Origin of the sequence: Ligilactobacillus sp. MP3 (assembly GCF_024436335.1) — a bacterium.
In the GTDB taxonomy this organism is placed as follows: Bacteria; Bacillota; Bacilli; order Lactobacillales; family Lactobacillaceae; genus Ligilactobacillus; species Ligilactobacillus salivarius.
The window spans coordinates 1-212925 of record NZ_JANFQI010000003.1 but is presented as its reverse complement, the minus strand read 5'-3'; the positions used below and the strand labels follow the sequence as shown (position 1 = coordinate 212925).

The 212925-nt window shown below is 32.3% G+C and carries 192 protein-coding genes, 2 tRNA genes, 3 pseudogenes, 3 riboswitches and 2 other annotated features; of the genes and pseudogenes, 46 read left to right on the top strand and 151 right to left on the bottom strand.

Annotation, left to right across the window (positions count from 1 at the left end):
• Nucleotides 1-6: 6 nt before the first annotated feature.
• From NOU10_RS03905 to NOU10_RS03895, 3 genes are all read right to left on the bottom strand, one after another.
• The gene (locus NOU10_RS03905; protein ID WP_255906061.1) at nucleotides 7-4635 is read right to left on the bottom strand and encodes a glycosyl hydrolase 53 family protein; all 4629 of its coding nucleotides are present in this window, start codon (nucleotides 4633-4635) and stop codon (nucleotides 7-9) included.
• Between the two features lie 80 nt (nucleotides 4636-4715).
• A complete protein-coding gene (locus tag NOU10_RS03900; protein ID WP_255906060.1) occupies nucleotides 4716-7634 on the bottom strand; it encodes an LTA synthase family protein in 2919 nt (972 codons plus the stop codon).
• 211 nt (nucleotides 7635-7845) lie between these two features.
• On the bottom strand, nucleotides 7846-7986 hold the full coding sequence (locus tag NOU10_RS03895; protein ID WP_003701828.1) for a hypothetical protein: 141 nt from the start codon (nucleotides 7984-7986) through the stop codon (nucleotides 7846-7848).
• A gap of 153 nt (nucleotides 7987-8139) precedes the next feature.
• On the opposite strand from NOU10_RS03895, the gene NOU10_RS03890 reads away from it, so the two are divergent.
• The 3 genes from NOU10_RS03890 to NOU10_RS03880 all read left to right on the top strand — a co-directional run bounded on the left by NOU10_RS03890 (nucleotide 8140) and on the right by NOU10_RS03880 (nucleotide 10915).
• Complete coding sequence (locus tag NOU10_RS03890) at nucleotides 8140-9198, top strand: acyltransferase family protein (RefSeq protein ID WP_255906059.1); 1059 nt, start codon at nucleotides 8140-8142, stop codon at nucleotides 9196-9198.
• A 107-nt stretch (nucleotides 9199-9305) separates the two neighbouring features.
• Nucleotides 9306-9350, top strand: a riboswitch (PreQ1 riboswitch).
• 17 nt (nucleotides 9351-9367) lie between these two features.
• Nucleotides 9368-10351: a nucleoside hydrolase gene (locus NOU10_RS03885; RefSeq protein ID WP_255906058.1), complete on the top strand. Its 984-nt coding sequence runs from the start codon at nucleotides 9368-9370 to the stop codon at nucleotides 10349-10351.
• A 3-nt stretch (nucleotides 10352-10354) separates the two neighbouring features.
• Nucleotides 10355-10915, top strand: a complete 561-nt coding sequence (locus NOU10_RS03880) for an ECF transporter S component (RefSeq protein ID WP_255906057.1) — start codon at nucleotides 10355-10357, stop codon at nucleotides 10913-10915.
• 80 nt (nucleotides 10916-10995) lie between these two features.
• Here NOU10_RS03880 and NOU10_RS03875 read toward each other — a convergent pair whose 3' ends face one another.
• From NOU10_RS03875 to NOU10_RS03860, 4 genes are all read right to left on the bottom strand, one after another.
• Nucleotides 10996-12288, bottom strand: coding sequence for an NADPH-dependent oxidoreductase (locus NOU10_RS03875; protein ID WP_255906056.1), 1293 nt, complete (start codon nucleotides 12286-12288; stop codon nucleotides 10996-10998).
• 17 nt (nucleotides 12289-12305) lie between these two features.
• On the bottom strand, nucleotides 12306-12911 hold the full coding sequence (locus NOU10_RS03870) for an NADPH-dependent FMN reductase (protein WP_255906055.1): 606 nt from the start codon (nucleotides 12909-12911) through the stop codon (nucleotides 12306-12308).
• A gap of 187 nt (nucleotides 12912-13098) precedes the next feature.
• Nucleotides 13099-14274: a D-alanyl-D-alanine carboxypeptidase family protein gene (locus NOU10_RS03865; protein ID WP_255906054.1), complete on the bottom strand. Its 1176-nt coding sequence runs from the start codon at nucleotides 14272-14274 to the stop codon at nucleotides 13099-13101.
• Nucleotides 14275-14642: 368 nt separating this feature from the next.
• On the bottom strand, nucleotides 14643-15818 hold the full coding sequence (locus NOU10_RS03860; protein WP_255906053.1) for a cation:proton antiporter: 1176 nt from the start codon (nucleotides 15816-15818) through the stop codon (nucleotides 14643-14645).
• A gap of 181 nt (nucleotides 15819-15999) precedes the next feature.
• Here NOU10_RS03860 and NOU10_RS03855 point away from each other — a divergent pair, with 181 nt between their 5' ends.
• On the top strand, nucleotides 16000-18405 hold the full coding sequence (locus NOU10_RS03855; RefSeq protein WP_255906052.1) for a Xaa-Pro dipeptidyl-peptidase: 2406 nt from the start codon (nucleotides 16000-16002) through the stop codon (nucleotides 18403-18405).
• A 507-nt stretch (nucleotides 18406-18912) separates the two neighbouring features.
• Here the strand turns inward: NOU10_RS03855 and NOU10_RS03850 are convergent.
• From NOU10_RS03850 to coaA, 3 genes are all read right to left on the bottom strand, one after another.
• Nucleotides 18913-19713 carry a zinc ribbon domain-containing protein gene (locus NOU10_RS03850; protein ID WP_255906051.1) on the bottom strand — a complete coding sequence of 267 codons (801 nt, stop codon included), beginning with the start codon at nucleotides 19711-19713 and terminating at the stop codon, nucleotides 18913-18915.
• Nucleotides 19714-19974: 261 nt separating this feature from the next.
• Complete coding sequence (gene guaA / locus NOU10_RS03845) at nucleotides 19975-21516, bottom strand: glutamine-hydrolyzing GMP synthase (protein ID WP_255906062.1); 1542 nt, start codon at nucleotides 21514-21516, stop codon at nucleotides 19975-19977.
• Between the two features lie 111 nt (nucleotides 21517-21627).
• Nucleotides 21628-22548 (bottom strand): type I pantothenate kinase, encoded by a 921-nt coding sequence (coaA, locus tag NOU10_RS03840; protein WP_255906049.1) that lies wholly within the window; start codon nucleotides 22546-22548, stop codon nucleotides 21628-21630.
• A gap of 118 nt (nucleotides 22549-22666) precedes the next feature.
• Here coaA and NOU10_RS03835 point away from each other — a divergent pair, with 118 nt between their 5' ends.
• Nucleotides 22667-23263: a GDSL-type esterase/lipase family protein gene (locus NOU10_RS03835; RefSeq protein ID WP_255906048.1), complete on the top strand. Its 597-nt coding sequence runs from the start codon at nucleotides 22667-22669 to the stop codon at nucleotides 23261-23263.
• A gap of 79 nt (nucleotides 23264-23342) precedes the next feature.
• Here the strand turns inward: NOU10_RS03835 and NOU10_RS03830 are convergent, their stop codons facing one another.
• The 3 genes from NOU10_RS03830 to yjeM all read right to left on the bottom strand — a co-directional run bounded on the left by NOU10_RS03830 (nucleotide 23343) and on the right by yjeM (nucleotide 27295).
• Nucleotides 23343-24083, bottom strand: coding sequence for an amino acid ABC transporter ATP-binding protein (locus NOU10_RS03830; protein WP_003705436.1), 741 nt, complete (start codon nucleotides 24081-24083; stop codon nucleotides 23343-23345).
• Entirely contained in the window at nucleotides 24076-25575 is a 1500-nt protein-coding gene (locus NOU10_RS03825; RefSeq protein WP_255906047.1) for an ABC transporter substrate-binding protein/permease, read from the bottom strand. The genes NOU10_RS03830 and NOU10_RS03825 overlap by 8 nt, the downstream gene beginning before the upstream one ends.
• A 229-nt stretch (nucleotides 25576-25804) precedes the next feature.
• Nucleotides 25805-27295 carry a glutamate/gamma-aminobutyrate family transporter YjeM gene (gene yjeM / locus NOU10_RS03820; protein ID WP_255906046.1) on the bottom strand — a complete coding sequence of 497 codons (1491 nt, stop codon included), beginning with the start codon at nucleotides 27293-27295 and terminating at the stop codon, nucleotides 25805-25807.
• A gap of 281 nt (nucleotides 27296-27576) precedes the next feature.
• Between yjeM and NOU10_RS03815 the strand changes: the two genes are divergently transcribed.
• Both NOU10_RS03815 and NOU10_RS03810 read left to right on the top strand, forming a co-directional pair.
• A complete protein-coding gene (locus NOU10_RS03815; RefSeq protein ID WP_255906045.1) occupies nucleotides 27577-27900 on the top strand; it encodes a MazG-like family protein in 324 nt (107 codons plus the stop codon).
• Between the two features lie 3 nt (nucleotides 27901-27903).
• Entirely contained in the window at nucleotides 27904-29076 is a 1173-nt protein-coding gene (locus NOU10_RS03810) for an MFS transporter (protein ID WP_255906044.1), read from the top strand.
• A gap of 68 nt (nucleotides 29077-29144) precedes the next feature.
• Here the strand turns inward: NOU10_RS03810 and NOU10_RS03805 are convergent, their stop codons facing one another.
• The 4 genes from NOU10_RS03805 to glf all read right to left on the bottom strand — a co-directional run bounded on the left by NOU10_RS03805 (nucleotide 29145) and on the right by glf (nucleotide 35550).
• Nucleotides 29145-29801 (bottom strand): hypothetical protein, encoded by a 657-nt coding sequence (locus tag NOU10_RS03805; RefSeq protein WP_255906043.1) that lies wholly within the window; start codon nucleotides 29799-29801, stop codon nucleotides 29145-29147.
• A gap of 32 nt (nucleotides 29802-29833) precedes the next feature.
• On the bottom strand, nucleotides 29834-32785 hold the full coding sequence (locus tag NOU10_RS03800) for a KxYKxGKxW signal peptide domain-containing protein (protein WP_255906042.1): 2952 nt from the start codon (nucleotides 32783-32785) through the stop codon (nucleotides 29834-29836).
• A 216-nt stretch (nucleotides 32786-33001) separates the two neighbouring features.
• Nucleotides 33002-34432: a flippase gene (locus NOU10_RS03795; RefSeq protein WP_255906041.1), complete on the bottom strand. Its 1431-nt coding sequence runs from the start codon at nucleotides 34430-34432 to the stop codon at nucleotides 33002-33004.
• A gap of 2 nt (nucleotides 34433-34434) precedes the next feature.
• Entirely contained in the window at nucleotides 34435-35550 is a 1116-nt protein-coding gene (gene glf, locus NOU10_RS03790; protein WP_255906040.1) for a UDP-galactopyranose mutase, read from the bottom strand.
• 166 nt (nucleotides 35551-35716) lie between these two features.
• Between glf and NOU10_RS03785 the strand changes: the two genes are divergently transcribed.
• Nucleotides 35717-36589, top strand: a complete 873-nt coding sequence (locus NOU10_RS03785; protein ID WP_255906039.1) for a beta-1,6-N-acetylglucosaminyltransferase — start codon at nucleotides 35717-35719, stop codon at nucleotides 36587-36589.
• Nucleotides 36590-36607: 18 nt separating this feature from the next.
• Here the strand turns inward: NOU10_RS03785 and NOU10_RS03780 are convergent, their stop codons facing one another.
• From NOU10_RS03780 to NOU10_RS03725, 12 genes are all read right to left on the bottom strand, one after another.
• Entirely contained in the window at nucleotides 36608-37618 is a 1011-nt protein-coding gene (locus NOU10_RS03780; RefSeq protein ID WP_255906038.1) for a galactofuranosyltransferase, read from the bottom strand.
• A gap of 26 nt (nucleotides 37619-37644) precedes the next feature.
• Nucleotides 37645-38646, bottom strand: coding sequence for a beta-1,6-galactofuranosyltransferase (locus NOU10_RS03775; RefSeq protein WP_255906037.1), 1002 nt, complete (start codon nucleotides 38644-38646; stop codon nucleotides 37645-37647).
• A 14-nt stretch (nucleotides 38647-38660) separates the two neighbouring features.
• Entirely contained in the window at nucleotides 38661-39836 is a 1176-nt protein-coding gene (locus NOU10_RS03770) for a polymerase (protein ID WP_255906036.1), read from the bottom strand.
• Entirely contained in the window at nucleotides 39814-41562 is a 1749-nt protein-coding gene (locus NOU10_RS03765; RefSeq protein ID WP_255906035.1) for a hypothetical protein, read from the bottom strand. Before NOU10_RS03765 ends, NOU10_RS03770 begins: the two co-directional genes overlap by 23 nt.
• Before the next feature lie 5 nt (nucleotides 41563-41567).
• Nucleotides 41568-43028, bottom strand: a complete 1461-nt coding sequence (locus NOU10_RS03760) for a hypothetical protein (RefSeq protein ID WP_255906034.1) — start codon at nucleotides 43026-43028, stop codon at nucleotides 41568-41570.
• Between the two features lie 11 nt (nucleotides 43029-43039).
• Complete coding sequence (locus NOU10_RS03755) at nucleotides 43040-44698, bottom strand: 6-pyruvoyl-tetrahydropterin synthase-related protein (RefSeq protein WP_255906033.1); 1659 nt, start codon at nucleotides 44696-44698, stop codon at nucleotides 43040-43042.
• The gene (locus tag NOU10_RS03750) at nucleotides 44685-45674 is read right to left on the bottom strand and encodes a glycosyltransferase family 2 protein (RefSeq protein ID WP_255906032.1); all 990 of its coding nucleotides are present in this window, start codon (nucleotides 45672-45674) and stop codon (nucleotides 44685-44687) included. Before NOU10_RS03750 ends, NOU10_RS03755 begins: the two co-directional genes overlap by 14 nt.
• Nucleotides 45675-45794: 120 nt before the next feature.
• Nucleotides 45795-46460, bottom strand: a complete 666-nt coding sequence (locus tag NOU10_RS03745) for a sugar transferase (RefSeq protein WP_255906031.1) — start codon at nucleotides 46458-46460, stop codon at nucleotides 45795-45797.
• 79 nt (nucleotides 46461-46539) lie between these two features.
• Nucleotides 46540-47514 (bottom strand): LCP family protein, encoded by a 975-nt coding sequence (locus NOU10_RS03740; RefSeq protein ID WP_255906030.1) that lies wholly within the window; start codon nucleotides 47512-47514, stop codon nucleotides 46540-46542.
• A 19-nt stretch (nucleotides 47515-47533) separates the two neighbouring features.
• Nucleotides 47534-48310 carry a tyrosine-protein phosphatase gene (locus tag NOU10_RS03735; protein WP_255906029.1) on the bottom strand — a complete coding sequence of 259 codons (777 nt, stop codon included), beginning with the start codon at nucleotides 48308-48310 and terminating at the stop codon, nucleotides 47534-47536.
• A 120-nt stretch (nucleotides 48311-48430) separates the two neighbouring features.
• Nucleotides 48431-49156 carry a CpsD/CapB family tyrosine-protein kinase gene (locus NOU10_RS03730; RefSeq protein ID WP_255906028.1) on the bottom strand — a complete coding sequence of 242 codons (726 nt, stop codon included), beginning with the start codon at nucleotides 49154-49156 and terminating at the stop codon, nucleotides 48431-48433.
• A 17-nt stretch (nucleotides 49157-49173) separates the two neighbouring features.
• The gene (locus tag NOU10_RS03725) at nucleotides 49174-49968 is read right to left on the bottom strand and encodes a YveK family protein (RefSeq protein WP_255906027.1); all 795 of its coding nucleotides are present in this window, start codon (nucleotides 49966-49968) and stop codon (nucleotides 49174-49176) included.
• Between the two features lie 204 nt (nucleotides 49969-50172).
• Here NOU10_RS03725 and NOU10_RS03720 point away from each other — a divergent pair, with 204 nt between their 5' ends.
• Nucleotides 50173-51660 carry a nucleotide sugar dehydrogenase gene (locus tag NOU10_RS03720; RefSeq protein WP_255906026.1) on the top strand — a complete coding sequence of 496 codons (1488 nt, stop codon included), beginning with the start codon at nucleotides 50173-50175 and terminating at the stop codon, nucleotides 51658-51660.
• 303 nt (nucleotides 51661-51963) lie between these two features.
• Nucleotides 51964-52227, top strand: a complete 264-nt coding sequence (locus NOU10_RS03715) for a hypothetical protein (RefSeq protein ID WP_255906025.1) — start codon at nucleotides 51964-51966, stop codon at nucleotides 52225-52227.
• A gap of 389 nt (nucleotides 52228-52616) precedes the next feature.
• Here the strand turns inward: NOU10_RS03715 and NOU10_RS03710 are convergent.
• The 18 genes and pseudogenes from NOU10_RS03710 to NOU10_RS03625 form a co-directional block, all read right to left on the bottom strand.
• Nucleotides 52617-53364, bottom strand: a pseudogene (locus NOU10_RS03710) (ISL3 family transposase).
• A 44-nt stretch (nucleotides 53365-53408) separates the two neighbouring features.
• Nucleotides 53409-53903, bottom strand: a complete 495-nt coding sequence (locus tag NOU10_RS03705) for a transposase family protein (RefSeq protein ID WP_255906024.1) — start codon at nucleotides 53901-53903, stop codon at nucleotides 53409-53411.
• A 157-nt stretch (nucleotides 53904-54060) separates the two neighbouring features.
• Nucleotides 54061-55107 carry an acyltransferase gene (locus NOU10_RS03700; protein ID WP_255906023.1) on the bottom strand — a complete coding sequence of 349 codons (1047 nt, stop codon included), beginning with the start codon at nucleotides 55105-55107 and terminating at the stop codon, nucleotides 54061-54063.
• Nucleotides 55108-55144: 37 nt separating this feature from the next.
• On the bottom strand, nucleotides 55145-56593 hold the full coding sequence (locus NOU10_RS03695) for a flippase (protein WP_255906022.1): 1449 nt from the start codon (nucleotides 56591-56593) through the stop codon (nucleotides 55145-55147).
• Nucleotides 56594-56871: 278 nt separating this feature from the next.
• Nucleotides 56872-57924, bottom strand: a complete 1053-nt coding sequence (locus tag NOU10_RS03690) for a hypothetical protein (protein WP_255906021.1) — start codon at nucleotides 57922-57924, stop codon at nucleotides 56872-56874.
• A gap of 81 nt (nucleotides 57925-58005) precedes the next feature.
• On the bottom strand, nucleotides 58006-59208 hold the full coding sequence (locus tag NOU10_RS03685) for a hypothetical protein (protein ID WP_255906020.1): 1203 nt from the start codon (nucleotides 59206-59208) through the stop codon (nucleotides 58006-58008).
• Nucleotides 59209-59237: 29 nt separating this feature from the next.
• Nucleotides 59238-60074: a glycosyltransferase family 2 protein gene (locus NOU10_RS03680; RefSeq protein WP_255906019.1), complete on the bottom strand. Its 837-nt coding sequence runs from the start codon at nucleotides 60072-60074 to the stop codon at nucleotides 59238-59240.
• A 23-nt stretch (nucleotides 60075-60097) separates the two neighbouring features.
• Nucleotides 60098-61480, bottom strand: a complete 1383-nt coding sequence (locus NOU10_RS03675) for a glycosyltransferase family 2 protein (RefSeq protein WP_255906018.1) — start codon at nucleotides 61478-61480, stop codon at nucleotides 60098-60100.
• 160 nt (nucleotides 61481-61640) lie between these two features.
• Complete coding sequence (locus tag NOU10_RS03670) at nucleotides 61641-62123, bottom strand: DapH/DapD/GlmU-related protein (RefSeq protein WP_370687294.1); 483 nt, start codon at nucleotides 62121-62123, stop codon at nucleotides 61641-61643.
• A gap of 189 nt (nucleotides 62124-62312) precedes the next feature.
• Nucleotides 62313-63455, bottom strand: coding sequence for a glycosyltransferase family 4 protein (locus NOU10_RS03665; protein ID WP_255906016.1), 1143 nt, complete (start codon nucleotides 63453-63455; stop codon nucleotides 62313-62315).
• Nucleotides 63456-63457: 2 nt separating this feature from the next.
• Nucleotides 63458-64621 carry a beta 1-4 rhamnosyltransferase Cps2T gene (cps2T, locus tag NOU10_RS03660; protein ID WP_255906015.1) on the bottom strand — a complete coding sequence of 388 codons (1164 nt, stop codon included), beginning with the start codon at nucleotides 64619-64621 and terminating at the stop codon, nucleotides 63458-63460.
• 393 nt (nucleotides 64622-65014) lie between these two features.
• Complete coding sequence (gene rfbD / locus NOU10_RS03655; protein WP_255906014.1) at nucleotides 65015-65851, bottom strand: dTDP-4-dehydrorhamnose reductase; 837 nt, start codon at nucleotides 65849-65851, stop codon at nucleotides 65015-65017.
• A gap of 55 nt (nucleotides 65852-65906) precedes the next feature.
• Nucleotides 65907-66938, bottom strand: coding sequence for a dTDP-glucose 4,6-dehydratase (gene rfbB / locus NOU10_RS03650; RefSeq protein ID WP_003702299.1), 1032 nt, complete (start codon nucleotides 66936-66938; stop codon nucleotides 65907-65909).
• Nucleotides 66939-66949: 11 nt separating this feature from the next.
• Nucleotides 66950-67531, bottom strand: coding sequence for a dTDP-4-dehydrorhamnose 3,5-epimerase (gene rfbC, locus NOU10_RS03645; protein WP_003709486.1), 582 nt, complete (start codon nucleotides 67529-67531; stop codon nucleotides 66950-66952).
• 4 nt (nucleotides 67532-67535) lie between these two features.
• A complete protein-coding gene (gene rfbA / locus NOU10_RS03640) occupies nucleotides 67536-68405 on the bottom strand; it encodes a glucose-1-phosphate thymidylyltransferase RfbA (RefSeq protein ID WP_255906013.1) in 870 nt (289 codons plus the stop codon).
• A gap of 78 nt (nucleotides 68406-68483) precedes the next feature.
• A complete protein-coding gene (locus NOU10_RS03635) occupies nucleotides 68484-69311 on the bottom strand; it encodes a glycosyltransferase (RefSeq protein ID WP_255906012.1) in 828 nt (275 codons plus the stop codon).
• A gap of 127 nt (nucleotides 69312-69438) precedes the next feature.
• Nucleotides 69439-70449, bottom strand: a complete 1011-nt coding sequence (locus NOU10_RS03630) for a glycosyltransferase family A protein (protein ID WP_255906011.1) — start codon at nucleotides 70447-70449, stop codon at nucleotides 69439-69441.
• Nucleotides 70450-70528: 79 nt separating this feature from the next.
• A complete protein-coding gene (locus tag NOU10_RS03625) occupies nucleotides 70529-71341 on the bottom strand; it encodes a DUF4422 domain-containing protein (RefSeq protein ID WP_255906010.1) in 813 nt (270 codons plus the stop codon).
• 232 nt (nucleotides 71342-71573) lie between these two features.
• Between NOU10_RS03625 and NOU10_RS03620 the strand changes: the two genes are divergently transcribed.
• Entirely contained in the window at nucleotides 71574-72230 is a 657-nt protein-coding gene (locus NOU10_RS03620) for a CPBP family intramembrane glutamic endopeptidase (RefSeq protein WP_255906009.1), read from the top strand.
• Nucleotides 72231-72265: 35 nt separating this feature from the next.
• Here NOU10_RS03620 and NOU10_RS03615 read toward each other — a convergent pair whose 3' ends face one another.
• The 3 genes from NOU10_RS03615 to NOU10_RS03605 all read right to left on the bottom strand — a co-directional run bounded on the left by NOU10_RS03615 (nucleotide 72266) and on the right by NOU10_RS03605 (nucleotide 75037).
• Complete coding sequence (locus NOU10_RS03615) at nucleotides 72266-72910, bottom strand: YigZ family protein (protein WP_255906008.1); 645 nt, start codon at nucleotides 72908-72910, stop codon at nucleotides 72266-72268.
• Between the two features lie 16 nt (nucleotides 72911-72926).
• Nucleotides 72927-73592, bottom strand: a complete 666-nt coding sequence (locus tag NOU10_RS03610) for an HAD family phosphatase (RefSeq protein ID WP_081509946.1) — start codon at nucleotides 73590-73592, stop codon at nucleotides 72927-72929.
• Nucleotides 73593-73681: 89 nt separating this feature from the next.
• Nucleotides 73682-75037: an MDR family MFS transporter gene (locus tag NOU10_RS03605; RefSeq protein WP_034982328.1), complete on the bottom strand. Its 1356-nt coding sequence runs from the start codon at nucleotides 75035-75037 to the stop codon at nucleotides 73682-73684.
• Between the two features lie 187 nt (nucleotides 75038-75224).
• On the opposite strand from NOU10_RS03605, the gene NOU10_RS03600 reads away from it, so the two are divergent.
• From NOU10_RS03600 to NOU10_RS03590, 3 genes are all read left to right on the top strand, one after another.
• On the top strand, nucleotides 75225-75389 hold the full coding sequence (locus NOU10_RS03600; protein WP_255906007.1) for a hypothetical protein: 165 nt from the start codon (nucleotides 75225-75227) through the stop codon (nucleotides 75387-75389).
• 78 nt (nucleotides 75390-75467) lie between these two features.
• Nucleotides 75468-76124 carry an HD domain-containing protein gene (locus NOU10_RS03595; protein ID WP_255906006.1) on the top strand — a complete coding sequence of 219 codons (657 nt, stop codon included), beginning with the start codon at nucleotides 75468-75470 and terminating at the stop codon, nucleotides 76122-76124.
• Between the two features lie 70 nt (nucleotides 76125-76194).
• The gene (locus NOU10_RS03590; protein ID WP_255906005.1) at nucleotides 76195-76581 is read left to right on the top strand and encodes a MerR family transcriptional regulator; all 387 of its coding nucleotides are present in this window, start codon (nucleotides 76195-76197) and stop codon (nucleotides 76579-76581) included.
• A 45-nt stretch (nucleotides 76582-76626) separates the two neighbouring features.
• On the opposite strand, the gene NOU10_RS03585 is transcribed toward NOU10_RS03590, so the two are convergent.
• From NOU10_RS03585 to NOU10_RS03540, 10 genes are all read right to left on the bottom strand, one after another.
• Entirely contained in the window at nucleotides 76627-77406 is a 780-nt protein-coding gene (locus NOU10_RS03585) for an NAD(P)H-dependent oxidoreductase (protein WP_255906004.1), read from the bottom strand.
• A gap of 55 nt (nucleotides 77407-77461) precedes the next feature.
• Nucleotides 77462-78256 (bottom strand): bifunctional hydroxymethylpyrimidine kinase/phosphomethylpyrimidine kinase, encoded by a 795-nt coding sequence (gene thiD / locus NOU10_RS03580; protein ID WP_255906003.1) that lies wholly within the window; start codon nucleotides 78254-78256, stop codon nucleotides 77462-77464.
• Between the two features lie 69 nt (nucleotides 78257-78325).
• The gene (locus NOU10_RS03575) at nucleotides 78326-78868 is read right to left on the bottom strand and encodes a folate family ECF transporter S component (protein ID WP_069468925.1); all 543 of its coding nucleotides are present in this window, start codon (nucleotides 78866-78868) and stop codon (nucleotides 78326-78328) included.
• A 61-nt stretch (nucleotides 78869-78929) separates the two neighbouring features.
• Nucleotides 78930-79031: riboswitch (THF riboswitch) on the bottom strand.
• Nucleotides 79032-79107: 76 nt separating this feature from the next.
• Nucleotides 79108-79908 (bottom strand): metal ABC transporter permease, encoded by an 801-nt coding sequence (locus NOU10_RS03570; protein ID WP_003705492.1) that lies wholly within the window; start codon nucleotides 79906-79908, stop codon nucleotides 79108-79110.
• Complete coding sequence (locus tag NOU10_RS03565; protein ID WP_003701086.1) at nucleotides 79901-80569, bottom strand: ATP-binding cassette domain-containing protein; 669 nt, start codon at nucleotides 80567-80569, stop codon at nucleotides 79901-79903. Before NOU10_RS03565 ends, NOU10_RS03570 begins: the two co-directional genes overlap by 8 nt.
• 2 nt (nucleotides 80570-80571) lie before the next feature.
• Nucleotides 80572-81438, bottom strand: coding sequence for a metal ABC transporter solute-binding protein (locus NOU10_RS03560; protein WP_118272785.1), 867 nt, complete (start codon nucleotides 81436-81438; stop codon nucleotides 80572-80574).
• Between the two features lie 231 nt (nucleotides 81439-81669).
• Nucleotides 81670-82539 carry a hypothetical protein gene (locus NOU10_RS03555; protein ID WP_003705496.1) on the bottom strand — a complete coding sequence of 290 codons (870 nt, stop codon included), beginning with the start codon at nucleotides 82537-82539 and terminating at the stop codon, nucleotides 81670-81672.
• A 374-nt stretch (nucleotides 82540-82913) separates the two neighbouring features.
• Entirely contained in the window at nucleotides 82914-83279 is a 366-nt protein-coding gene (locus tag NOU10_RS03550) for a type II toxin-antitoxin system YafQ family toxin (protein ID WP_069468922.1), read from the bottom strand.
• Nucleotides 83279-83557: a type II toxin-antitoxin system Phd/YefM family antitoxin gene (locus NOU10_RS03545; protein ID WP_069468921.1), complete on the bottom strand. Its 279-nt coding sequence runs from the start codon at nucleotides 83555-83557 to the stop codon at nucleotides 83279-83281. The genes NOU10_RS03550 and NOU10_RS03545 overlap by 1 nt, the downstream gene beginning before the upstream one ends.
• 49 nt (nucleotides 83558-83606) lie before the next feature.
• Nucleotides 83607-83813: a hypothetical protein gene (locus NOU10_RS03540; RefSeq protein ID WP_255906001.1), complete on the bottom strand. Its 207-nt coding sequence runs from the start codon at nucleotides 83811-83813 to the stop codon at nucleotides 83607-83609.
• A 249-nt stretch (nucleotides 83814-84062) separates the two neighbouring features.
• Between NOU10_RS03540 and NOU10_RS03535 the strand changes: the two genes are divergently transcribed.
• A complete protein-coding gene (locus NOU10_RS03535) occupies nucleotides 84063-84701 on the top strand; it encodes an alpha/beta hydrolase (RefSeq protein ID WP_191981195.1) in 639 nt (212 codons plus the stop codon).
• A 112-nt stretch (nucleotides 84702-84813) separates the two neighbouring features.
• Here the strand turns inward: NOU10_RS03535 and NOU10_RS03530 are convergent, their stop codons facing one another.
• From NOU10_RS03530 to NOU10_RS03485, 10 genes are all read right to left on the bottom strand, one after another.
• On the bottom strand, nucleotides 84814-85458 hold the full coding sequence (locus NOU10_RS03530) for a hypothetical protein (RefSeq protein WP_255906000.1): 645 nt from the start codon (nucleotides 85456-85458) through the stop codon (nucleotides 84814-84816).
• Between the two features lie 64 nt (nucleotides 85459-85522).
• The gene (locus NOU10_RS03525; protein ID WP_255905999.1) at nucleotides 85523-86569 is read right to left on the bottom strand and encodes a hypothetical protein; all 1047 of its coding nucleotides are present in this window, start codon (nucleotides 86567-86569) and stop codon (nucleotides 85523-85525) included.
• Between the two features lie 29 nt (nucleotides 86570-86598).
• The gene (locus NOU10_RS03520; protein ID WP_003704334.1) at nucleotides 86599-87345 is read right to left on the bottom strand and encodes a DUF1129 domain-containing protein; all 747 of its coding nucleotides are present in this window, start codon (nucleotides 87343-87345) and stop codon (nucleotides 86599-86601) included.
• Nucleotides 87346-87374: 29 nt separating this feature from the next.
• A complete protein-coding gene (gene ychF, locus NOU10_RS03515; RefSeq protein WP_003701082.1) occupies nucleotides 87375-88475 on the bottom strand; it encodes a redox-regulated ATPase YchF in 1101 nt (366 codons plus the stop codon).
• Between the two features lie 17 nt (nucleotides 88476-88492).
• On the bottom strand, nucleotides 88493-88687 hold the full coding sequence (locus NOU10_RS03510) for a DUF951 domain-containing protein (RefSeq protein WP_003704318.1): 195 nt from the start codon (nucleotides 88685-88687) through the stop codon (nucleotides 88493-88495).
• A 16-nt stretch (nucleotides 88688-88703) separates the two neighbouring features.
• Nucleotides 88704-89579, bottom strand: coding sequence for a ParB/RepB/Spo0J family partition protein (locus NOU10_RS03505; protein ID WP_255905997.1), 876 nt, complete (start codon nucleotides 89577-89579; stop codon nucleotides 88704-88706).
• The gene (locus tag NOU10_RS03500; RefSeq protein ID WP_255905996.1) at nucleotides 89569-90336 is read right to left on the bottom strand and encodes a ParA family protein; all 768 of its coding nucleotides are present in this window, start codon (nucleotides 90334-90336) and stop codon (nucleotides 89569-89571) included. The genes NOU10_RS03505 and NOU10_RS03500 overlap by 11 nt, the downstream gene beginning before the upstream one ends.
• 17 nt (nucleotides 90337-90353) lie before the next feature.
• Nucleotides 90354-91196 carry a nucleoid occlusion protein gene (gene noc / locus NOU10_RS03495; RefSeq protein ID WP_034982451.1) on the bottom strand — a complete coding sequence of 281 codons (843 nt, stop codon included), beginning with the start codon at nucleotides 91194-91196 and terminating at the stop codon, nucleotides 90354-90356.
• A gap of 30 nt (nucleotides 91197-91226) precedes the next feature.
• Nucleotides 91227-91952 (bottom strand): 16S rRNA (guanine(527)-N(7))-methyltransferase RsmG, encoded by a 726-nt coding sequence (gene rsmG, locus NOU10_RS03490; protein WP_044005487.1) that lies wholly within the window; start codon nucleotides 91950-91952, stop codon nucleotides 91227-91229.
• 162 nt (nucleotides 91953-92114) lie between these two features.
• Nucleotides 92115-93023, bottom strand: coding sequence for an L-lactate dehydrogenase (locus NOU10_RS03485; RefSeq protein WP_255905995.1), 909 nt, complete (start codon nucleotides 93021-93023; stop codon nucleotides 92115-92117).
• 113 nt (nucleotides 93024-93136) lie between these two features.
• Between NOU10_RS03485 and NOU10_RS09465 the strand changes: the two genes are divergently transcribed.
• Complete coding sequence (locus NOU10_RS09465) at nucleotides 93137-94813, top strand: glycerophosphodiester phosphodiesterase (RefSeq protein ID WP_255905994.1); 1677 nt, start codon at nucleotides 93137-93139, stop codon at nucleotides 94811-94813.
• A gap of 65 nt (nucleotides 94814-94878) precedes the next feature.
• On the opposite strand, the gene NOU10_RS03475 is transcribed toward NOU10_RS09465, so the two are convergent.
• Nucleotides 94879-97524 carry an HAD-IC family P-type ATPase gene (locus tag NOU10_RS03475; RefSeq protein ID WP_255905992.1) on the bottom strand — a complete coding sequence of 882 codons (2646 nt, stop codon included), beginning with the start codon at nucleotides 97522-97524 and terminating at the stop codon, nucleotides 94879-94881.
• A gap of 258 nt (nucleotides 97525-97782) precedes the next feature.
• Between NOU10_RS03475 and NOU10_RS03470 the strand changes: the two genes are divergently transcribed.
• Entirely contained in the window at nucleotides 97783-98319 is a 537-nt protein-coding gene (locus NOU10_RS03470) for a TIGR00730 family Rossman fold protein (protein WP_147768099.1), read from the top strand.
• A gap of 55 nt (nucleotides 98320-98374) precedes the next feature.
• Here the strand turns inward: NOU10_RS03470 and NOU10_RS03465 are convergent, their stop codons facing one another.
• From NOU10_RS03465 to NOU10_RS03445, 5 genes are all read right to left on the bottom strand, one after another.
• Nucleotides 98375-98944: a DJ-1 family glyoxalase III gene (locus tag NOU10_RS03465; RefSeq protein ID WP_003704336.1), complete on the bottom strand. Its 570-nt coding sequence runs from the start codon at nucleotides 98942-98944 to the stop codon at nucleotides 98375-98377.
• Between the two features lies 1 nt (nucleotide 98945).
• Nucleotides 98946-99575 (bottom strand): glucosyltransferase-S, encoded by a 630-nt coding sequence (locus NOU10_RS03460; RefSeq protein ID WP_255905991.1) that lies wholly within the window; start codon nucleotides 99573-99575, stop codon nucleotides 98946-98948.
• 132 nt (nucleotides 99576-99707) lie between these two features.
• Nucleotides 99708-100376: a class A sortase gene (locus NOU10_RS03455; protein WP_191355691.1), complete on the bottom strand. Its 669-nt coding sequence runs from the start codon at nucleotides 100374-100376 to the stop codon at nucleotides 99708-99710.
• A 48-nt stretch (nucleotides 100377-100424) separates the two neighbouring features.
• A complete protein-coding gene (gene addA, locus NOU10_RS03450; protein ID WP_255905990.1) occupies nucleotides 100425-104171 on the bottom strand; it encodes a helicase-exonuclease AddAB subunit AddA in 3747 nt (1248 codons plus the stop codon).
• A gap of 4 nt (nucleotides 104172-104175) precedes the next feature.
• Nucleotides 104176-107757 carry a PD-(D/E)XK nuclease family protein gene (locus tag NOU10_RS03445; protein ID WP_255905989.1) on the bottom strand — a complete coding sequence of 1194 codons (3582 nt, stop codon included), beginning with the start codon at nucleotides 107755-107757 and terminating at the stop codon, nucleotides 104176-104178.
• 107 nt (nucleotides 107758-107864) lie between these two features.
• Here NOU10_RS03445 and NOU10_RS03440 point away from each other — a divergent pair, with 107 nt between their 5' ends.
• Nucleotides 107865-108233: a hypothetical protein gene (locus tag NOU10_RS03440; RefSeq protein ID WP_003709440.1), complete on the top strand. Its 369-nt coding sequence runs from the start codon at nucleotides 107865-107867 to the stop codon at nucleotides 108231-108233.
• Between the two features lie 71 nt (nucleotides 108234-108304).
• Here NOU10_RS03440 and NOU10_RS03435 read toward each other — a convergent pair whose 3' ends face one another.
• The 24 genes from NOU10_RS03435 to dhaK form a co-directional block, all read right to left on the bottom strand.
• Nucleotides 108305-109267 carry a ribose-phosphate pyrophosphokinase gene (locus NOU10_RS03435; protein ID WP_003705524.1) on the bottom strand — a complete coding sequence of 321 codons (963 nt, stop codon included), beginning with the start codon at nucleotides 109265-109267 and terminating at the stop codon, nucleotides 108305-108307.
• A 99-nt stretch (nucleotides 109268-109366) separates the two neighbouring features.
• Nucleotides 109367-110614, bottom strand: coding sequence for a glutamate-5-semialdehyde dehydrogenase (locus NOU10_RS03430; RefSeq protein ID WP_003704295.1), 1248 nt, complete (start codon nucleotides 110612-110614; stop codon nucleotides 109367-109369).
• An 11-nt stretch (nucleotides 110615-110625) separates the two neighbouring features.
• Nucleotides 110626-111429: a glutamate 5-kinase gene (proB, locus tag NOU10_RS03425; protein ID WP_255905988.1), complete on the bottom strand. Its 804-nt coding sequence runs from the start codon at nucleotides 111427-111429 to the stop codon at nucleotides 110626-110628.
• Between the two features lie 133 nt (nucleotides 111430-111562).
• The gene (gene manA, locus NOU10_RS03420; RefSeq protein ID WP_255905987.1) at nucleotides 111563-112528 is read right to left on the bottom strand and encodes a mannose-6-phosphate isomerase, class I; all 966 of its coding nucleotides are present in this window, start codon (nucleotides 112526-112528) and stop codon (nucleotides 111563-111565) included.
• Nucleotides 112529-112782: 254 nt separating this feature from the next.
• A complete protein-coding gene (locus NOU10_RS03415; protein WP_003701046.1) occupies nucleotides 112783-113100 on the bottom strand; it encodes a heavy metal-binding domain-containing protein in 318 nt (105 codons plus the stop codon).
• A 2-nt stretch (nucleotides 113101-113102) separates the two neighbouring features.
• Nucleotides 113103-113897, bottom strand: a complete 795-nt coding sequence (locus tag NOU10_RS03410; RefSeq protein WP_255905986.1) for a hypothetical protein — start codon at nucleotides 113895-113897, stop codon at nucleotides 113103-113105.
• Entirely contained in the window at nucleotides 113881-114759 is an 879-nt protein-coding gene (locus tag NOU10_RS03405) for an ABC transporter ATP-binding protein (RefSeq protein ID WP_081541084.1), read from the bottom strand. Before NOU10_RS03405 ends, NOU10_RS03410 begins: the two co-directional genes overlap by 17 nt.
• Before the next feature lie 2 nt (nucleotides 114760-114761).
• Entirely contained in the window at nucleotides 114762-115130 is a 369-nt protein-coding gene (locus tag NOU10_RS03400; RefSeq protein WP_003701043.1) for a GntR family transcriptional regulator, read from the bottom strand.
• A 136-nt stretch (nucleotides 115131-115266) separates the two neighbouring features.
• Nucleotides 115267-116415: a mannitol-1-phosphate 5-dehydrogenase gene (locus tag NOU10_RS03395; protein ID WP_047035987.1), complete on the bottom strand. Its 1149-nt coding sequence runs from the start codon at nucleotides 116413-116415 to the stop codon at nucleotides 115267-115269.
• The gene (locus NOU10_RS03390; RefSeq protein WP_003701041.1) at nucleotides 116415-116858 is read right to left on the bottom strand and encodes a PTS sugar transporter subunit IIA; all 444 of its coding nucleotides are present in this window, start codon (nucleotides 116856-116858) and stop codon (nucleotides 116415-116417) included. Before NOU10_RS03390 ends, NOU10_RS03395 begins: the two co-directional genes overlap by 1 nt.
• 14 nt (nucleotides 116859-116872) lie before the next feature.
• The gene (locus tag NOU10_RS03385) at nucleotides 116873-118663 is read right to left on the bottom strand and encodes a PTS mannitol transporter subunit IICBA (RefSeq protein WP_255905985.1); all 1791 of its coding nucleotides are present in this window, start codon (nucleotides 118661-118663) and stop codon (nucleotides 116873-116875) included.
• A gap of 263 nt (nucleotides 118664-118926) precedes the next feature.
• Nucleotides 118927-119652 carry a TerC family protein gene (locus tag NOU10_RS03380; RefSeq protein ID WP_014568795.1) on the bottom strand — a complete coding sequence of 242 codons (726 nt, stop codon included), beginning with the start codon at nucleotides 119650-119652 and terminating at the stop codon, nucleotides 118927-118929.
• 102 nt (nucleotides 119653-119754) lie between these two features.
• The gene (locus NOU10_RS03375) at nucleotides 119755-120162 is read right to left on the bottom strand and encodes a helix-turn-helix domain-containing protein (protein ID WP_255905984.1); all 408 of its coding nucleotides are present in this window, start codon (nucleotides 120160-120162) and stop codon (nucleotides 119755-119757) included.
• 128 nt (nucleotides 120163-120290) lie between these two features.
• Nucleotides 120291-121109 (bottom strand): transporter substrate-binding domain-containing protein, encoded by an 819-nt coding sequence (locus tag NOU10_RS03370; RefSeq protein WP_003705534.1) that lies wholly within the window; start codon nucleotides 121107-121109, stop codon nucleotides 120291-120293.
• A gap of 14 nt (nucleotides 121110-121123) precedes the next feature.
• Complete coding sequence (locus tag NOU10_RS03365) at nucleotides 121124-121870, bottom strand: amino acid ABC transporter ATP-binding protein (RefSeq protein ID WP_081509972.1); 747 nt, start codon at nucleotides 121868-121870, stop codon at nucleotides 121124-121126.
• A gap of 22 nt (nucleotides 121871-121892) precedes the next feature.
• On the bottom strand, nucleotides 121893-122588 hold the full coding sequence (locus tag NOU10_RS03360) for an amino acid ABC transporter permease (RefSeq protein WP_255905983.1): 696 nt from the start codon (nucleotides 122586-122588) through the stop codon (nucleotides 121893-121895).
• Nucleotides 122589-122968: 380 nt separating this feature from the next.
• A complete protein-coding gene (locus NOU10_RS03355) occupies nucleotides 122969-126199 on the bottom strand; it encodes a hypothetical protein (protein ID WP_255905982.1) in 3231 nt (1076 codons plus the stop codon).
• A 140-nt stretch (nucleotides 126200-126339) separates the two neighbouring features.
• On the bottom strand, nucleotides 126340-128157 hold the full coding sequence (gene glmS / locus NOU10_RS03350; protein ID WP_255905981.1) for a glutamine--fructose-6-phosphate transaminase (isomerizing): 1818 nt from the start codon (nucleotides 128155-128157) through the stop codon (nucleotides 126340-126342).
• Nucleotides 128158-128301: 144 nt separating this feature from the next.
• Nucleotides 128302-130386 carry a BglG family transcription antiterminator gene (locus NOU10_RS03345; protein WP_255905980.1) on the bottom strand — a complete coding sequence of 695 codons (2085 nt, stop codon included), beginning with the start codon at nucleotides 130384-130386 and terminating at the stop codon, nucleotides 128302-128304.
• Nucleotides 130387-130471: 85 nt separating this feature from the next.
• Nucleotides 130472-132061 (bottom strand): sodium:proton antiporter, encoded by a 1590-nt coding sequence (locus NOU10_RS03340; RefSeq protein WP_255905979.1) that lies wholly within the window; start codon nucleotides 132059-132061, stop codon nucleotides 130472-130474.
• A 288-nt stretch (nucleotides 132062-132349) separates the two neighbouring features.
• A complete protein-coding gene (locus NOU10_RS03335) occupies nucleotides 132350-133057 on the bottom strand; it encodes an MIP/aquaporin family protein (RefSeq protein WP_003701023.1) in 708 nt (235 codons plus the stop codon).
• 11 nt (nucleotides 133058-133068) lie between these two features.
• Complete coding sequence (dhaM, locus tag NOU10_RS03330; RefSeq protein ID WP_003704317.1) at nucleotides 133069-133437, bottom strand: dihydroxyacetone kinase phosphoryl donor subunit DhaM; 369 nt, start codon at nucleotides 133435-133437, stop codon at nucleotides 133069-133071.
• The gene (gene dhaL, locus NOU10_RS03325) at nucleotides 133437-134021 is read right to left on the bottom strand and encodes a dihydroxyacetone kinase subunit DhaL (RefSeq protein WP_255905978.1); all 585 of its coding nucleotides are present in this window, start codon (nucleotides 134019-134021) and stop codon (nucleotides 133437-133439) included. The genes dhaM and dhaL overlap by 1 nt, the downstream gene beginning before the upstream one ends.
• 28 nt (nucleotides 134022-134049) lie before the next feature.
• Complete coding sequence (gene dhaK / locus NOU10_RS03320) at nucleotides 134050-135045, bottom strand: dihydroxyacetone kinase subunit DhaK (RefSeq protein WP_081538339.1); 996 nt, start codon at nucleotides 135043-135045, stop codon at nucleotides 134050-134052.
• A 144-nt stretch (nucleotides 135046-135189) separates the two neighbouring features.
• Here dhaK and NOU10_RS03315 point away from each other — a divergent pair, with 144 nt between their 5' ends.
• A complete protein-coding gene (locus tag NOU10_RS03315; RefSeq protein ID WP_223657225.1) occupies nucleotides 135190-136146 on the top strand; it encodes a DhaKLM operon coactivator DhaQ in 957 nt (318 codons plus the stop codon).
• Here the strand turns inward: NOU10_RS03315 and dhaS are convergent, their stop codons facing one another.
• Together dhaS and brnQ are read right to left on the bottom strand one after the other, a co-directional pair.
• Nucleotides 136147-136671 carry a dihydroxyacetone kinase transcriptional activator DhaS gene (gene dhaS, locus NOU10_RS03310; protein WP_003704309.1) on the bottom strand — a complete coding sequence of 175 codons (525 nt, stop codon included), beginning with the start codon at nucleotides 136669-136671 and terminating at the stop codon, nucleotides 136147-136149.
• Nucleotides 136672-136816: 145 nt separating this feature from the next.
• Nucleotides 136817-138199, bottom strand: coding sequence for a branched-chain amino acid transport system II carrier protein (gene brnQ, locus NOU10_RS03305; protein ID WP_223688696.1), 1383 nt, complete (start codon nucleotides 138197-138199; stop codon nucleotides 136817-136819).
• Between the two features lie 127 nt (nucleotides 138200-138326).
• Nucleotides 138327-138576: a binding site (T-box leader), on the bottom strand.
• A 161-nt stretch (nucleotides 138577-138737) separates the two neighbouring features.
• On the opposite strand from brnQ, the gene NOU10_RS03300 reads away from it, so the two are divergent.
• Nucleotides 138738-139004 (top strand): hypothetical protein, encoded by a 267-nt coding sequence (locus NOU10_RS03300; RefSeq protein WP_003701014.1) that lies wholly within the window; start codon nucleotides 138738-138740, stop codon nucleotides 139002-139004.
• Nucleotides 139005-139058: 54 nt separating this feature from the next.
• Here the strand turns inward: NOU10_RS03300 and NOU10_RS03295 are convergent, their stop codons facing one another.
• Nucleotides 139059-139889: a DNA/RNA non-specific endonuclease gene (locus NOU10_RS03295; RefSeq protein WP_223688697.1), complete on the bottom strand. Its 831-nt coding sequence runs from the start codon at nucleotides 139887-139889 to the stop codon at nucleotides 139059-139061.
• A gap of 368 nt (nucleotides 139890-140257) precedes the next feature.
• On the opposite strand from NOU10_RS03295, the gene NOU10_RS03290 reads away from it, so the two are divergent.
• Nucleotides 140258-140860: a nitroreductase family protein gene (locus tag NOU10_RS03290; protein WP_003701011.1), complete on the top strand. Its 603-nt coding sequence runs from the start codon at nucleotides 140258-140260 to the stop codon at nucleotides 140858-140860.
• Nucleotides 140861-140912: 52 nt separating this feature from the next.
• Here the strand turns inward: NOU10_RS03290 and NOU10_RS03285 are convergent, their stop codons facing one another.
• Nucleotides 140913-142844 (bottom strand): heavy metal translocating P-type ATPase, encoded by a 1932-nt coding sequence (locus NOU10_RS03285; protein ID WP_255905977.1) that lies wholly within the window; start codon nucleotides 142842-142844, stop codon nucleotides 140913-140915.
• 149 nt (nucleotides 142845-142993) lie between these two features.
• Between NOU10_RS03285 and NOU10_RS03280 the strand changes: the two genes are divergently transcribed.
• Nucleotides 142994-143308: a metalloregulator ArsR/SmtB family transcription factor gene (locus tag NOU10_RS03280; RefSeq protein ID WP_003704272.1), complete on the top strand. Its 315-nt coding sequence runs from the start codon at nucleotides 142994-142996 to the stop codon at nucleotides 143306-143308.
• A 47-nt stretch (nucleotides 143309-143355) separates the two neighbouring features.
• On the opposite strand, the gene NOU10_RS03275 is transcribed toward NOU10_RS03280, so the two are convergent.
• The gene (locus NOU10_RS03275) at nucleotides 143356-145050 is read right to left on the bottom strand and encodes an oleate hydratase (protein ID WP_081541094.1); all 1695 of its coding nucleotides are present in this window, start codon (nucleotides 145048-145050) and stop codon (nucleotides 143356-143358) included.
• Nucleotides 145051-145215: 165 nt separating this feature from the next.
• Nucleotides 145216-145953, bottom strand: a complete 738-nt coding sequence (locus tag NOU10_RS03270; RefSeq protein ID WP_014568809.1) for a deoxynucleoside kinase — start codon at nucleotides 145951-145953, stop codon at nucleotides 145216-145218.
• 234 nt (nucleotides 145954-146187) lie between these two features.
• Here NOU10_RS03270 and NOU10_RS03265 point away from each other — a divergent pair, with 234 nt between their 5' ends.
• The 3 genes from NOU10_RS03265 (at nucleotide 146188) to NOU10_RS03255 (ending at nucleotide 147746) form a co-directional block, all read left to right on the top strand.
• Nucleotides 146188-146655 carry a nucleoside 2-deoxyribosyltransferase gene (locus NOU10_RS03265; protein ID WP_003701005.1) on the top strand — a complete coding sequence of 156 codons (468 nt, stop codon included), beginning with the start codon at nucleotides 146188-146190 and terminating at the stop codon, nucleotides 146653-146655.
• 70 nt (nucleotides 146656-146725) lie between these two features.
• Nucleotides 146726-147433, top strand: coding sequence for an AzlC family ABC transporter permease (locus tag NOU10_RS03260; protein ID WP_255905976.1), 708 nt, complete (start codon nucleotides 146726-146728; stop codon nucleotides 147431-147433).
• Nucleotides 147420-147746, top strand: coding sequence for an AzlD domain-containing protein (locus tag NOU10_RS03255; RefSeq protein ID WP_003705561.1), 327 nt, complete (start codon nucleotides 147420-147422; stop codon nucleotides 147744-147746). The genes NOU10_RS03260 and NOU10_RS03255 overlap by 14 nt, the downstream gene beginning before the upstream one ends.
• Before the next feature lie 52 nt (nucleotides 147747-147798).
• Here NOU10_RS03255 and NOU10_RS03250 read toward each other — a convergent pair whose 3' ends face one another.
• The 3 genes from NOU10_RS03250 to NOU10_RS03240 all read right to left on the bottom strand — a co-directional run bounded on the left by NOU10_RS03250 (nucleotide 147799) and on the right by NOU10_RS03240 (nucleotide 149830).
• A complete protein-coding gene (locus NOU10_RS03250; protein WP_003705562.1) occupies nucleotides 147799-148281 on the bottom strand; it encodes a MarR family winged helix-turn-helix transcriptional regulator in 483 nt (160 codons plus the stop codon).
• 33 nt (nucleotides 148282-148314) lie between these two features.
• On the bottom strand, nucleotides 148315-149091 hold the full coding sequence (gene jag, locus NOU10_RS03245; RefSeq protein ID WP_223657431.1) for an RNA-binding cell elongation regulator Jag/EloR: 777 nt from the start codon (nucleotides 149089-149091) through the stop codon (nucleotides 148315-148317).
• 124 nt (nucleotides 149092-149215) lie between these two features.
• Nucleotides 149216-149830 (bottom strand): TetR/AcrR family transcriptional regulator, encoded by a 615-nt coding sequence (locus NOU10_RS03240; protein ID WP_223657430.1) that lies wholly within the window; start codon nucleotides 149828-149830, stop codon nucleotides 149216-149218.
• Between the two features lie 178 nt (nucleotides 149831-150008).
• Nucleotides 150009-150107: riboswitch (TPP riboswitch) on the top strand.
• Nucleotides 150108-150184: 77 nt separating this feature from the next.
• On the opposite strand from NOU10_RS03240, the gene thiT reads away from it, so the two are divergent.
• From thiT to NOU10_RS03225, 3 genes are all read left to right on the top strand, one after another.
• Nucleotides 150185-150742, top strand: coding sequence for an energy-coupled thiamine transporter ThiT (gene thiT, locus NOU10_RS03235; RefSeq protein ID WP_003700998.1), 558 nt, complete (start codon nucleotides 150185-150187; stop codon nucleotides 150740-150742).
• A gap of 130 nt (nucleotides 150743-150872) precedes the next feature.
• Nucleotides 150873-152774, top strand: a complete 1902-nt coding sequence (locus NOU10_RS03230; RefSeq protein WP_098034021.1) for a M13 family metallopeptidase — start codon at nucleotides 150873-150875, stop codon at nucleotides 152772-152774.
• Nucleotides 152775-152902: 128 nt separating this feature from the next.
• Nucleotides 152903-153748, top strand: a complete 846-nt coding sequence (locus NOU10_RS03225) for an aminotransferase class IV (RefSeq protein ID WP_081538347.1) — start codon at nucleotides 152903-152905, stop codon at nucleotides 153746-153748.
• 266 nt (nucleotides 153749-154014) lie between these two features.
• Here NOU10_RS03225 and NOU10_RS03220 read toward each other — a convergent pair whose 3' ends face one another.
• From NOU10_RS03220 to NOU10_RS03210, 3 genes are all read right to left on the bottom strand, one after another.
• On the bottom strand, nucleotides 154015-155235 hold the full coding sequence (locus NOU10_RS03220) for a transposase (RefSeq protein WP_255905975.1): 1221 nt from the start codon (nucleotides 155233-155235) through the stop codon (nucleotides 154015-154017).
• A 92-nt stretch (nucleotides 155236-155327) separates the two neighbouring features.
• Nucleotides 155328-155582 carry an SdpI family protein gene (locus tag NOU10_RS03215; RefSeq protein WP_227412316.1) on the bottom strand — a complete coding sequence of 85 codons (255 nt, stop codon included), beginning with the start codon at nucleotides 155580-155582 and terminating at the stop codon, nucleotides 155328-155330.
• Nucleotides 155583-155638: 56 nt separating this feature from the next.
• Nucleotides 155639-155869 carry a DUF1648 domain-containing protein gene (locus NOU10_RS03210; protein ID WP_003705569.1) on the bottom strand — a complete coding sequence of 77 codons (231 nt, stop codon included), beginning with the start codon at nucleotides 155867-155869 and terminating at the stop codon, nucleotides 155639-155641.
• Nucleotides 155870-156055: 186 nt separating this feature from the next.
• Here NOU10_RS03210 and NOU10_RS03205 point away from each other — a divergent pair, with 186 nt between their 5' ends.
• Together NOU10_RS03205 and NOU10_RS03200 are read left to right on the top strand one after the other, a co-directional pair.
• The gene (locus NOU10_RS03205; RefSeq protein ID WP_003705570.1) at nucleotides 156056-156901 is read left to right on the top strand and encodes a PfkB family carbohydrate kinase; all 846 of its coding nucleotides are present in this window, start codon (nucleotides 156056-156058) and stop codon (nucleotides 156899-156901) included.
• Nucleotides 156891-157391: an ECF transporter S component gene (locus tag NOU10_RS03200; protein ID WP_003700992.1), complete on the top strand. Its 501-nt coding sequence runs from the start codon at nucleotides 156891-156893 to the stop codon at nucleotides 157389-157391. Before NOU10_RS03205 ends, NOU10_RS03200 begins: the two co-directional genes overlap by 11 nt.
• A gap of 411 nt (nucleotides 157392-157802) precedes the next feature.
• Here the strand turns inward: NOU10_RS03200 and NOU10_RS03195 are convergent, their stop codons facing one another.
• Nucleotides 157803-158321 (bottom strand): GNAT family N-acetyltransferase, encoded by a 519-nt coding sequence (locus NOU10_RS03195; RefSeq protein WP_255905974.1) that lies wholly within the window; start codon nucleotides 158319-158321, stop codon nucleotides 157803-157805.
• A 139-nt stretch (nucleotides 158322-158460) separates the two neighbouring features.
• Between NOU10_RS03195 and NOU10_RS03190 the strand changes: the two genes are divergently transcribed.
• Nucleotides 158461-158533: transfer RNA gene (locus tag NOU10_RS03190), tRNA-Lys, on the top strand.
• A gap of 557 nt (nucleotides 158534-159090) precedes the next feature.
• Here NOU10_RS03190 and NOU10_RS03185 read toward each other — a convergent pair.
• Nucleotides 159091-159417, bottom strand: a complete 327-nt coding sequence (locus tag NOU10_RS03185; RefSeq protein WP_003705572.1) for an agmatine deiminase family protein — start codon at nucleotides 159415-159417, stop codon at nucleotides 159091-159093.
• A gap of 189 nt (nucleotides 159418-159606) precedes the next feature.
• Here NOU10_RS03185 and NOU10_RS03180 point away from each other — a divergent pair, with 189 nt between their 5' ends.
• Both NOU10_RS03180 and NOU10_RS03175 read left to right on the top strand, forming a co-directional pair.
• Nucleotides 159607-163302: a LysM peptidoglycan-binding domain-containing protein gene (locus tag NOU10_RS03180; RefSeq protein ID WP_255905973.1), complete on the top strand. Its 3696-nt coding sequence runs from the start codon at nucleotides 159607-159609 to the stop codon at nucleotides 163300-163302.
• 111 nt (nucleotides 163303-163413) lie between these two features.
• Nucleotides 163414-163486 (top strand) — tRNA-Lys (locus NOU10_RS03175).
• A gap of 50 nt (nucleotides 163487-163536) precedes the next feature.
• Here NOU10_RS03175 and NOU10_RS09460 read toward each other — a convergent pair.
• The 4 genes and pseudogenes from NOU10_RS09460 to NOU10_RS03160 all read right to left on the bottom strand — a co-directional run.
• Nucleotides 163537-163617 (bottom strand): annotated as a pseudogene (locus NOU10_RS09460) (VOC family protein); the annotation flags it as partial.
• Between the two features lie 164 nt (nucleotides 163618-163781).
• Entirely contained in the window at nucleotides 163782-164546 is a 765-nt protein-coding gene (gene fetB / locus NOU10_RS03170) for an iron export ABC transporter permease subunit FetB (protein WP_255905972.1), read from the bottom strand.
• The gene (locus NOU10_RS03165; RefSeq protein WP_003702684.1) at nucleotides 164527-165180 is read right to left on the bottom strand and encodes an ATP-binding cassette domain-containing protein; all 654 of its coding nucleotides are present in this window, start codon (nucleotides 165178-165180) and stop codon (nucleotides 164527-164529) included. Before NOU10_RS03165 ends, fetB begins: the two co-directional genes overlap by 20 nt.
• A 150-nt stretch (nucleotides 165181-165330) precedes the next feature.
• Nucleotides 165331-166557: an OFA family MFS transporter gene (locus NOU10_RS03160; RefSeq protein WP_255905971.1), complete on the bottom strand. Its 1227-nt coding sequence runs from the start codon at nucleotides 166555-166557 to the stop codon at nucleotides 165331-165333.
• A gap of 279 nt (nucleotides 166558-166836) precedes the next feature.
• On the opposite strand from NOU10_RS03160, the gene NOU10_RS03155 reads away from it, so the two are divergent.
• On the top strand, nucleotides 166837-167331 hold the full coding sequence (locus tag NOU10_RS03155; RefSeq protein WP_255905970.1) for a peroxiredoxin: 495 nt from the start codon (nucleotides 166837-166839) through the stop codon (nucleotides 167329-167331).
• A gap of 58 nt (nucleotides 167332-167389) precedes the next feature.
• On the opposite strand, the gene NOU10_RS03150 is transcribed toward NOU10_RS03155, so the two are convergent.
• The 5 genes from NOU10_RS03150 to mmuM form a co-directional block, all read right to left on the bottom strand.
• A complete protein-coding gene (locus NOU10_RS03150) occupies nucleotides 167390-167914 on the bottom strand; it encodes an HdeD family acid-resistance protein (RefSeq protein ID WP_160999776.1) in 525 nt (174 codons plus the stop codon).
• Between the two features lie 18 nt (nucleotides 167915-167932).
• Nucleotides 167933-168526, bottom strand: a complete 594-nt coding sequence (locus NOU10_RS03145) for a TetR/AcrR family transcriptional regulator (RefSeq protein ID WP_255905969.1) — start codon at nucleotides 168524-168526, stop codon at nucleotides 167933-167935.
• Nucleotides 168527-168757: 231 nt separating this feature from the next.
• Complete coding sequence (locus tag NOU10_RS03140; RefSeq protein WP_255905968.1) at nucleotides 168758-169162, bottom strand: NUDIX hydrolase; 405 nt, start codon at nucleotides 169160-169162, stop codon at nucleotides 168758-168760.
• 205 nt (nucleotides 169163-169367) lie between these two features.
• Entirely contained in the window at nucleotides 169368-170315 is a 948-nt protein-coding gene (locus tag NOU10_RS03135; protein WP_003705582.1) for a Dyp-type peroxidase, read from the bottom strand.
• 256 nt (nucleotides 170316-170571) lie between these two features.
• On the bottom strand, nucleotides 170572-171495 hold the full coding sequence (gene mmuM / locus NOU10_RS03130; RefSeq protein WP_255905967.1) for a homocysteine S-methyltransferase: 924 nt from the start codon (nucleotides 171493-171495) through the stop codon (nucleotides 170572-170574).
• A gap of 113 nt (nucleotides 171496-171608) precedes the next feature.
• Here mmuM and NOU10_RS03125 point away from each other — a divergent pair, with 113 nt between their 5' ends.
• The 4 genes from NOU10_RS03125 (at nucleotide 171609) to psiE (ending at nucleotide 175491) form a co-directional block, all read left to right on the top strand.
• On the top strand, nucleotides 171609-172976 hold the full coding sequence (locus tag NOU10_RS03125) for an amino acid permease (RefSeq protein WP_255905966.1): 1368 nt from the start codon (nucleotides 171609-171611) through the stop codon (nucleotides 172974-172976).
• 109 nt (nucleotides 172977-173085) lie between these two features.
• Entirely contained in the window at nucleotides 173086-173754 is a 669-nt protein-coding gene (locus NOU10_RS03120) for an IS607 family transposase (RefSeq protein ID WP_255905965.1), read from the top strand.
• A complete protein-coding gene (locus tag NOU10_RS03115; RefSeq protein WP_255905964.1) occupies nucleotides 173696-174850 on the top strand; it encodes a transposase in 1155 nt (384 codons plus the stop codon). Before NOU10_RS03120 ends, NOU10_RS03115 begins: the two co-directional genes overlap by 59 nt.
• Before the next feature lie 200 nt (nucleotides 174851-175050).
• Nucleotides 175051-175491, top strand: a complete 441-nt coding sequence (gene psiE / locus NOU10_RS03110; protein WP_041822967.1) for a phosphate-starvation-inducible protein PsiE — start codon at nucleotides 175051-175053, stop codon at nucleotides 175489-175491.
• Nucleotides 175492-175574: 83 nt separating this feature from the next.
• On the opposite strand, the gene NOU10_RS03105 is transcribed toward psiE, so the two are convergent.
• The 13 genes from NOU10_RS03105 to NOU10_RS03045 all read right to left on the bottom strand — a co-directional run bounded on the left by NOU10_RS03105 (nucleotide 175575) and on the right by NOU10_RS03045 (nucleotide 189718).
• Complete coding sequence (locus NOU10_RS03105; RefSeq protein ID WP_003705590.1) at nucleotides 175575-176522, bottom strand: ABC transporter ATP-binding protein; 948 nt, start codon at nucleotides 176520-176522, stop codon at nucleotides 175575-175577.
• 18 nt (nucleotides 176523-176540) lie between these two features.
• Nucleotides 176541-177584 (bottom strand): ABC transporter ATP-binding protein, encoded by a 1044-nt coding sequence (locus NOU10_RS03100; RefSeq protein ID WP_003702677.1) that lies wholly within the window; start codon nucleotides 177582-177584, stop codon nucleotides 176541-176543.
• A gap of 10 nt (nucleotides 177585-177594) precedes the next feature.
• Nucleotides 177595-178623, bottom strand: a complete 1029-nt coding sequence (locus NOU10_RS03095) for an ABC transporter permease (RefSeq protein WP_003700958.1) — start codon at nucleotides 178621-178623, stop codon at nucleotides 177595-177597.
• The gene (gene opp3b, locus NOU10_RS03090; protein ID WP_003709355.1) at nucleotides 178623-179558 is read right to left on the bottom strand and encodes an oligopeptide ABC transporter permease; all 936 of its coding nucleotides are present in this window, start codon (nucleotides 179556-179558) and stop codon (nucleotides 178623-178625) included. The genes NOU10_RS03095 and opp3b overlap by 1 nt, the downstream gene beginning before the upstream one ends.
• 135 nt (nucleotides 179559-179693) lie before the next feature.
• Nucleotides 179694-181307 (bottom strand): peptide ABC transporter substrate-binding protein, encoded by a 1614-nt coding sequence (locus NOU10_RS03085; protein ID WP_255905963.1) that lies wholly within the window; start codon nucleotides 181305-181307, stop codon nucleotides 179694-179696.
• Between the two features lie 502 nt (nucleotides 181308-181809).
• A complete protein-coding gene (locus tag NOU10_RS03080; protein ID WP_087367780.1) occupies nucleotides 181810-183210 on the bottom strand; it encodes an amino acid permease in 1401 nt (466 codons plus the stop codon).
• A gap of 374 nt (nucleotides 183211-183584) precedes the next feature.
• Entirely contained in the window at nucleotides 183585-184142 is a 558-nt protein-coding gene (efp, locus tag NOU10_RS03075) for an elongation factor P (protein WP_003700953.1), read from the bottom strand.
• 151 nt (nucleotides 184143-184293) lie between these two features.
• Nucleotides 184294-185094 carry a Cof-type HAD-IIB family hydrolase gene (locus tag NOU10_RS03070; RefSeq protein WP_003705595.1) on the bottom strand — a complete coding sequence of 267 codons (801 nt, stop codon included), beginning with the start codon at nucleotides 185092-185094 and terminating at the stop codon, nucleotides 184294-184296.
• A gap of 18 nt (nucleotides 185095-185112) precedes the next feature.
• Nucleotides 185113-185769 carry a histidine phosphatase family protein gene (locus tag NOU10_RS03065; protein WP_255905962.1) on the bottom strand — a complete coding sequence of 219 codons (657 nt, stop codon included), beginning with the start codon at nucleotides 185767-185769 and terminating at the stop codon, nucleotides 185113-185115.
• A 118-nt stretch (nucleotides 185770-185887) separates the two neighbouring features.
• A complete protein-coding gene (locus NOU10_RS03060) occupies nucleotides 185888-187798 on the bottom strand; it encodes a copper-translocating P-type ATPase (protein ID WP_081514194.1) in 1911 nt (636 codons plus the stop codon).
• A complete protein-coding gene (locus tag NOU10_RS03055; RefSeq protein WP_003707453.1) occupies nucleotides 187798-188061 on the bottom strand; it encodes a cupredoxin domain-containing protein in 264 nt (87 codons plus the stop codon). The genes NOU10_RS03060 and NOU10_RS03055 overlap by 1 nt, the downstream gene beginning before the upstream one ends.
• A gap of 16 nt (nucleotides 188062-188077) precedes the next feature.
• A complete protein-coding gene (locus NOU10_RS03050; protein WP_003707451.1) occupies nucleotides 188078-188452 on the bottom strand; it encodes a cupredoxin domain-containing protein in 375 nt (124 codons plus the stop codon).
• Between the two features lie 123 nt (nucleotides 188453-188575).
• Nucleotides 188576-189718, bottom strand: coding sequence for a glycerate kinase (locus tag NOU10_RS03045; RefSeq protein WP_255905961.1), 1143 nt, complete (start codon nucleotides 189716-189718; stop codon nucleotides 188576-188578).
• Nucleotides 189719-189744: 26 nt separating this feature from the next.
• Between NOU10_RS03045 and NOU10_RS09455 the strand changes: the two genes are divergently transcribed.
• From NOU10_RS09455 to cysK, 4 genes are all read left to right on the top strand, one after another.
• Nucleotides 189745-189831, top strand: a complete 87-nt coding sequence (locus NOU10_RS09455; protein ID WP_080563877.1) for a helix-turn-helix domain-containing protein — start codon at nucleotides 189745-189747, stop codon at nucleotides 189829-189831.
• A gap of 184 nt (nucleotides 189832-190015) precedes the next feature.
• The gene (locus tag NOU10_RS03040) at nucleotides 190016-191830 is read left to right on the top strand and encodes a glycerophosphoryl diester phosphodiesterase membrane domain-containing protein (protein WP_255905960.1); all 1815 of its coding nucleotides are present in this window, start codon (nucleotides 190016-190018) and stop codon (nucleotides 191828-191830) included.
• Between the two features lie 270 nt (nucleotides 191831-192100).
• Entirely contained in the window at nucleotides 192101-192907 is an 807-nt protein-coding gene (locus NOU10_RS03035) for a homoserine O-succinyltransferase (RefSeq protein WP_255905959.1), read from the top strand.
• A 12-nt stretch (nucleotides 192908-192919) separates the two neighbouring features.
• Nucleotides 192920-193843: a cysteine synthase A gene (gene cysK / locus NOU10_RS03030; protein WP_003705607.1), complete on the top strand. Its 924-nt coding sequence runs from the start codon at nucleotides 192920-192922 to the stop codon at nucleotides 193841-193843.
• Nucleotides 193844-193944: 101 nt separating this feature from the next.
• On the opposite strand, the gene NOU10_RS03025 is transcribed toward cysK, so the two are convergent.
• The 3 genes from NOU10_RS03025 to NOU10_RS03015 form a co-directional block, all read right to left on the bottom strand.
• Nucleotides 193945-195561 (bottom strand): peptide ABC transporter substrate-binding protein, encoded by a 1617-nt coding sequence (locus NOU10_RS03025; RefSeq protein WP_255905958.1) that lies wholly within the window; start codon nucleotides 195559-195561, stop codon nucleotides 193945-193947.
• Nucleotides 195562-195587: 26 nt separating this feature from the next.
• Nucleotides 195588-196487 (bottom strand): proline iminopeptidase-family hydrolase, encoded by a 900-nt coding sequence (locus NOU10_RS03020; protein WP_034997610.1) that lies wholly within the window; start codon nucleotides 196485-196487, stop codon nucleotides 195588-195590.
• Between the two features lie 74 nt (nucleotides 196488-196561).
• Nucleotides 196562-196807, bottom strand: a binding site (T-box leader).
• 139 nt (nucleotides 196808-196946) lie between these two features.
• Nucleotides 196947-197048 (bottom strand): FMN-binding protein, encoded by a 102-nt coding sequence (locus NOU10_RS03015; RefSeq protein WP_370687293.1) that lies wholly within the window; start codon nucleotides 197046-197048, stop codon nucleotides 196947-196949.
• 82 nt (nucleotides 197049-197130) lie between these two features.
• Here NOU10_RS03015 and NOU10_RS03010 point away from each other — a divergent pair.
• Nucleotides 197131-197343 (top strand): annotated as a pseudogene (locus tag NOU10_RS03010) (Zn-dependent alcohol dehydrogenase); the annotation flags it as partial.
• Nucleotides 197344-197399: 56 nt separating this feature from the next.
• On the opposite strand, the gene NOU10_RS03005 reads toward NOU10_RS03010, so the two are convergent.
• The 6 genes from NOU10_RS03005 to NOU10_RS02980 all read right to left on the bottom strand — a co-directional run bounded on the left by NOU10_RS03005 (nucleotide 197400) and on the right by NOU10_RS02980 (nucleotide 202991).
• The gene (locus tag NOU10_RS03005) at nucleotides 197400-198698 is read right to left on the bottom strand and encodes an O-acetylhomoserine aminocarboxypropyltransferase/cysteine synthase family protein (protein WP_255905957.1); all 1299 of its coding nucleotides are present in this window, start codon (nucleotides 198696-198698) and stop codon (nucleotides 197400-197402) included.
• Nucleotides 198699-198713: 15 nt separating this feature from the next.
• Nucleotides 198714-199562, bottom strand: a complete 849-nt coding sequence (locus NOU10_RS03000; RefSeq protein WP_255905956.1) for a homoserine O-succinyltransferase — start codon at nucleotides 199560-199562, stop codon at nucleotides 198714-198716.
• A gap of 31 nt (nucleotides 199563-199593) precedes the next feature.
• On the bottom strand, nucleotides 199594-200727 hold the full coding sequence (locus NOU10_RS02995; protein WP_255905955.1) for a 5-methyltetrahydropteroyltriglutamate--homocysteine S-methyltransferase: 1134 nt from the start codon (nucleotides 200725-200727) through the stop codon (nucleotides 199594-199596).
• A gap of 378 nt (nucleotides 200728-201105) precedes the next feature.
• Entirely contained in the window at nucleotides 201106-201864 is a 759-nt protein-coding gene (locus NOU10_RS02990; protein WP_255905954.1) for an NADPH-dependent oxidoreductase, read from the bottom strand.
• 72 nt (nucleotides 201865-201936) lie between these two features.
• Complete coding sequence (gene yaaA, locus NOU10_RS02985) at nucleotides 201937-202680, bottom strand: peroxide stress protein YaaA (RefSeq protein WP_255905953.1); 744 nt, start codon at nucleotides 202678-202680, stop codon at nucleotides 201937-201939.
• A 26-nt stretch (nucleotides 202681-202706) separates the two neighbouring features.
• The gene (locus tag NOU10_RS02980; protein WP_255905952.1) at nucleotides 202707-202991 is read right to left on the bottom strand and encodes a type II CAAX prenyl endopeptidase Rce1 family protein; all 285 of its coding nucleotides are present in this window, start codon (nucleotides 202989-202991) and stop codon (nucleotides 202707-202709) included.
• A gap of 445 nt (nucleotides 202992-203436) precedes the next feature.
• Between NOU10_RS02980 and NOU10_RS02975 the strand changes: the two genes are divergently transcribed.
• Entirely contained in the window at nucleotides 203437-203964 is a 528-nt protein-coding gene (locus NOU10_RS02975; protein WP_161022932.1) for an acyl-CoA thioesterase, read from the top strand.
• A gap of 157 nt (nucleotides 203965-204121) precedes the next feature.
• The gene (trxB, locus tag NOU10_RS02970) at nucleotides 204122-205057 is read left to right on the top strand and encodes a thioredoxin-disulfide reductase (protein ID WP_255905951.1); all 936 of its coding nucleotides are present in this window, start codon (nucleotides 204122-204124) and stop codon (nucleotides 205055-205057) included.
• Nucleotides 205058-205089: 32 nt separating this feature from the next.
• Here the strand turns inward: trxB and NOU10_RS02965 are convergent, their stop codons facing one another.
• From NOU10_RS02965 to NOU10_RS02940, 6 genes are all read right to left on the bottom strand, one after another.
• Nucleotides 205090-205212, bottom strand: coding sequence for a hypothetical protein (locus NOU10_RS02965; RefSeq protein ID WP_003700904.1), 123 nt, complete (start codon nucleotides 205210-205212; stop codon nucleotides 205090-205092).
• Nucleotides 205213-205629: 417 nt separating this feature from the next.
• Entirely contained in the window at nucleotides 205630-206922 is a 1293-nt protein-coding gene (locus NOU10_RS02960; protein WP_255905950.1) for an adenylosuccinate synthase, read from the bottom strand.
• Between the two features lie 235 nt (nucleotides 206923-207157).
• On the bottom strand, nucleotides 207158-207730 hold the full coding sequence (locus NOU10_RS02955; protein WP_255905949.1) for a flavodoxin: 573 nt from the start codon (nucleotides 207728-207730) through the stop codon (nucleotides 207158-207160).
• A gap of 77 nt (nucleotides 207731-207807) precedes the next feature.
• Nucleotides 207808-209199, bottom strand: coding sequence for a replicative DNA helicase (dnaB, locus tag NOU10_RS02950; RefSeq protein WP_034983739.1), 1392 nt, complete (start codon nucleotides 209197-209199; stop codon nucleotides 207808-207810).
• A 172-nt stretch (nucleotides 209200-209371) separates the two neighbouring features.
• Nucleotides 209372-209821: a 50S ribosomal protein L9 gene (gene rplI, locus NOU10_RS02945; protein WP_003700898.1), complete on the bottom strand. Its 450-nt coding sequence runs from the start codon at nucleotides 209819-209821 to the stop codon at nucleotides 209372-209374.
• A gap of 13 nt (nucleotides 209822-209834) precedes the next feature.
• Complete coding sequence (locus NOU10_RS02940; protein WP_034983741.1) at nucleotides 209835-211868, bottom strand: DHH family phosphoesterase; 2034 nt, start codon at nucleotides 211866-211868, stop codon at nucleotides 209835-209837.
• A gap of 182 nt (nucleotides 211869-212050) precedes the next feature.
• Here NOU10_RS02940 and NOU10_RS02935 point away from each other — a divergent pair, with 182 nt between their 5' ends.
• A complete protein-coding gene (locus NOU10_RS02935; protein ID WP_255905947.1) occupies nucleotides 212051-212818 on the top strand; it encodes a hypothetical protein in 768 nt (255 codons plus the stop codon).
• Nucleotides 212819-212925 lie beyond the last annotated feature (107 nt).

Sequence of the window (212925 nt, the reverse complement as noted above, 5' to 3'; positions counted from 1 at the left end):
TTTATTTTACGCTTTAGTTGGTGCAGCTCCCCATACTAAAGTTGCTTCAACATTAGCAACCAATGTATCACCATACTTAGCATTGCGATTATCATTGTAGAAATTCCATTCTTTTTGTTCAGGAGAAGTTCCTTCTGATAACCAGAATTCATAGTGATAGGCATCGCCATTACTTGCATAGTAAGTTTTATTACCTACTAAAGCACTACTAATTCCACCTAAACCTTTAGCAATATCTTCAAGAGTTGCTTGATTAAATGTATTCTTTTCTACACCTGTCAAATTCTTAGCTGCTACATCTGTAATAGCATTTAAGGTTTCTGTAGACTTCACTTCACTACCTGCCACTAAAGCATTTTTTACAACAACATTATTATCCCATACTTTAGTAACTTTAAATGTTACTGCTGAAGATACTTGTTTTGGAGTTTCATAACCTGTCAAAAATCCTTTATACATCATTAAAGATTGTAATGGATAACCCAAATCGTCAAATAAGGCTACGTTATCCCAAGTACTTCCTCCCCATGTTGGTTTGCCATTATAGTACATTACACTATCAGGTGCATAACCTACAGCATATTTAGAAGCCCAACCAGTACCGTATATATCAGAAGCATCTTTATTATATTGCCAATTATCCCAGCCTGCTTTTACAGGAATCCAAGCTGGTTCCCACCAGAAACCACCTAGACCGTTACCAGCAACAAGTGCTTTATACATGTCAGACATTGCATCTACTTGTCCTTGAGGATCATGTGAATAAGCTTGAATTTCTGAATTAGCACCAATTGAATTTCCAGTACCGTCTGAATCATTAACATTATTAATCCAACCAGTTTCAAGTACCACAACTCTCTTACCAAATTCGTTCTTAGCAAGTTTTTCAACAGCTTCTAACATCTTAGGAGTATTAGCACCATATCCTAAATCAACATTGTCATACCAGCCATTTCCATCGTGAGTTGACCAGAATGGATAATATGAAGTACCTAAAAGGTCATAATCAACATTATTCTTCTTCAAAACATTCATTATATTGCGATATTTTTCAATATTTGGAGTTTCAATATGCATTGCAATTTGTGCATTTGGTAGCGTATCTCTAACAGCTTTAGAACCTGCATTTAGATACTTAGAAATCAATGTTCCATAACTTTGGTTACCCCAAATATCATAGTATGATTCACCTTTATCACGATTAGAAGCAATTCCAAAGACGCCATTAGTTATTTCATTACCAACTTGAACCATACCAACATTTACACCGGCATTTTTTAAGTCTAGTAAGACTTTTCGTGTATAGTTATAAACAGACTTAGCTAATGTATTTCCCGATTCTTCTGTCCATGCTTTAGGCAGAGGTTGTTTTGCAGGGTCTGCCCAAAAATCAGAATAATGGAAATCTAATAGGACTTTCATACCATATGCTGAAGCCTCTTTAGCCATTTTGACAACATTATATTCGCTATCATCTCCACCTGCATAAGTTTGGTTATCAACATTATAAGGATTGTTCCAAATTCTCAACCTAATCCAGTTAACACCTGCATCTTTTAGAACTTTAAATATACTTACTTGATTACCATTAAAATCATAGAATTTAACGCCTGCATTAACTAATGCTTGATAACTACCGACATCCACACCACGAATCATGTTATCAGTCATTCCTTTTATTGGTTCAACTTTAACATGTTCATAGCGTAATCCTGTATCAGTACCGGTCTTATATGCTAGAGCAATTTCATCAGCAGTCATTTGACTAGTTGGCTTGCCGGTACTTACATTGGATGTATTTTCCTTTACAGGATCACCCCAAGTTAATGTTGCAGAATAGTTAACGATAATATTTCCACCATAGACAGCATTCTTATTAGCTTCTAAAAATGCTTCTTGTTTTCCTACATTATTACCATTAATTTTATCATTTAACCAGTATACATAGTGGTAGTTATTTCCATCTTGACCTTTAATTATTTCTTGTCCCTCAATACCTTGTGTATTTCCAGCTAGATTATTAAAAATCATCTTCAAGTCATTTTGACTAATCTTTTCACCTTTTTTACCTGTCAAGATTTCTGTTGTTACAGAATTACTTACCCCTGACTTTTCAGTCAGAGTATCTCCTACTTTAAGTCCAGCTACTGCACTAGAGTTAACACCTGGCGCTGAATAAACATCCGAAACTTTATTAATTACTTTAGAGATAGCTTGCGTTTCTGTTGTATCAACATTTCCTAGTTTAAATAGAACTACGGCCACTTTTACCGAGTTTCCATTTACCACAGAACCTACACCCAAGACAGCATCCTTCAAGTCATTATTCTTAACCGTAAAATCTTTCATGTAGTCACTAACAGCATTGTGTTCTGCTTTGAACATATCTGAAGTGTCATAATAGTTCGTCCATATTGAAAGAGTCTTTCCTTCAAATAAGCCATTATTCTTCATATTTATTTGAATAGCTTCATTAGTTGCTGATAATTGGCCTTTAGCTACTAATTGTGCGACATCGTGTAATGTGAAAGCCAAATAATTGTCATTCTGATTATTCCAATCTGAATCCACAACAATACCTGTTTTTGCTTTAATATTTGTTGCAATATCTTGAGCTACTAATTCCCTATATTGTTGAACATTCATTGATAATAGTCTTCCTTGAGCATCAAAGCTATATTCAACTTGATTTATCGTATGTGATCCAGTGTACATAGCTCCATCAACTGTATCAAAGTAGTACTTATTATTGTTGATATTTTGCCAGCCATATTGCATTTGACCTTGATTATTATAATAAACTATTTTCTTCTGACCATACGGTGTTATATCTTGGAAACCAGTTTGCATTGCTCCGGTTACCTTATCAAATAAGTACCATTTACCATTGATATTTTGTTGACCATACTGCATTTTAGCTGTTTGTGGGCTATAATATACAGTCTTGTTTTGGTCTTTGATATTTTGGAAACCTGTTAAGACTTTTCCACTATTATTAAACAAATACCATGATCCATCTAAATTTTGTTGGCCCTTTAGATTTCTAACTTCTCCAGTCACTTTATCAAGAGTTACGTTCTTACCTGATAAATTTTGGTTTCCATATAGCATCCAACCATCATTATTGTAATAAACCAACTTATTTTGGTTAGCAATATATTGAAAACCACGTTGCATAGCTCCAGTATTATCAAATAAATACCAATGTCCATCGATATTTTGTTGTCCATATTGCATAGCTCCAGTTACTTTATCAAAATATCTAGTAGCATTATTAACCCATTGCCAGCCATATTGCATTTGACCGTAATTATTATAGTAAACTGTTTTATTTTGACTAGGAATCTTTTGTAATCCAACTAATCTAGCACCATCAGTACCGAAGTTATACCACTTATTGTTGATGTTTTGTTGACCTTTAACCATAGCTCCAGTTACAGGGTTAAAGTAGTATACATTTTTACCAATTACTTGCCAACCATATTGCATTTGACCGTTAGATGCATAGTAAACTGTTTTAGCTTGCCCATAACTCTTTAAATCTTGGAAGCCAGTTTTCATAGCACCCGTTACTTTATCAAACAAATACCATTTACCATTAACGTTTTGTTGACCATATTGCATTTGACCATTCGATGCATAGTAAACTACCTTATTTTCGCCATATGCTTTTAAATTTTGAAAACCAGATAATCTTGCTCCAGTTACTTTGTCGAATAGATACCAATGTCCGTTGATATTTTGTTGTCCGTATACCATTTGGGCTGTCTGAGGGTTGTAATATACTACTTTATTTTGACTTGTAATTGTTTGAAATCCTGTTAAAACATTTCCTTTATTATCAAATAGATACCATTTACCATCGATATTCTTTTGACCGTTACCTAAAAATGCACCTGTAACTCTATTTGTATCATACTTCTTACCATTAACATTAATTGAGCCATACTGCATTTGACCCTTATTATCATAATAAACTAACTTCTTTTGGTCATTTATGTATTGAATACCTGTCTTTAAGGCACCTGTTACATTATCAAAAAGATACCAATGTCCATCGATATTTTGTTGTCCATACACCATTTGATAATTTTTTGGATTATAGTAAACAGTCTTATTTTGATCAGAAATTTCCTGGAATCCTGAGACGTATTTTCCATTGCTATCTTTCAAATACCAATTACCATTCTTATGTTCTTGTGTAGCTCCCGGTGTTACTACTCCGATAGCCCTTTCGGTATTATCAACAGTAGGAGTTACTTGTTCTTTTTGTGAAGAACTAGATGACACTTTTTCTTTAGAGTCATCAATCTTATTTTTATTCACACTCGATGAATCTACATTTTCTTTTGTTGAACTGCTATCTTTTTGCTTAGTTTCTACTGCACTAGTACTTTCCCCTACTTCAGTAGAAACTGCTGTTGAATTATTTTTAATTACTGTTGATTCAGCATTAGTGCTGTTCTCTGTACTTACTATTTTATCGCTAAGTACTGTAGAATCACTAGCTGTACTGCTTACATTATCAGCTCTAACTTCGCCTGCTCCAATACCTAATGTAGCTACGGTAATGGCCGCAAAAATCCAATGCTTACCAGCCTTATACATCTTATAACGTATTTTTCTATCTTGCATAACATTTTCTCCCTAAAATTAATAAAATTACACCTTAATGATAATGAAAAAAACACATTTTTTCAATGTGCTTTTCATAACTATTTTATTTTGAAAAATTTAGTTTTATATAAGTATTGATTTCCTGCAGTTAAATCATACTGTACTAATTTCAAGTCATTATACAATCTCTTTTGTTTCTTAGTTAGCTGCTTATACTTAACTGTTTTTCCTTTCTTATCAACAAAAACTGGATTTTTTCCGTTATTATATGCATATACTTTTATCGTTGGTAGTTCCTTTTGAATTTCTGTCAATAAAGCATAATATGGTGATACTTTAGAATTTGTTTGTTCAGCAGTTAAGGCAATAAAGTCAATTGGTGAAATATAATTGACGTGCTTTAGTTTCTTTGCACCATGCTGTCTAGCATATTTATTAGAATAAATAAAATAATCCGTTTCTCGTGCTTCTAGACTATTTCCGTCTATATTGCTATAAATTCCCGGAAGATGATCTCCATAAAATACTAAAGTAATTGGTTTATTGATTTTATCTATTTGTTCAATGAATTTTTGTACCGCTTTATCTGTATACGAAAGTCCTGCACTATAGTTGCTAATAGTATTCTTTTCACTATCATACATGTCACCACTTACTTGATAATCCCCAGAATTATCATAGTAATCTGAATAAGGAAGATGATTCTGCATAGTAACCAAATTAATAAATTGTCCATTCTTATAATTATTGATCACATCCAATGTATTTTGGTATGCTGTTTCATCTGATAAGTATGGATTAGTTCCGATTTTCATCTTATGCTTTATTTTATCCTTACTTCCCAAATACATAAATCTTTGAAAGCCAAATTTTTTATAGACTACTTCCCTACTGTAAAAACTCCCCCTATAAGGATGGATAGCTGTAGATTTTTTAAAATAGTTATTAATTGTTAAAGTTTGACTAGAATTTGGTACTACTTGTGTATAGGGAGTAGCTATAGTTGGTGAAAAATTACTTACGGGGAGACCTGTCAAAGTCATGAATTCCATATTAGCAGTTCCACCACCTAACCCTGAACTTATCATTAATCCAGATGTTGTATTTTTCTTAACACTCTCTATGTATGATAATGGATTTTGTGATAATTCTACTTCTTTTAATCTGCTAGGGTTTGCTAAACTTTCACTTAGATTAAATATAATAGTTTGTGTAGATAAGTTATTATCTCTATCTTTGTTAATTTTTTTTGCTTCCTTCTCATATTTTTCTGCCATCTCATCAACTTTTTTTCTAGAATAACTTGGATTATCTTCCATAATATTAGTATCAATATTATTTAAAAATTGTTGAAGTGCACCATTGTATTGTGCACCGTACTCTTGATTCCAGAAAGTAGGTTCATTACCATATGAGCTTAACCACGCATTTACTATTGAATTTCCATGATTAATTCGTGTACTGCTACCAAAAATAACAATAGCTAGTAAAATTCCTAATAACCTTGATTTCCAATTTAATTTTTCTTGCGGAAATTTAATCTCACAAAAAATAATAACTCCAGTTAAAATAATAATTCCTATTATTGCTATCCACAAAATAATCTGAGGAATCATCTCCAAAATATCACCATACGCAGATACCATTGTTACTTCTGTAGGCAATATTGGTTCAGAACGATAATATATCTTAATGGCATCTGCTGCTATCGCTATTGTTACAACTATATAAGTAATAATAGAACTTAACCAAAATTTGTTTGTAACTCCATAAAAAAATCTATATATCAAATAGAATAATAAAAGAGTTAGTATCATCATATGTTGCTTTACAAAAAAAGCAAAAAAGAAAATACTTGTATACGTATCACCATCCATATGAGGAGATGTAAAATGTGGAGACATAAAAATAAAAGAACAATATACTAAAATATACAAGATAACAATATTCACTAGATTATGTTTATGATTTTTAATATAGTTAATCATTTTTACAATTGTCTCGCTTATCCATGGAACAATTGTTTTCTCATTATTCAATGATAATTTTTTCTCTAATATATGTTCTCTTTCATCTATTCTTGCTAATAGCCATCCTAAAAAAGCAATTATTATAGTAACTATACAACTCTTAAAAAGTGAAATTTTTAAACTTGTATTACTATTAACTATTTTTTCAATAATAAAATTATCTGAATATATTAATAGTACTAATAATCCCGTATATTCTGGTATCTTTACATTAATCTTTAATTTCTGTCCAACTATAAATATAACTAAAGACATTGCTATAACAGATATTGAAGTTAGTACATTAAAACGATATGCTGTTGAAAGATCGCCATGTATTTTTAAAGAAATATACGGCATAGAAAGTGCTAAAACTACATTTAGTATTACGCTCATACTCATTAAAGTAATAACTTTTTTATTTACATGTAACTTATCTATTTCTACATTTGAACAGACTATTCCTAGTGCCACTAACAAAAAAGCTGTAACAATGTTATTTCCATTACCTAATCCAAAAATATCTTTATTAAAGATGCTTGGTAATGCAAAAAGTATAACATATCCTCCTAAAATAGCTGAAAGCCTGCACTTCTTAAACCAACTCTTTAACTTATCTTTTATTAATAATGCAGATATAGCACCAAGTATAACTGGATAAGTATTTCTAGTAATTGGAAGGACTACATCGTACAGATTTGAGATACTGAAACTTCTAGTCCACAAAAATAATCCTATAAATATCAATAAATTTACTATATAAATATATACATAATTTTTTATAAATTTTATATTTCCTTTTATCTGATAACCCATTAAAATTAGTAATACACCAATAATTACATTAGAAAAATTATTTAATAAACTATATGCAAATAATCTCTTCGAAAATAGATTGTTTTGCAAAAAAGCTGGATTTGCTTGTGTTATTAATAAAGAAAATGTAACAATTATCATAGCTACATATATTTTTAATGCATTACATAATTTTTTTATCAAATTATTCATCTCCTTCTATTACATCTACAATAAATAACTTTCTAATGATAAAATATTTTAAAATTTTGTTTCTTCTGCTAGAAATTAATTCTATAGGCACAAATATATTAAGTTATAAATAAAAACCATAAAAAAATCCACATGTTTTCCTTGGAAGATCAACATGTGGAAGATATCAATATTTAGTTATCTGATATATAATATCCAAGGAAAAACTTAATTACTTGCTTTCCTTGTCTGCTTCGTCGCGTTCCTTTAAGAAGTTAAGTACAGCTTGATGTTGTGCACGACGCTTCTTAATGTTCTTGGAGTTTACAGGACGACGATCATTTGCTACGCCAACATGTGTGTTTTGTGACATTCTTAGTTCCTCCTTTTCAACTCATATACTTGCTTATTTTATCTTAAATTACAAATTATTTCAAGGACTTATCCAAAATTCTTTCTCATGCTGTATGATTTTATGGTATATTTAAGCTAATATATTTCAATCAATAACAAGGAGTTATTATTTATGAAAAGAATCACTTGGATCGATGTATCCAGAGCTATAGGAATGCTCGCTATTATTTTTGCCCATTCTCTAAATTCATATACTGGAAATTACTTCAGCAATATCTTATTTGCAGTCAATGTTCCTATTTTCTTTGTTTTATCTGGTTATCTTCATAAAGATAAATCATATTCTAAAATAATAACAGGTGGATTTTTCAATTTATTACTTCCATATATTTTTACATCATTTATTATGATAGTGATAACTGCTGTCTCACTGCATTTTCACCCAATTTATCTTGGACGCATCGCTGATAGTACACGATATGCAACTCTAGCAGCTTTATATGGAGCAGGGACACCTATCAATAATTTACTTGGAAAGTTCTTTATTCCAGCTATTGGTGCTATTTGGTTTTTATTAGCTATGTTTCTAGCAAATATTTTTTACAGTTTTATTATTAAACTAACTACTAAATATAAGGTATCAGATAATGTAACTACTATAATATTTATAGTTACTACTTTTATCGGCTTTTATATAGCAAAATTTATTCAACTTCCATGGTCTTTAGATGCAGTTTTAGTTAGTCTTATCTTTTATTGGTTTGGATTTTTAATTAAGAAATATAATTTAGTTAATAATGGCAATTTCATCACTTTTATTTTTTCAGTATCTATTTGGTTTGTCACAGCAAAAATTGGTCCTTTTTATCTTAATGTATCTGCTGCAACAAGCTATACAGGTGCTATTATTGGTGGAATCGCTGGTAGTTACGCTATCATGGTATTTTCAAAATGGTTTGCTAATATCTCACCTGAAAATATTACACATATCGTACAAAAATATGGTGAGTTATCATTAATTGTACTCTGTTTCCATATTATAGATATTTCTGCACTTAACATAACAGCCTTAGTTCAACATATTTTCTTACCACATGGAATGCTGATATTTACTATAGCTTTAATCATTTACCGTATCATTTTTACTTATATAGCTATTATTATCGTACCCTATATTCCAATTATTCGTTCATTCTATATGTTTAGAAAATATCCTTTTAAATTTAAATAAGTTCAAAGCTTCAAGAATTCTTTTTATTCTTGAAGCTTATTTATTCCTTCCAATTTCTCACAAACAGCCTTATACTAATTAGGTACATTCATTAAATTCAAGTTTAACTTGGACTGGTTCGTAAACTTCCCAGTATAAAAAACCAAGAATCTCAAAGGAGGTAGGAGAAATGAATGACAGACAAAAAGTTATCATTGATTGTGATCCAGGAATTGACGATAGTTTGGCCTTGATGTTAGCTTTAACATCGCCCAAACTAGAAGTCATCGGTATCACAACCGTTTCCGGTAACGTTCCTTCCGATATAGGTGCTAAAAATGCCCTCAAAATCTTAAATCATTTAAATCGTCTTGATATTCCAGTTTATCAAGGTGCAGCAGCACCACTTAAACGTGACTATGTTGATGCTATGGATACTCATGGTAAAGACGGTTTAGGTGAATCTTATCTACCTGAAATCTCAGGTATTCCTATTCACGATAATGCTAGCAAGTTTATTAATCAGACTCTAGCTGATAATCCTAATCTAACAATTATTGCATTAGGTCCTCTAACCAATATTGCATTAGCTCATCAAGCACAGCCAGATGTTTGGAATAACTGTACTCGCTTTGTTTCAATGGGTGGAAATTTCAAAAGTTTTGGTAATTGCTCTCCTGTAGCCGAATATAATTATTGGTGTGATCCTGATGCTGCTAATTATGTTTATCGACATCTTCCCGTAAAAATCGAAATGATAGGACTTGATGTTACACGAAAAATTGTGCTTACTCCAAATATTTTGGAGCTAATTCATCAAGTTAATCCAGAACAAGCTGATTTTATTCAGAAAATTACAAGATTCTATTTTGATTTTCATTGGAAATATGAAAAAGTTATCGGCTGCGTCATTAATGACCCTTTAGCAGTGGCTTACACCATTTTCCCAGAATTATGTACTGGTTTTGATTCTCATACTGAGATTGAAACTAAAGGTATTAGTATCGGGCAAAGTATCGTTGACGAAATGAATTTTTGGCATAGACCTATCAACAGTCACATTTTGACAGAGGTAGATAACATACGTTTTATGCAAATCTTCTTGCAACGTACCTGTTCAATTGATGCAGAACTTCTGGAAAAAATTTTGCCACAATTAATATCGGAGGAATAATTCATGAAAAAATTATCAACTAAAATCATAACTATCTTAGCTTTATGCATCGCCTTAAATATTGTCGGAAGTAACATTGCTTTACTTTTGAAACTTCCAATTTACTTAGACACTATCGGTACCATTCTAGCTGCGTCTTTAGCCGGCCCAGTTGGTGGCGTTACTGTAGGTGCTTTAACTTCAATCATTGTCGGATTAACAACTGACCTATTTTCACTATATTACTTACCAGTCCAACTTATAATCGGTTTTATCGCTGGCTTAGTATATTCACACTATGCAGCAGATACCTTTAAAAAGTTATGGTGGTTAGCTATTATTATTTCTTTACCTGCTACCCTAGTAAGTTCTGCTATAACATTATTCCTATTCCATGGCATTACTAGCTCTGGATCTGCTATTATCGTACAAATACTGGCTAAATTAGGTTTAAGTAAAGGATTAGCTGTATTCCTTGTTCAAGTTGGAACTGACTATCTCGATCGTTTAGTTGCTATTTATGTCGTTTCACTTGTTTACAAAATCCTAAAGAGTCGTATGTCTTTAGGAGTAACTAAATATTAATTTCTCAACAAGATTAGCATAGACTAATCTTGTTTTTTTATCAAAAAAAGCCGAGTATCCAAACTCGACTTTCATATCTATTAAGATTCAGAAGCACCTGATGTTGCATCTACTTCTGGTTCAGCAACTTTTACTTCTTCTACCTTTGTTTCTGATTCAGAGGCACCTGATGTTGCGTCTGTTTCAGGAGTAGCTACTGGTTCTTCTTTTTTCTCGGAAGCTCCGGATGTTGCATCTATTTTTGCATTTTCATCAGCTACCAATTTTTGACCTGTCATCTTCAAATAAGATTCAACTACTGGCCAAATATCAACTACCCATTCATTAATTCCACGGTAACGACCATCTTCATCATGCATTGCCTTGTAATAATGCATCACATGCTTTTCATTAACCTTATTAATAAAAGGTACTGGCATACTTACAAGATCTGTTTCACCTGTACGTAATGAATGAACTACATGTTTTACACCCTTCAAAGCACGTTCTGGGTGAACCGATTCTAATGGATCCCCAACTTGCTTAGGTTGACGAGGTGCTAACATATCTTTAGGATTTTCATCCATACGATTGTAGTAGATAAATTGGTTATTATCATCAGCAAATGTCAATTCAACTGGCATTGTATTCAAAAACCAGTTAAGTTGGTTAACTGTCAAAAGGCCTCTATCTAACTTAACATAAGTATCACCTTCGACTGCATTAGTCTTAGCTGCAGCTTGTTCTACCCAGTCTTCAGCCTTCATATCTACACCCTTAACAGTTGTATCAATCTCTTGAGATGCAGTTAGGTCTTCTGATTCCCAGTCACCTTTTACATCATTATTTTTCTTCATAGCTTTTAAGACTTTGATCCACTTTAAGAAGTTGCCCATAACACTTTCTAAGAAACTAACAGTTCTTGCTTCTTTTAAGTTACCATTTTCATCAAAAGCTGATTTGACATTTCCTAATAAGAATTCATCCTTTGGCATTACTAAAGCATTTACCCCTGGAGATTCTAAGATTTGACGTAAATCTAATTGTGCTCTACCAGAACCTTGTTCAAAGTAAGAAGCACCTACCAATAATACTGGTTTATCTGCGAATGGATGAACACTAGAAGATAACCATTCAATCACACTCTTTAAAGCAGCTGTAGTTGTATGATTATGTTCAGGAGTTGCAATAATTACACCATCTGCTGCAGAAATCTTCTTATCTAAATATTCTACAGCTGGTCCCATTTCCATTCCTGCTCTAAACATTGGAACATCTCTAATATCAAGAATTTCAATATCAATTGTTTCTTTAAAATGGCTTGCTATGTATAGCATTAATTTACGATTATATGATTCATCGGCAATTGAACCGATAATTCCTACTAATTTCATCTATGACACTCCTTTGACTAATCTTTCCATGAATAGTTTTCTACTTCTTTTCTTTGTTCATCATTAGCATTTGTTAGATGTTTTGAAATATTTGAAAATACTTCAAAGTCTTCAAACAAGCCCTCTAATAATGTAACTTTTTCTTCGTTATTTAAATTTCCATCTTCATCAAATGCTTGCAATGAATGACCTAATAAGAATTCTGAACTTGGCATAATTCTAGCACTCAATTCTGGTGAATCTAAAATTCTGCGTAAATGTGCTTGAGCTCTCGAAGTACCTAAAGTACCGTAAGAAGCTCCAACAATCATAACTGGTTTACCTACAAAAGGATGTCTTGCATAGGATAGCCATTCTAATGCATTCATTAAAACAGCAGGTACTGAATGATCATATTCAGGTGTAGCAATAATCACGCCATCTGCTGCTTCGATCTTCATAGAAATTTCTGCTGCTTTTTCTGGGATAACTCTATCTTTGTTCTTAAAAAATACTGGTAGGTCACTAATATCAACTAATTCTATTTCTGCTTTTTTACTGAAATGGTTCTTAATATATTGCATTAATTTAAGATTGGTAGACTTTAAATCATTAGTGCCGGCAATTCCAACATAGTGGTTCATAAGCTTCAACTTCCTTTAACTAATTAATTATCTTTATAAGTTTATTTTTACACAAAGTCTGTTTCGTTGCAAGCACTTTCAGTTTTATTAAATTATTTTTTGAATCTATAAAATATTTTTATATCTGGCAAAATTAAAAAGCATAAAACCAGTATTTATCTACTTGCTTTACACTTTTATAACTAATTTATTTAGTTTTTAAATTAACATTTAGTTCTGTTGTTGATACTCCAGGAGAACTAATTTTAATTGTGCCAATATTCTCATTCTTGCTATTTTGGGATTTAATCTTTGCATTAGATAGATCTTTATCTAGAGTCAATTCAGCTTTTATTAGTTTAGGATCTGTATTTTTTGCTACCCAAATGTTAGTATCATTTACTTTCAAACTTACTTTTTTGTCTTTCTTAAGAGCCTGAGCAACACTTTTTATATCTTTAGTATTTACTACTTTATCATTATTCATAACTGATTCAATCATTTTGTTAGTTTCAGCAAATTGCTTATTGTAATCCGAAGTATTTAAAACAACTGTTATAACACGTTGTCCGTTGAAAGTACCAGTTCCTACAAAGCGATACCCAGCATCATCTGTAAAACCAGTCTTAAGACCATCTATTGTTCCATTTTTAGGAGCTGCATAACTTCCTTCTAACATATAATTAATATTTTCCATATTATATGTTTGATCGGCACTTATTTTAAAATCAACATTCTTTTGTTTAGTAATATCTATTACTTCTGGGTAATTGTTTACCAAATATTTTGAAATTAATGCAATATCTTTTGCTGAAAATTTATTTTCTTGATTATCGTCCACATTTTTTAACTTTAGTTTACCTAAATCTGAATTGGGTAAACCAATCATATTATAAATTTCAGCATCCGTAACTCCAGCCTCACGGGCTACCTCTTTCATTTTTTCATTAAATGCCTGAACACTTCCAGCATCTGCTAAAGCTAAAGCTTCAGTACTGCCGTCTGCTGACACAATCATCATAGATTCTACCAACGATCTAACGGTATAGCTTTCACCCTCATTTAATTGAACATTAGAAAATTGCCAGTTATTAGCCATATCTGCTACATCTTTGCTTACTTTAATTTTTTGATCCCAGTTTAATTTTTGATTGTGGATATCTTTCATGATAACCGCTAAAGTTAAAATTTTAGTCAACGACGCAATAGGATATTTATTATTAGCATTTTGTTGATACAAAACTTGTCCGGTGCCAGCATCAATCATATACGCGGCTTTTGCATCAACTCTATCAGCTTTTATTTTTTCTAGGCTCCCCATACTAATTATAATTGCCATCCCTAATATGATTAATGTTAACCAATTTCTATATAGTTTCTTCATAAATAATACTCTTCCTCATTAATTGAATTATTACTTAATAATACCTTATATTTATTTCTATTCTGTTAAACTAAGATTGTTTTATTTTTTCACTTCTTAAATTATTCTTATCCACGTTTGTAAATCCAAACTTTTAATATAAGTGGATAAAATTGTTATTATTCTACAACTTATCCACTATTTATCCACAAAAAATGTGTATAAACTACTTATTATTTTTAATATCCGTATGTAATTTCATATTTTTATATATAATTAAGTAGAGATTCTTCACTTATTCACAAAGTTATACACAAAGATGTGCATAACTTTTAAAAAAGACGGATAAAAATTATTATTTTTAATAATTCATCCGTCTTTTATTCTTACTATTTAGCTTCTGCTTTTTCTTTTCGCATAATAGCTGATTTTAACATAAATGGTGCAATAATTGTCGTCAAAACTATTACAATGATTACACTTGAATAAAACTTATCTGATAACAAGTGCGCCTCATATCCTACCTGTGCGATAATCAGTGCCATTTCTCCACGAGAAACCATTCCTGCACCGATGATATCACCTGAATGCCAACTCATACCCAATAATTTGGCACCTAGTCCGCATCCACCCCATTTGGTTAGTAACGATAAAATTAACAAGACTACTATGAATAACCAGTTTGTCCATAATCCTTTAAACGTCATACTTAATCCAATTGACACAAAAAACATAGGAATAAATACTGCATAACCGATTGGTTCAATACTTGAATCTATTTCTCTCTTATATGGAGTTTGCGCAACTGCTACTCCAGCAAAGAAAGAACCTACCACTGCACTTAAACCAACTAAATCAGCAAAAAATGCCATTCCCAAGCAAATTACTAGTGACATTAAAATTTCACTTGAAGATATTAATAGCTTTTCACTTATCTTCATTAAAAATGGTGCAATCCATCTGAAAACTAGGTAAATCCCAATAAAGTAAATCACTTGAATTAAAATACCTATACCTAAATTTGACTGTGTATGTCCACCTTCTGCCTTAGCAACATCGCTAAAAATACTTACTAAAATACTTAAAATTAAAACTGCTAATATATCATCTATTACTGCAGCTCCTAGTATAGTAGTACCTTCTTTAGTATCTAATTTTTTTAATTCTTTTAATACTTCAACTGAAATAGACACAGAAGTCGCAGCAAAAGTTACACCAAGAAAAATTGCTTCTTCATTAGTAAAATTATAAATTCGTCCTAACAGATATACTAAAATAATTGGCGCAATTACACCAAATAAAGCTACTGAAGTGGCAGGTTTAAGGTATTTTTTTAATAAATCTAAATCACTTTCCAATCCTGCCATAAACATCAAGATGACCACACCAATTTCTGAAAAAATGTGGACAAAATTGTTATTTGTCACCCAGCCTAGCATTGCTGGACCTAGAATAATACCTACTAATAATTGTCCAATTACTGCAGGCATTCCAATTTTCCGACTAATACTGCCAGCAAAAGCAGTTGTCAGCAAAACCAAGCAAAGTGTTCCTAAATAGGTCATATAATCTTCCTTTCAAAGTACCTAAAAATTACTCTACAATATATATTTTACAAAAAAAATATTTGTCTTAAAAGTCAAATACTCTGACTATCCAATGTAAACGTTACCTCTATGACCATAGAAGTTTTTCTATAAAAAGTCTATAATGATAATAAACATTCTAAAAGAAAGGACCGTTATTATGAAATTCAATCAATTCGCTCATGTTCAAGTTCCTTTTGAACAAAAATTAACTGAACTCAATCGTATTGCTTTTCTTCACGCTGGTGATGAAGATTTAGCTAGCAATCATATCTACCATTTGTTTTTAAAACGTACTTTCCCAAACTACAAATCTGAAGCTGCTAAAAATCAAGCTCTTTTTAATCTAGCAGCTACTGAGAATGCTGATGTTTTAACTTATTTAAATTCTAGTAAGATAAATTCTCGAGCTTTCTATGCCATTGGTCTACAGCTTTTAGGCTTTGAAGTTGGACTAGATTTTGATTTAAAAGATCCATTTTCTGCAATGGACAAATTAAACTTACCATACCAAAAAGAGATAAATCATCCTAATGATGTTATAAATGCCTGGTATGACTTATTGTGTACTTCAACTAAAAAAGGACAAACTTTACTCGATATTCTAGCCAATCGTGGTTATTTCACACAGTTTTATAAATTAAACCTAGCAGAACCAATTTTCTTTAATGGAAAAGCCCAACCTGTTTTTGATACAAGTAAACTTATCCACGAGGTGGTCTATGTTGAATCAGAATTAGATACAGATCATGATGATAAACGTGATTTACTAAAAGTTATCATTACACGTCCAGCTGTAACTGATAAAGGTATGAAAGTTCCAACCATTTTCACAGCTAGCCCTTATTATTTAGGAACCAATGATGCTAGTGCTGAGAAAATGATGCACAGTGTAGATCTGCCGATTAAGCGTAAGGAAGTTAAACATCTTTCTTATCAAGATATTAAATACCATAAGCCAGCAACTAAACTTCCTAAGAAACGCCCAGTCGTAATTTCTACTAAAAATGCTGAAGAAAGTTGGGAACATTTATTTACATATACCTTTAATGACTACATGCTAGCTCGTGGATTCGCTGTTGTCTATTCTGGTGGAGTTGGGACTTTAGATTCTGACGGATACCGTACTTGTGGTGACGAAGCTGAAACTTTGGGAGCTAAGGATGTTGTTGAATGGTTGAACGGAAAGAGAACAGCTTTTACAACTAAAGAAGCAAATAAAGCTATCCCTGCTTGGTGGTCAAATGGAAAAGTAGCGATGACTGGAAAATCATATCTAGGAACACTTGCCACAGCTACTGCTACTACTGGTGTAGAAGGATTAGAAACTATCATTAGTGAAGCAGCTATTTCTAGCTGGTACGACTACTATCGTGAAGGCGGACTTGTTATTGCACCGGGTGGATTTCCTGGAGAAGATGCCGACATTTTGGCTGAAGAATGTTTTAGTCGTCAAAAAAGTGCGGGTGACTATAATCGTGTTAAAGATGGCTTTAACAGATTCTTATCAACTATCACTAAAAATCAAGATCGAACCACTGGTAATTACAATACTTTCTGGGACGCACGTAATTATTTAAAAGACGTAGGCAACATTAAGTGTGATATTGTGATGGTTCACGGTCTTAATGACTGGAATGTTAAGTTAAAGAATGTATTTAACTTATATAACAAACTTGGTGATATTGAAGTAACTAAGAAACTTATCTTACATCAAGGTCAACATATCTATATCAACAATTTCCAATCACTTGATTTCACAGATATGATGAATCTTTGGTTAAGTCATAAATTATATGGTGTTGAGAATAATGCTAAAGAATTACTCCCAGATATCTTAGTTCAAAATAACACTAAAGAAAGTACGTGGGAAACTTATTCTAGTTGGCAAAGCAAGAACTTCACTAAATTATACTTAAATTCTAATTCTCTCTCTGCACAAAAGAAAGAAAAACAAATTTTAGAATTTAACGATTATTTACCAGAAGCTACATTTAAACACTATCAAGCAAATATCAATAATTGGAAAGAAGATATTCTTGCATCAACTAGTCCAAAACTTGAAGCTAACCGTTTGATCCTCACTAGCGAACCTTTAAAGCATGAAACTTTACTTAAAGGTGTTGCTAAAATCAAATTAAAGATCGCTAGTCAACTTGATCATGGTTTGGTTAGTGTTAAGTTGGTTGATTATGGCGATGCTAAACGTCTAGGAGCTACTCCTACAATTCTTGAAAGACGTGGCTTAGACTTAGGTTATCATTGGCAAGAAGATAATTTAGTAGAGTTTAAGTTAGCTAAAGAAACACCGTTTAAGATGATTACACAAGCTCACTTGAACTTACAGAATCGTCATAACGACTTTAGTACTGATGAACTTGAAGCTAATAAGTTCTATGATGTTGAAATTACTACGCAACCTATGTTCTATCATCTTCCTAAAGGACATAAATTAGGTCTAGTAATCTATGCAACTGATATGGAAATGACTTTACAAGGTAATGAAGAAATTTCATATCGCATTGATACTACAGGCTCATATTGCCTACTCCCAATAGAGGAATAAACAAAAACGCAGATGAAACAAGACATTATTGTCTTGATTTATCTGCGTTTATTGATTCTACTTATTAATCAAATTCATACTCCCTAAAAAATAATTAATTATAATCATATATTAAATAATTAACAGAATTTTTTTCTTGACCTATTTTTCTAATAAAATATTATCATTTAGTATCACATCATATTAATTTGTTTGAAATAGACCGACTACAACTTTTCTTCACACTCATTATTTTTTTGGTTTTATCTAATTTGTAAATCTAAACATAGAACCTATTTCCTAATTTGTACAAATTTAACTCTTTCTTGCATAAATTCTTATATTTCTTCAGTATCTAAACATAACAATAACTAAAATAAGCCTATTATTACTTTATAGTTGTAATAATAGACTTTATTATTATGAGCATGTAACATTCAAGGCTATTAACTTTTCTACAGTTTCTAATAATTGATAGTTACAGAAATAATTTTCTGTTATTATTTTCCCACTTTCAAGTTATATGGCTCATATTAATTTACTAATTAAATCAGTTAACAAACTTGCATAATGGTTAATCACAATCCACCCTGTAATTGCTATTACAATCATATAAGCAATATAAATTACTAAACCTACATAAATTTTATCAATTTTTGTTTCTTTTAATTCAAATGTTACTGATAATATTCCTATTATCCATATCATTGATATTAACCCCAAAACGACATCTATTAATACAACAGAATTTGCACTTGCATTAGATACAATTAATGAATGTACAAGCAACACTGCATTTAATAAAATTATCGAAGATGTCTTATGTGCAACTTCATTCGCTAAATTTAAATAATTTCTATTACTATTTGAGAAGCCTTTTTCTGCCAATAATATAACCCCTATTATTACAAGTGAAGCTAAAAACGTTGCTAAAAAGAATACTATAAACACATTGAATCCTACTGGGTTACTTGTACTAGAAGAAGTTTCACCAGAAAAGAATGAAGTTATTGAACTTGAATTTTCAACAAAAGTACCTACTATTTTTCTTACTAAAATCATTACTGATAACGCAAAAAAGGTACTTTCAATGGCTAAAGTTACCAGACCAGAATATTTTTCACCATCTTCAACTTTAAATGGATGCTTCCATGACGAAACCAACCAATTCCAATAATTCATAGATACTTCTTTCATTTTATCTGTATTTACTGTCTGTTTGGTTTTAGTAGTATTATCAACATTTTCCCTTATTAATTGATATCCACAGGTGGTACAAAATTTTGCACCTTCTTTTGTATCTGATCCACAATTTGGACACTTATTCATAATATATTCCCCCTAAATTAAAAATATGATTACATTATACTACTCTCTTTATGAAAATTTATATCTTATTCTAAATAAAGTAATTTTTCTACTAAATGTATAAACAACTTAAAACAATAGATGTATTAAAAAACCAGTAGCTTTTTACACTACTGGCAAACTTTTGGCAAACAACCATGTTATTTTTATTGTTTTTTGATTAGATTTTGTTCCCTAAACTGCCATTAAATAGGTATCTCGTCACCAAGTTGCATTAGCAACTTATTCCCATTCAATAGTTGCAGGTGGCTTAGAAGTAATATCATACACTACGCGGTTAACGTGGTCTACTTCGTTTACAATGCGTACTGAAATTTCTTGCAATACATCCCATGGAATTTGTGCAAAGTCAGCAGTCATACCATCAATCGAAGTTACTGCACGAATACCAACTGTGTAGTCATAAGTACGACCATCACCCATAACACCAACAGAACGAATACCTGGTAATACTGTAAAATATTGCCAAATTTCCTTATCTAAACCATGTTTTGCAATTTCTTCACGTAAGATAAGATCAGAGTCACGTACGATTTCAAGTTTTTCTTCTGTAATTTCACCAATTACACGAATACCTAAACCTGGACCTGGGAATGGTTGACGCCATACTAATTCGTGTGGCATTCCAAGTTTTTCACCAAGTTCACGAACTTCGTCTTTAAATAAGGTATTCAATGGTTCAATTAATTTAAATTGAACATCTTCTGGCAGTCCCCCAACATTATGGTGAGACTTAATTGTTTGAGCAGTATCTGTACCAGATTCAATGATATCTGTATACAAAGTACCTTGTGCCAAGAATTCAATTCCTTCTAATTTAGCAGCTTCATCATCGAAAACACGAATGAATTCATTACCGATAATCTTACGTTTCTTTTCTGGATCAGATACACCTGCTAATTTATTCAAGAAACGTTCTTTAGCATCAACTTTGATAATATTCAAGCCAAACTTGCCACCCAAGCTATCCATAACTTGTTCAGCTTCGCCTTTACGTAACAAACCGTGGTCAACAAAAATACTTGTTAATTGATTACCAATAGCTTTATGTAGTAATACACCTACAACAGATGAATCTACCCCACCAGATAATCCAAGTAAGACTTTCTTATCGCCAACTGTTTCACGAATCTTTTGAATTTGCATGTCGATAAAATCGTCCATAGACCAGTTGCTACGAGCTTGACAAACGTCGAAAGCAAAATGACGTAAAATATCGTTACCATATTCTGTGTTACGTACTTCCGTATGGAATTGTAACCCATAGAATTTCTTAGCATCATTAGCCATTGCGGAAATTGGGCAATTATCACTTGTTGCTGTAACTTCAAATCCTTCTGGAACTTGTGTTACTAAGTCACCGTGACTCATCCACACTGTTTGAGTTTCTGGTAATTCTTTGAACATTACATTTTCTTGATCCTTAACTGTAATAATAGCCTTACCATATTCCTTATTATCAGCACTTTCTACTTTACCACCTGGTAAGTTATGTGCCATTAATTGCATACCATAGCAAATACCTAAAATAGGAATTCCTAATTCAAAAATTTCAGGATCTATTTGGAAAGCACCATCATCATAAACACTGTTAGGACCGCCAGAGAAAATAATTCCTTTTGGATTCATTTCTTTGATTTGAGCGGCTGTAAGCTTATGTGATAGTAACTCAGAGTAAACACCGAATTCACGAATACGACGTGTAATCAATTGGTTATATTGACTACCAAAGTCTAAAACGATAATTTTATCAAATGTTTGCATATCAACATTAGCCAAGTCTTTCACCTCATCTTAAATTTCATTACACTTTGTACCTATTATACATAGTTAGCAATCATTGAGCAATGTTTTAAACCATAACTCATCACTGACTTAGTATTTTCTCAAAAACAACTCATTTACTGCATGATTATTCGTCTTATGCATAATCAAATCAGCACGATTACGTGTTGGTAAGATAAATTCCCGTAAGTTCTTAAGATTTATCGTCTTCCAAATATTTTTAGCCATTTCAATTGCTTGTTTTCGATCACCAATCGCATAAGGATAGTAATAATTTGTAGGATCCTTGAAGGCTGTATCTAGTAAAGTTTCAAATCTTTCCAGATACCATTCTTCAATCAAATTTTCTTCAGCGTCTACATATATTGAAAAATCAAAAAAATCACTCACATAAATTTGTTGATTAGTTGGTAATTGTAAAACGTTAATCCCTTCAACGATTAAAATATCTGGACTTTCTACTGTTTCATATTGTCCTTTTACAATATCATAAACTTTATGCGAATATACTGGCGCTTTAGCAGGCAAATTATTCTTAACATCATTTACAAAGCGTAATAGTCTTCCCATATCATAACTCTCTGGAAATCCTTTTCTTTCCATTAAGTTACGTCTTTTTAGCTCTTGATTAGGGTATAAAAAACCATCCGTTGTAATAAGTTGAACCTTTTTATCCGGATAAACTTCACTTAATAAGCTCTGTAATAGACGAGCAGTAGTACTTTTCCCCACTGCAACTGATCCCGCTATCCCCAAAATAAATGGTACTTTTTGAGCTTTTACTCCTAAAAATTCAGCTTGCCTATCTTGTAATTCCTGATGCGAATCTAGATGTATTCTCAAAAGGTGTACTAATGGCATATAAATATCTTGAACGTCTTTTAAAGAAATTTGATCATTTAAAGATTTTAAGTTCAACAATTCTTCTTCAGTTAATGGAACAATATATTCCTGATAAAAATTACTCCATTCATTTCGTTCTATTTTATAATAATTTAATCTATTTTCCATATTTTTTCTCACAATTGCATATTATTTAACTTTTTCATTATATCATATTATTTTATAATTATATTGCGCTTTCAAAGAGCTAATAACAAATAAATTTAAAGGTGGTAATTAGTTATCTATGACAAATTTAGTTTTATTTGGAGATAGTATTACAGCCGGTATGACTGATGGCTATCCTTCTCCAATATTTTCTAACGAAATTAGAAAATATTTCCCAAATATTGAAATTTTAAACCGTGGTGTCCCTGGAGATCGTACTGACTTGGCTCTTTCTCGTATCCAAGCCGATGTCATTCAAAGTAGTCCTGATATTGTTACTATTTTCTTTGGTACAAATGATGTAACAGATGAAGGCCCAGATTATCAAACTTTTATCTCTAATATCAAAGAAATGGTAACTTTAATTGGGATTAAAAAATGTATTCTCATCACTCCTGGGATTACTGGAACTAGCTTACAGACACTCTATCCTAATCAAAAGTTATCCCAATATGCTCAAGGAATAGTAGCGTTGGCTAAAGAACTTAATGTTACCTACTATGATTGGCATAGTGTCGCAATCACTTATAAATCTAGTGACTTACTTCAAGTTGATGATATTCATTATTCTAAAAAAGCTTACGAGCTTCTAGTTCAAGGACTAGTTCCTTTAATCGAAGCTAAAGATAAAATCAGTATGGAAAATAAAGAAAAAGATTTACTAGAAAATCAATGACTATACACAAATAGCACTTACTCAAACTAACCTAGTTGAAGCAAGTGCTATTTTATAAGCTACTTTTTTATTTTTAATCTTATAAGATCTTAGCTAAGAAATCTTTAGCACGTTCAGAAGTTGGATGTTCAAATACTTCTTCTGGTGTTCCTACTTCTTGTACGTAACCGTCTGCCATAAACCAAATTTGGTCGGCAACTTCTTTAGCAAAGCCCATTTCGTGTGTTACAACTACCATAGTCATTCCGGAATCAGCTAAGTCACGCATAACCTTCAATACTTCCCCTACCATTTCTGGGTCTAACGCACTTGTTGGTTCGTCAAATAACATTACTTCTGGATCCATCGCCAAAGCACGAGCTATCGCTACACGTTGTTTTTGACCACCAGATAAACTATCTGGGAATTGATTTGCTTTATCAGCTAATCCAACTTTAGCTAATAATTCTTTTGCTGTCTTTTCTGCTTGTACTTCATCAACGTTCTTAACTTTCATTGGAGCTAACTTGATATTTTCCAATACACTCATATTAGGGAATAAGTTAAATCCTTGAAAAACCATGCCCATTTTTTCACGTAAAGTATCTAATTCCTTCTCAGAAATATGAGTTAAGTCTTTTCCTTCAAAAATTACTTTCCCACCTGTTGGTCGTTCCAACACATTCAAGCATCTTAAAAATGTACTCTTACCAGAGCCAGAAGGACCGATTACACAAATAACCTGACCTTGTTCTACTGATTCAGAAATGTCTTTAAGAACGAGATTATCTCCAAACTTTTTTTGAAGATTTTGTACTTCAATCATCTTTTTGTTACTCATGTTTCATCTTCCCTTCAAAGTAATTCAAGCCCTTAGATAATGTAAAGGTTAATACAAAGTAAATTACCATAGTGATAGCCAATGGAGCTACCCCTTTATAAGTAGCGGATTGAACTAATTGTGTTTGATACATCAAGTCACCTACACCGATGACTGATACAATTGAACTTTCCTTAATCAGAGTAATAAATTCATTACCTAAGGCTGGCCAAATATTCTTAATTGCTTGTGGAATAACAACATATTGATATGTTTGCTTTTGACTCATACCTAAACTTCTAGCGGCTTCAGTTTGACCAATTGCAATTGATTCAATACCTGAACGAATAACTTCAGCTACATAAGCACCAGAGTTCAGAGATACAGCAATGATACCGGCTGCTAAAGCTGGTAAGGATTGAATAACTGCACCAATTCCAAAGTATACAAACATTACTTGTACCATTAATGGTGTACCACGAATAAATTCAATATACGCAACTGCTAAACCATGTAGAAGTTTGTTATGACCTAAACGCATTAAGGCAAGAATAATACCTAATACAAAACCAATCAATACAGATACAACTGTAATAATTAATGTATATTCAATACCTTTTGCGAAGTATGTCCAGTAACTAGCCATTGTGTTATTTTTGCTAGATTCTTTCATATACTTAGCTGCTTCTGGAACGTATTCTTTATCTAATAAATCCTTCTTCTTAATATCAGCAATTGTCTTATTTGCAGCTTGAGTTAAAGCTGTCGCTCCTTTAGGGAAAGCCATCGCAGCCCCTGTTTCGTTAACATCAACACTTACTTTAGAGTTAAATGCATATAAGTTAGGATTATTTTGTACGTAAGCCTTAGCTGTTGGTTCTTCCATCAACACCCCAGATACCTTACCAGATTGTAAAGCAATAATTAAGTTGTTTAACTTAGCTAATCCTTTAACTGTTGCTCCAGGGAATTGTTGTTTAACCAAATTGTATTCCAAAGCACCATTTTGAGCACCAACTGTTTGACCTTTAAAACTTTCCTTAGATGTATACTTGCTCTTGTCTTTCTTGTTGATAACAATGTACTTACCACCAGAATAGTAAATATTAGAGAAGTCAACACTCTTACGACGTTCATCAGTTGGGTTCATCGCAGAAATAATTGTATCAATTTTGCCTGTTTCAAGTGCAACTAGTAAAGAATCAAAATTCATATTTTTAATAACTAATTTAACACCTAGATCTTTAGCAAATTTCTTAGCAATTTGAATATCAATTCCGACATACTCAGTCTTACCATCTTGCTTAGTGGTAAATTCGTAAGGTGGATAATCGGCACTTAAACCAACTACTAATGTTCCCTTTTCTTTTACTTTTTTCAATGAATCGTCTGTTGTCTTAGCTGTATCAGCGGAAGAACTGCTAGAAGTTGTATCAGCAGTAATCGCAGCAAATGGTGTAACTACCATCATGAGTACAGCTAAAAGCATTACTATCTTCTTAAAAATTTTCATACTCATAATCTCCCTCGTTAATATAATCTATAGTTTTCAAGTTGATATGATTAGTATACTTTTTATTGTTTATTTATGCAAGTATTTTTTGTAATTTTGTATATTTTATTCATAATTTATGTTTAAATCGCATTAAAAATGAATAAAATATATTTATGTAACAGTTTTCTATAAAATAAAAACATCAATGAGCTTGTTTATCTACAAAACTTCATTGATGTTTCTCTAATTATTTCATTTTATGTTTCTTTGATGAAACTTGATAAAATATGAATGCCACTAATCCGAAGAAGACTGGACCAGCAATTGTCCAGAAGGCTGTCTCAAAGTCGCCATCTAAAATTGGTTGAACACAAGTAAAGATAATACCTGCTGATAAGATAATTTCAATAATAATTACTAATAAGTTAGTCCAGAATGGATTCTTAAAGGCTACAAATGAATGTTCAATCTTCTTTTTCTTAAAGAATGGGAATGCCCCAACTAAGAACAGATATGGAAAACTAGTTGATACATTTGCCATATCAGTTAAGATCAAATAAAATCTTTGTGCTGCCGATCCACCAAAGGCTACTAGGAAGATAATTACACAAACAATAATTGCTTGTAACCACATTGCATTAGCAGGCATATTATGTTTATTTAAACGAGTTAACTTCTCAGGCCATAATCTCTTATCTGAACCTAAAATAAATGACTTGATTGGTGAATATAATAGGATAAACATAGCTCCTAAGAATCCTAGAACTTGTGTTAAAGCTACAAATCTTGTAATTAACATACCTGTTGTATGAGATGTAGCTGCTGACCAACCTAATGACTGTCCTAAATAAACACCTAATTGATTAAAGACAATATATGTAATATTTCCTAAGTTTACACCGTGTTTAGCAACAACAGAATTATAGTTAACACTGAAACCTATCATAAATATCATGATTACATAGGCACCGATTGTAAATAAACTAGCTATAATCAATCCACGAGGGAATGTCTTTTCTGGTTTATCCATACTATCAGTTACACTACCTAAAGATTCCATTCCACCATAAGCAAAAATTGCATAGACAACGAATGAAATAATGGCGATTGGTGTTTGAAATTGTGGATTAGGTGAAGTGATGAAATCTTTCATTCCGTGGATAGGTTGTGCTAATTGCCCATGATTAGCAAAGATAATAACTAAACTGGCAATTAAGAAGATAATATTAGTTACAACTGTAAAAATTCCACCTAAAGAACCAACTTTAGAAATTGAATCCATTCCTTGTGTGGTAAAGAATGTTGAAATTAAAATGAATAAAATTCCTAAAATACCAATAACTTCAGTGGAAGACAAACCTAACATTGACCAATGTTGAGTAGTATCTTTCCCAAAAATTAATGCAGAAAATGTTATCCAGATACGTGAAGCTGTTGATACCATCCAAACAATCCAAGAGGCTAACCAGATAAATGTTCCGATGAAAGCTGCACGTTCTCCAATTGATTCAGCTAGCCAAGAATAGATACCACCTTTTGCATCTTTAAATGCAGAACCATATTCTGCCATCATTAAACCACAAGGGAAAAAGAAACATACCCCTGCTAAAATATACCAAATAATACTACCATAACCCATTTGTGCATAAGCATTAGATACATTACCAAAGCCAAAGATAGCGGTAATAATCATCATAACTAAGCCAAATGTTGTGATTTTCTTTTTATTTCCTTCCAAAATCTCCACTCCATATTTGTATAATTATTAACTACTAAAGTATATTCTTTTTTCTACAATTTGTACTAATTATGATAGATTTTTTATTGTTTTATAATAAAAATTCATTTTTTATACCATAAATTTGAATTTTAAAACACAATATTCACTATATATTCATACAGTCTATACTGATTATCAGTTTACAATTGCAAAAAAATTCATTTCTTCTAAAATTCGCCTAATTTGAAAAATATACTTGTTTCCTGTATATTTTATTATTATGAAGGGGTGAATGTATTTTGGATATTAATGAACATCAACAATGGTTGATTAAATTCTATGAAAAAAGAGATTGGTTTAAGTATCCACCTCAAGATCGAGTTAATTACATGACAGAAGAGCTTGGAGAATTATCTCGTGCTGTTCGGACAATCGAAGTTGGACGCGATCATCCTGGTGAAAAAGTTCTAAATCAAGCTGAAAAAGAAGACAATTTAAGAGAAGAGATGGCAGATGTTATTGATCAAGTGCTAGTATTGGCTGCTAAATATGATATTAAATCTGATGAATTACTTGAATATAGTGAAAACAAGTTAAAGAAACGTTTTAATATGGATGTCTAATATATGAAGAAAAAAACTTTATTTTTTCTTGTTGCTTTATTTAATCTAGCAGCTAATTATGCCCACCCAGTTACACCTACATATTTTAAGATGCTTCATCTTGATAATTCTGTCTTTGGAACAGCCTTTGCTGTAATGTCTTTTGGTATCTTTATCGCCTCTCCCTTTTGGAGTAAAATTGCAGGTATAGTTAACTCCAAGTCTGTTATTGCAATAGGATGTATTGGCTACGCTATTGCACAATTCTTATTTGCAGTTGGACATACAACAAGCCTGATCTTAATTGGACGATTACTTGCCGGACTAGCATGTGGTGCATTCTTTGTGGGTGTGCTTAACTATATTGTTAATCTATCTAGTGAAACAAATCGAGGAGCTAACTTAACTCTTAATGCTACTATTCAAACGGTTGCTAGCGCCTTAGGTTATTTTGTCGGTGGAATGCTTGGTGCGTATAATGTTTATCTATCTTTTGCAGTTCAAGTTATTCAACTAACTTTAGTCGGAATATTATTCTATCTTTTACTTGAAAAAGATTCGCAAAACACTGATAGTTTGCAATTATCTCTTATATTGAAGGAATCAAATCCACTCAAACGCCTCGAAGATGGACGTTTATTTATGAATAGAGCTTTTGTCCTATTATTTTCTGTTTCAATCTTACTTTACTTGGGATATACTGCCTTTGATCAAAGTTTTAACTACTATTTAAAAGACATATTTAATCTTTCCAGTAGTTTTAATGGAATTTTCAAAGGAGCAATTGGGATTATCTCTTTGATTGTCAATACTTCTATTGGCTTGTATTTGATGAAAAATACTAAGATTAGTAAAAGTTTAATTTATGTACTATTAGGTGCTTCAACTTTAATGGCACTTATCTTATTTAGCCATCATTTAACAGCTTACGTTATCAGTAGTTGTATATTCTATGGTTTCTATGCTTTGAGTACACCACTACTTCAAGATTTAATTACACAAGAAGCTCAAGTTGAGACACGTAACTTAGTATTAGGATTTTATCAATCAACACAGTCATTGGGACAAATTTTAGGTGCTTATCTAGCTGGAATTATTTATAATTTCAGTTCACAAGCCCCGTTCTTACTATCTTTTCTTGCTTTACTAAATGCATTTCTTTGTTCTATCTTTTATCAAAGAATTTATAAAATTTAATTCAATAAAAAAGCAATTTTGATCGAGATATTTCTCTTTCAAAATTGCTTTTCTTTGTATCTAAATTATTACTTTTGTTCGTTTGTAATTTGGGTATTTCCAGCCACTGTACTGATTTGTCCAGTTGCACCTTCGCTCTTAGCCTTATCTAAAATAGCTTGCATAGATGTTTGTTGCCAATTTCCATTATTATCATAAATGTATACTTGGCCATCTTTTACAGTGTAAGTCAATGACTTATCACCATAACCATCTTGCCAATACATTTGATAATAAGTATCCCCACCAGTTGGTAAAGCAGGTGTTCCCATTTGAGAACGAGATGCTTTAGTTACACCAACTTTAGAGTTTGCTGATGGTTGTCCGTCTGTTTTAGCATAGTTTCCTGCATACCAACCTGTTAGTGCAGCTTGTTGTTGTTCTGTTAACTCATCTGCAGAGGAAGCCAATGCTTTACTACTACTGCTACTACTATCTGGATTAACTTTTTCACTATCTACGCTAGATGACTTGCTAGACTTAGATGTGTTATCTGCAACATCTGCATCTTCAGCAAAAACTGCCTTAGCCTTAATTGCACTCTTCTTATGAGATTTCTTTACCACAACGCTACTTTCATGTGCAGAAGTCTGTGCTTGAGATTCGGCACTCTTATTGCCACATGCAGCTAATGTTCCCACTAAGAGTACACTACTAAAAGTAACAATTAATTTGTTTAATTTCATTTTATCCTCCAAATCTACCTGTCAAAACTTCATTACTGATTAGCAATACCATTTCTAATTAACTCTAAAGGATTCAACCATGTACCATTATTGTTAAATGAGTTGGCAATAGCTCTCATAATATTCTTTTCACGAGTTATACCTAAGTGTAAGTGTGATGTATCACGATAACCAATTACATCACCTGTATTGATTTGTTGACCAACGCTTACCTTGATGTTACCACGATTGCTGAATGCTTCTTGGTAAACAAAGCTATATTCGTCTGATTGAACAACAACATAGTTTTCCAAACCAGCAATATAACCAATTTGTGTAACGACACCACTGTGTACAGCATGAACTGAAGAACCAGGGTGATCATAAGAACCAAAGTCCAATCCATCATGGAATCCATTCATACGGAATTCTCCACCTGGATTTACACCAAATAATTGAGCACCTGTAAAGCTACCTTGACCTACAGATGGGAATGGCCATCCCCATGTATCTTGTTTCAATGTACCATCAGAATTAAAAGTATAGTTCTTACCATTGATGTTAACAGTACCTGTCTTCATAGCACCTGTGAATGTATCAAAGTAATATTTCTTTCCACTAATATTTTGCCAACCATATTGCATTTGACCATTTGAAGCATAGTAGACTGTCTTATTTTGACCATATGGTGCTAAATTACGAAAACCTGTTTGCATTGCTCCTGTTGCCATATCGAATAAATACCAATGACCATTAATATTTTGTTGTCTATACTGCATTTGGCCATTTGAAGCATAGTAAACTGTTTTATTTTGACCATAAGATGATAAATTTTGGAATCCTATCTTCATTGCTCCTGTTGCTCTATCAAATAAGTACCAATGGCCACCAATATTCTGTTGACCGTATTGCATTTGACCATTTGGTGCATAGTAAGCTGTCTTATTTTGACCATATGGTGCTAAATTTTGAAATCCAGTCTTCATTACACCACTATTTTTGTCGAATAAATACCAATTATTATTGATATTCTTTTGACCAAATTGTTTTTGACCGTTATTAGTATCGTAGTAGTAAACTTTTCCATTTACACTTTGGAATCCTACTTGTACTTTATTATCTTTCAATAGGTATTTATTCCCATCAATATCAACTTCACCAGAAGCTAATAAATTACCTGTCTTTGGATCAAAGTTATAGCTTTTACCATTAATTACAAACTTGCCAACAGCCTGCTTACCATCATTAGCAAAATATTGTAATGTCTTAGACTCCTTATTATATACTAAGCCTTTTGCCATAGATCCCGTTGCTTTATCAAAGTAATATCTACTTCCATTAATCGATTGAACACCATATTGCATTTGGCCATTTGAAGCATAATATACAGTCTTATTTTGACCATATGAAGATAAATTTTGGAATCCTGTCTTCATTGCTCCAGTATCCTTGGCGAATAAGTACCAATGACCATCAATATTTTTTTGACCTGTTTGAAGAGCACCTGTCATTTTGTCAAAATAAAAATTATTATTATTGATGTTCTGCCAACCATATTGCATTTGGCCTAACTTAGTCTTATCTTCACTGTAGTAAACAGTTTTATTTTGATCCGAAATATTGGTGAATCCTACCGACATTTTGCCAGTCTTTTTATCAAAATTATACCAATTTCCATTAATTCTTTGTTGACCATAGAGCATCCAACCATCTTGATTATAATAAACAATTTTATCTTGACCATAATTCTTTAAATCCTGGAAACCACGTTGCATTGCTCCATTATTGTCAAATAAATACCAATGATTATTAATATTCTTTTGACCTGTTGCCATTGCTCCAGTTGCATTATCAAAATAACGTGTAGCATTATCTACCCACTGCCAACCATATTGCATCTTACCATTAGAATCATAATGGACTGTCTTATCTTGATTTGCTATCTTCTGAAAACCAGTTTGCATTACACCTTGATTATTAAATAAGTACCAACTACCGGCGATATTTTTCTGTCCCGTCGTCATTGCACCACTAAATTTATCAAAATAATATTTACTATTATTAATATTTTGCCAACCATATTGCATCCAGCCATCTTGGTTGTAATACACAGTCTTATCTTGACCATAATCCTTTAAATTTTGAAAACCACGTTGCATTGCCCCATTATTATCAAATAGATACCAATGATTATTAATATTCTTTTGGCCTATTGCCATTGCCCCAGTCGCATTATCAAAATAACGTGTAGCATTATTTACCCATTGCCAACCATATTGCATTTGGCCATTACTTGGTGCATAGTAAACTACCTTATTTTGATCCTTAATTTCTTGGAATCCTGTCAAGTTCTTACCAGTATTGTTATCTACTAGATACCAGTTACCGTTGACATTCTTTTGGCTAGCATTATCAGCAGTATTTACTGGTGTTTCTACTTTAGGTTCTTCACTCTTTTGTGTAGTTGAACTTTGGGTAGAACTACTTTGTTCACTATTGTTAACTACTTGAGTATTTTGCTTTTGTTCGGAAGTAGTTGCTGGTGTAGCAGGTGCAGTAGCTACTTTATTTTCTGCTACTTGTGTAGTTACATTATTATTTGCTGGAGTTGCTTGTTGTACAGGGGCACTTTGAGCTTGTACAGTTACTGGTGTAGATTGCTTTACTTCTTGATTTGCAGAAGTTTGTTGAGTAGTATTTGCAACTTCGTTTGACTTAGTTTCTACACTTTGATTATTTTCAACACTTGCTTGTTGACTGCTATTTTCTTGATTAACAACTGTCTTTGATTCTGTATTTTGTGTTGCCTGTAATGTTACTTCTTGCTTATTAGTTTGATTATCATTATTGCTATCTGTTTGAGTTTGAACATTAGTATCAGCCATAACTTTAGGGTTATGGAAACTAACGCCCATTGCCAATCCTAAGAAAACTAAAGGTGCTACAACCCAGTTTTTACCGGCTTTATACATCTTATAACGTTTTTTTGTTTCGTAATTCTCCAAGAAAAAACGTCCTCCTTTTTCTTATCTAAACTTAAATTCTTTCTAAACTTATGTAGCTATTCCTATAAGAGCTTACAGGAATACTTTCTTATTATACTTTATGCAAATATCAATCTCAATATTTACCAAAGTTTGTATTATTTCTTTAGGTTAGTGTTACATTGTTGTCATAAAAATAGCAATCCGTATTATTTAACAGATTGCTACTAAAAAATACTATTTTTTTATCATTTTAATTTTGCTTAGAATTGTAGGCCTTAGTATTAGAAGTACTATAGCATAGACTGCTATCCCTATAATAACTTCTAGCCCTGTATACATGATTCCTTGTAGATTCATGTCTTTTGGTTTCCAAAGTAACTCTAGATAATAAACTGGAACAAACATTACAACTCCAGATATTAGATATTTAATAAAATTCTCAAACATCTTTTTCAAATCGACACTATTTCTAACTACCCACAATTGATAAGCTGTAACTGCTAATTCTGATAACACAGTAGCCCATACAGCTCCATATAAACCCCAGAAATAAATAAATGGGAAGTTAAGAATAATATTAACAATTGCTCCAAATACTACTGACACTGTAAATGATTTTACTTTATTGGTAGGTAAAAGATATTGCGTTCCTACAACATTACTCCAACCTATTAGAACAATTACTATTGATTCAATCATTAAAGCTAAACCAACTGGGCCAAAACCAGGTCCATAAAACATCGTACCTAAATACTTTGATACAGCAGCTAAACCAAACATCATCGCAATAGCTAAACAGGATACAAAATCAAAAGAATTATATAATAATTCATTTACTTTCTTAGTTTTTCCTTTAGCAAAAGCATTTGATACATGAGGCAACATAACTGTTCCGGTTGCTGTTACTAGACCTAAGACAACCTTAACAAGAGCGTCAGATTGGTTATAGAATCCGGCAGAAGTAGCTCCAGCAAAAATACCTAGCATATTTTTGTTCAAAATCAAATAAATTTGCGTCGCAATTTGTGGAACAAACAATGACACTGTTGGGATAAAATGTCTTAGTGGATGCAACTCTTTGATGCTTATCTTGGTTAATAAAATTCTTAGATGAGGCCATAAAGTTAAATTACCGCCAATTAGGGATATAGCTAGAATTACAATGTATACACCTACATCACTAGCGTCTCTAACAAAAATAAAAATCATCGCTAAAGATGCTAATTTTACCATTGTATTTCTGATAACGGTTCTTTTGAAATCTTCAATTCCCATATACAACCAAGAAATATCTATTGCGGCTGCAACAATATTCAAAGATTGTAATATCATGTACCAATAATACTTTCGGTAAAATTGAATAAATAGTGCAAATAAGAAGAAAGCAACAACTGTCATTATTACTTTAAGAATTTGAATTTCCCAAAAAGTCTGAGTCATTTTTTTCTTATCTTCACGTACATAAGCTATCTCACGATTACCATAATAAGAAATACCAATACCCGCAATTAATACAAACCATTGGATTAAAGAGTTAGTATATGAATTAATCCCTACCCCTTCTGGTTTTAAAACACGTCCAATATAAGGACCTGTTATCAATGGTAAGATTAAGGCTAAAATATTATATCCTGCATTGTAAAGATAATTTTTGATTACCTTCATAATTATCCCTCAAATTCATTCTTAACAGTTATTAAAGCTGCTCCTATAACTTGATCCATATTGTAGTAACGATATTGTCCTAAACGTCCACCAAATATTACATTTTCAGTTTCTTTACTTGCTAGTTCTTGGTATTGCTTGTAAAGACTGTTATTTTTACTATCATTTACTGGATAGTAAGGTTCATCGCCACGTTTCCAATCGGCAGGATATTCACGCGTAATAACTGTCTTACCTTTTTCACCTTTACCAAATTCAAAATGCTTGTGTTCGATTATTCTAGTATAAGGTGTTTCAGCATCTGTATAATTTACTACGGCATTACCTTGATGATTATCTTCATCTAATACTTCTGTTTCAAAGCGTAAACTTCTATATTCTAATTCTCCAAGTTTGTAACCGAAGAATTGATCAATCATGCCTGTGAAGACAACTTTATCGTATTCTTTTAGATATTCTTCTTTACGATCGAAGAAATCTACCCCTGTTTCTACAGTGATATTGTCATGATCTAACATCTTTTCAACAATTTGTGTATAACCACCAATTGGAATACCTTGATATGTATCATTGAAATAGTTGTTATCATAAGTTAAACGTACTGGTAAACGACGGATGATAAAAGCTGGCAATTCCGTAGCTTTACGTCCCCATTGTTTTTCTGTATAACCCTTGATTAATTTTTCATAAATATCTGTTCCAATTAATGAAATAGCTTGTTCTTCAAGATTTTCTGGTTTCTTGCCATTAAGAACTGCACGTTGTTCTTCAATCTTAGCCATAGCTTCTTTAGGAGTTACAACTCCCCAAAGTTTATTAAATGTGTTCATATTAAAAGGTAAGTTATAAATTTCACCATTATAATTAGCTACTGGACTATTAGTATAACGATTAAATTCAGCAAATTGATTTACATATTCCCAAATTTCTTTCTTAGAAGTATGGAAAATGTGTGCACCAAATTGATGAACTTGAATGCCATGTACTTCTTTTGTATAAATATTTCCAGCAACATGGTCTCTTTTTTCAATAACCCTTACTTTATGTCCTCTTTGAGCAGCTTCATGTGCAAATACTGCACCAAAAAGGCCTGCCCCTACTACTAAATAATTTGTCATCTAAATCCTCCATCAATAAATATTCTATTTAAGTAATCTAATTTGAAATTCTATGTCACATTATACCCTATATTTTTTACTTTTTCCTTAAATATATAGCGATTTAACAAATAATAATAAGTCATGATATAATAATTTAAAATTATAGCAATAGGAGTTATGTATTATGCAAGCAATACTTATACTTGCTCATAAGAATATTGACCAAGTTACTAAATTGGCAACTATTTTAAATAATAATTTTGAAGTTTATATTCATTTTGATAAAAAGATGAATATTCCTAAAAATTATAAACAGATTCTTGATAAAAAAAATATTCATTATATGTCTAAAATAGATGTTCACTGGGGAAGTTGGAGTATAGGCGCTGCTACTGTACTGCTAATGAAAGAAGCGCTTAAAAATCGTCAAATTGAATATATTCATGTTATTTCAGGTCAAGATTGGCTTACAGATACTTCTCAAAATATTTATGATAGATTTAAAAATGACGATAAAATTTATATGACGTATTTTAAGGCTACTGAAGTTAAAAAAGCTGGTGAACCTACTATTTGGTGGCAAAAGTATTATTTTAATTACGATAGAATTAATCGTCGCTCAACATTTGGTAAATTCTATCATCGAGGATTGTTACTAGTTCAGACTCTATTCAGAGTTAATAAGCTGAAAAAATTAGGAATTGATTTAGAAATATACTCTGGTGAAAATTGGGTAGATATGCCTAGAGATGCTGTTGAATATTGTATTAGTTATTTAGATTCTCATCCTAATCTTCTAAAAATGCTTCAAACTGGTTGTTTTTCTGACGAATTTTGGATGCAAACCATTCTCTGCAATTCCCCTAAATTTAAACAAAGAATTGTTACAAATCATCACCGGTATATTAAATGGCAAAAACAACATGGAAGTTATCCAGCTATTCTTGATATGTCTGATTTTGATAATATTATTAATGGTGATTATATTTTTGCTAGAAAATTTGACGGTCCATATTCCAAGGATTTGATAACTCAACTTAATAGAAATAATAAATAGAGAGGCTGGTTAACCTCTCTATTTATTATCTATTAGATTTGATACTGCCTTTACAATATAGTAACCAATTTTTAATTTCTCACTTATTAATCGAGCATTATGCCTCAAATTCAAATACTCCTCTTCAGTTAGTGAGCCAAGTCTATCTTGTAATTGTGCTAAACTTTCAACTACAATTCCGGCTTGATGTTTACTTACAAATTCTGCCAACGCTGCTTCTTCCCAAATTATCACTGGTAAACCTGAACTTAAATATAATGAAACTTTATGGGGATTATTATATTTCATATACTCACCATAAACACCATTACATTCATCTATTCTATTTCCATCCCATATTAAACCAAAGTTTTCTTTTAAATGTTTAGGTAATTCTTCCGGTGCAAATACACCCTTATAGCTTACAGTATTAGGATATTTCTTCTTAGGATTAGGCCCATACACATCTATTGGATAAAATTCATTAACTAAGAAATCAGATTTTTGTAGATTTCCAGCATAACACAGTGTCTTTTCATAACTATTGGATTCTGGTGCTACATTTTCCGTTAAATAATCAAATATTTCTAAATTAGATATCTTAGTTTTTACACCATTTTCTCTTAACCATTTTGTCATTGTTGAATTATGAGAAACAAGCCCATCTGCTTTATTTAATCTATTTATTTCTTCTACTAGATAGTTAGCGTCATTTTTAAACAACCTCAAAGACTCTAAATCATGAATTATATAATAAACTTTTACATGCGAATCCAACAAAGATAATATCTTTTCAGTAACTACAGTTGAATATATAGGGTATTGGATAAAGATATTATCTATTTTTTTATTTTTTAATTTTTTAGGTATGTCCCAATTTAAATACTTAATCTTATTAATTTTAGAAGAAATAGTATTATTTAAACTAAAATAAAACTCTATATTTTTAAAACTTAGTTTTTCACTTAAAATTTTACTTATATCTCTTTTGGCTTTTGGACCTGCATTATATTCAGTCTTATCATAAATTGATAATAGATAATTATTCATAATAATAAACCTTTCACTGATTATTTCTATAATTGCTTAATCAAGTTCTGTAAGGCTGTTTTTAAAAAATAACCCTTTCGCATTTTTTTGGATAAATTAACAGCATTAGAACACATTATTTTATACTCATCTTCATTAATATTATTTAGTTCGGTATTCAAACTATTTAAATTACTAATCAAGATACCTACTTTTACATTCTTTACAAACTCCGCTGTCGCTGCTTTAGACCAAATTACCACAGGAATACCTGAACTTAAATACATTGACAATTTATGAGGATCATTATATTTCAAATAATTCCCCAAGGGACCTGAACAAGTATTTATTTCATCTCCATCCCAAACAAGTCCAAAGCTTTCTTTAAACTTTAATGGCAGTAAATCTGGAGAAAAATTTCCTACATATTTTATATTATCAGGGTAATCAGATTCCTTGTTAGGGCCATACACATATATATTGATATCACTAGGTATCTTTTTCAAAAATTGTACCTTATCTAAATTACCTGCTAATCCAACAGTTCTATTATATTTCCCTATTTCCCTAATAGGTTGTGGGTTGTCATAGTCCCAGATACACATATTCTCTATAGGAGCTTTAACTCCTTTGCTTCTGAGCCATTCTGTCATTTTAGCATTTAAAGAAATTATTCCGTCTGCTCTTTTTAAAAGCCTTAATTCTATTTCTTTTTTTCTATCATTGTCAGATTCACTCCAATATCTAAGTGTTTCAATGTCATGTATAATATATACTAATTTTGCACCAGATAAATTTTTTACATATCTTGTTATTAAATCTAAAATTGTCCATGTTCCTGTTGGAAATTGTACAGCTATAACACCTGATCTAATTCTCATAAGGACAAATGGCAACTTAAATAGTACATATAGTAATTTTTTTACCCTACCTGCAGGAATCTTTATAGCGGTAAATCCTTCTTCATTCAAAAAAAGTTCTACATCTTTCTTTGCTTTTACTCCACCAGTATTATGTGCACTATCTTGCCATGATAAAATATATTTCAAACTATTTTTCCTTTCTAACTAAGTCTGTCATCTTTGAAGTAATCTATATTAGCAAAGCTAGCTAAAAATACAAAATTAAATGTGATTTCTATTAAATGCTGATCTATTGCTGAACTTGCTATAATAAAGAATAATGCAATCGCCAAAGAAAATTGCTTATTTTTAACAAATATTTTCATATCTCGTAACATCAAACATATCAAAATAATATATACGATTAATCCTTGCATTAATAAAACTCTGACTAGTGACGAATCTATATAAAAATAATCAATAATTTTTTTATGAATTCCTCCCCAGCCATTTTGATAAACATATTGTCCATATAGTGTTACATTATAATCATTAAATCCTCTGTTAGCTAAATCCAATCTTCCTGTTAGTGCACTATTTAGTTTATTCAATATTGATATTTTAGGATTGTAAAAATATGCCAATAAAATATTAATAGCTATAAATCCTAAAATAAGCAAATTAAAAATATATGGCTTAATCATAGACATGAGTATAACTATATATTTATAAAAGCTCAAACATATAATTAAAAGTATCATCAATATTAAATCCAGTTTTGTATCAGTTACTATATATGTTGTAACTGTAATAGCTATAATTGACAAATATTCTGGTAAAGTTAGTTTGAATTTCTTTAATACAGCGTATCCCACCATAAGATGAAATATTCTTGCTGCTAAATCGCTAGGATAAACTGAACCCAAGGCTAACCTTAGTGCACTTGAATTACTTCTTGTTATAACAATAGCAGGAATCACATGTATTAATGCAAAAATAGCCGTTACTATGATTCCACCAACTAATACTATTATGTAATACTTAAGAATTTTTCTGAATTCTATGTTTTTTGCTGCAAATATCAAAAATGCATAATAATAAAAGTTATAGTCAAAAGAATTTTTACCTGCCGCAAACAATATAATTAGTAGTAAAACTATAGTTAATTTATATAAATTAGACTCGTTATCAAATATTATAATTTTAATAAATGCTAATATTGATGATATTGTCAATAAAAGAAAACTAACCGTTCCATCTACTGTAAACATTGTTCCACCCAAATATTGAGTAATTATATAGATAAAAAAAGAAGCAAAAAATAAGTACTCAGAAACTTTGGGTAATTTAGTCTCCACTTTCAATCTCATATTATCAATTATAGATTCTTGATTCATCTCTTATTACCTTCCTATCGTGAAAATAAATATCTATACTTAATAAAATTAATAGACTTAATGAAAATGCTACAATGTATAGATATTTCCTAGGATAAGTATACTCAACACTTATCGATCTAATTTCTTTAGTATTGCTGATTTTTATAAATCCATTTTTACCAATTTTATAAGTTTTTTTCTTATTGTTTACTTTTACCGTGTAGTTTAAGCTTTTATACCCATATACCGGAAGAACAATACTATGATAATTTCTTCTTTCTAGTAGTTTAAATGATACACTTTTATATGTATACTTTAACTTTGCAGGTATTTCTTTATGTCCAGCTCTTAATTGGTTATTTAATATAATTTTTTGTATATCTGCGGATAAATTTGCTCCATTAGTATTAGGAGCTACTGTTATATTGTTAGGTCCGTAATCTGGAACTATATTTCTTGTTATTTTATCACTATTAATTCCTGATGACTGCAATTTAACCCAATCATTTATGCTTAATGTTCTACTTTCTTTATTAGTTAATGGAACTAAATTTTCACTAGTAGATCTATAAAAACCAATCCACAAATTGCAAGCAACTAGTATAGATACTACAAACGTCCAACCTAAAATTAGTCGACTTACTTTTTTACTATAATTTATAAGAATTAATAATAATGGTACTATCCCTGTAAACACAATGAATCTCCATCCTGTATTTTGAATACTACTAAGAATCGGCATTTTCTCTAGTAAATTCCAGGGTGCCAAATCCGAACCCAATACTATTAACAATAATTCTATACATATATATGGCATCAAAATATTTATCTTTTTCTTATTTATACTTAGTGCAAATACCATTAGTAGTATAATTGAAACTATGCTTAAATATTCTCTTGAATCCCATGTAGCTTGTACAAACAAATCTATAAATTTTATAGCTTCTACGTTTTTATATGAAAAAGCTGGATGTAAATGCGAAGCAGAAATTATGCAATACCTATAAAGTATTGGTAAGGAAGTTAGTAATAAAATCATCGATGACAACAGTAAATTCAATGCTCCATAAGCCTTATATTTCCTCCAATTTGTCATCATTACTATTACTAAAGATATACAAACGACCAAATACAATACAAATATACTCATTAAATGAGAATATATTACTACAGTACTTAATATAGCAGTTTTTACGACTAATCTTTTATCAATATGCATACTACAAACTAAATCTTTAAAATTTATTACTATAGGCACCAAAAAAATACAAGTTATTGCCACTCCTACTTGTAATTCAAAATAATAACTTTTTAACACTATTCCAGATGTACAATATATACCAGCAGCAAAAGCACTACTAACAATATCATATCTTTTACTCAAAGTTTTAAATGTTACTACGTATGTAAGAATACCAATAATCATCCTTATACATATTATTTGTTGTACAGGATCTAAGAAATTAGTTACTAGTACTAGTGGCCATAAACTTATATCAGGATACATACCATTTATTGGTTGTCCAACATGATGGAATGTTAGAAAATTACTCCAACTAGGCAACGTTCCATTAGATATAGCATCTCTTACTTCAAAAATTCGTTGTGCATGAAAAAAAGTATCTGCTCCACTAACTATGTATTTAGACTTAAGATTAATATATGTTGTTACTATGTAAAAAATAAAACAAATTATCGATATCATATATACCATTATCTGTTGTTTTCCATATTTCAGTTTCATTTTCTTTAACTCCACATCTTATCTTTATGAAAATCAGCTATTTTATTTAATTTAATAAGAAAATTATCCCACGAAATTGCTAATATTGTTAACAGTACTGGTAGATATTGAATTAAATATCTCGATCTTCCTCCCTCAAAAATCAGTAGAAATATAAAACCGCCTATTAGTGATAGCTTAAGAACACTTTGATACTTTCCTGTACTGAACATTGTTAAAAATAATACTGCAATTCCCAATGTCCATATTCCTTGAGCTATATATTTATAATCATCTAAATATTTTCCATCAGGATAATACACTTGTTGTAAAGATGACCTAGCTTTTCTAGTAATAAAATTTCCCTCTTGTAACCATCCAAATGTTCCATCAGATGTATTTAACTGTTGTTTCAAAATTAAAAACTTAAGATATCCCCCTACACCATATCCTTTCAATGTCTTTTTTATTTCTCTAACAGAGTAATCAACCCTATCTTTCTTATCTTCTAGGGAATACATTTTCATATCATCTTCGAAGTTATATTTTCCTTCACCTTTCATACCAATATTTACATAATGCACGATTGGTACAGATCTACCAGGAATAATATTAATAACACTCTGATTATTAATTATATATCTTCCAGAAATATATGTTCCAACTCCTCCCAATAAACAACAAATAAAAATTAAATAATCTATCTTTTTTAAATGAAATTTCCTATCTATTACACGAGTAAGTTCATAAATAATTATTGCAAAAAATGGTATTATTGCAGATGGTTTCAAAAAGTATGCCATTATTGCGCATATCGACATTAAAAAAGAAAATAGTAAAATCTTTTTATTTTCTCTTTTTATTAAGACATATAATAATAAGTATCCTGATACAAAGGGTAATACCCAAGTATCTGTATAAGGTACTATAACCATCGGAAATAATAAAATCCATATACAATTAATCACAATAGATGTATTAACTAAATTTCTATTTATATTTTTGATAATTAACACATTCAATACAGCTGATATATCAACAAAAAGGGCTGATATATACGCTAAATTCATCCAAGTTAATTTCAAGTTACTTATTTTTAATATATAGTGTTCCATTAACAACATACTAATATTGTTAGGATATACACTAAAATACCCTTTTAAATATGTCGTAACATGTTTATTAGCTTCAAAAATGTGATCTGGATCAAACCCATTTGGAGTTAATCCAATTCTTGTAGCTATATTCTCCACTAATATTATTTGCATACTAATTGTCACTAATACAAATAATATTGTTACTAGTCTATTAATCTTAATCTTATTACTAAATAATAAACATAAAAGTATAATTATTGTAAATAATATTACTGTAAACTTAACATTTACTATTGAAAAATTTATTGATCTTATTGAACCTAACAATGTTATAGATATAAGGATTGCATATATAAATAAGGTTAGCTTTTCTAAATAATTTCTTATCAACTATTTTCCCTCTATTTCCAACTATTTTTTATTATATAAATAATAATACCTATCCACATTATTAAAGATACTGCATAACTTATCAAGTCCACTATGCTTCTTTGATATTTAATAGTAATCTTACCATTATTTACTAGCTTTGTTTCTAGAGTATTTCTTTTAGATTTAGTAACTTTTAATTTTTTATTTCCTTGATAAATTACATAATTTCTATAAAAACTAACCGGGACGTCTACTATTATATTTCTTTTAAACATTTTACTACTATAGGTCACTTCTCCTGGAGTTGATTTTATCTCTGTCAGTCTAATATGTTTACCATCTATCACTGCTATGTGCTTTTCAATGTCATCCAAATACTTTTTAGCTTTTTTAGGTGTATATTGATCTATATATTGATTACTTTTTATGACATCACTACTATTATTAAATACTACTAATCCACTATTCTCTAACTTAAATTGATAGACACTCGAACTCCAAAATGCAAAAATAGCAGTTATCACACTTATAATAAATACCAACTTTGATCTTTCTCTTGTGAAATATATACTTTTAAACAAATCAATCAGTTCTGCTCCAACAAAACTAAACATTAGCGTCGGAATTATTAATAGTCTAGATGGAAACTGTATCACAGAAATTGGTGTATTTTGTAGCCATTCCCAAGGAAATAGTTTTGTTGAAAATAAAAAGAAACATATTCCTATAACTAAGCATAACTTAGCTAATTCACTAATTTTTTTCAAGTATATTAATCCTAATAAAATTATAATTATAGAAAATATACCCATACTATATGTAAAACCAGTCCTATTAATACTATTATCTAGTGCACTTAAAAATAAACTATTAAAACTACGTGCAGTTTCAGCTAAAATCCAAGGGGATGGTTTTGCGTATTTTTGTGTTAACTCTTGTTCTAAAAATGGCCCAATAAATGCCATCGAACTAATAACTGCTATAACACCTACAATAAGCAAATTAAATGTCTTTTTCACCTTTTCATCAATAAATATTAAACTTATAATCCAAATTAACATCATTGTAATAAATACTATTACTGCACTTAATACATGTGTCATTAATATTAATGAAAAACCTGCTACTAAATATACACCGTCTTTGCTATTTCCTTTTAAAATAGCATAGAAGCCATAAAAACATAGTGGAAGAAAAGTCATTGCTATATATTCACCTAAAGCAAAACGACTATAGGCATCTATCGTACGATATATCGAAAATGCGTATAATACTGACGCAACATATGCTGCCAACCTACTTTTATTCAACTTTCTTACAACAAAATACATTATACATAGTGTTAATAATGTATATAATGCAATTCCCATGTATATTCCTGTAATCTGATTCTTAAACAATGTACTTATCAATGCTATCGGTATCAAAGTAATTTCAGGATAGAATATTCCTAAAGGAAATGCTACTTGTCCAAACGTATAAGAATATATATAAGGTAAGAAATTACCTACTTCAATATTTCTTTTTACTTCTATTATTCTATTTATGTGATACCACGCATCATCACCCATATAAATATTACCTGTAATTAACAAAGGACGTATATATAGATAACTCAATACACAAAATGATAAAAAAACTCCAATATTAATTATCATTTGTTTTAAATAATGCTTATCTCTTATCATTTTTCTGCTCCTGACTTTTAACTTCTGAATAATCATCTTCTTCAAGAGTATATCTCGGTCTTTGTTTTACTTCTGTAAATATCTTACCTATGTATTCTCCAATGATACTCAAACAGATTAATTGAACTCCACCTAATACCCAAATTGAAACCATCAGTGAAGACCAACCAGCATTTACATGACCTAAAATTTTTTGAACTATTGTATATACAAACAAAATAATACCTATAATAACCAATAACAATCCTAAATTCATTATTAATTTAATTGGAACTGTAGAAAAAGAGGTAATTCCATCCATCGCAAATTTTATCATTTTCTTCAAAGGATATTTAGAAGTTCCCGCAAATCTTTCCTTGCGTGCATAGTATACTTTATCAGATTTATATCCAACCAATGGTACCATCCCACGTAGAAATATATTTCTTTCGTGGAATTCCAGTAATCCCTCTACCGCTCTTTTACTTAACAGTCTATAATCTGCAGAGTTAGGAACCATATTCACACCTAACATTTCCATTAACTTGTAAAATGCTAATGCTGTTCTTCGCTTAAAAACAGTATCTGTTTCTCGACTATTTCTAACCCCGTAAACTACATCTACTCCTTCATGATATTTTCTAACCATTTCAAAAATTGCAGTAACATCATCTTGTAGATCCGCGTCTATTGTAATAATCATATCTGATTTTTTTACTGATACTGTCATTCCTGCAATAAGTGCATTCTGATGTCCATAATTTCTACTAAACTTTATACCAGTTACATGCTCATTAATCTCTTCATACTCTTTTATTAATTTCCAAGTATCATCTTTACTACCATCATCTACAAATAGTATTTTGCTATTTTTATTAACTAACTTATCTTGTATTAACTTATCAAGTATTTTTCCTAATTCTTTTACAGTTTCAGGTAAAACTTCTTCTTCATTATAACAAGGGACTACAATAGTTAAATAGTTTTTATTAAGCATAAATAGTCCATTCCTTTCTTATTAAAATACTTCCTATTACTTTTAATTTCACTAGTTGATAATACCACATACATAGTAAAAAAGCATGCTTACTCAAACATGCTTTTGTCTTTATTTCCATTAATACGCATCATTAGAGAATAACACAATCTTTACTGTTAAAAAGATCAAATATAAATCATAGAAAAATCCACTCTTTTGAATGTATTCTAAATCTAATTCAACCATTTCAGAAAAGCCTACACTATTTCTAACTGTTGCTTGCCAAAGTCCTGTACAACCAGGGACAACTAACAATCTTTGCTTATCATATTCAGAGTACTCTGCAACCTCACTTGGCAAAGGTGGACGTGGCCCCACTAAACTCATATCACCTTTAAGTACATTTAAAAGTTGTGGTAGTTCATCAAAACTATGTTTACGAATGAATTTACCAATTTTTGTGATACGAGGATCTTCCTTCATCTTGAACATTGGACCTTCTACTTCATTTTGAGATTTTAATTCAGCTAACTTCTTATCTGCATCTACAATCATTGAACGAAATTTATACATTTCAAATTTTTTACCATCTTTTCCAACTCTAGTTTGAGTATAGAATACAGGTCCCTTGTCTTCATTATGAATCTTAAATGCTATGTATAAAAATAGCGGTGATAGTACAATTAATCCTACTAAGCTAGCAAGAAAATCAAATGCTCGTTTGAAAAGATGATAGATGTATCTTTTATTAATATTTTCTCTATCCAGTTTCTTCATGCTAACCGTTCCTCCAATTTTTTCCATTAACGCATTCTCCTCATTTTTTATTAACTCCAAAAATTATATCATTGAACTTCGACAAAAACTTAACAAAAAGTTAACATTATTCATTCAAAGCCGATTTTAATTGGCTAACTACCTTATCTAAATTACTTTGTGGCACAACTTCGTAAGATACCCCATCAATCATTCTACTTTTCCCTTGTAATTGAACTTGTTCAATCTTAGAAGCAGAACCATACTTAGTTGCAATTGCCTTCATATCATCAAAAGTCAAGTTAGTTTTCATATTACTAGAAATTGCATTCAAAATTGATTGATACTTAGTAATACTTCCAATCGTTGCAATCTTCTTGACTAAGGCTTCAAGTACCATACGTTGACGTAATTGACGGCCATAGTCACCACGTGGATCTTCATATCGCATACGTGTATAAGCTAAGATGTTATCCTTGTCAATAGTTACAGTTCCTTTTTTAAATTTTTTGTGTAAATTAGTAAATTCTAAATCATTCTCAACCTTAACAGGACCTACTGCTGCAGAAAGTTCTTCCAGACCTTTCATATTCATTTCAACATAGTAATCGACAGGAACATCTAAATAACTTTGAACAATATTAACTGCACCTTTTGTACCTTCATATGAATAGGCAGCATTAATCTTATTATTATATCCATATCCTGGAATTGCTACTTTAGTATCACGTGGAATACTTACTAAAGTAGTCTTCTTTTCTTTAGGGCTAACTGCTGCTAACATCATAGTATCTGAGCGTCCACGATATGTACGTCCATATTCTCCTGTATCAGTTCCCAAGATAAGAACTGTAAATGGTTTACCATTATTTAAATCTGGTGTATTACGTAATTTATTTGTCTTAACTTGCTTATATGTACTGTTAGCTGACTTTTTAGCATCAAAATACATCTTACCAAACAATGCAACATCAGCAACTATAAATAACCCAATAACAATTAAAACCCATTTCCAAATTTTATGTCTTTGCCAAAATGAGCGATGGTGATGATGCTTATGATGACTGTGATTTCTATTTAACTTTTCTTCTTCATTATTCATTTTCTACTCCCACTTTCTGTTAAAAGAACCAGAATTTCTTCTTTTTCTGAATTGGTGTATAGTCTCTAGCTACGACATACTCACCGTTAATTAGATTTTCAGCATTTTTCTCAAATTGTATTGCTTTTTGTTCACCAAAATCTTTAGCAATCTGATCTAAAGCCTCACTTAATACAAACTTACGTCCCTTTAAAGTATGTGCATCCGACGCAACAATTTGAACTAAATTATGTTCAACCAATGTATGCGATATTTCAGCTACATGTGAGCCAAAACCACCAACATAACTTGTAGCTGTAACTTGTGCTAAAGCCCCCGCTTTAATAAAATCATACAACATATTTAAATTATTCTGAATTTCATGATTACGTTCTGGGTGTACAATAACTGGAATTGTTCCCTTTTTCTTTAGATTAAAAATCATGTTCTCGGCATATCTAGGAACCCCATCATGTGGAAATTCTAATAACATGTATCGTTTATCTTCATCTATTCCTAGCAAATCATCATACTTATCTAGAAGTTCTCCATTAATATGTACTTCTTGACTTGGAAAAACTGTTAAATTTATTCCTCGCCTATCTAACTCAGCTTGAAACTCATCAGCAAGTCTAATAACATCTTGTGCATGATTAGTATAATTACGATCAAGATGATGTGGAGTAGCTAAAATATGTGTAACTCCATCAGCAACTGCTTCTTGTGCTAATTGCAAAGAATGTTCTAAATCTGGAGAACCATCATCAATACCTGGTAAGATATGACAATGTAAATCTACTATTTTCTCAAAATTCATATTAATAATCCTTTTCTGATAATTAAATAATATAAAAACACATATATTATACCAAACACTATCCTTAAATTCATTACAAGCAAATAAAAAATCGACAATAATTGTCGATTCTTAAAGAATTTATTTTTCTTTTCCGTATCCATAGTAACCATAATAACCATCTGTAGAAGCATCTACATCATTTAATACAGCTCCTATAATATGAGCATTAACATGTTTCAATAAATCCACAGCTTGACGAACACCCTCTTTTTCCGCAAATCCTTGACGAACAATTAGAATTGTTCCATCAACTTTAGCTGATAAAAGTTGAGCATCAGTTACAGATAAAACTGGAGGTGCATCATAGATAACTAAATCTAACTTTTCTTCCAGTGCTTCACGTAATTTATCCATACGTTTAGAACCCATTAATTCAGATGGATTAGGAGGAACAGGCCCAGCTGGAATAACAAAAAGATTATCTACAGTCGTTTCATAAATAACATCATTAATATCAAATTCTCTATCAGTTAAGAAATTGGTCAATCCTCTTGGATCAGCTATACCAAAGGTAGAAGCAATCGTTGGTCTACGTAAATCCGCATCAACTAACAAAGTAGATAAACCTTGTTTAGCAAAAGATGCAGCAATGTTTGCAGCCGTAGTAGACTTACCCTCAGAAGCAACAGAGGATGTAATCATTAAAGATTTATACTCTGTATCTGCACTGGAGAATGTAATATTCGTACGAATGGTATTAAATTGTTCAGTATCTACAGATGTTGGTTTTGCAACTGTTACTAAATAGACACCTTTTTCCATACTATTATTATCTAACTTTTTTTTCTTCTTAAATAATGCCATGTCTCTTATCCCCCTTTCTAAACTCTACGTCGACGAGGAGTATCAAACTCTTCTTCGCCATTATCATCAGAGATTTTATTTCTAGCAATAACCTTAACTACACCATAGTCGTTATCATTAATGTCTAAATGATAAACAGAACCTATGTTGGTTAAGCCTAGTTCATCAGTTAAGAAACTACTATTCTTAACAGTTTTATCGGTAAGTTCTTTAATAAAAGCAATTGCTATTCCAACAAATGCACCTATTACTACTCCTGCTAAGGCAAATACCTTTTTATTGGGTGACACTGGACTATTATTAACTTTAGCATTAGATACAATTGTAACATTATCTACCTGCATCATCTTTTTAACTTTTTTTGAAAACACTTTACCAATTGTATTTGCCACATCTGCAGCAACATAAGCATTTTTATCAGTCACAGTCACTGTTACAACCTGCGAATTGGTTTGATTTGTTACCTTGATAGAATTTTCTAAAGTACTTACATTTCCCTGATAGTTATCTGTGCGTTTAACTTCTTTAAGTACTGGAGCCAAAATAATTGGCTTTGTCAAAACATCCTTATATGTATTAATAGCCTGTAAATCAGCTTGTTGCGTTGTATATTGTACCTGCTCATTACTTGCTTTTTGATTAACTAAAATATCAATACTAGAACTATACTTAGGCTCAACAAGTAAAAACACACTTCCCAAAGATATTATTAATCCTAATACTGCCCAAATAATAATGGATATCATGTTATTTTTCAAAACAATAATTAGATGTCTTAAATCAATAATCGTTTCATCGTCTTTTCTACTCATAATCTTCTCCCATAAATAAAATCTACAGGCTTAATAATAATTTATTTTTGTCTATTTTGTCAATATACTATTGACTTATTTGTTGTTACTTGATGTAACAAAATTAGTATTTATTTTGCAAAAATATACTTTATATGCTATTTTATTACTTAAAAGCAATACTATTGTTAATAAAAATAACAAAAAGGACGAGATTTTATAACTATGAAACAATTATCACTCTCTAAATTAGCTGAAATTATTATTGCTAATAGAAAGAAAAAATCATTAACACAACAACAACTTTCTGATGTAACTAATATAAATAGAGCAACTATTAGTAGAATAGAAGCAAAAGATTTTATTCCTTCTATTCCTCAATTAGAGAGCCTTAGCCAGGCACTAGATTTTGATATAACAGACTTATTCATTGAACCACTTAACACAGCTAAAAAAACTGAAACTTTATCTAATATAAAGATAGCTGTAGCTGGTACAGGGTATGTAGGCCTTTCAATAGCTACCCTTTTAGCACAAAATCATCAAGTAACTGCGGTAGATATTGTGCAAGAAAAGATTGATTTAATAAATAATCGTAAATCACCTATTCAAGATGAATATATTGAAAAATTTTTGGCTGAAAAAGATTTAAACTTATCAGCTACGTTAGATGGTAAAAAAGCTTATAAAGATGCTGATTTTGTTATAATTGCAGCACCTACTAACTATGATAGTAAACGCAACTATTTTGATACAAGTGCTGTTGAAGCTGTAATAGAACTTGTTATGGAAGTCAATCCTAATGCTAATATGGTTATAAAATCAACTATTCCTGTAGGCTATACAGAGCATATACGTAAAAAGTATCAAACTAATAAAATTATCTTTAGTCCTGAATTCTTACGTGAATCTAAAGCTTTATATGATAATCTTTACCCAAGTAGGATTATTGTTTCTACTGATAAAAACGATCCTGAAATTGTCAAAGCTTCTCATGATTTTGCTTCATTACTTCAAGAAGGTGCTATTAAAAAAAATATAGACACACTTTTCATGGGATTTACTGAAGCTGAGGCCGTAAAATTATTTGCTAATACTTATTTAGCTCTTCGTGTCTCTTACTTCAACGAATTAGACACTTATGCTGAATCAAAAGGTCTTAATACTGAAGAAATTATCAATGGTGTTTGTCTTGATCCTAGAATTGGTTCTCATTACAATAATCCTTCTTTTGGTTATGGTGGATACTGTTTACCAAAAGACACTAAGCAACTTTTAGCAAATTATAAAGATGTACCTGAAGATTTAATCGAAGCTATTGTAAAGTCAAATTCAACTAGAAAAGACTTCATAGCTGACCAAGTTCTTCAAAAAGCTGGTTATTACTCATACAGCTATTCAAATAACTTTAACCCACAAGAAGAAAAGCAAGTCACTATTGGAGTTTACCGTCTCACAATGAAATCAAACTCTGATAACTTCCGACAATCATCTATTCAAGGTATCATGAAACGCGTCAAGGCCAAAGGTGCTGAAGTCATTATCTATGAACCAACTCTTAAAAATAATACTACCTTCTTTGGAAGTAGAGTTATCAATGACATAAATGAATTTAAAAAATTAAGTGACTCTATTATTGCGAACCGTTATAATAGCATTTTAGATGATGTAAGAGATAAGGTTTATACTCGTGATATTTTTAAACGTGATTAAAATTATTTAATTAGAAGAGTGATATTTATGATACTCTTTGAAGAAGATTCTAAATTTTATTGACCTGATAAAGATAAAAGTATTTTTGATAAAAATACGAATAATACAGTAAATATAAAATGGAGAGGGAATACTCGCATATTTGAAGATTATAAAGAATTAGCTTACGATTATTATAAATGTAGTTGTCATACTTTTAACTATATTAAAGAGGATAATAATACTAGAAATCTTGATATTTGTTTCTTTGTAGGCTTATTCTTAATAAGAAATGCTTTTGAACTTAGTATAAAGGCACTTATTTTGCGTAATTATTCAAGTAGTGATGATTTAAAAAAGATAATTTCTCATGACTTAGATGAGTTATTTAACATATATAAAGCTGTCTCAGGAACCCCATTATGCGCTACGAAAGAAGAATGGTTATCAAAATATTTTAATTCTTTATCAAAGGCAGACCCAAATTCTGATACATTTAGATACGCTTTTAATCAGAAATTTATAGATAAATATGAAGAGGAACATCTAAATATATTTAAAATCCAAAGTAATTGTTTTCAAGCATGAACCTTATTAGAAAAATGTATGGGGATATTGACAATTCTGCTAGTTTCGACCTTTCTTTAGAACCTGAATTTTTGTTTGTAAATGGCAAATGGTATGAAGACACCTTTATATGGCAACCAAATAATTCTATCGAATTAGATAGTAATCATACAGTAAAATTGATAGGTTATGAAACTATATTCAATAAATTATATAATCATCTAAACAAAGGATCATATAATTTATTCAATGTCATTAAGTTAACAAAATAGAGACGGTTATAAGGCTAGCTATTAACTATAAAATAACCTCCTTATGGCAAAAAATCGGTTCTTTGTCAAAAAGGACTGATGCCAAAATTTTAATTATTATTTTCAAACTATTAGATGAAAGTCTAATAGTTTTTTGTTTTAAGTGGAGAAGAAAATTACATTATTTTTTAGCGAAATCAAAATCCTGAGTCTAAAATGCTTAAAATTATTATAGACATAGGCTATACGCTTAATTACTTTAATGTGATTATTGACGCCTCCAATAGGACCGTTGGTAAGTTTAGGTAAAGCAAAACTATTTTCTATTTCTACCTTATGTTTCTTAATAGTTTTTAAAGCTTGTCTCATTTCTGGTGGAAGATTCCAAGAAGATGTATCAGTTAATAAATTTAGTAATTGACAACTATTTTTACGGTATATTTATAGAAGTAACTGATAATATTCATAGGCTGTCTTCAATTCAGAAGACATATCAAATAAACGATCTAAAACTTCAGAATCACTTAATTCAGCATATTTAAAATTTATCCTTGGATAATATCTATGATAATCAACATTATCTTGATTTTTTAGACGTAGTTTCCAAAAACGTTTCAAAGCTCGATACTCATGGGTTCCAGCTCCATATTCTTTCATAACCCTAATTCTAATTTTATTCATAGCTGTATGCCTGTGTAACCACATGAAATTTATCTGCAATAATAAATGCATTAGGGAATAACTCCTTAATCAAACTGCGGTAAGGTGCATATAAGTCAATAGTTATAGTTATTACTGATAATCTAGCTTTGTAACTATATTGAATGAAATAATTCCTAAGGAATTTATTATTTCTTTCTGGAATTATATCTATAATTCGATGATTGACTGCATTGATTAAACACATACTCATACCACTAGATGAAAATCTTTTACCAGATTTAAAGTCATCTAAGGATAAGTGACTAGGAAGCCAGTTACGATTACTTTAAAATTATTTTCTACACTCTCTAAAGATCTAATAATTGTGTTTGAAGATGTAAAAGAGTCCGCAGCAATTTCACACATAGGTCTGGATAAACTTAAATCACGTACAAGTTTGGCTTTAACAGCATTAGAAAAATGATCATGATAGTTAGTATCTTTAAATTTAGCTGTCGCAGTCTTCTTGCATTCAGGACACAGATACTTCTGTTTCCTTATAGAAAGCACAAGCTTTTTACCGACAGAAGAAAGATGAACATTATTAACTACTTTAGTGCCGTTATGTAACATCAAAGTCTTACAATTAGGGCAATACATAAGGTAAGACAAATATAGATGACAGAGCAAAGCCTTACTATTTTTAATAATTTTTTCTTCAATATACGAAGTATATTGATATTTAGGGTCAATAGTTAAATTAGGGTCTGTAATTCCAAGTAAAAATTTGATATTATTATCCATAGAGATGGTGTCCTTTCTTTAATTAGATTGGCGTTGTGGGCCATCTCTTTTATTTTGCCGTAAAAATGGAGAAAATAAAAGAAGGACCGTAATGCAAAAAAATTTTACATTATCAGCCCTAAATATTATACAACCGTTATTGTAATAGTGTAATTTGCTAAAAGACAATTTTATCAATAATCCTATGTATACGTCTCTCCAATTTTAAATGATTAAAAAGAAGTATTCTAAACTTGTCAACAAAAACTGTGATGATTACAAGAAATACTGCTATTAGTAATCCAAAGCCAGAAATTAATAAGAGATTTTCGTAACTAGTAGTATTAAACAACTCCGTCCAAATAAATTTGTCAGCATAAATATTTTCTGTCATTAAATACGTCGCAAATACAGAACTAGCAAACCAATTTATAGTTTTGTTAGTAAAAGAAGGTATCTCGACAAATATTAAAAAAATTGATATTGCCATTGTAAAAGGTAGAATTCCATATGTAAATCGGGTTATATTTCCTTCATAACCAACTATCTTCCACAAAATAAGTATTGACACTAGCATAAATAAATAAGTAGCAATTACTGCAAAGATCAGATGAAATTTTTTAGTTACTATATCATATCGTCTAATATATCCACCAACTAAATAAACCGCTAGTATATCACCAAATCCTTTATCTAAACTGAAGGTTGTATTACCTATGACAGGTATAACTTCTCCACAAAATATTGTTATAATTAGCAATACTATGTACTCTCTTTTAGAAAGTTTTTCTAGAAGTTTATTAATAAAAGGTGCTAAAAGTACCAAAATAATATAAGCTGTAGCAAACCAATAATTGTTAAATACTATTGGTAGAAATCCTTTAACCATATTTGCAATGGAAAAATGACCATAATAAAAACTCCCCGCAAAAAATACCACTACTGAATAAAACCAAACTTCAAGCCATACTTTACTCGCCCTTTTCATGGAAATTGCATAATTAGCATCAACCTTAGATGCTAAAAAATATCCAGTAATCAAAACAAAAATATCAACCCCTACCTGCCCAAGCGGTTTATAAAGTTGATAACTTATAACATTCACTAAGCTGGCACCTTTCATATTCCAAGGCTCTTCTCCAGAATAGTGGTTCATAACTATAAAAAGCATAGAAATAATTCGTAATAACTCTAACGAAGAATTTCTATCTATCCGTTTGCTCATCAAATTCTCTCCCTAAATATAATTTATCTCCAAGAGACTATCCATGTCTTACCTTACTTAGAAATATTAAAGCCACTTGGTTTTTAGTTGCTAGTAATATAGCCAAATAAACAATAACTGAACTAATTACAGAAACAACTAACCTAATAAACATCTGTTGAAAAAGAGCCGATGAAAGTGCACACACCGCTATAATTCCCACGCATCCTAATAACACAGTAATAATATTCTTCCAGGTTTCTCTGTCTTTAAAGACAAACCCTGTTATATCTCTACTAAAGTAAAAATTCATAAACATCATTGTAAATTCAGCTAAAACAGTAGTTAAAGCAGCACCTTTCTCAGCAATAATTGGAATTAAGATAAAGTTAAGCCCAATATTTAGTAAAGCACTAATTACTGAAGAAATTAGAGTCTTCTTTTCTCTTTTTGCAGGTATCAACGCACATTGATTAAATATACCGCTCATCGCACTGCCCAGCATTGCAAAACAGCTAATTCTCAATGCATAAGATGCACGTAAATATTTTTCACCAGCAAGAATAAGGATAACATCTTTACTCACCATGAATAATCCTGCTATTCCAGGCAAAATAATCAATAGCATTACATTCAGTACCTGTTTTAATAGCTTATTGTACTCCTCCATTCTATTTTGGCCCATAAGCATTGCAAGACGTGGGATAGTTACAGCAGTAGCTGCTGTTAGAATAGCAGCTGCAATTCCATAAATCTTTGTTGCAGTACTATAGATACCAACAACATACTCATTTTGCAAAAAACCTAGCATCGTTACATCAGAGCTAAGATATATTTGTATTGCAACTCGTGAACCAAAAATTATTAAGATTGGGATTAAATATTCTCGCCAATTAAAATTAAAGTCAAATTTAATATCACAATAGTTCTTGGCATGAAAAAAATTTAATATATATGATCCTGTTGAAGCAAAAACAGTGATAGCAACATAATTTAAATAATCATCTGAATGTCGTACAAATACGAACAATAAGATTATAGAAAAAATTTTAAAAATTATATTCCTAACTGTAATGTACCCGTATTCTTCAAAAATTGTATATACCCAGTCTGTACCTACAGTTGTAAAAAAAATTTGAATACTAAAAATAAAAATAGCTATAGTATACTTATGTAAATTAGGTGTTAAAATAACTGTCATGATTAATAATATATATGAAATAATTGTAGAAATCATATTAATAGTAAAAACCCGACTCGCAAAACCACTAATGGCTTTCCTATCATTGCGTAATTTAGAGCCTTCACGAACTGCATAATTACTAATTCCTAGTCCAGCTAATAAAATAAAATAACTTACAATAGAGTTAGCAAAATTATATTTTCCCACACCATCTACTGCCAATGTCCTCGAAATATATGGAAATGTTATTAATGGAAATATTAAATTTAATAGGCTTTGTAAACTATTTAATAATGCGTTAAGCCCTAATGACTTTCTTTTCAAAATAGCAGACTCCCTTACTTCTGTAGTATCACAAAGAGTTAGATACCTCTCTATATCAATAAAATCTTTTACTCCTAAATTTAATTTCTTACCGATTAGGCCAGCATATTCCCAAGTAGATAAAATTACACATAATTTTATTTGCAACTATAACTATAATCATTGTACCAATTAGTTTTAAATAGGCCTATTGAACTAATATTTGTTTTCTTTCTGGTCTCATTCTCTAATGAATTACTGTACAACATTACAATTCAACAAAAATTATATATACCATATTATTTTTCTAAATAAATTAACACTCTGTCAATATCATTTGTAAATCGTACAATTTGATCTGCTACTTTTTCTCTATAACTATCATAAAAAGATAAATTACTATTATAATTATTCACCATATCACTAATTATATTTGCTATTTTCTCAAATGATAGGTTTCTGTAATCCAATTTAAATTCGTTTGGAATTGGTATATCAACTTCATTAGCAGCACTACCATCTCTAGAAGTCAAAATATTACAAAATTGACTAACCGCCTCCCTAGGTATTCTTTCAGGCCCCGGAAAGTATCCAAAATCTACATATAACTTTGCTTTATTTAAATTATTAATCAATTCTTCATGACTCATATTAGCCAATTCTACAAATTTATAACTTCTATTCTTTTTTTTGACTAATTCCATTATATGACGGAAATTCTTCATATCCATCTTTGCTGGACTATAACAAATTATATCCTGTTTATTTGCTATAGTATCAACTTTATTAATTTTAGGAATATCAATTGGTCCACACAAATATTGCATATTTTTTTTATCTATATCACGAGACACTAAATAATCTCTTACATAATCGCAATTGTATAAATGATAACATTTTTGTAACTCTCCATTAGATTTCAAGTACTTCATATTTCTTTTGGTTCTAAAACATTTAATTTTCCATTTTATATACATGATAGGGATTAAAAGTCTGCTTCTTCCCTTTCCTACAGTCCAGTCTCTTGCAGCTATCCTCGGATTATTTTGGAAATAAGATGTTAGGGAAAGCCACCATACCACTTTTTTTATTTTTTTATAACGTAAATGCCAACCTGTATCGTACTCAGACGTAATCAATATATTTTCTGCTCTATCCTCAATAGAATTCGCTAATTCAGCCTTACAATCGGAGTAAAGTAATTTATCCACATCCATTATTGGCCCGTGGTCCCCATAAATCATATAGACTTCTTTTCCTTTATCTACTAACATATTTGCTAATTGATGTAAACTTCTAGGGCCACCTGTCTTCTTATATGGAGATACAATATATATCTTATAATTATTCATTCTTTATATCTACTCCTTTCTAGACTCAAATAATTGTACAATTTATTTTTAACTACTACTTTAAAAACACAGAATATTAGATCATTTCAAAGAATACTTCTTTACATATATATTATATAAAGAACCCATAGCAATATAACAAAAAGGATTAAACACCAAATTAATATTTGCTACATACGTTTCTACAAATCCAGATGTAAAGAATATCACCCAGATAGCTAGAACATCATATTTTATTTTTGAAAAACTCATCGATAAGATCTGTATTAGACGATATCCAAAAATAATTATGTATCCAATCATACCTATTAAACCATTTTTTACTAAAATACTCAGCAACGATAATTCTGTTGTTCCATTCCAGCCAGTCACAGAGCGTATGTTATATGTATACGATTGACCAGAATTTCTAAATGCCATTTCAGCGTTACCAAAAGTCATATAAAATTTATTTTCGCCATACATATTTAAGTAATTAACTAATCCTTGATATCTATATTGATAAGATTCACTACCAGATGTTACTTTTTTGTACATTAAAATCATTAATAATATAATAAATATTGAAAATAGCATCATAACAAGCCGTAATTGTGCTTTGGTCATATTAATTTTCTTAATTTTTGTTGCATTACTTATTATAATAAATAAAATAAATAGTATATATGCTGTCCTTGCATTTGATATTATGATAAATATCAAATATACCCATAATAAGAATTTATTTTCTTTCTTATTACTGATGTACGCAGAAATAAATCCTGCGAGTGAGGCTACTCCAAAATAATTTTTATGTTGTAATCCACCTGTAAAACCATAATTTGATCCACCTGCACCCTCTACTGCCAAAGATGTTACAGATACTCCCTTGATTACAGCTAAAAAAGTAGCAAGTATACATGCCCAAAATATTGCATAGCTAATAAACTTAAATTGCTCAGTACTATTTAGAATCCCTTCAGATAATACTGCTACTAAAGCAATTAAACACATGGACAAAATTAAATTTAATTTTGTTAGATTTTCTAAATTATTTTGCTTTATAATTCCTATGCTGAATAAATATACTAATACAAAAAATAATAACAATCTCTTTACAAAATAAGAGGTCAGATTTGTTTTAAACTCATATAATATTTTCATTAATACAATACTATATCCTATATAAATGAAAAAATTATTAATTCCTATTTCAGTAAAAAATTGTGAATTTCCTAATGTTATGAAGAAAAACATTAAAAAAACGGCAATATTCCCTACTGTTTCTTTTTTCACAACTATCATTCTTAGCATCCCCCTTCCTATTTTATAATCTAAATCATTTTATAAAATAATAAATATGTAGCTATATCTATATTTTTTAAATACTCTAACAGTTTGGAATTAGGATTGTTTAAAATTTTTCTTCTCATATTTAACCTTCGCTTATGAATATTATATTCTTTATAACTCATGTTATTTTTCATCATATTCAAAGCTTCCATAGATGATGTAAGCATTTTATCTTCATCATTAGAAAAATTTGTTGTAACATTTCTATGTGTATATATATAATCTGCATTCATATTAAATTTACAACCTTTTTTTACATATGATGCCCACAGTAACCAATCATCTGCACCATTATTTGTTAAAATATTTTCCAACCAAACCTTAGGTATTTTATCTTTCTTTATAACAACCATTCCTGGTGAAGCAACCATGTTACCATAATACAAATAATACTTAAAACTATTTACTAACTTTTTTTGTCTTTTATTTTTATACAAAGAAACTTTATTATTATCCTTATCTTCCGAATATCCATTAGCCAAAATTGCATCGTAACCCTTAATTTTACTTAATTGACTTTGAATAGCATATTCCTTTAATTCATCGTCTTGATCAAGCATTAATATATATTTCCCATGTGCTTCTTTTATACCTTGAATTCTGGCTCCTTGTATCCCAAGATTTCTTTTATTATTAACTACAAAAATATTATTATATCCCATAATTAAATCATCTATAGTTTCATCTGGAGAATCGTTAACTAATATTACTTCTATCATATACTCTTTAGCATTTGAAATGTTTTCATCCAACATTTTTAATAAACTAGGTATATACTTTCTTCCATGATATATTGGGATAATAACTGATAAATCCATCCTTAATCCTCCATTTGCTAATATTATTTATCTAGTTTACTTTTTATTTTCTCTACAGCATGTGATACACCGTTCCTTTTTACATACTGCATTATCCTACTAGTCAATCTTGGTAATAAGCATAAATTTGCATAGATATTACCTAGTATACCGATTTTCTTTTTGTACTCTCTTAACGAAACAATACTCTTCTTACCTACTCCTGCATCAATAAGCTTATTTTTAATTTCTAAGTAATTTTCATCGGGTATAACTACATATTTATGAGGTAAAAATTTTATATTCTTAGGAGTTATAATTAATCGATAATTGTATTTTAAAAACTCTATTTGCTTATATTCAGTTATATACGCTTGTACATTATACTTAAAGGTTAACAATGTTAATTTTACTGACGGATTAGGAAATAAATTTTCTTCTCCTCTCACACCATCTAGCCAAAATATAGTTGGTTTGAATAAAGATCTATTTTTTATTTTCCTTTCTAAATTGTATACTCTCATCGCCATTTCTTGACCTGTCCTCATTAGCAAATCAGACATTGATTCATTAGATAATGAATTATACCGTATATTACTTGTATTTTCAGAACAAAACTTTAAATCTAATGGTTCATACTCTATCTCACCTTCATATCCACCATAAGATACTTCACGTGCAATACTGTCTACATCCCCATTATTATATTTTATATCATATAATTGATTAGTCCTTTGAGCCGTTTCAATATTGTTAGACATAGTAGCAATATCCCTAATAACATATGTTGACGTCTTTGAAACTATTTGCTTAGAACTTACAGCTCTATAGTGTGCAATCCACATATTTTTTAATTGTTTCTTATTTATATGGTTACTACCAAAAATATCATGATGCCCCATAGTTAATGTCAGTTTATTATCCTTAAAATACTTGGCAGGTATAATTACTTTCGTAACTAAAGTACCATCTGATAAATTCCATGCTCTTTTTTTTAAATGATACATTACTCTCCTAGGAATAAAATTCTCTGAATAATCTTCATCACCCGTAAGGACATACCACTTCCAATTAACATAATAAATACTATCCAATGACAAATTTTCTAATATTTTTCGCGGATTATCCTCACCTGAAATAAATTCATCTGCATCTAATGGTAGTATAATATCAGCGTTATATTCTGCCAATATTTTCTTTAAATACTTGTTATCTAATCTAAACTGATCATATACTTCTAAAGATTCATCATATACATCAATTTTATAGTCTTCCTCCCTTTTCAATCGATTTATTATTTCTATAGTATTATCTGTACATCCATTATCAATTATTACTATTTGATCAACAAAATTATAGTTATAACGAACGAAAGACTCTATTATCTCTGCTTCATTATTAACCATTGTAAAGGATACAATCTTCATATAACTCTCCTCAATTTTCTAAATTAAACCATTATATATTTAGGTAACGCAAAAATAATCGTTTTTTCTAATATAATAAAAATTAGTATATTTAATATATACTTTCAATATAGATTTGATATATTAATAATAGGATGAATCTTATCTTCTTTATCATAAGTTACAGATAAAATCTATCCTTCACGTTTTTATTCCTTTTATCATACACAACTGTATTTTTAGGAATGTTCTTTGTAACCAATGTTCCCGCTCCAATTACAGAACCTGATCCGATTGTTATACCATCCAAAATAATGACTCCACTGCCTATCCAACAATTATCTTCAATGATTATTCCTTTATTATTAACGCCCTGTTCTTTTATAGACTTATCTTTTTCTGAAAAATTATGATTTTCGGCAAATAAAGATACTCTTGGGCCTATCATTACATTCTTTCCAATTTTAACTTTTCCTGAACAGCCGATATAGCCATATGGCCCAATTGAAGAATTATCATCAATTTCTAAACCATATCCCATTTGCCCTACGCCATAGTAGCTAGAAGGACGTATGCTAGTAAATCTTCCAATTGTCACATTATTTCCAAATCTCAATCCATTAGTTGCTAAACCATGAATTTCTGAATAAGATTCAAATTTCACATTTTTCCCACAATATATGTTTTTCTTATGTGTAATTTCTACCCTTCTACCTATAAAAATGGGAAATCTTTTCTTTATTCCTACGCCTTTGATCCCCCCTCTAAAAAGTTTAAAAGCTGTTTTCACATATATACTTAGCTTATCTATATTCGAAATTTTTTTATTAATTCTTGGTATCATTTCTCCTCTTTAAATATTATATACTTTAGAAAAATTATTAATAAAACTATATTCTGAAAAATTCTTTACTGCTCTATCACGTGCTTTTTGCCCCATCAATTTGTAATCGGACTCTAAAGCCTGCTGAATCTTTCTTCCTAAATCTTTACTGTTTTTAACTTCCGCCAATAAACCTGTCTCACCACTAACAACCATTTCAGTGACTCCGCCATGATTATATCCGACAACAGGGGTTCCGCACCCCATAGCTTCTAAAACTACTGTTGGAAGAGGATCTGGATTAGTACTTGGTAATACTAAAACATCAAAAAAACTATGTATCTCCGGCGTATCTGTTCTAAATTCAGAAAAGACAATTCTGTCTCTATTTTTACTATCTGCTATTTTCTTCTTTAATTCGTCCACACGCCACTCTTCACCAGCAAATGCACTACCTACTATAAAAATATATAAATTTGAATATTTCTTCAGCAATCCCTCAGCTGCATCTAGAAAGTCATTTTGTCCTTTCCAGGCATTAACACGACCTATCATACCAATTTTAATAGCCTCATCAGGCACGTTCCATTCTTTGTATAAATACTTATTTTCTACATTAGGATTAAATCGTTCTGTATCTACTCCGTTATAAATAACTTCTACCTTATTTTCATCTATGAATTTCGAATCAATCAAGTGCTTTTTTACAGCTTTAGATACTGCTACACATTTATCTGCATACCTACCTATTAGATAACTGATAGTTTTATTTATTATAGCTGGCTTTAAAATAATTTCATGAACATGCCATACTAATTTACACTTTAGTTTCTTTTTTAAATATATTCCCTCTAATACAGCAGTTGTATTCGCATGAATGATGTCTACTCTTTTATTTTTTAGAAGTTTCACTATCTCATTGGATTTGCCAAAATAGTTCAGTCCGTAATTTATAATACCCTTTAAGTTAAAGTATTTACGTCTTAGTATCGGATAATGAACAACATATGTTTCTATACCATTTTCAATCAACTTGTCTTTTAATATTCCATCATTAGGTAAGACAACAATGGGATGAAATTTACTTTTATCTAAACCAGTAACTAGCTCCAATAGTATCTTATCCGCACCATACATTTCAGCACCTGCATGTAAATATAATATGTTTTTCATCATTACCCTCGCATAAATTGTTCTTCATAATCATTGACAATCTTTTCCCAGGAATAATTATCAATAATTTGTTGCTTAGCTAACTTACCAAAATTCTCTTCTTTTTCTACTGAGATTTCTTCAACTTCATTTAGCTTATTGGCTAGACTTCCGTCTTCTAAAGACCAGTATAGTGAACTATCTTCTCCAACTTCTTTATTGAATCCTACATTATAGAGTAGATTAATTTTGGTACTTCCAAGAGCTTCTAACAATGAAGGATTTGTTCCTCCAACAGAATGTCCGTGCAAATATCCTAAAGCATTTTCACGGATAAACTTCAATAATTCTGCATCATAAACAGTTCCTACAAACTTGATTCTCTTATCATTTTCAAAATGAGTTTCTTCTTTCAAACTATTGTAAAAAGCATTTTTTTCTACATTAGTTATAATAACTAGATCTTTGTTTACCTTACTTTTCATAAACTCTTTTATCATTGTTTCATAATTATTTTCTGGAACAAATCGCCCAACAATCAAGAAATACTCATTTAACTTCACATCATGTTTATTAAACCAATCAACCACTTTTTTATCATCTTGCTTCAAAGTAGATGGTGTTATATCTGCACCATATGCAATAAAAGTAGTTTGTGGATTATATTTTCTATAATCTTCATGTATATATTCTTCAATTGATTTACTATCACAAATTAAAAAGTCTGCGTTCTTTACCATTAATTTTTCTGAAACTTTCCAGTACTTACGAACTGGTGCAGACCACTTAGCACGTTTCCACTCATGTCCATCAGGATTAACCCATACTTTAAAACCATGATTATGGAACTTTTTAATATACTTATGTAAGAATGGTCCTATACGACAAGCTAAAATATAAACAATACCATCTGTTAAGTTTCTTTCTTTAATAGTATCTAATGCCCAATCCAAGCTTCTCAAATCATATAATATAGCCTTTGCTCCACCTATGTTAGGAACATATATTTCTTGACATTCAGCTCCATTATAATCATATTGTTTTACGGATTTATCAAAAGTCATACATGACACATGATACTTTATTTTTGGATTAACTTGTCTTGTTACCAAATTATCTACAAATGTTTCAAAACCACCATAATTGGCTGGTATCCCCTTTGAACCAACAATAAATACGTCTTTCATTAATAACTCCTTCTCATAATTAATTGATTGTACGTTAATTTTATTTTGAAAACATTTATATGATACATATAATGCCCTTTTCCCTTTTTCACGATACAAATTGTAACCTGGTTTTTATTTTATTACATAGTTACTAAACAAGCAATGTTAAATAATACTTATTAATTATGGATACAAAACTTTTTAATTATTGACAGCTAATTTTATTTTATATAATATCCATATTTTCCATTTTAGACACAGGACCAATTTTCTAATTTCTGCAAATTTAATATTTACTTGCATAAATTTTTATATTTCTTCGGTGTCTAAATACGCAAATAACTAAAATAAGCCTATTATTACTTTATAGATATAATAATAGACTCTAACAAAATTATTCACTTGTTAATTTTACTTAACTTCACTTAAAAACTCATCCAACGCTTCTTTCCAATCTGGAAATACAAAGCCTGTTTCCTTGGCTAACTTCATTACACTATAATGTGGTCTAAATGCAGCTGTTGGATATTGATCTGAAGTTACAGGTTGTACATCAACATCTGTATCTTTCAATATCTCTTTAGCAAATTCATACCATGAGCATTGACCATCATTACAGCAATGATATACCCCATACTCAACCTTATTATCTACTAAATATGTCAAAAATTCTGCTAATGTTCTAGTCCATGTAGGGCGTCCTACCTGATCATCAACAACTGTTAACTTATCATGATTCTTTGCTAGATTTAACATAGTGTATACGAAATTATGTCCCCATTGTCCATATACCCAAGCCGTTCTAATTATGTAGTACTTATCGCAATATTTTTGTACTGCTTCTTCGCCAGCAAGTTTTGCTTTACCATATTCATTGCGTGGACCTTTAGGATTATCTGGTAAATATTCACCACTTGTACGATTACCATCAAAGACATAATCTGTACTTACATAAAGTAATGTTGCCCCAACTTTTTGACATGCCTTGGCAATATTTTCTGTTCCATCAACGTTAACTTTCCAGTTAAGTTCTTTACCTTCTCCTTCAGCATTATCCACTGCTGTATAGGCTGCACAATGATAAACTACTTCTGGCTTGTTCTTTTCAAAGTAAGCATCTACCGCTTCCTTATCTGTTATATCTAATCCTTGTGAATCTTCTGCTAGGTATTCTTGTCCACGTTCATCTAACAGATGTTGCATTTCTTGACCTAATTGTCCATTTGCACCAGTAATCAAAACTTTCATTTAATATCTTCCTTCCAATGATAAAGTAAAACCCCAGGAAAACCTGGGGAAATTTTTATTGCCCGTTTTTAGCGTACTTAGCTTCAACTGCATCCTTTTGATCTTGCCACCATTCACGATGATTAGTGTACCAATCAATTGTTGCCTTTAGACCTTCTTCAAAGTTAGTATATTGAGGTTCCCAACCTAATTCATTACGTAATTTACTTGCATCAATAGCATAACGCAAATCATGTCCTGGACGATCTTTAACTTGATCGTAAGCGTCTGCTGGTTGTCCCATTAATTTCAAGATTAATTCTAAAACTTCTTTGTTGTTCTTTTCACCGTCAGCACCGATTAGGTATGTTTCGCCAATCTTACCTTCATTCAAAATCTTCCAAACAGCACTTGAATGATCATTAGTATGGATCCAATCACGTACATTCTTACCTGTTCCATATAATTTTGGCCGAATACCACTTAAAATATTTGTTATCTGACGTGGAATGAATTTTTCAATATGTTGGTAAGGACCGTAGTTGTTTGAGCAATTTGAAATAGTTGCTTTTAACCCAAATGAACGTACCCATGCTCTAACCAACAAATCCGAACTTGCCTTTGAAGATGAGTAAGGACTACTTGGCTTATATGGAGATTCAGGCGTGAATTTTTCTCCTGGACCTTCACCATGGCCTGGTAAATCTTCACGTAATGGTAAATCACCATAAACTTCATCAGTAGAAACATGATGGAAACGTACATCGTACTTAGTACATGCTTCAATTAGAACTGATGTCCCAACAATATTAGTTTGAATAAAAGGATCAGGATTTCTAAGTGAGTTATCATTATGACTTTCAGCAGCATAATGTACCACCGCATCAGCATTTTGAACTAACTTATCTACTAATTCCTTATCACAAATATCTCCAACCACTAACTCTACGCGATCTTCTGGTAAACCAGCAAGATTTTCTTTATTTCCAGCATATGTTAATTTATCCAATACTGTCACATGAACTTCAGGATGATTATTGACTACATAATGTACAAAGTTTGAACCAATGAAGCCAGCTCCACCAGTTACAATAATATTCTTAAACATCAAATTACCTCCTAAATTTCACCATAGACAAACGGATTGTCTTTTTCAAATTCTGTCAAAGTAGGTTGGTTAGCATCTTTTTCAGATGTAATAGCCTTATCTAAGTCGATTGGCCAATCAATATTAAGTTCAGGAGTCTTGAAGGAAATACCACCATCAGCTTCTGCGTCATAGTAATTATCACATTTATAAAGGAAATTAACATTGTCTGTCAAAGTAACAAATCCATGAGCATAACCCTTAGGTACTAATAATTGACGATGATTGCTTTCAGATAAGATATATCCTTCCCATTGCTTATATGTAGGAGATCCCTTACGTAAATCGACAATTACATCTAGTACTGCCCCAGTTGCTACTCGAATCAACTTTGTTTGTGCAGCTTTACCACGTTGAAAATGTAACCCACGTAAGACACCTGCTTGAGTAGAAAGAGAGTGATTGTCTTGAATAAAGTCAAAATCAATCCCTGCTTCTTTAAAATCACGATCTGAATAACTTTCTGTGAAAAATCCACGATGATCACCAAATACTGCTGGTGTAATCAATTTAACATCTTGTAATTTTGTTTCTTTTACAATTAATTTTCCCATTATATTATTGCTCCTTCGCTAATCTTAACAAATATTGGCCATAATCATTTTTTTTCATTGTTTGTGCCAGTTCAACCAATTTTTCTTTATTTATGTAACCCATTCGATAAGCAATTTCTTCTAAACAAGCTACTTTCAAATTTTGACGTTTTTGAATTGTAGCAATAAAACTAGCCGCTTCCATCATGGAATCGTGGGTACCAGTATCTAGCCAAGCATAGCCACGTCGCATTAATTTAACATCAAGTTTACCTTCATCTAAATACAATTTATTAATATCTGTAATCTCTAATTCACCACGATCAGAAGGCTTTAAATTCTTAGCTTTTTCTACAACTGTATTATCGTAGAAGTACAAACCAGTAACTGCATAACTGCTCTTAGGTTTTTTAGGCTTTTCTTCAATTGATAAAGCCTTCATATTACTATCAAAATCCACAACTCCAAAACGTTCTGGATCATTTACATGATAACCAAAAACAGTTGCTCCATTTGTTTTTTGAGCAGCTTCTTGTACAAGCTTAGATAAGCCAGATCCGTAGTAAATATTATCCCCTAAGATTAAGCATACTGAATCGTTGCCAATAAAATCAGCACCTAAAATAAAGGCTTCTGCCAATCCATTAGGCTTTTCTTGAACCTTATATGTAAGTGAAATCCCCCATTCAGACCCATCTCCTAATAATTGTTTAAATAATGGAGTGTATTCTGGAGTAGAGATAATTAAAATATCTCTTATACCTGCTAGCATCAAAGTTGATAGTGGATAATAAATCATTGGCTTATCATACACAGGAATCAATTGTTTAGAAATTCCCTTAGTTATAGGATAAAGACGTGTGCCACTACCACCAGCTAAAATTATTCCTTTCATATAACTACCTACCCTAATTAATTATTAATAATACATTCTATATAATACTATAACGTTACTATATAATCTAGGTACTAATTATCTAGAAATATATTTTATATATATATCTCCTAGCAATTGTCTAGATTGGAGATAACAATCCCTATACATTGACATAGGTATTATTAGTAATGGATTACCTGTTTTATAAAATTTGTTCCTTAGTTTTAAATATTTTCTATTTCTCTTTATAATTTTTAATTTCTTATCTTTTTCAGTTATTGTATCATCTTCCTTTACATAATCAGTTAGATCTTTACAATAATCCAATGCCATATTAATCCATTTGATACGTGCTTCTGAGTTTCTATTTTTCCTAACTTCAACTGAAAAGGTGCTATCATTATGTTTTCGGTAATCTATTAAATCTTTATTGAAATTATATAGTCCATCAGCAAATAATCCTAACTTCCAGAAATAATCGTCATGAGCATATTCTACTCTGTAATAGTTCTTACTTTTGTTAACTATTCCTCTTCGAATACAGTATACACATCCAGGTGCATCAACCCTAAATATACGTTTTCTCCATGAAATTTTTACTATTTTTCCATTCTGATTATTACTTGATTTTCTATCCCCATTATCATACAAATTTGTTACATTTGTAGTTAAGACTTGTATTTGAGGATTTTCAATCATAATATTTTCCATGGTTTCTAACTTATTTTCATGCCATATATCATCTTGATCACAAGGAAAAACTAGGTCACCTATAGATGCCCATATTCCTTCTACAAAATTTCTTCTCCAACCCTTATTTTCTTCATTAACTATTAGCTTCCAAGTATTGTTTAATCCATTATTATTGATGTAATCCTCTATAAATCCTATTGTTCCATCTTGAGAGCCATCATCATATATCAAAACTTCATCAGCTTTTCTTTTTTGATTAGCTTGGAATCCAATTGATTTTTTATATATTCCATGCCATTATATGTCGTCATTACTATTGATAGTTTCACTATTATTTCCTCATCTTTTATTAAATATACTATTTAACTCTATTCGATTCCTTCTTATAATTACTCCAACTTCGTAATCGAAACATCAATCTAGCTAGAGGTCGCATTCCCAACTTAATGAAAAACACTGGTAAAAATCTTGGTGACATACAATCCCTTACCTTCATTTGATCAATAGCTTCATTAATTATTTTATTTTTTAGTAACTCATTAGATTTGCGTACTTTAGAACTAAAGTCACTATTATCACCATAGTTAAATATCTCTCTGACCATCATGATATTCATTTGAATTACTGTATATTGATAAAATGCTGATTTTAATTCCGGAGTATTATTAAAAATATCTTCTTGTACAACCTTTAAAGACTCCAAATATCCTGGAATCTTACTTTGCTTATTCTTTCCTCTCATTACCGAAACATTATCTATTGAGTAATGATACAAAATAGTGTTATTAGAAGTTATCTTCTTACATTTTTGTAAATACCTTACTAAAAATTCACTATCTTCTGATAATTTCAAATTCTCATTAAACTTTATATTATTTTCATGAACCGTTTCAGCTTTATAAACTTTTCCCCAAACCGTCATATACTTAGTTGGATTACTCAACATTACAGATAAAGCTTCAACTTTAGTATTAGGTACTTCCGCTAGTAATACTGGTGTATTGCCATGTTCAAAGTTGAATATCACCAAATCACTATTACTTTGCGCAACTATATTTTTTAAATTCTTTAATGATCCTTCTAAGTAGTAATCATCAGAATCTAAAAATAAGATATATTCACCTTGTGCTTGATTAATTCCCTTATTTCTTGCGAAAGATACGCCACCGATTGTACTAGTAAAGTGTATACTACTATTATCTTTCATAAAATTATGCACCAACTCAACCGTTCCATCTTGAGAGCCATCGTCAACTATGATAATTTCATAATCTGATTTATCTAGTTGTTTAATAATACTTTCAATCGCCCTAATAATTGTCTTTTTCGAATTATATGTAGGTATTATAAAAGAAAATGTGATACCCATATTTCCACATCCTAATCTTTTGCATTAATAAACAAAAAGCCAGCAAACTTGCTAGCTCTTCTCCCCTTATTAGTAAAGTTTAAAAGCTATTTTCATATTTCTTATTAAAGAATTTAGCTTTTAAAAATGCTGTACCTTTCTTCCACCAATTTACTCCCTCTACATATACAATTGGTAGCTCTTTGACACGTTTCTTATCAATAACATTGTCTTCAAATTGTTTTTCTAGCCAAACATTAAAGATAATTTCACTTACACGTCCATAGAATCGTTGTTGAAATGCATCTAAATTTTGATTTCCGAGACGTTTTTCAAGTTCAAATAAGATATCAAATAGCCATGTACAATAGGCATTTAGCAAATCTTTTCTCATAATAACCATATTAAACATATATCCCGAAGTTTTATTTATTATCTTTTCATATGTATCAGCATATTCTGGATATTTTTCTTTGATAATATCAAAGGTTACATCTAGCTGATTGGAATAGTGTGTGTGCTTGTAATGTGAATACAGAGTTTCAATATAATATCTTCTCTTTCTAGGTAATATCACATCATATTTATCTAGCAATGGTCCTAATTCAGCTTTTGTAACTACCCACTTAAGCCTATCTTTACCATGATGATAATTCTTTCCACCAAAATGACGTCTATAGTGAGCCAAACCAATGTATTCTGCATCCACATGTTTCCAAGCCCAATATAGAGCCGTTAGTTCACTATATCTATCATTTTTATCAGAAATATTATCTCCAACATTATCTTTTTGATATCCTAAGTCTTTATCTTTATTTAATTCGGCACCTACATGGATTGGTAAATATAAATCATCTGTAGGCATCTCATATTTTTTATGAGTAGCAATCACTACTTCTACCTTTTTTTCCAAGAGATTTCTCCTCACTTAGATATACAAATAATATAAATAAAATTTCATTAAGAAATCTATCATGTAATCAATTTCAGAAAATTAATTACTACCTTCACTACTATATCATAATATTAGCAAATTGTATTTAAAAAATTTTGTCATGTATATTATTCTTTAAACTTTATTAAAGGATATTTCACTAATCCATCCAAATCTAGTAAGATATATCTATACGAAAGTGAGGTATTTTATGCGAAATTTTTTATCATTAATTGGTAAGATATGTTTATTTATCATTTTTATCTTGCTATCACAATTACCATTATTACCACTCATTAGTGGTCAAATTGTTGCACGTTATCCAATATGGATAATTGCACCACTTATTATTGTATGTTATTTAATACTAATTGGAATATTATTTTACACCGTTAAACGAACAACTGGTAAATCTCCATTTAAAAAAGTTACTGGAAAAAACATAAGATTCATTCTTGCAGCTTATGTTGTCATGATTCTCGCTAAGGGTATTCTATTGACTTTAATGACGAAGTTTTATCATCAAACAATTAGTGCTAATGATCAAGCTATCAATTCATTAGTTACTGATAAAACCGCCTTGTTAATGACTATATTAGTAGTTGTACTTGTACCAATTACCGAAGAATTGCTTTATCGTGGTGTATTTACTAGTTTCTTCTTCAAAAACCAACCATTTTGGCAAGTTGCTATTAGTGGTGTTATCTTTGGTTTAATGCATTCTAGTACAAACTTCATCTCTGCTTTAATTTACGTTACAATGGGCTGGATTTTAGCTTATGTCTATGTACATACTAAAAATCTTTCTAACAGTTTAACCCTTCATATCTTAAATAACGCTCCATTTATTTCAGTGCTATTCAATTAAAAAATGAGGCTGGGACTCAAATCCCAACCTCATTTTTATTTATATAGTTCATATGGCACTTCGACATATTTTTCCTGGCCCTCTTCTACTTCAACCTGTCCATTCATCAAATCAACAATTGTAGCAGTAAAAGATTCAACTTCTGGCGTATCAACATAAACTACTGCTGTTACATCAGTCATAAATACCGTATCACTTACATTTACCTGATTATTTTCAAGATAGTTTTGCAGTTTACCCCAGGCAGAATAACTTACCTTCAATGATAATTCTGTTTGAACAACCTTCCTTACTACACCAACCTTTTCGATGGCATTAGAAGTCGCATTACTATAAGCTCTAATTAGACCACCGGCACCAAGTTTAATACCACCGAAGTAGCGAGTAACCACTGCTGTTACATTGTGCAATTCAAGATTTTTCAACACTTCTAGAATCGGTATTCCTGCAGTTCCAGAAGGCTCACCATTATCACTTTCACGTTGAATTTCATCATTCAATCCAATCATATAAGCAAAACAATTATGTGTAGCTTTACGATGTTCAGTCTTAATCTTATCTATAAATGCTCTTGCTTCTTCTTCAGTCTCCGTTCGAGCTAAGGAACAGATAAATTCTGACTTCTTTATTTCAATTGTTGCTTCACCGTTTTCTTTAATTGTTAAGTATGGTTTCTTCAAAATAGACTGTCCTTTTCTAATAATTATTTTTTAGATATTCTCGCACAGAAATCAAGTCATCCAAAACAGCTACTGTTGTCTTTCTTTGTTCTTCTGTTGGCTGGATGATGTCAGGAACCATGATTACTGGAATATCAGCGTTATTAGCAGCTTTAATTCCGTTAAAAGAGTCTTCTATTACTATCGTTTTTTCTTTAGCAGGTGCGCCACTCTTCTTCCAAGCTTTATTAAATATGTCTGGTGCTGGTTTAGCCTCAGCTACATCATCTGCAGAAATAATCGTTTTAAAAGCTGCTGGATCAACATCTGTATGTTCTAAGAAAAATTCAATTTCACTTTTGTAGTTGCTTGAAGCTAAAGTATAAGGAATGTCATTTGCTTGAAGATATTGTGATAGCTCTACGAAACCCGGTTTTAATTTCAATTCTCCTGCTTCAACTAAAGGATGAACATTTTCTTCACTAATACGCAAAAAGTCATCAATGAGTTGAGCATCGCCACCATAATCCTCAATCATTTGTTCTCTCATCGCATCTGTTCCCGCACCAATAAACTGCTTATAGTAAGCTAACGAATAATCCATGCCAAGCTTATCAGCAGCTATTTGATTAGCTTCAAAATAAACTTTTTCTGAATCAAAAATAACGCCATCCATATCAAATATTACTAAATCCAAATTCATAGTCCTACCCTTCCATGATTAATATCTAAAAGTTACTATTATCATTCTAACAAATTTCACTAGAAAGGTCGCAGGATATGTTCTATTCGTTATTTTTTACTGTCATCACGCAAGATAATTGCCAAAATTAATCCTACAATTTCCAAGATGCAGAAAAATCCAAAGGCATAGTGATAACCAATTATTTCACTTAATGTGTGTCCGCCAGCTACTATAATAATCATCGCCAAAGCTACCCCTAGACTACCTAACAACTGACGTACAGTCGTAGTTATCGCAGTTCCATGAGGAATCATATTTTCAGGAAGTGAGTTGGCTCCCATAGTTGTCGCTGGCATCATGACAAAGGCGTTACCTCCTTCAATGATACAGGCAATTAGGATCATTCCCAGTACATTTAGATGGTAGCTGAAGATAAATAGAATTGCCCAACCTACAACTAGCATTACCATACCTATCAACAGTGTGATTTTAAATCCTACTTTGTCAGCTAAACGACCGGAAACTAGATTCAAAATACTCAATAAAGCTGCTGGTGGAACTAATGCTAAACCTGACACTAACGGATTAACATGCAAAATTCGTTGATAATACAATGGATATACGATTGTTACTACAATCAATGAAATGTAAGCAAAACCTGTTAATAGAACGCCAATATCAAAGTTCGCTACTTTCAAAACTCGCAATTGAAGTAAGGGATCCTTAACTCTAAATTGACGCAAAATGAAGGCTATGAACAAGATTACACTAACAATTAAAATCAAATATAATGGCAAAGTTAACTGCTTAGTGCCTAATTCATTTACAAAATACAACAATCCGATAAAGCTAAGTGAATAGATAACGGAGATGAAGTCTAACTGGCTTTCTTTACGTTCCATTACATCGCGCATATTAAAGATCGCACTGACAAAGATTAACGCAATTACTAACAAGAAGAACCAGAACAAGCCTTGCCAACTAATATAATTTAAAATAATACCTGAAATAATTGGCCCACAAGCTAAGGCTGATCCCATAACTAAACCAGCCAATCCCATGACTTCAGCACGTCCTTCTTTAGCGGTAATTGTCATTAAGACTGATTGATAAGATGGAAATAAAATACCTACCGCAACTGCTTCTAGACCTCTTCCTAGTAAAGCGATTGGAAAATTAGGAGCCAAAATAATCATCAATGTTCCTAATTCGAAGATTGCTAGTACCGTTAAGTACATTTTCTTAAAAGATAGATTATTCAACAACCAAGGACTAACCGGCATCATGATACACATAATCAGCATAAAACCGGTTGTTAACCATTGAATCGTTGGTGCATCTACATTGAAAAACTTCATTAAAGTAGGATAAGCTGTCGATAAAGAGGACTGACTAATCGACATAGTAAAAGTTCCTAACAATAAAGTAAATACAAAAGCTTTTCTTTGGGCTTTAGTCATCATATATTCTCAACTCTCTTCAATAAATTTTACACTATTATCATAATTCTATTTAGAAATTTTGTAAATTAGTAATTTTGTAAATAAAATCTTTATTATTCTCATTTTTAAATGTAAACGGTTCCCAACGATGATAATTTTATGCTATAATTTATATGAATAGAATAGCTTTTTAAGGATGGTGATAATTATGAATGGTAAGACTCTACGGTTATTGTTCTCAGTTGGTATCATGATTTTTGTGCTGTTTTCTGGTTATTTAGGCGAGTATGATGCTAAAAAATACATCGATATTATCCTTCTAATTATCGCCTTGCTTATTATTCCTAGACCTAAGCTTTCTTTCAGATTATAATAAACACGTGGAAGTTGGATATAAATTCAACTTCTTTTTTTGGCTACAATATTTCCTAGGAAAGAAGTGATTCATTAAGTGGATGAATTTAACAAATTATCTCAAATTAAAACATATACTAAATCAAAATTAGGAACTGATAAAACCGGACACGGCTATGATCATATCAAGCGTGTTGTAACTATGGCAGAAAAAATTCTAGAAAGTGAAGCTGCCGATAAGTTAGTTACACTAGCTGCCGCTTATCTACATGATACGATTGATGATAAACTTGTCTCTGATCCAAAATCTGCTTTGGCCGAACTTCAAGAATTTCTAGCATCTTTAGAATTTACTTCAGCACAAATTGAAGAAATTAGTTTTATCATCACACATATGTCTTTTGCACATTCATTACAAGATGATGACTTCCAACTTCCCCTATCCGGACAAATTGTACAAGATGCTGACTGGCTAGATGCGATTGGCGCAATTGGCATCACTCGAGCAATTTATTACGGTGGTCATCATGGCGAAAAAATCTATAATCCGGTATTAGCTCCACGCACCAATATGACTAGAGAAGAATACCGTAACCTTGATGATGAAACTATCATTAACCACTTTTACGAAAAACTCTTGAAGTTGAAAGATATGTTAAATACCCTAACTGCTAAGAAAATTGCTGAACATCGCCAACAAGTCATGCTTGATTTTCTAACTGAATTTAAAAATGAATGGAATTCTCTTGCTTAAAATCCTTGCCTTAGAGTCTGCTCCAAGGTGTAAACTTTAGACAGTAAGAATTATAGACGAGGTAGTTAATATGAATATCAAAAAAGTTAGTGAACAGTTAGAGATCACTCCTAATACTATCCGCTATTACGAACGCATTGGACTTGTTCCACCTATTAATCGCAACAAAAATGGTGTACGTGATTTTACCGACTTAGACATCCAAAGATTAGACTTCATCAAATGTATGCGTCATGCTGGCTTATCTATCGAAAGTCTACATGAATACGTTCATCTTTACTCATTGAATGATGATCGTACTATTCCAGCACGTAAAAAAATTTTGGAAGAAGAGGCTGAAAAGTTAGATGAAAGAATTGCTAATCTTCAAGAAACTAAAGCCTACTTGCAGCATAAAATTGATATCTACGAATCTAAACTTACTAAAGTTGCGGATGATTTGAAGTTATCAGAATAGTAATAAATAACCCATGAAATCAGATTGACTCCATGGGTTATTATATTATTTTCTTTTATGTTTAACTACTGTAAAGAAATGGAGCGTAATTGCTAATAAAATAAAGAATATCAAGACAAAGGAAATATAATTTGTCCAAAAACTAAGTGCTTGTCCTAATAGCTTTAATATTCCTGCTTGAATTACCATTGTTATTAATGCCATCGCTGCTACAATAAAGAACAATTCAATATAACGTTTCAAGGTTTGGTCATCCTTTCTCTGTGTTCGATTAATCTTGTTGCCTAATTTTTCTAGTTCTGCTTGTTTTTTGTCGGTCAATTGTTTTAAACCATAAGTCGCAGTTTGAACCCCTTCACCTAATTTAATTAGACCAGCTGTTGTCATCGCCTTATCCATTGTTCTAAAAGCTGAGTCTGTCATTCCAGTCAGCATATTTTCTGCTTTGCCTACGTAACAATTTGTCAATGTAATGTAATGCTTATGTGCAAATTCTGGAATAGGATGTGGATCACCTTTTCGATCAAATCGTAAAATTTCTTGTCTAATACAATCTAAAAAATTCTTCATCACTCCAGATAGTCCACCCCAGTATGTAGGAGCTGCCAGAATCCATACATCAGCTGCCTTGAGCTTTTCAATTATCAAATCTAGCGTTGGATTATCTTCACCTGGAATACGTGGCTTAACTTGATAATCATTCAGATTGAGTAACTCTACTTCATTTGAATCTTCAATTCCATTAAAAACTGTATCCAGCATCATTCTAGTAACCCCATTACATTTATGCGAACCTAAAATACCTAGTACTTTCAAAAAAATCACGTCCCAATTAATGTTACTTTTTTTATTATAACATTAATTTGACGTGATCTTTTAACTATACCCAATGATTAATCGGTCCAAACTTGTGACCCACTGCTATCTCATTTTTAATTGCGTCATGAGTATATTTTTTAGATATCCTTATTGCTTCCTCAATACTTGCTCCTTTAGCAAGTTCCGCAGCTATACATGCTGAGTAAGTATCACCAGTTCCATTAATATGTTCTGTATCGATATATTCATCTTCCAACCAAAAATTCTTTCCATCTTCGAGTAAAACATAATCTTTAACAGTTTCAGAGTTACCATTATGCTCACCTTTAATAACTACATTTTTAGCACCCATAGCTTGTAACTTTTCAGCTGCTTCAACAATTTCAGCTTCACTTTCTAGTCCAGACTCTACTAATTTTTGTGCTTCGTAAAAGTTAGGTGTAATGACTGTTGCTAATGGGATCAATTCATCGCGTACTGTTTCATATGCTTCTTGTTCCAATAACATCGCTCCATGTTTAGTAATAATAACTGGATCAACAATTAATGGTCCAAAGTTATACTTTTGATAACTTTCAATTACTGCATGAATTGTTTTAGTATCTGTTAACATTCCTGTTTTAGTTGCTAAAATTTTAAAATCATCTGCAATTGCCTTAAACTCTGCTTTAATAAAATTAACTGGTAAAGCATGACTAGCATGGATTCCATAAGAATTCCCCGCAACTGCGGCTGTTAGAATTGAAGTGCCATATACTTTGCGAGCCAAAAAAGTATTCATATCAGCTTGCATTCCTGCAGATCCATCTGAATCAGAACCAGCAATTGTCATTACTTGCGGATATTCATTTACCATTGGAAAATCCCCTTTCCTCTAAAAGAAAAGCCAACAAGAATTACTTCTCATTGGCATCAAATTCACTTATTAATACGTATTATCATTGCTACGTAAATTTAACCTTGAAACTGCACGTAAAACTAAAAATCCTACAATTGAATACACAATCCACGTAATAATGTTCTTAGGTACTCGAACAGCTAACAAAGCCATAATAGGTGCTTTATACATAATATGAATCCAAAGAGTTGTAAAGAAAATATTCGTAATCAAAGTTTGTATAAACTCATAAATGAATAATCTTCTCAATGTTATCTCTTGGTTATACAAAAATGCTCCGGCGATTATCCCAGAAATAATTGCACTGAAAGTAAAGCCTATAAAGAAATTACCACCCGTTGAAAAAACACTGTTAGTCAGAATATCACTTATTGCCATTGCTACACCTGTCAACCATGGGCCTAAATAATAACCCATTAACATTGTAGCGATAAAGCCAAATGAAAACTTAACTAGATTGTCAGGTCCAATTGAAAGCTTAGATAAGACAATCTGCATCGCAATTAAAATTGCCGCCATTGCTATCGTCCGGGCGGTTAATTTCGGACTTTTCCATGATAATAGTGTCATAATAGACATCTCCCTAATAATTTTTTAGGGTAGAGACAAGCACCACTGATATTAAATTATTGATGGTGAATGCGGAAACCAAACGCTAAGTCATATTAGACTTAATCTACTAATGTTCACATTCCGTTCCATTAGTCCGTTACGCAAGATTTCCTACCCCTTAGGTCCTAACTATACCACGAAACACATCTAATTCCTAGTATCTATATCCGAACATTACTAAAAACATGAATTTATTTTTATAATCTAGAAGCGGACATTCTTTCCTTAACGATGGCAGCCCCATAAAATAGTGCTTCGATAACTGTAATAAAGAAACTTACTGGCCAGTCTGTAACAAAACTTAGATACAAACCTAACCAGATTCCGACTAATACAAAAATAAATGTTAGACCGATCATTTTCCAAAGTGTATGTGCAAAGTACTTAGCGGCAGAAGCAGGTATTGTTAGTAAAACAAAAATTAATAAAGCTCCTACAATTTGTGCTGTAATACTAATAGTTAATGCTAATAACACTAAAAATATGATTGATACAATTTGATTATATCGTTGATTGTATTCAGCTCCCTGAGAGTCAAAAGAATTATAAACTAATCTTCTAAAAAGAACACTAACAACGATTAATAAAAGTACACTCAATCCTATTAAAGTATACAAATTATTAATATCAATTCCCACAATACTTCCAAATAAGATATTGGTTGCATAACTCGCTTGCTTATCGGACAAAGATAAAAATAAGATACCTAACCCTAAGAATAGGCCGGAGAACACCGAAATAGATGCTTCTCGTCTACCTACCTTTTCTCCAGATAATCCGACAAAAATAGCAGATGTCATCGTAAATATTAGCATCCCTGTCAATGGAGAAATACCTGCAAAAACTCCAAATGCTGCTCCTGAAAATCCGATTTCAGATAATGTATGCGTGAAAAAAGAAGTTTGACGTGCAACCACAAAGACTCCCATCACACAAGAAATTAAGGCAATAAAAATCCCTGCAATAAATGCATAACGCATAAAATCATAATCAAACACGATATCTCGCCTCTCTCTTCATCAATTTACCTGATTTATTTTCTAAATGTAATTCATAATCTGCATAATCTTCTATTAACTCTGCGTCGTGTGTAATAAATAATACTGTAATTCCATGAATTGGCATCAACTTTTTTAAAAGTCGCATCAGTTCATGTTTAGATGATTGATCTAAATTAGCAGTCGCCTCATCTAAGATCAATAATTTGGGATCTGAACATAACGCTTGTGCTAAGTATGTTCTTTGTTTTTCACCACCAGAACATTTACCTAGTGGATTTTTAGCTAGATTTTCTAGTTTTGTTTCTTTTAAAATCTGTTTTAACTTATCATTCATTACTACTGTATTCCATGGTAATAATCGATGCTTAAAACCCAATGATACAAAATCCTTAATTGCTAAAGGATAATCCTCATCAATATTTCTAATTTGTGGCATATAGAAAGCTTCATCACGTTCAATAGTAAATTTAACAAAATGGTTATGCGAATTAGTTTTTAAATCACGTAATAAGTGCTTAACTAATGTTGTTTTTCCAACACCATTTTCTCCAGTTATACATGTTAAAGCCCCTCTAGGAATATCAAAGGCTAAATTTTCAAATAAACGACGATCAGGCAAATCTATATTCAGACCATCAACTGAAACTATATTTTCCATAATTACTTCCTGTCTTCTTGAATTTTTAGAACTTGTTCATATTCTGAACTCATCCACTGTAAGTAATCCTTTCCCTTAGGTGTTGTTTCAGTCACTTTTATAACTGGAACATCATACTTTTGACATAGACTAACAATACTTGAAATTACTTTACTATCAGATTGAGTATTTTCTACAAAAAATGCTATCTTTTTGTGTTTAATATCATTTTGTAATTTCTTAATATCACTATAGGAAGGATCGCTACCATCTTCTGTAGCTTTAGCAAAATGTCTATTAGCAATCTTATATCCCATATCTTTTAAAGCATAATCAAAAACAGGTTCACTTACTGCAACTTCCTTATTATCACTATTTTTCTTAATCTTTGCAATTAAAGTTTGTAATTTAGTTAATTTTTGTTTATATTTTTCTGCATTCTTTTTATAGTAAGTTTCATTTTTAGGATCTAGCTTCGCATATTCCTTAACTAAATAATCTGCAAGCTTACCCATTGTTTTTGAGTTATACCATAAATGTTCGTTATCCCCATCCTTAGCATGCATTACATCTGCCGCAACATCTATCTTCTTTTTGCCATTACTAAGTTTTGTTATCCATGAATCATATCCTAATCCATTATAAATAACAATATTTGCATTTGAAACTTGCTTAGCTGTTTGTGTAGTTGGCTCATAATCATGTGGATCTACACTAGGGTTATTAATAATTGAAGTTACTTTCCCTTTATTGCCCAAAACTTCTTCTGCAACTTGTCCATAAAAATCTGTCGTTGTTACAACTTTTATTTTATCTGCTCTAACATTACTAGGTAGGAAGAATAAGCATAATGCAATTATTCCTAAACTTAAACTTAGTATTTTTTTCAAAAAAATCACTCTTTCTTATATAGTAATCATTACTTTTTATATCCTAATAAAATAAAATTAACTTGTCAACTGCTTGAAATAGCAGCATTTCGGCTTATTACGATTTAGAAATTCTAATTTACTATTATTTGGGGATTTTTTATTTCTACATTACGATTTAAAAATTTTGAAAAATATATAAAAAACAGCACTAGTAGCTATTTAGTCACTACTAACGCTGATAATTGATGATTATTTTTGAATTGATCCCGCTAATTCAATTAAAGAATTAATGTTAGAACCCTTTATAGTATATACAGCCTTACCACTATTCCATTCAATCTTTTGGTTGCCAGAACCAGAACCGGCTGTAAAGCTGGCTGCACCTCTAGAATCAGGAGCTGGTAAGTAGGCATTATTTAATAAGGCAACTACCTTTCGACCTGTAGGAACAGGATCTTTACCGGCTGTACCATGAATTGTTACTGACCATTTACCAGAATTCCAGTGTAGATATCTTTGTCCAGCACCAGAATTCAATGTAGCATTTACATTTCCACTTAATGGAACCTTAGGTAGACCCATTTCTGACTCGCCTGAAATGTAATTTACAGCTTGTTCAGCTTCTTCTTCAGAACCGTAAGTTTTCTTGGAAAATGTTATATATGATACTTTATCTTTTAAACTAGGATCATTAAAATTCTTTCCTTCTGTATCTTTAATATAATAAACAGAAAAATTATTACCATCTCCAGTGTAGTAGGCATTTACTATTCCACTATTAATACCTGCTTTAGTTGGAACTAAGGCATCTTTCCCTAAAAAGTACTTTAATGCTCCTGCAATTTGAGCCATTCTTTGGGTATTGTTATCCCCTGTAACTTTAGCTTGTTGTGGACCAGATTGACTCGATGAATTAGTCTCACTACTAGAGTTTTCAGAACTTGAGGAGCTTGAAGAACTTTCACTATTTTCTTCTGCTTTTTCAGATTTCTTAGAAATATTTGATTTTTGTGATGTTTTCGTCTCCGTTGAACTAGATTTTTTATTATTTTCATTGCTACAAGCAGCTAATGTTAATGCTACCAATGTAGCCATAAATACTTTGATACTTTTCTTCATAAAAAAACACTCCCACTTTATCTTGAAAAACTTCTCAATATCTATAATACCTTGTTAGAAACTATTTTTAAAGAAAACTATTAACAGAGTTTCTACAATTCTTAATGTTTAAACTGAAAATTAGTGTTAAACTGTACGTATGAAAAAATATAAAATACCTTTGCTTTTCTTGGGAGCGAGTATTTTTATTTCATGGACATGTGCCCAGTTTACAACAATTACCTATACTGGAGTACTTATCAGACCAAGATTTCCAACTACTTTAAGCTATTTTTCGCTTCTACTAGCAGCAATTTCTTGGCTTTACATATTTATTCGTTCGCATAGTAAAAGTAAATAATCAAAATAAGAGACGTGCCAACTAGCATGTCTCTTTATTTGTTAAGATTTTTATTTTTGCGATATTTCTTTGAGCTATTTTGGTTAGGGAAAAGTCGATTATAAGATCCTACCCTAACACCGACTGCAACCAATTCATCACGTTCAATATACCAAATAACTAAGACATCGTTTATATCATTTGGTTTCTCACCACTAGATGCATCTCTAACATGAAATTCTCGATAACCAGCTAACTTTCGCCCTAATGGGTGATCATTATATTCATCTGGTAACGTTCTAGTTCCCAATATTTCATCAATAGCTGCTCTAACTTCATCAATAATCGTTGGGTCTAAGCGACCAAGTATTTTTAAATCAGCATTGAATGTTGCACGTGGTCGAAATTTTAATTTTACCATTATTTAAACTGCTCCCAATAATTATTGTTAGATTCAACAATCGGATCATCAGGCAGGACATGTCTTTTAATCAATTGATCACGAGCAATTGCATACTCTAAAGTATCTTCTTTTACTTGAAGTGCTTTTTCCATCCAATACATTTTTTCTTGAGAAATTACCGCAACACTACGACTATTCGACCGAGCTATATATACCGTTTCGTCATCATCATTTACTTGATCTAAATACTTTTTTATATGAGCTCTAAAATCGCTTTGAGTTAATGCTATTGTTATTACCCTTCACCCCTCTTTGTACTTAATATTGTACTTTATTTTGTCATAATTATTGAAAATTCTTATTCTTGAAATATTTCTTGAATAATCTCAAAAACAATTTACTTCCTGTAAAAAATAGCCTAGCAAAAAATCCAAAAATGACAGAATGAACTAAAAGATTTCCTTCCTCACCGGTTAATATTCTCAATAGTCCATCAGCTAAAATACCACCACTAAAACCAATAATCCAACTTAATTTATTTTTAAGCACCAATTAATCATCTTCCTTAATTTCTGATAAACAATATTTCATATATTTAAATTAGTTAAATTCTGCTATGCTCTCACTTAATTCACAGTCCATATTAGATTGAACCAAAATTCAAAAAAAGTTATCATTAACTATACTAAAACAGAAAGGATGTATTAAGTGACTCCGATCCGCAATAAATATAAGCACTATTTCTTAGGGGTCTTGCTTATACTTGCACTGCTACTAGGTTTAGCTGGAGCTTTTCTCCACATGAACACCTACCAACCTACTAGTTCAGCTAAACAAGCTAGTCAGCATGCAACTGTAACTAAGAATGTGACCACCTTTAAAGCAAAAAATAGCAAGCTAACATTAGTCTTTTACCCAGGAGGCTTAGTTGAACCCGATAGTTACGCCAATTGGGCTTATCAAGTTTCTAAAGAAGGATATACTGTCAAGATTGTCCATTTTCCCTTGAATTTAGCCGTTCTTGCTCCTAATCAGGCTAAGCAAGTAGTTGGTCCCCATGAAAAGTACGTTATCGGAGGCCATTCACTCGGTGGAGCCATAGCTGCTCGCTACGCTGCCAAAGCAGATAAAACCAACTTAAAAGGTCTCTTTTTATTGGCTGCTTATGCCGATCAAAAAGGCCGACTTGACCACAGCCAACTTCCAGTACTATCAGTCACCGCCAGTCAAGATGGTGTACTAAATTGGACTAATTATCACGCTAACAAAAAGTACTTACCAAAAGATACGACTTTTTCAACCATCTCCGGTGGAAATCATGGTGGCTTTGGTTCTTATGGTCATCAAAAAGGGGATAAAACCACTAAAATTTCTAATTCTGAACAACAAAAACAAGTCGCCCAGATTCTTATTAAGTGGCTTAAAACTATAAAAAACTAGAAGTAAGACCAAAAAAGTCTAAAAATTCAAAAATCGCCAAAGACTATAAATCTTTGACGATTTTTTATTGGCATAGATAACTTAATTTCTTTAAAAATTAGTTTCTCCTGCCTTATTTATTATTATCTTGCAATTTTTTAATCATCCAAATTATCAATAAAGCAACCCATGTTAAAATGGATATTGCTATTCCTACAAAAAATAGCTTACTTGGTCGATATGTTACTTCTATTTGATTGTTACCTTTTTTAGCTAAAACCTGTACAGTACCTCTTGAACTAACAGTATATTTACTTGACTTACCGTTCAAAATAACTTGTGTATGCTTATACGCTACAACAGGTACATCCACGACAGCTTTTTCTTTTAACTTAATCTTATATATCACTCGATTAGGCTCGCTAATAGGTATCCCTACCCTTTCTTTGCCATTAACAATTAGTTTATGTGATAATATACTATTTATTTTAGGATAACTTAGTAAAATGGCTGCTGACGCATTCATTTCCCCATCAAATGATGTCTTAGGGAAATAGTCTGCTTCTCCATATGTCATTACATAGCTAAACATATTTTTATAACTATCATTATCAACTACTGCATTTGGTAATATTTGTGCTGTCTGCTTTGCCTTAGATAAACTAGTTTGTGGGGCAGTTATTATCCTTGAATAAACATCAGAAATTGACCCTACATAGCTCACAAATAATCCAAAAACAACTAAAGCTAACGTCAATATTCTTACTTGTTTCTTCATGTTTTGTAATAAATTACTAAAAATTAGTGAAGTCACTACTAAAACAAAGAATATTGTATATGAGTTAAAATCTATAAGGAAACTGTATAACCCCCAAAATATTTCTTAGTGGTGTACTTCTCATCATTTCCCACGGAACTATTGTAGTAGTTATCAGCATAAAAACTATTCCTAATAGATAACTTATTTTTTCTACTGTTCTTGATCTTTTTATAAACCACCAACCTATTATAACTGTCGCTATTACAATTATCCCCAACGACTTATTATCATTAGCCATGTTAACTATAGAACTTAAAAATAATTCTTGGAAACTTTCAAGGAAGTAAAAATCCTTTCTTGGTGCGGATATTCCTTGATTTATATAATCAGTTATAAATGGAATAATTATTCCCATAGATAATAATAGTGCTAAAATTCCATTTTTCACCAAATTTATGATGACTCTCTTTATCTTGTCAATGTTAGTTATCATATAAATTAAACTTACTATCGCTATTGTTAACGAAGCTATATATGTACTAACAATATGACTATATATCAATAAAGACCAACCTATTCCCAATAAATACCAGTATTTTCCATCAGTTAAAGCTTGATGTAATCCTACAAAAACGATTGGGATAAAAGTATATGCTATAAATTCTCCTAAAGTGAAGTTATATATTCCTAAAAATAAGTGATATGGAGCTATCACATACATTATAGAAAATAATATCGATCTATATCTATTATTTGAAAAAATATACATAGAATAATAAGCTACTACCATCGTTAGTAACATCATTATACTAAACCATACATAAAATGCAGTTACAGGGGCTAATACGAATTTTAACAACGCCCATGGATATAAAAACACCGTTGGATAAAATAGAAATGATGCTACCCCAGTACTATTAAACGTATGACTAGCTATATATGTTATACCTTCTCCGTTCTTCAAATTATTATAGATTTCTTCAACTCTTGAAAAATGAAACACTGAATCTGCACTAGGATAAAGTAAATTTTTCTTTATAAAGATACCAGTTAGCAATAACGTAAATAAACAAAAAAATAAAATTATCCCTAGATTTATCCATATATTATTACGTTTAGAATTCAACATTTGTTACATTCTTCCTCTTATAATTCGTATTAGTTTTGGCTATTTCTTCTAAAATCTGCTGGACTAATAAAGTTTAACTTCTTCTTTAAGTACCAACGAACACCATAAGCAACAACAGCAAGCACTGCATAAGCTAATGGTGGAAGAACAACGTTAATTGTTGGTGGAATAATTGCAACAATACCGAATGCTGCTACCCATACTACCATTAAGATTGCGATCATAAAGATAATGTTTAACCAACCACGACGTTTGCTTTGGCCTGGCATCATCGCACGGTAGAAATAACCTAAACCAACACCAGCAACAATAGATGTAACGATCAATGTGATTATTCCACCATTTGCTGCATTTTGATTGCTCTTAGAGAACATACCTAAGAAAGCGTACATGATGCAGAATAAAGCTAACATCATCAATCCATTATCAAGTGATAATTCCCATAAAGTAGGCATCTTAGGTTCTTTCTTAGGACCAGCAAGAATTGCTTCAACCTTTTCATTAACTGTTCCATATAACTTGTTAGCTACAACGCCTTGCTTTTGTTTTTCCATCAATTCATTGTACATTTCACTAACAACTTTTTCACGTTCTGCATAATTCTTTTCAGCTAACGCCTTATTTAAATGGAACATGTAGTCTTGATTACGCTTTGTTAAACCTTCAAATTTTTCATTGAATTCCATGATTTGTTTATTCTTTTGTTGAGAAACTGCTTCAGCTTGTTTCTTGGCAGCTTCCTGATTCTTTTCACGAACTGTTTTTTCTTCAGCCATCTATTTAAAAATCTTCCCTTCTTACGCTATTAGACGTTAAATCTAAATTCGATAATATCTCCGTCTTGAACTTCGTATTCCTTACCTTCAAGACGCAATCTACCAGCTTCTTTAACAGCTTGCATACTGCCGTACTTATCTAAATCATCGAAAGAAACAGTTTCTGCACGAATAAATCCACGTTCAAAGTCAGAGTGGATAACCCCTGCAACTTGAGGTGCTTTCATACCACGCTTAAATGTCCATGCACGAGTTTCTTTACCACCAGCAGTGAAGAATGTTGCTAGACCCAATAACTTGTAAGAAGCACGAATTAAACGGTCTAAACCTGATTCTTCTACACCTTCAGCTTCTAAGAATTCTTGCTTTTCATCATCAGGAAGTTCAGCAATTTCTTCTTCAGTTCTTGCAGATACAGCTAATGCTTGAGAACCTTCATCTTCTGCGAACTTCTTAACTTGTTGGTAGTATTCGCTTTGTTCTGGATCTGCCATATCTTCTTCGGCAATGTTTGCCACATATAATACTGGCTTAGAAGTCAATAAGAATAAGCCCTTAACAATCTTCTTTTCTTCATCGTTGAATTCAATACTACGAACTGGCTTACCTTCTTCAAGAACTGGCTTAATTTTTTGTAAAACTGCAAATTCAGCCACAGCATCTTTATCCTTAGTACGAGCAACTTTTTCTACTCTAGCATAACGTTTATTTACAGATTCCAAGTCAGCTAAAGTTAATTCCATGTTGATAGTATCAATATCTTCCAAAGGATCAACTTTGTTTGCCACGTGTGTAATATTATCATCGTCAAAAGCACGTACCACATGAACAATCGCGTCTACTTGACGAATATTTTCCAAGAACTTGTTTCCTAAACCTTCACCTTTGCTAGCACCTTTTACGATTCCCGCAATATCGGTAAATTCAAATGTTGTATGTACAATCTTTTTAGCAGGAATAATTTCATCAATTCTTGCTAAACGACTATCTGGTACTTCAACCATCCCTACGTTAGGATCGATTGTAGCAAATGGATAGTTTGCCATTTCTGCTCCTGCTTTTGTAATTGCGTTAAACAATGTTGATTTACCAACGTTAGGTAAGCCAACAATACCTGCTGTTAATGCCATTTCTTAAATCACTCTTTCTAATTATTTTCTTGTTCTGCTTTTTCTAGAACTTTTTTCATACGTTTTTCAAAGTCTCGTCTAGTCATCATAATCAGACGACCACAACCAGTACACTTAATTTTAATATCTGCACCCATTCGTACAATTTCCCAGCGGTTTACCCCACATGGATGTTTCTTTTTCATTTCAACAATATCATGTAAATCGTACATCGCCCTCATCCTCTCACTAGTCTAACTTAATTTTTAAAATATCCATAATCCGATTGAAGTCATTAATACTTAAATAATCAATTTCAATCTTTCCCTTACCACTCTTAGAGTTAGCTTTAACAGCAACTTTTGTTCCAAATTTTTCTTGAAGTAAGTTTTCTGTTTGCTTAATGTAAGGTTCATATGGATTAGCTTGTTTCTTAGCTTTCTTTGGCTTTTTACCATTAATTTGTGCTACTAACTGTTCTAATTGTCTAACAGTTAAGCCTTCCTTAACAGTTTTTTCAGCTAATTCTATTAATTTTTGTTCATCTTTAACTGCTAATAAAGTACGAGCTTGTCCCATAGATAAGCTTCCATCTTGTAGCATTAGTTTTACTTTACCTGGTAAACCTAATAATCTCAAATAATTAGCAATATATGGACGAGATTTTCCTAGTCGCTCTGATACTTGAGTTTGAGTTAAATTCAATTTTTCCATCAAAGTGTTATAGGCTTCTGCTTCTTCTAGTGGTGTTAAGTCTTCTCGTTGAAGATTTTCTAACACTGCCACTTCCATCATTTGTTCTTCGTTAAATTCACGAACTATTGCTGGAATCTCTGTCTTTTTAGCTAACTTAGATGCACGATAGCGACGTTCACCAGCAATGATTTCATATCCTTTAACTGAAGATTTACGCACAATAATTGGTTGAAAAACTCCAGATTTCTTGATCGATTTTGCTAATTCTTCTAATGCCTCTTCATTAAAAGTTTTACGTGGTTGATAGGGATTAGGTCTAATCTCACTAATTTCAAGTTCTACCACTTGTTCATCTGGTTGTTGTTCTTCTTTAGATTCTTGGAATAAAGCATCGATTCCTCGTCCTAGTCCTTTAGATCTACTTGCCATGAGCCTTTAACACCTCCTTGGCTAAAGCTTCATACTCTTCTGCACCTCGTGATTTAGGATCATAATCAATAATTGACATTCCATGACTAGGTGCTTCAGATAATCTAACATTTCTTGGAATAACTGTTTTATATACCTTTTCTTTGAAGAATTTCTTTACTTCTTCAACAACTTGATTACCTAGATTAGTTCTTGCATCCAACATTGTCATTAATACACCTTCAATTTGTAAATCAGGATTGAAGTGTTTTTGAACAAGTTGAATAGTATTCATCAATTGGCTCAATCCTTCCAAAGCGTAATATTCACTTTGAACTGGAATTAAAATTGAATCACTGGCTGTAAAAGCATTGATTGTTAATAGTCCTAAAGAAGGTGGGCAATCAATTAAAATAAAGTCATACTCTTCTTTAACATCTTGAACTGCATCATACAATTTCTTTTCACGAGCCATTTGTGCTGTTAGCTCTATTTCTGCTCCGGCTAACTGAATTGTTGCCGGCACAACATCTAAATTATCGATATAAGTAGGCATGATTGCTTCTCTAATCGGTAATTCACTAACAATCACATCATATACATCATTTTCAATATTGTGTTTTCTTACACCAATACCACTTGTTGCGTTCCCCTGGGCATCAGTATCAATTAACAATACTTTTTGTCCTGCTCTAGCTAAACAAGCACCCAAGTTAACACTTGTGGTTGTTTTACCAACGCCACCTTTTTGGTTGGCAATTGCAATAACTGTTCCCATTAAACTCTGGTGCCTCCTTATTTCTTCTTTGATTTAACTGGAATATCGATAATAATCCGGTGAAATTCACCATGATCTTCTTCACTAGTTTTTAATTCGATTCCATTTTCACTTGCCAATTTAATTGACTCTTTGATTGTATTTTCGGCTAAGCGCCAATCTAATGCTGTTCCTTTGCGATTAGTCTTCTTTTTCTCTTTTTTAACAGGTGGAGTCTTCAACTGAGCTACAATCTTTTCAGTTTCTTTGACAGATAATTTCTTATCTACAATCTTTTTTAGGATTTCTACTTGCTTCTTTTCTGGTAAAGAAACAATACTTCTACCATGTCGTTCACTGATCTTTCTTTGTAAAATGGCTCTTTGTACTAATGGAGATAACTTTAATAACCTTAATTTATTAGCTACAAAAGCTTGGCTCTTTCCAATTGCTCGTGCCAATTCTAACTGTGTAAGTTGATTTAAATCCATCAATTTTCGATAGGATTCAGCTTCTTCGATTGCAGTTAACCCTTCACGTTGTAGATTTTCAATAACTGCCATTGAAGCAGCTTCTTTTTCGTCCATTTTCTTCACAATTGCTGGAATCTTTTGCCAATTTAACTTTTTAATCGCGCGATAACGTCTTTCCCCCGCAATAATCTGATACTTATTGTCACCAATTGGCCTAACAATAATTGGTTGTAACAAGCCATGAGATTGGATAGTTTCAGCTAATTCAGCGATACTTTCTTCAGAAAAAACTTGTCTTGGCTGATCTTCATTAACTTCTACTTGTTCAATTGGCAATTCTTGAACCTTTTCTTGTGTATCGTCTTCTACTTTCTCTTCTTTTTTAGACTTAAAAAATGAAAATGCCATCCCGAATCACTCCCTTTTCGCGACTAATCTTTATTCAATCGGAGATTTCGCTGGTGTTCCTGCTTTTCTAGGGTACTTTTTAGGGGTTTCTTTCTCTTTTGCAACAACAATAATATGACGTTCATCATGAATTTGTGGTAATTCTGTAGCGTAATCTGCTATTACTTTTCCACCTAAAACTTCGATTGCTTTTTGAGCATTTTTCAACTCTTCATCTGATTTTTGTGCTTTCAAAGCTATAAATCTTCCACCAACTTTAGCTAATGGCAAGCATAATTCTGATAATACAGACATTCTAGCTACTGCTCTAGCTGTTACAAGATCATAGCGTTCGCGGTGAACACTTCGTTTACCACCAAATTCTTCAGCACGTGCATGATGAAAATGAACATCTTGTAAATTTAGTTTTTGAGTTAATTCTTGTAAAAATTTAATTCTCTTATTTAATGAATCAACTATTGTAATCTTCAATTGTGGAAATGCTATTTTGACTGGTAAAGATGGGAAACCTGCTCCTGCTCCGACATCGCATAAACTCAACTCTTCTGTTTGTAAATCCTTTACTGTCAAAGCTAATAATAAAGAATCATAGAAATGCTTTAGATACACTTCATTTTTTTCAGTGATTGCTGTTAAATTCAAATTTTTGTTGGTTTCAACTAAAAATTCATAATACAGCTCAAACTGTTGCATTTGTTCATCTGTTAGATTCAATCCTTGTTCTGCTAAACTTTGACGGAATTCTTCTGGTGTCATTAAATTACTCCTTGCAAAATTTTGTGAAACACGGCATCGCTGACATGTTTCACATATCAAGTTAAGTTTAATTTATTTGTTCTAAAATTACAACCGTTATCGCAAATGCTTGCAAAAAAATAGTAGAAAACTATCTTCACGATAATTCTCTACCATTCTTTCTTATTTTAAGCTATCTAAATGTTCTTTAATATAGTTAGCAGATTGTTCTAATTTTGCTTTTTCTTCATCAGTAAGCACTAAAGGTACTACCTTTTCTACACCCTTAGCACCAACTATTGCTGGATATCCAACGTATGTTCCAACTTCTTCAACATATGTTGATACAGGTCCAAAGAAATGAGCATTTGATAATACTGCTTGTGCTAACTTAACGCCACATGTTGCAATTGCGTAAGATGTGTATCCTTTTCCGTTAGCTACCTTAAAGCCACCTTCTACTGGTTTCTTACCTAATTCTTCTAATTCTTCTTCTGTAAAGAATTCAGTGATTGGCTTGTTATTAACTCTAACTGTTGACCATGCTACAAATTGAGAATTACCGTGTTCACCTAAGACAAAACCTTCTACATTGCGTCCATCTTGTCCTAAAGCATCGCCAACTACATGTTGCATTCTTGCTGTATCTAAGAATGTACCTGTACCTAACACTTGGTTACGTGGTAATCCTGTTGTTTCTTGAAGGATAGAAGTAACTGCGTCACAAGGATTAGAAATATCAATAATAACACCACTAAAACCAGATTCCTTAATCTTCTTACCTACTTCTACTGCATTCTTAGTGTTAATTTCGAACTCTGCAAAACGATTTCCAGTTCTAACACTTGCATCAATGTCACCAAAGGCTGTGATAATTACATCAACATCCTTTAATTCAGCATAATCTTGTGTCTTTATTTCTACATGGTAAGGTAGACGAGGCATTGCATCCTCAAAATCTAGTTTTTCAGCAACTACTTTTTTCTCATTTGTATCAATTAATACAAGCTCATCAGCAATTCCTTGAGAAACTAAAGTATAAGCAACTGTTGCTCCTACATGTCCTAAACCAATTACTGCCATTTTTCTCATAGAAATCTATCCTTCCTAATCATTATTTAATTTTATTGTTATCAATATAGTACAACTTTTTCAATCTCATTTCTATATATAAATGCTATAATTTAAGAAAATGTCTAAAGGTTGTGGTAGTTATCTTTCATTCATTTAAAAACTTTAAACATGGCATTTTTACGCTATGTTTATTAATTAATTTAATTGCTTGGATAGGCTTGTTTCTATTCAGAATTTTCTCAACTTTTCTTTTAGAACGAGCTGCTGTTCCATTAATTTCTTTTACCAACATAACTAATATTATTATTAAACATCCATTTGTAGCTACTGGATTAGTAACAGAGTTTATTGTTTTCTTACTATTGACTTTTTGGCTAGCTACTATTGCCATCATTAGCTTTAAAATGTTGCTTACAGAGAGTTTTAATTGGGATACTCTTTTTCAAAAGTCATTAGAAGTTCTTGGTAGATATCATCTGCTAGGTGGAATTATTACTGGAGTTTATTTACTAGGATTTTTGCCATTTTTACACTTTTTATTTAAGACACCTTGGCTAAGTAATCTAACTTTAACTTCTATGGTGACTGAATTTGTATCTAGAAATCCTTTTTCTTTAGTTGGAGGGCAACTACTTTATATATGTTTGCTATATTTTTTAATTAGATTTTACCTTGTCTTACCACTCATGGTTTTGGAAAATGAAGGTATTCTTTCCTCTTTAAAAATAAGTTGGCAAACCACTAGCACTAAGAATTTCTGGAAAAAGTTCTGGCTAGCTCTTATCAAAGTTTTCCTTATTACTTGGAGTGGATATCTAGTAATATTGTTACTTCAAGTTGTAGCCGATTGGATTTTACCAACATATAATTTACTAGCTATTAATTATGCTTTATTTAATCTTTGGGGCATCGTTAGTTTGGGCATAAGTATAACTCTGGCTTATACAGAAGTTCAGATTACTAATTCGCGAAGAACATTCTTATTAGAATTTTTACTAATAGCTATCACCTTCACTTTGAGCTTTGCAACAGGAAAGGTTTTATTCAATCACCCTATTAATCCTGTGACAATTGCTCATAGAGGTGTTAATCAGAAAAATGGTGTACCTAATACACTTGAATCACTAAAAAAGACGATTAATTATCATCCTGATTACATCGAAATGGATGTTCATATGACTAAAGATAATAAATTCATTGTCTTACACGATAACAATTTGAAAAAACTAGCTGGCATTAGAGCTCATCCGGAAGATTTAACTCTAGCTGAACTTAAAAAGCTTAATGTCACAGCTAATAATCACCAGACTAAATTAACTGATTTTGACACATATCTCAAATATGCAAATCAGCATCATCAAAAGTTGTTAATTGAACTAAAAACTACTCCTAACAACGCTACTGATTTCGCTAATATTTTTGCTAAGAGATACTACGCTAATATCATTGAAAATCATCATCAACTCCACACTTTAGATTTTCAAACTTTGATGATTTTACAAAATGATATTCCGAAGGAAAATTTAAATTATCTAATGCCATATAACTTAACTATTCCCGAAGAAAATATCCATGCATATGGCATGCGTTATTCAACTTTATCACCAGATTTTGTGGCAATTAATCGTCAGAAACATAAATTAGTCTATGCTTGGACCCCTAATTCCAGATTAGCCATTAATAAAGCTTTGAGTTTAGGTGTCTATGGCATTGTTACTGATAATGTTTCTCAACTACATGTTGCCATTAAAGAAGCTCAACATTGGAGTGACGCCGAAAGATTATTACAAGTTTTACTATATAGCTAAAAAGCAGTTTGCTTGAGATTTTAGGATTTTTTAGTCCTAATCTACTCAAGAAACTGCTTTTTGTATTATTTAGTTAATCGTTTCTTACCTTCCACTATGAGCAAAATCAAAATAGAAAATAGAATTACTACTACCCATTCTAATAGTGACATCGCCGTCACTTTAAATGCTACTTGCATAAATGGTGTGTATGTTAGGAATAATTGGAATAAGATCATTAATCCAATTATCCACCAAGCATGCTTATTTTCTAAGATAGCTTTACCTAGTGCAAAATCATCTGTTCGAATGCTAAAGAAGTAAAAAATCTTACTTATGACAATCATGTTAACCATCATTGTAGAGGCACTGATCTCACTGACTCCCATACTGATGAACCACTCATAAGCAATTAAGGCAAAACCTGCCATTAGAGCTGCAACAAATCCCATTTGTCTAATGTCACTCATATTCATTAACTTTTGTGACAATGAACGTGGTTTTCTATCCATCAAATCACTTTCTGCTTCTTCAAAAACAAAAGCAAATTGAATTGTAATTGCTGAAATCAAGTTGATCCACAGTAATTGTGCAGGTTGTAGCGGTACTTGTTGTCCTGTCAGGATTGAGAAAGCCACTACTAAACCTTCAGCAAAAGATGTTGGCAATAGGAAAAGAATACTTTTCTTGATATTGTCGTAAATCCTACGTCCTTCTTTGATGACAGTTGCCATTGTTGCAAAGTTGTCATCTGCCAAAATCATATCAGCAGCATCTTTAGCCACATCAGTACCTTTTATCCCCATCGCAATTCCAATATCTGCTTTTTTCAAGGCAGGTGCGTCATTTACACCATCACCTGTCATTGCGGTTACTTTCTTCTGTTCTTGTAAAGCCGTAATAATTTCTAGCTTATTTTGAGGAGTAGTTCTAGCAAAAACTTGATTTTCAAGTGCTGCCTTCTGCTTTTCTTCCTTAGTTAAAGCATCCCATTGTTGCCCAGTTATTGCTTTAATCTTACCTTTAGTTAAACCTAATTGCTTCCCAATCGCTCGAGCTGTCTCAGGATGGTCACCAGTTATCATCTTAACTGCAACACCAGCTTGATTCATCTTTTGAAGAGCTACCACTACTTCTTCTCTTGGTGGATCTTGTAAAGCTGCCATTCCTAGCCATGTGATTCCTTGGTACAAATCTTGATGGGTTACTTCTGATAATTTCTTACCTTTCACTTCTTGGTAACCCACAGCAATCACTCGTTTACCTGCTTTAGACCAAGTTGCTGCTCGATCTATCCATAGTTTTGTCTCAAAATTATTATCAGCTATTTGCGCCATTCCCAATAATTTATCTGGTGATCCTTTTACAAATATCATTTGTTGACCAGCATCGTTTTCTACCAATTTCGCAATATAACGATAGTCTGAATCAAATGGTAATAAATCTACTTCATGGTATGGACTCTTGGCATTCTTACCTTTTAATTTATGGTATAAAGTTAAGAAAGCTCCGTCAGTCGCTTCACCATTTATCTGCCACTTACCATCATGTTCAGATAAGATTGTATCATTTGCTTGATAGCCAGCTTCAATAAACTGTTCAATCTTATCAGTCATAGTTACTTCTTTCTTGTCCTGTAGAAGTTTACCTAAAGGCTCATACCCACTACCTGTTACTTGATATTTCTGATTTCCTACCCATAAATCGGTAACTGTCATTTCATTTTTAGTTAAAGTACCAGTTTTATCTGTGGCGATAATGTCTACTGAACCTAGAGTTTCAACTGCTGGCATCGATTTAATAATAGTCTTATGTTCACGAGCCATTTTACTTACACCAAAAGCCAGAATCACAGAAGTAGTTGCTGGTAACCCTTCTGGAATAGCACCTACTAACATCGCTACAACTGCTAAAGCTAGTGCTGGCAAGGCATATATCTTCAACATGAACCCTATTACAAAGATGATGATCGATGCGATAATTGAAATATATGATACAACTTTACCAACGCCATCAATTTCCTTAATTAATGGTGTTTTAGTTGATTTTATTTGTGAAACTTCACGAGAGATTTTACCAATTTCAGTATCATTAGCTGTTGCTACAACGACACCTAGACCACTACCTGTTGTTACAGCAGTTGAAGCATATGCCATATTAGTACGTTCAGCTAATGGAATATTTTCTTCACTTAGAGTAGCCTCACTTTTAGTTACAGAATTAGTTTCACCTGTTAAAGCTGACTCTTCTATCCTTAAATTATCTGCTTCTACAATTCTCAAGTCTGCTGGAACATTATCTCCAGCTTCTAAAAACACGATATCCCCTTTAACTAAATCAGCTGCTACAATATCTTTACGTATTCCATCGCGATAAACTGTTGCTTTTTGAGCCATTAAATTCTTAATTTTAGCTAAAGCATTAGCAGCACTAGTCTCTTGGAAATATCCTATCAAGGAATTAATAACCACTACCGCAATAATCACGATTGCATCTGTATAGTGTTTGATAAAAAGTGTCAACAGTGCCGACAACAATAGAATATATATAACTACATTATTGAATTGTCGTAAAAATAATTTCCATTTGGGAGTCTGCTTCACTTCTAAAGTATTAGGTCCATCTGCATTTAACTTCTCTAATGCTTCCTTTGAAGTCAATCCTTGCTTGAAATTATTATTTTTATAAACGTTAGATAATTCTTCTTTCTTTATCTGATATGGTTCTTTCATAAGTTTTCCTTTCCTAATTTATGTCTTAAATCTTTCAAAATAAAAAATAGTTAGGAAATTATTCACGCTTATAATATACAAAACCAAAATTTAAATTTTTTACTTTCTTTAACCTTCTTCCTTAAAATATTTTACAGTTATACTATATCATTTTTTTATCAGTAGAAATTATACTTATAAATTTCTTAATAAATAATCAACTTATTTTTAAAATGATATAATATCTTATGAAATTAGCAAAGAGAGGTTGATTTGTACATGAAGAGAGTTGCTGTATATTGTGGAGCTAATCCTGGTAAAAATCCTATTTATACTCAAGCCGCAATCAATGTTGCTGATTGGTTGGCTCAACACCATTTAGACCTTGTTTATGGTGGTGGCGGAGTTGGGTTAATGAATGTATTGGCTGAAAGAGCTATTAAAAATGGTACTTATACTATTGGCATTATGCCTCAATTTTTAGTAGATAGAGAGATTGCCGCTCCACATCTAGATGAATTTTACGTTACTGATGATATGGATGAAAGAAAAGCTAAGATGCTTTCTTTAGCTGATGCTTGTTTAGCCTTACCTGGAGGTCCAGGGACATTGGAAGAAATCAGTGAAGCTTTCTCTTGGGCAAGAGTTGGTCAAAATCCTAACCCTTGTGCTTTTTATAATGTTAATGGCTATTATGACAAACTAGCTGATTTCTTCGATCATATGGTTACAGAAGGTTTCTTAACAACTGAAGATAGAAATAAACTTCTATTTTCTGATTCACTTGAAGAAATTTATAATTTCATGACAAGATAAAAAAATCATCATTATTTAACTAAATCAGTTGAATAATGATGATTTTTGATTTTAATTATTTTTGATCCAATAAGAAATTATAAAGCATCGCTTCACGAAGTTCGCTTGTATCGACTCCTAAAACTTCTGCTAACTTAAATGAGTATGGCATAGCTGTTGCTGGTCCACGGCTAGTTACTAAACGAGCTGCTTCATCGACCACTACCATATCTTCATGGAATCTACCTTCTGCATCACCATGTTCTTGATGCATACCAGGGAACATAGTATAATCATGACCTTTAAGTAATCCATACTTAGCTAGTGCCATTGGTGCAGCACACATTGCAGCATTCCACTTACCTTGTTCCGCACGCTTAACCATTAAAGCTTGTAACTTTTCACTATCTCTTAATCTAGTTGCTCCACCCATTCCTCCAGGTAAAGTTACTAAATCATAATCTAATAATGAATCATCTAAAACTTTATCGCATTTCAATGCAATTTGATGAGCACCCATTACGTCTAAACTGTCTAATCCTACCATATCACATTGAATTCCGGCACGACGTAAAACATCGACAGGAGTTAGTGCTTCTATTTCTTCACAACCATCTGCAATTAATACCGCTACTTTCTTAGCCATATTATTTACCTTCTTTCTCTTGTGTATATAAAATACTTGCTAGGATACTTCCAACTGCTAGAACAACTGCACCCCAGACTGGCAACCATTCTTTAGCGTTATCTCCTGTTTTAGGAAAGTTATTAGTGGATTCTATCTTAGGCATTGATAATTCAGAATGTTTCTTTACATTCTTATTGCTAACTTTTACACTAGCATACTCACTAGGTTGACTTTCGTTATCAGCTACTACCACTTCAACTGAACTAGCATCTGCTTGTTGATCAGTATCTTTATCTGTATTATTAGCCTTAGAATTATCAACTGTTGCTACTACATAGACTTGCGTATTTGCTTTTGAAGTAGCATTTCCCTGAACTGAACTAGAACTTCCACTAGTTGACGATACGCTACTGGAACTGTTGGAACTAGTAGCAGAACTACTTGTTTCACGTGAAACATTTGAAGAATCTTGACTCTCAACAACTACACTTGATGATGTCTCACTTGTAGAGCTACTGCTAGAACTGCTAACATCATCAGCTTTTGCAATATTTCCACCTAATATTAATAGTAATATCATTGCTACCAACGATATCAAAGATATAATTTGTATTTTACTTTGTTTAAATATTCCCATTTTTCCTTTCATTCAGCTTCTCCTGAATTTCCCCCGATTTTTTATTCCTATATACTAGAATAGTGCTTTATTTCATCTTTAGCAAGCAAATTAATTACAAAAACAAACAATCTACTAGAAAATTTCTAGTAGATTGCATTATTATTAATTGTTAAAATACTTCAAATTACTCTTACTTGCTGTCTCAGTACTTACCAATGATCCTTGGATGATAATTCGATTGACTTCTCCTTCTGTACCTGAAGCACAGGTTACCAATGTTACCAAGCTTTCACCAGGAACATCATCAATCCATTTAACCTGAGTTTCGTCTACAACTGCTTTCTTGGTTATCTTATATACATAAACTTTCTTCTCATCAGTTAAGTATATTTTTTTGCCAATTTTAGCCTTACTCAAAGGTCCAAATAAGATATTAGGATCTTCCATATGGTGTCCGGCAATTGCGTAATTATTTTCAGCTCCCATTTTTTCGTCAGCCTTCATTGTACCAGCTCCACGCATTAAATTATTATTATCTAATCCATAGAAAATAGGAAGCTTTAAACCGATACTTGGAATCGCAATTTTTCCAATTGCAGCTGTATCATCTTGAGTAGCCTTACTAACTCCTTTAATATCAACGGCTTTAACACTTTCAAAGTCAAAATTTCCTTTATGTTTTGTCTTAGTATCAACCGGCTTACTAATAGCAGTTTGACTCATGTGGTTAACCACATAGCTTTTAATTTGCTCGTTAAAAATTAAAGCTAACCCTACAACCATCAAGATAACCACTATTACCCATTGCAGGACTTTCCATATTTTAGACATTTCACTCATCCTTTACTACTAGAATAGTAGTTCCATTTTACCACAACTTTAGAGAACAATGCTTTTTCCTAGATCTAAAGAATATATGATTTTTTGTGAAACTTTCTTATTCAACATGCTTTCAACCGCCATTGCATATAAGTTTAATTGTCCACGGTAATTTTCAATCAACTTATCTTCGGAAGTATGGTGGTCAGTCTTATAATCAAAGATAATAACTTCATCATCTAACTCAATTAATCCGTCAATAATACCATGAACTAAGATAGGCTGCTCTACATCATTATCCACATTACTAAATAATCTCCCAGCAGGTATAATCATCGCAAATGGTAATTCTCGTTTTACTTTATCTTTATTCTCTAGAACTGTTCTACCTAAATCACTGGCATAGAAATTCTTAATTTGATCTAGATTAATTTCTTTAGCCACTTCTGGTGTGATCAATTTATCTTCTACCAACTGCGATAATAACTGCATTAATTCTTCAAGTGTTACTTCATCATCAAGTGGTAATTTTTGCAATAGCAAGTGTGTAGCCGTCCCTACTTGTGCAGGTGATACTTTCACTTTTGTCGTCATAAACTTAGGTAAACTCAACTCATTTTGCACATATCTATTAATTCCTTGTGGTGCTTGATCTTGCCAATCAATCTCCAAACTTTGCATCATATTATTATCTGGATCATCAAAAGCTCGTTTTAAGTCTGACACAGCTTGGTAAGCAGTCGTTTTAGTTAATGATTCATTAGGATACTTACTTTGTAGAATTTTATCAATAATTCTATATTGCTTATCATTAATTTCTAAAGGCTCTTGTCCTTCTATCTTCTTAAGCTGTTGTTTTAACCATGATTCACCATTCTCGTCTAAAGTAATATTTTCTTCACGTAGATCTTGATTACTATAGAACTTAACCGCAAATTTTACTGGTAATTCACCTATATATGCTGGTTCCTTTGCATCTACTGTATCATCAACTTCTTTAAAGATCTCACTTCTTGTTAGACACATACCAATCCAGTCCATGAAGTTTCTAACTGATGCTCTAATACCTGCATTCAAAACTAAGGACTCACTTTGCGTAGCTTTCTCCCACTTACTCAAAGCTTCATTTTTATCTTTATATGAACCAACGATAAATAATTGCTGTTCTGCTCGTGTTAAAGCTACGTATAGTAATCTCATTTGTTCAGCTGCTAATTTTTTCAACGCTTGTTCACCAGCAATTACTTTCATCAAAGTGTCTGTCTTTACTCGAGTATCGGGATCAAGATAAGAAATTCCTATCCCATCATCTGCATTCAACAAATATGGTTTATTCAAATCTCCCACATTAAATTTATGCGTAGCATCCAATAAGAAAACAACTGGAAATTCCAATCCCTTACTACCATGAATAGTCATAACTGTAACCGCATCATCAGAAACTTGCGTTGTAGCTTCTGATAAATCTTTGTTTTTAGTCTGCATCTTGTTAATGAAACGCACAAATTGAAATAAACCTTTAAAGCTCATTTCTTCATATTCTGCAGCTCTTTCATATAAAGCATGTAAGTTAGCTTGACGTTGCAATCCACCTGGCATTCCTCCAACATAATCAAGAAAACCAGTTTCTTCATATATTTTCCAAATTAAACTTGCTAACTCATTTTGTTGAGCCATATTTCTAAATTCAGTTAATTGCTTCAAGAAAATTGCAATCTTTTCATACAAACCTTGAGCAAATGCTGAAGCTTTCTCAACTTCAAAATTATCGTAGAAACTCTCTACTGCTTGGAAATAATCACCCGTTTTATCATTAATTCTAAGATAAGCTAATTCATTTTCTTTTAGTCCAACAATCGGTGAACGCAACACTGCTACTAAAGGAATATCTTGGTAAGGATTATCAATTATTTGTAAGAATGACATCATTATTTTTAATTCAGTTGTTTGGAAATAATTTTGTGCATCAGGAACAAAGATTGGTACTCCTAGACGCTTAAACTCTTCTGTCAAAATCAAGTTATTCTTACGAGTTGGAGCTAAAATTACGATATCTCGATATTCGATTGGCCTAATAGTCCCTTGTTTCTTATCATAGATTTTTTCTCCATTTTCAACTAATTCTTTAATTCTCTTGGCAGTCATGACAATTTGACCTTGAGCTTTATTATCAATTGAAAAATCTTCATTTACAGGTTCATCATCGCTTTCTTGACTAGAATCTTCACTTTCATATACCAAAACTTCAGCTTTTATAGGGGTTTCTTCTGGATAATATTTTGCTCCATAAACTAGACGAGCATCCTCGTCGTATGCCATTTCTCCCACTTTTTCGTCCATCAATTGAGAGAATATTAAGTTAGTAAATGCTGTTACATTTTCCATTGAACGGAAGTTTTCGGCAAGAATTATTCTTTCATCATCATTATCATCAGTTGCGAAACTTTGATACTTCTTCAAAAACAATCCTGGATCTGCCAAACGGAAACCATAAATAGATTGCTTTACATCACCTACCATGAACATGTTGCCAGGATTCTTATGAGCAATCGTTGTTAAAATTGTCTCTTGAAGTTGGTTAGTATCTTGATACTCATCAACCATGATTTCTTTGAATTTATTTTTCAATCTTTCCTTAACTCGTCTACCATCAGGAGTATCAGTGTTCAGGATTTGTAGTGTTAAGTGTTCCAAGTCACTAAAATCAAGAACATGTCTTCTGCGTTTTTCTTTACTGAATTCTGCTCCAAATTCTCTTACAACTTCACTTAAAGTTTCAACAATTTGTTTGGATTTTTGGGTTAGCTCTTTGATCTCATCTTCAGATAAAGCAAAATATTTAACACTTAGATCTTCTATGATCTTTTTACTACCATCGCGTAAAGTCTTATTAATTCTTTCTTTTTGCTTTTTCTGATCATCATCTAGACCTCTATCAGATTTAGCACGTTTGAACTTAAAGTTTTGTAAAGTTGTCTTTAAATTATTCCATTCCTTACATCCAACTACAAAATCTTGTAACTCATCAATTGTTACGCAATCTTGTTCAAATGTTTGATAAAGTTTTTCTAACCCTATCTTATTAGCTTCATCCATTCCCTGTTTTAAATTATCTTTTGCTAATTGAATTTGGTCTAAAATATTAGGTTTTATCTTATTTTGATAGAAATTACTTTCCATCAAAGGTTGATCGCCTAATTCATATTCGTTTACTAAATTATTTAGCCATTCTTCTGGATTAGGATTGGCATTAGCGAATTGATAAGTTTTCATCACTAATTCACTTAGACCATCATCATTACGATCGTTAGAAAAATTGATTACTAAATTTTCAAATTCTGGACTTTTTTTGCTATACCATTTTTCACGCAAATCATCCCATACATTTTCTTGTAACAACGCAACTTCAGTATCTTCTGTTAGCATTCTAAACATTGGATCTAGATTAATTACATAGTAATATTGCTTAATTATCTGTAAACAAAATGCGTGTAATGTTGAGATATTAGCTACATTTAATTTTGATAACTGAGTTAGATATCTACGCTTTTCTTCTTCAGAGTCAGCCGTTGATAATTCCTTACGTAAAGCAATCTGAATTCTTTCTTTCATTTCTTTAGCTGCAGCTTCCGTAAAAGTTACTACTAGTAATTCATCAATGCTTACTCCTTGTTTGATTTTGTTAATAACACGTTCAACCAAAACTCTTGTTTTACCAGATCCAGCTGAAGCAGCTACTAAAATATTTTTCCCTGTATCTTCAATTGCTTTCTGTTGAGCAGGTGTAAACTTAAATCCATTCGCCATTAGTTTAAACCTCACTTTCTGCTGAATTTTCTTGTGCTAATTTTTGGAGAATATCTGCAGTATTTTCCTTTGGTAAACGATAATATTGATTCCCTAAAAGTTCATCAAATTGCATAATCGCCTTATATGGTGAGTATTGTAATGCTGATCGTCTATCTGGCCATAGAACTGGATTTAATGCTACATCACCAGCAAAAATAAGTTTTGCGGCTTCTTGAATTAATTCTTCGTTTCGTTTTAGAAGTAACATTAAATTATCAAAAGTGATTACATTACCGCTATTCTTAACTCCTCCAAAATGACCATCTGCATACTTTCTAACAGGATATACGATAGAATTACCAGATTTTTCAATTGATGTATCTAGGTTACTTAATAATTCTTGATCATCTAAAACTAAGCCATCATATTTATTTTGTTTTAACAATACTTCGCTATATGGATTTTTCAAAATATCCTTTTGCTTAATAACTGGATTTTGCAAGTGCATATAAACTGCTCCAGCTGGTTTAATCTCTTCTTCAGTATTTAAATCAAGCAATAAGTCTGTATTTTGTAACATGGCATTTAAATATGTCAACATCTGCAAAGCCAATCCATAGTAGGCATCTTGGTAATTAAATTTATGACTACTTGATTTATAGTCAACAATTCCTAAATAACGTTGATTGTCTATAATCATCTGATCAATTCGGTCAATCTTTCCACGGACATTAACCTTATGGCCATTACCTAAATCATAAGTCAAAGCCTTCAAACCATTTTCTGTTCCTACGTGTCCAAACAATACTTCTGTTTCTAACGGACGCATTTTTGTTCTTTGGCCTTGGTTATGTAAAGCCCATCCCATCTGACTTACAGTAGCTCCAAGTTGCTTCAAGATAAATTGCATTCTGTTTGAACTTTGTAAAATTTGAAATTGTGGCAATTGTTCCATGCTACCTAGAACTTGTTGAAGATATGAGTCAAACTGAGGTTTATTTATATCAGCAATTGAGACTTTATCTTGTTTAAGAGTCTTCAATAGTTTATCTAAAGCCATATGATAGAATTCACCTGTATTAGCTGGTGATAATTCAAACACATCACGTTCTTTTAATTTCAACCCATACTTTAAGAAAAAGGCATAGTGATTTTTAAAGAATTCCTCAAATTTAGATACTGAAGTATTCAAAGTTTTACCATACAATTTTTCTGCGTATTCTGTTTTTAACCTTTCAGGAATGTTACTATATTCTATTCCGGCCATCAATTTGCGTGTAAGTCTACGATAAGTAGCATCTTCTTGTAACTTCTGATAGACATATCTCCACATTACAGGTAAAGGTTGCTTTTGTCCTTTAGCTTGACGAGCCACTCCGATTAAATTACTCAAAGCTGTTCGCTTGGTTGCCACAAATTTCAAGACTTTTTTATCTTCTAATCTAGGTTCACCATTAGCTTCATAAAGTGGTAAATCAAATTGTTTCATGATGCGATTTACGTATGGAGACATTCTTAATCCATCTTCATTAACTCCAGCAACTGGATAAGAGAAGTACAATCTTTCCTTAGGTGTCATAAATGCTAAATAGTTCATAAATGGTTCTGCTGCCATTCGCCCTTCAGCAGTGTCAGATAAATATTTCTCATCATCTAGTGTTCCTTGAACTAATTCTCTATCCATATCTGTCAGTAACATTGTATTTTGAATGCGATTTGGCATTACTAAGTCCGTAGCACCAAAGATAAATGTTACTTTTCTATCATTCATTTGTGTCGCAGTTGTTTCAGAAATAATAACTTGATCAAGTGTTGATGGAACTTGGCGATAAGTAGCTCCTTCAAATCCTGTTTGTAGTAAGTTCAAGAAATCTTCTTCCTTAAATGATAGATCTCCTAAAGTATCTACATATTCATCCATTAATGCACAAAATAAGTTCCACACTTGTTCAGGACGATCTGCCATCACCATGTCACCTTGTTCTAGTGCTTGATTTCTCCAATTAATTAACTGTTCTGGAACACCATTAGTAATCAAGAAATTCATCAAGATTTGTGCCGCTTCTTTACCATTTTCAGCTTCATCCAATTGCTTGAAGAATGGTGGTAAAATTTCCTTAATGTAATGACGAATAACGTTAACTTGCTTGGTTATTTTTTCTTGGACATCAGTTTGAGTACCAAAATCAGAGCTCCCAAAGCGATAGTATACCCAATCATCTTTGCGCAACCATTGACTTCCTTCTAAACCGAATTTCAAGATCAAGTTTTCAGTTAAATCTAGATCTTGTCTAAATTGTTTAATTCCCAAGTAACCATATTCTATTTTTGGAATTAACAATTCGGTTTTTAAAAGTCGCATCATATCCACATAACGATAGTGACGTGCTTTCACATTGAATAAAGCTGTCAACAATTCCACAAGTGGATGATCAATCATCTTCTTAGCTAAATCCACAAAGATTGGAACCTTATAGTTATTAAAAATAGGTTCAATGATATTTCGATACTTATTCAAATCCGGCGTTAATAACAGAAAATCTGCATAACGATAGTCTTCCAAAGCTACCATTTGCTTTATTCTTGTAGCTATTTCCTTTATTTCAGTCATTCTTGTATCAGCTTTTATGACTTGTAAATTATGATTATCACCAATTTTTTCAACACTAATTGGTTTTAAATCTGTGGATTCTTTCCAATATTTAGCCAAAGATTGTAATTCAGGAGTTTCCACACGTAATTCCTGTGGATAAACATCATTCAGAATTCTGACCTGTGCTTTTCTAGCCTGTTGATAAAGTAAATAGTAAGTTCTCTCTGATCGATAAAATAATGACTGCTTATCACTTAAATCTTCAATATCAGTCACTCCACGATTCAAAATCAAGTCAATTCTCACTTCTTTAGCTCGTTGAAGTAAAACTGAAATTATAGCCTGTTCTTGAGCTGTGAATTGTGAAAATCCCTCGATAATAAAATAACTATTGCTTAGATCTTCATTTTGTAAGTACTGGGTCAAACTTGGCAAAATATCAGCAGGTTTTAAATACTTACTGTCCGTCATTTGCATAAAATCACGATAGATAATCGCTATATCATGTAATTTGGCTTCCAACTCTGCACTATCAGCTGTATCTTGTTGGCTTAAATTTTCTTTCATTCTTTCTATATCATCATATGTAATGCAAGATTGTTGTAGTTCTATCAATTGTGATACCAATTGAGCAATAAAACCAGGTTGTGTCTGTTCACCTTTAAAAATTGTCAATTCGTCACTATGTTCTTGTAAACTACGATAAACAATCATATTCAAACCAGCATTAGTTATTCTATCAACTTGATATGTAGCAGTATCTTTCATGAAATACCAAGCTAAACGTGTAAATGAGAAAGTCTGTACATTACTTGTCGCAAACAAGTCTTGATTAGTTTGTTGGCTTTTTAAATAGTCTAATACTTTTACTTCAGCACTAAATTTATTATGGTTAGGAACTATGTAGTAAATCTTGGCTTGTGGATCTTCTGCTTGCCAGTTAGTTATTTGTTCTAGCAATACTTGACGATGATTTTTAGTAGCATCACCTAAAATAAATCCTAAACTCATAAATTTTCACCTCTCACTTTTTTATTCTCTTCCCTAGTTTATCATTTTTTTGGTCATAGCTTTAAATTGAGTTACAATAATAATAAATTCTAAGAAAGGATTTTATTATGCAACCAAAAAAACGTTATGTCCAACCTCAAACTGTACGCGAGGCTATGGAAACTATTCAAAAACTATTTAATTCTTATCGTCACGCACCTTTAACACAAGACCTGTTAAATTATCACATCAACTTGACCAATCGCTTGCAAACTGATATTTATGTTGCTGCCTTACGAGAAAAAAAGGCTAAGCAATTAGAAGACTTAAAGGCTATGACTGAAGCTATGCAAACTTGGACTAAAATTCGTTCTGAAAATAAACCATTTATTGGCAAAATGAAGAATTTTCGCCTAACTAGCAATAATGGTCCTAAATTTAAGCAACACGTACATAAAATAAAAGGCAATCATAGTTATCGCGGCGTTAAACATTAAAAATTAGATACAAAAACCCCATAATTGCTGGTTTTATCAACAATTATGGGGTTTTAAAATCTATATATTAATTAAATTTCATGCTTTTGAAATAATGAATCCACTGATTTATTACTATTAATCAATGAAATAGCCTTAGCAATTGTAGGTGCTACTGATAAAACTTTCAATTGTGAAAATTGCTTTTCTTCTGGCACCTCAATTGTATCTGTTACTACAACTTCCTTATATGGAGAAACCTTCAATTCTTCTACAGCATTTCCAGAGAAGATAGGATGAGTAGCACAAGCATAGATATCTGCTGCACCAGCTGCTTTTAAAGCTTTAGCAGCGTCTACCATCTTACCACCTGTATCAATCATATCATCATAAACAATGCAGTTATGACCCTTAACATCACCAATTACATGTGCTTCTGTTGGTTCTGCAATTCTTTCAGTTCCACGCTTATCTACGATGGCAATTGGAGCCTTTAATAATTGAGCAAGGTTACGTGCACCCTTAACACCATTATGGTCTGGAGCAACAACTACTACATCTTTCTTCAATCCCAAATCGCCGAAGTATTGAGCTTGTACAAAAATTGCAAGTAAGTGGTCAACTGGAATGTTGAAGAATCCTTGTAACTGACCAGCATGCAAGTCCATTGCTACAACTCTGTCAGCACCTGCCATTTGAATGAAGTTAGCTAGTAACTTAGCTGTAATTGGTTCACGAGAACGTGCCTTACGATCAGAACGTGCATAACCATAGTAAGGTATAACCACATTGATTGTACCTGCACTTGCACGACGTAAAGCATCAATCATAATCATAACTTCCATAAAGTTTTCGTTAACTGGATCAGATATAGATTGAATTACAAATACATCTCTACCACGAACACTTTCGTTGATGTTAATTTGAATTTCACCGTCACTAAAGTGTTTTACGGAAGCATCACATAATTTAACACCTAAGTTATCAGCAATTTTTTGTGCCAATTCTGGATTAGAATTTAAGGCAAATAACATTATCTCCTGCTTTTCTTGCATTTCCACATTTCCTCCATGAAGGTTTTATCTAGGTTGTCAACTACTTTAATTATATACAATCAACTTTTAAACGTCAAAAAGCTTTAGAAAAATAAATAATTATTTTCTTATTTGTCCATTACCACGAATGACATATTTAGTTGAAGTTAAGGCTTCTAATCCCATTGGTCCACGTGCATGTAATTTTTGAGTTGAAATCCCAATTTCTGCACCAAATCCAAATTCAAAACCATCTGTGAAACGTGTTGAAGCATTAACATAGACACAAGCAGCATCTATCTCGTCCAAGAATTTTTGAGAACGAGTATAGTTTTCAGTGATAATTGCTTCTGAATGTTTAGTATTGTGTTCATTAATGAAATCAATTGCCTCATCAATTGAAGATACAATCTTGATTGCAATAATGTAATCATTGTATTCTGTATCCCAATCTTCAGCTGTAGCTAAAGTTGCTTTATCTCCTAAGATTTCACAAACTTTTTCATCGCCTCTAAGTTCTACATTATACTTTTGTAATTCATCAGCAATTGCTGGTAAGTATTCTTGAGCAACATCTTGGTGAATTACTAAGTTTTCAATTGCATTGCAGACAGATGGACGTTGTACTTTGGCATTTGTTGTAATTTCTACTGCCATTTTCTTGTCGGCAAATTTGTCTACATAAACATGGCAGATACCAGCACCAGTTTCGATAACTGGAACTTTAGCTGTGTTCAAAACAGTTTGAATTAAGCGTGCAGATCCACGAGGAATTAATACGTCTAAGTAATCTGTTAGTTGCATGAATTCATTTGCTAATTCATGTGATGTTTCTGTAATTACTTGTACTGCATCAGGATTAATTCCTTCTTGTTCCAAAGCTTGACGAATAACTTTAGTTATTTTTATATTCGTTTGTAAAGCTTCCTTACCACCACGTAAGATTACTGCATTTCCTGACTTAAAGCATAATGCTGAGGCATCGACAGTTACGTTAGGACGTGCTTCAAAAATCATCCCTACAACACCTAGAGGAACTCTCTTCTTTTCAATTTGGAGTCCTGCATAGTTAACCCAACCAGCATCAATCTTACCAATTGGATCAGCTAATTGTGCAACTTGTCTTACACCTTCTGCCATCGCTGCAATTCTATCATTATCAATCTTTAATCTATCAATAAATTTTTCAGGCATATTAGTAGCATTTTCTAAATCTACTTTGTTAGCAGCTATTATTTCGTCAGCTTTTGCTAATAATTCTTGGGCTACTGTTTCTAAAACTTGATTCTTCTTTTGTTCACCCAACAATGCTAATTGTCGAGATGCTTCTCTAGCAGCCTGTCCCATTTTATTTAAATCTACAGTCATCTATATCGCCTCTACTTTTTATGAAATAACGTACCAATTTGTTTACCATTTAAAATCTCAAAAATAATTGAAGGTCGTTTACCATTAGCTAAGACAGCTTTGCGTCCTTCATTAATCATTCTATCCATTGCTTTAATCTTAGTTGCCATTCCACCAGTTCCAAAACGACTTCCTGTGCCACCTGCAGCACCTGTAATTTTTTCGCTAATCTCTGTTACCTCTGAAATCAAGTTTGCATCGGCATATTTTTTAGGATTTTTGTCAAATAATCCATCAATATCAGATAATACTATTAATAAATCTGCATCAATTCCAGAAGCAACAACAGCAGACAACCAATCATTGTCTCCAAAACTTGTTTGATGATCCATTTCATCAACCGCAACTGTGTCATTTTCATTAACCACTGGTATAACTTTCCATTTTAAAAGTTCATTGAAAGTATTCAACACGTTTTCTCTACTTTCAGGATAAGTTAATACATCATGCGTCAATAAAATTTGACTTGTCTTTTGATTGTACATTGCAAATCTTTGTTGATAAATAGTCATCAATTGACTTTGACCAATCGCTGCCAGGGCTTGTTGTTCAGGAATTTGCTTGGGTCGTTGTACCAAGCCCATATTTGCGAGTCCCACACCTACTGCACCTGATGATACTAGAACCACTTCTTTGTCCTCATTCACCAGTCCACTCAAGGTATAACACAACTCATCTATCGCTTGTAAATTAATTTTTCCGTTGGCACGTATCAGGGAACTTGTACCAACTTTTACAACTATGCGTTTCGCATCTTGCAAATTCCTGTTTTCCATCCCTATTCCTCTTTCCTACATTAAATATACTTAAATTTTACACTAACAATCAAAAAAAATCACTCTCTATAATTTTTACATGCTAAAAAGTGATTTCCATGTTTTTTTTATTAACACAGAAATCACTTTATAGCTAGGCTTTTGAGCCTGGTTCTGAAGCAATAATTTCTAAATTACCTTTGATTGTCCATTCTTTAACATCATAAGGTAAGATGAAATGCACACCTTTTTTAATTTCATAACTCTTATCATTCACAATGATTTGACCTTGGCCTTTTAATACAGAAACCAAAGTATATGGAGCTGCTTTACGAGTGAAAGTTGCTTCTCCACCTTCTAAGTACCAACGATAAACACTAAAGAAATCTGTTTCTACAAATGTTCTTACATCTGCATCTCCAACTTTTTGGTCCTTAATATCTAATTTAGGATCAACATGAGGTACGTTTGTTACATCAATTGATTGTTGTATATGCAATTCACGTTTTTGACCAGTAGTCTTATCTACTCTATCGAAATCATATACACGATAAGTTGTATCACTACTTTGTTGAGTTTCCAATACCATGATTCCTTTTCCAATAGCATGAATTGTTCCACTTGGTACGTATAAAAAGTCACCTGGTTTAACTGGTACTCGTCTTAACAATTTATCCCATTGTCCATTTTCTATTAACTCAGCTAATTCTTCACGAGTTTTAGCATGGTGACCGTAAATCATTTCAGCACCTTCATCAGCAGCTAAAACATACCAACATTCAGTCTTACCTAATTCGCCTTCATGTTCTTTAGCGTAAGCATCATCAGGATGAACTTGTACTGATAAATCTTGTTTAGCATCTAAAATTTTGGTCAATAATGGAAAAACATCTCCCTCAGCATTTCCAAAGACTTCACGATGATTTGCCCATACTTCATCTAATGTTTGTCCCTTAAATTCACCATTTTCAACAGTTGCTGGGCCATGTGGATGAGCTGAAATAGCCCAACATTCGCCAGTATGGTCACTTGGAATAGGATAATTGTATTCTGTCTTTAGGCGACTTCCTCCCCAAATTTTTTCTTGGAATACAGGTTTTAAAAACATTGGTTCATTCATAATTTTTTCTACTTCCTTAATATAATGTATACACTTTCAATTCTAACAAAAATTATTTATTTAGCAACTTAGATTAATGCTTACTTTTAGTAAGCAATATTTTATATAAAAAACAAGTTAAAGAAAATCTACAAAAAGCTAAAATTCCATTTAAAGAGTATGGTCATAAAATTTGAACGCTCGATCCTAATGGCATTAAATTATTAATTAGAGAATAAGAAAAGGTAGTACCAGAAATTCTGATACTACCTCTTTTAATCTTCGATAAATTTAACTGCGGTTCCGTAAGCTACGACAGATTGCATATCTTGCAGAATAGATCCGGAATCGAAACGCATCATCACAATCGCATCCGCACCCTTTTCAGTAGCTTCCTGTTTCATACGTTCAATTGCTACCATTCGAGCTTCATGTAACATCTTGGTGTAATCCTTAATTTCTCCACCAACGATATTTTTCAACCCTGCTCCGATATTTCTGACAAAGTTTTTAGATTGAGTAGTTACACCAAATACTTCACCCAAAACTTCATACTTTTTACCTGGAATATTTTCTGTTGTTACAACTAACATATCTATCCCTCCGTTCTAATCTTCATCTTCATTAAAAGATGACGTGTCAAAAACGCTCCTAAAATCGCTAATACAATTACTGTTAAAATTGGTGGTAGGAAATTAAAACTATATTCATTTCCATGATAGCTAATTCCCAACAATAGGCCGAAATATTTTACAACTACCATGAAAACTCTTGTCCAAGCAAATGGTAACATCGCAATCCACGAAACAATTCTAGTAATTACTAAAAATGCAGCCATTACAATTCCAAAGATTATCCAAGCGCGATGCTTTTTAGGAAGTAACCCACAAGCTGCCCCGATTGCATTGATCCATGTTACTGTCATAAAAGTTACTAATACATCAAAAAGATAACTTCCTATTGCTTTTACTACTGAATTAGTTCCTTTTAAATAAGTTATTGCTATCAAATCATTTGTTCCACTACTTGATACCATTGCATCGTATATAGTTCCAATTAATACTAAAATTAAAGTTCCTAACCCTAACACTATCATCTTATTTTTCCATAGTGTTTTACGTGAAATTCCATTTTGATTTAAAAATGCAAATATATCATAATTAGTCGCACTAATTATAAATAAAGCAACCATCAAATAAAAAGCCAATGGAAAATTACTCCAAAAACTGAGTGCAATGCTAGGAATTTTTTCAGAACTTGACATCACTATTAAAAGGATAGTTCCAACTACATGAATTCCAAATAATATCCCTAACCCTTTCAATATATCTTCTGCATATTTTCTAGATAGATACTTAACTACACTAATATCTTTACTTGTTAACACCATTTTCACCACCTTGATTTGTTAAATATATAAACATCTTTTGCAAGTCAACGCGTTCAATTTGTACAGTATCTGGTAATATCTTATCGTCATTCAAATCACCATATACATAGTAACCTTGTAGATTACCCAAACTTTCTTTTCCAACGATATTTAGACCTTCGACATAATCTTTAGTTTCAACTTGTGGTCCCACAATCAAATGTGATTTAGCCAAAATATCTTCAACATCTTCATCAATTGTAATTTTACTTTCAGATACAATCATGACATGTTCTAAAATATTAGTAATTTCCTCAATCAAATGAGTTGCTACAACGAATGTACGTGGACGTTCACTGTAAGTAGTCATTAATTCCTCATAGAAAATTGTTCGATGATTAGCATCTAAACCTAATACTGGTTCATCCAAGAAGATGTAATCTGCCGGTACACATAATGCAATGATTAACTTAGCGATTGTGTGATAACCTGTCGAAAATTTCCCAAATTTTTGATGAGTATCAATTTTAAATCTTTCAGCTAACTTTTCAGCATATTCATAGTCGAAACTTCCATAAAATTGTTCAGTATATTCGAAAATTTTGTCCAATCTCATACTTTTGTTGTACATATCGACATCATTCATCAAATATAATCTACCTAATGCACTGTCATTTTCTACTAAATTTTCATCGTCCAGTGTTAAATTTCCTTGATCTGCATATAATCGATTAGCGATAATATTTAATAATGTACTCTTTCCAGCACCGTTTCTACCTAAAAGCCCATAAATCTTATTAGGTTTAAATTCTACTGATATATTATCCAATACATTTTTCTTACGAAATTTCTTTGATAATCCATCAATCTTAATTCCTGTCATTACTAATCCACACCTCTCTTCACTAATTCAATTAAATCATCTTCATTCATGCCTAATTTCTTAGCTTCTTGTATCATTTTTACAATATAATCTTGATAAAAAGACTCTTTCCTTCTTTCTAGTAACTTCATATAAGCACCCTCTGTTACAAACATTCCTAAACCTCTTCGTTTTTCCAATAGTCCATCATTAACCAAAATATTCATTCCTTTTAATACCGTTGCCGGATTAATATGGAATTCTTTTGAAATTTCAGTCGTAGAAGGAACTTGTGTACCATCTAAAAAAGCTTTTGTAAAAATTGCTTCCTCTAACTGATTAGCTACTTGCAAGTATATTGGTTCGGTACTATTGAAATTAAAGTGTAACATTCATTTCCACCTCAATTCTTTTTCATATTCAGTTAATTACTTATGTAACTAACTATATATAAAAATAATTTCTTTGTCAACAAAAAAGCAGTCGATCAATGATTTTTATCATCAATCGACTGCCTTAAATGTTAAATTAATCAGCAGCTTTTACACTTGCAGCAATTTCGGCAACTAAGTCAGCATCATCTTTAAGACCTGTTGTTTCAACAATTACGTCCTTCAAATCTTCATCTTTTAGCATCTTTTGAAGTTTTTGACTTTCATCGTCTTGTGGTTCATCAAAGTGATAAATCTTACCCACAGTTTCCATTAATGTTGTGTAACTTAAGCCACGAGCCTTTAATTCGCGAATTGGACGAATGAAACGTTCATCATAACCTAACTTACGGATAGGTGTACGACCTACACGAGCAATATCATCAGAGATGTATGGATTTTCAAAACGACCAATAATCTTATCATGATATTCTTCTAATTCTTTTTCTTGGAAATCCCACTTAGCTAATAATAGTGAGCGAATTTCTTTCAAAGTATTCTTTAATTGTGTAAGAACTTTTTCATCCTTAATAGCTTCACCAATTGTTTCATATCCTAAAGCTTTACCAGTGTATGCTACTGTGGCATGACCTGTATTAACTGAGAATAATTTACGTTCAATATATGGTTCAAGATCAGGAGCATAGTGGACTGTTTCTAGCTTTAAGCTAGGATTCTTCATTTGACTTTCATCAACAACCCATTCCTTGAACTCTTCTACTGATACCAACAATGGATCATCATGCTTTTGTAGAGGAACGATACGGTCTACCGCTGCATTAGGGAAACCAATATATTCATCAGCAAAAGCTTTTACATCGTCATCTAAGTGGCTGTAAACTTCTTCTTTAAGATGTTGTGAACCACCAATCATGTTTTCACATGCAATTACATCTAATGTTTGCTTGTTATCAGCATCTTTACGAGCCTTGATACCATCAGCAATCAATGGTGCGATGAACTTCAAAATCTTAGGACCAATTGCTGTTGTTACTAAATCAGTAGTCTTAATAGCTTCAACAACCTTTTCTGGATGTTCACCATTATTGATTCCATCAACATTTTCTACATGAATCTTCTTTTGACCAGGTGCAGCCAATTCGATATCATATTCTCCACGTTGATTCAAAGCACTAATGATAGTGTCATTTACATCTACAAAATCAATTCCAAAACCATTTGCGGCTAAAGTTTCACCAATAAATCCACGACCAATATTACCTGCTCCAAAATGTACTGCTCTCATTATTTTCCAACTTCCTTCAATAAATTAATTATTTCTTGTGGTGTTTGTGCATCTGCTAATTTAGCGACATTTGAAACATCACTGCAATATAAAGCGATTTGTGATAATAGATTTAAGTGTTCATTACCTAAACCTGCAATTCCAAAGACAACAGTTACCAATTGTTCACTATCATTTTCTCCACTGAAATCTACGCCCATTGGAATTTGCACTACCGAAATTCCTGTCTTTTTAATATATTGTTTACCTTCGTCCGTACCATGAGGGATAGCGATAAAATTACCCATATATGTTGAGACATCATTATTACGTGCAATCATTGAATCGATATATTCTTTTTCAACACAACCTGCATCTACCAATAATTGTCCTGCCATACGAATTGCTTGATCTCTTGTGGCAACATCTTGATTTAAAGAAATCATATTTGCTTGTAATTCCATTACTCTCTCACCTCTTATTTCAATTTAGCTACAACATCTTGTAACTTCTTGTCTGTTAATAAATCATCTACAACTACAGTTTGAATGTCTGTGTAACGAACTGCCAAATTCTTCTTAGCAGCTGCTGTTACGATTACTAAGTGCTTATCAGAATCTTCAAGTTCGTTGATTCTTACAGCTTTAATTGGTGTTTGCTTGTTAGCTTTCTTCATGCTATCACTGAACAAGCTTGTAGCCATTGTTACTGTACCAATGTGTTGGTCATGACGAATGAAGTTTACTTCTTCAACCTTAGTAAAGTCTACATTACCTAAGTCGCCTGCTTCTGCAGTTTTTACTGTATTTTCTGTGGCTTGTGGTTTATCTTGAATTTGAGATAGAGCCTTTAAGTTTGCAACAATTTCATCGTATTTTGGACTGCTCAAGAAGTTATCTACAGATACATGCATTGCGCTTGGTGTTCTTTGTAATGCACGTTCAGCTAATTCTTCTTGTGTAACAACTAATAATCCTTGTTCATCTTTTAGACGGTTTACAGCGGTATTTGTAACAGAAATGTCTTTGATACCAGCCTTCTTAACCTTGTCACGTAATAAGGAAGCACCCATTGCAGATGAACCCATTCCGGCATCACACGCAAAGATAATCTTCTTAACATCTGCGTAACTATCAACAGAATCTTGTGCAGCTTGACTTGATGGCATTTCTTTACCTTTAGATTCAGCTTTCATGGCTTCCATTTCAGCTTGTTTTTCTGCTAAATCGTCGCCAGTTGACTTATCGTGTTTCAAGATAATAGAAGCAACCAAGAATGATACTACTGCAGCTACGAACACACCTGATAATACAGCTATATATGATCCCTTAGGAGTCATTAGAAGAATAGCGATAATTGAACCAGGAGATGCAGCAGCTTTTAAACCAGCTCCTAAAAGTTGGAAAGTAAATGTACCAGATACACCACCTGCAATTGCAGCTAAAATCAATGCTGGTTTCATCAAAATGTATGGGAAGTAAATTTCATGAATACCACCAAAGAAGTGAATAATTGCAGCACCTGGTGCAGAACCTTTTGCTGATCCTTTTCCAAAGAACATGAATGCTAACAAAATACCAAGACCTGGACCTGGGTTAGATTCAAGTAAGAACAATACTGATTTACCAGCAGTTGATGCTTGTTGAATACCTAATGGAACCAAGATACCATTACCAATAGCATTGTTTAAGAACAATACCTTAGCTGGTTCAATAAAGATATTAGCTAATGGCAACATGTGAATAGAGATGATGAAGTCAACACCTTTACTCATGAAGTTGCTACCTGCAACAACTAATGGGTTAACTACATAAGTTCCTAAAATAGCTAACAACATTCCCAAAATACCACTAGAGAAGTTGTTATAAATCATTTCAAAACCTGATCTGATCTTATCTTGGAATAATTGGTCAAATTTCTTAATGCACCAACCACCAAGAGGTCCCATGATCATAGCCCCCAAGAACATTGGAACCTTAGCACCAACAACTACCCCCATAGTAGCAATAGCACCAACAACAGCACCGCGTTCTTCATATACCATACGTCCACCAACATAACCAATTAATAATGGCAATAAATAAGTTAACATTGGGGAAATCAATTTAGCGATATGTGCATTAGGGAACCAACCTTGTTCCATAAAAATAGCTGTGATTAAACCCCAAGCAATAATTGCAGCTATGTTTGGCATAACCATACTAGATAGCGATGTACCTAACTTTTGAATCTTCGCTTTAAGTGAAGTTTTCTTTTTTGCTTCTTGCATTTTTTTCTCCTCTTTTCTTCCTGATTTATCTTACAAGTTTATGGTAACGCTTACTGAATGCGGATACAATTCATTCTAAATGTGACTTTGGCACAGTTGTCAGTGTCAAAATTAATTATTTTCTTCACAATACGTGTAAAAGCTTGGTTTAATCGACTTTCTCTCTACTACTTATTTGTGACACATTCTCATTTTTTGACCACAATAATCCTTGACCAATAAAAAAATGCAATGAATTCTTCAACTCATTGCATTTTTACATATTAATTTTTAATTCTATGAACAATAAAAGTTGCGACAATCGAACCTAGTACAATTACCCCAAATAATAGATTAGGGATTTCAATATCAATCATAGGAATTGTTAGGAATAGCTTAATTGCAATTAATGCAATCAAACCATATGCTGTCGTTTCTAATTCTGGTACAATTTCCATTAACCTCATGATAATTTCAGCAATTCCTCGCATTGCTAGAATACCTATTAACCCACCGATTAAAACAATCACAGGGTTAGGTGAAATCGCCAATGAAGCTAAAACTGAGTCAACCGAGAATACAATATCCATCATTTCAATAGATACAACTACAGACCAAAACAGTGGTAGTATACGTTTTTTAGCTTTCTTACCGTCCTTCTTTGGTTTAGGATTCTTCTTACGATAGAAATGACTAACAGCAAGATACATTAAATATGCTGCCCCTGCCACTTTTATCTCCCAGAAATGAATTAGATAGGCTCCCAAACCAATCAAGATGAAGCGGAATATATAAGCTCCCCAAAGTCCATAAAAAAGAGATTTTTCTTGTTGTTTTTTATCTGGTAATACCTGTGTCTGTGCAGCCAAAACAATCGCATTATCAACAGACAATAAACATTCAATCAATACTAGTGATAGGATGATCATCCAATCTTCACCAGAAGTGACTACTGTTCGCCAGTTATTAGCATCAAAAAATGGACCATATAATTGTTGTAATATATCCAATTAGTAATTTGATCTCCCTTCAATTATCTTTATCCAAGTATATTTTATCAAAATTTTCTATCTTAAAGTGACTTTAAGCATTACCTTTACAAGAAATTTACATTAATCTAATGGTAAAGCAAGGTCATCTGTATCATCATTTAAGTCACTTACTTCTGCATATTTTCCACGAATATGAGCTTTAATTAAACCATAAATCTCAGTTCTATCAGCAGAAGTTAAAGTACGTCCTTCAAATTTCATTCGTGCATTAGAGGCAAAGAGTTCATTTAAATCTATTTTTCCTCTCATATCTCCGATTAAAAAGTTAGGTGTTACTCCAAAGAAACGACACAACTTTATAATTTCAAGATATGAAGGTGTATTTACGCCTCGTTCCCAACTTCCAATCTGAGGCCCTGTATTCTTTTTTTCTTGCTTGCCTTTTTCCATTTCATTCATTTCTTTGGCTAAACCAGCTAAGGAAAGACCTCTACCAGTCCTTAAGGCACGTAATTTTTCTGGAAACATAATTCTCAGCCCCTTTCACTTTATAAGTATATTATAATTCATAATTACAAAAATTTGTAAGCTGATTTATTTTTCGGCACAAAAAAACGAGGTCTTACTAAAACCCCGTTACTTAATTTAGCTTGACTTTACTTAGTAATGTCGCCACCAACATACTTCTTAGAAAGTTTTGTTAATGTACCGTCATTACGTAATTGCTTCAAAGCTTTGTTTACATCTTTCTTCAAGTCTGTATTCTTCTTAGCCATCAAAGCACTGATCTTAGCTGGTTTTTCATCTTTGGAAACATCTTTAGCTTGAAGTCCCTTGACATTCTTACCATCTTTCTTGTAAGCATACCATGCAGACATTGAGTTAATTGTTCCCTTTACACGACCTTGACGAACCATGTCTAAGGAAGTTGAAAATTCACTAGAAGGAACAACTTTAGCACCAAATTTCTTAGCTACTACAGAGTTGTCAGTTCCTGTACCACTAGCAATTTTTACACCTTTAATATCTTTCAATGTGTTCAAGCCACTACCTTTTTTAGAAATCAAAGCAAAGTGAGAGTAGATGTATGGAGTAGAGAAACCAAATTTAGCTTGTCTTTCCTTAGTAACTGTAATGTTATTCAAAACAATATCATACTTACCAGTATTTACACCTTCAATTAATCCATCCCATTTAGTTGGTACGAACTTTGCTTTTAAGCCCATTTGTTTAGCAATATCCTTACCAAGTTCAACTTCAAAACCTGTTAATTTTCCATCTTTACGGTATGAGTATGGAGCAAAAGTTCCTTCTAACCCAATTGTTAAAGTTCCCTTTTGCTTCAATTCACTACTTGTAGCAGCTGAAATTTTATCTGCACTAGCTTGTGCTGGACGAGCAATGTTAAATGCTAATCCCAAACTAGCTACCCCAACAAATGCTGCAACTGATTTAATTAATTTTCCATATTTCATTATTATTTCCTCCATTAATCTAAATTACTTAACGTCATCGCGGATAAAAAGTTCTTTATTCTTTGATTATCTGAATTAAAAAAGTCATCTTTAGGACCTTGGAACAATATTTGTCCATCTTCAACAAATAAGATCTTATCCGCAACTTTCTGTGCGAAAGCCAAATTATGTGTAACTATTATCAACGATTGTTTTTCTTTAGCTAACTGTAACAATACTTTTAAAACTTCTAATTCTAACTCCGGATCCAACGCACTAGTTGGTTCATCTAGTAGGATATATCTAGGATTCATCGCTAATGATCTAGCAATCGCCACACGTTGAGCTTGTCCACCTGATAGTTGTTGCGGATAGGCATCTGCTTTATCTGCTAAACCAACTTTTTCAAGTAATTCATAAGCTCTTTTAGTTGCTGATTCCTTATCTTCTTTTAACACATGAACTGGTCCTTCAATAATGTTCTTCAAAACTGTCAAATGTGGAAAAAGGTTGTAATTTTGAAAAACCATTTCTGTTTCACGACGAACTTCTAAAATCTCTTTTTTAGAGATTCCTTTCTTAAAGTCCAACTCTAAATCATCAAAATAATATTTCCCACTTTCAGGCATCTCAAGTAAATTCAATGAGCGTAACATCGTTGACTTTCCTGAACCAGATGGACCTACTAAAACTGTAGTCTGATTATTTTCAAATGTTGTCGTAATATCTTTTAAAGCTAAATTACCACCAAAAGTTTTATTCACATTTTCTAAACGTAACATTCAATCACCTCACTTACTTTACTTATTGAGTTGCCACATAACGTGACGTTACTTTCTCAAGCCATCCTTGTAAGAAGGATAATACCGTACATAGAATTGCATATAAGACTGCTACTGTGCAGTACATTACTAACGGCTCGTAATTTTCAGCTGCAATTTGTTGACTAACTTCAAACATTTCCACAATCGTAATGGAAGCTGCTAAAGATGTATCTTTCACTAAACCAATGAAACTATTAGCTAACGGTGGCAATGAAACTCTAGCTGCTTGAGGGATGATTATTCTCATCAATGCTTGTTTATGAGTCATTCCAATTGAGGCAGCAGCTTCCCATTGTCCTTTAGGGATTGAAGTAATTGCCGCACGATTTGTTTCGGAAGCATATGCCCCGGTATTAAGTGAAAAAACTATAATTCCTGATGTAAATGGATCTAACTTTATTCCTTCTGGTGCTAGTCCCTTGATTTTTAGATACGGTAATCCAAAGTATACAATAAATAATTGGACCAATAATGGTGTACTTCTAAATAGCCAAACATAAAATCTAAAAATTGCTTTGATAACCAAGAAAGGTCCTTTAGTTTGCGAAATTCTAATTAAAGCTGTAACCAAAGCTAAAATCAATCCTAGAATAAATGAAATAATCGCTAACGGAATTGTGTACTTTATTCCAGCTGATATTAACTCAGGTAAAGAACTAATAACTGTATGCCACATATACTTTCACCTTCTCTTCTTATGTAATGTTCTCAAAATAAAAATGCTATTAGTCTTGTCTCCGACTAATAGCATTCACCGATTTAAATATCTAATTACTTACATACGATTAAATATTCCATCATTAGCGTGAAGATGTTAGTCTTTGACCAGAATTATACATACCAAAAAGCATGTTACACATCATGCAACATGGTTGAGCCATCAACATTGCTTGGTATGAAACTTTAGCCATTTTCTAACACTCCTTCATTTCAAGATACTATAAGAATACAATTTTACTTCTTTTTTGTCAATAAATTTCACACGAGAAATTAAAAACACCTTACAATAGTTAATTTTTTTCTAACGATTATAAGGTGTCTTGTACAAACTATAGCTTATTCTTTCGCGCCAGTTATAGTATTAAAGTAATACTTCTTCCCATTTATCAACTGATGTCCATATAACATCCAACCATCTTTATTATAGTAAACCGTCTTATTTTGATAACTAATATACTGGAAGCCTCGTTGCATGACTCCTTTGCTATTAAATAAATACCAATGTCCATCTATATTCTTTTGCCCTGTTGTCATCTTACCAGTTACTTTATCAAAATAGTATACTTTTCCGTCTATATTTTGCCAGCCATATAGCATCCAACCATCTTTGTTGTAGTAAACTGTCTTACTTTGATTAGCAATGTATTGGAAACCTCGTTGCATAGCTCCCTTACTATCAAATAAATACCAATGTCCGCCTATATTCTTTTGTCCTACTGTCATTTTGCCGGTTACTTTATCAAAGTAATATACTTTTCCATCTATATTTTGCCAGCCATATAGCATCCAACCGTCTTCATTGTAGTAAACAGTTTTATTTTGATAACCAATATTTTGGAAACCTTGTTGCATAACTCCTTTGCTATCAAATAAGTACCAGTGACCATCTATATTCTTTTGTCCCGTTGTCATTTTACCTGTTATTTTATCAAAATAATGTACTTTACCATCTATATTTTGCCAACCATATAACATCGTTCCATCATCAGAATACCAAACTACTTTATCTTGTGTAGGAATATATTTTTCTCCTATAGTCATTGCCCCGGTCACTTTATCAAAATTGTACCACTTGCCATTGATATTTTGTTGACCATATAACATGTTACCTAAATGATCATAATAGACAACTTTATTTTGTGTTTCTATTTTTTGGAATCCATGCTGTAAATTACCATTTCTGTACAATCTCCAATGGCCATTTTCAAACTTTTGATGTCCTTCATTTATTCTTTTTACATAAGCTAATTGTAGCTCTGCTTTGCCAAGATTACTTTGTGCTTCTTTCAGTTCTTTTTGAGCAGTATTATAGCTTTTTTGTGCTTCTTTTTGTTTAGTTTTTTCCTTATTAAATTCTGCAAAATATTCGTTAAAAACAATTTTTGCAGCTTCCAATTCTTTTTTATTATCATTCAACTTCTTATTAAGAGAAGTAATTTGATTACTATAGTTTGATTTTTTATTTTCTAGAATTGTTACTAATTTTCTGCTACTATCTATTTTCTTTTGTAGACGACTTATTAGATCTTCAGTCTTTTTTAGTTTCGCATTTATTGTTGCTAATCCATTATTAGCAATATCTAACTTTTCCTTATAGGAACTATCCATTTGTGGAGTAGTACTATTAACCTTATTAATTAGTTCTGAAGTTTCTGATAAATTTTTATTCATAGCTAATAACAAACCATAGCAATCACCCATTGCCATCTTTAATCTTGCTTGTAACCCATTGTTTTCATCTACAAAATAGTTTCCACTCGAAATCATTCCTCCACTAGAATTACTATAGTTCATTCCATATATCTTAAGTTTTAAGTCGTCTAATTGTTTCTCAATTTTAACTAATGACGTTTCAGTCGTATTAAATTTATCTTGATATTTTTCTTTTAAGTTCTTTGTATTATTTATCTTAGTTTCTAAATCATTATAATTATCAACTAATTTTTGTAATGTTGCTTTTTCTCTTACAACTATAAATTTATAACTACTATTTGAATAATCATCTGTTCCTAATAAATGCGTTGTTACTAATTCTTTAGGGATACTTACAAAATTAACTTTATCTCCTATTGCTGGAAAAATAATACTTTCTGAAGCTCTTACATTATCAATAGGATAAATATCAAGAATAAATTCTAAAGAATCCGCAGAGCTTTTTACAATATCCAAAACTGAATTGTAAATAGCCTTTTTTAAATCATTCAATGTACCTGATCCAATGTACGATCCATTATAAATTCTAGAGGGATAATATATAATATTTTCATTTTTTAAAGTATCACCTAAAGCTATAACTTCATCATTCTTATTTCTGTAATTTTCTGCATACAATTTTGTTAGTTCAACTGCTTCTTCTGTAACGTCTAATTTTTCTTTTCCAACTTGCTTTCTAGCTTGATTAAGTAGATCTATAGTATATATCGTAAGATCTCTATACTCATCTTCAGATAATCCATCATAAATTATTCTTTGTTCATCTATATAAGAATCTTTAAAATGATTCAACTCATCTATTTTATTGTTAACTAGAGTTCTTTCATATTCATTCCATCTTACTTGCTCATAGTTCTCAGGTAATATTATTTTATTTTCAACTATATTCTTTCGCTCTGTTTCCAACTTCTTAAGTATATCTTTTTCATTATCGATATTAGCTTTTGTATTGGTTAAATCATATTCATAGTCATATAATTTGTTTACTGTAGTTTGTACTTCATCTAGCTTGTCATTTAGACTTGTTAAATCATTATATAGCCCCATACTTTCATTAAAATAATCGTCTACTTTTTTATAGCTTTCACTAACAGTATCAATTAATTTTTTTGCATTTGCATATTCCTCGTTCATTATACCTATCTCGTCTGTAGGATTATTTGTTGAGAAATCAGGTCTGAATATTGATGGTTCACCGTATTCGTTATAGTCTCCAAATGCATTTTTTATTTTGTCTGATACTTCTTGTAACGCTTTTTGGTTTTCGCTAATTTTAACATTCAATTCTTTTAATTTTGGCTGTAATGTCTCTTTAGCTGATACAACATCATTGTAATGCTTTAAATTATTTTCATATTGTTCTTTAGCATCTTGATAGTACTTAGTTGTATCGTCTTTTATTGATAATTGATCCTTTTTTTCATCATTAATACGCTCTAATAAAGCTTCATCTAAATTAATATCAGCATTTTTAGCATCTATATCCTGATTAACTTCTTGAATACTATCATTAGTAGCATTAATCTCTTTTTGAGTTCTTTCCACATTTTGTTGTTTTGTAACTACATTCTCTTTAGCAACATTCATATTTACTTGCGCTAAATTAGTTGCTTGATTAGATGCATTTAAATTATTCTCTGCAATTTTTACATTCTGTTGTGCATCTTTTACATTTTGTTTAGCATTATCTACTTTACTTTGAACATTTTCAATAGATTGAGTCTGTGTAGTACTTTCAGTTGGTACTGAAACTGTACTATCTGCAGATATTTGTTCATGCTTTGTAAGTCCTACTGTTGCAATAGTCGCAGAAATTGTTAAAGCTGATACTAAGTGTTGCTTTGACTTTTTCATCTAAATAATCTCCCCTTATAACTCAAATACATTTATATAAATTATTATTATGTAGTAATTATATCAAACGTTATCAATACTGCATATAAAAAAAAGAGCTGGACAATTCCAACTCTTTTACTATTAGCATAAATTATTTTTTATTCAACTGTAACACTCTTAGCTAAGTTACGTGGCTTATCAACATCGTATCCACGTTGGATTGATGCGTAGTAAGCTAATAATTGTGCTGGGATAATAGCCAATAATGGTGATAACAATGGTGTTACTTCTGGTAATACCACTTGATCACCTTCTTGAGCCACATCGCGACTAGCAATAAATAGCACGTTAGCACCACGAGCTAATACTTCTTGAGCATTACTACGTGTATGAGTAGCTGTCTTAGGATCTGTAATTACAGCTACAACAGGTGTACCTTCTTCAATCAAAGCAATTGTACCGTGCTTCAATTCACCGGAAGCAAAGCCTTCTGTTTGAATGTAAGAAACTTCTTTCAATTTCAAAGCTGCTTCTTGAGCTACATCATAGTCAATTCCACGACCAATGTAGAAAGCATTACGTGTTGTTGCTAACATATCCTTAGCAATCTTTTCAACAGTACCTTTTTCATCAACTAATTCTTGCATACCATTAGCTACTTTAGTTAATTCAGCAGCAACATCGAATTCTTTAACTTTATCAATGTTCTTAGCTTCGCCATAAGCTTTAACCAAGATAGCTTCTAGAGCAATTTGTGCTGTATAAGCTTTAGTTGAAGCAACAGCAATTTCTGGACCTGCATATAGTAGCAATGTATATGTTGCTTCACGATCCAAAGTAGAGTTTTGTACGTTTGTAATTGTTAAACTTGGATAACCTTGTGCATTTACTTGAGTAAGCACTTGACGACTATCAGCTGTTTCACCACTTTGAGTCAAGAAGATGAAGAATGGTTTTTCTGACAACAATGGTGGATTGTAAGCAAATTCTGAAGCAACATGAACTTCAGTTGGAATATTAGCTAATTTTTCAAATAATTCCTTACCTACTAAACCAGCATGGTAACTTGTACCAGCAGCTACGATATACAAACGATCTGCTTTTTCTAAAGCATCCAATAGTTCTTTATCGATGTTGATAGAACCATCTTCTGCTACATAATGTTGAACTAAGTTACGCATTACACCAGGTTGTTCATCAATTTCCTTAAGCATGTAGTATGGGTATGCACCCTTTTGAGCTGCGGCTGGATCTGTATCTACATGGAATGGTTCACGATTGATAACATTTCCATCTTGATCCTTGATAGTAATTGAATCAGGCTTTACAATTACGATTTCACCATCAACTAATTCGATGAAGTCATGGGTTTGACTCAACATTGCAATTGCGTCTGAACATACAACATTGAAACCATCGCCAACACCAATCAACAATGGACTCTTATTCTTAGCAACAAATAATGTATCTGGTTCTTCTTTATCCATCAATAAGAAAGAGTATGATGAACTTTCATCAACTAATCCTAGAACTTTTTTAAATGCTGCTTCTGTGTCTAGTCCTTCATCAGAGAATTTACCGATCAATTGTACAATGACTTCTGTATCTGTACTACTTACCAAAGTTACATCTTGTAAGTATTCATCACGTAATTGAGCAAAGTTTCCAATCACACCATTGTGTACTAAGAAGAAACGGCCATTTGCTGATACATGAGGATGAGCATTAACCTTGCTAGGAATCCCATGTGTAGCCCAACGTGTATGACCGATACCTGTTGAACCCTTAACTTCTGCACCAACTTCTGCACGTAAATCGGAAATACGACCTTTTTCTTTTACTAAAAAGTCCTTACCATTTTGATCATTTACGTAAATTCCAGCTGAATCATAGCCACGATATTCTAATTGTTGTAATCCATCTAATAAAATGTTTGTTGCATCATTATTACCAGTAACACCGACAATACCACACATATGTTATTTACCTCTCAAATCCAAATCTTTATTTTCCAAAATTGGTATAGACCTTGATTTCTTATTTTAAATCATTGAAAATGCTTATAAATCAAGGTAACAGCTACAATATACATTAATATTTATTGCTTGTCAACAATCATTTCATCTAATTGGTATAGCTGATTTTATTTCTTGTAAGAACCTTACAGCAATCGCATTTTGTAACTCTTCTTTTGTACCAGTTGCGAATAATTTCAAAGTATCATCGCTCATCACAATCATGCTACTTACCATTCCCATTACATCTTGCTCAATATCTGATAATCTTTCAGGTCCTAACATTAATAACATCCTTGAAACTTCAATTTCAGTTTGATCCATAGCTTTCATCTTTAGAGAGTGGTCTAAATCAATTACGGTAAAATAACAACGTTTAACTTCCGGGCTGCTAGTATGTAACAAGGCCATGTTACTATTAGGAATTCCAATCGGAGCTAAATCTATTCTACGTTTTAAATTTTCAGCTACTTGTCTTTTATCTTTTACTATTCCTTGTCCAATTCTATTTGTAATTTCTTTAATTACTTGAGATAAGTTTTCAGTAGATTTATTTTTTAATGTAATTACTTCAATTCCATTTACTAATTCCGTACAGAATAATGCCCCTATCGCAATACCATTCAACTTTTTAGCTGGTTGTAACTTAGAATTATTCAAATAAACATTATTATTTTCTGTTTCTTTGCTGATATAATTTTCCTGATATTTTTTCAAATAATCTTTAATATTACTAATCTCATCATCTAATAATAGAGGGCTAACTATTTGATATTTTCTTGGAAAACCTGGCAATTTTAAAGTAGATAAAATTAAATCATAGCTACTTAAATCAAGGTCTTGAAGTTGTGCAATTTTAGAAATTTTTACCTTCTTAACTTCTGGAATTTCTTGCTTTAATCTCTGTCCTAAGATCGATGATGTACCAATCCCATTTTCACAAATTACTAGCGCTTTCAAATCTCCTCGATAATGACGACTAGTATATTCATTAGCGAAATACAGTAGCAATAATTGTAGTTCAGATTGTGCTAACTTTTCATCTGGAAAACTAACTTTCCACGCTTGTTTAATAGTATTAAATAAATCTTGATACCTTTCGCTTAATCTAGTTAAAGTTTCAATTCTCGTATTAGGTAACCTTTCAACCTGATGACTTACTAAACCAGCAATATGCGTTGTCAGACGTTTCAAAAATGCCGGATTACGTTGAAAATCCCATTTCATTTTTTCAGAAACTGTTTGAACGAAAGACTTTATTTGTAGTGATAAAGCCAGTTCTTGATCATTATCATAAAATGTCGGAGAACTCTCATTATCACAACTTTGGAATTGATTAGCTAAATAGATAATTTCTTTTCTATCTAGTTTTAACGGTTCTATTTGTGAATACTCAGCCATAAATTGATAAACCAATGATTGATATTTCAACGAACCATCAATAGCTTTAATTTCACCCAAATTATCAGGTGAAGCAGCTCTTTCTAAACAAATAGTTGTTAATAATATCAGCTGCATTGATTGGTGATCTGACTTGATATTTATTTTCTTTAATACGCTTTTGTTTAGAGCTTGAGTTACTAATTGAATCCTTTTTTTCGGTAATAATCTCAAAAAGTAATTGTTTCCCCCGACATCCTGATCGTCACCAATATACTTAAAGAAACGATAATCATTGATCTCGCTCAATAAGATACCACATAGTACCTGACGTCTTTGAAATTCGGTACCTTTAACTGAAATGCCTACACCTTTTTTCTTAATTAAAGTTATCCCATATTTTCCAAGTGCCAAGGCTACTTCCGTTAAATCTCGTTGTACAGTACCTTCACTTACTTTTAGAGACATCGCCAGACTAACAATTTTTTGTGGCTCATCTTCTAGTAAAAGCATTGCCGCCAAAATACTTTGCCTTTCAGATACTGACATTTCTTGTTGACTAGGACTATCACCAATGTCTTCACGCAATTGTTCAATATCTCTTTCTTGTCCTTGAAGTACATATTTCCCATCAATGTTAGAAATTGTCAGTCCTCTTCGCTCTAAATCCAATTTTAGCTCATTAAATTCACGATAAATGGTTCTTCGACTAACATTGACGCTTTCTTCAAGCTGTTTAATCGTTGTCCCATTTGATATTCGTAATAATATCGATAAAATTTCTTTTTGCCTTTTTGTAAGAATTATCATAGGAATTAACGTCCTTTCACGCTACTTTGACAAATTTAGACATTATCTAATATTTAGTCTAACTCACAATTTTATTAAAGTAACCCTATTCTTCAACAAATTCCGAATTGAGAACTATCGACTCAGCTAAAAGAATTTCACTATATAAGTGATACACATATTTTTCATACCGTGCTTCTTTTTGAGAAATCATATCTAAATATTGTCGTTCTTGATAGAATGCATTAATAAATGCACGTCTTTCCATTTCTTTTTCCGCTTCTGTATATTGTGGATGACGTACTGCATTACGCCATTCTTTGACAAAATCCCTTGTTCTTGTATTTTGATTTTGAGACTTCAAATCAAAAATTACAGATTGTTTTACATTTTTCGCTAAGTACATTTTCTGCACAGTAGTGATTGCTTGTTGAATCATTTCTTCTCTTAATTCATCTAATTCCTTTTCACCATCTTCATCAGACACATCTTTATCTAAAATGAACCTAAAAATAACAGTAGGAACTATCATACTTAAAATAATCAGTACACTTTCAGACATCACTACTAAACTAAAATCTTGGCTATTAACACTAGTCTTAGCTACTGTAAATGCTAGGGATAACGTTACAGCTCCATGCACACCACCTAAAGAAAAAATCCAACCTGCATGATTATCCATTTTAAATTTAATTCTGCCATATATATACCGTACAATTACATTGGATAAGTACAAAATTGCACCTAAAGTTATCCAGATCCACGAATTATAAGTGATACTCTCATCTTTTATGATATTAACCAACATCATTCCTAAAATTACAAAAACGATGCTGTTAAAAAGTTCCGTAATGATTGAAACTAAATTTGTACCCATATACACCATTTGAGCATTCGCTAATCGACTACGTTGAGTTTCAGCATTATGCACCAATCCTGCACAAACTACTGCAATAATCCCAGAAACATGAAATTCCTCCGCCAGATAATAGATAATAAATGGTGTCATTAAATAAATAATCACCTGTGCATTTACAGAATTATACGAACTTCTAAGGAGTGCTTGCCTGAATAAAACAATAATCCATGCGATTATAAAACCAATTACAATCCCACCACCAGCAGATAAAATAAAATCTGTCAATGTTTCACGATAGTTTATTCTTCCATTGATATACCATAAAACGGCCATGTTTAATAAAATAATTCCTGAAGCATCATTAAATAATGATTCCATTTTTAAAAAGAATCCTTCGCGACGTGGAATTTTTAGTCCTTCAGTTACTGATTGAGTGGCTGTTGCATCAGTTGGTGTACTGATTGCAGCTAAGATAAAAGCCAATGGCAAGCCAATCTTACCAATCGCATAGCTACTAAATCCGGCTACGATTGCACAAAGTAAGACCATGATAACTGTAACTTGGAAAATTTGTTTTACCCTTTTACCAACTACATTAAGGAAAGTAGCTTGCCCTTCAAAGAATAATAGCGGTGCTACGATTAAAAGCATAAAAACTTCCGGATTAAATGAACGGATATCATAAGTCGTTACAGGAAGTAATCCTAAAACCGCTCCCATAATTAGACTAACGTAATTCATTGATACCTTAGCAAACATCTCAGCAATTATAATGCTGATAACAGCAAAAAATACCAATTCAAATAATAAAATTATTATCTCCAAACTATCTATCATCCCTTCCTTGTGTTATCTATAAATTAATTCTAGCATAAAATATAAAAAATTTGTATGAATTAAGTAAATAAAAAAGAGCGGTAAATTAAAACCGCCCTCAATTCTACAATGTTGCACGACTTTTAGAGTTGGCTGACTCTATCTGTGTTCAACATAGTTATCTTTATTCTGACACTATTATAACATAAAACGTTTTTCTGTAAGTCCAGGATAAAATTAAAATAGTTGAAGATTATGCCTGTTTGAAAGCTAATCTTCAACTATTCTCTATTTCAAGCAATTGAAATTTTATACTAATAAATATTGTAAGCCAGCAGCTAAGATACCCCCAACAATTGGACCTAACATTGGTACCCATGCATAGCCCCAATTTGCATTACTTTTATTAGGTACTGGCAATACTGTATAAGCAAATCTTGGAGCCCAGTCACGAGCTGGATTCAAAGCGAAACCTGTTGTTCCACCCAAAGCTTGACCAACTACCATAATTAATAAACCAACAATTAATGGTTTCAATCCTTTTGTAAAGTCGCCAAGATTTAATAATGTAAAGATAAATACGAAAGTTGCGATTGTTTCACTCAAGAAATTGTACAAACCATTATCGATAGCTGGACCAGTTGCAAAAATTCCAACTACGTTACCATCGCTAGTATTCTTAGCATTCTTGAATTGTGCTCCATATTGAATGATTACTAAAACTGCACCAACAAAAGCACCTAAAAATTGTCCTAATAAATATGGTAAAACTTGGCTCCAAGGGAAGAAACCAAAAAGAGCAAATCCGATTGTTACCGCTGGATTCAAATGTCCTTGGGCTCCAAAACTACCAGCTACATAAACACCGAACGTTACGGCCATACCCCATGCTAGAGTTACGAACAACCAACCAGCATTACGTGCATATGACGTCTTAAGATTTATGCCGGCGCCGGTACCTACACCTAGAACGATTAAAATCATCGTACCAAGAAATTCACCAATAAATCCGTTCATAGTACTCACCTCTATTTAATTTTTAGTGGTTCTAACTGCTTTTCTACTTCCTGTAAATCTACTCCTGCTTCAAGAAGTGTTGCTGCTGTATATGCTCCTTCGATTAAAGCAACATCATAGAGATGAACTTTTTTATCTGTCATTTCGATCGCCATCTCTAAGTTCATTTTTGCACTTCCTAAATCATAGAAAGCTAAAATTTCATCAGCATCATTTTCTTCAAAAGCATTCATGATTTTTTCCATACTTGTCCCAACATCATTATCTTCAGTTCCACCAGCTGTTGTAATAGGAACATCCTTAGCTACCTGAGTCAACAATCTTGGTAATCCATTAGCAACTTCATAAACGTGAGAAACAATTGTAATTCCTAAACTCATTACATAACCCCCGCTTCTAAAAGGGCTGTAAATAGGTAGCCACTTGATACAGCACCTGGGTCTAAATGTCCAACTGAACGTTCACCTAAGTAAGAAGCACGACCTTTCTTGGCAACCATATCCTTTGTAGATTCAACTGCTGCGTCAATATCTACTTGAGTTAGACTATTATCTTTCAATTTTGGTACTAATGCTGTCCAAACATCCACCATTGTCTTATCTCCAGCTTCAGCTCCACCACGTTTCTTAATTCCGGCTAAAGCTAATTCCATTAATTCTGCTAAATCATCTGTTTTAGCACTAGCTTTAGCCATTTCTAAAAATGCAGTTCCATATAAAGGACCAGAAGCTCCACCAACCTTACTAATCAAGGACATCGCTGTAATTTTAAATACTCCAACAATATCTTCTGGTTGCTTACTTGCTAAAGTTTCTTTGACTGCAGCCATACCACGAGCCATGTTATTACCATGATCTCCATCTCCAATTGGTGTATCTAAATCACTAAGATATGCCTTGTTAGTTTCAATTAAATCACCAAATATTTCTAACCATTTTTCTAAGTTTTCTTTAGTTACTGACATTTCAATCTTCCTTCCCTACCTAAGCTTTTTACCATGCAATTGTTTCTACTGGATAATTCAAATAATCTAACCACTTATCTTCAGCTAATTCAAATATTGTTAAGGAAATACCAGCCATTTCAATTGATGTCATATAATTTCCAGCTTTCGTAAATACTGGTTTAACACCTTTTGCTTCCAATGCATCTAGCACATCGTTGCCAAATATATATTGTTCCATTAATGGAGTTGCACCCATACCATTAATTAAAACAGCATATTTTTTATCCTTATTCAAATGAAGTTCTTCATCAAGTTTTTTAATTAATTCTGCTACTAATTCTTTAGATGGCTTAATCTTTTCTCTTCTATAGCCAGGTTCACTATGAATTCCTACCCCATATTCAATTTCATCTTCGGCTAGTTTAAATCCTGGTTTACCAACTTCTGGAACTGTTGCAGCTGATAAAGCTACACCAATAGTCTTTAAATTAGGTAATACTTTCTTAGCTAGTTCTTCTATTTCATCTAAACTTGCACCTTGATCTGCTGCCGCACCTAAGATTTTATGCATTAATACGGTTCCGGCTACACCACGGCGACCTTGTGTATACAAACTATTTTCTACGGCAATATCATCATTGACAATGATTGATTTAACTTCAATATCATCCATTTCTGCCATATCTTTTGCCATATCAAAGTTCATTACATCACCAGAATAATTTTTAATAACTAAAAATACACCTTTGCCACTATCAACAGCCTTGATTGCTTCGTATATTTGATCAGGTGTTGGAGAGGTAAATACTTGTCCTGCAACTGCTGCACTTAACATACCTTTACCTACGAATCCTGCATGTGATGGTTCATGTCCACTACCACCACCACTGACAATACCTACTTTACCTTGCATAGATTCTTTGTCACTACGCACCATTACTTCAGTACCATCAATCTTTTCAATATATTGTGGATATAAACGAACCATTCCGTTAACCATTTCTGGAACAACATCTGCTGGATTATTGATAATTTTCTTCATAACTATACCTCCATGTCGAACTATGATTATTTACAACTTGATTGTATAATATAACCGCTTTCAATTATAGTGGACAATAATTGAAAACTGTCCGTTACTTCATCCTATAAGGTATTATTATACTAATAGTATGGAAGTGATAATATGAGATTAACAAACACACATGATATTTCTTTAGAAAATACAATCCAAGGTATCAAGCTTGCTTACCCCGCTCTCAAGCAAGTCTCAGGGATATTTGGATTTATAGATAGAAATTTTAATGATGAACACATTCCTTTAGTTTCAGGTGGTGGTGCTGGTCATGAGCCTGCTCACTGGGGATTTGTTGGGTCTGGGATGCTAAGTGCTTCAATTACTGGAGAATTATTTGAACCACCTACTCCAGAAGAAATAATTACAGTTACTAAAAAAACAACTAAACTTAAAAAAGCTTTTTATATTGTTAAAAACTTTCCCAAAGATGTTGCTGCTTTTACTCAAGCTAAAGTAACTTTAGAAGATAAAGGTTGGCAAATTGGAATGGTTATTGTTAGAGATGATGTTTCGGTAGATTCATCTTTTGAAAAAAGACGGCGTGGCGTAGCTGGAACTGTCCTAATTCATAAAATTCTCGGCTACTATGCCCAAAAAGGATCTAATATTGATACTCTTGAAATGATTGGCCAGCATTTAACAGAGAACCTAAAAACTATTGGTGTGGCTTTTTCTGGAGATAATTTTAACCTAAAAGATAATGAAATATACTACGGAATTAGTATTCACGGTGAACCTGGCTATCGAAAAGAAGAATTTAAGTCTTCTGAATTACTTGCTAGAGAGTTGATAGCTAAATTGCGCTTAAATTTCCAATGGTACAAGGGTGATACATTCGTTGTTCTAATCAATTCTCTAGGTGGTACTACACCTATTGAAAATTTGATTTTTAATAATGATGTTTGTTCTTTATTGGCTTTAGATAACATCAATATTGCATTCGATAAGGTTGGAACTTTTCTTTCATCTTATGGAATTAACGGGATTTCTCTATCATTATTAAAAGTTGAAGATACCGACTGGCTTCATGCCTTACAAGCTCCCGTTAATGTTCCAGCTTGGTAATTAACTCTCAAAAGAATATTCAATTGCATTAATTGCTTGTTTTACAATTAACTCATAATCTACTGGATTGGGTGTCGTAACATTATGAATTATAGTTGTAGATATACCTAAGCATAGGATCCACATATTATCCTGTGCTTTTTTATTTGAGATAAGTTCCTGTCTTTCTAGTACATGAGCTAATAATACTACCAAATGTGTCGCAAAAATATCTGCCACATTAACCTCGGTTTGTACCGTCAAGCATTCATAGTAGTAGCGTTTATGAGCATCTATTTCGTAAATAAACAACTTTAAGATTTCCTTCCAATGAAGGTAGTCAATATTATTATCAATCGTTTCTTCTAAAGTGTCATTTAATTGCCACTCTAACAAATCATATTTGTCTTGAAAGCTATCGTAAAAAGTTTGACGTCTGATATCTAATATTCTCATTAAGGAACTTACTGAAACATGATTAAAACCTTTTTTCATTATCTGTTCACGAAAAGTATTAGCAATTTTCTTTTGTAATATATAGCTCATATTTGCCACCTCATCTAAACAAATCCAAATAAAATCAAATATCTTTTATATAAAATAATAACAAAATTCCCAATATAATTCTAGACAACGCAAAAAGTGCGTATAGCATACACTACACGCACTTCGATATTTTAACATTTATAACCTATTCTTTTTCAGTTACTCCTACAGATACTCTAGCTTTCTTATAGAAGTAAACTCCTAATCCTAATACTAATCCAACTAATGCTGGAACTACCCATGATAATCCGATGCTAGCTAATGGTAAGTAATGCAATCTAAATGCTGCAACTGCTTTACCAAATGCGCTTTGACTAACAACTGCTGGGAATGCAACTACCATATCAAAGAATGCTGGAACTACAGTAAATAGAACTACCATGAAGTATACTGCACCATCACGCTTGAATAAAGGTGAAAATACAGATAATAAGATCAATACCATTGATAATGGATATAAGAACATTAACATTGGAGTTGACCAAGCGATGATTTGTTCTAATCCAAAGTTAGCTGTTAAGAATGATGCTAAGCATGATAATGCCAACCATGTGTGATAACTAACCTTTGGAAAATGTGCATGGAAATCTTGAGCAAAAGCTGCAACCAAACCTACCGCTGTTGTTAAACATGTAACTGTGATTAATGTAGCCAATACAGCTTGACCAAATGAACCTGCATAAGCATTAACGATTTGAGAAAATGCTACACCACCATCAGCGGATAATTTAAATCTACCTAATGACATTGCGCCTACAACAATTAGAAGTAAGTAGATTACTGCAACTGCACTCATTGAGAAGAAACCAGCTTTAGCAGTAACGGCAGCAACACTCTTTTCACGTTTTTTACCCATTGTACGAACGGCTGTAACAACAGTAACACCAAAAGCTAAACCTGCCAAAGCATCCATTGTGTTATAACCTTCTAAAAATCCATTAGTAAATGCACCATGTAGATATTGTGCAGTAGGTGCTGCTTGAGAAACACTACCCATTGGTTTTAAGAATGATACCAAGAATACTAAGAATAATAATACCAAAAATACTGGATTTAAAACCTTACCTAAATTAGATGCGATGTTATTTTCTTTATATGATAATAAAAATGCTGCTAAAAAGAATAATGCAGAGAAACCAAATAATGCTACCTGTTGATATTGTTGTGGAACTAATGGTGCCAAACCAACCGTAAATGAAACAGTAGCTGTTCTTGGAGTACCAAATAATGGTCCGATTGTAGCATGAATTAATACCATAAATACTAAAGCAAAAGTTGGGCCTAGTGGTAAACCTACATCATAAACACCTTTAGAACGTGTGATTGCGATAGCTAGAACTGATAGCAATGGTAACAAAACACCTGTTACTAAAAATCCTAGTGTAGCAGGAAACCAATTATGACCTGCCAATTGTCCTAAATGTAGTGGGAAAATTAAGTTCCCAGCTCCGAAAAATAATGCAAATAGCAACGAACTAACGACAAAATAATCTTTTTTAGTTAATTTTCTTTCTACTAATTTCTCCATAAAATCATATCCTCATCAAATTCTCATTTATTAGAAAAAATATAGCAACTAATTAAGCACCTTCCGGATTGGTTACTCTCAGTTTGCACGCAATAAAAAAATAGACGCCCCTAAATCGACTACTCGATTCAAGGACGCCTATCGCGTGGTACCACCCTGCATTTATAGCTACATCGCTGCAGCTACCTTTCACGTACGGCCTACGTCTAGGCGATACGCTAACACTGTAATGGGTGTTCCCAATGCACCTTACTCTCACTAAGATTTCGGTACAACACTCGAAAGTGATTTTCATCTGCTTACTGTCTTACTTCCTCTCACCAAACGAAGCTCGCTTAAAGGGCAAACAAATTACTCTTCTTTCTCATTGCGTTCTTTTATATTTAATCTCTATGCTTTGTATTCTAATCATACTATAATCATTTGTCAACACATTTTTCGATTTTTTTAACTCCAATATAATAGCTCTCATTTAATTTTCTTACTGAAAGCGTGTTATACTATGGTTGGAGCTTATATTCAGGGAGGTTGATTTATCATGAAAAATTCTTATTATCCAACTACTACTCCAAAAATCGTTGTCTTTGTAGTTACAATTTTGTTGTTTATTTGGACAATTATCGATTCCAACCTAATTCATTTGGGTGGACTGGCGTTTGCTTCATTGGTTATGTTGATGTTCCATTTTCATTTTTATGAATCAACTTCAGACAAAAATATTTTTAATAAAATAGACTTTATTTTACAATTATTTTTGGTCTTTATTTCTATTATTAAGTTTTTTGTTATTTCAGGTGTTAATTAATTTAAATTTTTCAAAAAATAAAAATGGTAAATCAAAAATCGATTTACCATTTTTTTATTTTCTAGTAGCTTGTCCTGTAGCATAATTAATATTTATGTTAGTTTGTACATTAGGCACAAATACATTAAATTCTAGCGAACCATCTGATGATTTAGCTTCCAAATGTGCTCCTGCTGGCACTAGATTATTACCATCATAGACATCTGTCACACGATAACGAACCTGCTTGTTTCTATCTAAAGTTTTTCTTACCAATCCTTCGTAGTAATTTTGTCCGGTAGAATCCTTAGAAGCTGATTCATTAGCCCATGCAGTTTGAGTAGCTATATTCTTTTCATTAGACTCAGAAGCATCAAACCCTCTAACATTTCCCACAAGGGCATATGCTAATAAATGTCCTCTATCATAAGCATGCTTGAATCTACCTGGCAGGTTTTGTACCTGTCTAAATCCTTGTGGCTTCCAACTTGTACGTCCATTTCCTGTAGCTTGACGATTTTTATATTGACGACTAGTTCTATTTAGCCAAGCATTCGCAACGGTTGGTCGATTCAATGAATCAACCTCATTAACAGCATATGGTGCACTAGAAACTTTTGTATTTAAGTTAGTCTTATTATTATTTACAATGAAAGCTCCTGCCCCATTAAAGCTTAAATTACCACCTAATTGTTGGCGTACATTATCTGTTAATACTACACTTGCTTGTTCCTCAGTAGGAGTGTAATCCTTTTTGTTATATGTACTACTACTTGCAACCTCATTATTAAATGGTGTACTAATATGATTTGTATTAACCCCTACTGCTGCTAAAGCAACCCCTACAGCAACGGTAGCTAACCATCTCATAAATTTATTTGATTTATTTTTCTTTTTTCTTGCCATTTTAACCCTCCGAACACATATTCTAAATAAATTTTACAATACTTTTTAGATTATTTAAAGCATAAAAAAACTCCACAGCTAGGGAAACTGCGGAGAAAAAGGAAATATATTTAAGGGTTATTCCCAGTTCATCAGCTGGGAACTATGCTTTCAAAAAACATACTCTAAACCGAGTACTCACTTATACTACTTTTTATTTTTGAAGAATTTGTGAACTTTTATTGAATAAAATTTTAATATTTATAAAAAATAAATCAATCATTTTAATTACAAAAAATTAGTATTTTCTATTTACTTACTTTTTGTAATCTGTTATATTATATGTGTACTTATTGAACACAACATAATTGAAAAAGAGGTAATTAATAATGGAATCAAAATTTAACGAATTACAAAAAAAACGTCGCTCAATTTACGCTATTGGTGAAAATGTTACTGCTGATAAAAATGACATCTTTAACTTAGTAAAAACAACTATTCAACAATCTCCTACAGCTTTCCACAGCCAAACAGTAAGAGCTGTTGTATTATTTGGTGAAAAATCAAATAAAGTATGGGACATCGTTGAAGCTAACTTACGTAAAGTTGTTGATGATGACGAAGCATTCAAGAATACTCAAGCAAAAATCGCTAGCTTCCGTGCAGGTTTTGGTACAATCCTTTACTTTACAAACACACCTAAAGTTCATGAATTAGAAGAAGCATTCCCATTATATGCTGATAACTTCGCAACATGGGCAGAACAAGGTATTGGTGGTGCTCAACAAGCTGTATGGACTGCTTTAGCAGAACAAGGTATTGGTGCTAGCTTACAACACTATAACCCACTAATTGATGATGATATCAAGAAAGAATTTGATCTTCCAGCAGAATGGACATTACGTGCACAAATGCCATTCGGTTCTATCGAAGCTCCAGCTGGTGATAAAGAATTCTTAGACGAAGCTGAACAATTCAAGTTAATCGACTAATTGTTAGTCATTATATATATCAAAAGCGTTGAGAAAAACTCTCAACGCTTTTTTATGCTTCATTAACTTCTACTTTATACTTTTCTGTTTTAGAGTGTGGATACTTATTTATTTTTTCATTTTCTTCCTTTATCTTCAATAAACGTAAAGCATTTAAAATAGCTATGAAGGTTACCCCTACATCAGCAAATACAGCCTCCCACATTGTCGCTATTCCTAGTGCACCTATCAAAAGGAAAATTGCTTTTACTACTAAAGCAAAGATAATATTTTCCCATACGATTACCTTTGTCTTTCTAGCAATTTTTATTGCTTTGGTAACAGCAGTTGGATTATCTTTCATCAAAACAACATCTGCTACTTCAACTGCCGCATCTGAACCTAATGCCCCCATTGCAACTCCCACATCAGCACTAGCTAAAACTGGAGTATCATTTAAGCCATCACCTACAAAGATCACTTTACCTTTATCACCTATCTCAGATTTGATTTTCTCAACTTCTGTTACTTTATCTTGTGGTAATAATTCGGTCTTTACATTAGGGATAGCTAATTTTTCAGCTACACTTTCCCCAACAATCTTTTTATCCCCTGTAAGCATAGTAACATTGTCTATTCCTACATTCTTAAGACCTTGAATAGCTACTTTAGCATCAGTCTTTATCATATCTGAGACTTCTATTGCACCAAGATATTCATTATTTAGAGCTACATAGACGACAGTTCCAGTAGTATCTTCTATTGTCGATACTCCATCAATATTAAGCTTATTCATCAGCTTCATATTACCTACACTAATAGTATCACCTTGATATTCAGCTCTAACACCTAGACCTACTAGTTCTTCAACATTGCTTACTCGCGCAATATTTCCCGGGTAATTTTTAACAATCGAATGGGCAATTGGGTGTGGAGAAGATGATTCAGCGATTGCAGCTAATTTTACGATTTCTTTCTTGCTTACTCCATTTGTAGGTATAATTTGAGTTACAAAAAATTCACCTCTAGTTAAAGTGCCTGTCTTATCGAAAATAACAGCTTTAGCTTGACTAAGCGCCTCTAGGTAATTGCTTCCTTTAACTAAGATACCAGCCCTAGAGCTTGCACCAATTCCACCAAAATAACTTAATGGTATTGAGATAACTAAAGCACATGGGCAGGAAATAACTAGAAAAATCAAAGCTCGATATAGCCATACTTGGAATTCTTGTCCTAAAAATAATGGTGGGATGCTAGCTAACATGATCGCAGATATTACTATTACTGGAGTATATATCTGAGAAAATTTAGTAATAAAATTCTCTGTCTTTGTCTTTTTTTCACTAGCATTTTGTACTAATTCTAAAATCTTTGTTACGGTAGAATCTTTATACTCTTTACTTACTCTTATCCTAAGGGCACTATTTTCAACAATCATTCCACCTAAAACCTGACTATCCTTAGTAACTAACAAGGGTTTTGTTTCACCAGTTAGAGCTGCAGTATTTAAATATGCCTCTCCAGATTCAACAACTCCATCAATCGCTATTTTCTCTCCTGGATTAACAATGATTATGTCACCCTTGTTTAATAACTCTGGCTTAACTTGCTGTAATTTACCATTCAATTCTAAATTAGCATATTCAGGTCGAATATCTAGTAAGTTAGTTATTGATTTTTTAGAATTTTCTATCGCTAAATCTTCAAATATTTCACCTACACGATAAAATAACATAACTGCAATAGCTTCAGAAAATTGTCCAATCGCTAAAGCCCCAACTGTAGCTACCGACATCAAAAAATTCTCGTCAAACCACTTACCATGAAGTATATTTTCTATCGCTTCTTTTAAAATTGGATAAGCTGAAATAATATAAGTTACTATGTACAGAACTATCGTTATATTTTTCGGTATAAAATGAGCGAGAATCAAAAGCATTAAGCAAAGTGCAATTACTCCACTTTCTTTTTTCTCATCTGGTGACATTCTTTTTATTAAGCTCATAATAAACACCTACTTTCTAAAATATGAATATATGCTCATATATTTACATCTAGAGTATAACACGTTTTCATTTCCCTATCAATCCAGCTTATAACTTTTTTGCGTGTCTTTTTTTGCTAGTAATGGTAGAATTAGTTTTGGTGAACTATATGAAAGAACATTTTGCAAAATTACCTTCAGAAGAAGAAACTCAACGCAGTGTCCAAATATTTAAAGCATTTGGAGACTATACTCGCTACAAAATTTTGTATCTATTATATGAACGTGAACTTTCAGTCTCAGAAATCACTTCTGAAATTGGAGTTTCACAATCTGCTATCTCTCATCAACTTAAACTGTTACGTCAAACAGGTCTTGTATCTGGTCGACGTGATGGTCAAAGAATTTTATATAGTTTAGCAGATAAACATATTATTATGATTTTTAAACAAGTCAAAGAACATATCAGTGAAGATGATATTTAAAAAGAGTGCTGAGAAAATTTCAATTCTCTAGCACTCTTTCTTTATCTCTATTCAAACATTCTCTTCGTTGCTCTAAGCAATACTCTTGGATCTTTATCAAAGCGTGGATTCTTAACTAGTTTAGCCTCTGACACTCCTGCAAAATGGAATGCAGCAACTTCACCTGAACGAACTGCACTTTGTTCAGTAAATACCATTTGATATGGTTGTTCTACAAATTCTCCAGTAAATGCTAAGTTTGTAGAATGCTTTGGAATTACTTCTGGACGATCACTCTTAGCACGATTGTTAAATAATGCTGAAGCATATGGCATGTATACTGGGATACAATTGATAACACTGTCCATAATTTCATCTTCTAAGTCCATGATATTGTGTGGACCAGGATCTACTTTAGATAATTGTCCTATCAATTCTTGCAACATTTCTTTACCTGTCATCTTGATATATTGTTTATCAACAAATTCTCCTCGACGACGTGGATATAAGAAGTATCCCCAAATTACAGATTCATTAGCTTTTTGTGTTGTAAAGTGTGGTTGATGATGTACAACAATCGACATATTAACATCTTTATGTCCTAATGGTGTAATAGGTTCAGTTGAAATGAATGAATTTAAAGCATTTCCTGGAACTTGTGTTGTAATTCTAGTGATTTCATTTAATAAAATATGATTCTTAGTTGTTAAAGTAAAACTTACCCATTCTGATGCATCTCTATCATTGAAGAATTTATCAGGATTTCCCAGGTTATAAAATCTTTCGCATGCTTTCTTCCATAATGATGAAGCTGCCCCATAATCCATATTTTCAGGAGCTGGCGTGTTGAAATCACCTAAAGTTGCAGAATCTGTGATAGAACCGTTAGTAAAGAAGACAACTGTTTCATCATCTACAGTTACGTGTTCTACTGTGCCTTGTTCGATGTTTTCCATTTCTAAACCAGTTACAGTAATTTCATCTTGCATTGGTGTATCTTTAAATTCAAAATCTGTAACTCGTCTGTTCATAACAAAATTACATCCTTGTCCTTCAAGATACTTAATTAGTGGTAACATAATACTTTCATATTGGTTGTAACGTGTACGATTTACCCCTACTAAATGTTCAATTTGAGTAAATTCATAAATCATCTGATGCATATAACGTCTTAATTCTTGAGCTGATGATTGTGTTCTAAATGCAAAAGTTGTTTCCCACATGTACCAGAAATTAGTTTGGAAAATATGTGGTGAATCTTCAAAATATTCTGCAATTGTCACATTATCTAATTTTTCTTCTTGATTATCAGGCATCATAACTAAACGTGAAAGTAATATTCTGTCTAGGTTATTTAAACCAAGCTTGTGACCATCAACGATTCCCTTGCCTCCTTGAAGCAAACGAGCTTTATCATAGGTACGATGTTTACTATCAAAATCACGTGTATCTTCAGCAGCCGTCATGCCTGGTTCTGTAACTGAAGGAATTCTGTCCAATAAATCCATCAAATCAACGTATGTACGATAGTTTAACATACGTCCACCACGAGCAATAAATCCCTTTGTATTTTCCATTGGATGATTTTTATTCCAATATTCTTCAGCAGCTTCAGAAGCAGTAGATCCGTCATTAGCACCATGTGTATCTAAAGCATAGAAAGTAATATCTTTACCATTCCAATTTCCTTCTTGAATCAAATAAACTGCACCAGCCATATTTGCTAGACCAGCACCTATCATTATAGCTTTTTTCTTTCTCATAAAGATCACCTCACAAAACTATTTAAAAAACGTTTTCAATATATATTATAAACTTTTTTGTCGTCACTAAAAGAGATATTCGACATTTTAATAAAAATGTATCAATATTTAATGGATTTTAATAATATAAAAAAAATCGGACCTAAAGCCCGATTCCTAGTTTTCTTAATTTAAAAATGCTTGATGTTTCTTTTTGAAATGTTCAAATTGTTCTTCGCTAATATTACCTAATTCTAGTAATTTATTTTCTACAGTTTCTAGAACTTGAACACGATCTTCCTTACTTTCCATAAAGTCGTATTTATCACCGTCAATGATCAAAAGTGGTGAAGCATCATATTCCTTCATCCAGATATCGTAATGCTTCAATAGTCTTTGATAGTAATCTACCAAGGAAGGATCTTTTTCAATTAATTCATAATCACGACCACGTTTTTCAATTCTTTTAATCATTGTTTCATATGAAACTTTGATTGTAATCATCAAATCAGGTGATTTTTTGTGTGAAGCAAGTGGTAATTCTTCCATCATGTTGTGCAATAAACTCTTATAGATATCATATTCTACTTGAGTTGCGTTTCCCATTTCAGTGTTCATACGCATAAAGATTTCATCTTCATAAATTGAACGATCCAAAATGTTGTTATCATCTTGCATAGCTTTCTTTATCATCGCAAAACGACGATTTAAAAAGAATGTTTGTAACAAGTAAGCATATGGATTAGTTGCTTCCTTATCCCCTTCAGCACGCTTTTTAGCAGCAATTTCATTTCCCTTATAAAAAATTGGTAATACAGGGTTATCCTTTACTGGTTCGTAATATGCCTTAGTCCCTAATTCTTTAGCTAAAATTTCTGTTAAACTTGACTTGCCAGAGCCAATAATACCTGATAATGTAATCAAAATGATTGAAGCATCCTTTCTTTTCTAAATATCTGTAATTGTAAGCAAAAAAATATGCTACATGTAGCAGCATTTCAATAAAGTTCTGGTACAAACCAGACTATCCTATATAATAATACACATCTTGATCTAAAAAATAAAGAATTATTTTTCGGTATCTTGTATTTAAAATAATATTAAGGTACCATATGTTGTATCATCATTAATTAATATACATATTTGAGGAGAATTGTAATGGCTAAAATTTATCTCGCGGCTCCATTTTTCAGTGATGGCCAACACGACCGTATCAATCAAGTAAAAGAAGCTCTTGAAGCTAACAAAACTGTATCTAGTATTTTTGTACCTGAAGAACATTCATATGAACATGCTGAATTTGGATCACTAGAATGGCAAAAAGCTACTTTTACTCTTGATATCAATAATATTTACACGGCTGATGCTGTAGTTGCAATTATTGATTATAAGAAAGAAGAAAGTGATAACGAAGCTGATTCTGGTACAGCTTTTGAAATTGGCCTTGCTTTTGGTACTAATACACCTGTCATTGTAGTTCAATTCGATGCTGAAAAGGAATTGAATCTCATGATTTCTCAAGCTCTTACAGCTTACTTTGACGCAAGCAAAGGTGAATTATCTGATTTAGCAAATTATGATTTCAATGAATTGATGCCTAAATTAGCTAATCGCCCAGTTATCTAAACTCTTTTCACTACCAGTATTATCATGTTACTGGTAGTTTTTTATATATTTTTTTAAGAAGGTGTTATTTATGAATGCTGAACTTAATCGTAAAACAGCAATTAAAGAAGTTCTTCCTACTGCATTCGGCTATATTGGTATTGGAATTGCTTTTGGGATTGTTAGTAAAGCTGCTGGTTTGTCGGCTTTGCAAGCTGGTCTTATGAGCTTGATTGCCTACGGGGGATCTGCACAATTTATTATCGTAAGTATGCTGTTAGTACATAGTCCTATTATTTCCATCATTACAGCTGCTTTTCTCGTTAATTCACGTATGATTTTAATGAGTTTAGTAACTGCTAAATACTTCAAAAACAATAGTATGTTACATAATATCCTAATTGGATCCTTGTTAACAGATGAAAGCTTTGCTTTGGCAATGAATAAACTCAACTATACAAATAATAAACTCAATTTTGCTTGGTTTGACACAGCCAATTGGTTCGCATACTTCGTCTGGTTTTTCTCTTCAGTTTTAGGTGCTTTAGTGGGAAATTTTATCGAAAATCCCACTAATCTAGGAATCGATTTTGCCTTGGTAGCTATGTTTATAGGTTTGTTATACCTACAAATGATTTCTGATAAGTCATTAAAATTAAGTCTACAGCTTTTAGTAGTAGTTGCTACCTTTATCCTTGTTTATTTAGGACTTATTTTTATACCTAGCAATCTTTTAATTATTATTGTCACATTATTAGGGTGTGCAGTAGGGATGGTGTTGAAACATGTCCTCTTTTAATTATGTCTTACTCACAATCATTGGTTGTGGATTTGCAATGTGGCTTTCAAAAGTACTGCCATTTATTTTACTTAAGAAATTCTCTTTACCAGCAATTGTTATTGAATATCTGAGCTTCGTTCCAATTGTTATTATGTCTGCCTTGTGGTTTAGTCAACTTTTCACTCAACACTTGGGACATCTTCCTAACATTAACTGGGAAAATCTTCTGGCATCTTTGCCAACCTTAATCAGTGCTATTATTTCTAAAAATCTTTTGGTCACAGTTATTGTGGGGATTATCTCATTAGCTCTCATTCGTATGGTAATTTAAAAGGCTATGCAGCTTAACATTGGTAAGCTACATAGCCTTTTAACATCTTCAATTATGAACGTAATCTTCTTCTTTGGCGTTCTTCTAATTCACGGTTATTATCGTAAATCTTGTCCCCAATTTCTTTAACAAGCTCAACGTTCTTCTTATATTCTGCTTGTGTCATATCAATATTTTCAAAACAATCTTGTACGTGTGATTTAATTTCTGCTTCCATTTTAACTGAGTAGTCTGTTAAGGAAACAAATACCTTACGTCCATCTTCACCTGTACGTTCACGAGTTACCCAACCATTTTTTTCCATACGTTTCAATAATGGTGTCAAAGTACCTGTATCTAGGCCTAAACGTTCACCTAATTCTTTGATCATCATTGGGCGTTGTTCTTCCCATAATACCAATAATGTGATGTATTGTGGGTAAGTTAACTTAAATTCTTTCAATGATTCTGTATAAAAACGATTATAGAATTTTTGAGCTGTGTAAACAGCAAAACATAATTCATTTTCTAATTTATTTGGCTTATGTTCTAACATATTACCGTCACTTCTTTCTTTTTAATTATTATATTAAAATTTAGCTTTTGCTGGTGCAATAATTACATAACGATAAGGCTCTGAACCTCGCGAAAAAGTTTTAACATGCTCATCTTTAGCTAAGGATGAATGAATAATTTTTCTTTCAAACGCTGGCATTGGCTCTAAACTAATTTGACTTCTAGAAATTATAGCTTCATGTGCTTTTTTCTGAGCTAAATTGTTCAAGGTTTCTTCTCTTCGCTCACGATAATCAGCTACATTTAACATAATACGAATTCTTCGATTATTATTTTTATGCTTATCGAAGTAATCTTGCGCTAGTAGTTGTAAGGAATTTAACGTTCTACCATGTTTTCCTATTAATAAACCTTCTAGTTCAGTATCAAAATTATAGTAAACTACCCTTTTTCCTTGGCTAACATCTATAACAGCCTTTATTCCCATCTGCTTAGTTATATCAGCTAGATAGTAACCTAAATTTTGAATAACCACATCTAAATTATTTTGATTTTCTTCTTCTACTTTCTCACTATTTATTTCAATGTTTTTACTATCCTCGTTATCTAAAGTTTCTGATTCTCTATCTACTTGATCCTCAGATACAATCTCTAATTGAGGTTTAGTATCACTTTCAGTTTGCACACTTGAGTTTACAGTCAATTCTATAACTGCTGGTTTTTTTCCTAACCCCAGGAATCCTTTGCGGCCATGAGAGATGACTTCAATCTCTACATTTTCTCTATCTACACTTAAATCTTGCAATCCTTTACTTATGGCAGAATCAATAGTTTCTCCCGTGTATTGCATCAAAATCTTCCCCCTTTCACAATTTTTTATCAAACTACTATTATATTTTTTTTGCCATAAATTGCACAAATAATTATATCATGAAAACTTATTTTAAACTATATAATTTTGCACAAACAGTATACTATTCCTTTATTGGTCTAAATAAATGATATGGAGAAATAATTTGGATTTTCCCTAAAATATCAAGGAATTCATCGATACTTTCCATTGATTCTTTATTATAATTCGATACCCAAATTCTAATCGCACCTATGATTTCACCTGCAAATATCCCCTCTGCATATCTGGTAGGTATCATTGTCCCATACGTTATTTTATGAAAAGAATTACGAATAGTTATTTCTTCTTTTAATAAATCCATAAAATCACGATAAAAATCTATTGTTGCATTTCTTGAAAATAAAGTACGCACCATATCACTATTTTCATTAATAAAAACGGCTAATTTATAAAATTCATCATGTGTTGATAAATACTTTTCTTCATCTGTCTGCAATCTGCGGACTTCAAACTGTTCAATGACTTTTCTATCGGCTTCCATCGCCTGTTTAATACCTTTTAAAATCCTACTTCTAACATCATACAAAAATTCGTACTTATCTTTATAGTATATATAAAACGATCTACGACTAATACCGGCGGCAGCTACCAATTCCGCAACTGTCAACTGGTTAAATGATTCATTTTCCAAAGCCTTAACCAGTCCACTCTCCAACTTGAGTTCTGTCTTTTTCAAAATTCATCCAATCCTCTCTGTTTTGTACACTCATTAAAACAGTTCTTTTTCAGTATACAGGAAAAAAACGAACTTTCATATCTTTTATTTCACAAATGATTTCAGTAAGCGTCACCCTTGAAATTGAATACCTTTTCATTTATAATGTACCTTGTACAATATTATGTGAAGATAGATTGACTAGCACAAGGGGAGCCTTTTTGGCTGAGAGTGAAGTTATTCAGACCCTTTGAACCTGTTCGTTAATGCGAGCGTAGGAATGTGTAGTAAATCAGATATAACTACAAATAAATCTGATATTCATACCGTCTTTGTGTTGGCTCTAATCGAGTTCACACAAGGAGGGGCTTTTTTATGTACAAAGAAAAACTATTAATTTTATTAGAAGGCGCTTTGATGGCTGCGATTGCCACTGTACTAAGTGCTGTTGTACCAACGGTTGAATGGTTCGATATTTCTTTGGGAATTATTCCAATCGTAATTTTTAGTATTCGCCGTGGTCTAAAAGCTGGTCTTTTGTCTGGATTACTTTGGGGATTACTTCCAATTTTAATTGGTCGTGCTTCTATTCTTACAGTTACTCAAGGAATTTTGGAATACCCTGTAGCTAACATGGTTGTTGGTTTAGCTGGAATTTATTCCAATCAAATTAAGCAAGCACTAAGCAACAATAATTGGCATGTAATTTTCAGTCGCAGTTTGTTAGCTGTTTTCATCGCCGTATTTGCTAAATATTTCTGCCACTTTATTGCTGGCATTATTTTCTGGGGATCCTATGCACCAAAAGGTATGAGTCCTGTACTCTACTCCTTATTTGTTAATGGTGGTAGTTTCCTATTCAATCTAGTCTTAGCCGGCATCGTTGTCGTTGCTTTAGAAAGAAAAGCAGATCGAATATTTGCATTATCTTAATTCGATATTTTTATAGTTTGGAAATTCTATTGTAATTTTCAGGCTATTTTTTTAACCAACATTGCCTTATGCTTTAAAAAAATTACAGATTACATTAAAATAAGATTAAATATTCTAAGGAGATGGATTCATGGTTAATAACGAATTAATAAAAGATGACTTATATATGGCTGTCAACGGCGACTGGTTAAAGACTGCTAAAATTCCAGCTGATAAGGCTGCTACAGGTGGCTTTTATGATTTAGCCGATGATATTGAAAAAACTTTAATGGAAGATTTCGCCAATTTTATGACAGGTGAAGCAACATCTGACGATAGATACTTAAATGAATTCATTAAATATTATCGTCTCGTTTCCAATTTTGAAAAGCGTAACGCTGATGGATTTAAACCTGCAAAACAATACTTTGATAAGATTACTTCACTAAAAGACATCAATGATTGGCAAGAAAAACTCTATGATTTAACTATGATGGGACTACCTAATCCTTTCCCATTATATGTTGAACCTGATATGAAAGATACTCAACACTATGCCCTATATGCATCTGTACCTAGCTTAATTTTGCCAGATAAAACCTACTATGAAGAAAATCACCCTCAAGCTGAAGCATTACTCAGTGTTTATCGTCAAATGGTACTTGCCTTGTTTGAGCGTGCTGGCTATGACAATGACTTTGCACAAGCAACTTTAGAAAAGGCGCTTACTTTTGATAAGTCACTTGCTCCTGTTCAAAAAGATAGTACCGAACGTGCTGATTATGCTAAATCCTATAATAAGTACAGTTTTGAAGATTATACAGCATTCAGTAAGAGTGTAGATTTAGGAGCTTTTGCTAAGAAATTGATCGGTCAAACTCCTGATCAAGTCATTGTGGATGAACCTAAATATTATGAAGCATTAGAAACTTTGATTAATCCTGATACTTTCGAAAACTTCAAGAGTTGGCTTTTAGTAAAAACTCTCATCAGTGTAAGTACCTTATTGGATGATGATACTCGTGTCCTAGCTGGTACATATTCTCGTGCTTTGTCTGGTTCTAAAGAAGCTATGAAAGCCCAAAAAGCTGCCTTTTACCTTGCTACTGGTCAATTTAGTCAAGTAGTTGGATTATATTATGCACATAAATATTTTGGTGCTAAAGCTAAGGCTGATGTTCATCATATGGTAGAAAAGATGATTGATGTTTATAAAAATCGCCTTGCTTCCAATGATTGGTTGAGTGATGATACTCGCCAAAAAGCTATTGTTAAGCTTAATACTTTGGGAATAAATGTAGGTTATCCTGATAAGTTAGATCCACTTTACACTAAGTTTGTTGTCGATGAAGATGCAGATTTAGTTACTAATGACTTAAACTTTACTCAAATTAGCCTTAAGGAACATTATAATCGTTGGGGTAAAGATGTTGATAGAAGTCGTTGGGAAATGCCAGCTCACATGGTAAATGCTTATTATAATCCTTCATTTAATATCATTGTTTTCCCAGCAGCTATTCTTCAAGCTCCATTTTATAGCTTAGATCAATCTTCAAGTGAAAACTTTGGTGGAATTGGTGCGGTAATTGCTCATGAAATTTCACACGCATTTGACAATAATGGTGCTCAGTTTGATGAGTTTGGTAATTTACACAATTGGTGGACTGATAAAGATTTGAAACATTTCCAAGGACTTGCTCAAGATATGATTGCTGAATTTGATGGTCTAGAAACTGAAGCAGGTAAAATTAACGGAAAGCTTGTAGTTTCAGAAAATATTGCTGATGCTGGTGGTCTAAGTTGTGCATTAGAAGCTGCTAAGAGTGAACCAGATGTTGATCTAAAAGCCTTCTTCATTAACTGGGCTCGCATTTGGAGAATGAAGTCTTCAATTGAACGTCAAAAATTATTATTATCAATTGATGTTCATGCTCCTCACGTATTACGTGCTAATGTTCAACCTAAGAATCTAGCTGATTTTTATACAACATTTGAGATCACATCAGATGATAAGATGTATCTCGCTCCTGAAAAACGTGTAAATATTTGGTAGAATTTAAGAAATCAGAAGTTAAGCTTCTGGTTTTTTTATTAATATAAATTGACAACGTTGCTATTTAGATCTTAAAATTGTCGTAACGATGTTGCTACTAGATCATATTTAGAATTGGAGTGATTTTTATGAAGCAAGTTGGATACTACAATGGTACTATCGCTGATTTAAATGAACTTAAGGTGCCTGCTACTGATCGTGCACTTTATTTTGGTGATGGTTGCTACGATGCAACTACATTTAAGAACAATGTTGCATTTGCCTTAGAAGATCATCTTGATCGTTTTTATAATAGTTGTCGCCTACTAGAGATCGATTTCCCTTTAAATCGCGATGAACTTAAAGAAAAGCTTTACGCTGTTATTGATGCTAACGAAGTTGATACTGGTCTCCTTTATTGGCAAACTTCACGTGGTTCTGGTTTACGTAACCATATTTTCCCAGAAGATAGCCAACCTAATTTATTAATTTTTACTGCTCCTTATGGTTTAGTTCCATTTGATACTGAATATAAACTTATATCTCGCGAAGACACTCGCTTCTTACATTGCAATATTAAAACTTTGAATTTACTTCCAAACGTTATTGCAAGTCAAAAGGCTAATGAAAGTCATTGCCAAGAAGTAGTCTTCCATCGCGGTGACAGAGTTACAGAATGTGCACACTCTAACATCTTAATTCTAAAAGATGGCGTTCTCTGTTCCCCACCTAGAGATAATTTAATCTTGCCAGGAATTACTTTGAAACATCTCTTGCAATTAGCAAAAGAAAATAATATTCCTACTTCTGAAGCACCATTCACTATGGATGATCTTAGAAATGCTGATGAAGTTATTGTTAGCTCTTCAGCTTGTCTAGGTATCCGTGCAGTCGAGCTTGATGGCCAGCCTGTTGGTGGAAAAGATGGAAAGACTTTAAAGATTTTGCAAGATGCTTATGCTAAAAAATATAATGCTGAAACTGTAAGTCGTTAAACGAAAAAAATCGAGAACTTTGCTTCTCGATTTTTTTATTTTACATAGTAAGAATATACTATTGACCCTACCACGGCCATTAATAGTAATACAATTATTATTACAACTGACATGTTACTTAGAAATACAGGTCAACTGCCCCAGTCTAAAGACATGGGGCTTGTAGCTCACGACCTTACGGTCGGTGGTAATAGCGCAACTTCGTTGCTCCCACACTATACGTGGCTACATTTGGGTGGTTGACAACACCCTAGATTACCAACATGTCAGTCGGTAACGTTAGTTAATTCAAATTTAGGGTTTTCAATTCCAGAAATATATTGCTTACCTAATTCGTACAAGTTCATAGCTCCAACACGGTCATCATTAGTTTTAAACCCACAGAAAACACAGTCATATCTATGTATTCTATGATTACGATTTTCTTTTCTAATTTGACCGCATTTAGGGCATCTTTGGCTAGTGTATTTAGCTGATACAATCAAGACTTGGCTTTGGCTTTTACGTGCTTTATAAGCTAATTTAGTTTGTAAATCATAAAAAGCCCATGAATGTAATTCTCTAGTTTGATTCTTGTTAGAATTAGTTTTTTCAAAAGTAACTCCAGATAAATCTTCCAAAACGAATAAGCTATTTTGACCGTAAGTGTCAACAAGTGTCTTAGATAGGCAATGGTTAACATCACTTATCCAACGGTTCTCTTTTTGACTTAGTCTTTTTAGTTTTCGCTTGGCAGATTTAGTTCCTTTACTTTGGAGTTGACTACGTAAATAGGCATACTTTCTACGTTTATAAGCAATAGCTTTACCATTTTTAAAACTGGTTTTACCTTTTTCGTCATAGCTAGTAACAATTTGTCTTAATCCACGATCAAGACCGATAATGTGTTGATTATGTTCTTTTTCCCAGTCATCAGTTTCAATGGTAACTGGAATGTGTAAAAACCAATGTTTTTTAAGCTGAACTAACTTAGCTGTACCTAGTTTGTAATTAGGATCAAAAAAGTTTAAATAATTGCCATTAAAAGTAACTTTTATTCTTTGTCCTAAGACATTCATAGATATTTTTGAGCCTTGTTCAACAAAAGAATAGTTGATATTACGCACATAATCAGCTTGTGGACGTGAGAATTTAACTGCTTTATGTAGCCAAGATAAATCACGCTTTTCATGGTACCATTCACTAGTATTTTGGTCTTGATAACGATAAGGACGTTGTTTTAATTGAGTTTCAACAGTCTTGTAACGAGCTTCAACGGTACGGTAGGTAGACTGAACCATGGCTGAATTAATTTCTTTAGATTCAGCACGTAAATAGTGATACATCTCTTTGTTGAATTTTTTACGATTTACCTTACAATCATTATCAAAATACCACTGACTAACAAGGTTACATAAACGTTGATATTCCTTAGTTACGGCTTTAAATTGAGCAACTTGTTCTTGATTAGGATATAAACGTACTTTAGCTGTAATTACTGTTTTCATTTGATTTCACCACCTTTTATCCATATCTTTATTATAACATATTGGATAAAAGAAAGGCACAAAATAGCTCCAAAAGGAGCTATTACTAGGGCTTATATCCCCTCACTAAAGTAAGGGGGGTTACGCCCATTTGTCACTAAAATAAATCCAATACCATCTACTGCCAATAACAAGTTACTTGCAAAAGCATTGGTCTTTTTCCAAATTTTATCGCTACTTATAATTCTAGTGGTTCTAATGCCAATATAGCGATTAATTTTGTTATTTCTTGTCATTAAAGCTATGATGATGATCATACATGACAAAGCAACTGCATTAATCATGTTAATATTTGCTGTAGGTTTCAAAGCTACACCTATTATTGCTAACTGTGCTAGAAATAATATTATTCCTATACCATCTATTACTTTTTTAGATTGATGTCTTTAATCCCAAAACTGCTTATCAGCCACAAGATTAATTCCATAACCGGCATAAAACTGATACCCTCCAATTTAGGTGCTGTACTAGCAACAGTTCCAGTTAAGGTAAAATGTACGGGAAGACATGTCGGCAAAATTCCATATACAGTAATTGATATTAACACTATCAAAATCATAATTATGAACAACATATTATTTTTTATAACTTTCATAATTTTCCTCCTTCTTGACTAATAATCATTATCCATATTCAACATATCATATTCCCCTCTAAATTTTTCTTTTTTTATTGCTTAAAAGTTAATTTGAACTTTTCGCAGACTTTTTACAACTTGAAATTAAATTAAAATTAAAATATAATTAAACACAATACATAATATTATATTGGGGGATCGATAATGGAAAACAAACAGCTTCTCGTAGCAGAAGATCTGTCTGCTGTAGGGGATCTTTCTCTAACAGTTGCCACCCCTATACTTCAATGTCAGAACATTCCCGTAGCGGTGCTACCTACAAGTGTTTTATCAACTCAATCTGAAGGATTTGGTACTCCCGCTATTTTACCAACAGAGAACTGGATTAAATCTACTTTCAATCACTGGTCAAAAGAACAACTTGATTTTTCTGGAATATTAATTGGTTATTTTAATAATCAAGTTGTTGGACAAGAATTACTTCATTTTATTGAAAGTCATTCACTTGATTTAGTAGTTATCGATCCTGCATTTGCTGATGATGGTGCTTTTTATCCCGGTTTAGATGATAATCATCTTGCTACAATAAAGGAATTGTTGCAACATGCGACTGTTACCACACCTAATCTAACCGAAGCTAAATTCTTAACAGGATTAACCGAACTTGACAACTCCTATGAGAGTTTATCCAAGTTACTGTTAGCAATGAAAAAACTAATTCATCCTAACGGAAATGTGGTAATCACTGATATTGTTTTCGAAGATAAGCACGGCTGTGTTTATGAGCAAGATGGAGAAGTAACGTTTTGTTCATATCCTCAATTGCCTGGTCATTTTTATGGAAGTGGCGATGTTTTTTCATCCTTACTAACAAGCTTTCTATGGCATGGAAAAGATTTCCATCAAGCTGTCAAAAAGACTACTAAATTAACCTTTAATGCTTTAATGGAAACAGCTACATCGCATCGCGAACGTCGCTATGGAATCAATCTATCTCGTTTATTACAGCTATTAATTCTTGAAAACGAAGGTGAAAATTATGAAAACTAATAATTTAGTTAATACACACCAACTTACCTTACTTGCAGTTATTGTGGCTGCTAATGTCGCTATTGCTCGTGTTTTTTTGATACCTATTCCTATGACACATGGAAATGTTAATCTCTGTGATACTGGTATTTTTCTAGCAGCTTGGCTTTTTGGTTCTAAAAAAGGCGGTGTTGTTGGCGGCCTTAGTGGATTTTTGTTAGATTTAATTTCTGGTTATCCTCAATATATGGTATTTTCTTTAATTGTTCATGGATTAGAAGGCTTTATCGTTGGTAAATTAACCGAAGATAAGAAAATTTCTGCTAAATCACTTATTGTTTCTTTAATTGCCGGTGTATTATTTATGGTTTTAGGATATTTAGTTTCTGACTCTCTTCTTTACAAGTTCTCCACTGGTATCATAGCTGTTCCTATGAATGTCATTCAAGGATTAGTTGGTGCTCTTGTAGCAGTCCCTCTATTCTGGAGATTAAGAAAATTAGTAAAGTAGGTTTTGGATATAGGACCAATTTTCTAATTTGTGCAAGTAAACGTTTGATTTGCATAAATTAAAAAATTGGTCCTATATTTATATCGTCGTTTTTACTTTTTGCAAGACATTTTCAATGAAATGTTGAAAAAAATATTATTTTCAAAAGCAAACATGCTATAATACAAATGGGCTTTAACTAGCTTTAAAGTTGATAATATTAGTTCCATTTTCCAATCTAAGAATTTATATCCCTTGTGTTAGATTCTTAGAGCACATTCTCCTTGGAATATGTCATGACTCTGATTTAACTGGGAATTTTCAGAGTTAGTAACTAATGTTCACTCACTCTTAGTTAGCTAAGTCGGGCTCTTAACAACTAGACGCAATAAGGTTGAAAAGTCGCTAAACTTTTCAACCTTATTTTTCACTCTATAAATTTAATTCATAAGCATATCTGATTGGTTCAATTTTTTCATCAACATAAATTATGCCACGTTTTTCAAAACCAAATTTTTCTGATAATCCTTTCATTCGTTCATTTCCCGGATGAGTATCTATTCTAAAATCTTTATATCCTTTTTGAACGCCGATTGTAATTAATCCACTAAATAAGTAATTGCTTAGATGTATTCCTCTGAATTTACTTGAAATTGCGGCGCGATGAATAGCTGCATAATCGTCATCACGTTTCCAACTACCTTCTTCTATGGCATCATAATTTTCTTGTCGTTCAGTAGTTAATACTCCTATGCCTGCTACTTCATCATCTACTATTAGTACGTAAGCTTCTTCATTATTTATATCTTCTTTAAATCGTTTTTCATCTGGATAACTTCCTTGCCATTGAGGAATTTTATCGTTTTTAAACAATTCTCTTGCATCTTCAACAATTGACATAATTTTATCTAAATCATCAATCGTAGCTTTTCTAGTATAGATAACAGCCATATATTTTCCTGCCTCTCATTAGAATTTTGCTTTATATTATACATGTTTTCAGTGGAAATACTCTAGAAATAACTTATTTTAAAAAAATTCTTGCATAACATTATAAATTCTGGTAATATATTTCTTGTTGATACGCTATGGGTGGTTAGCTCAGCTGGCAGAGCAACGGACTCTTAATCCGTGGGTCCAGGGTTCGATCCCCTGACCACCCATCAGAGATCTATTAAGCAGGTAGGACGATTCGTTCTATCTGTTTTTTTGTATATAAAATTGGCATTATATCATTTTATAAGAATCTGATATAATGCCATTATTCATTACTATATTAAAATTTATTATATAAATTAAATAAACTTCCTACTTCTTTACCAATCTTTACGGTTAAAAAATATATCGAAAAACCTATCATTAAGGTTTGATAGTACTGTGCATCTGCTTTAGTTTCTGAAATTAACTTATTAAAAAACATATATAAATACCATATAAAACAATTCAATAAAAAAGTAGATGGAAAAATTGCCAGTATATAAGAGATAACTGACTGTACCTTCTTTTTTCAGCAAGAAAATATTTTAAAATGCACAATACTTAATAACAAATACCTAAAAACATTCCAAATATAAACATTAAATGACTAAAATTTAGATACAACAACTCGTCAAAAAAATCTATAATTGGCAAATATCCCCAAATTGATATAGTTACCAATCCAAATATTAACCCGACTTGTATGATAAGCTTTACTTTCTTAGATAACTTGTTTTTGCTATTATTCATCTTCTAATCCCTTTTCATATGGTTGTTGTTGAGTTACACAATGAATCATTCCACCATTTTTATACAATGGCGTAACATTTATAGGTACTACTTTTCTATCAGGATAAAGTGTCTGAATCTTCTTAATAGCAATATCATCATTTTTATCTCCATAAACAGGTAACAATACTACTTTATTTCCCAAATAAAAATTCAAATATGATCCTTTATAGTCCAATCCTTTTACATTTTTAGAGGTTAATGGTATTTCTTCAATTGTATATTTTTCGCCTTCAGCATTTCTTGCATCTAATAACGTCTCATAGTCGCTTTCTTTCATACTTTTGTCGAATTTCACTTTTTTAAATAGTTATAATTTTATGTACAAATCAATATTATATCTATAAAATATTATATTTCGAACGCTTGACTATCCTTTAATTAATCTATTAAACTTATAGCAGGTTATAGACACTCTAGCATTAAAAGGAAAGGAGTAAGTGATTTCAGTTAATCACTTTTGATAAATATGGAAAAACTATATAAAGCACTAACTGAACAAAAATATAGAGTTAAACTTATTAAAAAGGGTAACCATTGGGTCGCAAGAGGCATAACTACCTTATTTTTTGGTTTAAGTGTGGTAGCACTTTCTAACGTTAAAGTACAAGCTTCAAGCTGGCATGCTAATTCTCCTGCTGAAATCGCCAAAAGAGTTTCAAGTAACGATAGAACTTTTACTTTTGAACGAGGAGATACTTTCTGGGGAATTTCACAAGTATTAAATATTAATTATCAAACTTTAATGGAATGGAATGGATATAAACCTGGTGATGAATATACCATTCCAGTAGGTACCGTTATTTCTATTAGAGGCAATCGTTTAACATTTACCACCCCTAACGGTAATGTTATATTAGATAAAATTATTCAACCTCAAGATAGAATAGCTCAAACACCTCTACCTACTCCTGCAATTATTACAAATAAACAAAAAGCAGATAACAGTTCTGACAACTCTAATAATTCTGGTAGTGATAGTAATCGAGAATTTCCTACCGATAAGGGCAATGTTGATACTGGAAACAGTGATAATAATGCCAATAACTCGGGTAGTGACAATAATCAAGAACTTCCTACAGATAATGGTAATGTAGACACTGGCAACAATGGCAATAACAATTCCAATAACTCGGGTAGTGACAACAGTAATATCCCTACTGACAATGGTAATGTTGACAATGGAAACAGCGATAATAACAATGCCAATAACTCGGGTAGTGATAACAGTAATATCCCTACTGATAATGGTAATGTAGACACTGGCAACAATGGTAATAACAATACTAACAATTCTGGCAGTGATAACAGTAATATCCCTACTGACAACGGCAATGTTGACAATGGAAACAGCGATAATAACAACGCCAATAACTCAGGTAGTAATAATAATCAAGAACCTCCTACAGATAATGGTAATGTTGATGCTGGCAACAATGGTAATAACAACACCAATAACTCAGGTAGTGATAACAGTAATATCCCTACTGACAATGGTAATATTGATGCTGGCAACAATGGTAATAACAATACTAACAATTCTGGCAGTGATAACAATAATATCCCTACAGATAATGGTAATGTTGATACGGGCAACAATGGCAATAACAACACCAATAACTCGAGTAGTGACAACAGTAATATCCCTACTGACAATGGCAATGTTGATACGGGCAACAATGGCAATAACAACACCAACAACTTGGGCAGTGATAACAGCAATATCCCTACTGACAATGGTAATGTAGATACGGGCAACAATGGTAATAACAACACCAACAACTCGGGCAGTGATAACAGTAATATCCCTACTGATAATGGTAATAACAATACTAACAATTCTGGCAGTGATAACAATAATATCCCTACAGATAATGGTAATGTTGATACGGGCAACAATGGCAATAACAACACCAATAACTCGAGTAGTGACAACAGTAATATCCCTACTGACAATGGCAATGTTGATACGGGCAACAATGGCAATAACAACACCAACAACTTGGGCAGTGATAACAGCAATATCCCTACTGACAATGGTAATGTAGATACGGGCAACAATGGTAATAACAACACCAACAACTCGGGCAGTGATAATAGTAATATTCCTACTGACAACGGCAATGTTGATACTGGAAACAGTGGTAATAATACTACTAACAACTCAGGTAGTGATAATAATGGAGGGCCTAGTTCTATAGATGAAGTATCACCATCTAAACCTGAACAACCTAAAATTGATATCTCACCATTACAAAATCTATTAATGGCAAATTCCAACATAGTATCACTTCCTATTTATTATAATGCCTCTGAAAATAACCGTTTAGCTTTTGATGCACTTATGTCAGAAGCAAAATCTTTGCAATATAAATTATCATTGACTAATGAAGAAATGGTTGCAATGATTGATAAATTAACTGCTGCTAAAAATAATCTAAATGGAAAAGCCACAGATTTTTCTAAAGCAAATGAACTTCTCGAAGAATATAATAATAGAGATAGTAACCAACGTTACCATAATGCAACTGCTTCTTCCCAATTTGCTTATGATAATGCAATAAATGAACTGAAAAAATTACAAAATACTACTCAAGTAACTCAGGCTACTGTTGACAAGGCCATTGCCAACGTTATTGAAGCAAAAAATCAATTAGATGGAAAAGTTCTATCAACCGAAGAACAAAATAAATTTAATGCTATTAAATCATTTAAAGAAGATATTGCATATTATCAAGAAGCTATCAAGTATTTACCTGATGCATATAGAGTAGCAGCTGAAGGTTTGTTACAGACACAAGGATTAAATGTCTTACCAAATATCAATGCTTTTAGTACTGAAAGTATAGTGTCTATGCACAATAATTTGAAATTATGGTTAGATTTTTACATTAAATCTGCTGATAAACAGTTACAAGGTAAACGCGATTTAGAAGCAAAAATTCAAGAATTACAAAATTTAGTAGATACTAAGCTTTCCTTATACACTGAACTAAATAGAGCAACAGACTTTATTAATGCAAGTAAAGAAATGTTACAAGATCCTTCTAAAGCATATTTATATGAAGAACAAGCTACTAAATTAACAACTGTTATTAACGAAGCAATAGATGCACAGAATAAAGCAGATAAATTGATCGCTGACAAAGAAAAAGAGCGTGCAGCAGCATTAGAAGAACTATTAAAATTACAGGTCCCTGGAAAAGATAGCTATATTAAATTTACCGATGAAAATTATAAAATTACAGCTTCTTTAGATGATATTGTTGAAAGAACTAAACTTGTAGCCAAGATATTACCTTATTTAGGTGATGTTTATGCTGGTAATCCTATAGATCCTGAATATTTAAAATACAAAACAGTCGATGAATATCTTCAAGTTGGTACTACAGCCTACGATAAGATGGTAACAACTATTAATCGTCTAAAAGAAGATATTCTTAAAGAATTCGCTCTAGGTCGTGGCTCTAAAGACTCTATGGGTAGTAACATTGACAAACGCATTAAGACCGTCGTCACAGATGAAGATGTTATTAACTTGAAACCTTTAATAGACTTAGCTGATGCTTATAGTAAACGAGCTTTAGAAAATATTAATCGCATGCGATTTGCAATAGGTGTGCCTCCAATGAAAATGGCCCCAATCAGCGATAAAAGAAAAGCTATGATGATAGTTCATGCATTAGCTGGATACCAAGCTGGACAAAACCCTGACTTTAAGATTGGAGATTCTCACGTAGGTACTATCGCTGTATTATTAGTTCCTCATGCCATGACAGCTGGATATTCAGAAAATGTTTATCCTTCTGCCAATGCTCCTATCATAAGCAATCATTTTACACCTGAATATATGGCGGATGTATACAACAAATTAGAGCTCATGGAAGGTATAAAATACTTTAGTAATTATTTCAATGATACTGAAGCTAAAAGTGGTCATTATACCAATATTATTCTTCCTCAACATCAATACTTCTACTCAGCTATGATTGTAGGAAATGTGGTTCCTGAAAATAATTCATTTTCATCATATAGAGTTTCTTTAACTGAACTCTTCTATGAATTAGCAGATGACCAATACAAATGGTGGCTAAAACACTTTGATGAATGGCCAAAAGTTAATCCTGAAACAGACTTAGATAGGACAGATTTCAATAATCTTTAAATATTAAAAAGAATTATGTTTTATACGCAAAAATATAATTCTTTTTTTATTTCAAAAAAATCTTGCATAATTTTCTAAACTTTGATATTATATAACTTGTTGATGAGTTATGGGTGGTTAGCTCAGCTGGCAGAGCAACGGACTCTTAATCCGTGGGTCCAGGGTTCGATCCCCTGACCACCCATCAGAGATTATATAAAAAGAAGCTAGAACTTTAAGTTCTAGCTTCTTTTTTTAGTTTCTTTCACGTTGAAATGGGCCCTTAGGCAAAATTAATTCCAAATTTGTACCATCTGGATCTTTAAAATAAACTACTGTATCAGCATCAAAAAATTGTTAGAAATACAATAATTTTAACACTAAAAATTTTCTGTATCAAAAAGGTCTGACAGCGAAATAATTTCACAATCAGACCAGATATAACCCACTTCATATTTTTAGCTGTATCCTTGATGGAAAATAGTTCCACCATTTTTTTATTACTTAACTCTTAATTGTAACTTTTCATTATAGTAATCTTTGTACGTACGATATCCTGCAATAATTGAACCCAAACTTGTAGCTGATAAGAGCATAAATGTTACCATTATTTGATATTTAATAGCATGTACAGGATCCACCCCTGCAAATATTAATCCCGACATCATTCCAGGTAAACTGACTAACCCTACTGTTTTAGCAGAATCAATTGTTGGCTGCATTGCAGTTTTAATACTTGCATGTAGTAAAGGTAATGAAGCCTGCCTCATAGATGCTCCTAAGGCCAACTTTTCTAAAACTTGTTGTCTTTGGTTTTTAAAAAGTGTATTTAAATTTCTGTAACAAAGACCAATCGCAACCATAGAGTTACTTGCAATCATCCCACTGATAGGAACAATTTGAGATGGAATAAATCTAATTGAACCGGAAGCTACTAATACTCCCATAGTTACATATGTACTGACAAAAATAGCTAATAATGAATTAAAATAACTCTTGTGGTCATTAGGATTTCGCTTATGAGCATTGTAAGCAGCATTTAACACAATAAAGAAACTCATTGCTGCTGTTAAGACAGCATTATTTACATTGAAGATATATTTAAGAATATATCCTACGATTACAAGCTGGACTATTGCTCGGGAAATACTATAAAAAATATCCTTTGTTAAACCTAATTTTTCACGGTTACTAATATAAACGGCTACTAATACTAATGCAAAAGCCAATGCTAAAGATAAATTATTAACGCTTAGTTGTGACATCTTTAATCATCCCTTCCTCTACCCAAATTATTTTATTAGCTTGCTTAATTTCTCCTTCATGATGTGTAATTTGTAAGATTGTTACTCCTTGTTTCCAAATCTTATCAATAAATTCATGTACAATTTCAATTGAACGAGCATCCAAACCTACAGTTACTTCATCCAATAACAAAACTTTTGGTAAGAACATCGTATTTCTCAACAAAGCTACTCGTTGACGCTCACCACCAGATAAACTATTAATATCCTTATGTAAATAAGTTTCTGGTAAGTTTACAGATTTTAAAGCTTCAATTGCAGATTTTTCATCAAATTCTTTTTGACGAATCTCATAAGGAAAACTCAAATTATCAAATACTGTCTCTCCAAATAAACTAGGTTGTTGAAAGCAATATGACACTTGTTGTCTATATTCAGTTATCGCATACTCATCTTGATTTTTCCCATCAAAGAAGATTTCTCCAGTTGTCGCAGTTAGTAAAGTAGCTATTATCTTTAATAAAGTACTTTTTCCTCCACCCGAAGGACCGGTGATTGTTATAAATTCATTTTCGTTGACGTCTAGATTTATATTTTTCAATATCTCATTAGTATCAACTTTATATCCTACATTCTGTAAGCTAAGTATTGCCATCGCCCATACCTCTCTTTTTTAATTTAGAAAAATTATAACATACAAGCGATTCCACAACAATTATTATGCTTTGAACAATATATTTTCAAACAAAAAAAGATTCAAAGCCACTTACCGGCCTTGAATCTTTATTTTCAACTCAATACTATTTTATTTTTCAAATACTTGTTTCTTAATTCTCAAAATGTCACGTTGTACCCAGAAGGAGACAAACAATGCTACCATATCAACAATAATGAAAGTTATAATTGTTGTTGCATAACTATGTAACATTTGGTGAGTGTAAGATAGTAAAACTGGACCAACCATACCTGCCATTGCCCATGCAGTCAAGATGTAACCGTGGATAGCACCTAATTCTTTTGTACCAAATACATCACCTAGATATGCAGGGATTACTGAGAAACCAGCACCGTAGCATGACATTAACAAGCATAATGCTACAACAAATACCATTGGTACGTGGAAAATTAGTAATGTTGCTAACATGATAATATCTACAATAAAGATCAAACTAAATGTTAAAGGTCTACCAATATAGTCAGATAATGTTGCCCAGATAAGACGACCAAAACCGTTAAATAATCCGATAACACCTACCATAACAGCTGCTGCACCTGCATTCATAGCAGTCATTTCTTGAGCCATAGGTGAAGCTGCAGATACTAAACCAATTCCACAAGTAATGTTAATGAATAACATAAACCATAAGGAGTAGAATGCTTTAGTTTTTAAAGCTTGGTTAGCTGTAAGTTGAGCACCTAAACTAACTTTATTGCCTTTAGCAACTGCTACTTCTGGAACATCGCCTTCTTTAGGACGCTTAATAAATTGTGCTGCAATAAGCATAACAATCATGTAGAATGCACCTAAAATGTAAAATGTTGTTTCTAATCCTACTACACTCATTAATCTTTGTGCAATTGGACTTGTAAGTAAAGCAGCAAATCCGAATCCCATGATAGCCAAACCAGTTGCCAAGCCTCGCTTATCTGGGAACCATTTGATAATTGTAGAAACAGGAGTTACATAACCAGAACCTAATCCTAATCCTCCGATTACCCCATATGACAAGTAAAGCATCCATAATTGATTCAAATGAATTGAAACACCTGTCAAAATGATACCTGTTCCAAATAAGAGAGCTGAAATAGTTCCTGTCACTGTAGGACCGAATTTTTCAACTAAGCGACCCATGAAAGCTGCAGACATTCCCAAGAAGAAAATAGCCAAACTAAAGGCAAATGAAATAGCTGATTCTGACCAAGAAGTTTGACTTGCAATAGGCTTTGCATAAACACTCCAAGCATAAACTGAACCAATCATTAAATGAAAGATAACACCCGCTAAGGCAACAACATATCGATTACTTCTCACTTTTGTACCTCCTGTTTTAAAAACGAACAATAAAATAAACAACCGCTTTAATAGTTCATATATTACACTTTAAAATATATATGGTATTTCGTGATTAATCAACATAAAATTAGCATTTCTAATATAAAAATAATGATAATGCTTAACATACTAATGTTCGTTTATAATAATTATACGAACGTTAAGTTTTACGAAATATTTTTACAAGCATATATTTACCACTATTAAGCTCACTCGTTCTATAATTAAGATAGTACATAACGAAAGGATCGATTAATTATGAAAATTACTCGTCATGACGAACCCCTATCAACTAACGGAACTCCTGTAGACGTTAATGGAGTTTTCCCAGAATTTACAGTTCAAAATGCCAAAGGTGAAAATGTAAGTAGTTCTGATTTATTAAAGAAAGTGACATTTATCAGTGTTGTTCCTGACATCAACACTAGAGTATGTAGTATTTCTACTAAAAAATTTAACCAAGATGTAGATAAATATTCCAACATTGCTTTCTATACAATTTCTACAAACACAATTGATGAACAAGCAAATTGGTGTGCAGCTGAAGGAGTTAAGAATATGCAACTTCTTTCTGACAAAGCTTTCGATTTTGGTAAGAATACTGGTCTTTATGTTGCTGATAATGATACTGATGCTCGTAGCGTTTGGGTATTAGATAATGACGGTAAGGTTCTATATCGTGAATTAGTTATTGAACAAACAAATGAACCAGACTATGAAAGTGTACTACAATTTTTAGATAGTCTAGCTTAATTTAAACCACAAAAATAGCAGCTCTCGATTATTTTGATCAAGAGCTGCTATTCTTCTTTTAGAATGCTTGAATAATTTTTAAAATTCCAATTGTAATCAAATATATGGAAATAATCCATACAATTGTTAGAGCTGATAACATTGGGTTAAACAATAGCATTATCCCCATAATTAAGGACAAAATGCTTAAAATGACAATTACCCAATAATATCCTTTATCTAATCTCTTAAAGAAATTGGCTGTTGCAAGTTGAGTTATTGCATCAAAAATAAACCAAACCGCAAAAATTACCGCTATAAAGCTTGCACCAACTGCGATCTTAAAAATGAATATAAGGCCTAAAATAATATCTAAAATACCCATAACTAAGAGCCAACCAGATTTTTCTCCTAGCCAAAACGATATTCCACGTCTAAACCATAATTCATAAATTCCTTTTATAATAGCTATTACTCCTATCATAATCGAAATAAAAGCTAATGTTGTATCTGGACGATATAAAGAATACCCTCCTAAGAATATTAGCAAAATACCTATGACCAAACTAAACACATCGAAATTACGTTTATTTTCTGAATACATTATCCTCACCTCTAGTAATTATTCCTTAAGCGCAAATGCTAATGGTGCTTTTGTTCGTGTACGCATCATTATTTTTGCAAATTCATTTGGTAGTTCAGGATTATCCTTTTCTAACCAATAAATTGATAAATTTAACATGCTACCGATTGCATATTCTTCGATATATTCGTGTGGTATCTCGTCACTCATCTTGATACCTAAATACTCCATCCTTTTAAGCAATTCTCGAGTCAAGATTTGCTTAATCTTATGGTAAAACATTGGGTCACCATTTCCTAACACCATCGCTAAGATAAAGTCTCGCTCTCCATAAATGTAGGCCGAAAACTTTTGAAAAAATTGTCTGTTCAAATCTTCATAACTGGTCGCTGAGGAAATTGTTCCATTATCATGGAATAACTGTATAATGTCAGAATATATAGCTTTCTCTAATTGTTCCAACAAATCTTGTTTACCCTTGTAATGAATATAGAAAGTTCCTCGGTTAATTCCAGCTCTTTCAGTAATATCAGATACTGTTAGATTTCCAAAACCTTTTTCGTTAATAGTTTCGATCAATGCCCTTTTTATCTTTGCGCGAGTCTTTCTCACCCTTAAATCATTTTGGTGCATCGAACTCCCCCTTTTCTCAAACACTCAATAAAATAATAAACTATCTATTCTGATAATAGTATGCTTATATCATCAAAGCAATACTTTTAATCATTTATCGGACATTTATTTAATTTTGTATCTTTACAGAATGTAAAAAGCTCAAAAAACTATAGTAATCTTTTGAGCTAAGTTATTATTTTCACCTATATTATTTATTCAATTCACCATCAGCTATCTAAACATCGGTGATTAATCTATAAGATCCCGTAAGTAAGGAACTATACTTTCACCAGCTAAATCAGATAGACTATTAATCCATTTATATTGGTCATGTTCTTCAAGGTCTAGGATAACATCATTTTTTTCAACTACTAGTAAGTGACTAGCGTAAACAAGTCGCGTAAATACTATGTTTCCATCTAAATTATTATCTTCATGAATAATATTTTCCAGTTCAACTTCTAATCCTACTTCTTCACGACATTCTCTAATGGCAGCATCTCTTGGTAATTCACCATCTTCAACACGACCACCAGGAATATCCCAATAAGCTGGATAGACATTTTTCTTGCCTCTTTTAATTTTATTTCGTCTTATCACTAAGTATTTTTCTTGATGTTTGATTAAACTATGCGCAATTAACTTATTCCCCATGGTTTTCCTCCCTTAGATGTTAGTAGTAGTTCTATAAATTATCACATACTTTGACAAAGATTAGCTAGATTTTTACTAAAAATCTAATCATGGGAAATTACGCCATAAACCACGAAAAACTCTATGAAAGCAACATGAGTTTCATAGAGTTTTTCTAAAAATATTTTTTTACACAGTGACAATAAAATCTTTATTTTCACCTATATTATTTATTTAACTCGCCATCAGCTATCTTATCCAACATATCACGTGAAGGAATGAAGAATAATTGACCTGATAAAATATCTGAGAATGTCAACAAGAAGTCTGATTTATCTACCATATTTTGTAACATCATTTTGGTTACTTTCCAATGACGTGCATATCCAATAAAGTAAGTACCAGTATTATTTTGTGCTGGATCAGAATATGGAACATTCATACGTACAATCTTTTGTTCCTCACCATCAATTTCAGCCTTAGATGCTACGTTATGAGCATTCTTAAACTTATCTTCATCTTCAAGTTCTAGGTCAGTAAATTTCTCACGACCAACAGCTTTTTCTTGTTCCTCAGTCTTCATATGATTCCAGAAGTCCATATTATGTTTCCACTTTTGAGCAAATGCATATGAACCATTTTCAAAGAATGGATCTTCATCACCAATGATTGCGTAATCAGCAGCATCTTCTACTTGCGGAGCTTCTGTTCCATCGATAAAGCCGATAATAGCACGGCCTTCAAAATAACGGAAACCTTTAGTTTCATCAACAACTGTTGTAATGTCTTCAAGGAATCTGCGGAATTGACTCATTGCTTCGTACACATATGCTTCGCTATCGGCACGAATATGGAAGAATAAGTCGCCTTTACTTGCAGGCATTGAGTATTTTGGACCACTGATTGTTTTATACGTTTCTAGTTCCTTGGGCTTGGGAGCATTAGGGAATAGATAATCCCAAGCTTCATTACTGATACCGAAAGATGCTTTTAAGTAACCATCGCCATTCCTAATTCTCAAGGAACGGATAATTGCTTGATAACGATCTGCAAATTCTTGGATCACTTCTTGTTCATGAGCTTGATTTTCACGCTTTAATTCAAGAACTGTAAATTGTACACTCTTTCCAATATCTTTCCACACATCTTGCGCTTTGCTAGGATTCATTGCCATAATAATTTCCCCTTCCAAAGTTAGTTTAGAATTATTACAGATTAATTCTAACACTTTTTAATAAGGTTTACTACTATATAAAATTTTATTTTTCTTTTAACTTTGTTATTTGTTGATTTATCCTTTTAATGTCATTCTTTATCGTTAACCATGTAATTACCTAGATAGCAGTATAAACAACTACAAACGAGATAGTAACTACTACTCCAACTAAATCAAAAAGCCACCTATTCCATGATAGATGACCTTTATAATATTATTTATTACGCTTAATAAAATCCGCCACTGCTTTGATCTCCTTTGGTCCTGTTGTACAACAACCACCAATAATTCTAGCTCCTGCCTCATACCAATTAGGAATCAATTCTTCAAAGGTTGCACTAGTTTTAGGTTGGGACCAAGTCTTACTCTTAGGATCATAGACCGCACTTGAATTAGGATATACTATTAAGTGCTTATCTGTGATTTCTTTCATATTTTTTAAAGCCGGTTCTACTAACTCTAGCTTTACACAATTGATTCCTACTGCTATTACTTGCGAATAATCCTCAAGTGCGTGGATAGCTCTAGGCAATGGTGTTCCATCGCTGATTGTATCATCATCGCTCAAAGTATAAGAAACATACACTTTTTGTTGCGGATATTTTTTCTTTAACAATTCTAGAATTGCTAGCACTTCATCTAACTTAGGTTGAGTTTCAATAGCTAAGATATCGACCCCTGCATTTACCAATTCTTCAATCCTTGGTAAATGGAATTGTTGATATTCTTCAGCAGATAATTCATAGTCCCCTCTATACTCACTTCCGTTAGCTAGGTAAGCACCATATGGACCAATTGTTCCAGCAATATAATTGTGCTTTCCTGTTCTATTTTCATAATCATCGCGTGCCTTTTGTGCGATTTTTACTGCTTTTTTAATTAAATTTCTGGCTTCTTTTTCACTGTATCCAACTTTTTCAAATGCTTGAACATTAGCTTGATAAGTATCCGTAATTATTAAGTCCGCTCCAGCTTCGAAATACATTTTATGAACTTCATATACCAATTCTTCATTATCAATTAATGCTTTAGCTGTCCATAAATCATTATTTGTATCTGCGCCTAATTTTTCAAGTGGAGTTGACATTGCCCCATCTAAAACAACTGGATTGTTAGTTAAAAACTCTGTAAAGTCCACGTTTACTCACCTACTTTTTCATGTTAATATACTAATTATAATCTAATCTAAAATTAATTTAAAGTTATAATAATAATTATAATTACTGTAATTTCAAGAAATGAGGATTAAATATGTCTAAGAAAACACATCTTAATCGTAAAATGGAAACTCGTCATACTCGCATGATTTCTTTAGGTGGAGTTATCGGAACCGGTTTGTTTTTAAGTTCTGGCTATACCATTCATCAAGCAGGCCCTATTGGTACCATTATCGCCTATTTAATTGGAGCTTTAATTGTTTACTCCGTAATGTTATGCCTTGGGGAACTATCAGTGGCAATGCCTTATACTGGTGCTTTCCATGTTTATGCCAAAAAGTATATCGGCGAAGGTACTGGCTTTACTGTCGCAATCTTATATTGGTTAACCTGGACGATTGCTCTAGGTTCAGAATTTACAGCTGCTGGACTTATCATGCAAGAGTGGTTTCCTCATACCCCAGTTTGGATTTGGAGTACTATTTTTATTATATTAATATTCTTTTCTAATGCTTATTCGGTTAAAATCTTCGCCGAAAGTGAATTTTGGTTTTCCGCCATTAAGGTTTTTGCAATTGTAGCCTTTATCTTACTTGGTATCCTAGCAATGGTTGGAATTATTCCCTTAAATAATTTCACTCATGCTCCCGGCATTAGTAACCTATATAAAAATGGTATTTTTCCTAATGGATTTAGTGGTGTTTTCACTACTATGTTAACTGTTAATTTTGCCTTTTCCGGTACTGAATTAATTGCCATTACAGCTGGTGAGGCAAAAGAACCTGATAAAACTATCCCTAAAGCTATTCACACAACTCTTTGGAGGTTGGTTATCTTTTTCATTGGAAGCATTGTTGTTATGGCCGCTCTTATTCCTTACCAAAAAGCTGGAGTTACGCAAAGCCCATTTGTTTATGTTTTAAAAATGATGGGTATTCCTTATGCAGCTGATATTATGAATTTTGTCGTTCTAACTGCTATTATTTCTGCGGCCAATTCCGGATTATATGCATCAATTCGCATGCTCTGGTCATTAGGAAATGAAGGAACAATTCCTAAAAATATCTCAAAAACTAATAAAAATGGTATTCCTGTCATTGCACTATGTTTGAGTATGCTTGGTGGATTACTAGCACTGCTTTCAAGTATTTTTGCAGCAGATACTATCTACCTAGTCTTGGTTTCTGTTTCTGGATTAGCAGTTGTAATTGTTTGGGCAGCTATTGCTTTAGCAGAACTTAATTTCCGAAAACACTTTTTAAAATCCGGACATTCTTTATCTGAGTTAAAATATAAGACACCTTGGTATCCTGTTATTCCACTGTTTGCTTTAATTACTAGTATTTTATCTTGTATATTAATTTGGTTCGATCCTAATCAACGTGTCGCTTTATACTGCACAATTCCTTTTGTTTTAACCTGTTATTTAGTACACTATGTGTATAGAAAGTGTGCAAATTAACGTTAGCATTATTAGATTAGGAGGAGATTAACTGTTATTTAAAAAGTATTAAAATATAATCAAATATGATATAATATCTATAAGAAAGGTAAAATGTGAGGTAGATATTATGTCAATATTAAAACCAAAAGAAATGGCTGAAAGATTAGGTGTTACCGTTTTGACTTTACAACGTTGGGATAATAATGGAATTTTAAAAGCCCACCGTACTCCCACTAATCGAAGATATTATACAGAAGAACAATACTTGGAATATATCGGTCAATCCACAAGTAATAATCGCAAGAATGTTGCTTATGCTAGAGTATCAACATATGGACAAAAAGATGATTTAAAAAAGCAAATTGATTTTATTAGACAATATGTTAATGCTAAAGGCATTATTCTTGATGAAACAATTACCGATATTGGAAGTGGACTTAATTATAACCGTAAAAAATGGAATAAATTATTAGAAGATGTTATGCAAGATAAGATTGATACAATCTTCATTACATATAAAGATAGATTTATCCGTTTTGGTTATGATTGGTTTGAAAGATTATGCAAGATGCACAATACAGAAATTGTAGTGTTAAATAATATTGAAACCAGTCCTACTCAAGAAATGATTGATGATATGATAAGCATTGTACATGTATTTTCTTGTCGTTTATATGGCTTACGTAAATATAAAAGTAAATTAAAAAATGACAAGTCTTTGAAAGACGGTGAAAGCGATGATAAAAACTCAAAAAGTAAGACTTTATCCAAACCAAACTATGAAAAAGATTCTTGATGATTTATGTGATTATCGCAGATTTTGTTGGAATCAAGGCTTAGCTTTATGGAATGATATGTATGATAGTTCTTTAATTTTAGAGGACAAAAAGTTAAAACCTAGCGAACGTAAGGTTCGTGATGAGTTAGTGGCTAATAAAGAGGATTGGCAGTATCAATTATCAGCTCGTTGTTTACAATTAGCGATTTCTGATTTAGGCAAAGCTTGGAGTAACTTTTTTAATAAAGCATTACCAGACTGGGGTAAGCCCAAATTTAAGTCTAAGAAAGCTCCTAGACAAGGTTTTAAAACCGATAGAGCTAAGATTATTAATGGCAAGCTAAGGCTTGACAAACCACTTGGAATTAAAACTTGGTATGATATTAGCTTTAAAGGGGCTAAGGCTTTAGATGGTGATTTAAAAGTTGTTTCTGTTTACCGTGAAAATGGCAAGTATTGGGCTAGTTTACCTTTTGAAGTTGAAATAACTAAAAAAGATAAAACCAGCAATAAAACAGCAGTTGATACTAATGTCGGACATTTTAACTATACCGAAGGTAAAGTTAATACTCTACCTAATCATTTAAAAAAGCTTTATAAGCGTATTAAACACTACCAACGTCAGTTAGCTAGAAAACGTGTGGTTAACGAGAATAAAGCTACTAAAACAAATAATTATGTTAAAACGAGAGCCAAGTTACAACGTGATTATCGTAAAGTAGCTAATATTCAACATGATATTATCTATAAATTTACAACTAAATTAGTTAGTGATTATGACAAAATCGTAATCGAAGATTTAGATGTAAAGAAAATGCAGATGACACACGTAGCTTCTAAAGGTTTGCAGAGGTCATTGTTTGGATACTTTAGACAAGTGTTAACCTATAAGGCTAGTTGGTATGATAAGGAAGTAGTCTTAGCTGATAAATACTATCCTAGCACACAAAGATGTTCTGAATGTGGTTACATTAAGACTGGCGAAGACAAAGTCGGTCTTGATGGCAACCGCAAGCATAAAACAAAACATAACGAATATATTTGTTATGAATGTGGTGCGATTATGGATAGAGATGAAAATGCAGTAATGAATTTATTGAATTTAGTAGCGTAAAAAAATATAAAGGGGTGGGCTACACCCTTAGGCTATCAGAACTAGTCAATGTCATTACCCTTTTGTTAGGATATGGGAATACTGGTGTTGACGGTAGTAAATAAAATTTAGGAAAGGAAAATCTATATTTCTTTCTCAAACATAATCGCTTAGCATATATGATTATGTTTGTTCACATTTTATATAGCAGGTACACTATTTTGAAATTCTCAAAGTTAATTCAAAAATACGCAGATAAGTTTGCCCAACTTTTCAGTGTACTTAGCTTCGTGGTTATAATTTTGTTGGGAATAGTTTTACTAATTCAAATTGCAAAAGAAATTATTCATCTTTTCCAAATTGCACTTGAACCTACAACTAGTGACATTTACCTTATGATAGATAAGATTATAGTTTTCTTTTTACTGTTTGAATTTTTCATGATTGTAATTAGTTCTCTTAAAAATAATGGTCATGTATCTATTACTTTATTGATGGGACTTGGACTAACAGCTTTATTACGAAACTTACTGATTATCCATGATGACTATAAGAACTTAATCTTAAATATCGTCGGTATTTTATTATTGATCGTCGGTATGGCGATTTATCGTTACTTTGTACACGCTCATATTAAAGAAGAAGATCAACAACAGAAATAATTTATCATAATAAACAAAAATCGCACCATTTCAAAGTTTAATAACTAGGAAATGGTGCGATATTAATTTTATTTTCTAATTACTTATTTTTCGTATTCAGCAGCTTTTTTCTTATACATTTCCACTTCATCATCCGTACATCTTACAAAATGACCTGGTGTAATTTCATGTAAAGAACGAACCTTATCGCCATCGTCACCTTCAATAGAAGGATCATAGTCAATTCTATGACGTTGACGTTCAATTTCAGGATCTGGAATTGGAACTGCAGAAATCAAACTCTTAGTATAGTCATGCAAAGGCTTATCATAAACATCATCAGCTGGCCCTACTTCTAATAGTCTTCCATAATGCATAACTCCAATTCTATCGGAGATAAACTTAACCATTGATAAGTCATGGGCGATAAAGAGATAAGTTAATCCCTTTTCTTCTTGAAGATCTTTCAATAAGTTAACTACCTGAGCTTGAATAGAAACGTCCAAAGCTGAAATAGGTTCGTCAGCAATGATAAACTTAGGTTGTACGGCTAATGCACGAGCAATCCCTATACGTTGACGTTGACCACCAGAGAATTCATGTGGATAACGACTAGCATGATCTCGATTCAAACCAACTGTTTCAAGTAGATTTTCAACCATTTCTGAACGTTCTTTCTTACTCTTGGCCAAACCATGAATATCAATACCTTCAGCGATAATATCTTCAACTGTCATTCTTGGATTTAGGGAAGCATATGGATCTTGGAAGATCATTTGCATCTCACGATTAAATTCTAATTTTTCAGATCTAGTCTTTAACTTGCTGATATCTTTACCATCAAAGATAATCTCGCCATCTGTTGGATCATATAAACGAATAATACTACGTCCTGTTGTTGTTTTACCTGAACCTGATTCTCCTACGAGTCCAAATGTTTCACCTTCGTAAATGTCAAAAGTAACATCATCAACAGCCTTAACAGTGGACTTACCGGAAGTAAAGTATTGTTTTAAATGCTTAACTTGTAACAATTTTTTTCTTTCTGGCATTAATTCTCATCCTTTCTGTTAATCTTTCTTTTTAGCCATTAATTCTGCATACTTTTGCTGACGTCTAACAATTTCTTCAGGTGGTGTTACTTTAGGAGCGTCTGGATGTAACAACCATGTAGCAGCATAATGTGTATCTGACACCTTGAAGAATGGTGGCTTTTGTTCAGCATCAATCTTCATCGCATATGGATTTCTTGGAGCAAAGGGATCGCCTTTTGGTGGATCAAGTAAATCTGGTGGTGTTCCTGGAATAGATTCTAACTTATCACTTGCTAAAGTTGGCATGGAATTCAAAAGTCCCCAAGTATATGGATGTTGTGGGTTATAAAATACTTCATCAACTGTACCATATTCTAAAAGTTCTCCAGCATACATAACAGCTACTCTATCAGCCATACCAGCTACAACACCTAAATCGTGAGTGATGAAGATAATAGATGTTTTTACTTTAGCTTGCATTTCTTTCATTAAATCCAAGATTTGTGCTTGAACAGTAACGTCTAACGCAGTTGTTGGTTCATCAGCAATCAAAATTTCAGGATCACATACCAATGCAATCGCAATTACGATACGTTGACGCATACCACCTGAAAATTGGTGTGGATAGTCATTGATACGTTTTTCAGCATTTGTAATTCCAACAGCCTTTAACATATCAAGAGCTTTTGCCCAAGCATCCTTCTTATTCATGCCTTTATGTTTCATTAGAGGTTCAGCAATTTGTTGTCCAATTTTCATTGTTGGGTCTAAAGAAGTCATTGGATCTTGGAAAATCATGGAAATCTCTTTTCCTCGAACGGATTGCATTTCTTTTTCTGATTTCTTCAAAATGTCTTGTCCGTTGAAGTTAATTTCACCGCCAACAACCTTAGCGTTATTTGCTAAAAGACCAATTATTGCTTTAGTTGTAACAGACTTACCTGAACCTGATTCCCCTACAATTGCTAGGGTTTCACCTTTATCTAAGTGGAAACTCACATCGCGGATGGCTTTAACTTCGCCGGCATAGGTGTGGAAATCCACTTTTAAATTTTTAACATCTAAAATTCTTTCTGCCATTGTTTAAAACCTACCTTCTTGTCTTTGGATCGAATGCATCACGTAAACCGTCACCTAAAAGGTTAAATGCAATCATCAATACACACAATACAATTGCTGGATACCACATTTGATATGGTAAGAATTGGAAGTTCTTTTGTCCTTCATTCAACAATACCCCTAAAGAAGTTTCTGGAGCTGTAATACCGATACCGATAAAGCTCAAGAATGCTTCGAAGAAGATAGCTGATGGAATTGTGTACATTGTTTGAATAATGATGATACTTGATAAGTTTGGTACCAAGTGTTTCCATGCAATTTTTGTAGGTGACTCACCTAATGTTCTTGCGGCTAATACATATTCTTGTGTTTTCAAGGACAGCGTTTCGGCACGAATCATACGAGCCATGGTTGTCCATGAAGAAATTGCGATAGCTAAGATAATAGAAGTCATACCTGGCTTCAATACTACCAGCATCAAAACAACGATAACAAGGTTAGGGATAGAGGAAATAATTTCGATAATACGTTGCATAACATTATCTACTCTACCCCCTTTCCATCCTGAGATGATGCCATAGGCGACCCCAACTGTTAAATCAAAGAATGTTGCGACTAGAGCTACAATCAATGAAACTTTTGTACCGTAAATAATACGTTGAGCTAATGAACGTCCTAAATAATCAGTTCCTAAATAGAAATACTTGTCTTTTGGAACATCATTTTTAGCATAAGCATCTACCCAGACACCGCCTTGCTTAATCTTACCGTTAAGACCATTAATTGCATCTAGACCTGGAACCTTAGCTGGTAAGTTTGCATATTGTGGCTGAGACTTAACTAATGTACTTTTATTAATGAATGGTGTTGAACCAAATGCTACAATCACCATCAATAAGATAACAATCAAAGAGACAACTGCACCTTTGTTCTTCTTCAATCTTAACCATACGTCTTGAGTAAAGGTAAGTGAGGGAGCAGCGATTTTTTCATTATCTTGAGCTTCGCCTTTTGCTAAAGGTTCGAAACTATCTGGACTTAATTTTAATTTTTCTTCCATTACTTATTCCCTCCATTTCCTTCAAGTCTAATACGTGGATCAATCAATCCATAGATGATGTCAGTAATTAAAATAACTACTACCAATCCGATTGAGAAGACCATTGTTACCCCCATAATAGTTGGGTAATCATTAGTCATGATTGACTTAACAAATTGTTCTCCAATTCCTGGAATGTTAAAGACATTTTCGATAACCATAGAACCTGTCATTAAAGCAACTGTATAAGGTCCTAATAATGTAACTAATGGAATCAAACTGTTTCTTAATGCATGGTGATAAACCACTTCAAATTTACTTAAGCCCTTTGCTTTAGCCAATTCAATATAATCAGAGTTCAATACTTCAACCATACTTGTACGGATAAAACGAGCTGTTTCAGCTAATGGTCCTACCCCTAAAGCAATTGTTGGTAAAATTGTATTGGAGAATTGACCCCAACCTGCAATTGGGAACCAGCCCAATTTCAAAGCAATATAGTATTGTAACAAGATAGCTAACACGAAGTTTGGTACAGATTTACCAATAATCGCAATTACTGTTGCTCCTGTATCAGCCCATGTATTATGCTTGATAGCTGCAGCTGCACCTAGAATTACACCGAAGAAAACTCCGAAGATCATTGCTTGTAAACCTAGTTGCATTGAAGCACCTAAACGACTTGAAATTAAGTATGCTACTGGTTGGTTACTATATTGGAAAGAAGTTCCAAAATCACCATGGAACATACCAAAGATGTAAATCAAATATTGTTCCCAAATAGGTTTATCCAAACCATATTGTTTGTTCATTATTTCAATTTGTGAAGCTGTCATTTTAGCTTGGTTCGTATATGGTGTTCCGGGCATCAATTTCATTAAGAAGAATGTGATTGTCGCAACCAGGAACAATGTTAATAGCATATACAAAACACGTTTTAATAAGTATTTACGCATATCAATTAGTCCCTTCATTCTATTATTTAAATTAAAAAAATCTCATAAATAACTGTGGGGTAAAATAAAATCGGTGACTAAATCTAAATCTAGCCCCCGATTTATTAAATAATTTTAGAACTAAACTTCTATAAATTATTTTGCGATGTAGGTATCCTTGAAGTTCAAGTTAGCACCTGCTGTATTGTAGATGATACCTTTAACTTTATCATTTACCATCCATGCTTGGTTTCTGTAGTAAAGTGGTGTTACACCTTGATCTTGAAGTAAGATCTTTTCAGCTTTTTCTAGATCACTCCAACGATCACTTGCAGAACTAGCATTCTTAGAAGCAGCGATCAACTTGTCATATTCAGCATTGCTCCACTTACCATTATTTTGTTCGTTGTTTGATGTAAACAAGTCTAAGAATGAGATAGGATCAGCGAAGTCTGCACCCCAAGCTGATAATACTACATCGAAATCACCGTTTGTTGAACGGGATATACGTGTCTTAAATGGAACTGTTTGTGTATTAACTGTTACCTTATCACCAAATGCTTCTTTCAATTGACTTTGAAGAGCTTCAACAGACTTCTTAGCGCCGTCTGTATCATCTGTCAAAATAGCAAATTCTAATTTGTCTTTACCTAATTCTTGTAAACCTTTGTTGAACAATTCTTTAGCTTTAGCTTTGTTGTATGTCATATCTGTCTTGTCAGATACAACGCTTTGGAAGTCTTTTCCATTAACTTTTGTCAATCCAACTGGTGTTACAGATGTAGCAGCTGTATTTTCACCACCAAGAACTTTTAAGTAGTCCTTACGATTGATAGCTAGAGAAATTGCTTTACGGATATTAGCGTTCTTAAATTCTTCTTTTGTTTGGTTGTATTGTAAGTAGAATGTTGTACTTTCATGGAAGACTCTATAATCTTTTTGTCCCTTTAATTGCTTTGTTTGTTCAGCACTTAATAATGTACCATCTAACTTACCAGATTGGAATAAGTTGTAACCTGTATTAGTATCCTTAACTACTTGGTAAGTAATCTTGTCTAATTTAACAGCTTTCTTATCCCAGTAATCATCGTTCTTAACTAATTTCCAGCTTAAGTTAGAACCTGTCCAACCTTCTTGCTTGAAAGGTCCGTCATAAACGAAGTACTTAGAAGCTGTACCATACTTGCTACCATATTTTTCAACAACTTTTTGGTTTTGTGGGAAGAATAATGGGAATCCCATCAATAATTTGAAGTATGGAATCTTCTTATCTAATGTAACAACTAACTTGTAGTCACCGTCTGCTTTAACACCTAATTCAGAAACTGACTTCTTACCTTTCATAATAGCGTCAGCGTTCTTAATACCACTGAATAGGTAAGCATATTGTGAACCTGTCTTAGGATTTACTGTACGTTGCCAGGAATATACAAAGTCTTTTGCGGTTACTTTATCACCGTTAGACCATTTTGCATCCTTACGTAAAGTAAATGTATATGTAAGGCCGTCTTTACTTACGGTTGTCTTTGTAGCAAGACCCGGTGTGATCTTACTGTCTTTTCCTAAACGATATAAACCTTCAGTAACATTGTTTAATTGGTTAAAACCAACAACGTCTGTTACTTTAGAAGGGTCTAATGTGGAAATTTCAGCATTGTCTTCCCAGTGAAGAGTTTTGCCGGAATCGCCGCTCTTTGATCCACAAGCAGCTAATGTGAATGCTGACACTGCTAAAGTAGCGCCAACTGCTAATAGCTTTTTAAACTTCATTTCATTTACCCCTTTCTTCAGTTAAAAAAGTTATCTTATATCATGGTTAGATTATATAATACTTACTGAAAAATTACAACATTTTAATTTTTCTTTTATAAATATATTTTTTTGCTATTAAATTGAAATTTGAATTATGCTCATCAAACACTATTTAAAGCTTAAAACACCTTATAAACGCTGATATAAAGGCTATAACCATTGTTGTAATAATTCTAAAACAATGATAATTCAGATTAACAAAATTCAAATTTTCTCTTATTATTACGATTAAATTATTTATTATGCTTTAAAAAAAGGCATAATTCATTTTTTGTTCACTCTAGTAAAAACTAAAATTAAGCTCTATCACAGCTTATTTTATTATCAAATTACGAATTTTAATAATAAATCATCCTCATAAAACCAATCTATATTTTTGTTAAATTACAACATTTCTCATAATACTATTAAATTGGTACAAAAAAATAGTCGCAACTGATGCGACTATTTTCTTCTATATTTAATTCTTTCCTTTTTGTCCATCTTTTCCATGTCTAATAAAGAAAATCAATGACAATAATAATAGAAATACTGCTCCAACTGATACTGAAACTCGTGTATCAGGGTTAACAAACATAAAGAGAACTATTATTACCAATGCAATGATTGCCAGATAATTAGATAATGGATAGAATGGCATCTTAAATGGATGTTCTTCTAGCATATGTGCATTTTGACGACGGAAACGCAATTCTGATAATAGAATTACAAACCAAGGTACTAATCCAGGTAATACACTGGAACTATAGACAATTACAAATAAATTAGCTGAAGATTTACTAAAGATAGAAAGGACAATGTTCAAAATAAATCCAATCAAAATCCCACTTGAAATCGTCAAAATAGCGACATTAGGTACCACATGTTTAGACAACTTACTGAAAATGCTTGGTGCTTCTTTATCTACTGATAACTTAAATAACATTCTACTAGAACTATAAATTCCTGAGTTAGCCCCAGACATTGCAGCTGTAAGAACAACAAAATTAATAATTCCAGCTGCACCAGCAATACCTACTTTAGTAAATGTTTCAACAAATGGTGAACCTACAGAAGCTAATTGATTCCATGGATAAATTGTCACAATCACAAAAATTGCTCCAATATAGAAAATCAAAATTCTCCATACAATTGATTTTACAGATGCTACAATTGCATGTTTAGGATTTTCTGCTTCACCAGCTGTAATTCCTAGTAACTCAATCCCTTGATAAGAACCAACAATAATAGATAGAGAAAACATAAATCCTTTAAATCCACCTGTGAAAAATCCACCATGTTTCCAAAGGTTTGATAATCCAATCGCATGCCAGTTATTTCCTAATCCAAGGAAGATAACCATTAATCCAATAATTATCATTAAGATAATCGTAACAACTTTTATCATCGCAAAATAAAATTCCAATGTCCCATACGCCTTGGCAGATGCAAGATTTGCTAAAGTCAATGTTACGACAACCACCAATCCTGAAATCCAATCTGGTAAATGTGGCCACCAGAAATTCAGATATTGAGTAACAGCGATAACTTCACTAATTCCTACAACAATATATTGGAAAATATTGCTCCATTTTGTTAAATATCCAGCCAGTGGATGTATGTAGTTAGTTGCATAATCAGCAAATGATCCCGTTCCTGGTGTTATATAGATCATTTCTCCTAAAGCTCGCATAACCGCATATAGTAATACACCTACTACTGCATAAGCCAATAATACTGAAGGACCAGTCCATTTAATTGTAGATGTAGATCCCATGAATAATCCAACACCAATTGTTCCACCTAAAGCTATCATCTCCATCTGTCCTGATGATAGCGACCTATTCAGGCCCCCATTTATATTATCCTTATTTTTGCTCATATAGATTCCTCATTTCCTTGCCAACTAAATTTCTACTCAGTTGGATCGTCTAAATACATAAAAAAGCCAACCATCCAACTTTTCTCACAATATATTTTTAGTTTGTGATTAGCTGATCTAGTTGACTTTGTATTTTGCATTCATTTTAATAATAGCATACCAAATTAACTCAACCAGCTTACACAGTGGTTGAGGTGGTGGTTGTATTCAATTTGTTATTATCATTGATATGTAAGTTAATCATCATTACAACCTCCAATTACATTTAAGTATACTATTAGAATACCATTAAAATAAAATGGGTGCAAGTTTTAATTTTTAAAATAAAAACCAACTACATACCATAATCTCGGTATATAATTGGTTTCTATTTTTTATGCACGTGCTTTATATTCACCTGTTGTAGTGTTTATTACTAATGTATCTCCTACATTAATAAAGTCTGGAACTGTAACTACTAATCCTGTTTCCATTGTTGCTGGCTTACCACCACTAGCTGCTGTAGCACCCTTAATTGTTGGTTCAGTTTCAGTTACTTTCATTTCAACAGTTGTTGGCAATTCAATCCCAATTAATTCATTTTTACAAAAGTCTAGTTGAACTTCCATATTTGGCATTAAATACTTTTCTTCATTTGCTAATTGTTCTTTAGTTAATTCATATTGTTCATAAGTATCCATATCCATAAATACTTCAAGGTCGCCTTCACCATATAGGTATTGGGCATTTTTCTTATCAACTATGGCTAACTCTACTTTTTCAGAAGGACGCATGGTTGTTTGAACGATTGCTCCTGTTCGCACATCATTTAATTTCATTTGCATAACAGTATTTCCCTTACCAGGCTTGTGGTGATTTGCTTCCAACACCTTAATAAGTTTACCGTTCATTTCAAAAATCATACCTTTTTTCAAGTTAATTGCTTCTACCATAATCTAATTTCTCCTATTCTTGTGATAATTTTATTGTTTAATTGTCACAAAATGATGGAGGCGACTGTGGTAAAGCGAATCCTCTTAGTGTCATAAAATTTCCTCGCTTTACTATTGTAATACTTCTAATTATACCGTAGTTTAGATTAACTTACATTAAATAGTCAGCTAAAACTTTTAATACTCCCGAATCATTATTATTAGGGGCGATTTTATCGGCTACCTTTTTCACTTCATCGCTACCATTTTCCATTGCATAGCTAAGTCCTGCAGCTTTTAACATCTCTAAATCATTTCCACCATCGCCAAAAGCTACTAAATCATCTAAGGTTAAATTCCAACTTGCTAGCATTTTTTCTAATCCGACAGCTTTATTGACATGTGGCAAGATTAAATCAAAATTTCCAAAACCACTTGAAGTAGCAAAAACTCTTCCTGCAAATTTTTTGTTAATTTCATCAACCGTTGATAAAGTTTTTTCTTTAGGAACATCAACTGTAAATTTGAAAAATACATCATCAGGAAGTTGCTCGAAGCTATCAACAATTTTATGCTTAGGTAAATAATATTTCATCATCTTAACAAATTTTGAATCTGAATTCTTTTCTAGATATGCATTTTCTTTCCCACATAAAGCTGGTGTTAATTCTGGTCTTTGTGCCATAAACTCTACTAACTCTTCAACTAAACTTCGATCTAATTGTTCATAGCTTAGATCTTTCCCATCATCTACCAAGTACATTCCATTTTCGGCAACGAAGGACATATCTTTCCAATATTCAGTAAAATCTAATCTCGTTCTTTCAAATTGATTACCACTAGCTACAATAAAATGAATATCTTTTTCTTTCATCTTATTTAATAACTCAGAAAATAATTTTTTATCATAGCTTTTATCATCTCTTAAAAAGGTTCCATCCATATCAATCGCTACAGCTTTAAAAGGTATCATCTAATAATCCCACCATCTCTAATCTATTTTATTATATTCTTCAATTTCAATATCATTTTCTGTTACTTTTAACTTAGTAATTGATCCATTCTGAGGATAGTTTTCCCCAACATTAATATTATCTCCATATTTATCAGCCAAACTGGCAATTGTACTACCATGACATACCAATAAAACAGTTTCTCCATCTTTATGATTTTTTCTTAGATAGTCAAAGCCTGAATTTATTCTCTTCCAGTATGTCTTACTATCTTCACTTTCATGAAATGGATCAGTCTCATGCATAAAATCTTTAATCTCATCTAAAGGATACTTATTTACAAGTTCTTTAAATGAACCTGCTCCATGTGTTGCACCAATTAACATCCATGTTTGTGGTGAATCACTACCTTCAAAATAACCATACTTTTGTTCACGAAACTCCATCATTGCTTGTGGTTCTTTTAAATCACCTGATACTTTATTTTCACTCAAAATGTACTCACAAGTACGAATTGCACGCATTGTATCTGAACTATACGCTTTATCAAACTTAATATTTTCTAGGATTTTACCTGCTTGTTTACCATCTTGAATTCCTTTTTCAGTCAATGGTGAGTCTACCCATCCTTGCATCTTCTTATAACGATTCAATAATGTTTGCCCATGGCGTACAATGTAAACTGTTATTGCCATTTTATCACTTCCTAAATTTAAACTCATTGATTCTATTATATCACTTTTTAAAGCGGTTACTTTAGTTAATAAAATTTTACAAAATAAAAGACTAGAGAAATTCCCTAGTCATTAATTTTTATGCAATTTTTACCCTATTCAACATCAAAGAACTTATCATTACGGATATAGAGCTAAATGCCATTGCTAATCCTGCTAATTCCGGACTTAGAGTTAAACCAATGCCAGAAAAGATCCCTGCTGCCACTGGAATTCCCAAGCCATTATAGATAAATGCCCAGAATAGATTTAACTTAATGCGATTAAAAGTCTTTTCACTCATCATTAAAGCTTTGACTACGTCTTCTAGGTCATTTTTCACTAAGACAATGCCACCAGATTCGATTGCAATATCTGTTCCTGCTCCCATAGCAATTCCGACATTAGCAGTTGTTAAAGCTGGTGCATCATTAATTCCATCACCAACAAAAGCAACATTTCTACCTTGATCTTGCAACATTTCAATATGGTGTGCCTTATCTTGTGGTAAAACATCCGCTATCACTTCATCAATTCCTACTTCGTTGGCAATAACTTCTGCTACTTGTTGATTATCACCCGTTAACATAACTGTTTTTAGCCCACGTTTTTTCAAATCACTAATTGCCTTAGCTGAAGTTGCCTTTGGAATGTCTTGAATTGCAATTAAACCTATGACTTCATCATTTTTACCTACAACTACAACTGTCTTTGCATCAGATTGTAAGTTCTTCATTTGTGCTTGAAGTTCTTGAGATATATTCCAATCCTCAATAAGCTTAGTGTTTCCCACGACTACTCGTTGCTCATCAATTATACCTGTAATTCCTTTTCCTTCAACTGCTGTAAAATTATTTACTTCAAATAATTTTATCTGTTGTTCTACTGCTTTATCCATAATTGCAGTGGCTAATGGATGCTCAGAATTTTTTTCTAAGCTAGCAGCAATTTGTAATATTTCATCTTTATTACCGATAATATCTGTAACTTTAGGCTTACCTTCAGTAATTGTACCTGTTTTATCAAAGACTACGGTATCAATTTTATCAGTTGCTTCTAGTACTTCACCGTCTTTAATAAGAATTCCCATCTTTGCACTACGTCCGGTTCCTACCATTAGAGCTGTTGGAGTTGCAATTCCCAAGGCACATGGACATGCAATAATAACAACTGATACCGCAAATAACAGTGAAGTAACATTACTATTTCCTAAAAATACATACCATACCAGGTAAGTAAGAATAGCAATAATTAACACTACCGGTACAAAGATATTTGCAATCTTATCCGCTGTTTTTTGAATCGGAGCATGACTATTTTGAGCTTTTTTAACCATTTCAACAATCTGAGCTAACATTGTATCTTTACCTACCTTATCAGCTTTGAAAAGGAAAGTTCCAGTATTATTCAATGTTGAACCAATAACTTTATCACCCACTTTTTTCGTTACTGGCATACTTTCACCTGTTATCATTGATTCATCTACTGTCGAACTTCCTTCGATTATTTCTCCATCTACAGCTATCTTTTGACCAGGTTTCACACGAATAACGTCGCCTACTTTTATATCATCTAATGGTACCATTTGAGACTTACCATCTACTATTACTTCAGCTTCTTTAACTTGTAAGTTTAATAATTTTTCAACTGAACTATTAGCATTGTTTCTCATCTTTTCTTCAAAAACTTGACCTAACAAGATGAATGTTATAACAAAAGCTGCACTCTCAAAAAATACATCTTGACCTGTAAACATCGCATAAATACTATACACATAAGCTGTAGCTGTTCCAATTGCTACCAATGTATCCATATTAGCATGATGATTTTTAAAAGCCGCCCATGCACTATGAAGGAATGGTCTTGCTGAAATTACCATTACAATTGTTGTTAAAATAAACATTGTATACGTATGTCCAGGCAACATCCAACCAAATGGCTTTAGTATCATTTCAAAAAACATTGGTAATGAAAATATTAACGAAATCCAAAATCTTGCTCTAATTGTCATTACTCAATCACTACCTTACCCTTAAACATATTCATGCCACAAGCAAAATCAATTTCACCTGCTTTACTCGTATCTAAATCAAATTCTTGTGGTTCATTTAGTGGTAAATCTTGCTGTTTAACATTCAAGGCTGGAATATTTAGTTGATCTAAGCATCCTTTATCACTGATTCGATTAAACACTAATTTAACTGGTTCTCCAACTTTGACCTTAACTTCACTTGGTTTGTATCCACCATCTACTGTTATTTCTACTTTATTCATATTTGATTCCTACTTTCTATTTAATAATTACTTTTCCATGAAACATATTCATACCACAGGCAAAACCATATTCTCCTGCTTTATCAGTATTAATTTCTATTTTAGTATTTTCGTTCTCTGGCAACATCTTGCTGATACCAAAATCAGAGAATACAACTTGTTCCAAACAACTAGAAGGATCTTTACGGTAAAAATTAATTACCGCTGGAACTCCCTTTTTAAGTACCACTGTTTCTGGCGAATAACCACCGTCAACTTTAACTGTAACTTCTTGAACATTATCTGCAACATCAGCTGTAACAGCCTCTTTTTCATGTTTTCCAAAAAACCACCATGAAATAAAACCGATTAAAGCAATCCCTATTACTAAAACAATAATTTTTGTAATCATAGGCTCACTCCTTTTTATATTTACATTTGTAATCACAACTATATATTAATCTTAAGAATTATAGTTGTCAATAAAATAAAATATACTGACCTAAGTTTTTTTTACTTATGCCAGTATATTTTTTTAATTTATGATACTCGATATTAATCGGGCAATATTCTCAGTCGTTCTTTCTACGTTTTGTGGACCTTTTTCTAAAGACTCTTCTATACTTTCAGCTTTATCTACAATTCCAAAAATTGCAGATATTCCTATATCGTACAGTTCCTCGATTCTCTCCCCTAAGTATCCTGCTTCAGCAAAAACCGGTTTGTGATACTTTTTAGCAACTTGAGCTACTCCAAATGGGGTTTTCCCATATTTAGTTTGAAAATCCATCCCGCCTTCACCGGTAAATACATAGTCTGCTTGAGATATTTTTTCTGCTAGTTCAACTGTATTAGCTACTACTTCCACACCAGATTGTATCTTAGCATCTAAAAATGCTATTAAACCTGCACCTAAGCCTCCTGCTGCACCACTACCTGCAATATCTTCTACATTCTTACCTATATCTCTTCTTATAATTTCAGCATAATGTATCAATCCTTTATCCAATAATTCAACTTCATCTGGAGTTGCTCCTTTTTGTGGTCCAAACACTGCTGCTGCACCCTTTTTACCAGTTAATATATTTTCTACATCACTAGCAATAATAAAGTTTACTTTTTTCACTCGTTTATCCAGATTTTCCATTGAAATCTTATCAATTTTAGCAAGATTACTACCGGTTAGTTCAATATTATTTCCATACTTATCAGTAAATTTCACCCCTAAAGCTTGAGCCATACCAATACCACCATCAACAGTTGCACTTCCACCAATTCCTATAATAATAGTTGATACTCCCTTATTTAAAGCTGCTTTTATTAATTCTCCAGTACCATAAGTAGTAGTTACTAAAGGATTTCTAACTTTGGGATCTACTAACATTAATCCACTTGCTTGGGCCATCTCAATTACAGCAGTCTTTTTATCTCCTAAAATTCCATAATATGCTCTTACTTTTTGTTTAGGTAATGGTCCTTGAACTTTAACATACTCTTTATAACCATTTGTAGCATCAACTAAAGATTCCACTGTACCTTCTCCACCATCAGCCATTGGTACGTGTACAATTTCTGCATCACTGAAAACTTTTCTTATACCTTTTTCCATAGCAACACACACTTCCTTAGCAGTCATGCTTTCTTTAAAAGAATCTGGTGCTAATACAAATTTTTTCATAATCATTACCTCTTTAATTTAAAAATATGAGTAAAATTGCCTTAGACTTGCATATTCACCGCAATACTCTGCTATACAGATTATCTAAAATACACAATTTAATTAAATCCTAACAAATTTATAGATTCATTCCCGTTATTTTTAATCTTATTAACTTATTTAAGCCATAAGAATATTCAACTTAAAACTAATAAATAAAATATTTTCATCTCAATTTATTTTTCACTATCTGTCTTCTAAAAAACTCTCTATGCTATAATTAGACCGTAGAAAATATATTTAAGGGAGGCGTTTATTTTGCAACAAATTCGTTCAGATTTGCAATTTATCGATCACTATATCAATGTTTTCAAACGTAGTTGGGGAAGCTACTTGTTTTTCTTTTTAGGGATTAATTTGTTTATTGAAGCAATTATTATCCCCATTTTTACATTTTTAACTAGTTGGATTTTAAAGCTAAGTCATATTCCATATGTTTCATATACTAATATTTTAGAAATTATCACTCATCACCCTGTTGGATCACTGGCTCTCATTTTAGAACTAGTTCTAATAGTTGGTGTAATTTTCTTCCAATTTACGTTTTTACTAACAGGTATTACTAACATTTCTAGAGATAATTTTTCACTTAAAGAAGTTTGGTTTGCATCTTGGAGACGACTAATCCAACTCCGTCCAACAAGCGTTCTATTCTTTATTGGTTACTTCATTCTTATTATACCTTTTGCCAATTTAATTTTTAAAACACCTTTATTAAATAAGGCAAAAATTCCAGCATTTATTATTGATTTTTTGTTAACTAAATGGCAATTTGCTCTATTATTAGCAATTGCTTACCTAATTATTTTTTACCTAGGACTTAGATTACTATATACTCTTCCTTTAATGATTATTCAAAATTATCATACTCGTGAAGCTGTGTCTAAAAGTTTTAGTCTAACTCGACATCAAAATCTTGCGAACCTTCGCAGAATGCTTGTTATTTCTATTTATTTTGGCATCATTTCTGCAGTTGGATATTTGCTAATTATATTTCTTCAAGCTGGTTTTGATAAATTTCCCAAACCCTTTGACTTAATTATGGCTATTATCATGCTAGCAATTATACAAATTTTTAGTACTTTTATTGCTACACTTGTTAGTTTTCTTTTACTTCAAATGACTTTACCAACTGAAGTATTTAAAGGACATCCTACTTTTTACCATACTAATCACATTAATCAACGTAAGAAAAAAATTAGAGTTACTACTATTGTCCTAATTAGCTTTATCGCTCTACTATCTTTAACTAATAACTATTTTTATTTACATAACAACGATACTCCACCACTTCGCATTTCACATCGAGGTGTTGATGATGAGAATGGTGTTCAAAATACAATACCTGCTATGGCTGCAACCATTAAAGAACATCCCGATTTTATTGAAATGGACATTCACGAAACCAAAGATCATCAATTCGTTGTTATGCATGACGAAAACTTAAAAAATCTTACAGGTGTTAATAAAGCTCCTTACCAATTAACTTTAGCTCAAATTACAAAATTAATAGCTCACGAAAATGGTCACTCAGCTCATGTAGTTAGTTTTGATGATTATCTAGCCTATGCCAATAAGCATCACCAGAAGTTATTAATTGAGATCAAAACTACTCCACATGATTCAAAAAATATGATTGATATCTTTTTAAAAAAATACCAAAAGGATATTTTAAAATATCATCATGAAGTTCATTCTTTAGACTATAATGTTGTCAGACAAATTAAGTCTAAAGCTCCAAAAGTATTTGTAAGTTATATCTTACCTTACAACTTCACTTATCCTCAGACCCCTGCCAATGCATATAGTATGGAGCAATCTACATTAACTGATTCTTTTATTATCGAAGCTCTTTTTAACCAACAAAAAGTGTATGCTTGGACCGTCAATACTGATAGTGAGATGAATAGAATTTTATGGTTAAATACTGATGGAATTATTACAGACAATCTTTCATCCCTAGATGGTAAAATAACTGATTTTTACGATGATCCTTCTTATGCTAATATGATTTTTAACTACATTACAGTTATCCCTTATAATAATTCAATGACTAGTGAAGCTAGTGTGTAAGCGTAACAATTGACAGCTAACTTTTTGTAAGCTATAATGCAGATAACTTATTTATCGGAGGTAATGCTAAGTGTCTAATGGATATCAAGCAAAAACAGATATTTGTTGTTGTGGATTGTGCCCTATGCCATCCACCATTTAGTATGCATGTATTCTTTTGGTAGATATCAAGGCACAGGACAATCTTATCTTTGTTCTGTGCCTTTTATTGTTTTAAATACATAACCGATAAAGTAAGTTAAAATTTTAGTGTAGAAAGAAGTGGGAAGAATGTCGCGGCAACCATTGAAAATTGGAATTTTAAATCTTATGCATGACAAAGAAGATACTCAAAAAAGATTTTCTAGAGTCTTAAGAGATACAGGTGAAAATTTAGAAATAACTTATTTCTATCCTGTTAATCATTATAAGAATCGTGAAGTTCCAGAATTAGTGGCTAAAATATCTCAACCATTAGATTTAAAATTAGTTCGTCAGATGGATGCTTTCATCATTACAGGTGCACCCTTAGAAAAATTACCATTTTTAGATATTACCTATCTTGATGAATTACAGGGACTAATGGATACTCTAGAAAAGCAAAATATCTCTCAACTCTATGTTTGCTGGGGTGGTATGGTTGCTCTTAATTACTTCTACGGTATTCATAAAGAAATGTTAGATGCTAAACTTTTTGGTATTTATCCACAAAAAATTACTAATCAAAGTAATTTGCTTAAGGGTTTAACTAATGGTTTCTTAGCACCGCATGCACGTTACGCTGAAATGAGTAAAGATGACATTCTTTCATCTAAAGACTTAATTATTAATGCTTATTCATCAACCGGACATTTATTCTTAGTGTCTGCAAAAAATAAGCCTCAACACTTCTTATTCTCACACCTAGAATACGGTCCTAATGCCTTTATAAAGGAATATCACCGCGAATTAAATGCTCGAGGAGGTGATGCTGTTGGCTTGGCAAAACCAACAGGATACTTTAAGGATGATAATAATATGAGCCAACCCCAATTTACTTGGGAAAATACACAAAAAAAATTCTTTAAAAATTGGATTACTACAATAACTAATCATTAAGGAGGACTCCCTATGTCAAAAATTTATAATTCTATCTTAGATACTATTGGAAATACACCTATCGTGAAATTAAATCATGTTGTACCTGAAGATGCTGCTGATGTTTATGTAAAACTTGAATTCTTTAATCCTGCAGGTTCAGTTAAAGATCGAATTGCTTTAGCAATGATTGAAAAAGCTGAAAAAGATGGCATTTTAAAACCAGGTGATACTATTGTTGAACCAACTTCTGGTAATACTGGTGTTGGTTTATCTGCAGTAGCTTCTGCTAAAGGCTATCATTTAATTATTACTATGCCTGAAACTATGAGTGACGAACGTAAAAAATTGATGCGTGCTTATGGAACTGAACTTATTCTCACACCAGGTTCTGAAGGTATGGCAGGTTCCATTGCTAAAGCTGAAGAATTAGTTCAAACTAAGGGTTACTTCATGCCTATGCAATTTAAGAACTTAGCTAACCCTGAAATTCATGAACTTACAACTGGTAAAGAAATTGTTGCTGCTTTTGGTAGCGATAATTTACCAGACGCTTTTGTTGCTGGTGTAGGTACTGGTGGTACTTTAACTGGAATCGGTCGTGCTTTAAAGAAGGCTTCTTCAGACGTAAAAGTATATGCTCTTGAACCTTCTGAATCCCCACTACTCAAAGAAGGCAAAAAAGGTGCGCACAAAATTCAAGGTATCTCTGCTGGCTTTATCCCTGATACTTTAGATCGTGAAATTTATGATGATGTTGTAGAAGTTTCAAGTGATGAAGCATTTGAAACTGCACGTGAAGTTGCCAAAAAAGAAGGTTTCCTACCTGGTATCTCTGCCGGTGCTAACATTCATGGTGCCATTGAATTGGCTAAAAAATTAGGTAAGGGTAAGAAAGTTATTACAGTTGCTCCTGACAATGGTGAACGTTATCTTTCTACCGCTTTATATCAATAAAATATAATACAAAAAATAATAATCGCTAAAGATTACGTAATTAAAACGTTAATCTTTAGCGATTATTTTAGTTTAGAGATCTAAATCTCAATCTTTATTTATTACTTACCGAAATATGCTCTTGTGTAGTCTGTTTCACCTACTGAATGCCACATAACACCCTTTAAGTTGCTATTTACTAAGTGACTTTCTGTCATTGTGTACAATGGTACTACTGGCATATCATCATTTAATTGTTTTTGCATGTTTCTCATATTTTCCCAATACTTATTAGTATCAGTACCATTTTGCTTAGCTAATTCCAATTGCTTGTTGTAGTACTCGCTAGCATATTTACCATAATTTTGTGGATTAGTCTTAGATAATACATCGAAATCACTGATTGGATCTGCAAAATCAGCTAACCACAAAGTATAATTCATATCAAAATTACCGTTACTTACTTTATCATTAGCACTCTTGTCAGGAACAGATACTACATTTACTTCTGCACCTTTTAATTTTGTTTCAACTTGTGATTGAACAAATTGACCTACATTTTTAGAAATTGTTTGATCATCTGTAACAAGTGTCAATGTTACTTTCTTCTTGTTAAGTTCTTTCAAACCTTCATTCCATAATTCTTGACCTTTTTTCAAATCATAAGTTGTAGAAGGTTTCATTTCTGTTGCAAAGTCTTTGTTTGTAGTAGGATCTTTAGCTAATCTAGGAGCAACATATGTATCACCTGCTGTTGATCCATCGCTTAGTACTTTATTGGCTAATTGTTTTCTATTTAGAACTAAATACAAAGCTTGTCTTAATTTTTGATTTTGGAAAGCTTTATTGTTTTGTAGATTTAATCTTAAATAATATGTTCCTGCTCTGTATACATGCTTCAGATCTTTATCTTTCTGCAAACCTTGAGCTGTAGTTCCTGTAACTAATGCATCATCTAACTTATTATCTTGGAACAATTGATGAGCAGTATTTGAATCTTTAACTACTTGCATAGAGATTTTCTTCAAATGAACATCTTTCTTATCATAGTAGTACTTATTACGTGTTAAATCCCAACTTTCATTAGTACCGGTCCAACCTGTTACCTTAAATGGTCCGTTATATACTAATCTTGTACTTGAAGTACCATATCTTTTTCCTTCTTTGTTAACGTATTTTGTACTTTGTGGGAAGAAAGCTGGCATTACCATCATTTGACTAAAGTAAGGCATTGGATACTCTAACTGAACTTGAAGTGTAGTGTCATTTAATGCTTTTACACCTAAGTCAGAAGCTGGCAATTCACCACTTGAAACTTTAGTAGCATTTTTGATTCCAGTAAATATGTAGTTATATCCTGATTTAGCTGATGGACTTGCTGATCTTCTCCATGAAGTTACAAAGTCTTGAGCTGTAACTTTAGAACCATCAGACCACTTAGCATCTTTTTTGATATGGAAGGTATAAGTCTTTCCATTGTTAGTTGGTTTTACAACTTTTGTAGCCATCGCTGCTACTGGCTTACCATTTTTGTCCATTCTATATAGACCTTCCATTGACTGAACTAGCACATTCCATTGAGGCAAAGTTGCTACATTAGAGTTATCCAACGATTGAACTTCAGCTGTTTGCATTAACTTTAATGTGTCCTTTGAACTATTCTTTCCTGAACACGATGCTAGTAAGAATGTGCCTGCTAAAACAACTGGAACTAATCGCAATACTTTCTTGAATTTCATATTCTCATCTTCTCCCTTAATCGTCACTATTCTTTTCCAAATGTTCCGTCTTCTACTTCTGATACAAACTTGTATAAGCTCTTGAAGAATGCTTCTGGATTATCTTCATTGTGGCAATGTCCACCGTCCGGAGTTAATACCAATCTAGAGTTTGGTAAAGTATCTTGCATTCTTCTAGCTACATCTAATGGCATTGTGTCAAATTCACCAAATGTCAATAAAGTAGGTACTTTTACATTTGCTAACTTATCTCGTACACTCCAACCATTCAAAGTTCCTACCATCACAAATTCATTATTTCCCTGGAAATAATTGTATACATCTGTTGCCATTGTATTGACCATATGTGAAACTTTTGGATGTCTAGTAACATATTTAGCATAGAGCTTTTTCAACAATTCTTGATACATTGGATCATCAAAATTTTCAGCTTCTTCAACATCTTTCATATATTGAACTTCTAAACTATTAAACATTTCTTCTCTTAACTTGTTGATATGAGTTGTATATTCTTCAATATTATCAATCATACTGAAAACAACTAAGCCTTTTAAATGTTCTCCGTATTTTAAAGCATATTCTTGTGCTAGAAGTCCGCCCCATGAATGGCCAACTAAATAAAAATTATCTAATCCCAATTTTTTTCTAACTTCTTCTAGTTCTTCCAAATAATAATCAAGCGTTAAATAATGTTTATTTTCTTCCAAAGAAAAGTCTGGCTGATCTGAATAAAACGAACCCAATTGATCGTAGGTATAAACTTCTACACCCTTATCATTTAAATTTTGAGCAAAATTTTCAAATTCTTCATGATTTCCTCCAGGACCACCATGCACGCATAACATCTTAACGGGACCTTCCCCTTCCTTTCGAGTAAATAGATGATATCCATTATCTAGTTCTAAAAGTTTTGTTCCTTGTTTCATTAGTAATTCACCTCATAATTTTATTGAGAAAATTATTAAGCAATTAAAAACGCCCTATAGAAGTTTAATTACTTCTATAGGGCGTTTCCGCGGTACCACCTATTTTTATTGATCAACAAAAATTAATCAACATCTCTTTTCACGTGCGGCCTAGACTTCTCTAAGCGATACGCTAGTACGTTAAAGGGTACAACCTAAAAACACTCTTCGCATTTCCAGCTCTAAGGTGATATTCGTAAACTTCCATACTATTTTCTTACACCAACCGAAAACTCTCTTTAAGCGTAAAAATTTACTACTGTCCTTGTCATTGCTATTAATCTCTCTATTCGTTGTCATCATATTAACACTTTTTTATAATCTGTCAACTTCATTTATTCATTTTTTTATTATCTTAATCTAATAAAAAGTCCAAAAAATCGTATTGCTTCACTATTTTTTGGACTTCAATTTTTTCAATTAAATTTTATTCATCACATCTTTTACAGCTTCTTTTAAAGCTCTACTTGTTGCTGATGCCCCTGAAATGCTATCAACATCGTAAGTATTCTTACTAATCATTTCTTTTGGCAGATTAATAATTTTCTAGTCTTTTTAAACAAATCATATCAAATGATACTAATTAAAAAGACACTTCACTCAACCTACTACTACATTCTATCATAATATAACTTTAACTGGTGGCCCTGCTTCGGTTACTACTTACGATAAAGAAATTTTGCTTAAAGCTGTTTTAGATGGTCAAATTAACCCCGAGAAAGTATTTACTCATAGTTATAGTCTTGATGAAATTAATCAAGCTTATAAAGATATGGCAGATCGTAAGACTATTAAATCACTGTTAGTCATCGATTAATCATAAAAAAATACTGGTAATTACATGATTACCAGCACTTTTTATAACTTATATTTTTAATTTTTCAATTTATCCAAAGCTTGAGCAAAGTCATCAATTAAATCATCTGCATTTTCAATTCCAACTGAAATTCTTAACAATTCTGGCGTTACTCCAGCTGCTTTCAATTCTTCATCGCTTAGTTGTGCATGTGTTGTTGAAGCTGGATGGATAATTAAAGATTTAGCATCCGCAACATTTGCCAATAGAGAAAATAGTCGTAATTTTTCAATTAATTTCTTACCATCTTCTTTACCACCCTTTAACCCTAAAGTAAAGATTGAGCCTACACCCTTAGGGAAATATTTCTGTGCCAAATCATAGTATGGGCTGTCTTCTAACCCTGGATAATTGATCCATGCTACTTCTGGACGAGACTTCAAGAATGAAATTAGTTTTCTTGTATTTTCAACATGACGTTCTACTCGTAAGGATAATGTTTCTAAACCTTGTAGTAGTAAAAATGAGTTGAAAGGACTAATTGAAGCACCAGTATCACGACCAATTTCAGCTCGTACCTTAGTAGTGAAAGCTGCACCTTTAATATCTGCAAATTTCAATCCTTCATATTGTTGATTAGGTTCTGTGAAATCAGGATAACGTCCGCTAGCTTCATAATCAAAATCTCCCTTTTCAACAATTACTCCACCCATGGTTGTTCCATGACCGCCGATAAATTTTGTAGCAGAATGCACGACAATATCTGCTCCATGTTCAAGTGGTCGTACTAAGTATGGTGTTCCAAAAGTATTATCAACAATAAAGAGAATACCGTATTTATGAGCAATTTTCCCAATCTCTTCAAAATCAACTAAATTAATTCCGGGATTTCCAATACTCTCTACGTAAATTGCCTTAGTCTTATCATTAATTGCTGCTTCAAAGTTTGCAGGATTATCAGGATTTACGAAATTTGTTTTAATCCCTAATCGTTTTAAAGTAATACTAAATAAGTTATAAGTACCACCATAAAGTGTGCTAGCAGCAACAATTTCATCACCTTGTCCTGCAATATTCAATATCGCATATGTAATAGCTGCTGATCCAGTTGCTAATGTTATACCTGCACTTCCTTTTTCCAACGCTGCCACTCTTTTATCAACCACATCAGTGGTAGGATTTGTTAACCTAGTATAAATATTTCCTGCATCTCTCAAAGCAAATCTATCCGCTGCTTCCTGTGCATTCTTAAAAACATACGATGTTGTTTGGTAAATAGGCACTGCTCTTGATCCTGTCTCATCAATTGTTTGTCCAGCATATACTTGTAAAGTTTCGAATCTATCTGTCGCTTTTGTTTGATCTTGAATTGTCATAATTATTCCTCTTTTCTAAGTTGTATGAATTAGGTTTAACCAGTTCGTATATAGTTTGACACTACTTTGAACCCACTGATTAACTATCTGATTATTTCGATAGTAATTGTTAGGTTTAATAATTGGTTTTCCCTTTTCTGAATCCCGTCGATATTCTCTATCTAACGTTCTTGTATCATATTCTGGATGACCAGTAATAAACAAATTCTTTTGATCTGTAGTCGCTAATAAAAACGCTTCTACTTCCTGACTCTTAGCTAATACCTGCAACTCATCAGGTAATTTTGCTGGTAAGATTAATTTAGTATGTCGAGACTGTGGCATTCGAATTGGTCCCCCACTTCCAAAACCTAATAAAAAGGAACTATTCATGTTTATTTTTTCTGCTTGATAAACTCCAAATAATTTAGAAACTAAAGGTGACTTATCAATATCAAATTTTACTTTCAAAGCTGCTTGACTAGCCCAACATTCAAAAATCGTATAAATTTTTGTTTGTCTACTCCATTCAACCAACTTTTGAAAATCATCCCAATAGTCTACTTCTGTGAAATCCAGATGTTCTACTGGTGCCCCTGTAACTATTAGTCCATCAAAGTTTTGCTGTAAAACCTTGCTTAAGGGCAGATAATGTTTCTTTATAATCTCACTATTACCATGATGAAAATGATGACTATCAGGATATGCAAAAGTCACTCTACAATTAATTTTTGTTTTTTCCAATAACTTTAAAAATTGTAATTCTGTTGTTTTCTTGGTTGGCATTAAATTTACAATTAATATTTCTAAACTTTGCTTATCGTTCAGTTTATTCTTCCATTGTTTTTGTGCTAAAGCTATTCCATTTACAGCTTGTACTGCCATCATCCTCACCTTCTTTTGGTAAAAAATTCTTTTAATCTCCCCAAACTTCCTTAGCAGTTTCGATTACTAATTTCAGTTTGTTTTCTTGATCTTTTTCTGTAAGCTTGTTTCCTTCTTCCGTTGAGGCAAATCCACACTGTGTACTTAATGCTAAATTATCTAAATCAACATATTTAGTTGCTTCCTGAATTTTTTGTTTCAATTCATCTTTGTCCTCTAATTCAGATTTTTTACTAGTTACTAGTCCTAATACCACTCTTTTACCAGTCGGAACAAATCTCAATGGTTCAAAGTTACCCGAACGTGCATCGTCAAATTCTAAGAAATATCCATCATAGTCTGTGGAAAATAAATCTTCTGCAACAGCTTCATATCCACCTGAAAATAGCCAAGAAGATGCATGGTTTCCACGACATACATGAGTTGTAATTATTAAATCATCAGGCTTATTCGCTAATGCACTATTGATAATTTCTTTACTAATTTTTGTTGCTTCTTTGGGATCAATACCTTTTTCTAATAAAGATTCACGTTTATTTTTATCAACTAAAAACGCCCAATTTGTATCATCAAATTGTAGATATCGACAACCTAAATCATAAAAAGCTTTAATTGCATCAGTATAAGTTTGCGATAAGTCCGCATAGAATTCTTCTACGTTGGGATAAATTTCTTTCAATTTTGAAGAACCATCGTTAGCTAAAATTTCCTGACGATATAACATTGTTGGACTAGGAATTGTAGCTTTAGCTATGAGATTTCTTTTATCTGCAACTTCTTTAAGATAAGAAAAATTCTTCAAAAATGGATGATCAGGATTAAATTTTACTTTCCCTACTACTCGAACATTATAAGCAGGTGCATCAGTCCCTTTAAATTGTTGATTATATCCTGTTTGTGGAACATATCCTTCTACTCCATCTAAATTTTCTAGAAAGTCAATGTGCCACCAGCCTCGATTAAATTCTCCATCTGTCACAGCCTTTAGCCCCACTTCTTTTTCTTTTTCCACCAACTCATCGATTAGTCTATCTTCAATTTTCTTTAATTCATCTTGAGAAATCTTTCTCTCTGAAAAATCTTTGCGTGCTTTTTTTAATTCTTCAGGTCTTAAAAAACTTCCTACAATATCATAATGTGCTAAATCTTTAATCGTCTTTGTCATAATTTTTTCCTACTTTCTTTCGTATAAAAATAAAAAAGTCCCTAGAACAACAAATGTTGTTCTAGGGACGTGTCATCATCTTATTCACGTGTTACCACCCGTTATTCGATACTACCTCACAGTAATATCCTCACTAAGTACACTATACAAGCTATACTCGTTCGCTATAACAGGCGACCCCTGTTATCTGCTTGCCATGGCTCACAGATAATCTAGCTCCAAGACCATCTTCATTAAGCTTTCAACACATCGCATCTCACCATTCACGACTCTCTTTAGTGATACTCACATTAATTACTCATCTTTTCTTAGCTATTTCTAATTATTATGCCATAATAATATCTTTTCTATTATCTGCTGTCAACCCTAAATTATAAATTAATTAAAATCTAGTGCTAACTCCTGACTATGAATAGCTTCTACAATGTCATCACGTTTATTTTGATGTGTATTCAATTTTTTTCCATTAATTTGATTAGTAAATGAATCAATTCTTCGATTAGCATCACGTAAATCATAGTACGTTTGTACTATTTCATCGTAATCTTTCAGCTCACTAACTTCAAAATCACGTGGATATTCATTTTCAAAAGTTGTAAATTCTAGTGGAAGTCTTGGCTTTAATTGTGGTTCTTGATCTGGTACACCAACTTGTAAGCCTAAAGCTGGGTATGTGAGTTCTGGTAAATCTAATACTTTTAACATTGCTTTAGGATCATCATTAACCGTTCCTAAAGGTACTATTCCAAGTCCCATACTCTCAGCAGCATTAATTACATTTTGGACTGCTAACATTGTATCTTGAAATGCTTGAAAGAAAATATCCATTGTATGCAAGCGCCCATCATCATTTCCCATTTGTTTGCGAATTTGTTTATTTCGATATAAATCAATGACAAAAATAAATAAATCACCGTTAGCTCCTACGTATTTTTGACCTGTTATTTCTCTAATTTGTTTACGTTTCTCCTCATCAGTAATATGTAAGATGCTAAATTGTTGCATAAACATACTAGTAGCTGTATGTCTAGCTACTTCATATAAAGTCGTTAATTGTTCTTCTGACAAAGTTTGATCTTTAAAAGCCCTAATTGCACGATGATTTAGTTGATGTTTAATTGTTTCATTTTCAATCATAAAGTCCACCCTTTGCTAACTATTTATAAGTATAGTGTAACACACTTATACTTTGTTTCACGTGAAACGCACTTAGTTTTTAATGAACACTAATTCAGTATCAGTTGAAAATTGAGGTTCATATTGATATCCATTTACTGAAAAGTTCTTTATTCCATCAATTTCTTTAATATTATTTTCTAAAATATACCTTACCATATCACCACGTGCTTGCTTAGCAGCTGTTGCCTGTTGTACATATTTACCATTCTTTTCCTTTTTAAACGAACAAATGATGAATTTATCTTGAGGCTTTAGATATCTCTCAATGGCTTTAGAATACTCTTTAGAAGCTAAATTTACTACTAATTCATTATCTCTATATAATTCTTGATATATACTGTCACCCCAAAATTGATATAGAGTATGTTGATCATTAATATCTACTTTTGCCTGCATTTCTAATCTATATGGCGTAATACCATCCATCGCTCCTAAAATTCCATAAAATCCTGATATGATATATAAATCTTTTGCTGCTCTTTGTAGTGCTTCTTGCGTAAAAACTTGTGGTCCCATCGCTTGATATTGAATCCCTGAATATGCCATAACTGCTGGTGTTAAGTTCTCATCTAAATTCATATCTTGAACTCTATCATAGTTAAGTTTGGCAATTTTATCATTACATTTCCAAATATTTTTTAATTCATCATAGTTTTTACTCTTTAACCATGTTAATAACACTTCTGCTTTGTCTTTAAATATTGGTAATTTACTAATATCAAAGCTGTCCGTATCTTCTACCATTTTCTTAGCTGGAGAAATTATTATTTTCATTTAGGTTATTTCCCTTCTACATTATTCTATGCTACTTTTTTCTTGATAATTCGCCATGCAATAAATCCTAATATTATCCAATATAGCACTGAAGAAATAATCATCGCTATAGTACCTGAATCTTGCTCAGTAATTGTATCTGCTACTACAATAATCCAAAAATCATTCAAAAAATGAATAAAAATCGTTCCAAATAAATTTTTATATACTAAATATATTACCCCAAAAAGCATCCCTATTGCTGCAGCCGCTATAACTTGATTAATAGTAGGTAGTAGTCCTTGCCTAAACAGATTGATAAAATGTAACATTCAAAATGCTAGGCTTGAAAAAATCACACTTATCCATATTCTTCTTTTTTCCTTTATTTTGTTTAAGCCATTATAAATATATTTACTAATAATGCTGTAACAAATTACCTCTTCAACTATTCCTGCTTATAATGGTACTATATAATGCCAGTGGAAGATTTTTTACATTACCTATAAAAATTAAGATTATAATAATTGCTAAAACTATAGCCAATATTATATGTCTCTTAAAAAGTTAAGAGTAAATTTAAACTTAATAGCTGAACTATTCTTCTTCCACTAATAACCAGTAACACTGCATATAGCCCCACTAACCCTACTGGAATTACAAATGTCTTCTTTTCCATAGTTTCATTCCTTTCCACTATCTATTTTAAATCTATCATTTTTATTCTTAATAATCTAATTTCAATCATTAACTGTTATAATTATATGTGTAATTTTTATGAAAGGGTTGTTATACTTGAAAAATTTAACATGTAGACAAACTCTAGCTATTACTAGCCATCGCGTTTTAGCTAGTGATTTAAACGAACATGAAACCGTATACGGTGGTAGACTCTTAGAAATGTTAGATGGCACTGCCTCTATTTCCGCTATTCGTCTTGCTAGAGCTAGCAATGTTACAGCATCAGTTGATGAACTTAATTTTTTAGCACCATTTATCCTTAATGATTCCTTATGTATCGAATCATACGTTAGTGGCGTTGGCTCCCGCTCAATTGAAGTTTTTGCGAAAATTATCGGTGAACATTTAACCACTGGCGAAAGATTTTTAGGATTAACGGCATTTTTAACTTTTGTTGTACCAGATAAACAAATCATTCTACCCCAAGTTACTCCTATAACTGAAGAAGAAAAAATTATTTGTGCTGGATACAAAGACCGTAAACTAGAAAAAACTAAAAAATTCGCTCGTCAAAAAGAATTAAATCAGCATATATCTTTACATTTACCTTGGGATAAGAATTAGTAAACAAACATGTTGCAAAATATAATATCTTGTATTATATTATTACTTGTAAAAAGTAAGTAGTATTAAATTGGCATTTCAAGACTTACTTTACTTCAATTATTAATAAGTGTGATATGATAATTAAGATAATTAAAAAGAAAGAAGGTATCACTGAATGTCTGACAAATACGATGTAATTGTGATTGGGGCTGGCCCTGGTGGTATGACAGCTGCTTTATATGCCTCTCGTGCTAATTTAAAAGTAGCTATGCTTGATCGTGGCGTATACGGCGGTCAAATGAATAACACAGCTGAGATTGAAAACTATCCTGGCTTTAAATCTATTTTAGGTCCAGATTTAGCTGAAGAAATGTTCCAAAGTTCTACACAATTTGGTGCCGAATTTGTTTATGGTAATGTTGAAGAGCTTACCGTTGATGATAATGGCATTAAGCATGTTAAGACTGATGATGGCGAGTTGGAAGCACCCGTTGTTATTATTGCCACAGGTTCTCAATATCGCAAATTAGGTGTTCCTGGTGAAGAAAAATATAGTGGTCGTGGCGTATCTTACTGCGCTGTCTGCGATGGTGCTTTCTACCGTGATAAACCCGTTGTAGTTATTGGTGGCGGCGATTCTGCCGTTGAAGAAGGTATGTATCTTGCTAAATTAACATCTTCTGTTAATGTAATTCATCGCCGTGATGAGTTACGTGCACAAAAGATTTTACAAGATCGTGCTTTTGCTAATGATAAAATGCACTTCACATGGGATACAATTGTAACTGAAATTGTTGGTGATGATAAAAAGGTTACAGGTGTAAAGACTCATAATAAAAAGACTGGTGAAGATGGTGAAATAGAAGCCAATGGTGTATTTATCTATGTTGGCTCAGTTCCAATGAGTGAACCATTCAAAAAACTTGGCATTACAGATGATAAGGGATGGATTGTAACTGACGATCATATGGCAACAAGTGTTCCAGGTATTTTTGCTATTGGTGATGTTCGTTCTAAGTTCCTACGTCAGATTACAACAGCTGTTGGCGATGCAGGTATTGCAGGACAAGAAGCATTTGCTTATATCGAAAGCTTGAAAGATAAAAATTAATGAATTACAAAAAAGGTAGTGATTTTTAATCACTACCTTTTTTCTGTATATTCTAGAAGGAAAGCGATAGCTTCTTTATAAGATAGCTTTCGCTCATTCATTACCTGCTGAATTATCTTTTGAGTTGAACTCAAACGCTCTTCTGTCATTGCCATAACTCTTCCTCCTATATACAAACATCCGTTCTTGTTAATTAGTACTTTTTTATTGTATATCTATTTTAGACAAAAATAAAGCCTTAATATTGTTCTAATTTTAAACATATCCGCCCTATCGTTAATTTAATCGGTTTCCTAGCCTTTAAAAAAATTATTTTAATATGAATTTAGAAAATTATTTGTATTTCTAAGCAAATACCTTAATTTAATCATATTTTTATAGTATGTAACTTTCCATTCAAATACTGAAGAATTCTTCATATAAAGGTATACTCTAACTTCTTTGTGTTATTCACAGAATTATTTCTAATTTTATATAATTTTAAACTTATAATTCAATAAAAAATAAAAAGATGAAATAAAAGCTGTATTAGCCCCTATTACATCTTTTTCTTCTAATATCTTTATCCTAAATTAAATATGTGCCCATACGTTATCTAAGACATTTGTTTGTTCACGATCTGGACCTACAGAGAATGTAGATACCTTTACACCTACTAAATCTTGAATTCTGTGAATATAGTTACGAGCATTTTCAGGTAAATCTTCTAATGTCTTGCAGTTAGTAATATCTTCTTTCCAACCTGGTAATGTTTCATATACGGGTTTACATGCAGATAATTCCTTTAAACTTGCTGGATAATGATAGATTTTTTCACCATTTAATTCGTATGCTGTACAAATCTTAATTTCATCAAGACCTGTTAATACATCAACACAGTTTAAGCATAAATTAGTTAAGCCTGAAACACGTTTTGAGTGGCGCATAACAACACTGTCAAACCAACCTATACGACGAGGACGTTTAGTAACTGTACCATATTCATGACCTACTTCACGGATATGATCGCCAATTTCATCATGTAATTCTGTTGGGAATGGACCGTCACCTACACGAGAAGTATATGCTTTACATGCACCAACAACTTTATCAATTTTAGCTGGTCCCACACCACTACCAATAGTAACTCCACCAGCAACTGGATTTGAAGATGTAACAAATGGATATGTACCTTGATCAATATCTAACATTACACCTTGTGCTCCTTCAAATAAGACACGTTTACCAGAGTCTAATGCATCATTTAGAATAACAGATGTATCTGTTACATAATCTTTAAGTACTTGTCCATATTCGTAGTATTCTTCAAAAATATCTTCGAATTTTAATGGTTCATGACCATACATTTTTTCAAATAAACGATTCTTTTCTTCAAGGTTTGTACGTAATTTTTCTTCAAAAGTATCTTTTTCTAATAAATCTGCAACACGAATACCTACACGAGCTGCCTTATCCATATAAGCTGGTCCAATACCTTTATTTGTTGTACCAATCTTGTTATCCTTTTTAGCAGCTTCTTGTAAGCCATCTAAAATGATATGATATGGTAAGATAACATGAGCACGATTTGAAATACGAAGATTGTCTGTTGATACTCCATTATTATGAAGGTACTTTAATTCTGTAACTAAGGATTTAGGATTTAAAACTACCCCATTACCAATAACACTAATCTTATCAGAATAAAAAATACCTGATGGAATCAAGCGTAATTTATATGTTTTTCCGTCAAATGCAATTGTATGTCCTGCATTATCGCCACCTTGGTAACGTGCAATAACTTCAGCGTTTTGACTAAGAAAGTCTGTAATCTTACCCTTTCCTTCGTCTCCCCATTGACTACCAACGACTACTACTGATGACATTATAATCCACCTCGTAATTATATTTTATGTATAACCATAACTTTTGCGTCAATCAAATCAACGCAACCTCGATAATTGTAACAAGAAAAACGATTATATTCAAGTAAAAACCGAATATTTTAACTTTAATAAAACCTTTTTAGCAAATCATCATCAATTAAATTCGGGTTTTAACTATATACTCATATATACAAATAAAAAATACTCGACAATAGATCGAGTATTTTTATCTATATTATTTCATATTAATCTGCTTCAAATATTCTTGTATTCGTTGCAAATCTTTACCATCGTCTTGTAACAATAAACGAGGTAATACCTTTGCTCGAGGTGCGTGATGCCTAATTAAACGTATACTGCGTCCACTGCCTTGAGAAGTCTTATTAAGCGATACTACAGGGACTACATACTTATTACTAAAATTATGCTTTTTAATAACTTGCTTCATAATCATTGGAGCAGTATCGTACCAGATAGGATAAGCCAAGTAAACAATATCATACTTATCAATATTATCAAGCTTGTTCTTCACTTCTGGTGTAGCACCTGTTATCCATTCACGAAAAGCACGTGCTTTATCATCGCCACTATATTCTTTTACACTCTCGATTTCAATAATATCTGCATTAGTTTCTTGTTGAACCAAATGGGCTAAGCGCTTAGTTTTTCCAGCAGGTGAGAAATATAGTATTAAAGAATTATTGATCTCACCTTCTACCTTAGTATCAGTTGGGTTTACTAAGTGTGAAAAATATCGCCATATTAAAGCAATAATCACTATTACTACTAAAATGCCTAAAATTAACATTCTAATCAATCCTATCTATATATAATTATTTGTATAATTATATTCTATCATAGGAAAAGTTTTATGAATAATATTTACTACATTGGTGGCTCTTGAGCATATGAAATATTTGAAAATTTATTGTAGGACTTAATAAACAATAATTTAACCGTTCCTCTAGCTCCAGCACGGTTCTTTTCAATAATTAATTCAACTTCACCGACATCTTGATTTAATGAATCTTGATCATCGCCATCTTCCTCTGATTTTGATTCACCACGTTCATAGTAATCATCACGATATAAGAAAGCAACTATATCCGCATCCTGCTCTATAGAACCGGATTCTCGAATATCAGATAGAACTGGACGTTTGTCTTGTCTTTGCTCTACTCCACGTGAAAGTTGGGATAAGGCTAGAATTGGCACACTTAATTCTTTAGCCAATTTCTTTAATTGTCGTGAAATTTCAGATACTTCTTGTTGGCGACTTTCTTTATTACTACCTTCAATTAATTGTAGATAATCGATAACTACCAAACCTAAATTACCCTTCTCTTTTGCTAGTCGACGACATTTCGCTCTGATTTCAGCCATTTTAATTCCTGGAGTGTCATCAATAAAGATTGAGGTATTTGATAAAGCCCCCATTGCAACGATTAAATTTTGCCATTCTCCTTCATCTAGTTGCCCTGTACGTAAATGGTTAGCATTTATTGAACCTTCTGCACACAACATTCGATTTACTAAAGACTCAGCACTCATTTCAAGAGAAAAAATAGCAACACTTGTATCCGTAGACGTTGCAACATTTTGAGCAATATTCAAGGCGAAAGCTGTCTTACCTACAGCAGGACGAGCAGCTAGAATAATCAAATTATCTGGCTGTAAACCTGCCGTCATCTTATCAAATTCTCTATATCCAGTTGGTAAACCTGTAATATCTTCACTTTGCTGTGATAATCTATCAATATCACTCAATGTCTCATTTAAAACATCTTTAATCTCTCTAAACCCACTACGATTTCTTCGTTCTGAAACGTCCATTATTTGCCGTTCAGCTGAATCTAATAGAGATGGTACGTCATCATCACCGTTATTTGCTTGCGTTATAATATTTGTTGCAGTAGAAATTAAGCGACGCAACATAGACTTTTCTTCAACGATTTTAGCATAATATCCAGCATTAGCTGCTGTTGGCACTGATGTTGCTAATTCTGCAATATAAGCAACTCCACCAACGTCATCTAATTGATTATTAGTAGTCAGATAGTTTTGTACTGTCAATACATCGATTGCTTCACCATCATTGTTCAAATCTACCATTGCTTGGAATAAAATTTGATGTGCTCTTCGATAAAAATCATCAGCTTCCACATATTCCATCGCATCTGCTAAAGCATCTGTATTCAAGAAGATAGCACCTAAGACCGCTTGCTCAGCTTCTATATTTTGTGGTGGTAAATTATCCGTCATTATGTCGTTATTCACTTAGAAGCTCCTTTCCGTTCAATATTACATTTTATAATTATAACTTTTTTAAGATGTAATTACATAATAAAAGTAATTCTTTTTGTTAACTTTTTTATTTTTGACTAATATATAAAAACATCCAATACTAGATAATACTATCTACCATTGGATGTTTTCATCATTTTAATTCTTACTTTTCAGAAATATGAACTCTTATTTTAGCTGTTACTTCATTGTGAAGTTTTACAGGAACATTTACATATCCCATTGTACGAATTGGTTCACGTAATTCCATTTTACGCTTATCAATTTTCATACCGTATTGCTTTTCAAGTTCTTGAGAAATTTGTTTGCTAGTAATTGAACCAAATAAACGTCCATCAGTTCCAGCCTTAGCTTTCATTTCTACTACTCTTTCACCTGACTCAAGTAGTTCTTTAAACTTCTTAGCTTCTTCTAGTTCTTCTGCTTCTTTTCTAGCTTCAGCACGTTTTTGACCTTTTAATTGGCTCATTGCTTGTGCATTAGCTTGCTTTGCTTTATTTTGCTTAATTAAGAAATTAGCATAGCCATCTGGAAGTTCTTTAATTTCTCCACGACGTCCTTTACCTCGAACATCTTCTGTAAAAATAATCTTCATTTACTAATCACTCCTAATCAGTTTCCTCTGTATTATTTTCTTCTGTTTGTGCAATTAAATCAAGTAGTTGCTTTCTAACATCCAAAATATCTCTATCTTCAATTTGAGTAGCGGCATTAGATAAATGTCCTCCGCCTCCCATTTTTTCCATAATAATTTGAACATTAGTCTCTCCATTACTTCGAGCTGAAATCCCAATAATATCTTCAGAACGGTGAGTCACTACATACGAAGCTTGCACCCCACTAACAGTTAATAAAGAATCGGCAGCTTGTGCAGCAGTTACCGGATCATAGGCACGATCATTTTCACCAACTACAACAGCATTTCCATTCCCTACAAATTCCACTCTATCAATCAAATGATTTCGTTGCAAGAAACTTTGTACATTTTCTTTCATAAAATGTTGCGACATTTGTGAGTCAGCACCTACTGAACGAAGATAACTAGCAGCATCAAATGTTCTAGTTCCCGTTCTTAATGAGAATGACTTCGTATCAATAATAATTCCCGTCAGCATAGCTGTTGCTTCTAATTTATTTATTGGATCATCACTATAGCGTGATTGATATTCAAACATTTCTGTTATTAACTCACATGTAGAACTAGCATAAGGTTCAATATATACCAACATCGGATTTTCAGGGAATTCTTCACCTCGACGATGGTGATCAATAATAATAACTCGATTCTTGAGTTGATCATATAATTCAGGACTCATTGAAATTGAAGGTTTAGACAAGTCTAGCATCAATAATAAGCTTTTCTTGGTTGCTTTCTGTAAAGCTTCTTCAGGAGAAATGATGCTTTCCTTGATATCTGGATAGTTATCAATTTCATCTAGCAATCTTTGGATATCTGAATGCAAATTATCTGTGTCCAACACAAGCCAACATTGCTTACCATTCATCTTTGCAATCCGTCTAATTCCCAAACATGCTCCTATCGAATCCATATCTGGTCTAGCATGTCCCATTACAAAAATATCATCTGATTGACTCATTAATTCTTGTAATGCTTGAGAAATCATTCTTGCTCTTACACGAGTTCTCTTCTCCATTGGATTCGTCTTACCACCATAAAAACGAGCTTGAGAATCATCTACTCCTCTTACAACTACCTGATCTCCGCCTCGTCCTAGTGCTAAATCCAAATTACTTTGTGATAATCGAGAAAGTTTAGCTAAATCAGTACCACCATAGGCTAATCCTATACTCAAAGTAACTGGAAAATTCTGCTTAGATGTTCTTTCTCTAATACGATCTAGTAATTTGAATTTTTCTTTTTCCATCTGTGTTAATGATTTTGTATATGCTAAAACGAAATAATGATCTTCATCAATCATCTTTAGAAACATTCCCATTTGACTAGCCCATGATGATAACTCATTCGTTATATAATTACTTAAATTGGAAATATTAGTATCATTCATTGATTGGGTAACTTCATCATAGTTATCAATAAAAATTTGTCCGATAACTAAGCGAGAATCATCATATTGTTTCTGAATTTCAGCATAGTGTGTAATATCTAAAAGATAAACAACGTTAATATCACTTTGTACTAACATATTAAATCTTTTATCTTGCCATTTGATTTCAACACTATCTTTATTCGACATATTATCATTGATCACTTTAGCTAATTCTTCATCAGCCTCTGTTAACTTTTTACCTAATATTTCTTCTTGCCCAAATAACTTTTGCATAGTTGGATTAACCCAAACAACTTCTGCTAAATCATTGAGCATTAGAATTCCTATTGGCATTTTTAACAATGCCTCTTGCTCACTTCGCTTAATTTTATACGATAAATCAGATATATAATGTGTGGTATCTTGCATAACTTGTTTTAATGTTATAAAAGACAATCCTATTGTCAATAAAATCAGCAGAAGGACAATTATACCTAACCAGGCATTAACAATAAATGCCAACGTTGCACAGACTAAGGAGAGTATAAGTAAGAAAACTGCTATTATTCGCAAATGTTTATTTCTTAAAAATTCTGGTATCTGCCAAAATTCTTTTTCCAACAAACGTTTCACTTTTCCATCCTCACAGTCTAAATTTTTGATAGCCCTCTCATGAAAGCTACTTACTATTTTAACACATTTTCTACTATCACGTTACCTCAATCTATTCTTGTTCCACATGAAACATTTTAACTCAAATATGTTAAAATAATTATTGATTATAATATAGATTACCAGAAAGGATAATTAATAGAATGAAAAAAAGATATGTTCTAATGGGGTTATTATCATTGCTATTTCTAGGAGCATGTTCCAATAATAAACAGGAAACAACTTCATCTAGCAGTAGTCATGTGAGTTCAAGCCTAGCATCAACTGATACTATTAATCAAACCCTAGATACTGTAGGATCACTTAAATATCATTTAGGCACTGTTACTACTAGAAAAGTTGAAAATGATCGTAATAACTACACAGAGGCCGAAAGAAAGTTCAAATATAAGTCATCTCTTGGGGATACTTACTATCGCACTACAATCACTTATAGTGTTACTAATGTTGGCGAAGAAACTATTAATTTAGCCAAAACACCATTATCTGTTACAACTGACGATGGCAGCAAATTTACTTCAACGGGAAAACTTAATCACTATGCGCATAACGTTCTTGTAAATGGATATAAGTTAAAAGTTGGCAAAAAATTACAAGGAAAATTAGTACTATTATCATCACACAAGTTAGACATTAGTTCTATTCAATTAAATATTGGAACTCAGGTACCTTATAATAGTACTGATGATACTGCCGAAGTAACTAGTGAAAATACTACAAATAGTGCTACTACTTCTTCTGTTGTATCTTCAACCACCTCTTCTTCTGATGGCATTTCTCCGGATTTACAACAGCAATTAATCCAAAATGAACAGGGCGAGAATAAGGTCAACGGTTCTAATAGTGGATCTTCCAACAGTTCAGCATCATCTTCATCTGCTCAAACCGGTACTAGTGAAACTGCTCAATAACATATATTAATAAAGCACTAATGAATTGATAAAATAAATTCATTAGTGCTTTTTATATTCAAAAAATTATGCCTATTTTTTAGAAATTAAAAAGCCTTAGTTTTTAT

Bases quoted from the DNA above. Each gene is read 5' to 3' on its own strand.
- NOU10_RS03315 (WP_223657225.1), top strand. From the start codon at position 135,190: ATGAGATTAACAAACACACATGATATTTCTTTAGAAAATACAATCCAA.
- NOU10_RS03485 (WP_255905995.1), bottom strand. From the start codon at position 93,023: ATGAGAAAAATGGCAGTAATTGGTTTAGGACATGTAGGAGCAACAGTT.
- NOU10_RS02995 (WP_255905955.1), bottom strand. From the start codon at position 200,727: ATGACAAAGACGATTAAAGATTTAGCACATTATGATATTGTAGGAAGT.
- trxB (WP_255905951.1), top strand. From the start codon at position 204,122: ATGTCTGACAAATACGATGTAATTGTGATTGGGGCTGGCCCTGGTGGT.
- NOU10_RS03135 (WP_003705582.1), bottom strand. From the start codon at position 170,315: ATGGCAATGAATCCTAGCAAAGCGCAAGATGTGTGGAAAGATATTGGA.
- NOU10_RS03720 (WP_255906026.1), top strand. From the start codon at position 50,173: ATGAAACAATTATCACTCTCTAAATTAGCTGAAATTATTATTGCTAAT.
- brnQ (WP_223688696.1), bottom strand. From the start codon at position 138,199: ATGGAGAAATTAGTAGAAAGAAAATTAACTAAAAAAGATTATTTTGTC.
- NOU10_RS03530 (WP_255906000.1), bottom strand. From the start codon at position 85,458: ATGAAGAAACAAGTAAGAATATTGACGTTAGCTTTAGTTGTTTTTGGA.
- NOU10_RS02955 (WP_255905949.1), bottom strand. From the start codon at position 207,730: ATGTTAATTTTAGGCATTTTAGTAGTAATAGTGATTATTGCTTTAATA.
- NOU10_RS03900 (WP_255906060.1), bottom strand. From the start codon at position 7,634: ATGAATAATTTGATAAAAAAATTATGTAATGCATTAAAAATATATGTA.
- NOU10_RS03295 (WP_223688697.1), bottom strand. From the start codon at position 139,889: ATGGCAAGAAAAAAGAAAAATAAATCAAATAAATTTATGAGATGGTTA.
- NOU10_RS03555 (WP_003705496.1), bottom strand. From the start codon at position 82,539: ATGAAGAAAAGTATCAAAGTATTTATGGCTACATTGGTAGCATTAACA.
- NOU10_RS03155 (WP_255905970.1), top strand. From the start codon at position 166,837: ATGAAAATTACTCGTCATGACGAACCCCTATCAACTAACGGAACTCCT.
- NOU10_RS03335 (WP_003701023.1), bottom strand. From the start codon at position 133,057: ATGAACGGATTTATTGGTGAATTTCTTGGTACGATGATTTTAATCGTT.
- NOU10_RS03300 (WP_003701014.1), top strand. From the start codon at position 138,738: ATGAAAAATTCTTATTATCCAACTACTACTCCAAAAATCGTTGTCTTT.
- NOU10_RS03250 (WP_003705562.1), bottom strand. From the start codon at position 148,281: ATGTTAGAACATAAGCCAAATAAATTAGAAAATGAATTATGTTTTGCT.
- NOU10_RS03020 (WP_034997610.1), bottom strand. From the start codon at position 196,487: ATGAAACAAGGAACAAAACTTTTAGAACTAGATAATGGATATCATCTA.
- NOU10_RS03285 (WP_255905977.1), bottom strand. From the start codon at position 142,844: ATGAGCTTAATAAAAAGAATGTCACCAGATGAGAAAAAAGAAAGTGGA.
- jag (WP_223657431.1), bottom strand. From the start codon at position 149,091: ATGCAATACACGGGAGAAACTATTGATTCTGCCATAAGTAAAGGATTG.
- NOU10_RS09455 (WP_080563877.1), top strand. From the start codon at position 189,745: ATGAGTAAAATTGCCTTAGACTTGCATATTCACCGCAATACTCTGCTA.
- NOU10_RS03115 (WP_255905964.1), top strand. From the start codon at position 173,696: ATGATAAAAACTCAAAAAGTAAGACTTTATCCAAACCAAACTATGAAA.
- NOU10_RS03665 (WP_255906016.1), bottom strand. From the start codon at position 63,455: ATGAAAAACATATTATATTTACATGCAGGTGCTGAAATGTATGGTGCG.
- rfbB (WP_003702299.1), bottom strand. From the start codon at position 66,938: ATGTTTAAGAATATTATTGTAACTGGTGGAGCTGGCTTCATTGGTTCA.
- NOU10_RS03015 (WP_370687293.1), bottom strand. From the start codon at position 197,048: ATGATTAGTAAGAATACTTACGATGTTGATAGCATTTCAGGGGCATCA.
- NOU10_RS03055 (WP_003707453.1), bottom strand. From the start codon at position 188,061: ATGAATAAAGTAGAAATAACAGTAGATGGTGGATACAAACCAAGTGAA.
- rsmG (WP_044005487.1), bottom strand. From the start codon at position 91,952: ATGACACCAGAAGAATTCCGTCAAAGTTTAGCAGAACAAGGATTGAAT.
- NOU10_RS03735 (WP_255906029.1), bottom strand. From the start codon at position 48,310: ATGAATTTTGAGAAAATAGTAGATTTACATTGTCATATCTTACCAGGT.
- NOU10_RS03600 (WP_255906007.1), top strand. From the start codon at position 75,225: ATGAATGGTAAGACTCTACGGTTATTGTTCTCAGTTGGTATCATGATT.
- guaA (WP_255906062.1), bottom strand. From the start codon at position 21,516: ATGCAAACATTTGATAAAATTATCGTTTTAGACTTTGGTAGTCAATAT.
- NOU10_RS02960 (WP_255905950.1), bottom strand. From the start codon at position 206,922: ATGTCATCAGTAGTAGTCGTTGGTAGTCAATGGGGAGACGAAGGAAAG.
- NOU10_RS02935 (WP_255905947.1), top strand. From the start codon at position 212,051: ATGAAAAAAAGATATGTTCTAATGGGGTTATTATCATTGCTATTTCTA.
- NOU10_RS03685 (WP_255906020.1), bottom strand. From the start codon at position 59,208: ATGATAGTTGTGAAAAAAGAAACAGTAGGGAATATTGCCGTTTTTTTA.
- NOU10_RS03890 (WP_255906059.1), top strand. From the start codon at position 8,140: ATGAAAAGAATCACTTGGATCGATGTATCCAGAGCTATAGGAATGCTC.
- NOU10_RS03355 (WP_255905982.1), bottom strand. From the start codon at position 126,199: ATGAAAAAGTCAAAGCAACACTTAGTATCAGCTTTAACAATTTCTGCG.
- NOU10_RS03810 (WP_255906044.1), top strand. From the start codon at position 27,904: ATGAAGAAAAAAACTTTATTTTTTCTTGTTGCTTTATTTAATCTAGCA.
- NOU10_RS03400 (WP_003701043.1), bottom strand. From the start codon at position 115,130: ATGTTACACTTTAATTTCAATAGTACCGAACCAATATACTTGCAAGTA.
- NOU10_RS03500 (WP_255905996.1), bottom strand. From the start codon at position 90,336: ATGGGAACAGTTATTGCAATTGCCAACCAAAAAGGTGGCGTTGGTAAA.
- NOU10_RS03795 (WP_255906041.1), bottom strand. From the start codon at position 34,432: ATGAAGGTAATCAAAAATTATCTTTACAATGCAGGATATAATATTTTA.
- coaA (WP_255906049.1), bottom strand. From the start codon at position 22,548: ATGGAAAATAGATTAAATTATTATAAAATAGAACGAAATGAATGGAGT.
- NOU10_RS03445 (WP_255905989.1), bottom strand. From the start codon at position 107,757: ATGAGTTTAGGATTTATTTTAGGTGATGCTACTAAAAATCATCGTCAA.
- NOU10_RS03345 (WP_255905980.1), bottom strand. From the start codon at position 130,386: ATGATAATTCTTACAAAAAGGCAAAAAGAAATTTTATCGATATTATTA.
- NOU10_RS03475 (WP_255905992.1), bottom strand. From the start codon at position 97,524: ATGAAAGAACCATATCAGATAAAGAAAGAAGAATTATCTAACGTTTAT.
- NOU10_RS03280 (WP_003704272.1), top strand. From the start codon at position 142,994: ATGAAAGAACATTTTGCAAAATTACCTTCAGAAGAAGAAACTCAACGC.
- NOU10_RS03230 (WP_098034021.1), top strand. From the start codon at position 150,873: ATGGTTAATAACGAATTAATAAAAGATGACTTATATATGGCTGTCAAC.
- NOU10_RS03730 (WP_255906028.1), bottom strand. From the start codon at position 49,156: ATGGCATTATTTAAGAAGAAAAAAAAGTTAGATAATAATAGTATGGAA.
- NOU10_RS03460 (WP_255905991.1), bottom strand. From the start codon at position 99,575: ATGAAAGGAAAAATGGGAATATTTAAACAAAGTAAAATACAAATTATA.
- NOU10_RS03395 (WP_047035987.1), bottom strand. From the start codon at position 116,415: ATGAGAGCAGTACATTTTGGAGCAGGTAATATTGGTCGTGGATTTATT.
- NOU10_RS03455 (WP_191355691.1), bottom strand. From the start codon at position 100,376: ATGTCTAAAATATGGAAAGTCCTGCAATGGGTAATAGTGGTTATCTTG.
- NOU10_RS02990 (WP_255905954.1), bottom strand. From the start codon at position 201,864: ATGATTGAAAATGAAACAATTAAACATCAACTAAATCATCGTGCAATT.
- NOU10_RS03060 (WP_081514194.1), bottom strand. From the start codon at position 187,798: ATGACAATTAGAGCAAGATTTTGGATTTCGTTAATATTTTCATTACCA.
- NOU10_RS03120 (WP_255905965.1), top strand. From the start codon at position 173,086: ATGTCAATATTAAAACCAAAAGAAATGGCTGAAAGATTAGGTGTTACC.
- NOU10_RS03690 (WP_255906021.1), bottom strand. From the start codon at position 57,924: ATGAATAATTATAAGATATATATTGTATCTCCATATAAGAAGACAGGT.
- NOU10_RS03745 (WP_255906031.1), bottom strand. From the start codon at position 46,460: ATGGAAAAAATTGGAGGAACGGTTAGCATGAAGAAACTGGATAGAGAA.
- NOU10_RS03680 (WP_255906019.1), bottom strand. From the start codon at position 60,074: ATGGATTTATCAGTTATTATCCCAATATATCATGGAAGAAAGTATATA.
- NOU10_RS03525 (WP_255905999.1), bottom strand. From the start codon at position 86,569: ATGTTGAATTCTAAACGTAATAATATATGGATAAATCTAGGGATAATT.
- dhaL (WP_255905978.1), bottom strand. From the start codon at position 134,021: ATGTCAGTAACTAAAGAAAACTTAGAAAAATGGTTAGAAATATTTGGT.
- NOU10_RS03765 (WP_255906035.1), bottom strand. From the start codon at position 41,562: ATGAAACTGAAATATGGAAAACAACAGATAATGGTATATATGATATCG.
- efp (WP_003700953.1), bottom strand. From the start codon at position 184,142: ATGGTAGAAGCAATTAACTTGAAAAAAGGTATGATTTTTGAAATGAAC.
- thiT (WP_003700998.1), top strand. From the start codon at position 150,185: ATGTACAAAGAAAAACTATTAATTTTATTAGAAGGCGCTTTGATGGCT.
- NOU10_RS03895 (WP_003701828.1), bottom strand. From the start codon at position 7,986: ATGTCACAAAACACACATGTTGGCGTAGCAAATGATCGTCGTCCTGTA.
- NOU10_RS03260 (WP_255905976.1), top strand. From the start codon at position 146,726: ATGAATGCTGAACTTAATCGTAAAACAGCAATTAAAGAAGTTCTTCCT.
- NOU10_RS03565 (WP_003701086.1), bottom strand. From the start codon at position 80,569: ATGGAAAATATAGTTTCAGTTGATGGTCTGAATATAGATTTGCCTGAT.
- rfbD (WP_255906014.1), bottom strand. From the start codon at position 65,851: ATGAAAGTTTTGATTACTGGTGCAAATGGACAATTAGGTCAAGAAATG.
- NOU10_RS03885 (WP_255906058.1), top strand. From the start codon at position 9,368: ATGAATGACAGACAAAAAGTTATCATTGATTGTGATCCAGGAATTGAC.
- NOU10_RS03185 (WP_003705572.1), bottom strand. From the start codon at position 159,417: ATGAAAGAAAGCGACTATGAGACGTTATTAGATGCAAGAAATGCTGAA.
- NOU10_RS03435 (WP_003705524.1), bottom strand. From the start codon at position 109,267: ATGCAAGAAAAGCAGGAGATAATGTTATTTGCCTTAAATTCTAATCCA.
- NOU10_RS03050 (WP_003707451.1), bottom strand. From the start codon at position 188,452: ATGATTACAAAAATTATTGTTTTAGTAATAGGGATTGCTTTAATCGGT.
- NOU10_RS03740 (WP_255906030.1), bottom strand. From the start codon at position 47,514: ATGAATAATGAAGAAGAAAAGTTAAATAGAAATCACAGTCATCATAAG.
- NOU10_RS02975 (WP_161022932.1), top strand. From the start codon at position 203,437: ATGAAAGGGTTGTTATACTTGAAAAATTTAACATGTAGACAAACTCTA.
- glmS (WP_255905981.1), bottom strand. From the start codon at position 128,157: ATGTGTGGTATTGTCGGTGTTACTGGTAATAATGATGCAACAAACATT.
- NOU10_RS03750 (WP_255906032.1), bottom strand. From the start codon at position 45,674: ATGCTTAATAAAAACTATTTAACTATTGTAGTCCCTTGTTATAATGAA.
- NOU10_RS03825 (WP_255906047.1), bottom strand. From the start codon at position 25,575: ATGAAAATTTTTAAGAAGATAGTAATGCTTTTAGCTGTACTCATGATG.
- NOU10_RS03850 (WP_255906051.1), bottom strand. From the start codon at position 19,713: ATGAATAAGTGTCCAAATTGTGGATCAGATACAAAAGAAGGTGCAAAA.
- NOU10_RS03470 (WP_147768099.1), top strand. From the start codon at position 97,783: ATGAAGAGAGTTGCTGTATATTGTGGAGCTAATCCTGGTAAAAATCCT.
- manA (WP_255905987.1), bottom strand. From the start codon at position 112,528: ATGAATGAACCAATGTTTTTAAAACCTGTATTCCAAGAAAAAATTTGG.
- NOU10_RS03200 (WP_003700992.1), top strand. From the start codon at position 156,891: ATGAAAACTAATAATTTAGTTAATACACACCAACTTACCTTACTTGCA.
- NOU10_RS03875 (WP_255906056.1), bottom strand. From the start codon at position 12,288: ATGAAATTAGTAGGAATTATCGGTTCAATTGCCGATGAATCATATAAT.
- NOU10_RS03865 (WP_255906054.1), bottom strand. From the start codon at position 14,274: ATGAAGAAACTATATAGAAATTGGTTAACATTAATCATATTAGGGATG.
- NOU10_RS03140 (WP_255905968.1), bottom strand. From the start codon at position 169,162: ATGGGGAATAAGTTAATTGCGCATAGTTTAATCAAACATCAAGAAAAA.
- ychF (WP_003701082.1), bottom strand. From the start codon at position 88,475: ATGGCATTAACAGCAGGTATTGTTGGCTTACCTAACGTTGGTAAATCA.
- NOU10_RS03145 (WP_255905969.1), bottom strand. From the start codon at position 168,526: ATGCACCAAAATGATTTAAGGGTGAGAAAGACTCGCGCAAAGATAAAA.
- NOU10_RS03205 (WP_003705570.1), top strand. From the start codon at position 156,056: ATGGAAAACAAACAGCTTCTCGTAGCAGAAGATCTGTCTGCTGTAGGG.
- NOU10_RS03150 (WP_160999776.1), bottom strand. From the start codon at position 167,914: ATGTATTCAGAAAATAAACGTAATTTCGATGTGTTTAGTTTGGTCATA.
- proB (WP_255905988.1), bottom strand. From the start codon at position 111,429: ATGGAAAACAGGAATTTGCAAGATGCGAAACGCATAGTTGTAAAAGTT.
- NOU10_RS03195 (WP_255905974.1), bottom strand. From the start codon at position 158,321: ATGGCTGTTATCTATACTAGAAAAGCTACGATTGATGATTTAGATAAA.
- NOU10_RS03410 (WP_255905986.1), bottom strand. From the start codon at position 113,897: ATGGTGTTAACAAGTAAAGATATTAGTGTAGTTAAGTATCTATCTAGA.
- NOU10_RS03575 (WP_069468925.1), bottom strand. From the start codon at position 78,868: ATGACACTATTATCATGGAAAAGTCCGAAATTAACCGCCCGGACGATA.
- rfbA (WP_255906013.1), bottom strand. From the start codon at position 68,405: ATGAAAGGAATAATTTTAGCTGGTGGTAGTGGCACACGTCTTTATCCT.
- NOU10_RS03620 (WP_255906009.1), top strand. From the start codon at position 71,574: ATGCGAAATTTTTTATCATTAATTGGTAAGATATGTTTATTTATCATT.
- NOU10_RS03255 (WP_003705561.1), top strand. From the start codon at position 147,420: ATGTCCTCTTTTAATTATGTCTTACTCACAATCATTGGTTGTGGATTT.
- NOU10_RS03080 (WP_087367780.1), bottom strand. From the start codon at position 183,210: ATGAGCAAAAATAAGGATAATATAAATGGGGGCCTGAATAGGTCGCTA.
- dhaM (WP_003704317.1), bottom strand. From the start codon at position 133,437: ATGAGTTTAGGAATTACAATTGTTTCTCACGTTTATGAAGTTGCTAAT.
- NOU10_RS03785 (WP_255906039.1), top strand. From the start codon at position 35,717: ATGCAAGCAATACTTATACTTGCTCATAAGAATATTGACCAAGTTACT.
- NOU10_RS03290 (WP_003701011.1), top strand. From the start codon at position 140,258: ATGGAATCAAAATTTAACGAATTACAAAAAAAACGTCGCTCAATTTAC.
- NOU10_RS02965 (WP_003700904.1), bottom strand. From the start codon at position 205,212: ATGGCAATGACAGAAGAGCGTTTGAGTTCAACTCAAAAGATAATTCAG.
- NOU10_RS03180 (WP_255905973.1), top strand. From the start codon at position 159,607: ATGGAAAAACTATATAAAGCACTAACTGAACAAAAATATAGAGTTAAA.
- NOU10_RS03610 (WP_081509946.1), bottom strand. From the start codon at position 73,592: ATGAATTTGGATTTAGTAATATTTGATATGGATGGCGTTATTTTTGAT.
- NOU10_RS03770 (WP_255906036.1), bottom strand. From the start codon at position 39,836: ATGAATCAAGAATCTATAATTGATAATATGAGATTGAAAGTGGAGACT.
- NOU10_RS03755 (WP_255906033.1), bottom strand. From the start codon at position 44,698: ATGATAAGAGATAAGCATTATTTAAAACAAATGATAATTAATATTGGA.
- NOU10_RS03705 (WP_255906024.1), bottom strand. From the start codon at position 53,903: ATGGATAATAATATCAAATTTTTACTTGGAATTACAGACCCTAATTTA.
- NOU10_RS03415 (WP_003701046.1), bottom strand. From the start codon at position 113,100: ATGTTAGTTGTAACAACAGAAAATATTCCAGGTAAAAAGTATGAAGTT.
- NOU10_RS03275 (WP_081541094.1), bottom strand. From the start codon at position 145,050: ATGAGAAAGAAAAAAGCTATAATGATAGGTGCTGGTCTAGCAAATATG.
- NOU10_RS03675 (WP_255906018.1), bottom strand. From the start codon at position 61,480: ATGAAGATTGTATCCTTTACAATGGTTAATAATGAAGCAGAGATAATA.
- NOU10_RS03340 (WP_255905979.1), bottom strand. From the start codon at position 132,061: ATGATAGATAGTTTGGAGATAATAATTTTATTATTTGAATTGGTATTT.
- NOU10_RS03070 (WP_003705595.1), bottom strand. From the start codon at position 185,094: ATGATACCTTTTAAAGCTGTAGCGATTGATATGGATGGAACCTTTTTA.
- NOU10_RS02980 (WP_255905952.1), bottom strand. From the start codon at position 202,991: ATGTTACATTTTATCAATCTGTTTAGGCAAGGACTACTACCTACTATT.
- NOU10_RS03035 (WP_255905959.1), top strand. From the start codon at position 192,101: ATGTCGCGGCAACCATTGAAAATTGGAATTTTAAATCTTATGCATGAC.
- NOU10_RS03440 (WP_003709440.1), top strand. From the start codon at position 107,865: ATGCAACCAAAAAAACGTTATGTCCAACCTCAAACTGTACGCGAGGCT.
- NOU10_RS03870 (WP_255906055.1), bottom strand. From the start codon at position 12,911: ATGAACCACTATGTTGGAATTGCCGGCACTAATGATTTAAAGTCTACC.
- NOU10_RS03095 (WP_003700958.1), bottom strand. From the start codon at position 178,623: ATGGAAGAAAAATTAAAATTAAGTCCAGATAGTTTCGAACCTTTAGCA.
- NOU10_RS03405 (WP_081541084.1), bottom strand. From the start codon at position 114,759: ATGACAGGAATTAAGATTGATGGATTATCAAAGAAATTTCGTAAGAAA.
- NOU10_RS03360 (WP_255905983.1), bottom strand. From the start codon at position 122,588: ATGTGGCATACAGTTATTAGTTCTTTACCTGAGTTAATATCAGCTGGA.
- cysK (WP_003705607.1), top strand. From the start codon at position 192,920: ATGTCAAAAATTTATAATTCTATCTTAGATACTATTGGAAATACACCT.
- glf (WP_255906040.1), bottom strand. From the start codon at position 35,550: ATGACAAATTATTTAGTAGTAGGGGCAGGCCTTTTTGGTGCAGTATTT.
- NOU10_RS03860 (WP_255906053.1), bottom strand. From the start codon at position 15,818: ATGACCTATTTAGGAACACTTTGCTTGGTTTTGCTGACAACTGCTTTT.
- fetB (WP_255905972.1), bottom strand. From the start codon at position 164,546: ATGTCACAACTAAGCGTTAATAATTTATCTTTAGCATTGGCTTTTGCA.
- NOU10_RS03725 (WP_255906027.1), bottom strand. From the start codon at position 49,968: ATGAGTAGAAAAGACGATGAAACGATTATTGATTTAAGACATCTAATT.
- NOU10_RS03375 (WP_255905984.1), bottom strand. From the start codon at position 120,162: ATGTTTCCAGAAAAATTACGTGCCTTAAGGACTGGTAGAGGTCTTTCC.
- NOU10_RS03265 (WP_003701005.1), top strand. From the start codon at position 146,188: ATGGCTAAAATTTATCTCGCGGCTCCATTTTTCAGTGATGGCCAACAC.
- NOU10_RS03880 (WP_255906057.1), top strand. From the start codon at position 10,355: ATGAAAAAATTATCAACTAAAATCATAACTATCTTAGCTTTATGCATC.
- NOU10_RS03365 (WP_081509972.1), bottom strand. From the start codon at position 121,870: ATGTTACGTTTAGAAAATGTGAATAAAACTTTTGGTGGTAATTTAGCT.
- NOU10_RS03000 (WP_255905956.1), bottom strand. From the start codon at position 199,562: ATGGCAGTACAAGCTGTAAATGGAATAGCTTTAGCACAAAAACAATGG.
- yaaA (WP_255905953.1), bottom strand. From the start codon at position 202,680: ATGAAAATAATAATTTCTCCAGCTAAGAAAATGGTAGAAGATACGGAC.
- NOU10_RS03835 (WP_255906048.1), top strand. From the start codon at position 22,667: ATGACAAATTTAGTTTTATTTGGAGATAGTATTACAGCCGGTATGACT.
- NOU10_RS03025 (WP_255905958.1), bottom strand. From the start codon at position 195,561: ATGAAATTCAAGAAAGTATTGCGATTAGTTCCAGTTGTTTTAGCAGGC.
- NOU10_RS03465 (WP_003704336.1), bottom strand. From the start codon at position 98,944: ATGGCTAAGAAAGTAGCGGTATTAATTGCAGATGGTTGTGAAGAAATA.
- NOU10_RS03045 (WP_255905961.1), bottom strand. From the start codon at position 189,718: ATGAAAAAATTTGTATTAGCACCAGATTCTTTTAAAGAAAGCATGACT.
- NOU10_RS03700 (WP_255906023.1), bottom strand. From the start codon at position 55,107: ATGAGCAAACGGATAGATAGAAATTCTTCGTTAGAGTTATTACGAATT.
- thiD (WP_255906003.1), bottom strand. From the start codon at position 78,256: ATGGTAAATGAATATCCGCAAGTAATGACAATTGCTGGTTCTGATTCA.
- NOU10_RS03590 (WP_255906005.1), top strand. From the start codon at position 76,195: ATGAATATCAAAAAAGTTAGTGAACAGTTAGAGATCACTCCTAATACT.
- NOU10_RS03830 (WP_003705436.1), bottom strand. From the start codon at position 24,083: ATGAGTAACAAAAAGATGATTGAAGTACAAAATCTTCAAAAAAAGTTT.
- NOU10_RS03085 (WP_255905963.1), bottom strand. From the start codon at position 181,307: ATGAAGTTTAAAAAGCTATTAGCAGTTGGCGCTACTTTAGCAGTGTCA.
- NOU10_RS03550 (WP_069468922.1), bottom strand. From the start codon at position 83,279: ATGGTAAAATTAAAATTTCGACCACGTGCAACATTCAATGCTGATTTA.
- cps2T (WP_255906015.1), bottom strand. From the start codon at position 64,621: ATGAAAGACGTATTTATTGTTGGTTCAAAGGGGATACCAGCCAATTAT.
- NOU10_RS03005 (WP_255905957.1), bottom strand. From the start codon at position 198,698: ATGACAATTCAAGATCAAACAAAAGCGACAGATAGATTCGAAACTTTA.
- NOU10_RS03535 (WP_191981195.1), top strand. From the start codon at position 84,063: ATGAACACCTACCAACCTACTAGTTCAGCTAAACAAGCTAGTCAGCAT.
- NOU10_RS03630 (WP_255906011.1), bottom strand. From the start codon at position 70,449: ATGGGTATCACATTTTCTTTTATAATACCTACATATAATTCGAAAAAG.
- NOU10_RS03905 (WP_255906061.1), bottom strand. From the start codon at position 4,635: ATGCAAGATAGAAAAATACGTTATAAGATGTATAAGGCTGGTAAGCAT.
- NOU10_RS03390 (WP_003701041.1), bottom strand. From the start codon at position 116,858: ATGGAATTACAAGCAAATATGATTTCTTTAAATCAAGATGTTGCCACA.
- NOU10_RS03430 (WP_003704295.1), bottom strand. From the start codon at position 110,614: ATGACTGTAGATTTAAATAAAATGGGACAGGCTGCTAGAGAAGCATCT.
- NOU10_RS03780 (WP_255906038.1), bottom strand. From the start codon at position 37,618: ATGAATAATTATCTATTATCAATTTATGATAAGACTGAATATAATGCA.
- NOU10_RS03100 (WP_003702677.1), bottom strand. From the start codon at position 177,584: ATGGCAGAAAGAATTTTAGATGTTAAAAATTTAAAAGTGGATTTCCAC.
- NOU10_RS03805 (WP_255906043.1), bottom strand. From the start codon at position 29,801: ATGAAATTAAACAAATTAATTGTTACTTTTAGTAGTGTACTCTTAGTG.
- NOU10_RS03220 (WP_255905975.1), bottom strand. From the start codon at position 155,235: ATGAAAACAGTAATTACAGCTAAAGTACGTTTATATCCTAATCAAGAA.
- NOU10_RS03165 (WP_003702684.1), bottom strand. From the start codon at position 165,180: ATGGCAATACTTAGCTTACAGAATGTAGGATATAAAGTTGATACTAAT.
- dhaK (WP_081538339.1), bottom strand. From the start codon at position 135,045: ATGAAGAAAATTATCAATAATCCAGCAGATGTTGTTCCAGAAATGGTT.
- NOU10_RS03125 (WP_255905966.1), top strand. From the start codon at position 171,609: ATGTCTAAGAAAACACATCTTAATCGTAAAATGGAAACTCGTCATACT.
- addA (WP_255905990.1), bottom strand. From the start codon at position 104,171: ATGGCGAATGGATTTAAGTTTACACCTGCTCAACAGAAAGCAATTGAA.
- NOU10_RS03105 (WP_003705590.1), bottom strand. From the start codon at position 176,522: ATGCCAGAAAGAAAAAAATTGTTACAAGTTAAGCATTTAAAACAATAC.
- noc (WP_034982451.1), bottom strand. From the start codon at position 91,196: ATGGCATTTTCATTTTTTAAGTCTAAAAAAGAAGAGAAAGTAGAAGAC.
- NOU10_RS03855 (WP_255906052.1), top strand. From the start codon at position 16,000: ATGAAATTCAATCAATTCGCTCATGTTCAAGTTCCTTTTGAACAAAAA.
- NOU10_RS03505 (WP_255905997.1), bottom strand. From the start codon at position 89,579: ATGGCAAGTAGATCTAAAGGACTAGGACGAGGAATCGATGCTTTATTC.
- NOU10_RS03370 (WP_003705534.1), bottom strand. From the start codon at position 121,109: ATGAAATATGGAAAATTAATTAAATCAGTTGCAGCATTTGTTGGGGTA.
- NOU10_RS03605 (WP_034982328.1), bottom strand. From the start codon at position 75,037: ATGATGACTAAAGCCCAAAGAAAAGCTTTTGTATTTACTTTATTGTTA.
- NOU10_RS03510 (WP_003704318.1), bottom strand. From the start codon at position 88,687: ATGTACGATTTACATGATATTGTTGAAATGAAAAAGAAACATCCATGT.
- NOU10_RS03520 (WP_003704334.1), bottom strand. From the start codon at position 87,345: ATGGCTGAAGAAAAAACAGTTCGTGAAAAGAATCAGGAAGCTGCCAAG.
- NOU10_RS03065 (WP_255905962.1), bottom strand. From the start codon at position 185,769: ATGGCAATAACAGTTTACATTGTACGCCATGGGCAAACATTATTGAAT.
- dhaS (WP_003704309.1), bottom strand. From the start codon at position 136,671: ATGAGCTATATATTACAAAAGAAAATTGCTAATACTTTTCGTGAACAG.
- NOU10_RS03225 (WP_081538347.1), top strand. From the start codon at position 152,903: ATGAAGCAAGTTGGATACTACAATGGTACTATCGCTGATTTAAATGAA.
- rfbC (WP_003709486.1), bottom strand. From the start codon at position 67,531: ATGGGAAAATTAATTGTAAAAGAAACAAAATTACAAGATGTTAAATTG.
- NOU10_RS03385 (WP_255905985.1), bottom strand. From the start codon at position 118,663: ATGCAAGAAGCAAAAAAGAAAACTTCACTTAAAGCGAAGATTCAAAAG.
- NOU10_RS03210 (WP_003705569.1), bottom strand. From the start codon at position 155,869: ATGAAAGTTATAAAAAATAATATGTTGTTCATAATTATGATTTTGATA.
- opp3b (WP_003709355.1), bottom strand. From the start codon at position 179,558: ATGCGTAAATACTTATTAAAACGTGTTTTGTATATGCTATTAACATTG.
- rplI (WP_003700898.1), bottom strand. From the start codon at position 209,821: ATGAAGATTATTTTTACAGAAGATGTTCGAGGTAAAGGACGTCGTGGA.